Source organism: Leptotrichia hofstadii, assembly GCF_007990525.1.
In the GTDB taxonomy this organism is placed as follows: Bacteria; Fusobacteriota; Fusobacteriia; order Fusobacteriales; family Leptotrichiaceae; genus Leptotrichia; species Leptotrichia hofstadii.
Window position 1 is genome coordinate 1 of record NZ_AP019823.1, and the last position, 230,686, is coordinate 230,686.

General features: G+C 30.9%; 201 protein-coding genes, 9 tRNA genes and 2 pseudogenes (1 of these 212 cut by a window edge). 162 read left to right on the forward strand and 50 right to left on the reverse strand.

Features of this window, described 5'->3' with window-relative positions; translation table 11 throughout:
* The first annotated feature begins 524 nt into the window (after positions 1-524).
* The 16 genes from dnaA to FVE77_RS00080 all read left to right on the forward strand — a co-directional run bounded on the left by dnaA (position 525) and on the right by FVE77_RS00080 (position 23,212).
* Positions 525-1,880: a chromosomal replication initiator protein DnaA gene (gene dnaA / locus FVE77_RS00005; RefSeq protein ID WP_026745529.1), complete on the forward strand. Its 1,356-nt coding sequence runs from the start codon at positions 525-527 to the stop codon at positions 1,878-1,880.
* Between the two features lie 658 nt (positions 1,881-2,538).
* Entirely contained in the window at positions 2,539-2,775 is a 237-nt protein-coding gene (yaaA, locus tag FVE77_RS00010; RefSeq protein WP_172966405.1) for a S4 domain-containing protein YaaA, read from the forward strand.
* A 72-nt stretch (positions 2,776-2,847) separates the two neighbouring features.
* Positions 2,848-4,485, forward strand: a complete 1,638-nt coding sequence (locus FVE77_RS00015) for an AAA family ATPase (protein ID WP_026745527.1) — start codon at positions 2,848-2,850, stop codon at positions 4,483-4,485.
* Between the two features lie 27 nt (positions 4,486-4,512).
* Positions 4,513-5,601 carry a DNA replication/repair protein RecF gene (gene recF / locus FVE77_RS00020; protein ID WP_026745526.1) on the forward strand — a complete coding sequence of 363 codons (1,089 nt, stop codon included), beginning with the start codon at positions 4,513-4,515 and terminating at the stop codon, positions 5,599-5,601.
* Between the two features lie 14 nt (positions 5,602-5,615).
* The gene (locus FVE77_RS00025; RefSeq protein ID WP_026745525.1) at positions 5,616-6,659 is read left to right on the forward strand and encodes a DciA family protein; all 1,044 of its coding nucleotides are present in this window, start codon (positions 5,616-5,618) and stop codon (positions 6,657-6,659) included.
* A 232-nt stretch (positions 6,660-6,891) separates the two neighbouring features.
* Entirely contained in the window at positions 6,892-7,929 is a 1,038-nt protein-coding gene (locus FVE77_RS00030) for a tetratricopeptide repeat protein (protein ID WP_026745524.1), read from the forward strand.
* 28 nt (positions 7,930-7,957) lie between these two features.
* The gene (locus FVE77_RS00035; RefSeq protein ID WP_026745523.1) at positions 7,958-8,872 is read left to right on the forward strand and encodes a hypothetical protein; all 915 of its coding nucleotides are present in this window, start codon (positions 7,958-7,960) and stop codon (positions 8,870-8,872) included.
* A gap of 671 nt (positions 8,873-9,543) precedes the next feature.
* Positions 9,544-11,436: a tRNA uridine-5-carboxymethylaminomethyl(34) synthesis enzyme MnmG gene (mnmG, locus tag FVE77_RS00040; RefSeq protein WP_026745522.1), complete on the forward strand. Its 1,893-nt coding sequence runs from the start codon at positions 9,544-9,546 to the stop codon at positions 11,434-11,436.
* Positions 11,437-11,659: 223 nt separating this feature from the next.
* Positions 11,660-12,400: a hypothetical protein gene (locus tag FVE77_RS00045; RefSeq protein ID WP_036087594.1), complete on the forward strand. Its 741-nt coding sequence runs from the start codon at positions 11,660-11,662 to the stop codon at positions 12,398-12,400.
* Between the two features lie 138 nt (positions 12,401-12,538).
* Positions 12,539-13,867, forward strand: coding sequence for a B12-binding domain-containing radical SAM protein (locus tag FVE77_RS00050; RefSeq protein WP_026745520.1), 1,329 nt, complete (start codon positions 12,539-12,541; stop codon positions 13,865-13,867).
* Positions 13,851-15,767 (forward strand): GH3 auxin-responsive promoter family protein, encoded by a 1,917-nt coding sequence (locus tag FVE77_RS00055; RefSeq protein ID WP_026745519.1) that lies wholly within the window; start codon positions 13,851-13,853, stop codon positions 15,765-15,767. The genes FVE77_RS00050 and FVE77_RS00055 overlap by 17 nt, the downstream gene beginning before the upstream one ends.
* Complete coding sequence (locus FVE77_RS00060; protein ID WP_026745518.1) at positions 15,764-17,086, forward strand: B12-binding domain-containing radical SAM protein; 1,323 nt, start codon at positions 15,764-15,766, stop codon at positions 17,084-17,086. The genes FVE77_RS00055 and FVE77_RS00060 overlap by 4 nt, the downstream gene beginning before the upstream one ends.
* Before the next feature lie 607 nt (positions 17,087-17,693).
* Positions 17,694-18,998: a B12-binding domain-containing radical SAM protein gene (locus FVE77_RS00065; protein ID WP_026745517.1), complete on the forward strand. Its 1,305-nt coding sequence runs from the start codon at positions 17,694-17,696 to the stop codon at positions 18,996-18,998.
* Positions 18,995-20,317, forward strand: a complete 1,323-nt coding sequence (locus FVE77_RS00070; protein ID WP_026745516.1) for a B12-binding domain-containing radical SAM protein — start codon at positions 18,995-18,997, stop codon at positions 20,315-20,317. The genes FVE77_RS00065 and FVE77_RS00070 overlap by 4 nt, the downstream gene beginning before the upstream one ends.
* 123 nt (positions 20,318-20,440) lie before the next feature.
* Positions 20,441-21,736, forward strand: coding sequence for a tetratricopeptide repeat protein (locus FVE77_RS00075; RefSeq protein WP_026745515.1), 1,296 nt, complete (start codon positions 20,441-20,443; stop codon positions 21,734-21,736).
* A gap of 141 nt (positions 21,737-21,877) precedes the next feature.
* Complete coding sequence (locus tag FVE77_RS00080; RefSeq protein WP_026745514.1) at positions 21,878-23,212, forward strand: B12-binding domain-containing radical SAM protein; 1,335 nt, start codon at positions 21,878-21,880, stop codon at positions 23,210-23,212.
* A 172-nt stretch (positions 23,213-23,384) separates the two neighbouring features.
* Here FVE77_RS00080 and FVE77_RS00085 read toward each other — a convergent pair whose 3' ends face one another.
* The gene (locus tag FVE77_RS00085; protein ID WP_026745513.1) at positions 23,385-24,248 is read right to left on the reverse strand and encodes a lysophospholipid acyltransferase family protein; all 864 of its coding nucleotides are present in this window, start codon (positions 24,246-24,248) and stop codon (positions 23,385-23,387) included.
* Between the two features lie 422 nt (positions 24,249-24,670).
* Here FVE77_RS00085 and FVE77_RS00090 point away from each other — a divergent pair, with 422 nt between their 5' ends.
* The 14 genes from FVE77_RS00090 (at position 24,671) to spoVG (ending at position 37,918) form a co-directional block, all read left to right on the forward strand.
* Positions 24,671-25,411: an MBL fold metallo-hydrolase gene (locus tag FVE77_RS00090; protein ID WP_026745512.1), complete on the forward strand. Its 741-nt coding sequence runs from the start codon at positions 24,671-24,673 to the stop codon at positions 25,409-25,411.
* A complete protein-coding gene (locus FVE77_RS00095; protein WP_026745511.1) occupies positions 25,392-26,336 on the forward strand; it encodes a GNAT family N-acetyltransferase in 945 nt (314 codons plus the stop codon). The genes FVE77_RS00090 and FVE77_RS00095 overlap by 20 nt, the downstream gene beginning before the upstream one ends.
* Before the next feature lie 178 nt (positions 26,337-26,514).
* Positions 26,515-27,291 carry a TraX family protein gene (locus FVE77_RS00100; protein WP_026745510.1) on the forward strand — a complete coding sequence of 259 codons (777 nt, stop codon included), beginning with the start codon at positions 26,515-26,517 and terminating at the stop codon, positions 27,289-27,291.
* A 228-nt stretch (positions 27,292-27,519) separates the two neighbouring features.
* Positions 27,520-28,923: an MATE family efflux transporter gene (locus tag FVE77_RS00105; protein ID WP_026745509.1), complete on the forward strand. Its 1,404-nt coding sequence runs from the start codon at positions 27,520-27,522 to the stop codon at positions 28,921-28,923.
* A gap of 612 nt (positions 28,924-29,535) precedes the next feature.
* Entirely contained in the window at positions 29,536-31,131 is a 1,596-nt protein-coding gene (gene pckA, locus FVE77_RS00110) for a phosphoenolpyruvate carboxykinase (ATP) (RefSeq protein ID WP_026745508.1), read from the forward strand.
* Positions 31,132-31,272: 141 nt separating this feature from the next.
* Entirely contained in the window at positions 31,273-32,664 is a 1,392-nt protein-coding gene (locus tag FVE77_RS00115; RefSeq protein ID WP_026745507.1) for an oxaloacetate decarboxylase subunit alpha, read from the forward strand.
* 64 nt (positions 32,665-32,728) lie between these two features.
* Positions 32,729-32,995 (forward strand): hypothetical protein, encoded by a 267-nt coding sequence (locus tag FVE77_RS00120; RefSeq protein ID WP_026745506.1) that lies wholly within the window; start codon positions 32,729-32,731, stop codon positions 32,993-32,995.
* Between the two features lie 57 nt (positions 32,996-33,052).
* Positions 33,053-33,394, forward strand: coding sequence for an OadG family protein (locus FVE77_RS00125; RefSeq protein WP_006805414.1), 342 nt, complete (start codon positions 33,053-33,055; stop codon positions 33,392-33,394).
* A gap of 29 nt (positions 33,395-33,423) precedes the next feature.
* On the forward strand, positions 33,424-33,798 hold the full coding sequence (locus tag FVE77_RS00130) for a biotin/lipoyl-containing protein (RefSeq protein WP_036087591.1): 375 nt from the start codon (positions 33,424-33,426) through the stop codon (positions 33,796-33,798).
* A 55-nt stretch (positions 33,799-33,853) separates the two neighbouring features.
* On the forward strand, positions 33,854-34,972 hold the full coding sequence (locus FVE77_RS00135) for a sodium ion-translocating decarboxylase subunit beta (RefSeq protein WP_006805416.1): 1,119 nt from the start codon (positions 33,854-33,856) through the stop codon (positions 34,970-34,972).
* Positions 34,973-35,290: 318 nt separating this feature from the next.
* On the forward strand, positions 35,291-36,037 hold the full coding sequence (locus tag FVE77_RS00140) for a biotin--[acetyl-CoA-carboxylase] ligase (protein WP_036087610.1): 747 nt from the start codon (positions 35,291-35,293) through the stop codon (positions 36,035-36,037).
* Positions 36,038-36,131: 94 nt separating this feature from the next.
* Positions 36,132-37,124 (forward strand): phosphate/phosphite/phosphonate ABC transporter substrate-binding protein, encoded by a 993-nt coding sequence (locus tag FVE77_RS00145; protein ID WP_026745503.1) that lies wholly within the window; start codon positions 36,132-36,134, stop codon positions 37,122-37,124.
* Positions 37,125-37,142: 18 nt separating this feature from the next.
* On the forward strand, positions 37,143-37,388 hold the full coding sequence (locus FVE77_RS00150; protein WP_006805422.1) for an RNA-binding S4 domain-containing protein: 246 nt from the start codon (positions 37,143-37,145) through the stop codon (positions 37,386-37,388).
* Positions 37,389-37,633: 245 nt separating this feature from the next.
* Positions 37,634-37,918 (forward strand): septation regulator SpoVG, encoded by a 285-nt coding sequence (spoVG, locus tag FVE77_RS00155; RefSeq protein WP_026745502.1) that lies wholly within the window; start codon positions 37,634-37,636, stop codon positions 37,916-37,918.
* A gap of 121 nt (positions 37,919-38,039) precedes the next feature.
* Here spoVG and FVE77_RS00160 read toward each other — a convergent pair whose 3' ends face one another.
* The 15 genes from FVE77_RS00160 to FVE77_RS00230 form a co-directional block, all read right to left on the reverse strand.
* Positions 38,040-38,711, reverse strand: coding sequence for a YwaF family protein (locus FVE77_RS00160; RefSeq protein ID WP_026745501.1), 672 nt, complete (start codon positions 38,709-38,711; stop codon positions 38,040-38,042).
* A 57-nt stretch (positions 38,712-38,768) separates the two neighbouring features.
* Positions 38,769-40,070: an alpha/beta hydrolase-fold protein gene (locus FVE77_RS00165; RefSeq protein WP_026745500.1), complete on the reverse strand. Its 1,302-nt coding sequence runs from the start codon at positions 40,068-40,070 to the stop codon at positions 38,769-38,771.
* Between the two features lie 159 nt (positions 40,071-40,229).
* Positions 40,230-43,439: a transcription-repair coupling factor gene (gene mfd / locus FVE77_RS00170; RefSeq protein ID WP_026745499.1), complete on the reverse strand. Its 3,210-nt coding sequence runs from the start codon at positions 43,437-43,439 to the stop codon at positions 40,230-40,232.
* A gap of 18 nt (positions 43,440-43,457) precedes the next feature.
* Positions 43,458-44,492 (reverse strand): RnfABCDGE type electron transport complex subunit D, encoded by a 1,035-nt coding sequence (locus FVE77_RS00175; RefSeq protein ID WP_026745498.1) that lies wholly within the window; start codon positions 44,490-44,492, stop codon positions 43,458-43,460.
* Positions 44,493-44,586: 94 nt separating this feature from the next.
* Positions 44,587-45,195: a hypothetical protein gene (locus FVE77_RS00180; protein ID WP_026745497.1), complete on the reverse strand. Its 609-nt coding sequence runs from the start codon at positions 45,193-45,195 to the stop codon at positions 44,587-44,589.
* 71 nt (positions 45,196-45,266) lie between these two features.
* On the reverse strand, positions 45,267-47,024 hold the full coding sequence (locus FVE77_RS00185) for an ABC transporter ATP-binding protein (protein WP_026745496.1): 1,758 nt from the start codon (positions 47,022-47,024) through the stop codon (positions 45,267-45,269).
* Positions 47,025-47,166: 142 nt separating this feature from the next.
* Positions 47,167-48,150, reverse strand: coding sequence for a polysaccharide deacetylase family protein (locus FVE77_RS00190; RefSeq protein WP_232052929.1), 984 nt, complete (start codon positions 48,148-48,150; stop codon positions 47,167-47,169).
* Positions 48,151-48,594: 444 nt separating this feature from the next.
* Complete coding sequence (locus FVE77_RS00195) at positions 48,595-49,323, reverse strand: glycosyltransferase (RefSeq protein ID WP_026745494.1); 729 nt, start codon at positions 49,321-49,323, stop codon at positions 48,595-48,597.
* Complete coding sequence (locus FVE77_RS00200) at positions 49,295-50,851, reverse strand: glycosyltransferase family 2 protein (protein WP_026745493.1); 1,557 nt, start codon at positions 50,849-50,851, stop codon at positions 49,295-49,297. Before FVE77_RS00200 ends, FVE77_RS00195 begins: the two co-directional genes overlap by 29 nt.
* A gap of 31 nt (positions 50,852-50,882) precedes the next feature.
* Positions 50,883-51,977, reverse strand: a complete 1,095-nt coding sequence (locus tag FVE77_RS00205; protein ID WP_026745492.1) for a glycosyltransferase family 9 protein — start codon at positions 51,975-51,977, stop codon at positions 50,883-50,885.
* 142 nt (positions 51,978-52,119) lie between these two features.
* Complete coding sequence (locus tag FVE77_RS00210) at positions 52,120-53,223, reverse strand: glycosyltransferase family 9 protein (RefSeq protein WP_026745491.1); 1,104 nt, start codon at positions 53,221-53,223, stop codon at positions 52,120-52,122.
* A 41-nt stretch (positions 53,224-53,264) separates the two neighbouring features.
* Positions 53,265-54,404, reverse strand: a complete 1,140-nt coding sequence (locus FVE77_RS00215; protein ID WP_026745490.1) for a glycosyltransferase — start codon at positions 54,402-54,404, stop codon at positions 53,265-53,267.
* Between the two features lie 142 nt (positions 54,405-54,546).
* On the reverse strand, positions 54,547-55,557 hold the full coding sequence (locus tag FVE77_RS00220; RefSeq protein WP_036087608.1) for a capsular polysaccharide synthesis protein: 1,011 nt from the start codon (positions 55,555-55,557) through the stop codon (positions 54,547-54,549).
* Positions 55,550-56,851, reverse strand: a complete 1,302-nt coding sequence (locus FVE77_RS00225) for an O-antigen ligase family protein (RefSeq protein WP_026745488.1) — start codon at positions 56,849-56,851, stop codon at positions 55,550-55,552. Before FVE77_RS00225 ends, FVE77_RS00220 begins: the two co-directional genes overlap by 8 nt.
* A 62-nt stretch (positions 56,852-56,913) precedes the next feature.
* Entirely contained in the window at positions 56,914-57,936 is a 1,023-nt protein-coding gene (locus FVE77_RS00230; protein WP_026745487.1) for a glycosyltransferase family 9 protein, read from the reverse strand.
* Positions 57,937-58,155: 219 nt separating this feature from the next.
* Here FVE77_RS00230 and FVE77_RS00235 point away from each other — a divergent pair, with 219 nt between their 5' ends.
* Positions 58,156-58,830: a hypothetical protein gene (locus FVE77_RS00235; RefSeq protein ID WP_026745486.1), complete on the forward strand. Its 675-nt coding sequence runs from the start codon at positions 58,156-58,158 to the stop codon at positions 58,828-58,830.
* Positions 58,831-58,899: 69 nt separating this feature from the next.
* Here the strand turns inward: FVE77_RS00235 and FVE77_RS00240 are convergent, their stop codons facing one another.
* From FVE77_RS00240 to FVE77_RS00285, 10 genes are all read right to left on the reverse strand, one after another.
* A complete protein-coding gene (locus tag FVE77_RS00240; protein WP_026745485.1) occupies positions 58,900-59,661 on the reverse strand; it encodes a hypothetical protein in 762 nt (253 codons plus the stop codon).
* A 38-nt stretch (positions 59,662-59,699) separates the two neighbouring features.
* Positions 59,700-62,264 carry a DNA gyrase subunit A gene (gyrA, locus tag FVE77_RS00245; RefSeq protein WP_026745484.1) on the reverse strand — a complete coding sequence of 855 codons (2,565 nt, stop codon included), beginning with the start codon at positions 62,262-62,264 and terminating at the stop codon, positions 59,700-59,702.
* A gap of 602 nt (positions 62,265-62,866) precedes the next feature.
* On the reverse strand, positions 62,867-64,849 hold the full coding sequence (gene gyrB, locus FVE77_RS00250; RefSeq protein WP_026745483.1) for a DNA topoisomerase (ATP-hydrolyzing) subunit B: 1,983 nt from the start codon (positions 64,847-64,849) through the stop codon (positions 62,867-62,869).
* Positions 64,850-64,979: 130 nt separating this feature from the next.
* On the reverse strand, positions 64,980-65,825 hold the full coding sequence (locus FVE77_RS00255) for a hypothetical protein (RefSeq protein WP_026745482.1): 846 nt from the start codon (positions 65,823-65,825) through the stop codon (positions 64,980-64,982).
* Complete coding sequence (locus FVE77_RS00260) at positions 65,822-66,523, reverse strand: ABC transporter ATP-binding protein (protein WP_026745481.1); 702 nt, start codon at positions 66,521-66,523, stop codon at positions 65,822-65,824. Before FVE77_RS00260 ends, FVE77_RS00255 begins: the two co-directional genes overlap by 4 nt.
* 11 nt (positions 66,524-66,534) lie before the next feature.
* Positions 66,535-67,101 carry an aminoacyl-tRNA hydrolase gene (gene pth / locus FVE77_RS00265; protein WP_006805454.1) on the reverse strand — a complete coding sequence of 189 codons (567 nt, stop codon included), beginning with the start codon at positions 67,099-67,101 and terminating at the stop codon, positions 66,535-66,537.
* Between the two features lie 278 nt (positions 67,102-67,379).
* Positions 67,380-67,874: a flavodoxin gene (locus FVE77_RS00270; RefSeq protein WP_006805456.1), complete on the reverse strand. Its 495-nt coding sequence runs from the start codon at positions 67,872-67,874 to the stop codon at positions 67,380-67,382.
* 246 nt (positions 67,875-68,120) lie between these two features.
* Entirely contained in the window at positions 68,121-68,669 is a 549-nt protein-coding gene (gene epsC, locus FVE77_RS00275) for a serine O-acetyltransferase EpsC (protein ID WP_036087585.1), read from the reverse strand.
* Between the two features lie 283 nt (positions 68,670-68,952).
* Entirely contained in the window at positions 68,953-69,870 is a 918-nt protein-coding gene (cysK, locus tag FVE77_RS00280) for a cysteine synthase A (RefSeq protein ID WP_026745479.1), read from the reverse strand.
* A gap of 129 nt (positions 69,871-69,999) precedes the next feature.
* A complete protein-coding gene (locus FVE77_RS00285) occupies positions 70,000-71,694 on the reverse strand; it encodes a M3 family oligoendopeptidase (RefSeq protein ID WP_026745478.1) in 1,695 nt (564 codons plus the stop codon).
* 237 nt (positions 71,695-71,931) lie between these two features.
* Between FVE77_RS00285 and FVE77_RS00290 the strand changes: the two genes are divergently transcribed.
* The 19 genes and pseudogenes from FVE77_RS00290 (at position 71,932) to rfbD (ending at position 90,331) form a co-directional block, all read left to right on the forward strand.
* A complete protein-coding gene (locus FVE77_RS00290; RefSeq protein ID WP_026745477.1) occupies positions 71,932-72,912 on the forward strand; it encodes a tyrosine-type recombinase/integrase in 981 nt (326 codons plus the stop codon).
* Positions 72,913-73,210: 298 nt separating this feature from the next.
* On the forward strand, positions 73,211-74,506 hold the full coding sequence (locus FVE77_RS00295) for an exopolysaccharide biosynthesis polyprenyl glycosylphosphotransferase (protein ID WP_026745476.1): 1,296 nt from the start codon (positions 73,211-73,213) through the stop codon (positions 74,504-74,506).
* Between the two features lie 23 nt (positions 74,507-74,529).
* On the forward strand, positions 74,530-75,390 hold the full coding sequence (gene rfbA / locus FVE77_RS00300) for a glucose-1-phosphate thymidylyltransferase RfbA (protein WP_026745475.1): 861 nt from the start codon (positions 74,530-74,532) through the stop codon (positions 75,388-75,390).
* Between the two features lie 40 nt (positions 75,391-75,430).
* A complete protein-coding gene (locus tag FVE77_RS00305) occupies positions 75,431-76,192 on the forward strand; it encodes an ABC transporter permease (protein ID WP_026745474.1) in 762 nt (253 codons plus the stop codon).
* A gap of 27 nt (positions 76,193-76,219) precedes the next feature.
* Positions 76,220-76,939, forward strand: coding sequence for an ABC transporter ATP-binding protein (locus tag FVE77_RS00310; protein ID WP_026745473.1), 720 nt, complete (start codon positions 76,220-76,222; stop codon positions 76,937-76,939).
* Positions 76,940-76,955: 16 nt separating this feature from the next.
* Positions 76,956-77,789: an NAD-dependent epimerase/dehydratase family protein gene (locus FVE77_RS00315; protein ID WP_026745472.1), complete on the forward strand. Its 834-nt coding sequence runs from the start codon at positions 76,956-76,958 to the stop codon at positions 77,787-77,789.
* Positions 77,790-77,793: 4 nt separating this feature from the next.
* Positions 77,794-79,683, forward strand: coding sequence for a rhamnan synthesis F family protein (locus FVE77_RS00320; protein ID WP_026745471.1), 1,890 nt, complete (start codon positions 77,794-77,796; stop codon positions 79,681-79,683).
* A complete protein-coding gene (locus FVE77_RS00325; protein WP_026745470.1) occupies positions 79,673-81,256 on the forward strand; it encodes a DUF6056 family protein in 1,584 nt (527 codons plus the stop codon). Before FVE77_RS00320 ends, FVE77_RS00325 begins: the two co-directional genes overlap by 11 nt.
* A 35-nt stretch (positions 81,257-81,291) precedes the next feature.
* Entirely contained in the window at positions 81,292-82,227 is a 936-nt protein-coding gene (locus FVE77_RS00330; RefSeq protein WP_026745469.1) for a glycosyltransferase family 2 protein, read from the forward strand.
* A gap of 12 nt (positions 82,228-82,239) precedes the next feature.
* Entirely contained in the window at positions 82,240-83,181 is a 942-nt protein-coding gene (locus FVE77_RS00335; protein ID WP_026745468.1) for an aldo/keto reductase, read from the forward strand.
* 9 nt (positions 83,182-83,190) lie between these two features.
* A complete protein-coding gene (locus FVE77_RS00340) occupies positions 83,191-83,982 on the forward strand; it encodes a sugar phosphate isomerase/epimerase family protein (RefSeq protein WP_026745467.1) in 792 nt (263 codons plus the stop codon).
* 282 nt (positions 83,983-84,264) lie between these two features.
* Positions 84,265-84,399, forward strand: coding sequence for a hypothetical protein (locus FVE77_RS13065; RefSeq protein WP_081690277.1), 135 nt, complete (start codon positions 84,265-84,267; stop codon positions 84,397-84,399).
* Between the two features lie 56 nt (positions 84,400-84,455).
* Positions 84,456-84,872, forward strand: a pseudogene (locus tag FVE77_RS00350) (transposase family protein); the annotation flags it as partial.
* Between the two features lie 78 nt (positions 84,873-84,950).
* A complete protein-coding gene (locus FVE77_RS00355) occupies positions 84,951-86,072 on the forward strand; it encodes an FAD-dependent oxidoreductase (RefSeq protein WP_026745466.1) in 1,122 nt (373 codons plus the stop codon).
* Between the two features lie 16 nt (positions 86,073-86,088).
* The gene (locus FVE77_RS00360; RefSeq protein ID WP_026745465.1) at positions 86,089-86,997 is read left to right on the forward strand and encodes a glycosyltransferase family protein; all 909 of its coding nucleotides are present in this window, start codon (positions 86,089-86,091) and stop codon (positions 86,995-86,997) included.
* An 11-nt stretch (positions 86,998-87,008) separates the two neighbouring features.
* Positions 87,009-87,443: a GtrA family protein gene (locus tag FVE77_RS00365; protein WP_026745464.1), complete on the forward strand. Its 435-nt coding sequence runs from the start codon at positions 87,009-87,011 to the stop codon at positions 87,441-87,443.
* A 113-nt stretch (positions 87,444-87,556) separates the two neighbouring features.
* Positions 87,557-88,411, forward strand: coding sequence for a glycosyltransferase (locus tag FVE77_RS00370; protein WP_026745463.1), 855 nt, complete (start codon positions 87,557-87,559; stop codon positions 88,409-88,411).
* Positions 88,401-89,291, forward strand: a complete 891-nt coding sequence (locus tag FVE77_RS00375; protein ID WP_162141757.1) for a glycosyltransferase family 2 protein — start codon at positions 88,401-88,403, stop codon at positions 89,289-89,291. Before FVE77_RS00370 ends, FVE77_RS00375 begins: the two co-directional genes overlap by 11 nt.
* Before the next feature lie 158 nt (positions 89,292-89,449).
* The gene (rfbD, locus tag FVE77_RS00380) at positions 89,450-90,331 is read left to right on the forward strand and encodes a dTDP-4-dehydrorhamnose reductase (protein WP_006805482.1); all 882 of its coding nucleotides are present in this window, start codon (positions 89,450-89,452) and stop codon (positions 90,329-90,331) included.
* Positions 90,332-90,396: 65 nt separating this feature from the next.
* Here the strand turns inward: rfbD and FVE77_RS00385 are convergent, their stop codons facing one another.
* The 14 genes from FVE77_RS00385 to ffh form a co-directional block, all read right to left on the reverse strand.
* Positions 90,397-91,101, reverse strand: a complete 705-nt coding sequence (locus FVE77_RS00385; RefSeq protein WP_026745462.1) for a biotin--[acetyl-CoA-carboxylase] ligase — start codon at positions 91,099-91,101, stop codon at positions 90,397-90,399.
* Between the two features lie 51 nt (positions 91,102-91,152).
* The gene (locus tag FVE77_RS00390; protein ID WP_026745461.1) at positions 91,153-93,657 is read right to left on the reverse strand and encodes a DegV family protein; all 2,505 of its coding nucleotides are present in this window, start codon (positions 93,655-93,657) and stop codon (positions 91,153-91,155) included.
* Between the two features lie 102 nt (positions 93,658-93,759).
* Positions 93,760-94,254 (reverse strand): KdsC family phosphatase, encoded by a 495-nt coding sequence (locus FVE77_RS00395; RefSeq protein WP_026745460.1) that lies wholly within the window; start codon positions 94,252-94,254, stop codon positions 93,760-93,762.
* Positions 94,255-94,528: 274 nt separating this feature from the next.
* On the reverse strand, positions 94,529-96,013 hold the full coding sequence (gene lysS, locus FVE77_RS00400; protein WP_026745459.1) for a lysine--tRNA ligase: 1,485 nt from the start codon (positions 96,011-96,013) through the stop codon (positions 94,529-94,531).
* 200 nt (positions 96,014-96,213) lie between these two features.
* Positions 96,214-96,585 (reverse strand): DUF1934 family protein, encoded by a 372-nt coding sequence (locus FVE77_RS00405; RefSeq protein ID WP_026745458.1) that lies wholly within the window; start codon positions 96,583-96,585, stop codon positions 96,214-96,216.
* Positions 96,586-96,606: 21 nt separating this feature from the next.
* Positions 96,607-97,035, reverse strand: coding sequence for a hypothetical protein (locus FVE77_RS00410; protein WP_021768053.1), 429 nt, complete (start codon positions 97,033-97,035; stop codon positions 96,607-96,609).
* 12 nt (positions 97,036-97,047) lie between these two features.
* Positions 97,048-97,518 carry a 23S rRNA (pseudouridine(1915)-N(3))-methyltransferase RlmH gene (locus FVE77_RS00415; RefSeq protein WP_036087581.1) on the reverse strand — a complete coding sequence of 157 codons (471 nt, stop codon included), beginning with the start codon at positions 97,516-97,518 and terminating at the stop codon, positions 97,048-97,050.
* 61 nt (positions 97,519-97,579) lie between these two features.
* The gene (gene mutL, locus FVE77_RS00420) at positions 97,580-99,655 is read right to left on the reverse strand and encodes a DNA mismatch repair endonuclease MutL (protein WP_026745456.1); all 2,076 of its coding nucleotides are present in this window, start codon (positions 99,653-99,655) and stop codon (positions 97,580-97,582) included.
* A 19-nt stretch (positions 99,656-99,674) separates the two neighbouring features.
* Positions 99,675-100,232 (reverse strand): hypothetical protein, encoded by a 558-nt coding sequence (locus tag FVE77_RS00425; RefSeq protein ID WP_026745455.1) that lies wholly within the window; start codon positions 100,230-100,232, stop codon positions 99,675-99,677.
* Between the two features lie 220 nt (positions 100,233-100,452).
* Positions 100,453-101,436: a diphosphomevalonate decarboxylase gene (mvaD, locus tag FVE77_RS00430; RefSeq protein WP_026745454.1), complete on the reverse strand. Its 984-nt coding sequence runs from the start codon at positions 101,434-101,436 to the stop codon at positions 100,453-100,455.
* A 21-nt stretch (positions 101,437-101,457) separates the two neighbouring features.
* Positions 101,458-102,348, reverse strand: a complete 891-nt coding sequence (gene mvk / locus FVE77_RS00435) for a mevalonate kinase (protein ID WP_026745453.1) — start codon at positions 102,346-102,348, stop codon at positions 101,458-101,460.
* A 226-nt stretch (positions 102,349-102,574) separates the two neighbouring features.
* Positions 102,575-102,826: a hypothetical protein gene (locus FVE77_RS00440; RefSeq protein ID WP_026745452.1), complete on the reverse strand. Its 252-nt coding sequence runs from the start codon at positions 102,824-102,826 to the stop codon at positions 102,575-102,577.
* Between the two features lie 388 nt (positions 102,827-103,214).
* Positions 103,215-103,706, reverse strand: a complete 492-nt coding sequence (locus FVE77_RS00445) for a hypothetical protein (protein WP_026745451.1) — start codon at positions 103,704-103,706, stop codon at positions 103,215-103,217.
* 31 nt (positions 103,707-103,737) lie between these two features.
* Positions 103,738-105,078, reverse strand: coding sequence for a signal recognition particle protein (ffh, locus tag FVE77_RS00450; protein WP_026745450.1), 1,341 nt, complete (start codon positions 105,076-105,078; stop codon positions 103,738-103,740).
* Between the two features lie 298 nt (positions 105,079-105,376).
* On the opposite strand from ffh, the gene FVE77_RS00455 reads away from it, so the two are divergent.
* Entirely contained in the window at positions 105,377-106,591 is a 1,215-nt protein-coding gene (locus tag FVE77_RS00455; protein ID WP_026745449.1) for a S1C family serine protease, read from the forward strand.
* Between the two features lie 112 nt (positions 106,592-106,703).
* Here FVE77_RS00455 and tpx read toward each other — a convergent pair whose 3' ends face one another.
* Positions 106,704-107,222 carry a thiol peroxidase gene (gene tpx / locus FVE77_RS00460; protein WP_026745448.1) on the reverse strand — a complete coding sequence of 173 codons (519 nt, stop codon included), beginning with the start codon at positions 107,220-107,222 and terminating at the stop codon, positions 106,704-106,706.
* A gap of 250 nt (positions 107,223-107,472) precedes the next feature.
* The gene (locus FVE77_RS00465; RefSeq protein ID WP_172966406.1) at positions 107,473-107,847 is read right to left on the reverse strand and encodes an ArsR/SmtB family transcription factor; all 375 of its coding nucleotides are present in this window, start codon (positions 107,845-107,847) and stop codon (positions 107,473-107,475) included.
* 175 nt (positions 107,848-108,022) lie between these two features.
* On the opposite strand from FVE77_RS00465, the gene FVE77_RS00470 reads away from it, so the two are divergent.
* From FVE77_RS00470 to FVE77_RS00545, 16 genes and pseudogenes are all read left to right on the forward strand, one after another.
* Complete coding sequence (locus tag FVE77_RS00470; RefSeq protein WP_026745446.1) at positions 108,023-108,880, forward strand: hypothetical protein; 858 nt, start codon at positions 108,023-108,025, stop codon at positions 108,878-108,880.
* Positions 108,881-109,187: 307 nt separating this feature from the next.
* Positions 109,188-110,168, forward strand: coding sequence for an ABC transporter permease (locus tag FVE77_RS00475; RefSeq protein ID WP_026745445.1), 981 nt, complete (start codon positions 109,188-109,190; stop codon positions 110,166-110,168).
* Positions 110,168-111,133, forward strand: a complete 966-nt coding sequence (locus FVE77_RS00480; protein WP_051254454.1) for an ABC transporter permease — start codon at positions 110,168-110,170, stop codon at positions 111,131-111,133. The genes FVE77_RS00475 and FVE77_RS00480 overlap by 1 nt, the downstream gene beginning before the upstream one ends.
* A 341-nt stretch (positions 111,134-111,474) precedes the next feature.
* Positions 111,475-112,524, forward strand: a complete 1,050-nt coding sequence (locus FVE77_RS00485) for an ABC transporter ATP-binding protein (protein ID WP_026745443.1) — start codon at positions 111,475-111,477, stop codon at positions 112,522-112,524.
* Positions 112,524-113,474: an ABC transporter ATP-binding protein gene (locus FVE77_RS00490; RefSeq protein ID WP_026745442.1), complete on the forward strand. Its 951-nt coding sequence runs from the start codon at positions 112,524-112,526 to the stop codon at positions 113,472-113,474. The genes FVE77_RS00485 and FVE77_RS00490 overlap by 1 nt, the downstream gene beginning before the upstream one ends.
* A 218-nt stretch (positions 113,475-113,692) precedes the next feature.
* Positions 113,693-115,118: pseudogene (locus FVE77_RS00495) on the forward strand (peptide ABC transporter substrate-binding protein).
* 108 nt (positions 115,119-115,226) lie between these two features.
* Positions 115,227-116,816: a peptide ABC transporter substrate-binding protein gene (locus FVE77_RS00500; protein WP_026745441.1), complete on the forward strand. Its 1,590-nt coding sequence runs from the start codon at positions 115,227-115,229 to the stop codon at positions 116,814-116,816.
* A gap of 105 nt (positions 116,817-116,921) precedes the next feature.
* The gene (locus tag FVE77_RS00505) at positions 116,922-118,511 is read left to right on the forward strand and encodes a peptide ABC transporter substrate-binding protein (protein WP_026745440.1); all 1,590 of its coding nucleotides are present in this window, start codon (positions 116,922-116,924) and stop codon (positions 118,509-118,511) included.
* Between the two features lie 88 nt (positions 118,512-118,599).
* A complete protein-coding gene (locus tag FVE77_RS00510) occupies positions 118,600-120,186 on the forward strand; it encodes a peptide ABC transporter substrate-binding protein (RefSeq protein ID WP_026745439.1) in 1,587 nt (528 codons plus the stop codon).
* A 378-nt stretch (positions 120,187-120,564) separates the two neighbouring features.
* Positions 120,565-121,128: a D-glycero-alpha-D-manno-heptose-1,7-bisphosphate 7-phosphatase gene (locus FVE77_RS00515; RefSeq protein WP_026745438.1), complete on the forward strand. Its 564-nt coding sequence runs from the start codon at positions 120,565-120,567 to the stop codon at positions 121,126-121,128.
* A gap of 603 nt (positions 121,129-121,731) precedes the next feature.
* Positions 121,732-122,469: a TlyA family RNA methyltransferase gene (locus FVE77_RS00520; RefSeq protein ID WP_026745437.1), complete on the forward strand. Its 738-nt coding sequence runs from the start codon at positions 121,732-121,734 to the stop codon at positions 122,467-122,469.
* 159 nt (positions 122,470-122,628) lie between these two features.
* Entirely contained in the window at positions 122,629-123,945 is a 1,317-nt protein-coding gene (locus tag FVE77_RS00525) for a S41 family peptidase (RefSeq protein WP_026745436.1), read from the forward strand.
* Positions 123,946-123,989: 44 nt separating this feature from the next.
* The gene (gene rsmI, locus FVE77_RS00530) at positions 123,990-124,688 is read left to right on the forward strand and encodes a 16S rRNA (cytidine(1402)-2'-O)-methyltransferase (protein ID WP_051254453.1); all 699 of its coding nucleotides are present in this window, start codon (positions 123,990-123,992) and stop codon (positions 124,686-124,688) included.
* 642 nt (positions 124,689-125,330) lie between these two features.
* Complete coding sequence (gene ylqF, locus FVE77_RS00535) at positions 125,331-126,206, forward strand: ribosome biogenesis GTPase YlqF (RefSeq protein ID WP_026745435.1); 876 nt, start codon at positions 125,331-125,333, stop codon at positions 126,204-126,206.
* Between the two features lie 170 nt (positions 126,207-126,376).
* Positions 126,377-127,633, forward strand: a complete 1,257-nt coding sequence (locus FVE77_RS00540) for a glycosyltransferase family 4 protein (RefSeq protein WP_026745434.1) — start codon at positions 126,377-126,379, stop codon at positions 127,631-127,633.
* Positions 127,527-128,570, forward strand: a complete 1,044-nt coding sequence (locus FVE77_RS00545) for a glycosyltransferase family 4 protein (RefSeq protein WP_232052933.1) — start codon at positions 127,527-127,529, stop codon at positions 128,568-128,570. The genes FVE77_RS00540 and FVE77_RS00545 overlap by 107 nt, the downstream gene beginning before the upstream one ends.
* Before the next feature lie 188 nt (positions 128,571-128,758).
* Here the strand turns inward: FVE77_RS00545 and FVE77_RS00550 are convergent, their stop codons facing one another.
* Positions 128,759-130,141 carry a B12-binding domain-containing radical SAM protein gene (locus tag FVE77_RS00550; protein ID WP_232052934.1) on the reverse strand — a complete coding sequence of 461 codons (1,383 nt, stop codon included), beginning with the start codon at positions 130,139-130,141 and terminating at the stop codon, positions 128,759-128,761.
* Between the two features lie 350 nt (positions 130,142-130,491).
* Between FVE77_RS00550 and FVE77_RS00555 the strand changes: the two genes are divergently transcribed.
* The 10 genes from FVE77_RS00555 to FVE77_RS00600 all read left to right on the forward strand — a co-directional run bounded on the left by FVE77_RS00555 (position 130,492) and on the right by FVE77_RS00600 (position 142,351).
* A complete protein-coding gene (locus FVE77_RS00555) occupies positions 130,492-132,234 on the forward strand; it encodes a hypothetical protein (RefSeq protein WP_026745431.1) in 1,743 nt (580 codons plus the stop codon).
* 77 nt (positions 132,235-132,311) lie between these two features.
* Positions 132,312-135,437 carry a cellulase family glycosylhydrolase gene (locus FVE77_RS00560; protein ID WP_232052935.1) on the forward strand — a complete coding sequence of 1,042 codons (3,126 nt, stop codon included), beginning with the start codon at positions 132,312-132,314 and terminating at the stop codon, positions 135,435-135,437.
* 103 nt (positions 135,438-135,540) lie between these two features.
* Positions 135,541-136,092, forward strand: a complete 552-nt coding sequence (locus FVE77_RS00565; RefSeq protein WP_232052936.1) for an amino acid ABC transporter permease — start codon at positions 135,541-135,543, stop codon at positions 136,090-136,092.
* A gap of 1 nt (position 136,093) precedes the next feature.
* Positions 136,094-136,852 (forward strand): amino acid ABC transporter ATP-binding protein, encoded by a 759-nt coding sequence (locus FVE77_RS00570; RefSeq protein ID WP_026745429.1) that lies wholly within the window; start codon positions 136,094-136,096, stop codon positions 136,850-136,852.
* Between the two features lie 182 nt (positions 136,853-137,034).
* Positions 137,035-137,694, forward strand: coding sequence for an amino acid ABC transporter permease (locus FVE77_RS00575; protein ID WP_026745428.1), 660 nt, complete (start codon positions 137,035-137,037; stop codon positions 137,692-137,694).
* Entirely contained in the window at positions 137,675-138,352 is a 678-nt protein-coding gene (locus tag FVE77_RS00580; RefSeq protein WP_026745427.1) for an amino acid ABC transporter permease, read from the forward strand. Before FVE77_RS00575 ends, FVE77_RS00580 begins: the two co-directional genes overlap by 20 nt.
* Positions 138,353-138,379: 27 nt before the next feature.
* Positions 138,380-139,162 (forward strand): amino acid ABC transporter ATP-binding protein, encoded by a 783-nt coding sequence (locus FVE77_RS00585; protein ID WP_006805538.1) that lies wholly within the window; start codon positions 138,380-138,382, stop codon positions 139,160-139,162.
* A gap of 106 nt (positions 139,163-139,268) precedes the next feature.
* Positions 139,269-140,492, forward strand: a complete 1,224-nt coding sequence (locus FVE77_RS00590; protein WP_232052937.1) for a dicarboxylate/amino acid:cation symporter — start codon at positions 139,269-139,271, stop codon at positions 140,490-140,492.
* A 25-nt stretch (positions 140,493-140,517) separates the two neighbouring features.
* Positions 140,518-141,465, forward strand: a complete 948-nt coding sequence (locus tag FVE77_RS00595; protein ID WP_026745426.1) for an ATP-grasp domain-containing protein — start codon at positions 140,518-140,520, stop codon at positions 141,463-141,465.
* Between the two features lie 37 nt (positions 141,466-141,502).
* The gene (locus FVE77_RS00600) at positions 141,503-142,351 is read left to right on the forward strand and encodes a cysteine ABC transporter substrate-binding protein (protein WP_026745425.1); all 849 of its coding nucleotides are present in this window, start codon (positions 141,503-141,505) and stop codon (positions 142,349-142,351) included.
* Between the two features lie 83 nt (positions 142,352-142,434).
* Here FVE77_RS00600 and FVE77_RS00605 read toward each other — a convergent pair whose 3' ends face one another.
* The gene (locus FVE77_RS00605; RefSeq protein WP_006805542.1) at positions 142,435-143,145 is read right to left on the reverse strand and encodes a hypothetical protein; all 711 of its coding nucleotides are present in this window, start codon (positions 143,143-143,145) and stop codon (positions 142,435-142,437) included.
* 483 nt (positions 143,146-143,628) lie between these two features.
* Between FVE77_RS00605 and FVE77_RS00610 the strand changes: the two genes are divergently transcribed.
* The 7 genes from FVE77_RS00610 (at position 143,629) to FVE77_RS00640 (ending at position 148,817) form a co-directional block, all read left to right on the forward strand.
* Positions 143,629-144,606 (forward strand): type I phosphomannose isomerase catalytic subunit, encoded by a 978-nt coding sequence (locus tag FVE77_RS00610; RefSeq protein WP_026745424.1) that lies wholly within the window; start codon positions 143,629-143,631, stop codon positions 144,604-144,606.
* A 383-nt stretch (positions 144,607-144,989) separates the two neighbouring features.
* Entirely contained in the window at positions 144,990-145,529 is a 540-nt protein-coding gene (locus tag FVE77_RS00615) for an FxLYD domain-containing protein (RefSeq protein WP_006805545.1), read from the forward strand.
* Positions 145,530-145,544: 15 nt separating this feature from the next.
* A complete protein-coding gene (locus FVE77_RS00620; RefSeq protein WP_026745423.1) occupies positions 145,545-146,219 on the forward strand; it encodes a 5'-methylthioadenosine/adenosylhomocysteine nucleosidase in 675 nt (224 codons plus the stop codon).
* A gap of 86 nt (positions 146,220-146,305) precedes the next feature.
* Positions 146,306-147,175 (forward strand): SPOR domain-containing protein, encoded by an 870-nt coding sequence (locus FVE77_RS00625; protein WP_026745422.1) that lies wholly within the window; start codon positions 146,306-146,308, stop codon positions 147,173-147,175.
* A 46-nt stretch (positions 147,176-147,221) separates the two neighbouring features.
* The gene (locus FVE77_RS00630; protein WP_026745421.1) at positions 147,222-148,238 is read left to right on the forward strand and encodes a DHH family phosphoesterase; all 1,017 of its coding nucleotides are present in this window, start codon (positions 147,222-147,224) and stop codon (positions 148,236-148,238) included.
* A 55-nt stretch (positions 148,239-148,293) separates the two neighbouring features.
* Positions 148,294-148,515: a hypothetical protein gene (locus FVE77_RS00635; RefSeq protein WP_026745420.1), complete on the forward strand. Its 222-nt coding sequence runs from the start codon at positions 148,294-148,296 to the stop codon at positions 148,513-148,515.
* Entirely contained in the window at positions 148,515-148,817 is a 303-nt protein-coding gene (locus FVE77_RS00640; RefSeq protein ID WP_006805551.1) for a hypothetical protein, read from the forward strand. The genes FVE77_RS00635 and FVE77_RS00640 overlap by 1 nt, the downstream gene beginning before the upstream one ends.
* A gap of 59 nt (positions 148,818-148,876) precedes the next feature.
* On the opposite strand, the gene FVE77_RS00645 is transcribed toward FVE77_RS00640, so the two are convergent.
* The gene (locus tag FVE77_RS00645) at positions 148,877-149,809 is read right to left on the reverse strand and encodes a TetR/AcrR family transcriptional regulator (RefSeq protein WP_026745419.1); all 933 of its coding nucleotides are present in this window, start codon (positions 149,807-149,809) and stop codon (positions 148,877-148,879) included.
* Between the two features lie 101 nt (positions 149,810-149,910).
* Here FVE77_RS00645 and FVE77_RS00650 point away from each other — a divergent pair, with 101 nt between their 5' ends.
* The 40 genes from FVE77_RS00650 (at position 149,911) to FVE77_RS00845 (ending at position 196,195) form a co-directional block, all read left to right on the forward strand.
* Positions 149,911-151,107 (forward strand): MalY/PatB family protein, encoded by a 1,197-nt coding sequence (locus FVE77_RS00650; protein WP_026745418.1) that lies wholly within the window; start codon positions 149,911-149,913, stop codon positions 151,105-151,107.
* Between the two features lie 277 nt (positions 151,108-151,384).
* Complete coding sequence (gene msrA / locus FVE77_RS00655; RefSeq protein ID WP_006805555.1) at positions 151,385-151,888, forward strand: peptide-methionine (S)-S-oxide reductase MsrA; 504 nt, start codon at positions 151,385-151,387, stop codon at positions 151,886-151,888.
* 153 nt (positions 151,889-152,041) lie between these two features.
* Positions 152,042-153,103: an L-ascorbate 6-phosphate lactonase gene (gene ulaG / locus FVE77_RS00660; protein ID WP_026745417.1), complete on the forward strand. Its 1,062-nt coding sequence runs from the start codon at positions 152,042-152,044 to the stop codon at positions 153,101-153,103.
* An 82-nt stretch (positions 153,104-153,185) separates the two neighbouring features.
* Positions 153,186-154,709 (forward strand): PTS ascorbate transporter subunit IIC, encoded by a 1,524-nt coding sequence (locus FVE77_RS00665; RefSeq protein WP_026745416.1) that lies wholly within the window; start codon positions 153,186-153,188, stop codon positions 154,707-154,709.
* A gap of 39 nt (positions 154,710-154,748) precedes the next feature.
* The gene (locus FVE77_RS00670) at positions 154,749-155,030 is read left to right on the forward strand and encodes a PTS sugar transporter subunit IIB (protein ID WP_021746590.1); all 282 of its coding nucleotides are present in this window, start codon (positions 154,749-154,751) and stop codon (positions 155,028-155,030) included.
* Between the two features lie 26 nt (positions 155,031-155,056).
* A complete protein-coding gene (locus FVE77_RS00675; RefSeq protein WP_026745415.1) occupies positions 155,057-155,506 on the forward strand; it encodes a PTS sugar transporter subunit IIA in 450 nt (149 codons plus the stop codon).
* Between the two features lie 100 nt (positions 155,507-155,606).
* On the forward strand, positions 155,607-156,266 hold the full coding sequence (locus tag FVE77_RS00680; RefSeq protein WP_026745414.1) for a 3-keto-L-gulonate-6-phosphate decarboxylase UlaD: 660 nt from the start codon (positions 155,607-155,609) through the stop codon (positions 156,264-156,266).
* A gap of 9 nt (positions 156,267-156,275) precedes the next feature.
* Positions 156,276-157,151, forward strand: coding sequence for an L-ribulose-5-phosphate 3-epimerase (locus FVE77_RS00685; protein WP_026745413.1), 876 nt, complete (start codon positions 156,276-156,278; stop codon positions 157,149-157,151).
* Positions 157,151-157,852, forward strand: a complete 702-nt coding sequence (araD, locus tag FVE77_RS00690) for an L-ribulose-5-phosphate 4-epimerase (RefSeq protein ID WP_026745412.1) — start codon at positions 157,151-157,153, stop codon at positions 157,850-157,852. The genes FVE77_RS00685 and araD overlap by 1 nt, the downstream gene beginning before the upstream one ends.
* Positions 157,853-157,952: 100 nt before the next feature.
* Positions 157,953-158,357 (forward strand): helix-turn-helix domain-containing protein, encoded by a 405-nt coding sequence (locus FVE77_RS00695; RefSeq protein ID WP_026745411.1) that lies wholly within the window; start codon positions 157,953-157,955, stop codon positions 158,355-158,357.
* A gap of 78 nt (positions 158,358-158,435) precedes the next feature.
* Positions 158,436-159,254 (forward strand): transketolase, encoded by an 819-nt coding sequence (locus tag FVE77_RS00700; RefSeq protein ID WP_026745410.1) that lies wholly within the window; start codon positions 158,436-158,438, stop codon positions 159,252-159,254.
* Between the two features lie 193 nt (positions 159,255-159,447).
* Positions 159,448-159,939, forward strand: coding sequence for a hypothetical protein (locus tag FVE77_RS12785; RefSeq protein ID WP_026745409.1), 492 nt, complete (start codon positions 159,448-159,450; stop codon positions 159,937-159,939).
* A gap of 9 nt (positions 159,940-159,948) precedes the next feature.
* Positions 159,949-160,128, forward strand: coding sequence for a hypothetical protein (locus tag FVE77_RS12790; protein WP_026745408.1), 180 nt, complete (start codon positions 159,949-159,951; stop codon positions 160,126-160,128).
* Between the two features lie 274 nt (positions 160,129-160,402).
* A complete protein-coding gene (locus FVE77_RS00715; protein WP_026745407.1) occupies positions 160,403-161,032 on the forward strand; it encodes an adenylate kinase in 630 nt (209 codons plus the stop codon).
* Positions 161,033-161,243: 211 nt separating this feature from the next.
* Complete coding sequence (map, locus tag FVE77_RS00720) at positions 161,244-162,017, forward strand: type I methionyl aminopeptidase (RefSeq protein WP_026745406.1); 774 nt, start codon at positions 161,244-161,246, stop codon at positions 162,015-162,017.
* Between the two features lie 46 nt (positions 162,018-162,063).
* Entirely contained in the window at positions 162,064-162,441 is a 378-nt protein-coding gene (locus tag FVE77_RS00725; RefSeq protein ID WP_026745405.1) for a DUF1304 domain-containing protein, read from the forward strand.
* 778 nt (positions 162,442-163,219) lie between these two features.
* Positions 163,220-164,575 carry a glucose-6-phosphate isomerase gene (locus tag FVE77_RS00730; protein ID WP_026745404.1) on the forward strand — a complete coding sequence of 452 codons (1,356 nt, stop codon included), beginning with the start codon at positions 163,220-163,222 and terminating at the stop codon, positions 164,573-164,575.
* Between the two features lie 199 nt (positions 164,576-164,774).
* On the forward strand, positions 164,775-166,148 hold the full coding sequence (locus FVE77_RS00735; protein WP_026745403.1) for an aminopeptidase: 1,374 nt from the start codon (positions 164,775-164,777) through the stop codon (positions 166,146-166,148).
* A gap of 29 nt (positions 166,149-166,177) precedes the next feature.
* The gene (locus FVE77_RS00740; protein WP_026745402.1) at positions 166,178-169,231 is read left to right on the forward strand and encodes an alpha amylase N-terminal ig-like domain-containing protein; all 3,054 of its coding nucleotides are present in this window, start codon (positions 166,178-166,180) and stop codon (positions 169,229-169,231) included.
* A 470-nt stretch (positions 169,232-169,701) separates the two neighbouring features.
* Positions 169,702-170,304, forward strand: coding sequence for a DUF1819 family protein (locus FVE77_RS00745; RefSeq protein ID WP_026745401.1), 603 nt, complete (start codon positions 169,702-169,704; stop codon positions 170,302-170,304).
* Complete coding sequence (locus tag FVE77_RS00750) at positions 170,304-170,882, forward strand: DUF1788 domain-containing protein (RefSeq protein WP_026745400.1); 579 nt, start codon at positions 170,304-170,306, stop codon at positions 170,880-170,882. Before FVE77_RS00745 ends, FVE77_RS00750 begins: the two co-directional genes overlap by 1 nt.
* A gap of 129 nt (positions 170,883-171,011) precedes the next feature.
* A complete protein-coding gene (brxC, locus tag FVE77_RS00755; protein ID WP_026745399.1) occupies positions 171,012-174,593 on the forward strand; it encodes a BREX system P-loop protein BrxC in 3,582 nt (1,193 codons plus the stop codon).
* A 34-nt stretch (positions 174,594-174,627) separates the two neighbouring features.
* A complete protein-coding gene (locus tag FVE77_RS00760; RefSeq protein WP_197735415.1) occupies positions 174,628-175,275 on the forward strand; it encodes a Shedu anti-phage system protein SduA domain-containing protein in 648 nt (215 codons plus the stop codon).
* A 46-nt stretch (positions 175,276-175,321) separates the two neighbouring features.
* Positions 175,322-179,113, forward strand: a complete 3,792-nt coding sequence (gene pglX / locus FVE77_RS00765; protein WP_026745397.1) for a BREX-1 system adenine-specific DNA-methyltransferase PglX — start codon at positions 175,322-175,324, stop codon at positions 179,111-179,113.
* A 3-nt stretch (positions 179,114-179,116) separates the two neighbouring features.
* Positions 179,117-179,872: a hypothetical protein gene (locus tag FVE77_RS00770; RefSeq protein ID WP_026745396.1), complete on the forward strand. Its 756-nt coding sequence runs from the start codon at positions 179,117-179,119 to the stop codon at positions 179,870-179,872.
* Entirely contained in the window at positions 179,872-180,987 is a 1,116-nt protein-coding gene (locus tag FVE77_RS00775; protein ID WP_026745395.1) for an AbiH family protein, read from the forward strand. The genes FVE77_RS00770 and FVE77_RS00775 overlap by 1 nt, the downstream gene beginning before the upstream one ends.
* 117 nt (positions 180,988-181,104) lie before the next feature.
* Entirely contained in the window at positions 181,105-181,290 is a 186-nt protein-coding gene (locus FVE77_RS00780) for a type II toxin-antitoxin system HicA family toxin (protein ID WP_026745394.1), read from the forward strand.
* A 46-nt stretch (positions 181,291-181,336) separates the two neighbouring features.
* A complete protein-coding gene (locus FVE77_RS00785) occupies positions 181,337-181,735 on the forward strand; it encodes a type II toxin-antitoxin system HicB family antitoxin (protein WP_051254452.1) in 399 nt (132 codons plus the stop codon).
* Positions 181,736-182,073: 338 nt separating this feature from the next.
* Entirely contained in the window at positions 182,074-182,280 is a 207-nt protein-coding gene (locus FVE77_RS00790; RefSeq protein ID WP_026745392.1) for a hypothetical protein, read from the forward strand.
* Between the two features lie 47 nt (positions 182,281-182,327).
* The gene (gene pglZ / locus FVE77_RS00795; RefSeq protein ID WP_051254451.1) at positions 182,328-184,856 is read left to right on the forward strand and encodes a BREX-1 system phosphatase PglZ type A; all 2,529 of its coding nucleotides are present in this window, start codon (positions 182,328-182,330) and stop codon (positions 184,854-184,856) included.
* A gap of 46 nt (positions 184,857-184,902) precedes the next feature.
* Positions 184,903-187,002: a protease Lon-related BREX system protein BrxL gene (brxL, locus tag FVE77_RS00800; RefSeq protein WP_026745390.1), complete on the forward strand. Its 2,100-nt coding sequence runs from the start codon at positions 184,903-184,905 to the stop codon at positions 187,000-187,002.
* A 255-nt stretch (positions 187,003-187,257) separates the two neighbouring features.
* On the forward strand, positions 187,258-189,168 hold the full coding sequence (gene thrS / locus FVE77_RS00805; protein ID WP_026745389.1) for a threonine--tRNA ligase: 1,911 nt from the start codon (positions 187,258-187,260) through the stop codon (positions 189,166-189,168).
* Between the two features lie 187 nt (positions 189,169-189,355).
* On the forward strand, positions 189,356-190,126 hold the full coding sequence (locus FVE77_RS00810; RefSeq protein WP_051254450.1) for a Bax inhibitor-1/YccA family protein: 771 nt from the start codon (positions 189,356-189,358) through the stop codon (positions 190,124-190,126).
* 197 nt (positions 190,127-190,323) lie between these two features.
* Positions 190,324-190,935 (forward strand): hypothetical protein, encoded by a 612-nt coding sequence (locus FVE77_RS00815; RefSeq protein WP_026745387.1) that lies wholly within the window; start codon positions 190,324-190,326, stop codon positions 190,933-190,935.
* A gap of 522 nt (positions 190,936-191,457) precedes the next feature.
* Positions 191,458-191,844 (forward strand): pyrophosphohydrolase domain-containing protein, encoded by a 387-nt coding sequence (locus FVE77_RS00820; protein WP_021768227.1) that lies wholly within the window; start codon positions 191,458-191,460, stop codon positions 191,842-191,844.
* Between the two features lie 296 nt (positions 191,845-192,140).
* Positions 192,141-192,398, forward strand: a complete 258-nt coding sequence (rpmB, locus tag FVE77_RS00825; RefSeq protein WP_026745386.1) for a 50S ribosomal protein L28 — start codon at positions 192,141-192,143, stop codon at positions 192,396-192,398.
* A 24-nt stretch (positions 192,399-192,422) separates the two neighbouring features.
* Positions 192,423-192,499 (forward strand) — tRNA-Arg (locus tag FVE77_RS00830).
* Between the two features lie 331 nt (positions 192,500-192,830).
* Complete coding sequence (locus FVE77_RS00835; protein ID WP_026745385.1) at positions 192,831-193,421, forward strand: GNAT family N-acetyltransferase; 591 nt, start codon at positions 192,831-192,833, stop codon at positions 193,419-193,421.
* 114 nt (positions 193,422-193,535) lie between these two features.
* Positions 193,536-195,362, forward strand: coding sequence for a peptidylprolyl isomerase (locus FVE77_RS00840; protein WP_026745384.1), 1,827 nt, complete (start codon positions 193,536-193,538; stop codon positions 195,360-195,362).
* Between the two features lie 167 nt (positions 195,363-195,529).
* On the forward strand, positions 195,530-196,195 hold the full coding sequence (locus tag FVE77_RS00845) for a methyltransferase (RefSeq protein ID WP_026745383.1): 666 nt from the start codon (positions 195,530-195,532) through the stop codon (positions 196,193-196,195).
* A 183-nt stretch (positions 196,196-196,378) separates the two neighbouring features.
* Here the strand turns inward: FVE77_RS00845 and FVE77_RS00850 are convergent, their stop codons facing one another.
* Positions 196,379-197,908, reverse strand: coding sequence for a UDP-N-acetylmuramoyl-L-alanyl-D-glutamate--2,6-diaminopimelate ligase (locus FVE77_RS00850; RefSeq protein ID WP_026745382.1), 1,530 nt, complete (start codon positions 197,906-197,908; stop codon positions 196,379-196,381).
* A 469-nt stretch (positions 197,909-198,377) separates the two neighbouring features.
* Here FVE77_RS00850 and FVE77_RS00855 point away from each other — a divergent pair, with 469 nt between their 5' ends.
* From FVE77_RS00855 to tsaD, 18 genes are all read left to right on the forward strand, one after another.
* A complete protein-coding gene (locus tag FVE77_RS00855) occupies positions 198,378-199,580 on the forward strand; it encodes a phosphoglycerate kinase (RefSeq protein WP_026745381.1) in 1,203 nt (400 codons plus the stop codon).
* 300 nt (positions 199,581-199,880) lie between these two features.
* Entirely contained in the window at positions 199,881-200,198 is a 318-nt protein-coding gene (locus FVE77_RS00860; RefSeq protein ID WP_146967785.1) for a hypothetical protein, read from the forward strand.
* 13 nt (positions 200,199-200,211) lie between these two features.
* Positions 200,212-200,889 (forward strand): hypothetical protein, encoded by a 678-nt coding sequence (locus tag FVE77_RS00865; protein ID WP_146967787.1) that lies wholly within the window; start codon positions 200,212-200,214, stop codon positions 200,887-200,889.
* A gap of 261 nt (positions 200,890-201,150) precedes the next feature.
* Positions 201,151-202,485, forward strand: a complete 1,335-nt coding sequence (locus FVE77_RS12795; RefSeq protein ID WP_232052938.1) for a hypothetical protein — start codon at positions 201,151-201,153, stop codon at positions 202,483-202,485.
* Positions 202,486-202,507: 22 nt separating this feature from the next.
* Positions 202,508-203,233: a hypothetical protein gene (locus tag FVE77_RS00875; RefSeq protein ID WP_026745132.1), complete on the forward strand. Its 726-nt coding sequence runs from the start codon at positions 202,508-202,510 to the stop codon at positions 203,231-203,233.
* A 32-nt stretch (positions 203,234-203,265) separates the two neighbouring features.
* Positions 203,266-203,406 carry a hypothetical protein gene (locus tag FVE77_RS12405; RefSeq protein ID WP_154669743.1) on the forward strand — a complete coding sequence of 47 codons (141 nt, stop codon included), beginning with the start codon at positions 203,266-203,268 and terminating at the stop codon, positions 203,404-203,406.
* A gap of 18 nt (positions 203,407-203,424) precedes the next feature.
* A complete protein-coding gene (locus FVE77_RS00880) occupies positions 203,425-204,309 on the forward strand; it encodes an Imm49 family immunity protein (RefSeq protein WP_051254430.1) in 885 nt (294 codons plus the stop codon).
* Positions 204,310-204,386: 77 nt separating this feature from the next.
* Positions 204,387-204,557 carry a hypothetical protein gene (locus FVE77_RS12410; RefSeq protein WP_154669744.1) on the forward strand — a complete coding sequence of 57 codons (171 nt, stop codon included), beginning with the start codon at positions 204,387-204,389 and terminating at the stop codon, positions 204,555-204,557.
* Between the two features lie 9 nt (positions 204,558-204,566).
* On the forward strand, positions 204,567-204,767 hold the full coding sequence (locus FVE77_RS00885; protein WP_026745133.1) for a hypothetical protein: 201 nt from the start codon (positions 204,567-204,569) through the stop codon (positions 204,765-204,767).
* A 406-nt stretch (positions 204,768-205,173) separates the two neighbouring features.
* A complete protein-coding gene (gene yajC / locus FVE77_RS00890; RefSeq protein WP_026745134.1) occupies positions 205,174-205,440 on the forward strand; it encodes a preprotein translocase subunit YajC in 267 nt (88 codons plus the stop codon).
* 43 nt (positions 205,441-205,483) lie between these two features.
* Positions 205,484-206,617 (forward strand): N-acetylmuramoyl-L-alanine amidase family protein, encoded by a 1,134-nt coding sequence (locus FVE77_RS00895; RefSeq protein ID WP_026745135.1) that lies wholly within the window; start codon positions 205,484-205,486, stop codon positions 206,615-206,617.
* A 125-nt stretch (positions 206,618-206,742) separates the two neighbouring features.
* Positions 206,743-207,291 (forward strand): GerMN domain-containing protein, encoded by a 549-nt coding sequence (locus FVE77_RS00900; protein ID WP_026745136.1) that lies wholly within the window; start codon positions 206,743-206,745, stop codon positions 207,289-207,291.
* 266 nt (positions 207,292-207,557) lie between these two features.
* Positions 207,558-207,645 (forward strand) — tRNA-Leu (locus tag FVE77_RS00905).
* A 22-nt stretch (positions 207,646-207,667) separates the two neighbouring features.
* Positions 207,668-207,744 (forward strand) — tRNA-Met (locus FVE77_RS00910).
* 3 nt (positions 207,745-207,747) lie between these two features.
* Positions 207,748-207,824 (forward strand) — tRNA-Met (locus tag FVE77_RS00915).
* A 90-nt stretch (positions 207,825-207,914) separates the two neighbouring features.
* Positions 207,915-208,202, forward strand: coding sequence for a putative quinol monooxygenase (locus FVE77_RS00920; RefSeq protein ID WP_026745137.1), 288 nt, complete (start codon positions 207,915-207,917; stop codon positions 208,200-208,202).
* Positions 208,203-208,508: 306 nt separating this feature from the next.
* A complete protein-coding gene (locus FVE77_RS00925; RefSeq protein WP_026745138.1) occupies positions 208,509-209,552 on the forward strand; it encodes a glycosyltransferase family 9 protein in 1,044 nt (347 codons plus the stop codon).
* 47 nt (positions 209,553-209,599) lie between these two features.
* On the forward strand, positions 209,600-210,622 hold the full coding sequence (gene tsaD, locus FVE77_RS00930; RefSeq protein ID WP_026745139.1) for a tRNA (adenosine(37)-N6)-threonylcarbamoyltransferase complex transferase subunit TsaD: 1,023 nt from the start codon (positions 209,600-209,602) through the stop codon (positions 210,620-210,622).
* Between the two features lie 169 nt (positions 210,623-210,791).
* On the opposite strand, the gene FVE77_RS00935 is transcribed toward tsaD, so the two are convergent.
* From FVE77_RS00935 to FVE77_RS00950, 4 genes are all read right to left on the reverse strand, one after another.
* Positions 210,792-211,616 carry a Cof-type HAD-IIB family hydrolase gene (locus FVE77_RS00935; RefSeq protein ID WP_026745140.1) on the reverse strand — a complete coding sequence of 275 codons (825 nt, stop codon included), beginning with the start codon at positions 211,614-211,616 and terminating at the stop codon, positions 210,792-210,794.
* A gap of 28 nt (positions 211,617-211,644) precedes the next feature.
* Positions 211,645-212,457 (reverse strand): HAD family hydrolase, encoded by an 813-nt coding sequence (locus tag FVE77_RS00940; RefSeq protein ID WP_026745141.1) that lies wholly within the window; start codon positions 212,455-212,457, stop codon positions 211,645-211,647.
* A 117-nt stretch (positions 212,458-212,574) separates the two neighbouring features.
* Positions 212,575-212,937, reverse strand: a complete 363-nt coding sequence (locus FVE77_RS00945) for a response regulator (protein WP_026745142.1) — start codon at positions 212,935-212,937, stop codon at positions 212,575-212,577.
* Between the two features lie 42 nt (positions 212,938-212,979).
* Positions 212,980-213,786, reverse strand: coding sequence for a Cof-type HAD-IIB family hydrolase (locus FVE77_RS00950; protein WP_026745143.1), 807 nt, complete (start codon positions 213,784-213,786; stop codon positions 212,980-212,982).
* 132 nt (positions 213,787-213,918) lie between these two features.
* Here FVE77_RS00950 and FVE77_RS00955 point away from each other — a divergent pair, with 132 nt between their 5' ends.
* The 20 genes from FVE77_RS00955 to FVE77_RS01050 all read left to right on the forward strand — a co-directional run.
* Positions 213,919-214,395: a thioredoxin family protein gene (locus FVE77_RS00955; RefSeq protein ID WP_026745144.1), complete on the forward strand. Its 477-nt coding sequence runs from the start codon at positions 213,919-213,921 to the stop codon at positions 214,393-214,395.
* A 349-nt stretch (positions 214,396-214,744) separates the two neighbouring features.
* On the forward strand, positions 214,745-216,574 hold the full coding sequence (gene glmS, locus FVE77_RS00960; protein ID WP_026745145.1) for a glutamine--fructose-6-phosphate transaminase (isomerizing): 1,830 nt from the start codon (positions 214,745-214,747) through the stop codon (positions 216,572-216,574).
* Positions 216,575-216,622: 48 nt separating this feature from the next.
* Positions 216,623-216,934, forward strand: coding sequence for a hypothetical protein (locus tag FVE77_RS00965; protein ID WP_026745146.1), 312 nt, complete (start codon positions 216,623-216,625; stop codon positions 216,932-216,934).
* Positions 216,935-217,866: 932 nt separating this feature from the next.
* Entirely contained in the window at positions 217,867-218,631 is a 765-nt protein-coding gene (locus FVE77_RS00970) for a site-2 protease family protein (protein WP_026745147.1), read from the forward strand.
* Between the two features lie 132 nt (positions 218,632-218,763).
* Entirely contained in the window at positions 218,764-219,645 is an 882-nt protein-coding gene (locus tag FVE77_RS00975) for a hypothetical protein (protein ID WP_026745148.1), read from the forward strand.
* A gap of 15 nt (positions 219,646-219,660) precedes the next feature.
* Positions 219,661-220,818 (forward strand): hypothetical protein, encoded by a 1,158-nt coding sequence (locus FVE77_RS00980; protein ID WP_026745149.1) that lies wholly within the window; start codon positions 219,661-219,663, stop codon positions 220,816-220,818.
* A 197-nt stretch (positions 220,819-221,015) separates the two neighbouring features.
* Positions 221,016-221,606, forward strand: coding sequence for an IMPACT family protein (locus FVE77_RS00985; protein WP_026745150.1), 591 nt, complete (start codon positions 221,016-221,018; stop codon positions 221,604-221,606).
* 118 nt (positions 221,607-221,724) lie between these two features.
* Positions 221,725-221,799, forward strand: a tRNA-Glu gene (locus FVE77_RS00990).
* A 44-nt stretch (positions 221,800-221,843) separates the two neighbouring features.
* Positions 221,844-221,919: transfer RNA gene (locus tag FVE77_RS00995), tRNA-Val, on the forward strand.
* A gap of 4 nt (positions 221,920-221,923) precedes the next feature.
* Positions 221,924-222,000 (forward strand) — tRNA-Asp (locus FVE77_RS01000).
* 6 nt (positions 222,001-222,006) lie between these two features.
* Positions 222,007-222,082: transfer RNA gene (locus tag FVE77_RS01005), tRNA-Thr, on the forward strand.
* Positions 222,083-222,105: 23 nt separating this feature from the next.
* Positions 222,106-222,190 (forward strand) — tRNA-Tyr (locus FVE77_RS01010).
* 67 nt (positions 222,191-222,257) lie between these two features.
* Entirely contained in the window at positions 222,258-222,617 is a 360-nt protein-coding gene (locus tag FVE77_RS01015; RefSeq protein ID WP_006805621.1) for a YbaB/EbfC family nucleoid-associated protein, read from the forward strand.
* Positions 222,618-222,849: 232 nt separating this feature from the next.
* Complete coding sequence (locus tag FVE77_RS01020; RefSeq protein ID WP_026745151.1) at positions 222,850-224,034, forward strand: MFS transporter; 1,185 nt, start codon at positions 222,850-222,852, stop codon at positions 224,032-224,034.
* A 299-nt stretch (positions 224,035-224,333) separates the two neighbouring features.
* Entirely contained in the window at positions 224,334-226,052 is a 1,719-nt protein-coding gene (locus FVE77_RS01025; RefSeq protein WP_026745152.1) for a phospho-sugar mutase, read from the forward strand.
* 156 nt (positions 226,053-226,208) lie between these two features.
* A complete protein-coding gene (gene hemW / locus FVE77_RS01030) occupies positions 226,209-227,600 on the forward strand; it encodes a radical SAM family heme chaperone HemW (protein ID WP_026745153.1) in 1,392 nt (463 codons plus the stop codon).
* Between the two features lie 109 nt (positions 227,601-227,709).
* Positions 227,710-228,393 carry a YggS family pyridoxal phosphate-dependent enzyme gene (locus FVE77_RS01035; RefSeq protein ID WP_036087367.1) on the forward strand — a complete coding sequence of 228 codons (684 nt, stop codon included), beginning with the start codon at positions 227,710-227,712 and terminating at the stop codon, positions 228,391-228,393.
* An 11-nt stretch (positions 228,394-228,404) separates the two neighbouring features.
* Entirely contained in the window at positions 228,405-228,947 is a 543-nt protein-coding gene (locus tag FVE77_RS01040; protein WP_026745155.1) for a cell division protein SepF, read from the forward strand.
* A gap of 116 nt (positions 228,948-229,063) precedes the next feature.
* The gene (locus tag FVE77_RS01045; RefSeq protein WP_026745156.1) at positions 229,064-230,263 is read left to right on the forward strand and encodes a M50 family metallopeptidase; all 1,200 of its coding nucleotides are present in this window, start codon (positions 229,064-229,066) and stop codon (positions 230,261-230,263) included.
* 18 nt (positions 230,264-230,281) lie between these two features.
* Positions 230,282-230,686 carry the beginning of an ABC1 kinase family protein gene (locus FVE77_RS01050; protein ID WP_026745157.1) on the forward strand. 1,239 nt of this gene lie beyond the right edge of the window, so only the first 405 of its 1,644 coding nucleotides appear in the window; the start codon lies at positions 230,282-230,284; the stop codon falls past the right edge of the window.

Sequence of the window (230,686 nt, forward strand, 5' to 3'; positions counted from 1 at the left end):
GTTATGAAATTTTGCATAGAATTTTTTATCCACAACTCTATAATATATAATAGTATATATATAATTAAATATATTATTATTATACATTGTGGAAATGTGGGAACATTTATAAATAAAGGGATTGACAGAGAAAAGGGTGTGGAAAACTTTTGTCAAATTTGTGGAAAAATATTATCAACAAAATTGTAAACATAATTACCAACAGAGTTTGTGGATAAATTAAAAGTATGTGGATAATGTGTGGAAAGATGCTGAAAATGGATGTAATTAATTTTTGTGGATAAAAATTTAAAAAGTAAAATTTTTTGATAAACAGCAGAAAAATATTATATTTTTTATGTGGAAAAACCTGTGGAAAACTTTTGTTTAAAATCTTGATTATTTATTTTATTTATGTTATAGTAAAATCAAATAAAAGTACAAATTTAAAGGGAAAATCAATAAACGAGTTTACTAGGCAAAATGCGAGAAAATTAAAAATTTTTATTCATAATCAAAATTAACTAAAAAGGAGAGAAAAGTAAATGGATATTGAGAAATTGTGGGAAAAAATAAAGAAAATAATGAAAAAAAGAGTAAACGAGGCAGAATTTGAGGCATTTTTTAACAATGTGGAAGTAGGAAAGCTGGAAGATGGAAAACTTACACTTGTATGCAATTCAAAGCTGATACAGCAGAATATGGAAAAGCATAAAAGCCAGATGGAAGATATTGTGGAAATTGTAACAGATGAGGAAGTTACAATAAACTTTGAAGTAAAACAGCAGGATGTAATGACATACAAGCCTGAAACACATAGTTTTTCAAAAGATACAAAGGAAAAAATCCAAGTTTTCCACACAGGCTTAAATCCTAAACATAGGCTAGACAATTTTGTTGTAGGGGAAAATAGTAAACTTGCATATAACGCCTGTCTTGCAGTTGTCAACAATCCAACGCCAGTTTATAACCCGCTTTTTATCTATGGAAGTTCAGGACTTGGTAAAACCCATTTGATGCAAGCTGTGGGAAATGCAATATTGGAAAATAATCCAAGCAAGCGTGTATATTACTCAACTTCAGAAGAATTTTCAAATGAATTTTTTAAAGTTTTGAACAGTGGACGTATTCAGAATTTTCGTGATACATTCCGTGCTTTAGATGTACTTCTTCTAGATGATATACAATTTTTTGAAAAGGTGTTTGGACGTGGTGAAGGAACTGTGGAAGAAGAATTTTTCCACACATTTAACAAGTTGCAGGAACTTGGAAAACAGATAATAATGATAAGTGACAAGTCGCCAAAGGAAATAAAAAATCTGTCAAAACGTCTGGAATCAAGATTCTTGTCTGGCTTAACGGTGGAAATTCAAAGCCCAGGCTACGAAACCCGTATGATGATTTTGAAAAATATGGCAAAGACACAAGGAATTGAAATAGATGACAGCATTCTTGAATACATATCAGATTCTCTTGATACAAATGTAAGGGAATTGGAAGGAACATTAACAAACTTAAACGCACGTGCAAAACTTTTAAACGAACAGATAACAATGCAGCTGGTACAGGAAATGCTTATGCACAATGTAAAACGTGAACAGTCCAAAGTAACAGCCAAAAAAGTAATAGAAATGATTTCTGCACAATATGGTGTCAGCGTAACTGACATGAAATCCAAAAAACGTCAGAAAAAAATAGTAGAAACAAGACAAATCGCTATGTATTTGTTAAAGAATAATGATGAGCTGGATCTAAGCCTAACAGCAATTGGAGGACTTTTTGGCGGAAAAGATCACAGTACAGTTATAAGCAGTATCAGAAAAATTGATAAAAAAACGAAGGAAGATGTTGTGTTTAAAAAAGAAATTGAAGCTTTGAACAAGAAAATTTTTAGAGCTTAGAGAATTGGGGAAAATGTGGAAAGAATGTTGAAAATTTTGTGGGAAAGAATAATAATATTTGAAAAATTATCCACAGTGGAAAAAGTTTTCTACATAATTAATTTTTATAAAAAATTTTAATAAAATAATTAAATTTTGTTTAATAAAATAAATTAGAAAATATTAATGTGGAAAAATAAAACTTAATTTCCACTATATGTTGAAAATTTCTCCACAAAAATTGTGGAAAAAAATAATTAAAAATATTGTATTAAAAGAAATTTTGTGGAAAAATAAAATTTTAATGTGTAAAATTAAAATCATAATATCCACAAATATAAACAAAATTTTCCACATTTGTTGATAACTCAAAAATATTTAATTTTAAATTAAAGAATAACTGTGATAAAATAATAAAAATAAAAACATATAAATTTTCTCCACATAATTAAAAATTAACTCCACAATTCAATGTGGAAAAAAATTTACAAAAGAAATTACTAAAAATAGGAATATACTGAAATTGTGGAGAAGATGTGGAAAGATTTGTGGGAAAGGTTTTCCACGGATAAATGAAGTTTTCCACAGGGAAATTAATGATTAGTTTGGTTAATGATTGAGAGTAATATTAGTTCAAATTTACTAAAAAAATATGAATATAAATTATGGAGGGAAATTAATGAAAAATATAAATAATGAAATAGAAGAAGTTGTTATAAATACTGAATTTATAAAATTGGATCAGCTTTTGAAGTGGGCAAACTTTACAGGTTCTGGAGTGGAAGCGAAAATGTTTATTTTGAATGGAGAAGTGAAAGTGAATGACGCTGTGGAAACTAGACGTGGGAAAAAAATTTATGATGGGGATATTGTGGAGTTTGCTGGAGAAAAAGTTATTGTAAGGGCAAAGCATTAAATAGTTTGCTGATTTACTAAACAGATGAATAGTTGTGAAAGCAGACTGTGGAGAATTTAAGGGGAGATTTTTATGAAAAAAGGTATAGGAATTGGAGTAGAAGATTTTAGTGAAGTAATAAAAGAGAATTGCTATTATATTGACAAGACAAAATGGATAGGAGAAATTTTAGAGGATAAATCAAAAATAAAGTTATTCACACGTCCAAGAAGATTTGGGAAAACGCTTAATATGTCGATGTTAAAATATTTTTTTAATGTTGAAAATAAAGAAGAAAATAAAAAGTTATTTAGTGGACTTGATATTGAAAAATCTGAATATATATCTGAACAGGGACAGTATCCAGTAATTTTTATTTCACTGAAAAGCATAAAGGCAAAAACTTGGGAGGAAGCAATACAGGAAATTAGACTGCTGATTTTAGAATTGTTTTCTGAGTACAAGTATCTTTTAGAGGATTTGGATGAGTATGATTTGCCTAGATTTAAGAAGTATTTACTGGGCAATGCAGATTTTTCTGAGTTAAAAAATGCCTTGCTGTTTTTAACTAGAATATTATTTCAGAAGTATAAAAAAGAAGTTATCTTATTAATTGATGAATACGACAGTCCTTTAATTTCTGCTTATGAACATCATTACTATAGCGATGCCATCGCATTTTTTAAAGTATTTTACGGAGAAGCGCTGAAAACTAACCAGTATTTAAAAATGGGAGTTATGACTGGGATTATAAGGGTTATTAAGGCTGGAATATTTTCTGACTTAAATAATTTACGCGTTTATTCTATTTTAAATAGACAGTATCCTGATTTTTTTGGATTTAACGGAGAGGAAGTTGAAAAGTCGCTTAAAGATTTTGATATTGAATACAAACTTTCTGATGTCAAGTTATGGTATAATGGATATAAATTTGGAAATTCCGAAGTATATAACCCTTGGAGCATTTTAAATTTCTTAAAAGATGGGAAGTTAGCTCCTTACTGGATTGATACTTCTGGAAATTTCTTGATTAATCAAATTTTAAAAAATACAGATTCTGAAATTATGGAAACTTTGGAAGCTCTTTTTAATGGAGAAACTGTTGAAGAAAATATCAGTGATAATTCCGATTTATCCAGTTTATTGGGGCAAGAGGAAATTTGGGAACTTCTTTTATTTAGCGGATATTTAACTATTGATGAAAAAATTGGGGAAGACTATGAGGATGTGTATTCCTTGAGATTGCCTAATAGGGAGGTAAGGGAGTTTTTTAGGAAAAAATTTATTGATGTAAATTTTGGGGAAAGTATGTTTAGAAAGGCTATGGAAGGGCTTAAAAATCTTAAATTTGATATTTTTCAAAAATATTTACAAAATATTTTATTAAAATCAACAAGTTTTATGGATACTAAAAATGAAGACTTTTATCATGGATTAGTCTTAGGAATGATGTTTTATCTAGATAATCATTATTATGTAAAATCTAATGAAGAAAGTGGCCTTGGAAGATACGATGTTGTAATTGAGCCAAAGAATAAGAACAATAGAGGTTTTATTCTGGAGTTTAAAGTTGTGAAAAATGAAGATGATTTGGAGAAAGTCTCGGAAGAGGCGATAGAGCAGATAATAGAGAAGAAGTATGATATTGGGTTAAGAGATAGAGGTATTAAGGATGTTACTTTTGTTGGAGTTGCTTTTTGTGGAAAAGTGGTAAAAGTCAGTTACAGATAGTTATAGTGTGAAAGGGAAGAAATAGCGATGTATTTGGATCAGATTAGTTTTAATAACTTTCGTTGCCTTGCGGATGGGAAATTGAAGTTTGACAGGTATTTTAATTTAATATATGGGAAGAATGGACAGGGGAAGACATCGCTTATTGAGGCTGTTCATTTTTTGGCTACTGGGAAAAGCTTTAGGACTAAGAAAGTGAAAGAGATTCGAAAGTATAATTTGAACAGGCTGATTGTATTTGGGAAATATAAAAATAAAGATTTATCGGAAAATGCTATTGCTATTGATGTTAATGAGGATAAGAAAGATTTTTACATTGATAGGGAAAAAGATAAATATATAAACTATGTGGGGTTACTTAACATTATTTCATTTATTCCTGAGGATATTGAACTGATTATTGGGAATCCTGGCGTTAGGAGAAACTTTTTTAATTACGAGATTTCACAGGCAAAAAAGGAGTATTTGCAGTCGATTGTGAATTTTGAGAAAATATTGAAGGTGCGGAACAAGCTTATAAAGGAAAAAAAGACTGGCGAGGAAATTTATAAGATTTATAACGAAAAATTTATAGAGGAAGGGCTAAATATTGTTTTAAATCGGCAGGAATTTATAAAAAAAATATCAATTTTATTAAACTTGAATTATCGTAAGTTATTTGATGAAAATTCAGAGCTGAAATTAAAATACGACTGTTTTCTTGGGGATGTGGAAAAGAAGACTAGAGAAGAGCTGAAGGAAAAATTTGAAGTGCTATGCAAAAGGAAAAGTGAAAGGGAAAAATTTCTTGGATACAGCCTGCTTGGCCCTCAAAAAGATGATTTTATCTTTGAGCTGAATGGAAAAAACGCAAAGGCATATTCTTCACAAGGGGAGAAAAAATCTATAATATTCTCGCTAAAAATTTCAGAAATTGATATTTTAATAAAGGAAAAAAAGGAATACCCGATATTTCTGATGGATGATATTGCTTCATATTTTGATGAAGTGAGAAAAAAAAGTATTTTAAGCTATTTTGAAAATAAAAAAATCCAATGTTTTATAACTTCGACAGAGGATTTGGGCATAGAGGGGAAAAAATTTATTGTGGAAAAGGGGAAGATTATTGATGAGTAAAAAGGGGTTGAAAAATGGAAGGAATTAAGGATTTAAAGAATTTGGCACTGGAAGCAATTGAGAAAAGAAGTTCGCTTTTGAAAAATGAAAAATATATTTTGTGGAAAATCAAGAAAAATTGGAAGCAGATTGTGAGTGGGCCAATCGGTGAGAAAACTTATCCAAAAAGTCTATTTGATGGAAATCTTGTTGTGGTTATCAATGATGGCGTTATTTATCACACGACAATAATGTATGCGGAAAATATAAAGGAAAAAATAAACACATTTTTGAATGGGAAATTTTTGGAAAGTATCGAATTTTCGAAGATAAATTACAAAATAAAGCGTGATTTGCTGGATGAACTTATTGAAAATGAGGAAAATAGAGGGACAATTCGGGCTGGGGAAATTCCAAGAGGAAATGTTAGGGAAAAAAATAGAAATATTGATTCTGAAAATAAAATTGCGGAAAAAGTAAAGGATATTGTGCTTTTGCCTGAAGAAGTTAAGGAAATTCATGAGAATATTGATAAAATTGATAAAAAGTATGAAGATATTGCCAAAAAGCTGGAAAAAATTGCAATAAAACTGAAAAAGAGGGAAAAATATCTGAAAAATAATGGATATATTCAATGTGAAAACTGTAAAATTTTATTTTTGCAGGAAAACAAGGAGAAAATGTGTTTTGAGTGCAGAATGAATGAAAAAAATAGAAAATTTCAGAAAATGGCAGATTTAATAAGAAATAAACCGTATATTTCCGAAAAACAGGCAGTCCGAATGACAAATACTGACAAATCTACATATTACAAGGCAAGAGACATCTTGGCACAGCAGACTTACAATGATATGCTTTATTACTGCCTTGAAAAAAACAGGGAAATTTCTTTAAATGAAGATTATGAGTTTGAAATTCGGAGTGAGTCGAGAGAAGATGTGGAAAAATTTATAAAAAATTATGTAGACTATAAGATTGGGAGTGACAATGAGGAAGTTTTTAAGATTGAGAGAAAGTGGGCTTTGAGAAGATTAAGAAAGGATATGAAATTTAGAATTGAGAACAATAGGAGGTATTGAAAATATCTGAGTTTGCATACTACAATTTTAAGTAAAAAATTTTATTTATGGTTTTGGTTCAAAATATGGTAAAATAATATTTATAAAATTTGAGATAAAATCCAAAAATCTTTAATACATAGTAATTTTTTAAATGATTTAAACTTAAAAAGTATAATTACTTTATTTAGATTAAAAATTTTGATAGTTTTATGGTTGATTAAAAAAGAGTTGGAATATAAATGGAGAAAATATGTATATAGAAGAATTATTAAAAGAAGCGGATAAATCAATGGAAAATTACAAGTACGAGGATGCACTTGTGTATTTGAAGTCAGTACTTGAAATCGATGAGAACAATTATTCGGCGCTTATGACACTTTCTAAGATTTATTCAGACTTTGGAATGTTTGAACAGGCGAAGGAATATGCTGAAAAATTGCAGAAAAAGTATCCTGATAGCAGGGATACGCTTTTTACATTGGGATTTGTATATCAGTCGCTTGGAAGATTGAAAAAGGCGATTTCGCTTTATAAAAAATTTCTGGAAATAGAAAAAAATTATTTTGTGTATCTGAATATGGGAATGTCCTACGCTTTGTTAAAGTATTATAGAAAGGCGATAGAAAATATTGATAAGGCCATAGAAATGGAGCCTGAAAGCTCAGAAGCATACGTGGAAAAAGGTGATTGCCTTACAATGATGGGCAGATACGACGAAGCAATTTCTGAATACAAAAAACTTTTAAATGCAAAATTTAACGAAGTCGAAGAATTTTCCCTCTACGCACGAATGGGCGATACAATGGCGTATTCAAATAATATAAAAGGAGTTGTAAAATATTATAATATAGCTATAAATTGTGAAAATGTGGAAGATTATATATTTGAAGATTATTTTGAGATATTGTTTAGAGCGGAGGAGTTTGAGGAAATAAAACTTCTGCTTTTAAATTATGAGAATGCAACGAATGAAAATAAAGGGCTTTCAAGAATAAAAATGCTGAATTTGCAAGGAAGGTTTTTTGTGAAAACAGAAGATTATGAAAATGCACAGAAGGTTTGTGATAAAATGATTATTTTAGAACCTGAAAATATTCGCCATTATGTGAATTTGGTATACGTGCTGGAATTACAGCATAAATATGACAAAGCGCTTGAATATGTGGCTAAAATGGCTAAATTTACAGAAGATAAGGACTTTTTGAAGGAATTGAAAAAGAGATTGAGAAAAAATAAGAGAAAATTTGAAAAGGAAAATGAGAAAAGTTTAGAAAATAAAGAAAAGTAAAAAAAATTAGAAATTATGAGGATTTTAAATGGAAGAAAAAAATTATGAAGTTAATAAGAAATATGATGAAAAAATATTAATAAATGTACTGAAAAATTTTGATAAAACTGGGGAATATGTTGTAGAACCGGGAAGAAATGAAATAAAAAAGTTTGAGATATATATTGAAAATAATTTGAAAAAAGGGAATGAAAAAAAGAAAAAAAATAATAACATTGAAAATACTGAAACAAAAAAAATGGTAAATGTAAAAAAATTTAAACAAAAAGATTTCATTACAAACTTTTTCTATAAATTTAAAGGCTCAAAAGCAAAGCGTTCTTATGAATATGCAAAAAAATTACTGGAATGCAAAATAAAAACTCCAGAACCAATTGCATATTTTGATGATTTTATAAACGTAAACAATAAAAAGAACAGTTATTATATAAGTGAGGAATTAAAATATGATTTTACCTGCCGGGAAGTTTTCTGGCCTGAGGATATTGAGCGAGACAAGGCTGAACAGGGGGAAAATTACAAGATAAGTGAAGAAACGGAAAGAATGCTTGCAAAAGTGGAAAAAAATCGTGAAAAAATCATAAGACAGTTTGCAAAATTTTCTTTTGACTTGCACGAAAATGGTGTGGAATTTGAGGATTATTCGCCGGGTAATGTGTTGATTAAGGACAAAAGCGGGAATTATGAATTTTATCTGGTTGATTTAAATAGAATGAAATTCGGAGTGAAATTGAATTTGGATAAAAGAATGAAAAATGTTTCAAGAATGATGGAAGATGAAAAACTAGCCAGAATTTTTGCAAATGAATATGCGAAGTATTACAGACAGAGGGAAGATTTAGTTTTTAGATATTTGAGATATTATATCAGAAGACATAATAGATATGTGTATTTTAAGGATATTACTCGTCCAGTAAGGAATGTTTTTAAAAAGAAGAAGTAAATTTGTTTAATAATTTTAAAAAGTAAAAGATTTTATCTTTAAAATTTATCACAAAGTATTTTTATAAATGATTTTTTATTACAGATATATTTTTTTTATAATTATTTTTTATTTCATTTTTATGTTTTTTCTATTTTTATAAAGCAAAGGGGAACAGTCGCCATCCCCTTTGCAAACCCGGCTCGTCTAAGCATTTTTTTGAAATAAAATTGAAACTCGCTTTTTAACAAAAGTTATTATCAACTCTTTAAATTAATTAAAATTTGAAGAGTTTGAAAAAGCTCAGACAGTCAATTTCATTCCAAAAAAATCACGACAATTTTAGTTTAATTATAATAGATTCAAATATCAAGCAAAATTTCGTTAAAGAAAAAATAACTGTTTGAGATTTTGGAGTGAATTTTAAATTATATAAAGTTATTTGTATTAAAATAAACTTAATTCAAAATCGAGTTTTATTTTTTCTTTATAAGAAAGTTTTGTGTAAAGCGGGGTTGTAAGGGCATGGCGTCTGATGCCCTTACGTTAAAAAAGATTTAAGAAATACAAAAGGGAAAAAATTACTAATAAAATTAATAAATAAAAATTTAAGATTATAAAAAAGCCTTTTAGAATTAGAATTTAAATAAGTTTAGCAAAAAAAATAATAAGTTGAAAGGAAAATTTAAAAAATGAAAAATTATGACATAATTGTTGTTGGAGCGGGGCATGCTGGGGTGGAAGCTGCACTTGCGGCGGCAAGGCATGGACTGAAAACAGCGTTATTTACAATATATCTTGACAATATTGCAATGATGTCGTGCAATCCGTCAGTTGGAGGTCCTGGAAAAAGCCATCTGGTGTCGGAACTTGGAATGCTTGGTGGAGAAATGGCAAGGCATATTGACAATTACAACTTGCAGTTAAAGAACTTGAATCATACGAAGGGACTTGCTTCACGAATTACAAGGGCTCAAGCCGATAAATACTGGTATAGGATTAAAATGCGGGAAATTATCGAAAAGCAGGAAAATCTGGATTTGGTGCAAGGAATTGTTGTGGATTTGATTGTGGAGAATAAGAAAGTTATGGGAGTTGAAGACAATCTTGGGATAAAATATGGGGCAAAGGCTGTTGTTTTGTGTACAGGAACGTTCTTAGGCGGAGAATATGTCATGGGGGATGTAAAATATTCGTCAGGGCGGCAAGGAGAGCCTGCGAGCGTTGATTTACCTGGTAGGCTTGTGGAATATGGCTTTGAGCTGGATAGATACCAGACTGCCACTCCTCCTAGAATTGCCAAATCTTCAATTGATTTTTCAAAAACAGAGGAATTAAAGGGAGAAGATAAGCCACGATATTTTTCTTACGAAACAAAAAAAGAATATAATTCAACTTTACCAACTTGGCTTACATTCACCACACCTGAAACAATACGAGTGGGACAGGAAATGTTAAAATATTCGCCAATTGTTACAGGAATTGTAAGTACGAAAGGTCCACGGCACTGCCCTTCCCTTGACAGAAAGATTATGAATTTTCCAGAAAAGACTAATCATCAGATATTTCTGGAGCAGGAATCTGTAGAATCTGACGAAATCTATATAAACGGATTTACGACAGCAATGCCTCCTTTTGCACAGGAAGCGATGTTAAAGACAATCAGCGGGCTAGAAAATGCTAAAATTGTACGTTACGGTTATGCTGTGGAATATAACTTTGTACCTGCTTATCAGTTAAAATTGACTCTTGAAACAAAAGTTCTGGATGGACTTTACACAGCGGGAACGATTAATGGAACGAGCGGATATGAAGAGGCCGCTTGTCAAGGATTTATGGCGGGAGTGAATGCTGCGAGAAAAATTTTAGGGAAAAAGGAAATTGTGATTGACAGAAGTGAGGGATATATCGGGGTTTTGATAGACGATATAATAAACAAAAAAACGCCAGAGCCTTATCGTGTACTGCCTTCAAGAGCTGAATACAGACTGACTTTGCGTCAAGACAACATTTTTATAAGACTTTTGGAAAAAGCGAAGGAAATTGAGCTATTAAATGCCGAAAAATTGACAGAACTTGAAAATACGTGTCAGGAAATTGAAAATGAAGTTGAAAGATTGAAAGGAATTACGGTTTATCCGACTAAGGAAAATAATGAAAAATTACTTGAAATTGTAGAAAAACAAAATCAATCTGAAAGTGCGGAAATTGAAAAAACTAGTAAAAATAGCATGAACAGCCCTGTTTCAGCTTTTGAATTTCTTGCGAGAAAAGAAATTAACTATAATAATTTAAGTGAATTTGTGGAAACTGTGAAATTGTCGGATTTAGCGAAGGAGCAAGTGGAAATAAATGCGAAATATAACGTATTTATTGAAAGGGAAAAGGCGCAGATTGAGAAATTTAAAAAACTGGAAAAAATGATAATTCCAAAGGATTTTGACTATGAAAGCGTAAAAGGGCTTAGCAATATCGCTATTTCTGGGCTTATGTACGGACAGCCTGAAACGATTGGGCAGGCTAGCAGAATTAGTGGAGTTACTTATAATGATATTTCGCTTTTAATTGTGATTTTGAAGAATTAATGCATAGAATTAAAATTAGGTTATGTGAGTTAAAATGTTAAAAAAGCAGCCATTTATAAAGCATAGCCTATTTTTTAATACAAGCATTTTTTACTTTTATTTTTTTGTAAAAAATATGAGGTATAATTTATATTACTTAGATGCAGAATATTTTAAAATTAGTTTTTTTGTTTGATTTTGAACACTTTTTATAAATTTGAAAAAAGAAGGAGTTTGTGTGGTTATGGAATGTAAGGTTTTTGCTGTAAAAGATATAAGAGATAATAGTGAAATTGTGGAAAGTATGTTTTTACTTATGAAAAAATATTATGAAAATATGAAAAAAGATAAGTTTCTGATGGACTTATATGATAAAAATGATGTTTTTTTAATATTTGAAAGTGATGAGTTGAAAGGGTTTTCTACAATAAAAAAAATGGAATTAAATATTGAAAATGGTAAAGATTCTGAGAAGAAAAGAATAGCTGGATTTTTTTCTGGGGACACTATTATTGAAAAGGGATTTTCGTGGGGAATTGAATTTCAGAAGGAATGGATAAAATACTGCCTTCTGGAAAGTGAAAAAAATATGAAAAATGGCGTGAAAACTTATTGGTTCTTGATTTCTAAAGGGATAAAGACATACATGTATCTTCCGACGTACTTTAAAAATTTTTGTCCAAAGGCGGGTTATACGGAAAGTGAGATGGAGAAAAAAATAAAAGATATTTATGCTGAAAAAATATATAAAAGCAGATATTGTAAAGAAAACGGAATTGTAAAAAATGATGGGACAAATGATTTTTTGAGGGAAAATGTCGTTGTACTGTCAGAAAAACAGCTAAAAAATAAAAATATACAATTTTTTTTAGAGAAAAACCCCAACTATCAGAAAGGCGACGAGCTAGTGTGCCTTGCTGAAATTTCTTTTGATAATTTAACAAATTTGGGAAAACGGGTTTTGAAGGAAATTTCACTGCTTTAACGAAATAAATACTTAATAATAAATTTTCAAAACTAAATAGTTTGATTTAAAAAGTAAAATTTACTTTGAAAAGAAATAAAATTCAATGATTTGCGTGCTAAAATATTGTAAGTTAAATAAATAAAAAAGGTGAATTTTATGAAGATGTTGTTTATTTATCCTGGATTTGGAAAGAAAAAGGGACAGAAATATATTTTTCAGCTGAGGACGTTTGAGCCGCTTACGTTTGCTTACTTGCGGGCATTGACTCCTTATGATATTGAGTGTGAGCTGATTGATGAGAGGATTGAGGCAATTGACTATGATAACGATGCAGATATTGTTGTAATTACTTTGGAAACGTATACGGCACGGCACGGATATGAGATTGCTAAAAGATTTAGGGAAAAAGGAAAGAAAGTTATTGTTGGGGGGACACATGCTTCGCTTGTGCCAGATGAGGCTATGAAGCATGCAGATTCTGTAGTTACGGGATATGCTGATGATATTTGGGGGAAAATTATTGAGGATTATAGGAATGGAACGGAAAAGAAACTTTATATTGGTGGGCTTAGCAATAAATTTTTAATACCGGACAGAAGTATTTTTAAGAAAAAATATTTAATTTCAGTTGTGGAAACTGGGCGTGGGTGTCCTCATCACTGTGAATTTTGCGCAATTTCGGCAGTTAATAAGAAACGGTATGCTAAAAGACCTGTTGATAGTGTAATTGAGGAATTGAAGCATATAAAGTCAAAATATATATTTTTTGCTGATGATAACTTTGTTGCAGATCCGAAATATGCATTGGAGCTTTGTAAGAAAATAAAGCCGTTAAAGAAAAAATGGATTTCGCAAGGGGCCATAACGATGGCAAAAAACGAGAAACTGCTTGAGGCTATGCGAGATAGCGGATGCCTTTTTATTTTAATAGGATATGAGTCAATAAATAAAGAGGCTCTTGACAATATGAAAAAGGAATGGAGCTACAAGCTGGGAGATATTGAGGAATCAACACGGATTATACATAAATACAATATTGGAATTTATGCCACATTCGTTTTTGGGTTTGAGGAAAAAATCGGTACTACGTTTGAAGATACTGTAAAATTTGCACAGAAAAACCATCTGGAATTTGTCCAGTTTAACTATCTCGTACCTTTCCCAAATACCGAACTTTATTTTAAAATGGAAAAGGAAGGAAGGCTTTTGTACAAAAAGTGGTGGCTGGAGCCTCAAAAATATTCATATTTATTTTTTGAGCCTTATGATATTTCTACAAATGAGTTTCGTGACAGGTGTATTGCAGTAAGATATGCATATCATTCTGTAAAAAATATTTTGGGAAGAACCTTTGATGTTTTAAAAAGAACAAAAAATATACCATTTTCCATTATGTATCTGTTTTTGAGCTTTGGGCAGAAGGCTGTTATAAAGAAATTTCAAGATTTGCCAATTGGAGATAATTTAGATGAAAAAATTCGGTAAAAAAAGTAAATTTTATGAAGTAAAAAATTTTAAATATGTGATTTTAAACAGATTATTCATATTTTTTTGTAAAAAATGCTACAAAAATTTTGTTTCCAATATAAAAAGTAAAAGTAAGATTCGGAAAACGCAAGTAAAAATACTTTTGGAAATATTAAAAACTAATAAAAACACAGAATATTTAAAAAATTTTGAAACAGAAAGCCAAATTTTAAATATAGAAAATGAAAAAGAATTAATAGAAAAGTTTCAGAATAAAATTCCAGTTGTGAATTATGAGGATATTAAGGAATTTGTAGAAAAGGAAAAAAGTGGGGAAAACAATGTTCTTTTGAGTGATAAAATCAAGCTATTTGAACTTACGAGCGGGAGCACATCCGATGTGAAATATATCCCATACACAGAGAAATTTTTGAAAAGCTATATGAATGGCGTTTTTGCATGGATTTACAATTTATATCAAAATAATAAAAGACTTTTTCTTGGAAGTTCCTACTGGTCTGTTTCTCCAATTTTAAAGCGAGAAGCTGTAACTAGCGGAGGAATCCGTGTGGGAATCGAAGACGATACTTCGTATTTTGATAAAGTTTCTGGATTTTTTTTAAATAAACTGTTTACAGTTCCGAAAGAGATAAAAAATATTCAGAATATGGAGGATTTTTTACTGATTACAGCGGTGTTTCTACTTTTGTCAGAAAATCTTGCGATGATTTCTGTCTGGAGTCCATCGTTTCTTATGATTTTGCTTGACTTTATTGAAAAAAATCATAAAGTGATTTGTCAAATTGTAAAAAGCGAGGATTTAGGCACTGAATTTTTTGCTGATAAAAATTTGGGAAATAAAAAGTATTTTCAGATTATTCAGAAAAAGTACAGGAAATTGTGGAAAAAAAATAGAAGTAAATTTTTGATAAATTATTTTGAGAAATATGAAAAAAATATTTTGAGTAAAAATGATAAAACTCAGAATTTGGAAATTACGGAAAAAAATAACGAGAATGAAATCATGGCTGAAAATAAGAATTTGGAAACTAAATCAGGAAATAAAATTGTGGAAAACTTTGTGGATTACTCTGTGATTTGGGAAAAGCTTTCGCTTGTGAGCTGCTGGGCGGATAGTGATTCCTATGAAATTTTTATAAAATTGAAGGAAAAATTGAATTTTGGTAAAAAAAACATGAATTTGAAATTTCAGGGAAAAGGGCTTATGTCAACGGAATGCATCGTAAGTTTTCCGCTGGAAAATGTGAAAAATGGGAGCGTTATTGCTTATAACTCGTTTTTTTATGAATTTATTCAGGTTTCTGATGATAAGCTGGAAAACAGGAATCCAAAACTTTTGGATGAATTGGAGCTGGGAGAGCGTTATTGCGTTGTTGTTACGACAAATGCAGGGCTTTACAGATATAATACGAATGATATTGTGGAAGTTACAGGATTTTATCATAAAATTCCGATTGTAAAGTTTGTTGGCAGAATAAATAATTTTTCTGATATTGTGGGAGAAAAATTAAAAAATTCGTTTGTGGAAAAGCAGGTTTTAACAACATTGGAAGAAAATAATATAAAGGGAGAATTTTTGCTGTTTGCACCAGTAAAAAATGAAATAGGGGAAATTTTTTATACTTTATTTTTAGAAATAAAAAAAGATGGCAGAAAATTTAATTGGAAACAAATTAAAAATGAAATTAACAGCAGTTTATGCAAGGCATTTCATTATGAATATGCGTATAAATTAGGGCAGTTGGGGAAAGTAAGAGTATTTTTAATAGAAAAGGATGGATTAAAGACTTATACGGCTGAAAAATCGAAAAAGCAGAAAATAGGCGATATAAAATATCGGCTGCTAGATAAAAATTTTGGCTGGGAAAATAAATTTGCAGGAGGATTTGGAGAATGAAAGTGGCATTACTGGCACCAGCAGGGGCAATGTACAGATTTAATGGAACATTTAAGAAGGCGATTCATTATGCACCGCTCACATTATCGACACTTGCGGCGTATATTCCAGAAGACATCGAAGTTGTAATTCATGATGAAACGATTGAAAAAATACCGCTTGAACTGGATGCGGATATTGTGGTTATGACTTCTATTACGGGAACATCAGAAAGAGTGTATAAATACGCAAGATACTTTAAAAGCAAAGGGAAAAAGGTTATTTTAGGCGGACCGCATCCGACACTTTGTCCAGAAGAGGCGATACAGCATTGTGATTCTGTTGTAATTGGGCGTTCTGAATGGCTTTTTACGGAAATAATGGAAGATGCGAGAAATAACAGTTTAAAGAAATTTTATGTGCAGAAGGAAAATAGCCTGGAAAATTTGAAATTACCAAAAAGGGAACTTCTGAAAAAGGAAAGATATGTTTCCATAAATAGCATTGAAGCTACAAAAGGCTGTTCTTTCGACTGTTCCTTCTGCGTTGGAAAGGCTTTATACCCCAAATTACTGAAAAGACCAATTAATGAAATTATTGCAGAAATTGAAACTTTTAAGAAAAAAGAAGTTTTGTTTATAGATTTAAATTTGATTGCTGACAGAAATTATGCAAAAAAACTGTTTATTGAATTGACACCCCTCAAAAAATGGTGGTTTGGGCTGGCAACTTCCAACCTTGTTCACGATGATGAAATGATAAGGCTAATGGCAAAAAGTGGCTGTAAAGGCTTGCTTATAGGATTTGAGGCTGTATCGAAGGAATCATTGCGGGCTATGAATAAAGGGGTAAATGTTATGGCTGATTACCATTTGCTTATGAAAAAGCTGCATCATTATGATATTGCTGTAAACGGAACTTTTACGTTCGGTGCAGATGGCGATGACAAGGATATATTCAAGCGAACTGTGGAGGAAGTAATAAAAATGAAAGTTGACTTGCCAAGATACTCTATATTAACTCCATTTCCTAAAACAAAACTTTACAATGATTTGGAAAAGCAAGGCAGAATTTTTGAAAAAAACTGGACAATGTACGATGTTCAGCACGCTGTATTTCATCCAAAAAAAATGACTGCCCAGGAACTTCAGGAAGGTGGAATTTACGCTTGGAGGGAAACTTATAAAGTAAGCTCGATTTTTAAAAGAATCGCAAGATTCAGCGTTATTGCACCAATTATGCTTAATACTAACTTGGGGTATAGGCATTATGCCGATAAACTGGAGGAATTTACTTTTGAAAAAATGACAGATAATTCTGATATTCCAAATGTAGATTAATTAGTTAATTTTAAATAAACAATCATATAAATTATTTTTTTATTAAGAAATTTTGATTAATAATAGTTTTTTCATTTATATTTATGTCTTTTTTTATATAAAGCAAAGGGGAACAGTCGCCATCCCCTTTGCAAACCCGGCTCGTCTAAGAATTTTTTTGAAATAAAATTGAAACTCGCTTTTTAACAAAAGTTATTGTAAATTCTTTGAACTAATTATAATTTCAAAATTTTGAAAAAGCTCAGACAGTCAATTTTATTCCAAAAAAATCACGACATTTTAAATTCAATAATACCAATTGTAATGTTAAAAAAATAATAAGCAAAATTTCGTTAATAGAAAAAGAACTGTTTGAGATTTTTGAGTACAATTTAAATTATAGTTAATTAAGGAGATGGAATAATCTTTATTAAAAATCGAGTTTTCTTTTTCTGTTATAAGAAAGTTTTGCGTAAAGCGGGGTTGTAAGGGCATGGCGTTTGATGCCCTTACGTTAAATGAAACTAATTAAAAAAAAGAAAAATGAAAAAATTTTATATAAATAAGATTTTAAGTTTAATTATAATGTTTAAGACAATAAATTAAATTATTGATAAGGAGAAGAAAAATGAAAATAGCTTTTTTACGTCCTAATATGGGGGGAAAACGTTCCAATGATGCGATAGAGCCACTTGCTTTTGCAGTTCTTTCGGGACTTACTGATAAGACTCGACATGAGCTTATGCTTTTTGATGATAGGATTGAGGATATTCCGATGGATCTTGAGGTTGATTTAATTGTGATTTCTACGTTTACGATGACGGCTAGGCGGGCTTATGAACTAGCCGAAAATTACAGGAAACGTGGAGTTTATGTGATGATTGGAGGGTATCACGCTTCGCTTATGCCTGATGAGGTGCAGGAACATGCGGACACGGTTTGTGTAGGAAGTGGAGAAGTTACTTGGAATGAATTTTTAAATGATTTGGAAAATGGGGTGCCGAAAAAGAGGTATGAATGTAGAAAATTGCCAGATATTAATAATGTTGTTTATGATAGGAGCATTTACAAGGGAAAAAAATATTCTTTTGTTGTGCCAGTTCAGTTTGGGCGAGGCTGTATGCACCAATGTGAATTTTGCACTATTGGGGCGGTTCACAAAGGAGATTTTCAACATAGGGATGTTGAGAATGTGATAAATGAGGTAAAGGAAATTTTTAGAACGAATAAGAGAGCGAAAATTGTTTATTTTGTGGATGATAATATTTTTGCCAATAAGAAAAAAGCTCTAAAACTGTTTGAAGAATTGAAAAAACTGAAAATAAAATGGGCTTGTCAAGGCAGCATCGATATTGCAAGAGATGAGAAATTAATAAAATTGATGTCAGAAGCGGGGTGCATTGAAATGCTTCTGGGATTTGAGAATATAAATATAAAAAATATTAAGAAAATGAAAAAGGTTGCAAATTATGAGTTTGACTATGAAAAAATTATTAATATTTATAAAAAAAATAAGATTCTTGTACATGCAAGCTATGTAATTGGGTATGATTATGATGATAAAAACTGCTTTGATGAAATTTTGGAATTTTCTAAAAAGCATAAATTTTTCCTTGCAGGATTTAATCCGGCATTGCCGATACCAGGAACTCCTTTTTATGAAAGATTGAAAAAAGAAGGTCGGTTGCTTTATGAACGATGGTGGCTGGATGAGAAATTTCGTTATGGGAAAGCGTGCTTTGAGCCATATAATATGACGATTGAGGAATTTGAGGCGGGAATCTTGAAGTGCAAGGTGGAATATAACCGACATTCGAGTATTTGGAAAAGGCTGTTTGACGGAGCTGCTAATTTTAAACATGCCCTTGTATTTCTCGCTGTAAATTATATCAACCGAAAAGAAGTTTATAACAAAAAAGGAATAAAATTATGAGAATAATGCTTGTTTTAGCAAAGGATAACATTTACAAATATAACTCGATTCACAAAAGAAAATATTATCCGCAAATTACGTTAATAACGCTGGAATCACTAATTGACAGAAAGTATAACGCTGATGTTGTTATTGTGGATGAAGGTGTGGAAAAATGGGATGCTACTTCTAAAAAATATGAAAATGAAAAATTTGACTTAATTTGTATTTCTTCGGTAATTTCAGGATCGAAAAGGGCAAAAGAGATTGCCAAGTTTTGGAAAAGTAAAGGAGCGTATACGTTAATTGGCGGGCATTATGCGACAGCTTTGAAAGAAGAGGCATTACAATACTTTGATACAGTAATTATGGGAGCTGCTGAAATTTCATTTCCGATGTTTCTTGAAGATTTTACAAATGGAACTCCAAAAAGAGAATATTTTAACCTTGTTGGAAATGATTATGAACCGAAGCCATTAAACCGAAAACTTTTGAAAAATAAAAAATATTTTAAAAATTATGGCACAATCGTCGCAAACAACGGCTGTCCCAATAAATGCTCCTACTGCTCCATCACAAAGATGTATTCTGGAAAAAATCAGATAAAAAGCATAGAGTACGTGATAAATGAAATAAAAACAAATAAGCTCAAAAAATGGATATTTCTTGATCCAAACTTTTTAGGCAATAGAAATTACGCCATTCAGCTAATGGAAGAATTGAAGAAATTAAAAATAAAATGGACGGCTTCCGCAACAATAAATATCGGCAATGATAAAAAAATTCTTCAGTTAATGAAAGAATCTGGCTGTATAGGCTTGGTTATTGGCTTGGAAAGTTTTGTTCAGGAAAATCTTGATGGAGTAAATAAAAAATTTAACAATGTCGCAGAATACAAAAAACTCGTAAAAACGATTCAATCTTATGGAATATCAGTCCTTTCCACACTTATGATAGGAATGGAAACTGACACAGTGGAGTCAATTCGCCAAATTCCCGATATTATTGAGGAAATTGGGGTAGATGTGCCAAGATATAACATAATTACTCCATATCCAGGAACACCTTTTTTTAATCAGTTAAAAGAAGAAGGCAGATTGCTTACAGAAGACTGGTATTACTACGATACTGAAACAGTCGTATTCAAGCCTAAAAATATGAGTTACGACACATTGCAGAAGGAATTTTATAAATTGTGGCTTGACACTTTTACTTTCAAGCGAATTATAAGAAGAGTGAAAACTTCTAGGAATAAAGGGCTGAAATTCATTCTGGAAGTATTTTCAAGACAGCATGCACGGAAATTCAGGAAGTATGGGAAGATTAAATTTGAGAAGTAAACGACTTAGATTATTTTATTTAATGACAGTTTTTACTATTTTTATTGTGTTTTTTCTTTAACAATTTATCAGGAACAGATAACTATTTTTTTGAAAGACCCAAAAAAGAAAGGGATGCTAAGAATGAAAAAAGAAAAAATAATAAAACTGTTTATAACATTATTAACAAGTGTTGTAATTGTTTTTTCTATATTATTTTATCAAAATTCTATTCATGAAAATGAACTTGAGAAATTCAGCTATAAAAAATATTTGCATGAATTTGGATTTAGTAAAACTGAAAATCCTACATACGAAGAAATTCAAAACAGTGATAAATACTTCAAACTTTTAGATAAAGCTACTTATGAAAAGAATAAGGAAAATTATACAGAAGCAGAAAATATTTATATGGAAGCTACAAAATATAATGTTCTTGGTTATCAGGAAATAGGCAGAATGTATTTAGAAAATATTAAGAATACTGAAAAAGCAATAGAATATTTTGACAAGGCTTATGATAAAGGGGATATAAATGCAGCGTTTTGGTTAGGGCAAAGTTATGAAAAATTGAATGACGAAGATATGAAAAGAAAATGGTATGAAAAAGGTGCTTTGAATGGTGATACTGATTCTGAAATTTATTTTGGAAGATTATTATATTTGGAAAATAAAAAAGATGAATCTGAAAAATGGTTCAGGAAAGCACTGATAAATTCAAAAAATGCTATCGCAATTTATAACCTTATGATAATAAATTATGAAAAAGGAAATATAAAGGAAGTTAAAAAATTGCAAAAGCAATTACACGAAAAAGGTGTAGAAGAAATGGATGACGATATGTTGGGAAAAGTAAAATATATGACGGGGAATAAAAAACAGCAACATATTTTCGTGTATCTTAACAATGCTGATAATTTTATTGAGAAAAAACAGTATCTAGAAGCTGAAAAAGAGTATATAAAAGCAATAAAATATGATAAAAAAATAAATTATTATTTAGCAGAATTATACAGGATTTATTTAAAAGATATAGAAAAGTCAGCAGAATTACATGAGAAAGCTACAAGAGTAGGCGAAAAAAGAGCGTTTGCATTATTAGGGGATATATATTTAAATTGGGGAGAAACAAAAGAAGCAACAAAATGGTATAGAGAAGGAGCAAAAAAGAGAGAGTCAAATTCTCAATATAGAATAGGGAGAATTTTACAGCTTTCAGGAGAAATCAAAGAGGCATTTAAATATTACAATAAGTCGGCAAAACAGAAAAATATTTATGGTATAATTAGAGTTATAGAGTATTATTATGTAAATAAAAATTATAGGGAAGAAAAAAAATGGATTTATAAAGTTTTTAATGAAAATAACATTTTAGAATTGAATAAAAAAAGAAAGTTTATATTATTAAATAGACTCAGGGAGATAGAAGAAAATGATTGAATTAACAAAATATAATGAGAATAAGTAAATTGAAATAGTAAACTAAAATTAATAGATAAAAACAAAAATCTTGAAAAAAAATATTTTCTTGAAAGGAACAAAAATTCTGAATAATAAAAAAATCGTAAAAGGAGAAAAATAGTGAAAATAACATTTATACTGCCTGCCATTGGAAAGAAAAAAGGGCAGAAATATATAAAAACATGGAAAAATATGGAACCACTTATGATTGCGGTTTTAAAATCTTTAACTCCTGAGGATGTTGAAACGAATTTTATGGATGACAGGAATGAGTTTATAAATTATGAGGAAAATACAGATCTGGTTGTGATTTCTGTGGAAACTTATACTGCCAAAAGGGCTTACGAAATAGCAAAAAAATTTCAGAAAAGAGGGATAAAAGTACTTGCAGGGGGGTATCATCCAACTGTAGAGCCTGACGAGTGTCTGGAACATTTTGATTCGATTATTTTGGGAAATGCAGAAAGCGTGTGGACAAAGATGTTGAACGATTTGAGAAAGAATAAGCTGGAAAAACGGTATTATGGCGTAACTACGTCTTTTGCAATGCCTGACAGGAGTATTTACAAGGATAGGAAATATTCACCGCTTGCATTAATTGAAACTGGGCGTGGATGCAATTTTGCGTGTGATTTCTGTGCGATTCATTCTTATTATGAGAAAAAGTACTTTAGACGTCCTATTGAGGAAATTGTGCAGGATATAAAAAATTCTGGGAAGAAATATGTTTTTTTTATTGATGATAATTTTGTAGCGGATCATAAACATGCGATTGAGATTTGCAAGGCGATTGCTCCATTAAATATAAAATGGGTAACGCAAGGGGCTATTACCATTGCGAAAAATGATGAACTGCTTTACTGGATGAAAAAAAGCGGATGTAAAATGATTTTGATTGGGTACGAGTCGATGAATCCAAATATTTTAAAGGATATGGGGAAAGGCTGGAGAAGTGGCGTTGGGGAAATAAATGAACTGACGGAAAAAATTCATAGTTATGGAATTGGAATTTATGCCACTTTTGTATTCGGCTATGGAAATGATACGAAGGAAACTTTTGACGAAACGGTAAAATTTGCCAAAAAACATGGATTTTATTTTGCGGCATTTAACCATCTTGTACCATTCCCAAAAACAGGCGTTTATAGAAAATTAAGAGAAGAAAAACGCCTTCTTAGTGAAAAATGGTGGCTGGATGAAAATTATCCTTATGGGCGGATTTCCTTTCTTCCAACCGATCAGACTCCCGATGAGCTTTCCAAAAAATGTGCCAATGCAAGAAAAAGTTTTTTTGGGTGGCGTTCAATACTAAAAAGAGGATTTATGCAGTTAAAACGAAGCCATGATTTGGGAATGTTTGCAATATTTTTTGCACAAAACTTTAATTTGAAAAAAGAAGTTATGGGGAAATATGATTTACCATATGCACAAAACTTGGATGAAGCTCCAAAATAATTTTTAATAGTTCTATTTTAAATGGTTCGACTATATTTAGAATTTGATAAAACAAATGTTCTGAAGCAAGGGGTATTGACCCCTTTTGAAAATAAAAAAAATTTATTTTATTTAACAGATTCAGTAAGTTTTTAAAAGATATATTGAAAGTCAAGGACAGGAAAAATAAAAGTTAGATTCCATCCCGCCATCTGTCCTGAAACCAGAACCATTGCTCTGGCAGTTTTAGGATAATTTTTTCGTATTCAGCTAAAATAGATTTCATTATTTCGTGTCTATTTTTGTAATTTTCAGGATAGATAACTTTGTCTATAAAAATGTGGCAAATATTGTTTTCATCAACTTCATTGTGAATAATAACAATTGGAATATTCTCTTTCTTGGAAAAATAGGCAGGAAAGCCTGAATTAGTGGTAGGTAAGCCCAAAAATGTGATTTTATCCCCATCTGGTTTTCGTACGTCACTTAAAAGCACAAAAACGCCCTTTGAATTTTTATTTTTCAAAAAAGATTTGTAATTTTGTTCTGGAAAATAAGTCATGTTATTCTTAAAACGGATTTTATCCATATAAGATTCAATAAATTTGTTTGAGATAATTCTAATAGGAATAAACATTGTGTCGTTTCTCGTTGGAAAAAGGCTGGCGTGAAAAAATCCAAAATGTGAAGTAACAAGAATAATCCGTTCATTTTCACTCTTTAATTTTTCCAGTAATTCAGAATTATATATTTTTGGCGAAAAATTTTCAAAATATTCATAAATCCAGAAGGGCAGTAAAAACGACTTTGCTGTATTTTTATAAGATTTTATCGCAATTTCCTTGATTTTTTTCTTTGAATAATTAAAACTATTTTGTTCATTTAAAATCAAATTTAAGTTACGATACGACAATTTTCTTCCTTTTGGAATGAGATAAAAAAGTAAAACGCCAATAAATTCAGATATTTTTAGCCGAATTTTGGGTGAAAGAAAATTAAAGATTTTTATAAAAATATAAAAAATTGAGAATATTATAAAATCTATAGTTGTTTTCATAAAATGCTCCTTGTAAATATAATCTATTCAATAAATTATACCACAGAAAATAAAAAAAATTAATTTTTTAGTATTGAAATTTATCTTTAGAAGTGATATAATACTTACATATAAAAACCTAACGGTTATAATATGGCAAATTGTGAAAAAAAAGTCTTGTTCATTATTGAATGGGGCTTTTTTTTATGTTATAATTATTTGTCAAGGCTTCACAAACCTTGATGCCATGTTATAAAGTTAGGAGGTGGTCTTAATGATGAACTGGGATTTGACTGTTTTAGCACTTATAATCACTGCTTTTTTATTTTTTAGCAGTCAAAAATAATTAAGTAAAATCCCATTGTTCTTCCCACCTTATACCTGTCAGTTCTATCTATTGGACTGGCAGGTTTTTCATTAAAATATCAAGGAGCTTTCTAAAAATGATAGAAAAAATAAAAATCGGTCTAAATAATTTGTATTTATTTAAAAATAAAAATGATGAATATTTATTGCTGGATACAGGAATAAATGTGAAAAATAAAGAAATTTTGAAAAAACTGATTCAAAAAATTGGAGATGTAAAAAAGATAAAAGTGATAGTTCTAAGCCATTCCCATTCTGATCATGTCGGAAATCTGAAAATGCTCATTGATGAAATTGGAGATGTTAGAGTTATTGCACATAGAAATTCTGAAAACATATTAGAAACAGGAAAAAGTGTTATTCCAAATGGATTTTATCCATTTACAGAAAAGATTTCTAAAAAATTGAAAAGTAAAAAGAATTTTAGTAAAAATATCTTTTCAAAATTGGAGAAAACTGATATGGAAAAAGTGATTTTTATTGATTTTTTACAAAAGGAAAAAATTTTACTTTCAGAATACGGTTTTGGAAATATGGAAATTATTGAAACAAAGGGACATTCAAATGATTCGGTTTCGGTTGCAGTTTTTGATGAAAAAAATAATAAGAAATATTTGTTTTGTGGAGATCTGGTTCAGAATTTGTGTTTTAAGTTTCCCTTAATTCCGTTATTTGGGGAGAATAAGGAAGAATTGACTGAAAGTTGGAAAAAGATTATCCTGAATGGTTATGATAAAATTTTTCCTGCGACTGGGAAAGAAGTTATGGCACGGGATTTAATCAGAAGATTGGGGAAAGATGAAAAAAATAGAATTTAAAATTATTCAAAATAGTGATTATAGCGATGAAATAAGAAACATTCTAGATGAAGAGGAAATGGAATCGCTTGTACAGGTAAAATACGAGAAAGTGCCGAATTTGTTTGAATCATTGCATAAGGATAGCGAAAAAACTCCGATTATCGTGGTAGGAATTGATACTGAAAATGACAATCTTGTTGGTGTTGGGGCTTGTTCTATTTTTAAAAATAATATCGGGTATTTAAATTCATTTAGAATAAAAAAAGAATATAGAAATAAAGTCAATTTTGGCAAGGCTTACAAGATGTTAATAACAGAAGCCAAAAAATGTGGAATAAAAACCGTAATTACGACTATTCTTGAAGAAAATAAAATAGCACAAAGAATCTTGACAAAAAGGCGAAAAAGTATGCCAATTTATGAATTTTATAAAAACATTGTATTTTTTAGCTTGAAAAATGTGAAAAAAGGCGATTTAATAGTAAAGGATGAAGAAATTTTGAACTATGGAAATTTTGAAATTTATCTGAAAAATAAGACAAATAAAAAATACGTAGTGACAGATTACAAAAAAATTTATAAATTTTTGTATAAATTTAGAAAGGTAATAGCTTTTTTTGGATATCCAGAAATACCTGAAATCAATAAAATTTCAAATTTTTTGTATGTGGATTTTGTTTTAAAGGATAAAAATGCAGATGAGAAAAAAAATAAAAATGAATTTATAAAAGCTGTAAAATTTATTCAAAATAAAGGCTATAATTGTGATTTTTTTATGATTGGAAGTTATGAGAACTCGTTTTTGGAAAAAAATTTAGATAAAATGAAGGTTTTTAAGTATAAAAGCAAGATGTATAGAGTTTTTTATGAAGAAATTGAAAATACTGAAATAGATAATAATTTTAAAAGTGAAGATATTGAGATTTCATTTTGGAATTTGTAATATAGTAAAATTATTTTAAAAGCAAATTTAAAAATTGATGCTTATTCAGTTTGGCTTTGAAATGATTTGAGAAAATTTTATATATTTTTAATAATAAAGGTTATTTTATGTATAATGTTATAACTTTTAATAATAAAAGTGTTATAATTTTTCAGAAAAAATATTTAAGGAGAATTTTATGAAAAAGTTGAACACTAATCAATTGAAGTACATTGCTTTATTTTTTATGTTTTTAGATTCAGTATTTTTTGCATTTTTAGGTTTTTTGCCATCCTGGATTCATTTGATTACTAGATTTGTAGCGCCGTTATTTGCATTTTTTACAGTGGAAGGCTTTTATCACACTAGAAATCGTGAAAAATATATGGCAAGACTATGGACAGCGGCAGTTTTGATGCAATTTGGAAATATAATTTCATTTATTATGTTAGGGCAGAGATACCAAATAATTGATAATATTTTTTTAACTCTTGCATTAGGTTTTACAGTGATTTATTTCTTACAAAAAGGGAGAAGAGACAAAAAGGCTATTTACAATATTTTAGGAATATTTCTTTTTCTTTTTATGATAATATTTTCTTTTTTTCCAATTGTGATTGGAACTTATTTTATAGGGCTTGAAGGTGGAGTACAGATCTTATTTACAATGATTAGCTTCTGGGCATTTTATGGAAATAGAAAAAAGCAGGTAATAACATTTTTAATTTTAAATATGCTATATATTTCATTATTCCTGCCACTAAGTCCATCTGAATATCCTAGCTTGGCATTATGGTTTGATGATTTTTGCTACAACAGCGATGGCTTAACATTTTTATTTTTACCGTTTATATTTTTATACAATGGAAAAAAAGGGAGCAAAGCGCCTATTCACAAATGGTTTTTCTATATTTTCTACCCTTTGCAATTCTGGATTTTAAACGTTCTCGCATTTTTTTTGAAAATTAAAGGTTGAAATTAAGTTACAGCAATTCTGGTTCATGCAGTTTTATTGATTTAAGCTTATGCGAGGACAAAGTAAAAAATTTGAAATATAATTTTGCATATAGTATAATGAAATATAAGTGATTTTGAGTAGGGCTAGAGGAATTTTACCATGAAAAATCAGACAAGGCTTGAATAAAGGATTTAAAAATTTCATAGATTTAAGCAAGAGCCGTTAAAATAAAAGAAAGAGGGAAAAATGGAAGAATCAACAAAATTAAAAACAGAACTAAATGACAGAAAAATGAGATTTGGCACAGAATCAATTCCAAAATTGCTAGTTTCACTTGCAGTACCGGCAATTATCGCCAATCTTGTAAACGCGCTTTATAATATTGTGGATCAGATTTTTATTGGACAGAAAATCGGATTTTTGGGAAATGCGGCTACGAATGTGGCTTTTCCGCTTACGACAATTTGCCTTGCGATTGGGCTTATGACTGGAGTTGGAGCCGCAACGAACTTTAATCTGGAATTGGGGAGAAAACGTCCCAAAAGAGCAAAAAGTGTGGCTGGAACGGCAGTAACAATGCTGCTTTTAGGCGGAATGGCCTTGTGTATACTGATTAATATTTTTTTAAGACCGATGTTAACAGCGTTTGGCGCTACAAATCAGATTTTTGACTATGCAATTGAATATACTCAGATTACATCTTTAGGAATACCATTTTTATTGTTTGCGATAGGGGCAAACCCTTTGGTAAGAGCTGATGGAAATGCCTTTTATTCAATGCTTGCGATAGTTGTTGGATCGCTTGTAAACACTATATTAGATCCGTTATTCATGTTTGGGTTTGATATGGGAATGGACGGCGCGGCCTGGGCAACTGTGATTGGGCAGTTTGTGTCGGCAGTTATACTGGCTTTGTATTTTTTCAGGTTTAAAAGCGTAAAATTTGAATTAAGGGATTTTAAGATAAAAATACGGGAAATAGGGATTTTATTTGCATTTGGGACATCGCCTTTTATTTTTCAATGTTCTGCTTTAATTATTCAAATTGTAACAAATAATCTGCTAAAGATATACGGGGCAAAATCCATTTATGGAAGTGAAATTCCAATTGCTGTTGCTGGAATCGTCATGAAAATAAATGTTATATTTATAGCAGTTGTATTGGGATTAACACAGGGGGCACAGCCTATTGCGGGATTTAATTACGGAGCTAAAAAATATGGAAGAGTTTGGGAGATATTGAAATTAACATTAAAAGTGGCATTTGTTATTTCATTAATGGCATTTGCAATATTTCAGCTTTTTCCAGTTCAGATAATTTCCATTTTTGGAAGCGGAAGTGAACTTTACTTTAAATATGGAACAAAATATATGAGAGTATTTTTATTTTTCATATTCCTGAATGGTATTCAAGGTGCAGTTACCATGTTTTTAACATCAATTGGAAGGGCGTTTCAAGGGGCTTTTTTGTCGCTTGTAAGACAAATTATATCACTATTGCCGTTACTTATAATTTTACCGTACTTTATGGGAGTTGATGGAATTATGTTCGCATTTCCAATAGCTGACCTGGTGGCATTTGTTGTATCGGTAATCATTTTGAAAAAGGAAATGAAAAAAATTCCTAAATTGGATGAGTATATTTCATAATTTTGAAAAATTATTTTTTCCTACAGAAATATTGCCCCCCTTTTTTAAAATCTAATTTAAAGTTACGGTTATTTATGCTTAACTAAATTTTACGATAAAAAAGATTTTATTATATTTTATCTTTATAATAAATTTAATCTTTCATAGAATAATCTTTTAATTAAAAGTTTATAAAAATTATTGACTTTTAGGAAAAATGTGGGATAATATTAATGTAGGGAGAAAATAATGTTGAATACAATTTTAGACAATTATATAGCCCAATAATAAAAATATGTATAATTAAATTCAGTATTTATTATATAATTAAAAAAAACATAAGCTATAGATTGTGATTTTTTGATATATTTTCAGATTTATTGAAACTGTTTTAGGAAATATTGGGACAATTTCAATATTACCCAAATAAATTCAAAATTTAAATATTTAAAATTAATATTATTTTGTATTTCCCTACTGCAATAGTAGGGATTTTTGTATAATGATACTGCAGTAAAACCGATTTAAATTTAAACTCAAAATGTTATCATTTTATCTTAAATTAATTCAGAGTTTAACATTGAAGAGGATTCAAGCATATATTATAATTTTCTGGAATATGGAGGAAGCAATATGAAAAAACTGACAAAGGATCTTGAGAAATTAGGAATTGTAAATGTAGCAAAAATCTACAGAAACCTGGCACCTTCTGAACTTATTGAGCATGCGCTAAGCCGTAAGGAAGGAACATTGTCTGAAACAGGAGCTTTAGTTGTAACGACAGGGAAATATACAGGGCGTTCGCCTAAGGATAAATATATTGTAGACACACCAGGCGTTCATGAAAAAATTGCCTGGGGAAATGTGAACAGGCCTATTGAAAAAGAAAAATTTGACTCTATTTATAGCAAACTGATTGCATATCTGCAAAATCGTGAAATATTTGTATTTGATGGAATGGCAGGAGCTGATCCTGCATGCAGAAAAAAATTCAGGATAATAAACGAACGTGCCAGTCAAAATTTATTTATCCATCAGCTTTTAATTCGTCCAACAGAAGAAGAGCTAAAGGATTATGGGCATTCTGACTTTACAATAATTGCGGCTCCAGGCTTTAAATGCAGTGCTAAAATTGATGGAATAAACTCTTCAGCCGCGATAATTATAGATTATGAAGCAAAAGTTGGAATTATTTGCGGAACAGAATATTCAGGAGAAATTAAAAAAAGCGTATTTTCAATAATGAACTTTATAATGCCTGAAATTGATGTGCTGCCTATGCACTGTTCTGCCAATATGGATCCAAGAACCGGTCAAACCGCTGTATTTTTTGGACTTTCGGGAACAGGGAAAACTACTCTTTCAACAGATCCTAATCGTAAGTTAATTGGAGATGATGAACACGGATGGTCTGATCACAGCATTTTCAACTTTGAGGGAGGATGCTATGCAAAATGTATAAACCTTGATCCGGAGCATGAGCCTGATATTTACAATGCGATAAAATTTGGCAGCCTTGTGGAAAATGTTGTAATGAATCCTAAAACACGTGAATTTGACTTTTATGACAAGAGCTTGACAGAAAATACGAGAGTAGGTTATCCAATTAATCATATAAAAAATGCCCAAATTCCAGGGATTGGAGGAATTCCAAGCGTTGTAATATTTCTGACGGCAGATGCATTTGGAGTTTTACCGCCTGTGTCAAGACTTTCAAAAGATGCGGCAATTTATCATTTTGTAACAGGATTTACTTCTAAGCTTGCTGGAACGGAACGTGGAATTACAGAGCCGCAGCCTACATTCTCAACTTGCTTTGGAGAACCGTTTATGCCATTAGATCCATTAGTTTATGCAGAAATGCTAGGTAAAAAAATAGAACTTCACAGCACAAAAGTATTTTTAATAAATACAGGGTGGTCTGGAGGACCTTACGGTGTTGGAAACCGTATGAACTTAAAATACACAAGGGCAATGGTAACAGCGGCATTAAACGGTGAACTGGATGAAGTGGAATACAGGCACGATGATATTTTCAATTTGGAAATTCCGCAATATTGTCCAAATGTCCCAAGTGAACTTTTAAATCCAGTAGATACGTGGGCAAACAAGGAAGCTTATGGAGCGGCTGCAAGAAAGCTGGCAAAAATGTTCAGGGAAAATTTTGCCACAAAATATCCGAATATGCCAGAACATATTGTAAATGCAGGACCGTCACGTTTTGAATAAATGCAGCAATAGACAGTTCAGTAACGTTCAAACGACTAATATTAATTATTTGATTTTCAGTCAAATTTCAAAAGTTTGCGTATATGCTTAACTGTCTGTTTTATAACAATTTTTAAATGTTTACTAAAATATGGAGGTTTTATGGGAAAGGTAAAAATAATGGAAACATCGTTAAGGGATGGACATCAGTCACTTATGGCAACAAGAATGACTACTGCCGAAATGCTTCCAATAATAGAAACTATGGATAAAGTCGGATATTACGCAATGGAAGTCTGGGGTGGAGCAACTTATGATGCGGCAATCAGATTTTTGCATGAAGATCCGTGGGAAAGATTAAGAGAAATCAGAAAAAGAGCTAAAAATACAAAGCTTCAGATGCTGCTAAGAGGACAAAACTTGCTTGGTTATCGGCATTATGCAGATGATATTGTGGACAGGTTCGTTGAGCTTTCGATAAAAAATGGAATTGATATTATTAGGACATTTGATGCTTTGAATGACACAAGAAATATAAGGCAGGCATCAGAAAGCGCAAAAAAATATGGAGGACATAGCCAGCTTGCCATCTGTTACACAATTAGCCCTGTTCATACGATAGAATACTATAAGAAGCTGGCTTTGGAAATGCAGAGCATGGGGGCGGATTCTATAGCCATAAAGGATATGTCGGGAATTTTGCTTCCAAATGTGGCTTATGAGCTTGTAAGTGAACTGAAGGGGATTTTAAATATACCACTTGAACTGCATACTCATGCAACGGCGGGACTGGCTGGAATGAGTACCTTAAAAGCGATTGAAGCTGGAGTGGATATTGTAGATACGGCAATTTCGCCTTTTGGAAGCGGAACTTCACAGCCACCTACAGAATCGCTTGTTAGAACCTTGCAAGGCTCAAAATATGATACAGGGTTAAATCTTGAACTTTTAAAGGAAGTCGCAGAGTATTTTAAACCTATAAGAAAAAAATATATTGATAATGGAACAATGAATCCTAAGGCTCTTGCTGTAGAGCCAAGCATTGTAGAATATCAGCTTCCTGGCGGAATGCTCTCTAACCTTTTGTCACAGCTGAAGGCGCAAGGAGCGGAAGACAAATATGAAGACGTGCTTCGTGAAATTCCAAAAGTCCGAAAAGATCTAGGCTATCCGCCTTTAGTAACGCCGATGAGCCAGATGGTTGGAACGCAGTCAGTCTTTAATGTCTTGACAGGGCAGAGGTACAAGATGATTCCAAAGGAAATTAAAGATTATGTAAAAGGAATGTATGGGAAATCGCCTGTAAAAATTTCGGATGAAATTAAGGCGGTTATAATTGGAAATGATGAAATATTTACTGGAAGGCCTGCCGATTTGCTGCAAAACGAATACGACACAATGAAGAACGAAATTGGGAGTCTGGCAAAATCTGATGAAGATGTTCTAACTTACGCATGCTTTCCACAGATTGCAAAAGATTACCTGAAAGAAAAGTACGAGGAAAAAAAATTAGAAGAGAAAATCAGTATTCAGAATATTGATGTCGTTTTTTAAAAGTTTTTAGAAATAAAAATTGAATGATAATAAGGCTAGGCAGTTTAAAAAGAGAGGTGAAAAAATGAACTTAGATATAGATTACTTCAAGACAAAATTAAAAGAAATAACGGAATGGTATGAAAATACGAGATGGAATAACAAAACATTGCTTGAAAAAATATCAGAGCTTGATATGGAAATAAATAAGACGCGTGATGCGGAAAATCTTATAGATTGGGATAAATTAAGCCATATAGAAGAAAAAATTGTAAGTGATATGGTTCATTTGAGAAATAAAATGAAACTCTCGCAAAAGGAAAGATTTGATAGTTACTACAGAATAAAATGACACATAGAAACTGTTTAAATTTAACAATTCAAAAAATTTGAAAGGAATAATTAAAATATGAAAAGTATTTTATTTGGAAGTTCAGCCGTAACTTTTGCAGATGCTATTTATATTACTATTGTCAGTATGATGGTTGTATTTTTCATATTATTTCTGATTTCATTTGTATTGTCATTTTTCAAATACTTCACAAATTATGAGGTAAAGAATGAGGATATTCAAAATAAAGAAATAAAAGACAATAAAATTTTGGAAAAATCAGACAAGAAACAAAAATTTAATATGGAAAAAATAAAAGATGAAACTATGCTGGCGGCAATGATGGCGGCTTTGATTGAAGCGGCTGGAGATAATAAGGACAGCCGTATAAGAATAAAAAATATTAGGGAAATAAAATAACATTTGAAATACAAAGGAGTACATAAAACATGATTAAACTGTATAAAATTAGAATTGGAGAAAAAGTTTATGAAGTGGAAGTGGAAAATGTTTCAGAAAAAGAAGGGACTATTGAAACTTCAGCCAGTTCAGACAGCAAGCAAGAAGCAGGCAAGAATGAAAATCCACCTTTACAAAAGGAAACAGAAGGAAAAGAAACAATAAAAGCTCCCATGCAAGGACTTATAGTGGATGTGAAGGTAAAAGCCGGACAAAAGGTAAAGACTGGAGATGAAATTGTGATTCTGGAAGCTATGAAAATGGAAAATCCGATTGTAGCTCCTTGCGATGGGACTGTAAGCGAGATTAGAGTGATAAAGGGCGATACAGTAAATACTGATGATATTTTAGCAGTATTATCCTAAAATACAAAAATTTAATAGAATTACAAAAAACCTCAAGGAAAGGAATGGTTTTCAAATGGAACTACTAAAAATTCTTTACGGAACAACAGGATTATCAATGATAACTATAAAACAGATTATTATGATAATAATAGCTTTAACTTTATTGTATCTGGCAATAAAAAAACAATATGAACCATATTTACTGCTTCCAATTTCTTTTGGAATGCTGCTGGCAAACCTGCCTGCTGTTGCAAATGAAGGACTTATGGAAAAAGGCGGACTTTTGTATTATCTTTATCAAGGAGTAAAATTAGGTATTTATCCACCGTTGATATTTTTAGCAATTGGAGCAAGTACAGACTTTGGACCGCTTATTGCAAATCCAAAAAGTTTATTGCTGGGAGCTGCTGCGCAATTTGGAATTTTTGTAACATTTATAGGAGCTATTTTACTTGGATTTACAGGAAAAGAAGCTGGCTCAATTGGAATTATCGGAGGAGCTGACGGGCCAACAGCAATTTATACCACAACCAAATTAGCTCCACACTTACTAGGTTCAATCGCTATTGCGGCCTATTCCTATATGGCTTTGGTTCCTGTTATTCAGCCACCAATTATAAAACTTTTGACAACAAAAAAGGAAAGAATGGTAGAAATGACACAACTAAGATTTGTAAGCCAACGTGAAAAAATTATTTTCCCAATAGCAGTAACAATTATTGTGATTCTTTTAGTTCCATCATCAGCACCGTTAATTGGAATGTTAATGCTTGGAAATCTTATAAAGGAAGCTGGAATTGTCTCAAATTTAGTTGAACATGTACGAGGGGCGCTGCTTTACTGTATTACTATAGTATTGGGAATGACAGTTGGAGCAACAGCCAATGCAGAAACTTTTTTAAGTTTTAAGACAATAAATATTATTATTTTAGGGCTAATCGCATTTTCATTTGGAACAGTTGGTGGTGTAATATTTGGAAAAATAATGTATAAATTCACAAACGGAAAAGTAAATCCAATGATTGGATCAGCAGGAGTCTCTGCAGTACCAATGGCAGCAAGGGTTGTACAAAAACTTGGACAAGAAGAAAATCCCAAAAATTTTCTGTTAATGCATGCCATGGGACCAAATATCGCTGGAGTAATTGGATCAGCAGTTGCTGCAGGAGTTCTTTTAATAATATTCAGATAAAAAATTGCTCTCATTAATCTAAAATTTTATACTTAGTGAGAGTGATTTTTTATGTGTCCTTTTAAATAACAAATTTTAATTATTAAGACAAACCTTTACTGCAAGATAAGGTTTTGCGGCAATGAACAATCCTGCGAAAAAACATAGTAATATGAAAAAATATTTATTAATCAAGATATATAAAAGATAATAAAAAACAAATTAGTTGAAAGATTATGAATTAGCTATCAAATAATCCTATTATAAAAATTTATTTCTATTTTTAAATGGAGTTTAGTATAAATGGGAAATAGTATTAGAATAAATTTAGGAGAAAAAATGAAAGAAAATATAAATCTATATAAATTTGATGAACTTGATTCGACAAATGACTATTTACGAAGGAATCACAAAAGTTATGAAGAATTTGATGTTATTTCTGCTAGAGTTCAGACGCATGGAAAGGCACGCAGGCAGAATGACTGGATTTCGATGGATGGGATGGCACTTTTTAGTTTCTTTTTAAAGGAAAGGGATAACTGGGAAATTGAGGATTATTTGAAATTGCCTTTAATTGCTGGACTTGCAGTTATAAAGGGACTTAGAAAAATTGAAAATTTAGAATATAAATTCAAATGGACTAATGATGTTTATGTGGAAAATATGAAATTATGTGGCATTCTAATGGAAAAAACCGAAGATGTTTATATTACGGGAATTGGGATAAATATAAATAATATGTTGCCAGAAAACTTGAAAAGCAAAGCTATCTCATTGACTCAAATAAAAAATAAAAAATATGAACTTGACGAAGTTATAAAGAATATCGTTTCAGAATTTCAAACATTGTGCGAAACTTTAGAAAATGGATTCTGGAAGGATATTTTAAAGGAAATTAATCAGATAAATTATTTGAAAGGTAAAAAAATTGAATTAAAACTTGGAAATGAAGTTATTTCAGGAGTTGCTCAGAATATTGATGAAAATGGGGAGCTTCAGATTTTGATGGAAAAAACAGATAATCGAAATCCTGAAATTAGGAGTTTTTCAGTTGGGGAAGTTTTTGAAAAGATAGTTTATTATTAGAATAAATTATTAAACTTATTTTTATAGAGAATTGACTATGCAAATAACAAATGCTATAATAAGGCAGATCTATTTATACTATTTAGGAGGTATTATGAGAAAAAATATTTTAAGAAGTTTGTTATTGCTGGCAATTTTGTTATTTGCAGTTAGTTGTGGTAAAAAGAATGATACAATTAAAATTGTGTTTTTACCTAATGAAACTAATGATTCGTTGAAAAAGTCAAGAGAAGAATTTGCACGGGTTGTACAAGAAGCGACTGGGAAAAAGGTTGAGATTGTTACAACCACAGATTACAATATTACGGTTGAAAATATTATTTCTGGTCAATCGCAAATTGCTTATATTGGGGCTGAGGCATATTTGAATGCTAGACAGAGAACGAAAGATATTGAGGCGGTGCTTACAAATGCTGGAGAAAGTGGAACGTTGGAAGATGCCCGTTATTACAGCTTTATTGCAGTTAGAGCAGAAGATGCTAATCAATACCGTTCTGGAGATGGATTTGACTTGAAGAAGTTAAAAGGCAAGTCTATAGGATTTGTTACAAACAGCTCTACATCAGGATTTAAAATACCTGCTAATTACATTGTAAAAGAGTTTGGGCTAAAAAATACAGATGAAGTGCTTGGAAATAAAGTATTTTCAAAAGTTATGTTTGGAAATTCACATCCAGGAGCACAAGTTTTATTATTTAAAGGAGATGTTGATGTTGCGACATTTGCTATTCCAAAATCATTTACAATTTATGAGCTGACTGCTGGAAAAGACTTTAATTCAGGAGCTACATATAAAGTGAAAAAAGGAGCAGTTGCACCATTTGGAGATTATGCTGGAAAAAGCTTTACAGTTATAAAATCAATACCTGTTTACAATGGGCCAATCGTATTTAATACAAAAACTTTAGCAAAAGAAGATCAGGAAAAAATCAAAAAGGCGCTTTTAGCTAAATCAACAACTGACAATCCACACATTTTCAGTGATAAGAAAAGTAAAATAAGAGGACTTTTCTTAAAAGAAAACCCAAATGTTGGATTTGTGGAAACAAATACAGCTTGGTATGAAGGAATGAAAGATATAAAATAATAAAAATCGAGGAAAAAAATGCGTTTAGATAAATTTTTAAAAGTAACAAGAATTATAAAAAGAAGAACAGTAGCAAAGGAACTGGCTGACAATGGGAATATCGTTGTAAACGGAGATATAAAAAAATCTTCATACGATGTGAAAAAAGGCGATATTTTTGAAATAAAGTATTTTAACAAGAACATAAAGGTAAAAGTGCTGGATCTGCCGCCTGAAAGTCTAAAAAAGGAATTTATTGATGAATATATCCAAATAATTGACTAATTATTTTTCTTGTTTGTAATAAAATAATAGTAATTTTTACATTAAATATTAAACTTAAAGATTTTAACTATTTTGCTTAAATTAAAAAAATTTTATTGTCCAAAAGTTTGATTATAAATTAACTTTACAGGCTACATAAAAATACAGTAAATATTGTATTTTTATTGAGGTTTTCACTTGTTTTTTTTAACAAATGAGGTATAATTATAATGGAAGATATAAATTACAAAACAAGGAGAAGACTTATGAAAGTTACTGATATTCGTATTAGAATTGGAAAACAAACGGAAAACAATGAAAGATTACGGGCGTATGCTGACATCACATTTGATGAAAGTTTTGTCATTCATGGATTAAAGATAATTGAAGGTCAAAATGGGCTTTTTGTAGCAATGCCTTCGAGAAGAATGCCGAATGGAGAATTTAAGGATATTGTTCATCCTATAAAACCTGAATTAAGAGCCGAAATAACACAAGTTATTTTAGAAAAATTTGAAGAGGAAAGTGCGGCTCAAACTGAAACAGAATAAAAAATTGAAAAAATTAAAAGTACACCTAAAAATACTAAAATATATATACATTAATACTAATATCAGTGGTGTACTTTTTTCTTGTCTATTTATTTTTCAAATTAACATTTCTATAGCAATTTTATCTTTTATTTCTTTGCATAACTGGCAAATACAGCAAAAATTGTAAAAATATCATTGTAAGAATAAGAACAATATCATATAGCCAAATTGGATTTATAAACTTTACTTGTGGGATAATGTGGCTTTTTAAAAACATTGCATTTATCTCTTTAAATATCCAGTTATAAATGAACGCGTAAAGGAATATTAAAAGCAGTGTAATTACTGACTGAAAAAATCCTTTTTTTGTTGGCTTGTCATTTAGATATGTATAGCCAAAAAAAGCTGTAAAAACAATAAGTGCGTGCATTATCATAAAAAGATAAACATAATAATTATCGTGGTAGTATATTATTCCTGGTAAAATTAATGCCAATACTGGTCCAAAAGTCAAATAATATACGGCATTATACAAAAATTTTGTTTTAAAAATCAAATATAGACCTGCAAAAATTGCCGCAAAATTACAAAGATGTACAGGTGTTACATTAGTTATCGGCTCGTTTTGATACATTAACCTGTAAATCGAGTCGATGAATTTAAATATTAATAAAAAATATCCTAAAAAAGTTGAGTACTTATTTATATCCAAATTTTTGAAAAATTTAGGAATGTAAAATAAAATTATACAAAATAAAATAGACACAATAAAAGTTTCTATATGAATAGGACTAAAATAACTAAAAGTCAATATCTTCTCCTTTCCTGTCTTTTAAATTTTCATTTATTTAAAATTTTTTAATGCTGTTCACTGTTTTGTTTGAGAAAACATCCAGTCCTTGATACCAGGGATGCTATATGCTATTTTCCATGTTCCTGAATGTTCAGAGCCTGGATTAGCATCTTTTGGCAAGTATGGATTTGTCCCTTTTTCCAAAGTTGTGTATTTTATGTTTGTTTTTTGAGCGGCAAGTCTTCTTGTGCTTTCTAGAAACTGCCCTTCTCCATAATCACCCTTCCATGCTTCTCTTGTCACAGTTCCTCCCATTTTTATAAGTTCACTTGTGATAGCATTCATTCCCGGATAAGCTTTTGCATCTCCAGTAGAAACTAGGATCCATAGGTTATTTTTTGCCATTGGCGCGACTTCCTTGTCATCCCATTGGCATGCAACTAGATACGAAGCGGCAAACAAATCAGGGTACTTGGAATTCATGACAATTGCCATCATTCCTCCCATTGACTGTCCGGTAGCGTAAATTCTCTTGGTATCAATGCTGTATTTGGAAGGAAGATATTCTCTTACTAAATTGACAGTCGCTTCCAGATCGCTTGTAATGTCGCCGTTATCATCAACAACTTGTCTTGAATATTGGGGAGCTAGCACGAATGCCTCATGTCTTGACTGTTCTTCGGGCGTTGCAAATGAAACTGCTCCATTTCCTTGCAGAAGCGTAGTTTTCGTATCTTCGCTTAAAACACTCATGTCGTGCATAAACAGTACAAGTGGATATTTTTTATTTCTGTCATAATTTTTTGGAATATACAGGTTGTATTTGACACTTGTCCCAGTTCTTGGATCTTTAAACACAAACTGCTTGAAATTTTCTACAACTAAATTTTTTGTCTTGTTATTTTCAAGTATTGCAATGCTTTTTTCCATTTTTTTTCCGTTTGTAAATAAGATGTCTTCCTTCTGTGTTATTTTGGAAGTTACCTTTTTCATCTGAAAACCTATTTCAGATCCACCTTCCACACGCAAAGAGGCTTCCTTGTCTTTTGGGTTTAATTCGATGATTACATATTTTCCATCCTTGACAATATTTGTTTTTTCAGGCTGGGTATTTGAATAAACTTTTTCCACAGTTCTGCCTGGTACGGCAAAAGTATCTCGTGAAAGCTGTGAATTTACTACCTTGTCATTAAATTCTATGATAATATGTGTAATCTGCTGTCCATTTCCAAAGACTTCAGTTACAGATGTTACATTTCTTATCCCTTTTGGATATTTTATTTTTTCTGTTTTTAATGTAGTGGTAGTTTCTGCCAAAACAATTCCAGTTGAGAACAGCATACCAAATATTGCCCAAAATAATACTATTTTTTTCATATCCACTTTCTCCTTTTCAATTTTTGATTTACATAAATTCCTTTATAAATTTTACCACAATTTTTATATATTTCAAAATTTTAAAATAAAATCTATTTCCATTAAAGTAAAAGATTTTTTTAAAATTAATTTCCATGTATAAATATGCTGTCAATAAATTTATTTCACAATAGTCAACAAATCTGTTTTTTTAACTTTCATTACAACAAGATTATCAACTGTATCCTCCTCTTTATTTTTCCCTTTCGGACTTACTGCATCAATAGTTTTTACAACTTTCTTCATTTCAATTCTTTCATTTAATTCATTTTGCTCTGCTCGTGCATTTTCCAAAAAGTACAGTTCAAAATGATTTTTTATTTCAAAAATTCTCTGAATTTTATATTTTTCAGCAAATAATTTTAATTTAATGCTTAAAATAAATTTTTTCATCTGCTCTGGAATTTTTCCAAACCTATCTCTAATTTCATCAAGCAAATCAGTTAATTCACTATCTGTTTCCAGCATTGCAAAACGTTTATAGATATTTAGCCTTTCATCTTTTTCAATATATGTTTCAGGAATGAAGCCTCTTTCATCCAGAATAATTTCTACATTTTCAATTTTTTTGACAAACTCACCCTTTTGCTTACGAATTTCCTCATTTAGCATTTTTATGTATAAATCATATCCAAAAGTTTCTATCGTTCCGTGCTGCTTATCTCCCAAAATTTCCCCAGCACCACGTATTTTCAAGTCTTCCATCGAAATTTGAAAACCTCCTGATTTTATCCCTTCCACTTTTAGCATGCTTTCTTCCTTTTGGCGTCCCTGCTTTGTAATATTTCTCGTTTTTAATAAATAACAGTAACCTTGCCTGTTGCTACGCCCTACACGGCCTTTCAGCTGATACACCTGGGATAATCCTAGACCAGTAAAGTTTTCAATCAAAATGGTATTGGCATTTCCCACATCAATTCCATTTTCAATAATTGTTGAAGCAATCAGAATGTCAAACTGCCCATTTTCAAAACGCAATAACTTATCCTTAATTTCCTTTGGCGGAAGCTGTCCATTTATAAATTCGATTTTTACAAAATCTGGAAGCATTTCCTTCAGTTCCTTCAATTTTTCCTTCATATTTTTTACATCATTATAAATATAGAAAACTTGCCCATCACGTGACAGTTCACGCAGTATTGCCATTTTTATTGTTTCCTCATCCCAATCGAGAATTTCTGTTATAATAGGAAGCCTGTTTGTTGGAGGTGTGTCAATTATGGAAATCTCTCGGATTCCAAGCATCGCAAGGTTTAATGTACGTGGAATTGGAGTCGCAGTTAATGTCAGCACATCCAGCTTTTCCCTTTGAGATTTTAACTTTTCCTTAGCCTTAACGCCAAATTTTTGCTCCTCATCAATAATTAAAAGCCCTAAATTCTTAAACTGCACGTCATCACTTAGAAGCCTGTGAGTTCCAATAACTAAGTCAATAATTCCACTTTTCAGATTTTTTAAAATGTCCTTTGATTTACTTTTCGTAAGCCGTGATAAATTTTCAATTGTAATCGGATAATTTTCAAATCTTCTTTTAAATCGCTCAAAATGCTGTTCTGCAAGTACCGTAGTTGGAGCTACCATAACAACCTGCTTCCCGTTGTCAATCGCTTTGAATGCCGCTCTCATCGCGACTTCCGTTTTCCCATATCCAACATCTCCACACACAATTCTGTCCATTATTTGTGGACTTTCCATATCCTTTTTCACATCATTTATGGCATTTCTCTGATCTTCCGTTTCTTCAAATGGAAAATTCGCCTCAAATTCCTCCTGCCACACAGTATCCTTCTGATACACAAAACCATTCTGGCTTTGCCGTCGTGCCTGTATTTTGATAAGTTCCGCTGCAAATTTCTGAATATCTTCTTCGAGCTTTTTTCTTTTTCGCTTAAATCCACGTGTTCCAAGCCTGAATAACTGCGGTTCCGTATCATTTGACACATATTTTTCAAGTCTGTCCAGCTTTTCCACAGGAATATACAAAATATCCTCATCAGCATATTTGATTTTCAAATAATCCCGCTCTTCCATTGTCTGAATTCCTTTATAAATTCCAACACCATATTGAACGTGGATTACATAGTCACCTTCGATTATCTGATTGACTTTTTTATATTTTATAGCTTTTGCTGTTTTTTTCTTTCGCTCGTAAATATATCCGTCAAGCTCCCTGTCTGTAAGCACAATAAAATTATTTTTTCTATTTTTAGTATCTAGATTTTCTGAACTGTCATTAAAGATAAATCCTTCAAACAGCTCATATTTTTCAATTTCCAGATTGTTTTCTTTTTCAGTCAGAATTTGTCCAAATTCAGCCATTTTCTTCTCATAGTTATTCGTAAAAATATAAATATCTTCAATTTTTGACAATTTTTCAAGCCTATTTTTATCCCTGAAAGTCTCAATCTGTTCCTGCGAGAAATTTTTAGTCTGCACAAAAATACTTTTTTTCTTCAGATTTTCATATCTTTTTCGATAAATTTCCTCACGGCTTCTGTCAAGCAAAATAAACTCTTCCATTTTATAGTCCAGCAATTCCTCATTTTCAACAACAATCGTTACGTCTTCTGCCCTTAATTCATCAATAAGCTCTATCAATTCATAATTATTTCCAGAAAGCAAATTTCCAAAAACTTTTATTTCTTCCATCTTTTCCACAGAAATCTGGCTATCAATATCAAAAATCCTTATACTTTCCAGCTCATCTCCAAAAAACTCCATTCTAACAGGATTTTCCAAATCTGGCGGAAAAATATCAAGAATATCCCCACGTCTGCTGTACTGCCCCTTTTTCTCAATCAAATATGAATTTTCATACCCATTTTCCACAAGAAATTCCACAATTTTCGTAAAACTATATTCTTTTCCAATCTCAAAGGAAAAAAACTTAACTTTTTCAAAAAAAATATCCAAAGTAATCTGTAAATTCACAAATAAAACAAATTTTTCCTTATTTTTTAAAATATCTAGCAGTCTTATATTTATTCCTGTTATATCTTCCTTATTTTGTGAGATGTTTTCAAAAATATCAATTATTTTTTTATCTTCCAGTTTATTTTTACTTTCTTTAATATTTTTTTTGTCAGTTTTAAATTTTTCCGTTAAAATATTCTTTTGTTTTTCTGATGTTTCATAATAATTTTCAAGCATTGCATGATAATTTTCCAAATTTCTGTTGGATGTGGAAATATAAATTATCTTTTTCTTTTCCGAACATAATAAAAACCACGGAATTGCACCGCGGTAAAAATTATTTTCAGATTGTAAAATATCTATTTTCTTATCTTTTAATTTTTCTATTTTATTTAAAAAACTTAAATTAAAGTTCATAAAAAGCCTTCCCTATTTTTATCTGTTGTTGTACAATCGCCATATTCCATAAACTACATAAATGTAAACAATATATGGCACGAATCCAAAAGTATGCAAATACGAAACAGCAAATACAAGTATCACAATAATGATTGCAAAACCAATTCCCTGTATTATTTCAGCAAATGAAACTGATTCGACACCAAATACATTTGGCCTGAATATTGTGTTTATTGGTCTTGTAAAAAGGTTTAAAATTAATACTGAATATATAATTGATTCTGTATTAATTCCTAAGAACCAGAATATTATTGTAGAAAGTCCAGCTAAAAATCCAAAAAATACTTTTCCAAGTCCATGTCTAGGGGTAGTAAAGCTATCTGTTAATACAAAAATTCCCATAAAAATAATTTCTCCAAGAGTAGTAACTACATTGATATTGTAAGCCGCTGCAATATAGTATCCGAAGAAAATGGTAACAAAGAATGATACTGGTATATGCCATGTTATCTTTGTTCTAAGGATTAAATATATTGCCCCTATAACCATGGCAACTATTGAAAGCTCTCCGATAATTCCTCTGTCTACTATAATAAATGAAGTTAGGCCAGTTATATTCTGTCCTGAAATTTTCATCACTTGTGAATTAGTCCACGCTTGTGAATTTGGAGCCAGAACAGCTGGAAAAAATGTTAATACAAATAATTTCCCTAATATTACTGGATTAAAAATCTTTTTATCTGTTCCCCTGTATACAGCTTTTCCAAATAATGTTGCCATTCCTCCTGCAAATGCCGCCACATAAAGCGGTGTAAACGGAGCAAGGACAAGCCCTGTCAAAGCTCCTATTGTAATTCCTGAAAGATCCTTTAATGTTCCTTTGTTTTTCTGTATTATCAATGAAAATATTACGTCTATAGCTTCCGAAGCCCCTACTGCTGATAAAATTACTAGAAGTGGCGTTGTTTCATAGATGAAGAATGCCACAAGCAGCATAGGGAGCAGAGATACCAAAATATCTATATTTGCCTTGGTTATATTTTCCTGTAATTCCTTTTTCTTTCTAAACATACTAAAATTTCACTGCCTTTCTTTTATAATTTGATTTTTTGCTTAACCCCAGTAAATACAAAAAGTTGCTAGATAAACCTCTGATATAGCTGTCCTACTCTGGCGAGCTTGAATCTCCGCCACCTGATGACGAACCTCCTGAACTGCTTCCACCACTGCTTCCGCTTCCAGATCCGCTGCTGCTTCCTCCAGTTGATTTTGGAGATGAATCCTGTGATTTAACTTTTGACGGTTTTTCCTGTGGAGCCGCTTCTGTAGACGGATCGCTGTTTTTCAGACGGCTATGCTTAGGTGCTTTAGATAAGCCGTTATTGTTTCTTCTGTTTCTTTTGTTGGATTTTTTCCCATTAAGTCCATTTTCATTTGCTGCGCTTGGATTTTGTGCATTTGGATTAGCATCTGCTACAGGCTGCTGTGGTACGACCTGCTGTTGAGGAGTGTTTGGTGCAGGCTGTTGAGGCTGTGCCGTATTTACTGCTGCGGCAGGTTGCTGCTGTGCAGGCTGCTGTTTTGAATCATCCTTCTTGGTATTATTTTTTGCCGTATTATCATCTTTTTTAACTTCTTTTATTTTGTCACCGACTTTTTTAGTTTCATCTCCCAGCTGTTTCAATATATTTTTTGGATTTTTTGAGTCCTGGCTTCCAAATGCCACTAATACAACTGACATTAGGAACAAAATGACACTTTTTATTTGCTTCATATCTCTTCTCCTAACTTTTTATTTATTTAAACAAAATATAATTTATATAAATGAATTACAATGTTTTTTTGTTATTTTTTATTAGCTATATCAAAATTTTTATTATATAATGCTTTGTAAATTCCGTTTTTACTTAATAATTCATTATGGTTTCCTATTTCTTTTATTTCCCCCTTCTGTATCACTACTATTTTATTACTATTTTCGATTGTTGTCAACCTATGAGCTATAACAAATGTAGTTTTTCCTTTCATAAGTTTTTCGAGTGCGTCCTGAACTAGTTTTTCAGATTCATTATCAAGTGCTGATGTAGCTTCATCTAAAATTAAGATCTGTGGATTTTCCAAAATTGCACGTGCGATTGCAATTCTTTGCTTTTGTCCACCAGACAGTTTTATACCACGTTCCCCAATTTCGGTATCATATCCATCTGGCAGGCTTTCGATAAATTCGTGTGCATTAGCTTGCATGGCGGCTTCTACTATTTCTTCTCTGGTAGCGTTTTGGCGGCCATATCTTATGTTGCTAAGAATTGTTCCTGCGAACAAGAAGGTTTCCTGTGGTACAATTCCAATTGCTTTTCTGAGACTTTTAATATCATAATTTCTAATATCAGTGCCATCAATTTTTATTGAACCATTAGACACATCAAAAAATCTTGGAATCAAATTGACGAGCGTAGATTTTCCGCCACCGGAATTTCCCACAAATGCAACAGTTTCACCTTTCTTGACGGTTAAGTTAATATTCTTTAATATTTTTTCAGGATTGTCTTTATATTTAAAATCAACATTTTCAAAATTTATATCATTTAAAAAATTTTCAAATTTTATACAATTTGGCCTATTCACAATATTTGGAATTTCTTCCAGAATTTCAGAAACTCTTGTAATTGAAGATAGATTTACACTTATTGCATTAAATCTTGTCATAGCTCTTTTTGCAGGTGTGTACATTGATGAAATTGCACCTATTATCGTAATAAAATCTCCAGGCGTAAAATTTTTTGCCCTCAAAACGCGATATCCACTAAACATCAATAAAAGTGCAATTATTATATAATTTAATGCTTCCATGATGGAATTAGCTTTCGCATTGTATCTGGCAGATCTTACAGCAATTTTCTTTAAACTATTATTTTTTTTCTTAAAATTATTTATTTCATACTCTTCTGTAGCAAATGCCCTTATAATCCTAATCCCCGACAATGTTTCCTGCAACTTGGAATTTAGCCCATCTAATGCCTCTTGCCGCTGCCTTCCTGAACGCTTTAGCCTTTTTGCATATCTTCTTACTGTAATTACAAGGATTGGAGTAACAACCATGACTCCTAAAGTTAAATCAAAATCTATATAAAATGCTATTCCTAAAAAAAAGACTACTTTTATTATTTCAGAAATCATATCAAAAATCTCTAATATAATTGAATTTATATTGCTAGGGTCTGTCATGACACGTGTCATCATATCCCCTATTTTTTTGCTTGAAAAATATTCCATATCTAAAGTCTGTATCTTGTTATAAATATCAGTAACTATGTCCTTATAGATAGAAGATGAAATTACAGTTGAAAAAATTGTATTCCAATACATAAGTACTGCTCCAACTGCCGCAAGCATTATCATTGCTCCTGCCGCATATAAAATATCCTTTTCACTTTTTCCTGCAATACCTTTATCAAACAGCCTTTTTATCAAAGCTATTGGAGCTGAAGAAACAAGAGATGATATTGTTGCAAGTAAAAGATTTAGTATGATTAATATATAATATTTTTTTATATATTTTTTCAGTTTTTGAATCCCACCAAAATCTAATTTTATTTTTTTCATATATTTAATTTGCCTTTCGTTATTTACTTGTATGTAAACCTTTTTTAAAATATTTTACTAAAGCCTTGGTATATTGAATTTTTAGTCTTTAAATTTAAAAATGGTTTAAATAAATTTCAAATTATTTTTCTCCATTGTCTAATTAATGTTTTTTTACAAAAATATTTCGTAATTTTCTGTAATATACACCACTACCGTCAGTCAGCTCCCTTTTAAATTCATCAAAACTTTTAAAATCGTCTCCGCTTACTCGATAAATCCAGTTTTTATTAAGTTTTAATGAGTTTACGCCTTTTCTTGTAGTAATAAATACATCAACTCCTAATTTTCTTATATCTTCACGGTTTCCTTTGTATCGGTGTCCCCAAGGATAAGCCAGACAATCTGGAGTTTTTCCAAGTTTTTCTTGAATAATCCTTTTATTTTCCAGAATTTCAAATTCTACATTTTTTCTAAATTCTTCTTCACTAATTTTGTCAAAAAATTCATTTTGCTTTTCTTTAAACAATTTATTCAAAAATTCCTTTTTTTCGTTTTCAGATTTATTATTTTCCTGAAGTTGTGCAATATTTCGATATTTTTGTACAAAATCCTTCTTTGGTTTGTATCCAGGAATTGAAATTTTACTTCTTAATTTAAATACAGGAAGTCCATTTAATTTTTCCGCATCTTTTTTTTGAGAATAATTTCCTTTAAAAAACAAATTATAACTTTCTCTTTTAAAATACGGCGAACTTTCATTGCTGTAAAAATCAAGCACTTCAATGTCTTTTATTGTTAATTGATGTGAATGTGTATGAAGCTGAAAATCAATTAATCCACTTTTATACATTTCCCTGATTTCATCCCAATTGAGGTAATCCTCATCTTCTCCAATAAATTTTGTATTCAAAAATATTGTTGCTTTCATATTGTATTTTTTTAAAATTGGAAAAGCCAAAGTGTAATTATTTTTATAGCCATCATCAAAAGTTATCAATATTGAATTTTGTGGCAATGTATAATTTAAATTCTTTAATTCTTCCATTTTAAAAGTTTTTTTATCTTTTATCCATTTTATGTGTTCTTGAAATTCATCTACAAAAATTCCACCTTTCCCTTTTTCACTGTCAACACTGTGATACATAAGGCACAAAACGAAATTTTTTCTAGTTTTATTATAAATAATAAATATGAAAAACAAGAAAATTATTATCAAAAATAAATATATCATTTTTTCCATCCTTTATTTACTATAAGTAAAATTATCTTAAATACTGAAGAATATTTACTTCAAAAGTTATTTTTTATTTTAATAAATATTAATTTTACATTTCAGTAGAAATTAAAGAATTTATATATTTATTCTTTTTAATTTTGAATCAATATAATTATATAATAAAATCATTTTAAAAGCAAACTCAAAAATTAGAAATATTTCAGTCAAGCTAAAGATTGCTTAATCTTTAAGTTTGATATTAAAGGAGTTTGGAAGTAAAATGAAATTATTACAAATATTTCTACTTATATTTTATACGAAATATAAAAAAATAACAACTAAAAAATACAAAAAATATTTATTAAAATAAAATTATAATTTACCTTTTAGTTTTAAAATTTTTGCTCTGATTTTTTTTACTAATCTGTCAATTTTAAAGCTCAATACAGTGTTTTTACGATTTTTGCTAAAATGCACATGTCTTTTATTTCCAATGTGAGTTACATAAGGTTCCTTAAAAAATACTGTTTTAAATCCCCGCTCTTTATAAAAATCAGATAATACCTCTTCATATCTTTGATTTTCCAGCTTTTCATGAAGCCCAAATAAATCCATATCCTTTTTTCTTCTTAGAGCCGGATTATAAGTAAATATTTCACCTTTTACGCTATAATACTTTTCGCCATTTTTAGAAATATAGTCTTCGTCATAGAAAAAACCTTCTGCAAAATCTTTTTTATCACGTAGTCCAACAACTAGAATTTTTTCATCTTCCTCCATCAGTTCCATTGATTTTTCAATAAACCCTTTTTTTAAGAACTTCCAGTCATCTTCGCAATGAAAAATATATTTGGTATCGACTTCACGGTAAGCCTTGTCAATTGACTTTAATTGTCCCAATCGGGTTTCATTAATTATAAGTTTAAAATTTTTATTATTATATTTTGAAATTAATCTCTCCAATTTTTTCCCTTCAGTACTGTCTTCTGTAATTATTATCTTTTTAATTGGATAAGTATTGTATTTAAAAAAGCTGTCAAGCGTTTCTTCAAGCAGGTCAAATCTTCCACAGCTAGTTATTACCAGCGTTACTTCTTCCATATCTATCAAGCCCTTTCTTAGCTTTTGTTTTTTTATTCTCTATTGCATTTGCCAAATATTCATCATTCTTTTTCAATCTGCTTCTGTCATTTTCGTTATGATATAAATGGCAAGTCAAAGCCTCAAACTTCAGTTTTTTCTTTTTACATCCAATGTTAAACAGCCTTACAGCAAGTTCACTATCCTCTCTTCCCCAGCCTTCTATTTCTTCCTCAAAACCATTTACTCTAATTAAATCATCTTTAAAGAAAGACATATTGCAAGATCTTACTCCACGTAAATTTCTATCTACTTTTGTAAAAATTTTTGAAAGAAGTTTGTTTCTTACCATATTCATATTGTTTTTTAGACCTTTAGTAAAAAGATTTATTTTTTTGCCTTCCATTATTTCTTTTGCCGCAATTGGCGAAGTTATCACTCTTGAGCCCTGAATAAAGCATCCTTTTTGCATATTTTTTATATGATCTTCGACAAAATGCCTATTTAATATCAAATCGCCGTCTATTATTATTATGTAGTTTCCAGTTGCCTTGCTTATCGCCCTGTTTCTAGACATTCCAGCCCGAAATCCCTTATCTTCCTGCCATGAGTGAATAATATTGCTCTTAGGATAGCTTTGCTGAAATCTTTTTACTAAATCTATTGTTTCCTGCTTTGAGCCATCATCCGCAATTATAATCTCCTTTGGAGCGACAGTTTGTTCTAATGCGCTATTTAGACAGGCTTCCAGAGCTTTTGGCCAGTTGTATGTAGTAATAACGAGAGAAGTGTCGTTTCCTAAGTTATTGTAATATTCTTCCCGCAGCTTTGTATACTTTGTCATTGTATAGATGGAGCTGTATTTAGCAAGCAGATAGCCTTCATAGCCATCCATGAACCCCAGCTGGAAAATATACATCCTTAAAAACCTGAATACCATCTTGAAATATATTTTTATAAAACTTGGATTTTTACCTTTTTTTATATATTCTTTGGCACTTTGTGAAGTATATCTGTTTAACTTTTCAAGGAATTCCTCTATGCTGTCATAAGTATAATGGATTATCATTTCTTTTATTTTTTTTATTTGACTGTCAGTCTGGTACTGCTCATGAACTTCACGGCTATTTATTTTTACTTTTCCATTTTTCCATAGCCTGATTACATAGTCATCCCATCCCCCAAATTTTATTTCTTTTTTGAAAGCTATATTTCGCAGTTTAATTTTGTAAACATCACCTGATAGATTTTCACTGTTTATAATTGATTTTATTTTTTCCTTCAGTTGTGGCGATATTACTTCGTCAGCATCTATTAACAAAATCCATTCACCCTTGCATTTTTTTAAAACAGCATTTTTTTGAGGACCGTATCCTTTCCACTTTTCTACAAAAACTTTTGCTCCCTTCGCAAGTGCAATTTCCACAGTTCTGTCGTTACTTCCACTGTCTACAACTATTATTTCATCAGCTATTTCTCTTACCGAATCCAAAGTTTTCCCAATTCTGTTTTCCTCATTAAAAGTTATTATTCCTACGGATAATTTCATCAGCATTCTCCTATTTCATATTTTTTAATTCCTAAACAGCAGGCAAAGTATTCTTTTGACATAATTCATCAAACATTTTTTCAAAATTTACATCATTAATACGATTTTCAGGATAATCAATTAATGTATTGCCTTCTTCCCTTATACGCCATTTATTTTTATTAATCTTCGGACCATAAAAAGCCATTATTTTCTTATCCAGCCCTTCGGCAATATGTAAAATCGAAGTATCAAGCGACACTACCAAATCGCTGTTCTTAATTATTGATATAGAATCCAAGATGGTTCTAGATTTTTCAAAGAATAAAACATTTTTATTGTCTGTTTTTTTTAGGATATTATGTATTGTTTCCCTGTCATTTGGCGAATCTAGAATTATAATTGTATAATCCTTGTACATTTCCCCCAGCCTTTTTATTATAACAAGTGCATTTTCCTCGTTTATCTTTCTCCCTCTTGAAGCTCCAAAAAAGTTTAATGCTATTATCTTTCCTTTTACATTGTTTTCTTCAATAAATGCGGCTACGTTCTTTTCTGATTCTTCAGAAACAGGAACATCATATTTTGTGTCTTTTATTTCAATATTTACACTTTCCACCATTTGCTTATAAATTTGAATCATTTTTAAAGTATTGTTCTGCTTTATGTTTTTATTGTAAATATGGTATCCATCCTTGTTGTATCCAACGTTTACGGTTGCATTTACCCTGTTTAGAAGGTAAACTTGCTTGTATTTTAGCCCTTCAGTTGAATCAAAAAGGACATCATAGTTATTTTTCCCAAGTGTTTTTGCAATGCTTCTCCACTCCTGCATCTTTTTCCTGTCAAGAATGTAGTATTTATTAATGTTTTTGTTTAGCTTTAACAAATTTTCGAGGGATTTGTCTGCAACAACATCAATTTTTATGTTGGGATAATTTTTTCTTATTTCCCGAAAGATGAAGGAGCTTATTATGTAATCTCCAATTTTTCCATCTGTCCTTAAAAATAAGATACGCTTTATTTCTGAAGGCATAAGATTAATATTCTTTTTCTTTTTATCAAATATATGGCTTAGCACTTCATTTTTTTTATCAACCAGTTTGTCCCTATATGGTCTATAAAATTTCCAGTTTATTTTATTCATTCTTTTTATTCCTCATACAGATATAATTATTTACGTTAGTTCGAGGATAACGCATAACCCTTTCCAGTTTATTTTATATCTAAGCTTTGCTCGTATTTGCCAAGAGGCGTTGAAGCATGCTTAAATAATAAATTTATATTGGCTAGTTAGTTTCAGATATTTTTTCAATTTGAGCATTTAACCATTTTATTGGTTCAGACAGTGAAAAATTATATGTCTGATTGTGGTTTCCAATGGTTTTTGAGATTACTTGCAGGCTGTCATCTGTTGTTTTAGGAGACCATCTGCATAAATTGTATTTATTGTTTGCGTAAAAGCTCAAAAGGGGCTTATTTAGTGAAGAAGCTATGTGAACTGCCCCTCCATCCACTCCTATTACTAAGTCAGCTGTCGCCATAAACAAAACATATTCTTTAATGTTAAATTTGTTGGATAAGGAAATGTCCAAATCTTTATTTATATAACTGATTAGTTTTTTATAATATTCTTTGCTTCCATCAGTTTTACCCATAATAATTTTCACATTTTTTATTTTATCATTTTCAATATTATTTAATAGCTCAGCGATTTCTTCTGGCTTCATTTCTCTGTCGCTTCCTTGCGGAACTAATAAAATTTTTACTTTTTTATTATTATCTTCAACTCTTTGAGAATCATATTTCCAAAATTTTTCCATTTTTACAATATCTTTTTCCAAAAGTTTAATATGCGGTTTTTGTTTTTCTATTTCAAAATATTTAGAAAATTCAGAATTTATCAAATAATCTATAATATGCGTTTCAACAGGCGGAGTACAGTCAAAATCATAATTTTTTACATTTTTTCTGTTATAATAATGCCCTTCGTAACTTTCTCCAAAAATCATTGTAATTTTGGGACTTAATACTTTTTTCCAAATCATACGCTTTGTATTTTCCTTGCTTAAAAAGTCTAGTAATACATCCCACTTTTTACGATTTTTAAGTACATCGTTCCGTTTCACGGCAATATCTATTATTTTTTCATTTTCATTGCATAATTTAGTAAATTCCAGATTTCTATTTGTTACTACTATTCCTAGCTTTATATCAGGATACATTTTTTTTAACTGCCTTGCATAGCAAAAAGACATTAAAGTATCGCCAATAGAGTCTTTAGGATTTAAAAGTATTGATTTTATATTTTTCAAATCAATATCGCTGTGCTTTTTTTTAGTACCAAACAGCCATATTATTACTTTGGATTTTATTCCATTTACTATACTCATATGTAACCTTTCTTTACATTTTTCTAAATAGCTATTTATTTTTAGGAATTTATATTTTCAATTAATTCCTTTAGTTTTGCTTTATTGCTTTCCATTGAAAAATCATTCGCTCTCACAAGTGACAGCTTTCTATAATTTTCATATTTTTCATTTTTATTCATCAGTTCATAAACTTTTTCAACAAACGTATCTTTATCATTTAATGGAATTAGCTCTCCATATTCACTATTTTTCCCTAATATATCCTTAGGTCCTGTAGGACAGTCATAGGCCACCACAGGTGTTCCAAAAGCAAGGCTTTCCAGCAATACAGTCGGCAATCCCTCATACTTTCCAGTATGCACAAATAATTTAGCATTTTTAAAGAACGGATACGGATTTTCAATTTGCCCAAGCAGAATTATATCGTCTTCCAGCTTGTATTCTTTAATTTTTTGTTTAATCAATTCCACTTTTTCACCATTTCCGATGAAATAAAGCTTCTCTTTTATTCCACGCTGTTTTAATTTATAATAAATGTCTACTAGGTGTTCAGGCTGCTTCTGTTCTGTCAGACGTGAAACTTGCAGGAAATAGTCCTGCTTTAAATAATTTTCATACTTTTTATCAATATTTTCAGCTTTTTTACGAATAGCTTCTAAATCTATCGGATTGTAGACAAGTTCCACTTTGTTTTTATCCATTCCTAAAATTTCGACAAATTCATCTCTCATTGTATCACAAATTGCCAGTATCTTATCATATTTTTTATATTGCTTTTTATATTTTTCTATTTTGTCTGCACTTAGTTTCTCTCCAAAAGTAAGTGAGAAATGAATCCAGGCAAATACTGGCACTTTTATATCAAAATTATTATATTTCAATAAATTTGACGAATAATCTATAATAACATCATATTTATTTTCTTTTATTGTTTTTTCAACCTTTTTCAAATAAGTTGCCTTTGCCCTTATTCGATAAATTTCTTTAATAAGTTTATTTTTACCATTATAGTTATCAAATAAGAATTTATAATTTACCTTTTCAGGAATTTCATTTTCAAATAAGTTGTTTTCCCCATGATTCCAAGTTATAAGCAAATCAACATCGTAATTCAGTTCCACCAGGTTTTTTAAAACGCTAAGCAAAACTCTTTCTTCTCCACCCATACTAAGATGTCCGTGCAATACCAATACTTTCATTTTTTCCCCATTCTTAATTACTATAAAAATCTTCTTTTTTATATCAATCTACAATACTCTAAAAACTTAAAATTCATGTTATTATGAATTTTTTAGAAGAAATATTTAAAAAATATTATTTTAATCACTTTATACAGCTATTTTAGTCTATTTCATACATTTTTTTAAAATGTTCCAGAAAACTTCCTGCTGTATTCCGTTTTCCAGCGTCAATTTTATATGTAAGTTTGTGAATATTGATTCTTTTAGTTATTTCATCCAGCTTTTGCTGTGAAAATTTATCAAACCATACTCTTATCATTTCGTGTGTCAATGCATCTGAAACAACTTTACATTTTTTATCCTTGTAATAATTTTCGATTAACTCAGTATACAGCACTTGAAAGAAAAAGTAGTTTGGAGCTAAATCGTTATGTTTCCAGAAGATTAGCAGCATATCTAGCAACACCTTCAATACTTCATTGTTTTTCTTTGCAAAAATTATGCTGTTCAACACTTTGACTTTCATTTCATCATTCCACGAAAAATAAAAGTCATCATAATCTTCCCAGTCCTTTTTCTCTTCTAAACTAAGGCTGTCATCCCTTTGGAACATAAAATAGTCCATTTCAAAATATTCCTGCGGCAAATAGTCTGTAAGCAAGATTGTCGCATCAATCCACACACCACCATAGTTAATTAGTAAAGCTAGTCTTATTATATCTGTAAAATGTGCAAAATTTATTTTTTTAGCTTCCAGCTTTTGTAAAATATATTCCGGTATCTCAAGGTAATCATTTATGTTGTTCATGTCCAAGTGTATTACCGTGTAGTCTTTTTTATATTTTTGTACAGATTTATAGCTTATTTTCACTACATCAGGCAATTTTTCAAAATCCCATCCTTGCCCCCAGAACTGCCATATAATTTTTTCATTCTCAAATGATTTTTTTGGCTTAATCTGCTCTGCTTTGATACCTTTTGTAAAATATTCATTTAAAAGCTCATTCCAGTCTTCTCCAACCATTTTTTGAGTTATAAAGTAAACTCTGTTTTGGATTTTATTAAATAATTTTTTTGGCATCATTTCCTTATATATATATTTATATGGTTTTTGCCTTAGTTTTTTGTTAAGCCTATCAAGTTTTGAAATATTAAATTTGTAATTATTCATTCTCATCTTGTCCCTTTTCCAGTTTTATTTTTTCTTTCCATAAATAATTCAACAAAAACAGCAATATCACTGAAGTTATAATCATGTATTTATTATTCAGGTTAATATCAGTAATTCCTTGTATTGCCCATGCCGCAAGAGCTGCCTTCGTACCGATTTCGAGAGCAACTAGCCTGCTGTCAATGTTTTCCTTATTTTTGGAAAAGTTTATGGAAGCCGCCTTCATAAAGGTGCTTACGAAGAATATTACGAGGAACAGGATTCCCACGATTCCAAAATCCAGCAGGAACTGGAGGTAAGTACTGTGCGTATGTACATAATAAATTGGCCATTCACTCAGACGGTCAAGGAAATTCTGATGAACATACTCGCTAACGCCTATTTTTTGGTAATATTTGAGATTAAAATCTTTCCTGTCTTCCCATTGCCATCCTAACACAGGCTTCTGCTTAAAGGCTTCAAGTCCAGTTTTCCAAAAAATTACTCTCAGGTTGCTGGAAGGATCCTTTTCATAGTTTACGATGTACTGCAGTCTATCTGTAATTGAGTTTGGAAGGGCGAAATATCCGCCTAGACAGATGAGGATGGCAACTAGAATATATCTTTTCCTTTTTTTGAATATGATATAGAAAACTGTAGGCAATAAACAGATATATACCATTTTTGACCTGTTTACAATAACTAGAAACAATGTCAGCGCCGTCATTATAAATAGAAAAACTTTTATTATTTTATTTTTTTTATTATCCTTATTTCTATAAAATAGCAGAAAAGACATCAGAAACAGCAAAATTATGCACATTATATTTGCAAAATCCTGAACAGTCAAAATAGCAGTAATTCTTGGATAATACATTCCTACTGGCTTTGCCCATTCTTTATAGTCCTTAATAAAATTGAAAGTAGCAAGAATCATCACTATTGTGGCACTGAAAAGCGTAGCTTTTAGAAGAATCATGACTTTTTTCATATCCTTTACGAAAAAGACGAACGGAAAGAAAATAAGATAACGAAGAATATAGTTATCCAGACGAGTATCTATTCCCCCATCAAAATATGCTATTATAAATGGAACAAAAATAAAAAGCAGCAATTCTATCGAAAATTCAATATCCAGAGATTTAAATAGCGTCTTTCTGTTTTCCCTTGAAAACATGGTAATTATAAATATTAATGACAAGACACGTATAGCAACATTATTTTCAAATTTTTCTGATAAAAATAAGGCCATTCCAACTAATAGACAAAAAGCAAATCCTATTCTGTTTATAATTAAATTAATTTTTTTATTCATACCAACCTTCTTTTCCTTTTTAAAATTTTTTCCAGTTTAAATTTCAGTTACATAAATCTGAACTATATTTCAAGATGATTCATAATTTCCTTAAAGACCCTGTCGGCACTAATTAAAGGGATGCCTTTGTAATAGTCTTTTCTGTATTCGTGTCTTTTCTTGGGAATTTTTACAATATTATTTTCATAGAATTCGTTGTCTTCAATAACATTGCTTTTTTCAGTCCAGGGAAAAAATCCCAAAGTCCGCTTTCCCGGTCCAAAAATCCCAATTACAAACGGTTTTTCAAATCCACTTGCAATATGAATTGGAGAACTGTCATTTCCAACGACAATATTCGCCTTTGAAATCAAAGCTCCAAATTCTACAAGATTAATTTCTCCACGAAAATCAATAACATTTTTATCATTTGGGAAATTTAGAGATAATTTTTTTTCGGCTTTTGAGCCAGTTATCCCAATAAAATAATTTTTATTTTTTTTCAATTTTTCAATAACTTCACGATATTTTTCTATTGGCCATATTTTTTCAGGTCTTTGACTTCCTGGTGCAACTAATATCAGTTTTTGTTCCTGGTTTTCAAAATATCCATGATTTTTTAAAATTTTATCAATTTTAACAAAATTTTCTTTTGCAGGATAAATTCTAATTGGAATTTTTTCTCCTTTATATTCCACCAAATCAAGTAATCTTTCCACTTCATGCTTTTTCATATCATAATGAACTTTCTTATTTAGCAGAAAAGAGCCTGTCGCTACATCAAATCCAACAATATTGGGAATTTTTGCTAATTTTGCAAGCAATATGGATTTTATAAATCTATGTGGTATCACAGCATAATTATATTTTTTTTGTTTCAATATTTTTAATACTCTCAAAAAACCTTTTATTCCTCTGTCTTTTCCCTTTTTATCATAAAGCAGTATTTCGTGCAAGTTAGGATTATTGCTTAGCACGCTCTGATTTGCCGGCAATGTTAAATAATCAATTTCTGATTTAGGATACATGTCCTTTAATCTTTGTATCAAAGGTGTAGACAAGACAATATCCCCAATGAATGCCGTATGTATTACCAATATTTTCATCTTTTCTCCTTTTTTAAACCCCCATTAATCCGAAATCTTCTAAAACATCCTGTTTTTAAGGCTTTTTCGTAAATATTTCATTTTTCTTTATATACAGAGTTATTATATCATACTTTAGTATTTTTTTACATAGGTTAGCAGGCATATTGAAATAAAAAATATAATATGTTAGAATTGACAAAGAAAAGAAAATAAAAATACGATAAAGGAAAAAAGAAAATGCAGGAAAGTAAAAATTTAAATATAGATAATGAAAAAAATTTTTTTTACAAAACTTACGAATACAGGAATGGGAAAGCGTTAAAAATATTTTTAGGGATTACAAGGGAAAAGGGGAAAAATTCTTTTGAGATTGCCAAACATCTGAAAAAGGATTTTCCGGAACTTAACTTTATGGAGATAACAGAATATAAAGTTATAAAATACACGCCATTTCATATAAAGATAGAGACTGTTTCAGAAAATATAAATAAGACATTTAACAGTAATTTTATCTCATATTATGATTATCTTATAGAAAAAAATGATTTTCAGCTTACATATAAAACGCTTGATTTGTGGCTTGAATTTGAAGAAAATTTTTTTGAAAAGGAATATTACCACATGGATTTTAGTTTAGGAAATTTTTTTATAGACAAGGAGAGCGGAAAAATTGCCTTTATTGATTTTGATGATATTGTTAGAAAACCTCCTTTTTTTAGAAAACGCCTTTATTTAACAAAATCTATCAGAAGTTTTGAAGGTTCAATGAAATTTTTTTTATCAGTAAAAAGCTTTTCAAGGGAAGAGAATCAGAAAGTTATTGACAGGCTGGAGGAAATTAAGAAAAAATATGGTGTTGTTTCGAGGGAAAAAGATTTAGAAATGACTAGGAAAATTTTGGATAGAAAATAAAAAATATACTCAGACAGCGTCAGAAAGTTGCCTGAGTATTTTTGTTAAATGTTCTTAAATTTTATGAGATTATACTATAAAAATAGGCTTTTGAAGATTTTCTAGTATTCTAACTCCCAGTTTACCAGTAATTCTTTCTACCATTATTGTATATCGCAAATCTCCCATTAAGACCAAGTCATAATTTTGAGCTTCGTTCATAATTGTCTTGAAAGTGTCACCTTTTTTATGAATAAGATTATAGTTGTCGCCAAATCTTTCTGTTAGGCTGCTTTCATCCTCTTCTTCAACATTTACACGCAACACATCTATTTTTTGCTCACCAAACATATGGAAGAAAGTAAACAATGTCTTGTTCGCATTATAAGCACCATCATCAAGTAGCATCAAGTTGTCCAATCTAAAGTCTTCTATGTTTGGCAATATAATTAATGGTTTAAAAATACTTCTTAATATTTCCTTCAATACAGGAGTTACTTTTTCATTTTTTACAAGTACAAGCAAATCGTATTTTTTTAGTTCTTCTAAAACAATTTCTGCTGTTTCACCATCTTTTGAGTAAAAATTTGAAATATCAGATGTTATTTTATCCTTTAATTTTTTTACAGTTTTTTCTTCTAGTTCCCTGTATTCCTTAAAAGCATAGTTTGCTCCAATATTTAGTCCCATTCCTTCGATACTTACAGGAAATACCTCATATTTTAAGATATCTTTGATATAGATAACATCAACATCAACATTATATTTTTGCTTAAACACTTTTGCAAAACTAACCAATGGATGTATTTCGCTTTCCGCCGTAACTAAAAATAATGCTTTTTTTTGTAACATTTTAACCACTTCCTTATATATGAGAATTTATATTTATCTTATTTTTCTTCTTCGGTTAAATCAGGTTCTTCTGTGATTTTTACTACAGAAGCTATTTTTTCATTATTTCTAACTTTCATTATTCGCACACCTGAAGCTGAACGTCCTATTACAGATATATTATTTACGCTTGTTCTAATTAGTGTACCTTCTGAAGTAATAAGCATAATTTCATCATTTTCCTTGACAATTTTCACATCTACAATTTTTCCAGTTTTTTCATTCAGTTTTGCATTGATAATTCCTTTTCCACCTCTTGACTGGAATCTATATTCAGAAAGTTTTGTACGTTTTCCATATCCTTCTTCAGTAATTGTAAGAATTCTCATTTCATCATTATTCATTTCTGAATTAATAATTGCAGCACCTACAATTTTGTCCTTGTCTCGAAGAGTAATACCTTTTACTCCAGTTGCCCCAGTTCCCATACTTCTTACATCTTTTTCAGAGAATCTTATGGCAATACCATTTCTCGTAGCAACAAAAATTTCATCTTCGCCAGTTCCGCTTGTAAGCCCGATATACATCACTTCATCTTCATCATTTAATCTAATCGCTCGTTTTCCAGCTTTCATAATATTACTAAACAATGTCAATTCAGATTTTTTAACAACTCCATTTCGTGTTACGAAGAATAAATTCTTATTCTTTTCAAATTCACGAACTTTTATTATCGTGCTGACTTTTTCATCATCATCCAGATTTATAATATTTCCAATCAGTTTTCCACGTGCCTGTTTTCCAGTTTCAGGAATTTCATAAACTTTTATGCTGAATACTTTTCCTTTCGTTGTGAAAATAAGCAATGTATCAAGAGTTTTTGCTATGTACATATCTTTTACAACATCGTCTTCTATTGTATTTGTAGCATTTACTCCGATTCCACCACGTTTTTGTGAACGGTAAGTGTCAATTGCCACACGTTTTACGTAACCTTTTTCTGTAAGTGTTACAACAACTTCTTCGTCCTTAATTAAGTCTTCTATGCTGATTTCGGCTCTTGCGTTTCTGATTTCAGTTCTACGTTCATCACCAAAATCTTCTTTTAATTTAAGTGCCTCCTCTTTAATTATACCATATATTTTTGAATCGTCAGATAAAATTCCAGTTAATTCTTCAATTAATAGCATAAGTTCGTTATATTCCTGATTAATTTTATCTCTTTCAAGTCCAGTAAGCCTTTGCAATCTCATATCCAGAATTGCTTTTGCCTGAATTTCTGAGAATCCAAATTTTGCAATTAATTCAGTCCGTGCAACATTTGCATCCTTTGAAGCACGTATAATTCTAATTACTTCCTCAATGTTATCAAGTGCAATTTTGAATCCTTCCAAAATATGAGCTCTATTTTTAGCCTTTTTCAACTCGAATTCAGTTCTTCTTGTAATTACTTCAAACCTATGTTCCAGATATTTTTGAAGAACCTGCTTTAAGTTCAATACTCTTGGTGCATTATCCACAAGTGCAAGCATAATTACACCAAATGTATTTTGTAAATCAGTAAATTTATAAAGACTGTTTAGAATTAGTTCACTTTCCTCACCTTTTTTCAGCTCAATTACAATTCTGATACCATCTCTATCAGTTTCATCCCGCAAATCAGATATTCCAGTAATTTTCTTCTGTCTTACCAAATCTGCAATTTTTTCAATAAGTCTGGCTTTATTTACCTGATATGGTAATTCTGTAACAATAATCGACTCTTTTCCAGTTTTTGAAGTTTCAACTTCCACACGTCCTGCAACCCGTAGTTTTCCACGTCCAGTTCTATACGCATCATAAATCCCTTGTTTCCCATTAATTATACCTCCAGTTGGAAAATCTGGACCTTTTATGTATGTAATCAGTTCATCAATCGAAATTTCAGGATTATCAATCAATGCCACAATTCCATCAACGACCTCTCCTAAATTATGTGGCGGAATATTTGTAGCCATTCCGACAGCAATACCGTTTGCTCCATTTAGTAGTAAATTGGGAAGTTTAGCAGGCAATACAACTGGCTCATCCAAACTTTCATCAAAGTTTTTACGATAGTCTATTGTATCCTTATTAATATCCGCAAGCAGCTCTTCAGTAATTTTAGCCATTCTAGCTTCTGTATACCGCATTGCCGCCGCTTCATCCCCATCAATCGAACCAAAGTTTCCATGTCCGTCGATAAGTTCATATCTCATATTAAAGTCCTGTGCCATTCTAACCATTGCACCATAAACTGAAGAATCCCCGTGTGGATGATATTTCCCCAGTACATCCCCGACAATCCTTGCCGATTTTTTAAATGGAGTTTTATGGCTCATTCCCATTTCACTCATGGAAAACAAAATTCTTCTATGTACAGGCTTTAATCCATCACGTACATCAGGCAATGCACGGCTAACAATTACACTCATCGAATAATCCAAATAAGCCGCCTTTATCTCATCCTCAATATAAACGTTAGATTCATTTGATAAATCCGTAGCCTTAGGCAATCCCTCCACAATGATTTCCCTATCATCGTTCTCATCCATTTCCGTTATCTCTTCTTCTCTTTCATCGTCATCTCTAAAATCGTCTGACATCCTGCACCTCTTTTCTTCTCTTTTACTTTATAATCCACCTTCTCAAAATTCCACAACCTAACTTATATATTTATCTATTAAACATCTTTTATAAAATAAATTTTTGCTAACAAATGTTATTCCTATAATTTCTATATCTTCTTCTTTTTTTAAGCAAGGGAAATCAATCGCCATTTCCCTTGCATCCCTGGCTCGTCTAAGCATTTTTTGGAAATAAAAATTAAACTCGCTTTGCTCAAACAGAAATTTTTATTTCCAAAAAATCACGACAACTTTAACCTAGTTGCAACAATTGATTTAACTAAATCAAAATCAAACAAAATTTCATTAGAAGAAAAATAGCTAAACACGAATGTATTTCTTTCACTATAATTTTTACATTAAATATCATTTACTTGAATCATTTTAACTTTTTATTGTGAACTTGTGCTTTTGGAATCTCTTTATGAGTTAAACGAATTCTATTTTTCTTTTATAAGAAAGTTTTGCATCGAGCAGGTGTGCAGAGGTATGGCGTCTGATACCTCTGCGTTAAAAAAATTAATATAAATAAAATAAGAAAAAATAATCATTAATTAAAATGTCTTAAAATAAAAAATAAATTATATATCCAAATTCCTTACATAATTCGCATTATCTTCAATAAACTTCCTTCTCGGCTCAACCTTATCCCCCATCAGAATATTAAACATCTTATCGGCATAGGAAGCGTCTTCCATTGATACTTTTAATAACGTTCTTACTTCTGGATCAAGGGTTGTTTCCCAAAGCTGTTCCGGATTCATTTCTCCCAGCCCTTTGTAACGCTGGATTGTGTATTTTCGTCCTTCTCCTTCCAGCACTTTTGTCACTTGTTTCATCTGATCGTCTGAATAGGCGTATCTGATTGCTTTTCCAGCCTGAATTTTGTATAAAGGAGGCTGTGCGATATATATGTAGCCTTCGTTAATTAATTCTCTCAGATGTCTGTAGAAGAATGTCAGCATTAATGTTCTGATGTGAGCACCATCAACATCGGCATCTGTCATAATTACGATTTTATGGTATCTTAATTTTTTCAAATCCATTTCTTCGCCAAATCCAGCTCCAAAGGCTGTAATCATTGCTCTAATTTCTGCATTTTCAAGAGCTTTATGCACTCCTGATTTTTCTACATTCAAGATTTTTCCACGAAGTGGCAATATTGCCTGAAATCTTCTGTCTCTTCCTTGTTTTGCAGAACCTCCTGCTGAGTTTCCTTCGACTATGAAAATTTCTGATTCAGCCGGGTCTTTTGAAGAGCAGTCTGCCAGTTTACCAGGCAGTGATCCTACTTCCAATGTATTTTTTCTAAGTACAAGCTCTCTTGCTTTTTTCGCTGCTTCTCTTGCTCTTTTTGACATTGCCATTTTTTCAATAATTTTTTCAGCTGCCTTTGGATGATCTTCTAGATAGAATTTCAAGTTGCTTCCAACAATATTTGATACAATTCCTGTAACTTCACTATTTCCAAGTTTTGTTTTTGTCTGTCCTTCAAATTGAGGTTCGGGTATTTTTACACTTATTACACAGACAAGACCTTCTCTTACATCTGTTCCTTGAAATGTCCCATTTTTATCCTTGATTAAGTTCATCTGTTTTGCAATATCATTAATTGTTCTTGTAAGCGCAGTTCTAAATCCGCTGACATGAGTTCCGCCTTCATGAGTATTTATATTATTTACAAACGAATAAACCGTTTCTCTTTGTGAAGTTGTGTAGTTCATTGCAATTTCCACTTCCACGAATTTTGCACTTCGCTGTTTTTTCACCGTGTTTCCATCCTCATCCACAGTTTCTACTTCCTTAGCTTCCTCAATTTGCATTGTATCAGCCATATAAATTACATCATCAACGATTTTTTCCTCATCAATAATTTCATTTAAAAAGTCCTTTATTCCACCTTCAAATAAAAATTCTTCAGCTTTTATATTTTCAGCATTTCTCTCATCAGCCAGTTCAATTTTTAAGCCTTTGTTCAAATATGCCAATTCTTTTAAACGTGATTCCAATACAGAATAATCGTAAACTGTCGTTTCAAATATTTCGTCATCAGCTTTAAATCTGACTACAGTCCCATGTGCACCATCGTCTGCCACGCCAATTTCCTCCACAGGCGAAGTTGGCACACCACGTTCATAAGTTTGTCTAAAAATTTTTCCATCACGTGTTACAGTTGCTTCAAGCCATTCTGACAAAGCATTTACGACAGATACTCCAACTCCGTGAAGTCCACCTGACACTTTATAATTATCATTGTCAAATTTCCCTCCGGCGTGAAGTACAGTAAGTACAACTTCTAAAGTTGATTTTCCAGTTTTGTGCATTCCCACGGGGATTCCACGTCCATTGTCAGATACCTCAATAATATTTCCTTCAAGTATCTTTACAGTAATTTTATCACAAATTCCAGCAAGTGCCTCATCCACGCTGTTATCCACTATTTCCCATACTAGATGGTGAAGCCCACGTGCTGAAGTTGATCCAATATACATTCCCGGACGCTTTCTAACTGCTTCCAGTCCTTCCAGAACCGTAATCGCCTCTGCTCCATAATTATTATCCATTATTTATTTTTCCTCCATTTTCAATATATGTTCAGCCTTTTTTAAATAAGTCAAAGCTTGAACAAATCTAATTTTTGTTGTTAAGTTTTTTTGATTTATTATAAAAAATTGCAACACTAATAAAACAAATTTATTCTAAATTCAATTTATTTTTTAATATATAATTTACAGTTAAAAACAGTATTACGCTTACTATCCCAGTCAATACAATTAGTCCCGTATTTGCACTGATGATGTATTTTACAACATTTAGAGCCATATTTCCAGTTTCAAGACGCAATGACGGATTATACAGGTATGTAAAAACCAAAATCATTCTTTTTGTAATATTTAAAAATCCTCCAGCAATTATAAACAATGCCGCTCCTGTTAAAATTCTGTATGATTTTGTCATATTTGCAACGCTGACACAGAAAAACAGGAACAATACCCTTTCGATTGTCCAGAAGATTAAGAAAACAATAAATAAAATTATTGTTGGAAGTATATACTGGATGCCGAGCACTGCTTTCAGATAATCTATCATTTGTATGAAATTTGGATTTTCCCAAAATTTTGATGAAATAATTTCTTCAAGCGGAATTATCAATAAAAATGTTAAAAGTATTATAAAAGCGTTAATAATAAACCAGCTTAAACAAGTTATCAGCTTTGCCAGAATTATTTGAGGTGTACTAATCGGAAGCGTATTTGTCAAATATCCCTCATTCCCGTACACAGAACGATGGAAACGCACTATTACCCCATAATGCAGCATTATTACAGACCCAATGGCGACAACTGTATATACAAAATAAAGCGTGCTTTGAAACAGCGTTAAAGTAAACTTTAAATACTCATCCATGCCATTATTTGCCAAAGCGAACAGAAGCATTCTTATACCAATTCCCGTAACGCCTAATCCAATATAAAACGGAAATATCAGCTTTCCAATATCAGAAAAATCATATTTAATTAATTTTCCTAGAATTTTCAATATTTGAACACCTCCCTGAAATAATTATCAACTGTCATATTTCGTTCCGTTTTTATTGTTTCTGTCTCCTGATGAAGCAGAATGTCTCCCTTGCTTATGAAAATCGCCTCATCGAGTATTGGCTCCACATCTGCAATCAAATGCGTAGAAATAATAACAGCGGCCTCTTTATTGCAGTTTTTTATAATCGTATTGAGAATATAGTCCCTTGCGGCAGGATCGACTCCCGCTATCGGCTCATCCAGAAGATACAGCTTGGCTTTTCTGCACATTACGAGAATTAGCTGGACCTTTTCCTTCGTTCCCTTAGAAAGCAGCTTAAATCTTTTGGAAGAATCAATATCCAGATCTTTTAACATCTTTAATGCCCTTTCCAAGTCAAAATCCTCATAAAAATCAGCGAACAGCCGTAAAATAGCCTTTACTGTCTTAGTATTATCTAAATAATTTTTGTCTGGCAAGTATGCAACAATCTTTTTAGTTTCTATGCCAGGATTTTTTCCATCAATTAGTATCTCTCCTTGAGTAGGTTTAATAAGTCCGTTCAGAAGCTTTATAAAGGTTGTTTTTCCGCTTCCGTTTGGACCTAAAAGACCGACAATTTTTCCAGATTTCACTGACAGGTTCACATTGTTCAGGGCGTTAGTGAAATCATAGCTTTTAGACAGTCCGTTACATTTTAAAATAATATTGTCCATGAGCGTCCTTTCTATTTTGTATTATATTTATTCATCAGTCTGGAAATTGTCATATCATCTTTTATGTCGTCAATAAGATTAAATATTTTTTCTCTTGAATTTTTTACAATTTCTTTTTCTTCAGGCGAAAATTTTCCCAGTACAAATCCTAATGTTTCTTCCTTCGTTTCTGGCTTTCCAATCCCGAACTTTATTCGCGCAAATTCATTTCCGACATGTGAAATTATGGATTTTATTCCATTATGCCCTCCTGCACTTCCATTCTGCTTAATTTTCAGCTTTCCAAATGGCATATCCATATCATCGTAAATCACAAAAAGGTCTGTTTCAGGGTCGAGCTTAAAAAATCGTACAGCTTCTCCGACAGCCTCTCCGCTGAGATTCATAAAAGTCATTGGTTTTTGATAAAATACCTTGTCTCCTTTGTGATTAGTCTGGACAAAAAGTGATTTAAACTTCTCTCTTATATCAGTTATATTATTTTCCTTCAAATATTCGTCAACAAATATAAATCCAATATTATGCCGTGTCAATTTATACTGTTCTCCTGGATTACCCAATCCTACAATTAGTTTCATTAAAAATTTCTCCTTTTTCAGATTACTTACTTTAAATTATATCAAATTTATAAAAAAAATACAAAAAATATTTGGAAAAACGTTTAATTCCTGCTATTTAGCAATTCTATAAATAAAAAAGACGCTCCTGTGAACGCCTTCTTTATTTTTGGAGAGAAAATCAACTTGTGAAAATTGATTTATCTTAGTTATATATAAATATATAGCTAAAATCATATTTAATTTGTCTTTTGTGAAAATTTTTTATCAATAAATTTATTCACAGACATAGTTTATTATTAAAATTCTTTTTTGATTTGTTCAACCCATGCATCGATTCTTTCATCTGTTAATTCAGACTGATTAACTTCATCTAAGGCAAGTCCTAAAAATTCACCATTTTTTACGGCTCTTGATTCGTTAAATTCATATCCTTCAACTGAAGTTTTTCCAATAATTGCTGCGCCAGTTTTTTGGATTTCTTCATCAATAATAGCAATTCCATCCATAAACGTATCAGAGAATGTTCCTTGATCTCCACTGCCGAAATATCCTACTTTTTTACCGCTGAAATCTTTGCTTGCCAAATCGTCAACAACTGCGGCCCAGTCATCCTGCAAATCTCCGAATCCCCATGTAGAAGTTCCCAAAAGCAGCACATCAAAGTCTTCTAGCTTATCTTCATTCCCGTCAATATTAAAAACTTCTGCTCCGTCAATTTTTTCTGCAATTTTATGAGCTATATCTTCAGTTACGCCTGTTGTTGATCCGAAAAAAATTCCTACTTTTGCCATATTAAGCCTCCGTTATTAGTTTTTATTTATTTTGGATATCGTGTATCCGAGTATTTGTTATCTTTCTAAACCAAGGAAATAAATTATTTTATTCAATTTTCATATAAAAAATATATCATATTTTATTTTGGTTGTCAATTTTTTTTGATTTTTATGTTCATTTTTTAAATTACATTCAGATTTTTATGAAATTTAATGTAAAAAGGGCTTGTTTGTAATTTTAAAATATCGAAGCTAAATTAAAAATCAAATATGCCACATATAGTAATCTTCTTCTGTTTTTGGAATAATTCTGGCAGGAATGCCCACAGCGACAGCTTCATCAGGCACATCTCGTAAAACAACCGAATTTGCTCCAATTCTTACATTTTTGCCAATTACTATATTTCCTAAAAGTTTTGCCCCGGTTCCAACTGTTACATTTTCTTTTAAAGTCGGGTGTCTTTTAGTTTTCGAGGTACTTACTCCGCCGAGAGTTACCCCATGATAAATAACGCAGTTATCTCCAATTTCCGCTGTTTCTCCGATTACAATTCCCATCCCGTGGTCAAAAAATATTTTATTTCCCAGCTTTGCTCCCGGATGAATTTCTATTCCTGTAAAAAAACGTGAAATTTGAGAAATAAGCCTTGCCAAAAAATACAATTTCCTTTTTTGAAAAAAATGAGCAATCTTATGGTTAATAACCGCATGCAGGGATGGATAGAGAAAGACTTCTATTTTAAATCTTACTGCCGGATCCTTTTCTGCGATATTATTTATTTCATTTTGTAACCATTTAAAAATAGTAATCACCCTCCTTAAAAAATTTATATTAGAATTATATACTAAAAGCATTTTAAAAACAACTTTTTTATCATGCGACTTGACGCAATAGAGAACAAATATTTTTAAGGATTGTAAAAAAGGCAATTCATCTTAAATATAGTTATACTAAACCCCATTTGAAAAAAAGAAATGATTTCCTATTTACTTTCTGACAAGGGGTCTTGACCCCCTGCTAAACGGAATTATAAAAACTCCATTGTTTTAACGGGGAATAGTGTTGGATATTAAAGAATTCTTGCCATATTATTTTCTATAAACTATTTCTAAATACTTCAACTGATAAGTATTTTTCTCCACCATCAGGTAAAATTGCCAGGACTTTTTTCCCTTTTCCTAATTTTTTAGCCACTTTGTAAGCCGCCGCAATTGCAGTTCCAGAAGAGATTCCTATAAATAGTCCGTTTTCCTTTGAAGCTCTTGTTGCAAACTCAATAGCCTCTTCATTTGTTATTTTTATAATTTCATCAACAAGCTCAGGATCATAGTTCCCAGGAATAAATCCTGCTCCAAGCCCCTGCTGGAAGTGTTTTCCAGGCTGTTCTCCAGATAACACGGCAGATGTTGAAGGCTCAACAGCAAATACTTGAACGCCAGGACGCTCCTCCTTCAATCTCTTTCCAACTCCTGATAAAGTTCCTGCTGTTCCAACTCCTGAAATAAAGGCATCAATTTGTGGGAAATCATCCAAAATTTCTTTTGCCGTAGTTTCATAGTGTTTAGCGGGATTCGCAGGGTTTTCAAATTGCTGAGGCAGGAAGTATCCGTTTTCAGCCGCTAATTTTTCAGCTTCAGCGATTGCCCCTTTCATTCCTTTTGCCCCTTCAGTCAGGATTAATTCAGCCCCATAAGCCGCCAAGATGCTTCTTCTTTCCACACTCATCGAATCAGGCATTATAATTATAACTCTATATCCTTTCGCTTTCCCTATTAATGCCAATGCAATTCCAGTATTTCCCGAAGTAGGCTCAACAATTGTGCCACCTGGCTTTAATTTGCCTTCTTTTTCAGCCGCTTCTATCATTCCAAGCGCCGCTCTATCCTTTACACTTCCACCAATATTATATTTTTCCAGTTTTACATAAATATCAGCAATATTTTCTTCATTTAAAAATTTTAGTTTTACCACAGGCGTATTTCCAATTAAGTCTAAGATATTTTCATAAATCATTATAAATTACCTCCATATTTTATATTATTTTTTAAATTTGTATCTACAACTATTATAGCACTAAAATTTATTAAAATCAATAGTAAAAATTGAAAATATTTTTAAATTTTGGTTTTTACATGGATTAAATTACAAATTCATATCATCGACATTATCCAGATATTCCTTAATTTTTGGAATTACGGACGCTAATGTTCCTTCTTCAAATGGATTTTTTAAATTAGCAGATTTCATAAGTTCAAAGAATGACTTGCTTCCTCCAAGTTTGCACAGATTCAAATAATCCTTCCAAGCTTTTTCCCTGTCTTCCCTTGATTTTATCCAGAATTGAAAAGCGCAGACTTGTGCTAAAGTGTAGTCGATGTAGTAAAATGGCGAGCTAAAAATATGCCCTTGTCTAAACCAGAAAATTCCATTTTTCAATTCATCAGCTTCTCCGTAATCTCTAGTTGGTAAATATTTTTTCTCAATTTCAAGCCATTTTTCACGACGCTGTTGTGGCGTAACTTCTGGATTTTCATAAACCCAGTGCTGGAATTCATCTACAGTTACTCCATAAGGAATGAATAAAAGAGCTTCTGACAAATGAATAAATTTATATTTTTCTGTATCGTTTTCAAAGAATAGTTTCATCCACGGCCAAGTCAAAAATTCCATACTCATTGAATGAATTTCGCAAGCCTCGTAAGTTGGCCATAAATATTCAGGCACATCAAAACCTCGGCTTTGGTAAACTTGAAAAGCATGCCCCGCTTCGTGCGTCAAAACATCGATATCATGTGCAGTCCCATTAAAATTGGCAAAAATAAATGGAGCCTTGTATTCTGGAATATAAGTGCAGTATCCGCCACTCATTTTCCCCTTTTTAGAAAGCAAGTCAAGCAAATTATTTTCAGTCATAAATGTAAAAAAATCATCAGTTTCCTTCGACAATTCCTTATACATTGTTTTACCATGATTTAAAATCCATTCAGGTGAACCATGTGGATCGGCATTTCCAGAATTAAATTTTATAGACTCGTCATAAAATCTAAGTTTTTCAACACCAAGCCTTTTTTCCTGTCTTTTACGAAGTTCAGTATGCAGTGGAACAATGTTTTCAAGTACTTGCTTTCTGTAACCTTCTACCATTTTTGCATCGTATTCAAGCCTTGAAAGTTGTTTATACCCAAATTCCACATAATTTTTGTATCCCATTTTCTGTGCCATTTTAGTTCTCACTTTTACAAGCGAATCATAAATATTGTCAAATTCTTCTTGATTTTCAGCAAAAAATTGAGCTACTTTCTTTGCGGCTTCAATTCTGACATTTCGGTCCTTTGATTGAGTGTAAGGAACCATTTGCGACAAATTAAGCTCTTTTCCGTCAAAATCAATTTTCGCGCTGGCAATCAATTTTGAATATTTGCTTGACAATCTATTTTCCTCCTGTGCATCTGGAATAATCTCGTTCGAGAAAACTTTCAATGTATTTTCTGCCAAGTCGAACAGCAATTTCCCGTATTTCTTGATGAGTTCAGCTTTAAATTTTGAATTGACAAGCGCTTTATAAAAATCATTAGTAAATCCAAATAAAATTGGACTAATTTCATCCATATACTCATTTTCCTTATCATAAAATTCATCATTTGTATCAATGCTATGACGAATAGAAACAAGCGTCTGCATAGTTTCAATATGGTTTCTCAACTTTATAATTTTATCAAATGCTTCAATTTGTCCCTCCATATTTTCTGCCCTTTCAAAACTATCTATTAGTTCTGAAAATTCTCCTTTTATTTTTTCCAAGTCCAAATGTTCGTATTTGTAATTATTAAAATTCATAATTTTTTTCCTCCATATTTTTTATTTTTATAAGTTTAGTATATCAAATTTTGAATAAAATAACAATTTTGTGATGAAAACCTTTCAAAGATTCAAGCTATAATACTCAAACTTCATAATTATATATTTTTGATAATCTATTATAGTAATTTAAATTTATTTTAAATTTTATTTTTAAAGTTGTATTACTGTGTTGTAACCCTTGTTTTTAACATTTTTTGAAATGGGAGGACTAAAATGAAAATAAAATCAGAATTAACAAAAAAGGAAATGACTGTGGCAAAATGTATGGACATTTGGATAGAAAACGAACATAACTATATAAAAGAATCTACCTATGCCCTATATTTGACAATTATTGAAAAACATTTGAAAGTTTATTTTAAAAATAGAAAAATAAGCACAATTTCCAATAAGGATCTGCAGTCTTTTATTTTGGACAAGCTGAATGATGGAAAATTGAATGGAAATGGAGGTTTATCGAGAAAAACTGTAAAGGATATGGTAACAGTGCTAAATGCAGTTCTTAATTTTGCAATAAAAAGAGAAATAATAAAAAAGACTCAATTTGAATATAAAATTCCAAAAGATGAAAAAGTTGAAAAAATGGAAGTTTTTGATTCTGAGGAAAGAATGAAAATTTTTGAATATATAAAAAAGAACATGAATTGCCGTACAGCTGGAATACTTCTTTGCCTATGCACGGGGCTTAGGATAGGAGAAATATGTGCATTGCGATGGAAGGAGGTTGATATGGCAAGGGGAATTATCAGCATAAACCACACGATACAGCGAATCTACTTAAGCAACGCCAAAAAAAGCGAAGTAATAATTTCCGAACCGAAAACGCAAAGCTCCAAACGAAAGATTCCGATAGCAAGAGAACTTATTCCTGTTCTAGAAAAATTTAAGTCAGAAGACGGGAATTACGTTATTTCAGGAACAGAAAAATATATTGAGCCACGGACATATAGAAAATTCTTCAAAAAAATGCTAGGCTTTTTAAAAATAAGAAAATTAAGATTCCATTCGTTAAGGCACACCTTTGCCACACAGGCGATAGAACTTGGAATAGACTGCAAGACTGTATCTGAAATACTGGGACATTCAACTGTCAGCATTACATTAAATTTGTATGTCCATCCAGATCTTGACCATAAGAAAAAATGTATGAACATAATTTTTGATAATATGGTACAACAGCAACCAAAAGATTAAAAAAATAATCATAAAATTCTAAAAAATGAAAAAACAAGGCTACAGCAAGTACAGTAATACGGCTTTTAAAAATCAAAAATTAAAATACTTTTAAATTCGATTTCTTTTATGTATTTTCACATGAAAAACTATCTTGAATTTGCTGTCGAAATATGCTATACTTACAGCGTAATTATTTGTTAAAAGAATACACTTGCTTAATTCAATTAAAAAATTAAAATATTTAGACAGTTGCTAATTAAAATGTATTTTTTAAATAAAAAAATTAACTGTCTGTTTAAGGTGAGGATGAATAATTATGAAAATAAATAAAGATATTTACATACGGATATTATATATATTTATTTTATATTCACTTTATAACTTTTTGCTAGATAAATACGACTATGTAATAAAATATTTGACAAGTTTCATCTTTATCATATATATATTTACAAAATTTATATTTGGACAGCTGGATTTTTATGCAGAACGTTTCAGGCTAAAAGATATTTTCATAAATTTTGGAATTAATATTGTCTTTTCGATAACTCTGTATGCCTTTTGGAAACGTTTTGACATTTTCAATATGTTTGCGCTGCTGTTCCTGTTTCAAGTGATTTTCAGAAGAATAGTATGCTCGCTCTACATGAAGAAGAAAAATGTGCTCATATTTGGGTCAAATCATATAGAAAATAATATTCAGGAGGACATTATAAGATCCCTTGACTATAATTATGTCGGATATATTTCCAACAACAAAAGCAGAGCGACAGAATATCTTATTGGAAGTTACGAACAGATGGAGGAAATTATTTACCAAAAAAAAATTGATATTCTTGTAATTGTAAAAGATATAAAAAGCCCTGGCTTTAAAAAATATATGAAACGCATTTTTGACTTGAAGATAAATGGGCTTAAAATAATGAATTATGAAGAATTTAATGAAGATATCCAAAAAAAAATTGATATAAATAAAATAAACGAGGAATGGCTTCTCCAGTCAAACGGATTTGACATTCTAAATAACGAAGTGCAAAGGAATATAAAGCGTGGGATGGACTTGATGCTTGCACTGATATTGATGGTTATTCTTTCTCCGCTTGCGTTAATAGTTTCAATAATTATTAAACTGGAATCAAAAGGTCCTGTCATATTCAAGCAGATGCGCATAGGTGAAAATATGCGTCCCTTCAAGGTATATAAGTTTCGAAGCATGAGGCTCCATGATCCGGAAAAATATTCAAAATACACTTTGGATAACGACAGCAGAGTTACCAAGTTTGGCAAGTTTATAAGAAAAACAAGAATTGACGAACTTCCGCAGCTCTGGAACATATTGAAGGGTACAATGAGCTTTGTTGGACCGCGTCCTGAATGGGATATTCTTGCAAAAGATTACGCAAGGCAAATACATTATTATAACCTTAGGCATCTTATAAAACCTGGAATAACAGGCTGGGCTCAAGTGATGTTTCCGTATGGGGAAAGCTTAGATGATGCAAAAAAAAAGCTGGAATATGATTTATATTATTTAAAACATCAGGATTTTATACTTGATGTGCTTGTTGTCGCAAAAACGGCAAAAGCTGTATTTTTTGGAAAAGGAAAATAAACTAAATTTCGAGGAGGATTCTCATGAAAGGAATTATTTTAGCTGGAGGAAGCGGAACTAGGCTGTATCCTCTGACAAAGTCGATTTCAAAACAGATTATGCCAATTTATGATAAGCCAATGATTTATTATCCTTTATCTGTGCTTATGCTTGCAAATATAAAGGATATTTTGATAATTTCTACACCAAGGGATTTACCGTTGTTCCGAGAACTTTTAGGCGATGGAAGTGATTTGGGAATAAATCTGGAATATAAGATTCAAGAAAATCCAAATGGACTTGCAGAAGCATTTTTAATTGGCGAAGAATTTATTGGTAATGATAATGTGGCTCTAATTCTGGGCGATAATATATTTTATGGAAGCGGGTTTACAGGTCTGGTTGAAGAATCTGCAAAGTTAAAAGAAGGAGCAATAATATTTGGATATCCTGTAAAGGATCCTAGAGCTTACGGAGTAGTTGAATTTGATGAAAACGGAAAAGCTATCTCTTTGGAGGAAAAGCCTGAAAATCCAAAATCAAATTATGCAATTCCAGGACTCTACTTCTACGATAACACAGTAATTCAAAAAGCTAAAACTATAAAGCCTTCCGCAAGAGGCGAACTTGAAATCACAGCCGTAAACGAGCTGTATCTTTCTGAAGGCAAGCTGAATGTAAAAAATTTAGGAAGAGGGATTGCGTGGCTTGATACAGGGACTCACGAAGCGCTGCTGGAAGCCGCTAATTACGTGGAAGCTATCCAAAAGCGACAAGGATTTTACGTCGCATGTCTTGAAGAAATAGCCTACACTAAAAAATGGATAACCAAAAAGCAGCTGGAAAAACTGGCAGAACCAATGCTAAAGACAGAATATGGGCAATATTTGCTGAGCTTAGGGTAATCCATGTTTATAAATCATAGAAAGTGAAAGTGAGAAGTTAATGGAGTTATTTAAATATAAAGATCTTATAAAAGAATTAGTTGTTAGGGACATAAAAGTAAAATATAAAAAATCAGTTTTGGGGATATTATGGAGTATTTTAAATCCCCTTTTAATGATGATAGTTCTATCGATTGTTTTTTCGGAAATTTTTAAATCTTCAACTAAAAATTTCCCTCTGTATCTCATTACTGGGCAGGTAATTTTTAATTTTTTTTCAGAATCTACTAATATGTCTATGATGTCAATACTTGGAAATGGAGGTCTTATAAAAAAGGTTTATCTGCCTAAGTATATTTTTCCACTTTCTAAAACCTTATTTGGATTAGTAAATTTAATTTTTTCTTTAATCGCGGTATTTATAGTTATTTTGTTTACAAAACAGAAAATAGGAATATCAAGTTTTTTTATTCCTTTATTATTTATATACGTTACCATATTTAGTTTAGGGATAGGATTCATCCTTTCAAGTACGGCAGTATTTTTTAGGGATATACTTCATCTGTATAGTATTCTATTAATAGTCTGGAACTATCTGACACCAGTTTTTTATCCTTTGGAAATAGTGCCTTATAAATATAGAAATTTTATTTCTCTGAATCCTATGACTTATTATGTAGAGTATTTTAGAAAAATTTTGCTGTATAATGAAATTCCAGATTTAAATTTAAATTTTATATGTTTTTTTGTTTCAATAATATCTCTTGTAATTGGAATATTGGTATTTAGAAAAAATCAAAATAAATTTATTTTGTTTATATAGCACACACAATAAAAGCGAGGTATATGAATGATTGAATTAAAAAATGTTAGTTTAAAATACAATATGAGTAAAGAAAAAGTACTTTCTTTTAAGGAATACATCATAAAATTTATAAAAAATGAATTACATTATGAGGAGTTCTGGGCATTAAAAAATATAACTATGAAAATAGAAAAAGGTGAAGTTGTAGGTTTAGTAGGCTTTAATGGAGCAGGAAAAAGTACTCTTTTAAAAATTATTTCTCAAATAATAGAACCTACAACAGGAACAGTGAAAGTCAATGGGAAAATATCACCGCTCATAGAGTTGGGAACAGGGTTTGACTTTGATTTGACAGCTAGAGAAAACATATATCTTAACGGTTATATATTAGGATATAGTAAAAAATTTATTAATAAAAGTTTTGAAGAAATAGTTGATTTTGCAGAACTTAGTGAATTTATTGATGTTCCATTAAAGAATTTTTCTTCTGGAATGGTAGCAAGATTGGGATTTGCAATATCTACGATTGTAAAACCTGATATTTTGATAGTAGACGAAATTTTATCGGTTGGAGATTTTAAATTTCAAGAAAAAAGTTTAAATAAAATAAAATCCATGATGAAAGATGGGGTAACAGTACTTATGGTGTCCCACTCATTAGATCAGATAGAGAAAATGTGTAACAGGGTAGTTTGGCTTGAAAATGGAAGTATTAAAAAAATAGGCTTAACAAAAGAAATATGCAGTGAATATAAAAACAGTTGAATTTATAGGAGGAGAGATGAAGATACTGGTAACAGGAGCTAATGGTTATATTGGAAAAAATGTTGTAAAGTGGCTATTAGATAACAAAAATGATGTTCTAGCAACAGATATTAATTTAGATAAAGTTGATGAAAGAGCTGAAAAACTAGTTGTTAATTTATTTGAAAATATAGACGAGCATTTAGAAAAGTTTAAAGACATTGATGCGTGCATTCATTTAGCTTGGAGAAATGGATTTGTTCACAATTCGATAACACATCTTCAGGATATATCAAAACATTATGAATTTTTAGAAAAAATAAGTAAAATTGGAATAAAAAACATAAATGTTATAGGAACAATGCATGAAATAGGATATTGGGAAGGAGAAATAAATGAAGATACTCCAACGAATCCTATTTCTTTTTATGGAATAGCAAAAAATACATTGAGACAATCACTAAAAATTTTAGAAAAATCAGAAAATATCGAATTAAAATGGTTAAGAGTTTATTATATTCAAGGAGATGACAGAAATAATAACTCAATTTTTTCAAAAATTCTTCAAAAAGAAGAAGAGGGGGCAGAGAAGTTTCCTTTTACTACAGGGATAAATAAATATGATTTCATCAATGTATTCAAATTAGCAGAGATGATTTCAAAAGCTTCCTTACAAACTGAAATAAAAGGAATTATAAACTGTTGCTCAGGTAAGGCAATTAGTTTGAAAGATAAAGTTGAAAGTTTTTTATTGGAAAATAATTTGAAAATAAAATTAGAGTATGGAGTTTTTCCTGACAGGGAATATGATTCTCCTGCATTATGGGGAAATAATGAAAAAATAAAAGAAATAATAAATAAGGGAGAATAGGTAAATGAAAAGAGTTGCAATATATTTTTTCTATGATAAGGACGGGGTGGTTGACAGATATGTAAATTATTTTTTAGAAGACTTTAAACAAAATCTAGACAGACTGATAGTTGTATGTAATGGTAAATTAACGCCAGAAGGAAGAGAAGAATTTTCTAAATATACTAATGAGATAATTGTAAGAGAAAATAAGGGATTTGATGTTTGGGCATATAAAGAAGGTATAGAATACATCGGCTGGGATAATTTAAAAAATTATGATGAATTAATTATGTTAAATATGACTATTATGGGACCTATTTACTCATTTAAGGAAATGTTTGATGAAATGGACAGCAGAAAAGAGCTTGACTTTTGGGGAATAACGAAATTTCATAAATTTCCAGTTGATCCATGGGGATTGATAAAATACGGATATATTCCAGAGCATATACAGTCACATTTCATAGCAGTAAGAAATCCAATGCTTACAAGTTATGAATTTAAACAGCATTGGGAAAAAATGAGAATGATAAATACATATTTTGAAAGTGTTTCCTATCATGAGTCTATTTTTACAAAAAAATTTAATGATAAAGGATTCAAATCAGATAGCTATATAAATAGTGATGATTTAAAAGATTTTACAGATCATCCAATAATAGATTACCCTAAAAAAATAATAGAGGAAAAAAGATGTCCTATTTTTAAAAGAAGATCCTTTTTTAATCCTTATGATGATTTTTTAACACGTAGTATGGGGAGATCTTCTCTGGAACTATTCAAATATATTGAAGAGAATACAAGTTATGATGTAAATCTTATATGGGATAATATACTAAGAGTTGAAAACATGTATGATATAAAAAATACTTTACACCTTAACTATAATCTTCCATCAAATTACAGCTTACTAAAAGATAACGATTCAAAAAAAATAGGATTATTCTTTCATATTTATTTTGAAGATTTAATTGAAGAATGTTTTAATTATGCTTCAAATATGCCTGAATACGTTGATATTTTTATAACGACAGATAAAGAAAGTAAAAAAATAAAAATAGAAAATAAATTTTCAGAACTAAAAAATAAAGTAGATATTAAAATAATAGAAAACAGGGGAAGAGATGTGAGTGCTTTTCTAGTTCCAAATAGAGAAGAGATTTTAAAATATGATATAGCATGTTTTGCTCATGATAAAAAAACAAAGCAACTTCACCCTGAATTAAAAGGTGAAGAATTTAAATATAAATGTCTTGAAAATATACTGGGCAATAAAAATTTTGTTAATAACATAATAAATTTATTTGTTGAAAACCCTAGGTTAGGATTACTATCTCCACCAGCCCCTAACCATGCAGAATTTTATGGAAACCTTGGAAGGGAATGGGGAGAAAACTACGATATAACAGTAGAATTTTTAAAAGATTTAAAGATTGAAATAAATGTCGACAAGGGTAAAGCTCCGATTGCACCTTATGGAACAATGTTTTGGTTCAGACCAAAAGCAATGAAAAAATTACTAGAAAAAACTTGGAAATACGAAGATTTTCCTAAGGAACCAAATAAAATAGACGGAACACTGCTTCATGCAATAGAAAGAGCATATCCTTTTGTTGTTCAGGAAGCTGGATTTTATTCAGCGAATGTTTTAAATGAAGACTTTACAAGAGTAGAAATGACAAATCTAGGTTTTATGCTTTCATCATTAAATAAGATGTTGTATTCAAATAAATTATTTCAACATTATGGAATGCAATATTTTTTATTAGATTTTATGAAGAAAACATTGGGAGGAAAGCTAAGATTCCGTAATCTTTTAAAAATGTTTATTATTTCTAAAATGCCAGAAGGAATGAGAAATTTTTTAATAAAAATTAGAAATAAATTTAGAAGGAGAAAAAATGAAAATTAAAAGAAAAATCGGACTATTTTATATATTTGTTTTTTATGTTATATTCATTATGACACTAAATTATCCTAATCATCCAGATGAATATATGTATTCATATATTTTTGGAACAGATATAAGAATATCTTATCCAATCCAATTATTTATCTCTTTAAAAAAAATGTATTTTGAATGGTCTGGTAGAGTTATCTCAAATTTTTTACAACAATTTTTTATATTTATAGGAAAAGATAGTTTTGTTATATTAAATTCTTTTGTTTTTATCTTAATTTTATTTTTTAGTTCTAAACTTATATTAAAAATTTTAAAAATAGATAATAAATTTACAGAATTTAACGTTTTAAAAACACATGTATTAGTTTTATTTGGAATTTGGTTTTATATTCCTGCATTTTCACAAGATTTTATTTGGATGGTAGGAAGTACTAATTACGCTTGGCCACTACTTTTGAGTATTCTTTTATTATATTATTTTATTGAAAATACAAATGAAAAAAAATTGAATTGGAAATATATTTTACTGTTGCTTGTGGTTGCTATTTCAAATGAAAGTAGCGTTGTATTTACAGGTATTTTTATGTTTCTAGAAATAGTTTTAGAAAAGTTAAAATATAATAAATGCTCTCAGTATAAAATAAAATCTATCGTATATTTTTTTATATTTTCGTTAATACAAATATTAGCTCCCGGAAATATGTCGAGAATAAAAAATGAAAGTGTTGAATTTTTTCCTAAAAATACAATATTTGAAAAATTTCTTTATATAGTTAATTTAAACGAAATTAGAATATTAATGATTTTAATAGTACTTTTAATTTTATTAATTTTTGCTTTTAGATTAAAAAAAATTAAAATTCCAATATCATTATTAATTACTTCTATTCTAAATTTAATAGTTTTTATTTTTATCTTACCTAGAAATGAAAATAGAGCTCTTTTATATCCTATTTTTGGATTAATATTATTTTTAACAATTTTAATGTATCAAATTTTAAATGAAATTAGATACAAATATCAAATAATAATTATATTAATAATAAGCTCATTTTTATTAATTTCTGTAATTAAAATATTAAATTACTATAGTGTAGAAATAAAATACTTAGAATCTATAAGAAAAACACAATTAGATTATTATAAATCTAAAGAAGAAAAAGAAATAGTTTTAGAAAAATATAGTAGTAAAATAAATAATATTTCTTATCGATATCAGGCTTTTGATTTTTTAGAAACTTCTCCAGAGTCATTTGCAAATTTAAAGATAGGGAAATATTTTGGGTTTGATAAATTATATGCAGTAGAAAGTGGTAAAAAATTATTAGTTGTAAATTTTGCACCTGAGAGTGACATTAAAACATTGAGATTTGATATGTATGGTATTGAATATTCCGCTTTGTATAATTTTGATAAAAAAAATTTAAAAAATAATTCTTTATTTTTAGAAATTCCCAAAGATGTTAATAGAATAGATATACAAGGAAATAATTTTATAATAAAAAATATAAAAATTTTGAAAATTTTAGAAGGAAAAGAATTTGAAAGCAATGAAAATATAAGAACTATAGAAATCAGATAAAGATAGACTGTAAAGTAAAAGTTATGGAGAATGAAATGAAAAAATTAACAATAATTGCACCAATGTTTAATGAAGAAAGTTTAGTTTCAAAATATTGTGAACAGGTTCTTAAAGATTTAAAGTCATTAGAAAAAAAATACAGTATAGAGATTTTAATGATAAATGATGGATCTAAAGATAGTACTTGGAAACAAATGAATAAAATGTATAAAAAATATTATCCTAAAATAAGTTTGATTAATTTATCAAGGAATTTTGGATTAGAAGGAGCTATAAATGCGGGGTTAGAGAAGGCAAAAGGAAATATTGTGATAGCCATGGATGCAGATTTACAAGATCCACCTTCAGTAATATTGGAATTAGTAAAAAAATACGAAGAAGGTTATGATGTTGTTATAGCAAAAAGAAAAAAAAGGAAAAGTGATACATTTTTTAAAAGATTTTCAGCAAATTTATATTATAAAATTTCAGATAAGTTATCTGGAAAATTAAAATTAGAAAGAAATGCTGCTAATTTTAGATTACTTTCTAGAAAAGTAGTTAATGAATTGAATAAATTAGAAGAAAAAAATAAAGTATTTAGAGTAGCAGTTCCATTTATAGGAATGAAAACAGCGATAGTAGAGTATGATAGAGACCAAAGATTTTCAGGAAAAACAAAATATAATTTATTTAGTATGACAAGATATGCACTAGATGGTATTACAAGTATTTCTATAGAACCATTAAGAAAGATTTTTACAATTTCTATATTTTCATCAATAGCAACAATATTATTATTAATTTTATCAATAATAAATTATAATCAAAAATTATATATCTTAGGATTTATAATAGGATTTTTTTCAACTATGATACTAGTAAGTTTAACAATAATTGGTGAGTATGTAGGACAAATAATGGTAGAAAGTAAAAGAAGGCCAATTTCAATTATAGAAGATTATAAAACACCAAATAATATTGAAAAATAGAAGGAGGATATTATGAAATATGTAAGAGTAGGGAAATCAGGATTAAAAATTACAGAAATAACATTTGGAACAGCTTTAACAGTAGGTACAGAATTTGATGAGGAGAAAAGAGTATCAGATTTAATTGATACTGCTTGGAATTTGGGAATACGATCATACGATACTTCAAATAATTATGGAGAAGCAGAGAGTTTGTTAGGGAGAGCATTAAAAAAATATAAGAGAGAAGAATACGTAGTATCAACAAAGGGTTCTTGGCCTATAGGAGAAACCCCTTTTCATAGAGGGCTTTCACGAAAACATATTTTATGGGCAATAGAAGAATCATTAAAAAAATTAGAATTAGATTATGTTGATTTATATTATGCACACAGATATGATCCAGAAGTTTCAATGGAAGAAATTATAAGAACATTTAATTATCTTATAAACACAGGGAAAATAAGATATTGGGCAACATCTGAATGGCCATTAGAAGCATTAAAAGAGTGTCATAAAGTATGTGATAAATTGAAATTAGAAAAACCAATTTTAGAACAAAGTATATATTCTTATGCAATAACCAAGATTGAAAAAAATGGAGTAAAAGATTTTTGTGATAAAAATGGAGTTGGTTTGTTAGGTTTTTCACCATTAGCTCAAGGATTATTGACAGGAAAATACAGAAAAGAAATTCCAAAAGATTCTAGAATTGCAAAAAGTAAAAAAATAAATTATTCTAAAACATTAGATATTTATAATCAAAATAAAAAAAGAATAGACAAGTATTTAGATGTTTGTGAAAAATACAAAGTAAAGGCTCATTATGTTGCTCTTCAATGGGTATTAAGAAAAAATATTTTCCCTGTTATGGGAGCAAGTAAACCAGAACAATTGATCGATAATATAAATGCACTAACAGTAGAAATACCAGAAAAATTATGGGAAGAATTAGAAAATATAAATGAAGAATAGAGGTAATTTATGAAATTATCAATTTCAAATATAGCTTGGGATACATCAAATGATGTTAAAATTTATGATTTAATTAAAAAATATGGATTTGAAGGATTAGAAATAGCTCCAACCAAAATTATGGGAAAAAATCCATATGGAAAATTAAAAGAAATTAAAGAATGGAAAGAAAAAATAAAAAAAAGATATAATTTAAGAATTTCATCAATTCAATCAATTTGGTTTGGAAGAACAGAAAATTTATTTGATTCAAAAGAAGAAGAAAATATATTAATTGATTATACAAAAAAAGCTATTGATTTTGCAAATGTAATAGAATGTAAAAACTTAGTATTTGGTTCTCCTAAAAATAGAAATGTAAATAATGGTAAAAATAGTGAAAATCAAATAGAGATTTTTGAAACGTTGGGAGAATATGCTTATAAAAAAAATACAGTAATAGGAATGGAAGCAAATCCAAAAATATATAATACAAATTATATTAATGATACAAAATCGGCATTAAAGTTAGTAAAAAAAATAAATTCAAAAGGATTCCTATTAAATTTAGATTTAGGAACTGTGATTTTGAATAATGAGAATTTATTAGAAATTTTACAAGGTAATATAAATTATATAAATCACGTTCATATTAGTGAACCATGGCTAAAAATTATAGAAAAAAGAGAAATGCATAAAATATTAAGAAATATACTATTAGAAGAAAATTATGAAGGATTTGTTTCTATTGAAATGGCAAAAATTGATGAAATAAAAAAAATTGAAGAGGTAGTCAAATATGTTAAAAAAATTTTTGGATAATTTCATAAGATAATAGACCTGTTCGATAACCTTGTATAAAGACTAATATCAGGGTATAATAATACTGGTGATGAAAATGATAAATAATGTTGAAAGAATAAAAAAACTTAAAGAAGAAAACTATCAGAAAATTTTTGGCATTAAAAAAAATACCTTTGACAAAATGCTGAAACTTTTGAATGAAGCATACAGAATTGAACATTTAAGAGGCGGACATCCGCCAAAGCTGTCTGTTCTTGACAGACTGGTAATTTGCTTTCATACTATCGTGACTATAGAACTATGGAAAATATTGCCTTTGAATATGGTGTTGCAAAAAGTACCGTCTGTGAGTGCGTTAAATGGGTTGAAAACATCTTGATAAAAAGTGGGGAGTTTTCTTTGCCCAAAAAAAAGGGAACTTGTCAGGGACACTGAGATAGAAGTCGTGCTGGTTGATGCTACAGAAAGCTTCTTAAAAAAAACAGCGGAAATATTACTCGGGAAAAAAGAAAAAGCACACGATAAAGGCTCAGATAGTGGCAGACGAAAAGGATTTAAGGATACTCAACGTCTCGTTTTCTCACGGGAGCGTTCATGACTTCAGGCTGTTCTGCAAAAGCCGTGTGCATTTTTCAAAAGATGTCCTTTTAATTGCCGACAAGGGATACATAGACATGGATAAGATACACGGCAACAGCCTGGTACCTAAAAAATCGACAAAAAAGCATAAATTGACTAAGGAGGACAGGAAATACAATTCAATTATTTCAAGGCGTAGAATTTACATAGAGCATGTGAACAGGCATATCAAGAGATTTAGGATAGTGTCTACACGTTATAGAAACAAGAGAAGAAAATTTGCCCTGAGATTTTCGTTAATTTGTGCAATTTATAATTTTGAACTATAAGTTATTGAACAGGTCTAATAAAATAATAAAAATTTAAGGAGAAGAATTCAAATAAATTTTATATTTGAAAAATTAGATATGAAAAAATATGACAAAATAATAATAGGAGCAGGAATATATGGAATGTATGCTGCCAAACGAAGTTTAGAAAAAAATCCTAATGAAAAAGTATTAATACTAGAAGTAGAAAAAGAACCGTTTAATAGGGGATCTTATATAAACCAAGCAAGACTTCACAATGGTTATCATTATCCAAGATCTTTTTCTACGGCATCAAAATCTGCAAAATATTTCAATAGATTCTATAATGATTTTAAAAAGGGAATCAATGATAAATTTGAAAAAATTTATGCAGTAGCCTCTGATTATAGTTGGGCTAACGGAGAACAATTTCAAAAATTTTGTGATAATTTAAATGTAAGATGTGATGAAATTTCTAAAGGGAAATTTTTTAATGAAAATACTATTGATAGAGCATTTCTGACACAGGAATATTCATTTGATGCTAAGATAATTGGAAAAATATTATATGAAGAATTAGTAAAATTAGGATGTGATTTTGGATTTGAAATGAAGATAGTGGAAATAAAGAAAGAAGGGAAAGAATATGTATTTAAAACTTCAAATGGTAAGACATATTCAACACCGTTTGTTTTAAATGCGACTTATGCGGGAATTAACATAATTCATAATCTACTGGGATTCGAATACTTGCCGATAAAATATGAATTTTGTGAAGTAATATTGTGTGAAGTTTCTGATAATATAAAAAATATTGGATTGACTGTTATGGATGGTCCTTTTTTTTCATTGATGCCATTTGGTTTAACAGGTTATCATTCTATAACAACTGTTTCAAAAACACCACATTTTACAAATTATGAAAATTTACCACCATATGACTGTTGTGGAGATGTAGAAAAGCAAAAACATCCTGAACATTCAAAAGGTTGTATTCACTGTGGAATTTTTCCTGAAACTGCATTTGAAGAAATGGCTCAAATTGCTAAAAAGTATTTGAATGAGGATATTGAGATAAAATATGTCAAATCATTGTATACTATAAAACCTATTTTAGTTGCTTCTGAAATTGATGATTCAAGACCAACGATTATAAAACAATATTCTCAAAGTCCAGATTTTTATACAGTATTTTCTGGAAAAATAAATACAATGTATGATTTGGATGAAATATTATAATAGTATGGAGGAAAAAATGATAAAAAATTTGGAACAAAATTATGTGTCAGTTGTTTTAGTCATAAATGATGATGATAGCCAAGCGGAAAAAAAGATAAAGGAAATAAAAAAAGTTTTAGATAATAATTTTAAGAGCAGTGAAATTGTAATAGTAGATAATACAACTAAAGTAGATTCTTTAGAGTCATTAAAATTTTTGGATTTTAAACATACAGAAATTAAGTTACCTATAAAACATAGAACACAACAGGCTTTAAATGCAGGAACTGCAATAGCAATAGGAGATTATATTATTGAAATAGAAGATATTTCTTTTGATATGGACTACAATAAAATAATTGAAATGTATAGAAAAAGTCAAGAAGGATATGACTTTGTATTTTTAACACCAAAAAAATCAAGAAGATCTTCAAAAATATTTTATAATATTTTAAATAAATATTTTAAAAATTCATTTAATGAAGATATTAATTCATCTGTTATGACTTTATCGTCAAGAAGAGGACAAAATAAAGTGGCAGAAATTGGGAAAAAAATTATAAATAGAAATGTTGCATATGTTCTTTCAGGATTAAAAAGTTTTTCAATTGAAGTAAATCTAGATTATAAAAATAAAAGAAGCTTTTCAGAGAATTTAATGTTAATGTTCGATACATTAATTTATTACACCGATGCAATTATGTTATTTACTCAAAGATTAGCTTTTGGATTTTTTGTATTATTTGGATTAGGAGTTATTTACAGTATAATTACAAAAATTGTAAAAGAAACAGTGGAAGGCTGGGCTTCATTATTCATAATATTGAGTTTAGGATTCTTTGGGATATTCTTTATTTTAAGTATTATAATAAGATATCTACATCATATTTTACAAAATTCACTAAATACAAAAGATTATATTTATAGATCTGTAAATAAAAAATAAGTTGGTAAAATATGAATCTAATAAAAAAATTAGCAAATAAAGAAACTGTTTTATATCTTGTTTTCGGAGTATTAGCGACGTTTTTAAATATAGTGTTGTTTTATTTATTTATAAATGTCTGGAAAATGTCAACAGGATTAGGGAATCTATTAGATACTATTATTTGTATCCTATTCCAATATTTCACTAATAGAATATGGGTTTTTGAAAGTAAAAATAATGGAAAAGAAGCTATAAAAGAATTTATGCAATTTATATTAGCAAGAGGAGTGACTGCAATTATTGATCAGATATTTGTTGTAGTTGGGGTAGATTCTTTTGTAGCAAAACATATTACTCTCTCTCAACAGAAAATCTTTAGCATAGGAATTAAAATCTTATCTAATATTATAGTAATTGTGTTAAATTATGTTTTTTCTAAGATGTTTGTTTTTAAAAAAAAATAAAAATTATTATACATTTATAAAAGTTTATAAATAAATTTCGCTTTTAATATAATAATTTAAGCATAGAATCTTAATTAAATAAAGAAGTATTATACGATAAGAAAAGAGAAAATATGGATAATAAAAGAATACCTGCAACTGTAATCTGGTATAATCCAGACAACGAAAATATTAAAAATATAAGAACATATATTGATTATGTGGAAAAATTATACATAATTGATAATTCTAAAGAAAATAACAAAAAGCTAGCTGATAGCTTAAACAGTTTAAAAACGGAGTATGTTTGCAACAATGGAAATTTAGGAATTGCAAAAGCTTTGAATTTGGCTTGTGAAAAGGCGGCTAGTGAGGATTTTGAATGGATACTGACAATGGATCAGGACAGTTCGTTTGATTCTGATAGTATAAATGCCTATTTTAGAGCTTTTGAGAAAATGACAAAAAATAATGTTGGCATTATTTCTCCTAGGCATATTTTAAAAAACGATATAGATAAATTTAGTGATGTTAAGGAATCTGCTGAGGTTGATCATGTGATGACCTCAGGGAATTTATTAAATTTAAAAATATGGGAAGAAATTGGAAGGTTTGATGAAAATCTTTTTATTGATGAGGTTGACAGTGAAATATGTTTTAGAATAATAGAAAATGGCTATAAGGTTATCCAGCTAAATAAAATAAGAATGTTTCATGAACTGGGAAACCTTGAGAAAAAAAACTTTTTTACAAGAAAAATTTCTGTTTTAAACCATAATCATATAAGAAAATATTATATTATGAGAAATAAATTTTACATGTTAAAAAAATATAAAAAATACAGATCAAGATATATTTATTATATTTTGAATGATTTTTTTAAAGTTATTTTTTATGAAAAAGATAAGTTGAGAAAATTGAAATATATGTTTAAGGGGATTGCTGATTTCATGAAGAGTAAAATGGGTGAACTGGATGATGGAAAATAAAAAAATTGATATTCTTATGGCAACCTACAATGGCGAGAAATATTTAGCCGAACAGCTTGATTCAATCATTAACCAGACATATCATAATTGGAATTTACTGATACGTGATGATAATTCTACAGACAGAACATTGGAAATTATACAAGATTATCAGAAAAAGGACAATAGAATAAAACTTTTAAAGGATAATAAGGGAAATCTTGGAATAGTGAAGAATTTTGAAGAACTGTTAAAAAATTCGGAATCTGAATTTATAATGTTTTCCGATCAGGATGATATCTGGATTGAAAACAAGCTGGATGCATACTTAAAAACAGCAGAAAAAATTAAAACCAAAGGATTTCTGCTTCATTCTGACGCTGTTTTGTTTAATAAAAATAAATCAGATGCTTCAATCCGGACTTTTATTTCTAAAAAAGCAGAAAAAAAAGGATTAGAAAATACATTCTTCAATTATTTTGTACAAGGAGCCACAATTTTAATTTCAAAAGAAATAAAAAATTTTATTCTGCCTTTTCCTAAAGAGGCGTATTTGCATGACAGATATATTCATCTTATATCAGAATTATTTTTTGAGAGAGTGTTTATTAATCAACCTCTAATTTATTACAGACAGCATGATAATAACCAGATCGGAGCTAAAAACTCGCTAAAAAAACTTCTTTCAAAAAGATATTTTGATAATAGGGATTATACCATGATAAAGGCAATATTTCTTAAGAATGAAGAATTGTTGACAGATGATAAAAAAAGACTAATTGAAGAATATTTTGAAATAACAGATGTCAAAAAGAATAGATTTAAGAGATTTCTAGACTTAAAGAAATCTAAAATAGATATGCCATTAAAAAAACAGCTTTCTTTTTTAATAAAAGGATGAATAAAGGCTGGACTTATTCCGGTCATTTTTGTATAATATAGTTAAATCCCTTTAATATTAAATTGACAAATCTGGAAAAAGAAAATTGTGACTTTTGGTTTTGTCTTTAAATAGATTTTATATATTTAGAGGAATTTATTACAAGAAGGGAGGGCAACTTGAATAAGCATTCTCAAAATAATAAATTAAAAATACTTTTAACAGGCTCAGATGGTCAATTAGGTCATGATTTCCAAAAACTGTTTGACAATTTAAATATAAATTACGTTGCAACTGACCATAAAGAATTAAATGTAAGTAATGATAATGAGTTGGAAAATTTTTTTGAAAAAAATAATGATTTTACACACGTAATAAATTGTGCTGCATATAATGATGTGGACAAGGCAGAAATAAATAATAACGCTTTTTTATTAAATCAAAGAGCTCCCCAGAAATTAGCAGAATTTTCTAAACAGATGAACGCAGTTTTTGTAACTTATTCTACAGATTTTGTATTTGATGGAAAAAAGGCTGCTCCTTATATTGAAGAAGATGTTCCGAATCCACTTTCTAGATATGCGATTTCAAAGCATGAAGGGGAAAAAGCTGTTTTAGCTGCTTGGCACAAGTCTTTTGCAATAAGGACTTCGTGGCTTTTTGGAATAAACGGAGAGAATTTTAACACACAGGTCATCAACTGGAGCAAGACTCGTGATAAATTAAGTATTGTTGATGATCAGATTTCAGCACCTACTTATTCAAAGGATTTGGCGGAATTTTCATGGAAGCTTATACAGACGGAAAAATACGGATTGTATCATATTACAAATAGTGGGATTGCCAGCAAGTATGAACAGGCAAAATATGTGCTTGAAAAAATAGGTTGGAAGGGGATTCTTGAAACTGCAAAAACAAAAGATTTCAATCTTCCGGCTAAAAGACCTTATTTTTCAAAATTATCTTCTGAAAAGGTTGAAAAGCTGCTGGGAAAAAAGATTCCAGATTGGAAAAACGGGATTGACAGGTATCTTGAAGAAATGGGGATAATAAAAAAATAATGATAAAAAAGGAATATTCTTCTATAATTCGGGAAGAGATATTCCTTTTGTCGTTTTTATAAATTTTATACAACTTTAAACTCTAAAGAAGTAAATTTCACTTCATCACTATCGCCTTTACCAATCAATGAAATTTGACCTCTTCTATCTACGCGTAAGAATCTGTATTCTTTTTCCAAAAATTTGCCATTTCGTTTTATTAATATTTTTTTATCTTTTAAGTAGCTATTTTCATTTACAATTTGTAAAATATTTTCCCAATTTTTGTTTAAACTGTGAAATTGATTCTCAAAATTTGACACGACTTCTTCTATAATTTGCTGTACTGGATGAATTTTTCCAGTAATTTCCACAAGGGAAATGGCTTTTTCCTGAAACATTCCAAAATCAGTATTGTTAATATTTATTCCAATTCCTACAATTATGTGATCTCTTACTTTTTCACATAAAATTCCACACATTTTTTTATTTTCATAATAAATATCGTTTGGCCATTTGAAAGTTAGTTTATCTTGGTTACTTACATAGTTTTTTAATACTTCGTAGACGATATAGCCTGCAAAAATCGTTATTTTTTCATCCAGTTCGATGTTGTCTCTGACGGCAAAGGAAAACAGTGCGGCTCCTTCGTTTGAAATCCATACACTATCCCTTTTGCCCTTTCCATCTGTTTGCTTTTTTGCAACTATAACTTCAAATTCTTCTACTTGCAGTTGCCTTCTTAAATATGTATTTGTCGAATTTATTTCATCAAAAAATTTAAATTTCAAAGGTATACCTCTTTCTGTTTTATTACTTTAAAATTTTAATTTATTAATACGTTAACTCAATCTTGGGAATATGAAAACTCCGTAAACAGGTCCTGCGTGAGCACCAATTACTGCTCCAATTTCTCTGTTTAATATTAATGAGTTTATTTTCGGATTATTTTCTACTTCTGAATGAATTCTCACTACATTTTCAAGCTCTGTCGGAGTCCCGCCCCAACCAGTCATAAGAACGATGCTCTGTTTCTTGCTTTCACGTTCAATGTATTTTTCGATGTATTTTTGTGCATTACGTTCACCTAGAACTTTTTTCTCAACTGTAACTTCTCCTTGGTTTACAGTTAAAATAGGTTTCATATTTAATGCTCCTGCTATTGTTGAACTTGCTTTTCCGATTCTTCCGCCTTTTTCAAGATATTTCAAGTCTGGAATAATCATAAGAAGTTTTCCTTTTGTTCTAAAATTGTTTACCCAGTTGATAATCTCTGTAAAGCTTTCTCCTCTTAATGATTTTCCAGCGGCTCCTAAGGCAAGGAATCCTTGCAGCAATGAAGCTCCCATGCTATCAATTAATTCAATGTCATTTTCCCTGTTTGTCAAACTTCGTCCAACTTTTGCGGCTTGTATCGTTCCACTTAATTTTGAAGATGGATGAATTGAAATTATCTTTTTATAGCCTTTTTCAAATAGTTTATTGTAGGCATTTAAAAAGTCTTGCGGTGATGGCTGAGATGTCTTTATTGCTGCGTCATTGTCAAGCATTTCATGCCAAAATTCAGGTTTTGTAATTTCTATTCCGTCTCTATAAAGTTCTCCATTTATATCAATTTTCAAAGGCACAATTTTTATTGGCAGCCCTTCAATATCGTCGTAGGTCAAATCTGATACAGAGTCTGTCAAAATAGCTATTTCAGGCATATTTGGATCTTTATTTTCAATATACAGGTAATAATAGTAATTTTCCTGATTTCCATCAATAATTGAAGTTTTTATTCCAGATAATTTTTCTTCAATATTTTTTTGTGAATTTTCATCTTTTTCATTTCCACTTACTATAATGGCTGTTATTGTATTTTTAGTTACTAAATCAGATAATATAGCATCTGTAATATCTTTTAACGATTTTTTTGCATATTTTATTTTTCCATTTACAAGTCCTATAAAGTCATTTTTTGCTATTGTCAGTTCATCTACTTTTGTATCTCTTACAGCTTTAGTAATTTCCACAGAATAGTTTCTTGCAGCGGCTTCTTTTACTTCGTCAATGTCATTTTCCTTGTGTTTTAAGAAATAATACCCGTCAAGCATTGTTTTAGTATCCAGAACCATTACTGTTTTTTGAGATTTTTCAGCGGCCATTTTAGCTGTTGTAATAACATTTTTGTTGTTTGGCAAGACATAAACATTTTCTTTTTCAGCTTTATCAATTGCATTTAATATTTCCTGAACACTTGGATTTTTACTCTGTCCTCCAAGAATAACCACATCGGCACCGATTTTCAAAAATTCATCTTTCAAGTTTTCAGAATCAGCAAGAATTACAAACGCAGATTTTGTTTTATCAATTTTTGAATTTACAAAGATTTTAGCTTCATCCCGTTCACTGAAGATTTGCAGATTATCATGCTGCAATCTCATATTTTCTATCTTCATTTTTTCAAGAGGACCATATTCAAGTGCTATTTCCATTGCTTTTCCAGGATGGTTGGTATGAATATGAGTCTTGAACTTTTTGGAAGTTTGTGCAAATACGGCAGAATCACCCAGTTCAAGTACACGTTTTTTATATTCTTCTGTGTCAAAGTCTCCATTTAGAATAATGTATTCTGTACAGTATTGGAAATGAATGCTTTCAGGATCGTGATCAATATTTGCGATTGTTTTGTCAAATTCATTTTCCTTTACTTGAGCCTTTTGTAATTCAACTAATAAATTTAACTCCGTTGTAACTTTATAGAATCCTTCAAAAAAGAAAAACAGCCCTTTTCCACCAGCGTCAACTACTCCAGCTTCTTTTAGTTTTGGCAGTAATTCAGGCGTTTCTTCCACAGCCTGCTCTCCAGCTTTAACGATTTCTCTTAAAAATTCCACTAAATCTTCAAATTTATCCGCACATTCTGCAGCTTTTTCAGAAATCTTTCTGATAACTGTCAAAATTGTTCCTTCTATCGGTTCGCTTACAGCGCTGTAAGCAGTTTCCTTGGCACTTGAAAGAGCTTCGGCAACATCTTTTGGAAGTAATTTAACTTTATCTCCAATACCTTTTAAAAACCCTGTAATTACTTGCGATAAAATTGTGCCAGAATTTCCTCTAGCTCCCATTAATACAGCTTCTTCAACTACTTCTACAAGTTGTGGCATTTTTATTTTATCATCTGTTTTTTCTTCCAGATCATTTATCATCGAATTTAATGTCATAGACATATTGCTTCCAGTATCTCCATCAGGTACTGGGTAAACATTTAATTCATTTAATAAGTCTTCGTGTTTTGTAACCCACTTTCCACCACCAATGAAGACTAATTTTAGCCTCTTGGCGTCCAAATATTTTATTGCCATTATTTCCTCCTAAAAATAATTTTTATCTTAAAATCTGTTTTTTAACTTGTTTTTCGAATACTTCTTTAAGCATTCAGATAAATCATTTTTTTAAAGTTTTTATTATTTTACATTTATTAGAAATTTTTGAAATAATTTATCTTTTTTCAAAATAGTTTCAATAAATTCCCGCACTGCTCCTTCTCCACCATTTTTTGTGGAAACGAAGTCTGCTATTATTTTTGCTTCATTTACTCCATCTAGTGGAGTTCCAGAAAATCCTACTTTTTTCATAATTTTTATATCATTTAAATCGTCACCCATATAGGCAATTTCTTCTTTTTGAAGTCCTGTGATTTGCATTATTTCATCTAAAATAACAGTTTTTTCTGAAATGTCCTGATACAGGTATTTTATTTTAAGCCTTTCGGCACGTTTGCTTACCAGTTCAGATTTTGCGCCTGTAATAATTCCAAATTCAATGCCTAATTTTTGTGCATTTACAATGGCATAGCCGTCCTTTACGTTGAATTTCTTTAATTCTTCGCCACTATTCCCAAGGTAGATACCGCCATCAGTAAGTGTTCCATCTACATCCAGTAAAATTAATTTTATCATTTTCTCTCCATTTTTTATATACAGCTTGCTATTATTATACCACAAGATATGCTTATTGTTCAAATTTATTTTTTTAAATAAATTGATTATTTTTTTAACAAGGCTGTCAAATTAATTACTATGGAATTTTATTTCTGTTTTTTCAATGGAGTTTAGTATAAAAGTAATTAATCCTTTTGTATAGCTGTATAAAAAAAGACTCTAAGTTTTCATAAACCTAGAGTTTTTATATTTTTTAAATTTGTTGATATTATACAATCTATGTTATGTTAAATTATAATTCGATATCTTCTTTTCTTAAAGTTGGGAATAAAATAACGTCCCTTATTGAAGCAGAATTTGTCTGCAGCATAACTAATCTGTCAATTCCTATTCCAAGTCCTCCTGCTGGCGGCATTCCATATTCTAAGGCACGGATATAGTCTAAATCCATTCCTTGCGCTTCATCATCTCCAGCTTCTTTTAATTTCACTTGTTCTTCAAATCTTTCCTTCTGATCTCTAGGATCATTCAATTCTGAATAAGCATTTGCAAATTCTCTTCCTGAAATAAATAACTCAAATCTGTCTACCCATTCAGTTTCACCTTTCTGATTTTTTGAAAGTGGAGAAATTTCTTTTGGATATTCAGTAATAAAAGTCGGATTTAATAAAGTTCCCTCGACTTTTTCTTCAAATATCAAGTTTAAAATTCCATATTTTGTATAAGTTCTGTCCTTTTCTAGTGGAATATTCATTTCTTTCGCTTTATTTATAGCATCTTCATCACTGCTAACTGTGTCAAAATCAAATCCAGTTGTTTCTTTTACAATTCCCTTCATTGTAACACGTCTCCAAGGCTTTGCCATATTAATAGTCTTATCTTCATATTCAATCTCATATTTACCATGAAGCTCAAATGTTAAGCTTGAAATCAAATCTTCTGTCAAGTCCATCATATCATTAAAATCAGCATAAGCCTGATATAGTTCCATCATTGTAAATTCTGGATTATGTTTTATTGAAATTCCTTCATTTCTAAAACTTCTGTTTATTTCAAACACTTTTTCAAATCCACCTACAAGCAGTCTTTTTAAGTATAATTCAGGTGCTATTCTCAAGAACAGCTCCATATCAAGTGCATTATGATGTGTTACAAATGGTCTTGCTGTAGCTCCTCCAGCAACTGGGTGCATCATTGGAGTTTCCACTTCTGTAAATCCTTGTTTTTCAAGATAGCTTCTAAAAAATCTTATAATTTGAAATCTTTTTTTCATAGTATCCATAACTTCTCTGTTCATTACAAGATCTACATATCTTTGTCTGTAACGAGTTTCGATGTTAGTTAACCCATGAAATTTTTCTGGAAGCGGACGTACATTTTTAGATAATACCTCAAAAGAATCTACTCTTAAAGTCAATTCTCCAGTATTAGTTCTAAAAAGTTTCCCTTCTAGACCAATAAAGTCTCCAAGTCCCATTTTTTTATAAATTTCGTACTGTTCTTCTCCAACTTCATCTTTTTTTACATAATACTGAATTTTCCCAGTTGGATCCTGAATTTGTCCAAATCCATTTTTTCCCATTCTTCTAAAGGCAACGATTCTTCCCGCTGTTTTAAATACTTTGTCACAAGTTTCATCATATCGATTTATTTCTGCAATATCATTTAATTTTTCATATTTTCGTCCATACGGCTCAATGCCTATTTCTTTTAGTTCTTCTACTTTTTTTAATTTTTCTTTTATAATACCATTATCATTGTGGTTTTGATTTCTCATTCATTTTTCCTTTCTGCTTTTTTATTATGAAATAAATGTATTTATATCTTTATCTTTCTACTATTTAGATTTAAAAAATAAAATCTAAATAATAGATTTGATTCCCCAAAAATCAAAATATTTCTAATTTAAAGTAATATTTTTATAAGAAAGTTTTGTGTAGATTGGGGATGTAAGGGCATGGCGATTGATGCTCCTGCTTAAATATCTATAAATTGTACTTCTAAATTTATACTGTTTATTATTTCATTGCTATGTATTATATCATATTCCAGCATTATTTTTCCATTTTCTTTTTCAAATTTTTTTGTAAAAATCTCATATTTTCCATGAAATTGCTTTGTAATATAGGTAAATAAAGTATTTTTATTATTTTTAAATATTTGCTTGGAATTGATTTGCCCATAGCGAAAAATCTCTATAAAATCACCTTTATCAATAATTTTACAGTTTCCATATTCGTCTTTATAATGATATTCTTTTTTTTCTTCAAGATTTATCATATTTTCCAGTTCAAATAATTTTTCATAATTTTGTTCAAAGCTATCTGAACTTTTAATTTTTATTTTCATTTCATTCCTTTAGTTTATTTTTTATTCATCATCATCGTCAAAGAAATCATCTAAGAACTCAGATAAATCCTCATCATCTTCGTCTTCATTGCCAAAAAATTCATTTTCTTCATCTTCGTCTTCTAATGCGTCAAAGTTTCTTTCATCATATTCTCCATCCACATTTTCATCTTTATCATATTCCCCAAAATCTTCATTCCAATACATATAATCCTTGTCAGAGCCGTAATATTCATCATTCCATATTTCCAACACCTGATCTTCTTCATCTTCATCTAAATCATACAGTTCCTCTTCAATACTGTCATAATAAAACACTTTCTTTTCCCCAGTTTCATCATCACAAACTAAATATTCCTTATCTCCTACCGTAACATTGGAAAGGCAAGTATAACCTTCTACATCTCCTTCGTTGTTAATTCTTTCAAATTCTTCCCCAGCAGAATACATATTTTTCCTCCATTATTTATGATATTTTATATTATTATTAATTGAAATCCATCTGTATATTTGCTCTGTCAAAATTAATCGCATAAGCTGATGTGGAAATGTCATTGGTGAAAAACATAGTCTAAAGTCTACAATTTTTCGCAAGTTGTCATTTACACCGTTGGATCCGCCTATTATGAAATTAATTTCGCTGTTTGTTATGGAAATTTTTTCGATTTTATCTGCCATTTCTTCAGAAGACAGCATTTTTCCACTTAAGTCAAGCAAAATATTATATGAATAATTTTTTTTTGAAATAGCAGTTATTATTCTTTCAGTTTCTGAATTTATTGCATTTTCAATCCCCTTGTTATCATCTTCTTCAGCCAGTTCAGTAATATCGAGTTTTATGTATTTTGACAACCTTTTTGAAAACTCAGCTATTCCCTCTTTTATGTATTTATCTTTTATTTTTCCAATACACACTACATTAATTCTTATCATATTTTTTCCTTATTGTCAAAAGTTTTTTCAATTTTTTACTAAATTTTCTCAATTTTTACCCTTATTTTCTTCTGCCAAACATTTTATCCAAATCGTTTCTGGAAAGTTTCACAATAATTGGCCGTCCATGCGGACACGTATATTCCCCAACTTCGTGAATCCTTCGAACCATATTCTGCATTTCAAATGTGTCAAGTTTTTGTCCAGCCTTCACGGCTCCTTTGCATGACATCGAAATAATAATATTTTCCCGCAAATCCTTTATTTTAACTTCATTTTTCAAATCCATGAGTAGCTGTAAAAACACGTTTTCAATGTTATCCCGAAAATCAAAGGCAGGCACGGCACGAATCACAATTTCATTTTCTGAAAATTCATCAATATCAAATCCAAAATCTCTAAAAATTTCAATATTTTCAAAAATAATATTTTTTTCAATTCCTGTAATCTCCATTTTTAGAGGCAATAATAAATGCTGTGACTCTAGTTTCTTATTATAGAACTTGTCTTTTAGCTCTTCATACAAAATTCTTTCGTGAATAATATGCTGATCATAAATTTCCAATTCATCATCTCTGCGAACAAGAATATATGTGTCAAAAATCTGCCCTAGAATATCATAATGAAACTGCTTTCCGATATGTTTTTCAAACGTTCCGACTTTATAATGGGATTCATTTTCAGTATTTTCATTTATAGTATCAAAATTTCTATATTCAGTAGTATTTTTATAATTCTCAAAATCACTTCTTTTATCCCATGTTTCAGTATAATATTCATCTTTTTTCTTAAAGTTTTCCACATTGTTTTCCACAGTCATTTTTGAATTATCATTCATCTTATTCCATATTTCATCAACACTTAAATCATTTTCATTTTTGTTTTTTGTAAAGTTTTCACCATTTGAAAAACTATCATTACTCATATTTTTAGAACTATCAAAAAACTCAGAATTTTTATCATTTTCATTAAAATTATCCGCTGAAAAATTATCTTTCTCATTTGAATTTTTAGTATTTTCTAAAACCTTTCCATCAAAAGTTTCCAAGCTTATAACTTTTTGATTTTCCCCCTTCAAAACGTCATCAGAAAACAAATCATCCTTTTCCACAGCGACATTCTCATTAATATTGATATTTTTCTTTATCAAATCAATATTAGGTTGCCAGTTTTCTCTGTCATTGTAGTAAAAAAAGTCATCAATTGCTGATTTTATTTCATTATAAACAGTTTTATCATTCGAGAATTTTATTATTTTTTTGGATGGGTGAACGTTTACATCTATTTCTTTTGGATCAGTATTGTAAAAAATAATTGCAAATGGATATTTCCCCTTCATTAATTTAGTGTAATAGCCATCTATAACAGCACGTTCAATAGTTGCTGACTTTACATATCGGTTATTTACAAAAGTAAACATAAAGTCCTTTGAACTTCGTAAAATTTCTACGTTACCTAAATATCCATATTCAAATTTTTTCAAATTTCTCAAAACTGACTTTCCAAATAATTCAAGGATTGTATTGTCAATCCCTTTTCCACTTGTTTTTATCGTACTTTTTCCATCTAGTTCGAGCGAAAATGCCACATTACTGTTTGAAAGTGCTTCCTTTAGTACAATATCCCTGATTTTACCATATTCTGTTGACATTTTTCGTAAAAATTTCCGTCTGGCAGGCGTATTGTAAAATAAATCCCTGACTTCCATTTCTGTACCGACATTTCTCGAAACTTCCTCAAATTTTCTCACAACTCCGCCATAACAGCCAATCTTATATCCTACAGGACTATTTTCAGAACGTGTAGTAATCGTAAGCTTAGACACTGCTGCAATAGATGACAGAGCCTCTCCACGAAATCCATAAGTATTTAAGTTAAAAACATCTTCCTTTTCCTTAATTTTAGAAGTAGCATGCCGCTCCACCGACAAAAGCGTATCGTCCTTATCCATACCAATTCCATTATCACTTACTTTAACATCAGTTCCAGATTTGAAAACTTCAATTTTTATCATTGTAGCCTTCGCATCCAGCGAGTTCTCAATCATCTCCTTAATCATCGAAGCTGGATTTTCCACAACTTCCCCAGCGGCAATAATATTTGACACTTTTTCATCAAGTATTTTTATATATCCCACAATTTCTCCTCCTTTTTCATCAGTTTTTCTTTTTTAAGACAAATACAGCTATCACACAGACAATTAATCCAGCAACTGCAGGCTTTAACATTGATAATGCACTCTTGCCAGTTAAAAGATAGCTGTTAAATATTTTAAGAATTGCAGTTGCTATTAAAATTAATAAAAGTAATTTCCAGTTTTTTGTCCAAGTTGAAACTATTATAAAAACAAAAAAAATTATAACAGTAAAAAGCAGGACAATTTTATCCATTGTCCACCCACTTTTCAAGTAATTTGCTTCAAAATTTAAAAATTTTACAATTTCAGGATTAGTTATATTTGGCTTTGGAAACCAGAACATACTCGTAAACAGACCAAAAATAGAAATTGAAATTCCTGAAAACCTCTTTTTGTATGCACTCCAGATTATTGGAATAATAAATAGTGGTCTAATATACCAGCTTAGTATATTACGGTGCCGCTGAAATGCCCACATAAAAAATATGTTGTTACTAAAAAATAAATAAATTAAAATTATTGTCATAATTCCAAATAATATGCCTATAACTATGTCAAATTTTCTTGATTTATCCATTACTCAAAACCCTTTCTAAAATATATCTTAACTCTTTCAATATTAAACTGATAAAATCAAACAATTTTAGGAATTATCATAATTTTTTATTTTCAATTTCAAATTATACTCAAACCTACTTAAAATTAAACTACTAAAAATTATATAAATTTAGGGTTTGAGTAAAATAGTCATAACTTTTGAGTTTTGTTTTAAAGCAGTTTTACTATAATTTTCACAATTATAATTTCACAGTCTTACTTACAATAATCTTATACTTTTCTTCAAAAATTTCTGCTAATTTTTCTAAATCCTCTTCCAAACAAAGTACCTTCACATTAGGCCCTGCATCCATTGTAAAATAGCATTTTTTGCCATTATTTCTCAAATTTTTTACAAAATCCATTGCTTCATAAGTTTTTTCATTAAAATATGTAAATGGAGGATTTGCAGTTTCAGTTGTCTTGTGCATTCTAAGAGCATTCTCTTCTGTCAGAATTCCCACTTTTTCAAAATCGTTTTCAGCAAGATATTTTTTCATATTTACAAAGTCAATTTCCGATTGTTTTACCCACTCATCAAAATATGTTGAAGTTTTGGCACAAAGCTCCATTCCATTTCGGCTTGAAATTTCCTTTTTATTTTCATTCAGCACAAGCACAATCATCGCCAGTTTCAAATCTGTCCTTACCTCATAAATTTCTCCAGTATCCTTGTCCCAAGCAGCAACAGGTCCAAAAAAGCTTCTCGAAGAAGATCCTGAACCAAATTTTGAAATTTGTGCAAGTTCAGATTGTGTATAGTTTTTTCCAAAAAGTTCATTACAAGCCTTTATTACAGCCGATAAACCACTCGAACTGGAAGAAAGTCCCGCCGCCGTTGGCATATTATTTGTTGTAGAAATTTTTACCTTCTGACTTCTATTTTCCCTAAACAAATCCACAACTTTGCTAATCTTTTCTGTATGCACACTATCCTGCAATTCGCCATTCAAATAAAACAAATCTGTCATATCCCCAAATTTATCTTTACAATTTTCGCTTTTTATATCTTTTTCAACTGCAATTTTAATATCTTCATCATTTATAAATTCCAGCTCTGTTTCTGTAAACATATCGTTAAGAGTAAGGGAAATGCTGCTTGTGGAAGGTATCATTTTTGCTGCATCTTTTTTCCCCCAGTATTTTATAATCGCAATATTAGCATAAGATTTGACTTTTACCATTTTTACTCCTTTATTTTTTTATTAAATTTTCTCCACCCAAATATTCTCTGCTCCGCATTTTAACAATTCATCTTTTATTTTTTCTACAATTTTCAGATTTTTAGCAAGTGCAATTACACACCCTCCTAATCCTCCACCAGAAATTTTTGCTCCACTTGCTCCATTTTCGATTGCTGTTTTTACAAATAAGTCTGTTTTTTCAATGGTTATATTCAAGTTTCCGAGTTCTGTATTTGCTTTTGTCATAATTTTTCCTATTTTATCAACTTTTTCTTCTTTGGATTCAATATTTTCAGTTAAGATTTTAATTATTTCATCTGTCAATTTACCTAGTTTCTTTAAAGAAATATCGGCTTTACTTCCTAAATTTTTCACATTCTGAATTGCCTCACCAGTATTTCCGTAAATGCCTGTATCTGCAATTACAAGATATGCACCAAGATTTAAGTCAATGTAAGAAAATCCCTTATTTTTTATGAATTTTATGGCTTTATCGCTTAGGCATGTTTTGGCATCTAGCCCGCTCGGAGTTTTATGAGCCACAATTTCCGCCGCATGAACTAGTTTTTCCAGTAATTCATCATCCAGATTTTCCTCAAAATAGTCAAATACTGCCCGGATTGCGGCAATACTGACTGCAGCTGAAGAGCCCATTCCACGTTTTGGAGGAATTTGAGAGGTAACTTTATATTTTATTTTTGCATTTTCTTTTTTTAAATATTTTAACGCAGTAAAAAGAGCAACTGAAAGAGTATCAGTCTTATTATGGAAATAGCTGCTTTTTGCTTCTTCCACAATACATTCAATTCCAATTTTTTTTAGTGGAATAGCGATGGCAGGATAGCCGTAAACAACAGAATGTTCTCCAATTAATATTATTTTACTGTGTGATTTTCCGATACCTTTTTTCATTAAATTTTCCTTTTTTATACTAAAATTATACAAATTTATTATACTAGAAAAGTTATAATAATCCAATACCTTTTTATATATTTTCAAATTTTTTCAAAATCGAAAAAAATTAATAAAATCTAGTGTTTGGATATAACAACGTTTTTTTTTGTAAAAAAAAAACTCTAAGTTTTTATAAACCTAGAGTTTCTAATAATTTTATTGTTGGTAAAGATTTTTAGTTTTATTAACCTGCAAGAAGTTTTGCTCTAGTTAAACGCAATCCTCTGTATCCAGTACCTTCAAAATAAATTTTATAAGAATATCCTGTTGAAACAGAAGATAGTCTGCCACTTGTAAATTGGAATGTTCTTCCTGATTCTGCACTTTCACAAGTTACAGATCTACGTGTTTTACCAGTAACATAACACTCCTCTACATATCTTGAAAATCCTAATGCTCCAAATGCTAAAAATCCTACTAGAATTAATTTTTTCATGCTAATCAGCTCCTTTTATATTTATATTACCTTTTACAATTACAGTATATCATATAATGTAAAAAAGTCAAGTATTTTTTTCAATTTTAAAAATTAAATTTTATTAATAAATGTTTTTTATGTGTAATTAGTATCTAAATAACTGTAAGTACAGTAAAATTATTTAAAATAGAAAATTATTTTAAGAAATTCTATTTCACACTATTTCCTTTTTATACTAAATCCCATTTAAAAAATAGCAATAAAATTTTATAACAATTAATTTGACAGCCTTGTAAAAAAAGCTTTAATTACATGAATTTTTTTATTTCTGCTTAAACAGGAAATAACATTGCAAACAAAAAAAGAGCATTCATAAAAATCCTGCTCTCTTTAAATTGTAATTAGCTTATTTTAACGCCGCTTTTGCCTTCTGAAATAAATCCTGTATAAATTCTCCCTTGTTAGTATCAATTCCTGAAATTGTTACGGTTCCCGGTATTACATTTGTATAAGGATAAATGTTGTAAGTCCAGCCGTTTTTTGTGGTAATTTGACGGATGTTCCTATTTTCTGACGTGGCTACTTCCGTAACTTCCAATTGCCCTTTGTACTTGTTTTTTTCAAATAATTTTAGCACACTTAAAAGTGCAGGTTCATCGTGTTTTTCTATAATAAATTCGACTTTATTTGCGCCTGAAAGATTTTTGTACATCTGTTTTGCAAAATCTCCGTCCTTTTTCAGCTTGGAAAGAAGATTTGCAAGTCCTCCACGGTTTACTGTCCCGCTTATTACTGGATTTTCGTAATTGTCATTAATAACTCCGATTACAACTTTATCTAAGGCTGAAAACGAAAGTGTCCCAAAAATAATAAATAATATCAAAATTAATTTTTTCATTTTAATTTTCTCCTTTTTTATTTGTAAAAATCTATCTTCTTCTGCCTCTCATGAATCCGCCACCGCCAAATCCAGGAATACCGCCACTATTGAACATTTTCATCATCTGTTTCATTTGCTCAAACTGTTTTATCAATTTATTTACATCGTTTACCTGAACTCCGCTTCCTTTGGCAATTCTCATTTTACGGCTTCCGTTTTTTAGAAGTTTTGGATCACGTCTTTCCTGAACTGTCATTGAAAAAATGATTGCTTCAACCTTTTTCATTTCCTTTTCAGCCATTCCCATGTCAATCATGCTAGTGTCAACTCCTGGTATCATTTTCATAATTCCAGCAATTGATCCCATTTTTCTTATCATTTTAAACTGCTTTAAGAAATCTTCAAAGTCAAACTGGTTCTTTCTAAATTTTTCCTCCATTTTCTTGGCTTCTTTTTCATCAATAGCTTCCTGTGCTTTTTCTACAAGTGAAACGACATCCCCCATTCCAAGAATACGAGAAGCAAGCCTGTCTGGGTGAAATGGTGCGATGTCATCCAGCTTTTCTCCTTCACTTATGAATTTAATTGGCTTTCCTGCAACTTCCTTTACCGAAAGGGCAGCCCCTCCACGAGTATCTCCGTCCAGTTTTGTAAGCACAACCCCGGTAATATCAAGCTGCTCATTAAATTCCTTTGCTACATTAACCGCATCCTGTCCTGTCATTCCATCAACTACAAGCAAAATTTCATTCGGATTAAAACTGTCCTTTATATCTTGCAGTTCACTCATAAGCTGTTCATCAATGTGCAATCTTCCTGCCGTATCAATAATCACATAAGTTGCATGCTCAGTTTTTGAAGCCTCAATTCCCTGTTTTACAATTTCCAGTGCATCTGTACTTTCGTCAATCGTAAATACAGGAACTTTTACCTGCTCTCCTAACACCTTCAATTGCTTTTTAGCGGCAGGTCTATAAACATCTGCCCCAATCAGAAATGGCTTTTCCCCTTTCGATTTCAGATGCTTTGCCAATTTTCCAGAAAACGTAGTTTTCCCAGCCCCTTGAAGTCCGGAAAGCATTACAACGGTAGGATTTTTATCAGCTTTAGCAATTGAGACATTTGAGCCTCCAAGCACTTCCACTAGCTCGTCATTTACAATCTTGATAAATTGCTGTGTAGGATTAACCCCGCTGATAACCTGCTCTCCCAATGCCTTTTCCCGAATCTTTGCCACAAAGTTCTTAGCCACGCTGTAATTTACATCTGCTTCAAGCAATGCCAGTCTTACTTCCCTCAAAGCATCCTTCATATTGTTTTCCGTCAATTTCCCCTGTCCGCTGACTTTTTTGAATATATCCTTAAATCTGTCTCCTAAATTATTGAACATTATTGATTTTTCTCCTTAATTTTATATATTTTATTTAATTTTTACTGAGTATAGGATAACATATTATGGGGAAAAAGACAATAAGCATAGCAGGTTATTTATGAATTTGCAAAAAATACGGTTTAATAAATGAAATTCAAATAAAAATCATAAGAATAATAAACTTTTATTCACTAAAATATATCCAGCCCTGTAGGAAGCAAACTCATAAAAACTGGAAGAGTCAAGAGTTTGAGATTAATTCTAAAAAAATTTTAAAAATAGGTTTATTGTAAAACTAGAAATGAGGTAAATAAATATGAAAAAAATAAATTTTATAAAAAAAGGAAATAAAAAATTTGCTTTATTTTCAATGTTATTTCTAATTTTAAGCTGTTCCAACAAGACTGGAAATAACGTAGAAAATAAAAATAATACAGCGGATACTGAGCAGCAAAAGACAATTTCTCAGGAAGATTTGCAAAAGTACACTAAAAATGCCGTACAGACACAGGATGCTTTTGTAAGTGTGCATAACAGCGTTAAGGATTCAATTGTAAATATCAGAACTAAAAAAACTGTTATAGTAAATACGTATAATCCGCTGGAAGAAATGCTTTTTGGACGTTCTGGAGGACAGGAAAAACGTGAATCGGGGTCACTAGGTTCAGGATTCGTTGTTTCAAAGGATGGATATGTTGTTACAAATAATCATGTTATTGACGGTGCAGACGAAATTTATGTAAAATTCTCGAATGGACGTGAATATCGTACAAAACTCGTGGGAACTTCGCCTGAAGTTGATATTGCCGTACTGAAAATTGATTCAAATGAGACTTTTAAACCGTTAGAATTTGCAAATTCAGATCAAGTTCAAATCGGACAGTGGTCAATTGCCTTTGGAAATCCATTGGGATTGAACGACTCGATGACAGTTGGAATTGTAAGTGCTGCAGGACGTAGCTCACTTGGAATTGAAGAGATAGAAAACTTTATTCAAACGGATGCCGCTATCAATCAGGGAAATAGTGGAGGTCCATTAATTGACATAACAGGAAAAGTTATTGGAGTAAACGCTGCAATTTATTCACAAAGTGGAGGAAGTATGGGAATCGGATTTGCTATTCCGGCAAACTTGGCAATGACAGTCAAAGATTCAATTATTGCAAATGGTAAATTTGAAAAACCATACATTGGCGTGTCTCTGGCAAATTTAGATCAAGACAAAGTAAAAGCCCTTAATCTGAAATCTTCAAACGGAGTATTCATAGTCGATGTTGTACCAAATAGTCCAGCCGCGGCGGCAGGAATAGCTAAAAATGATGTTATTACAGCTGTTGACGGAAAAGAAGTAAACTCTGCAGGTGCATTTGTTGGAGAAATCGCCGCTAAAAAAGTTGGACAAAATATAAAATTAACTGTATACAGAAATGGACAGCCAGCAGAGGTGGCAGTAACGCTTGTAAAAACCCCTAGTGCAATTGAGCAGCAACGTATTATACAGCAAAGACAGCAGCAGCAACTTGGAAGATAATAAAAAAGGCGAAAAAAGTATCTCAATCATTGATTGGGGTATTTTTTTACAAAATTAAAGCAATAAAAAATGGAGAAAACCTTTATTAATAGGTTTAGCTCCATTTATTTTTTTATTTAGTTAATTCTTTTATTACTTCCAATGCTTTTTCGTAATCTGGATGCTCCCCAACTTCCTTCACATATTCTACATACTTGATAATACCGTCTTTATCTACAATAACAGTTCCTCTTGACAACAATCTTAATTCTTTTATTACAAATCCATATTTTGTTCCAAAATCTAACTCTTTATGGTCTGAAGCCGTTAAAGCGTTTTTAATTCCTTTGTCTGCACAATATCTTCCTAGTGCAAATGGTAAATCAGCTGAAATTGTAAGCAGCTGAACATCATCTCCAAAACTTGCGGCTTCCTGATTAAATCTAGCCAGCTGTAAAGCACATACTCCAGTATCAACTGACGGAAATACTGCTATTACGACAACCTTTCCTTTATAATCACTTAATTTTACTTCCTTTAATTCTGGTGATAAAACTGTAAAGTCTGGTGCTGCTTCTCCAGCTTTTACTTCTGTTCCCACAAGAGTTACAGGATTTCCCTTGAATGTTACTTTATTCTTTATTTCTGCCATTATTCCTTCTCCTTTATTTCTTATAGTTTATCCAATCGTAAATATTTAAAGATAGCCCTCTTGCGTTCAAGGTCAAATTTATCCAAATTATTCAGAACTAAAATTTAGATAGAATCCCCCCTGATTTAGAGATTTGACTATCAAAAATAATTCTGTCACAATTTTTTATATTTACAATTGTCTATTTTTTGTAATTATAACATATTTAAAATTATTTGTATAGGAAAATTATTTGGCTTACAAATAAAATTTATTTCTTTTCTAAAATATGTGTCATTCCTTGCTCCACAATATGCTTTATATGCTCGTCTTCAAGCGAGTAATAAACAACTTTACCTTCTTTCCTATGTTTTACAAACCTCCCCTGTTTTAATACCCGAAGCTGATGTGAGATAGCAGACTGCGTCATTTTCAAGAGATTTGCAATATCATAAACGCACATTTCCTCATGAAACAAGGCGCTTAGTATCCTCATTCTAGTCGTATCTCCCAATATCTTGAAAAAATCTGCCAAATCGTATATAATCTCCTCTTTAGGCATCAATTTTTCTACTTTTTCCACAATTTCCTTGTGAATAGCCTTTGCTTCATAACTTGCATTTTCTTCTTCCATTATTTTAGCCATTTTCCCTCCCAATGTTTGGAATATATGTTATTATTATATCACGTATTCAGATAACTTCAAAATTAGATTTTTTCTTTTATTTATTATCTAAGATAAAAAAAAGTGAAAATCTATTAAAAAATTGTTATAATATAAAAAATTACTTTGTATTTTTAATAAAAAAGGAGTAGATTTTATGAAAAGGAAAAAATGTAAATTATTGATTGCAGCCTGTATTGTGGCAATTTCGATTTCTTCATTTGGACTTTCCAGGAAGAATGAGGCAAAAGCTTCTTCAAAGCCTGATGCTGTGGATACGAATAAAAAAGCAAAGCTTACAATTTCAAAGGCTGAACTGGATGTTGTTGCTGAGAAAATTTTTAAAAATGAGGCTGGAGGGAAAAAAGATGAGCTTGTGTACTGGAATAGCGGAGAAGATTTTCCATCGCTTGGAATCGGACATTTCATCTGGTATAGACAAGGGCAGAAAGGGAGATTTGAAGAGAGTTTTCCGCCGCTTGTGGAGTATTACAAGGCTCGCAATGTGAAACTGCCTAGAATTATGGAAGAAAATAAGTATTCGCCGTGGCAGAGCAGAGATGATCTTTTCAGGCTAAAGAATTCTGGAAATAAGGATGTTGCAGAGCTGACTGATTTTCTTTATAATACAAAGGATATCCAAGTTTCGTTTATTTTTGAGCGGCTTGAAAATTCTTTGGAAAAAATGCTGGAAGTGGCTAATAATCCAGAAAATGTAAAAAAACAATTTTACCGTGTTGCACAATCTCCAAACGGACTATATCCATTAATTGATTATGTGAACTTCAAAGGTGAAGGAATTTCCCAAACTGAAACTTATAATGGGGCTGGCTGGGGACTTCTTCAAGTTCTGGAAAATATGAAAGGTACTGGCAGCGGAAAAGCGGCTCTTGAAGAATTTAGCAATTCTGCGAAATTTGTGCTTGAAAGACGGGTAAAAAATTCCGATCCTGCAAAAAATGAGAAAAAATGGCTGCCAGGATGGTTAAATCGTTGCAATACATATAAAAATTAAGTTTAAAACAATAAAGGAAATTTTGTATTTAATTTTTGATATTAAGCCGTTTTAAAATTTGAATAGAATAATTATAATTATCAAGTCAGATGCTGTTGCTGTAATAACATTATAAAATAGTCTAAATTTTTATTTGGGCTATTTTTTTGTGAAAACTGTTAAATATATTAGATTTAGGGAACTATTATTTAAGCATAAAAGAAATTAATAGTAAAAAAAATCACATTATAAACAAAATTGCTTGCAAATATGACTGACTATAAGATATAATATAGGTATATAAAAATTTTTGCGAAAGGAAGCGAGTATGAAAAATATTTTAAAGTTTTTAATTAAAAGAATCGCAATGGGGCTTGTAACGTTGTGGCTAGTTATTACTATTACATTTTTTCTTATACATATGTTGCCTGGTGATCCGTTTCAAAGCGAAAAAGCGATTCCGCCTAAAGTAAAGGAAAATCTAATGGCAAAATACCATTTGGACCGTCCGTTGGGAGAACAATACGTTGAATATCTAAAAAACATAGCAAAAGGAGATTTGGGAGCATCCATGAAAGTTCGTGGAAGAACTGTTAATGACGTTATTAAGAAAAGTTTCTTGACCTCAGCAGATTTAGGAGCCAGATCTATTATCTTTGCATTGGCTTTAGGAATTCCGCTTGGAATTATTGCCGCTCTTAAGAGAGGGAAGTATCAGGACAGATTAGCGATGATTGTTGCAATAATTGGAATATCTGTACCGAGCTTTGTATTGGCAGGGCTTATGCAAAAATATGTCGTCGATATCCATAATGGAACTTTAATCAGAAATGGTTTTTTACCTGACTTTTTTTGGATAAATCTTTCTGGATGGGATACTTTTGATAAAAAAATATTGCCAGTTATTGCACTTGGACTTTACACAGTAGCATTGATTGCACGTTTATTAAGAGATAAAATGATAGAAGTAATGGGTCAGGATTATATAAGGCTGGCTGTTGCCAAAGGGGTTAAGCCAAAAAACATCGTATTCAGGCATGCCTTAAGAAATGCAATTTTACCAATTATTACAATAATGGGTCCAACAATTGCGGCAGTTTTGACAGGTTCATTTGTAATTGAAAAAATGTTTTCAATTCCTGGCTTAGGAAAATATTTTGTTGACAGTATCAATGACAGGGATTATACAATGGTACTTGGAGTTACTGTGTTCTATGCAGTATTTCTTATTATTATGATGATACTTGTTGACATTGTATATGTTCTAGTTGATCCAAAAATTAAACTTGGAAAAGGAGATGAGGTATAGTGGCAGAAAATACAAAAAAAAATATAGCTGAAAATGATTATATCCCGACACCCGAAGATTTCAAAATTGTAGGTCCTGACACTACTCAAAGTGAAGTAATCTACAAACCAAGTTTAACATTCTGGCAGGATGGATGGAGAAGATTCAAGAAAAATAAATTAGCTTTGACGTTTTTGGGAATAACGCTTATTTTTATATTTTTAGCAATCTTTGGGCAAAGTTTGACAAAATTTTCCTATAGAGATCAAGATTTATCAGCTAAATTTTTAAGTCCAGCAAAAGGGCTTGGAAAAGGGCATTATTTGGGAACTGATAACCTTGGACGTGACTTGTTTGCAAGACTTTCACAAGGGATAAGAATTTCAATGGAATTATCATTGATAACAGCCGCAATCTGTGTTGTTTTCGGAACAATTTATGGAGCTGTATCAGCATATTTTGGTGGGATTATCGATACAATAATGACTAGAATTGTAGAAATCTTACTAATTATTCCATCAATGATTTATATAATTTTATTAATGGTTGTAATGGGAAACAGTGTAAAAACAATAATTATCGCAATGTCTCTTACAAGATGGTTAAATTATTCACTGTTAGTGCGTGGAGAAGTTCTAAAAATAAAGGAAAATGAGTTTGTATTAGCTTCAAAATCACTTGGTGGAAACTTTTTATGGATAACTCTAAAACACTTAATTCCAAATACATTAAGTGTAATAATAATAAGACTTACAACAGATATACCAAACATTATCTTTACTGAAGCATTTTTAAGTTTCATTGGACTTGGAGTGCCGATTCCACAGGCTTCACTTGGAAACTTGGTATTTGATGGTTTCGTAAATATGACTTCATATCCATATTTATTCATCATTCCATCAGTTGTAATTTCATTAATTACATTGGCATTTAATATAGTTGGAGATGCTTTGAATGATGCATTAAATCCAAAACTAAGAGATTAAAAATTTTATAAAAAACGTCGTGATTTTTTGGAAATAAAATTGACTGTTTGAGCGAAGTTTTACGTAGCGAGTTTCAATCTTGTTTTCAAAAAATGCTTAGACAAGCCAGGGATAGTGCGTAGCACTTTCGCCATTCTCTTTAATATGCTGTTATTTAAATATGTTAAAATAACTATTATTGCAAAATAAAGGGGAATGGCGATTGATACCCTTGCTTAAATAAATTAAATTAATAAATTCAATAAAGAAAAAATATTTATTAATCAAAAAGGTTTTTATCTAAGTTTTTTTAATATTTTAAAATATATAACAATCCATATTAATACAGAGAGGATTAGAGAATGGGAAAAAAATTATTAGAAGTAAAAGACTTGAGTGTTTCTTTTAATACGTATGCTGGAGAGGTTCAGGCTCTTAGAGGTATTAGCTTTTCTGTGGACCGAGGGGAAACACTTGCAATTGTTGGAGAGTCTGGTTCGGGGAAATCAGTTACCGTACAGACAATTATGAGATTAATACCGATGCCTCCAGGAGAAATAAAAAATGGGGAAATCCTTTTTGAAGGCGAAGATTTAGTAAAGGCTTCCATTGAAAGAATGAGAGAGCTTCGTGGCGGAAAAATCGGAATGATATTTCAAGATCCTATGACATCGCTTAATCCAACAATTAAAGTTGGAAAGCAGATTATGGAAGGAATTTTGATTCATAAGAATGTAACAAAGGAAGAGGCAAAGCAGCAAGCCGTTGAAATGCTTAGAAAAGTTGGTATTCCTAAACCTGAAGAAAGATTTCATCAATATCCGCATGAATTTTCTGGAGGAATGCGGCAAAGAGCTGTTATAGCCATTGCTCTTTCATGTGAACCAGACTTATTAATCTGTGATGAGCCAACAACGGCTTTGGATGTTACAATCCAGGCACAAATTCTAGATTTAATAAACGAACTGAAAAAAGAACTGAATATTGCTGTAATACTTATAACGCATGATTTGGGAGTAGTTGCTGAAACTGCTGACAGAGTGGTTGTCATGTATGCCGGGGAAAAGCTGGAAGAAGCTCCTGTAAGGGAATTATTTAAGAATCCAAAGCATCCTTATACTTGGGGACTTTTGAAATCTCTGCCAAGACTGAATATGAAAATGGGTGAAAAATTGGCTTCTATTCCGGGAACTCCTCCAGATTTATTAAAACCGCCTGTAGGAGATCCATTTGCGCCACGTTCTGAATATGCAATGAAAATTGACTATGAAAGAAAACCTCCAATGATTGATTTAGGAAATGGACATTTTGTAAAATCGTGGCTTTATGTTGACGGTGCTCCAAAAATAAAATCTCCTTTTGAATCAGAGGAATCTGATGAATTAAAAAATGAAGGAATGGAGGGGAAATAATGTCAGTTAACGAAAATAAAAAAGAAAAATTAATAGAAATGAAAAACTTAAAAAAATATTTCCCAATGAAAAAAAGACAAGTCCTAAAGGCTGTGGAAAATGTTACAATGGACATTTACAAAGGTGAAATTTTAAGTCTTGTAGGAGAATCAGGTTCTGGAAAGACTACACTTGGAAGAACTGTCAGCAGACTTTATACAAAGACAAATGGAGATATTTTATTTAACGGAAAACCAGTAGAATCTTATGGGAGAAAAGAATTTACAAAAAAAGTGCAAATGATATTTCAAGACCCTCAGGCTTCCCTTAATCCAAGAATGACTGTCGGAGATATTATTGCTGAAGGGATTGATATTCACAAGTTAGCAGCTTCAAAACAGGAAAGAATGGAAAAAGTTTACAGCCTTTTGGAAATTGTTGGACTAAATAGGGAGCATGCAAGCCGTTTCCCACATGAATTTTCTGGAGGGCAAAGACAGAGAATCGGGATTGCAAGAGCATTAGCTGTTGATCCAGAAGTATTAGTGTGTGATGAGCCAATTTCGGCTCTGGATGTATCAATTCAGGCACAAGTTGTAAATTTGTTAAAGGACTTGCAAAAAGAAAGAAATTTAACTTTACTATTTATCGCACATGATTTGTCAATGGTAAAATATATTTCAGACAGAGTAGCAGTTATGTATCGTGGAAAAGTAGTAGAACTGGGAACTCCAGAAGTTGTTTACAGCAACCCTGTTCATAGCTACACAAAATCACTTATTTCTGCCGTACCAATAGCAGATCCTGATTTCAAGAAGACAACAAAAATTGATATGGAAGAATCATATTTGAGAAGTCCAATGGGAGATGCCTCTGAAATAGGAATTATACCTGAAACTCCTGAATTAACAGAATATAAGCCGGGACATTTTGTTGAAACTTCTTTTTTAAAGGAAAAAGGGCTTATTTAATAAAATAAAGTAAAAAAAATATAATAAACGATTTGGAAAGGAAGTATTCTATGAAAAAAACTTTTTTAGTATTTTACTTAATTGTATCAATGTTTATAATTTCCTGTGGAAAAGGGAGCAAAGCTGCTGGAAATTCGGTATCATTCAATATGGAAGCTGAACCGACTTCATTAGATCCACAAATTTTGACTGATATGAGCGGACTTTTTATTACAAGCATGACTTACGAAAGCCTTGTAAGATTGAATGATAAAAATGACATTATTCCTGCTGGAGCTGAAAGCTGGACTAAGTCAGACGATGGGAAAGTATGGACATTTAAAATTCGGCAAGGGATGAAATGGAGATCCAGTTACAGCTAAAGACTACTACAACGGTATAAAAAGAGGAATAGAACCAAAAACAGCCTCTGAGTATGCATTTCTTGCTTATTATATTGAAAATGCGGAAGATTACAATACTGGAAAATTAAAGGATTTTGAAAAAGTTGGGATAAAGGCAAAGGACGACTACACGCTTGAATTTACATTGTCACAACCTGCACCATTCTTTTTAAAGACATTAATTATGCCAATCTATTTCCCGGTTAATGAAAAGGCGTTGGCTTCCAATGGAGATGGATATGCAACTGAAGCTAACAAGTCTATTTACAATGGACCGTTTATAATGGAAACATGGGTACACGACAACAAAGTTGTTATGAAAAAGAATCCTAATTACTGGAATGCTAAAAATATAAAGGTTGACACACTTACAGGTTTAATTGTAACTGACTTTGAAGCCGCTACGAATCTTTTTGAAAATAAAGAATTAGACTTGACAAAAATTTCAGTTGAAAAAATGGCAAACTATGAGGGAAAACCTGAGTTACATAAATTTCCTGATGGAAGAGTCTATTACTTAGGATTTAATACGTCAAATCCTGTACTGAAAAATCAAAAGGTAAGAGAGGCGTTATCTCTTGCAATTGATAGAAAAGAACTTGTAAATAGTATCTTAAATGGAGCTGGAATTGTAGGTTCTGGAATTGTTTCAAACGGAACAGCTGGTGAAAAAGGCGATTTTAGGGAAGAATCTGGAGATTTATTTGCAGAGTATGCAAAGATTAATGTAAAACAGCTGTTTGAAGAAGGGCTAAAAGAGCTGAATATGACTCCTGCACAAGTTAAATTACATTTATTGGTAGATGAAAATGGAACTGGTAAAAAGGAAGCTGAATTTTATCAATCTCAATGGAAGGATAAATTAGGAATTGATGTGGAAGTGGAAGTTCTTACTAAAAAAGAAAGAATTGCACGTGCAAAAGCTGGAGAATTTGAAATTGTAAGATATGCCTGGGGACCTGATTATGCAGATCCTATGACTTATTTGGAAATTTTCCATTCAAAGGCAAAGGATATTAACTTTGCTAAATATTCAAATCCTGAGTATGACAAATTAATTGACTTGGCTAAAGTTAATCAAGACAATAAAACTAGAATGGATGCGATGAAAAAAGCGGAAAAATTGTTAGCAAATAACTTTACATATTCAACACTTTATTACGAAGTGGGGGTTTATTTGATAAATCCTAAGTTAAAAGGCGTTGTAATACGTTCAGTTGGAGATTCTATTGATTTTTATAACGCATCTATAACAAAATAGTATCTATATTTTCCATTCAAATCAAAATTATCTGAGTGGATAACTAAAATTAATAACGAAAAAAATTTACTAAATTTATTTGAACAAAAAGAAAGGGTGAGTGCAGGTATGAAGAAAATATTATTAATCTTTACAATATTACTGGCTTTCGTTATTTCCTGTGGAAAAGGTGGAGATTCGGAAACATTAAAGCTTAACTTAAAGGAAGAGGGGAAATCTTATGATCCACAGCTTGCAAATGATTCAACAGGAGAATTTGTGGATTCACTTATCGTTGAAACATTGACAAGGCAGTCAGAAGATGGAAAATCTCTTCCTGGTGTGGCAGAAAAATGGGAACACAACGATAACTCAACAGTATGGACATTCCACTTGAGAAAAAATGCAAAATGGAGCAACGGAGACCCTATTACAGCTAAAGACTTTAGAGATGGATGGGTTAGAGCATTAAAGCCTGAAACGGCAGGAGAATATGCAGACAAATTATTTTACATAAAAAATGCCGAACAATTTAATGCAGGAAAAATTAAAGATGAAAATCAGCTTGGTATAAAGGTTGTTGATGATTACACATTGGAAGTTACATTGAACAATCCGCTTACATATTTTGACTCAATTGTAAGAATACAGACTTATGCTCCTCTTAATAAAAAATTCTACGATAAAGTTGGAGAAAAGTATATGACATCTCCTGAAACGTCAATTTCATCAGGTGTCTACACAATAAAATCCTGGACAAGAGATTCAGAAATTGTATTTGAAAAAAATGAAAATTATTGGAATAAGGATAATATCAAGTTAAAATTTGTAAAAATGTTATTCATAAATGATGCCAATGCCAGCGTAAATGCTTTTAAAAATAGAGAAATTGACTCAACAAACATCTCTATTGAGCAGGCTAAAGAGTTTAAAAATGATAAACGTAAACTGCTTACAAAAGACGGCTCTGTATGGTATATGACGTATAATATGAAAAATAAAGTTCTTGCAAACAAAAAAATCAGGCAAGCGTTGTCACTTGCAGTAGACAGGGAAAAATTAATTACGGATGTTCTTGACAATACAGGAGAAGCGGCTTATACTTATACTACAAAAGGAGTAGGAATCATCGGTATTTCAAAAGATTTCTCTGAAGAAGCAGGAAAAATTTTCCCAGCTTACAATCCACAAAAGGCAAAACAATTGCTAGCTGAAGGATTAAAAGAGTTAGGATTACAAAAATTACCTGATTTGACAATGATTTTCAATGATTCTGGAAATAATAAGGTTATTTCTGAATATATTCAGGAAAGTTTGAGAACAAATTTAGGAGTAAACCTTAAAATTGAAGGAATGACATTCCAGTCAAGACTGGATAAAATGCAGCAAAGAGATTATGAAATTGCACTTGCAGGCTACAACGGAGATTATAATGATGCAATTACCTACTTGGACAGATTCCTGACAAAAGATGGAAACAACTATTCAGATTACTCGAACCCTCGTTACGATGAACTTGTGAAAAAAGTTAAAAGCTCTGGAAATCAGGAAGAAAGAGTAAAAGATATGATTGCAATGGAAAGAATAATTGCAGAAGATATGCCTGTGGGATTACTTTACTATAGACAAAATACAAAATTACTGAATCCAAGAGTTCATAATATTGTATTCAGTCCAATAGGAAAAGATTTTGTACTTGATAATACTTACATAAAATAGTTAAACTGATAAAGGCAAGTTTAGGATATTGCTTAAATGTATGTCTCTAAACTTGTTTATAATGATTTTGTTTGTAAAAAATATAATTATAGAGGGAGAATTTTTATGAAAAAGATGTTATTTTTATTGATGATGTTAGTTTTCATCATAGCTTGTGGAAAAGGTGGAGGAAGGAGCAAAACATTTACTTTAAATCTGACAGATGAGCCAAAATCTATTGATCCACAAATTTCAACGGAAATAATGGGAGGGACTGTCAACGATCTTTTAATGGAAGGATTGACTAGAAAAGGGAAAAATGGAACATTTGAGCCAGGACTTGCTAAAAGCTGGGATAAATCGGCTGATGGATTAAAATGGACATTTCATTTAAGAGATAATCTAAAATGGAGCAATGGTGATCCAATTACTGCCCAAGACTTTAAAAATGGATGGCTTCGTGCATTAAAACCTGAAACAGCTTCTGAATACGCATACATGCTTTATCCAATAAAAAATGCAGAAAAATATAATAAAAAAGAAGGAACTGCAGAAGAAGTTGGAATAAAAGTTATCGACGATAAAACTTTGGAAGTAGAACTTGGAACTCCAGTTCCATATTTTGACAGCCTTGTAGCATTCAAAACTTATATGCCGTTAAATCAAAAATTCTTTGATGAAACAAAAGATTCATATTTTACAGAATCTGAAAAAACAATATCTTCAGGTGCCTACACAATGGAAAGCTGGACACATGGCTCAGAAATAGTATTCAAAAAAAATCCTAATTACTGGGATGCACCTAATGTAAAAGTTGAAAATATTGTGTACAAAATAATACCTGATAATAATTCAGCATTAAATGCATTTAATAACAAGGAAGTAGATGTAACTTCAATTACAGCTGAACAAGCAAAAGGATTTAAGGATAATCCAAAAATGGTTTCAAATAACGATGGATCAGTATGGTATCTATTATTTAACTTTAACAACAAAACACTAGCAAATGTAAAAATTAGAAAAGCTCTTCTTATGGCAATTGACAGGGAAGGTTTAGTAAAAAATGTATTAAATGGATATGGAACAGCAGCAAAAACTCTTGTTCCAAAAGGAATAGGAATAAAAGGATTAAATGACAAGGACTTTACAGAACAAGTTCCTACTTCAACATTAACATACAATCCTGCGGAAGCTAAAAAATTATTGGCAGAAGGACTGAAGGAAACAGGAGCAGCAAAATTCCCTGATATGTCTATGTTAATTAATGAAAGTGGAAATAATAAAGTTATTGCAGAATACATTCAAGAACAATTAAGAAAAAATTTAGGTATTGAATTAAATCTGGAAATAATGACTGCTCAGGAAAGATTCTCAAGAATGAAACAAAAAAACTTTGACTTAGTTCTTGCAGGATGGTCTGGAGATTACCCTGATGCAATCACATACTTAGATTTATTTGAATCAACAGGTGGAACTAACTATGGTTCATATAAAAACCCTCAATATGATGCTTTAGTTAAAACTGTCAGAGGTACAGCAGATCAAAATGTCAGAATTCCTGCACTTATTAAACTTGAAGGATTAGTTGCAGAAGATTTACCAGTTGGTGTGCTTTTCCACAGAGAAAAACAATATTTAGTTGATGAAAGAGTTCAAGGACTTGGATTTGTTGCAATTGGTGGAGAATATTATTTTGGAAATCTATCATTAAAATAAGTTAAATTATAGGGGGTATCGTGTTATACCCCTTATTTAGTAGTTTAAAATTTTAGAAAAATATCTAAAAATAGGAGGAAATAAATCAATGAAAAAACTGCTTTTGATATTGACATTGCTAATGTTTGCCCTTTCGTGCGGAAATAAAAATGGAGGTAATGGCAGCACATTTACATTAAATATTGTTACAGAACCATCGTCAATTGATCCGCAAATAACAACAGACGTTCCTGGTGGAACTGTTGATGAATTAATTTTAGAAGGTCTTTTAAGAAAAGACAAGACTGGAAAATCAGTAGCTGGTATTGCTGAAAAATGGGAAAAATCAGAAGACGGACTTGTTTGGACGTTCCATTTAAGAGACGGTGTGAAATGGAGCAACGGAGATCCTGTTACTGCAAAGGACTTTAAAGCTGGATGGCTTCGTGGATTAAATCCTGACACAGCAGGAAGTAATGCAAGTATGTTATTTGTAATAAAAAATGGAGAAAAATACAATGCTAAAAAAGCTTCAGAAAATGAAGTTGGAATAAAAGTTATTGATGATAAAACATTACAAGTAACTTTGGAAGCACCTACTCCATATTTTGATGATTTAGTTACGTTCAAATCATTTATGCCGTTAAACCAAAAATTCTACAACGAAGTAAAGGATAAATACTTTACAGATGCTGAATACACAATTTCAAACGGTCCTTACACTATGGAAAGCTGGACTCACGACTCAGAATTAAAATTCAAAAAAAATCCTAACTACTGGGACGCATCTAATGTAAAAACTGACAATGTCGTATTAAAAATAATCGCTACAGATTCAGCTGTTAATGCTTTTAAAAACAAAGAAGTTGATGTAACTGCTATAACTTTTGAACAAGCAAAAGAATTTGCTGGAAAACCAGAACTTGTAAAAGCTGATGATGGCGGAATTTACTACTTGCTATTCAACACAAAAGAAAATGTATTTAAAAATGCAAAAGTAAGACGTGCAATAACTATGGCAATAAATAGAGATGAACTTATAAACAAAGTTCTTGAAGGCTCTGAAAAAGCGACTAAAGCGTTCACTCCAACTGGAATCGGACTAAACGGCATTGCAAAAGATTTTGCACAGGAAGTTACAACTGACCAGCCTAAATTCAATGTTGAAGAAGCTAAGAAATTACTAGCAGAAGGACTTAGGGAAGAAGGATTAACAGAACTTCCAAGATTTGAAATTTTATTTAATGACACAGGAAGCAGAAAAGCTATTGTCGAATACATTCAAGAAAACTTGAGAAATAACTTAGGAGCAAATGTCGAACTGGATGTTGTAACAGGTAAGGAACGTGTTGAAAGAACTAAAAAACGTGACTATCAAGTTGCTCTTATGAACTGGACTGGAGATTTCCTAGATCCAATCACATATTTAGATTTATTTGAAAGCACAAATGCAAACAACCGTGGAGATTTCAAAAACGCAAGATATGACGAATTAACTAAAATTGTAAAAAGCTCTGCTGATCCAAAAGTAAGAGTTCCAGCAATGCTAGAAATGGAAAAGCTTATCTCTGAAGAACAACCAGTTACAATCTTATTTCAAAAACAAAAACTTTACTTAGTAAATCCAAAAGTTAAAAATCTAGGATTTGTATCAATTGGTGGAGAGTTCTTTATAAGAGATGTTGTAATGAATTAACTTAACGTAAGGGCATCACACTACATGCCCTTACAATTTTGATTTAGTAATTCTTTTAAAACCTATTTTATAAAATAGATTGTATAATAAAATTCAACAAATTTAATACTAAATCTCGTTTAAAAACGAAAATAAATTTTTATAACAGGGGTGTTCATCATAATCATTCAACTTTTTTATTTTCGCAGGATTGCTCGTTGCCACACAGAAAAATGCTCCGACAGGTTACTTGTACTAGAATTTGATTGAAAAATTTAATTATTTAAAAATATTAGATTTATACCCTTTATTAAAAAAGTTTGTAAAAAATTCGTTATTTAAATGGAAGTTAGTATAAAGTAAATTAGTGAATATTTTAATAAAAAGGAATATAATTTTATGAAAAATAAATTTATCCTGCTGGACAGAGATGGTGTAATAAACGTAGAAAAATCATATTTGTACAAAATAGAGGATTTTGAATATGAAAAAAATGTAATTAAAGGACTTCAGGAATTACGTGATTTAGGCTATAAATTTGTGATTATAACAAATCAGTCTGGAATTGCGAGAGGCTTTTACACAGAGGAAGTCTATTTAAAATTACAGGATTTTATTGAAAAAGATTTGCTTAAAAATGGGATAAAAATTGAAAAATCATATTTTTGCCCGCATCATCCAAATGTGGCTGGAAAATATGGCATTGAATGTAATTGCCGAAAGCCGAAAACTGGTAATTTTGAGCTGGCAATAGATGAATTTAATATTGATACAGAAAATTCCTTTATGATAGGCGATAGGCCAACTGATTTGATACCAGCAGAAAAATTGGGAATCACTCCCGTTTTAATAAAAACAGGCTATGGACTGAAAAGCCTTGAAAAATTGGAAAATACTAATTTAAATCCAATTGTTGTAAATGATATTCTGGATTTTGCAGAAATTTTAAAGAATAAAGAATAAATAAAAAAGGGCATTAATGAAAGTGTAATGTCCTTTTGTTTTGTCTTCTAATTATTAAAAGGAGCTACCATGAATGGCAGCTCTAAAATTATAGCTATTTCACTTAGAGATAGCGAAATACCTAAATTTAATAAAATAGCTTGATTTCAATATAATATTATCATTTTTTATAAAATTTGTCAAGTAGTTTTTTTTATTTAAAGAAGCAAGAGAAGTTAGTAAAGCAAGATAGAATAGCAGAGCAAAAAATTTGAAATATAGCTTGAAATATGATAAAATAAATAAGTTTATTAAAATATGCTGGAATCATTTCAAAATTAAATTGATAAATTTAAAGCAAGTTTGGAACGTAAACAGGGACTTGTAATTTTCAATCTGATTTTAAAGCGGTTTTACCGTGCTTTTGGATAAATATGATTTTAGTAATCAAAAATAAATAGAAAAATAAGAGATGTGTTTTATTATATATTCAATTCCTTTCATATAAAACTGTCGAAAGATGGGGAAATTAGAATTTTAATAAAATAGCTCAATTTCTAGGCTTGATTTTAAATTAGCTTTACTGGAGCTATCTTTTATTTAGAAAACTGGAAAGAGAAAGAAATGAAAAAAAGATTGGATTTAATTCTTGTGGAGAAGGAGTATTTTGAGACACGGGAAAAGGCAAAGCGGGAAATAATGGCAGGAAATGTCATTGTGAATGAGCAGGTTGTAACAAAAGCTGGAACAATATTCAAGGATAATGATGAACTAAATATCCGGATAAAAGATAAATTGAAATATGTAAGCCGTGGAGGCTTAAAGCTTGAAAAGGCAATAAAAATCTGGAATCTGGATTTTATGGATAAAACTGTTCTTGATATTGGAGCATCTACTGGAGGATTTACAGACTGTGCATTGCAAAATGGGGCAAGACGTGTGTATAGCGTTGATGTTGGAAAAAATCAGCTTGACTGGAAACTGAGGAATGATGACAGGATAATCTCGCTGGAGGAAATGCATATAAAAGACTTAAAGACAGAAGATGTTGAAAATCAAAAGGTTGACTTTATTGTAATAGATGTATCTTTTATTTCCTTAACCAAGGTTATTCCTTATTTTGAGAAATTTCTCGCTAAAGAAGGGAAGGCTGTAATGTTAATTAAGCCGCAATTTGAGGTTGGAAGGGAAAAAATTGGCAGAAATGGTGTTGTGGAAAATGAGGAATATCACGATGAAGCCATAAAAAAAATAATTCACTTTTCAAAAGAACACGGATACGAGCTGATTGGTGTTGAAGATTCTCCAATAAAAGGGGCAAAAGGGAATAAGGAGTTCTTAATGCTGCTAAAATTTCCATAGGTAATGAATTTATTGGAAAAAGCAGCAGAATATAATATTTAAAGCATAAAGTTTTAAATACAGAAGTCGGTTATAGGGATTTATTTCACAGCTTATTATGGATAAATGCTGGATTTTCATATTTTTATAATTGGCTAAAGCATATTATTAGGAGGAAAAATGAAAAAGAACAAAATAATGCAGGCAGTATTAGGACTTATATTGGTAAGCATGCCTTTATTTGCAGCTACCACTATAATAAAAACAACAAGAAATGACAAGGATACAAGTGCCGGATATTCAAAAGACACAACAGAGCTGAACAGAATTGTGGATGTAATAAATATTATTGAAAACAATTATGTTGGAAAGGAAGAAACTCCAAGCAAAAAGGAACTTTATGAAGGAGCTGTCGCAGGAGTTGTAAGCAGACTTAAGGATCCTTATTCAGAATATTTGTCTAAAGCTGATTTGGCAGACTTTTCTGAAGATATGGAAGGTGAATATGTTGGAGTTGGAATGAGCATTAACAAGAAAAAAGGGGAAGCTCTTGAAGTTGTTTCGCCATTTATCGGAAGTCCAGCTGAAAAAGTCGGAATAAAAATAAAAGATAGAATTATAAAAGTTGATGGAAAAGATATTTTACCACTTACAGCAAATGAAACTGTAAAACTTCTGAAAGGTAAGGAAGGAACAAAAGTTGATGTGGAAGTAGTTAGGGAAGGTAAAAAGGAGCCAATCAAATTTACATTGACAAGAGCTAAAATTAAACTGGAAATGGTTGAAAGCAAAATGCTTGAAAATAACATTGGTTACGTGAGTCTTTTAAGATTTGGAAATCACGTTGGAGCAGAAGTTGAAAAAGCTATTAAAGATTTACAAGCTAAAGGAATGAAAGGATTAATATTGGATTTACGTTCTAATCCAGGAGGTTCATTACAAGAAGCACAAGATATTTCTTCACTTTTTGTAAAAGAAGATTTAATCGTTTACTTAAAATATAAAAATGGACAGCAGAGAAATTATAACAGAACTTCAAAAAATCTAGGTAATTTTCCATTAATCGTATTAACAAATAAAGCAAGCGCAAGTGCTTCTGAAATTGTAACAGGTGCAATTAAAGATTACAAACGTGGTACAATCATCGGAGAAAAAACATTTGGAAAAGGAATCGTTCAGCAAGTTATACCTTTGAAAACAGAGGATGCCATAAAACTTACTATTGCCCAATACTTTACGCCAAAAGGGAACTATATTCATGAAAAAGGAATTGAGCCTGATATAGAAGTAAAAATGGAAGAACTGCTTGCATTAAAAGGGTATGCAAACGACAGTGAACAAGCTAGAAAAAATAGAGAAAAAGAAATAGAAGATATTATTATAAAAGATAAAGGTAAAGAAGAAGCGGCTAAAATTATTTCAGCTGGGGATGTTCAACTAAAAAGAGCAATTGAAGAAATGAATAAAAAAATAAGTGGAACAGGAAAAAGAAAATAATCGTTATCAAAATTAATAAAAGAAATTAAAATTAGGAGAAATATATGTTTTATGTTGTTGGTACGCCAATTGGAAATTTAGAAGACATAACTTTTAGAGCAATAAAAGTTTTGAAGGAAGTTGATTATATTTTTGCAGAAGATACAAGAGTCACTAAAAAACTTCTTTCTCATTATGAAATTGAAAAAACGGTGTACCAGTATCATGAACATAACAAACTTCATCAAATTATAAATATCATTAATCTTTTAAAAGATGAAAAAAAAATCGCACTTGTAACAGACGCTGGAACGCCGTGTATTTCAGATCCAGGCTTTGAGTTAGTAAATGAAATTTTAAAAGCAGGAATAAAAGTCGTTGGAATACCAGGAGCTTCATCAATTGTAACAGGTGCAAGCATTTCAGGGCTGGATATGCGAAGAATGGCATATGAAGGCTTTTTACCAAAGAAAAAAGGCAGACAGACACTTTTCAATAAATTAAAGGAAGAAGAACGGACAATTGTAATCTTAGAATCCCCCAACAGAATTTTAAAAACTTTAAAAGATATAAAAGAATATCTGGGAGAACGTTACGTTGTAATTACAAGGGAACTTACCAAAATTTATGAAGAAATAATCCGTGGAAATGTTTCTGAAATTATAGAAAAGTTGGAGGAAAAGCCAATTAAGGGAGAAATTGTTTTATTTATAAGGGCAATAAATGATGATGGTATTTATTTAAAAATAACAAAAATAGAGTAATTTAATAGGGCGTGTCTGAAAATTCTCAAAATGATGAATTTTTAACAAATTTTTTCAAAATCAAAAATAATAAACACTGATTTTATTGTGATTTGTATAATTTATAAAATCAAAAAAACATTAAAAACAACATAGATTTTGAGTTTTCAGACACAGCCTAATGTCAATAGAAGTTATAAAATTTTAATTTTTTACTAATGATAGTATGTAATTCAAAATTTATTAAATATTCGCTATTTAAACGGGGAATAGTATAAGACATATTAATTAATAATTACTTTTTCTTATTTTAAGTATTTTAATTAAACTATTTGTTGTAGTTAAATTAAAATTGTCGTGATTTTTTGGAAACAAAAAGTACTGTTTGAGCGAAGCGAGTTTAATTTTTGTTTCCAAAAAATGCTTAGACGAGCGGGGATTGCAAAGGGGATGGCGACTGTTCCCCTTTGCTTTATAAAAAAAGTATAAAAAAGATAGAAAAAAACATTATTAATAAAAATATCTAAAGTAGAAATAAAAAAACAGTTGGATAAATGGTTAGAAAAGTTTAAAAATATTGAGTTTTTATCTTTAATTTTAAAATTAATCTTAATTTTAGGATTAAAAATAAAAATTTATAGAGAAAATGGAGAGAATGAAAGAATGAATATAAACTGGTATCCGGGACATATGAAAAAAACAAAGGATTTAATTGTCGAAAATCTCAAAATAATTGATATTGTGATTGAGATTTTGGATGCAAGAATTCCGATTTCTAGTAAAAATCCAGATATTTCAAAGCTGGCAAATAATAAGAAAAAGATTATTGTTCTGAACAAAGTAGATTTGATTGATAGCAAGGAATTAAAAAGTTGGGAAGATTATTTTCTGGAAAATAATTTTTCTGATTATTTTGTAGCTTTGAGTGTAGAGAAAGGAACTAATTTTAATGAACTGCGAAAAATTACAGACAAGATTTATGCAGAAAAATTAGAAAAAATGAAAAAAAAAGGACTTCGTAAAACTGAAGTAAGAGCTATGATTGTTGGGATTCCTAATGTTGGGAAGTCTAAATTTATTAATAAATTTGTGAATAAAAATAAAGCAAGAGTTGGAAATACTCCAGGATTTACACGTGGTAAGCAATGGATAAAAATTGATGAAAAATTGGAACTGCTGGATACACCAGGGGTTTTGTGGCCAAAGTTTGAAGATGATGAAGTGGCTTATAATTTAGCAATCACTGGTTCAATAAAGGACAATGTATTGCAATTGGAGAATGTTGCAATTAAATTTTTAGATAAATTAAAGGATTTGGGAAAAATAGACAATCTTGTAAAAGCGTATAATTTGGAAGAATATATAACTAATGAGGAGATTTTAGGATTGGAAAACCATAAGATACTGGAAATTTTGGAAAAACGGCTTGGTGTTTCTAAAAATGATGAACATAACTATGAAATTATTTCGAGAAGGCTTATGAAAGATTATAGAATGGGGAAAATAGGTAAGTTCTTCTTGGAAATCCCTAAAAATTAGCAGATAAAAATTTTTTTATTTAAATTAAAATAGAACTTATATAAAAAAATAATAAGATATAGAATAAAAGATGATTATTTGTGTGAAAATTTATAGTAGCCTAAAAAAAATTTCAAGAGAGTAAAAATAAAATTGAAATAAGGCTTTATTATAGAAGGAGAAATATAAAAATGAGAATTGGAATATTTACAGATACATACAGACCTCAGGTAAATGGGGTTGTGAGTTCGATTATGACGCTTGAGAAGGAGCTTAGAAAGTTGGGGCATAAAGTGTATATTATTACTACGACTGATCCTGATGCACCTCAAGTCGAGCCTAATGTTTTACGAATACCAAGTATGGAATTTAAGCCGTTGCCACAGTATCGGCTAGGAATGATATATTCTTCAAAAATAATAAAAAAAATAAAAAGACTGGAGTTAGATATTATTCATTCCCAGACAGAATGGGGTGTAGGGACATTTTCAAGATTTGCTGCGGTTAATTTGGAAATACCGCTTGTTCATACATACCATACACTATATGAATATTACACACATTATATTTTTGGTTCAAGATTTGTTTCGGCTGGTAAAAAGATTGCGGCTGCGATTAGTAAGTTTTATTGTGAAAAATGTAATGCTCTAATTGTACCTACACGAAAAGTTGAAGATATTTTGTATTCTTATGGTGTTGATCAGACAATGAACATTATTCCAACTGGACTGGAATTGGATAAATTTTATCGTGGAAATTATTCCGATGAAGATTTGGAATTTATGAGAGAAAATTTTGGAATAGAGAAAAGTGATTTTCTTTGTGTGTATATTGGGCGGATTGCCGAAGAAAAAAGTATTGATTTGTTAATTGATATGTTTTCTAAAATTAAGGATGAAAACTTTAAATTTATGATTGTTGGACGTGGAAGAATTTTGGATGACTTGAAGAAACAAGCTGAAGATCTTGGTATTTCAGATAGAGTTATTTTTACAGGGGAAGTGCCACATGATAAAGTTGCTGCTTATTATCAGATGGGAGATGTATTTCTGAATGCGAGCATATCGGAAACGCAAGGACTTACATTTGTTGAGGCAATGGCTGCCAAAACACCTGTCGTGGCAAGATATGACTTAAATCTGGAAGATTTGCTTGTAAAAAATGAGGCAGGACTTGTTTATAAAACTGAAGAAGAATTTATTAATTCTATAATGCTTTTAAAAGAAGATAAGGAATTTAGAGAAAAAATTATCGAAAATGCTTTTGTCGCTTCACAAGATTACACAGCACAGAAATTTGGAGAACGAGTAGAAGCAGTTTACAAAAAAACAATAGAGGAGTATGATAGTCGTGAAAGTTTTACTATATTCAGAGGGGAAAAGTTCCTTCAGCAAATCCGGCGTTGGACAAGCCTTAAATCATCAGGTAGAAGCCCTTGGAGCAAATAATATTGAAGTTACGCAGGATCCTGAAGATGATTATGATTTGGCACATATAAATACCGTTGCACTAAAATCTTATGAAGTGTTGAAACAGGCAAAGAAAAAAGGGAAACCTGTAATTTATCACACACATACAACTTATGAAGATTTTCGTGGAAGTATAAAGGGAAGCTATGTCCTGTCGCCAATTATAAAATTCTGGACAAAGAAATTATATAATGAAGCGGATTATTTGATTTCTCCGTCAGAATATACAAAAAATCTTATAAAATCAAAATATTTAGAAAAGGACAAAGAAATTAGGGTAATTTCAAACGGTGTAAACATAAATAAATTTAATAAAAATGAAGTTTTAAAAGAAAAATTTTTAAATGAATACAAATCAGTGTATGACATAAATAAACCCTTAATTATAACAGCTGGACTGCCTTTTGAAAGAAAAGGGATAAAAGATTTTGTAAAAGTGGCACAGGAATGCAGTGACTATCAATTTCTTTGGTTTGGATCGTCAAGCGTAAAATCAATGCTTCCTGACAAAATACAGAAAATCATTGAAAATCCGCCAAAAAATCTAATTTTTCCAGGCTATGTCGATAAAGATATTCTAATTGGAGCATTTAGCGCTGCAAAAGCCTTTTTGTTTATGACTTATGAAGAAAATGAGGGAATTGTAGTATTAGAAGCGCTTTCGGCTAAATTACCGCTTGTAGTAAGGGATATTCCTGTGTATGAAGACTGGCTGGAAGATGGAAAAACTTGCTTTAAGGCTAGGACTAACGAGGAATTCTGCCAAAAAATAAGAAATATTGTGGAAAACAATGTGGAAAACTTGGATGAAATTACAGAAACAGCATACAGTATTGCTAAAGAAAGAGATTTGCTAAATATAGGAAAAAAATATAAGGAATACTATGAGCATATATTGAATCAAAAAAATAGGTAACCTTTCAAAAAACCGGAAAAAACAATTTCAAAAAATAAAAAAGAGAAAGCCATCAATAAATAAAAAATGGTTTTCTCTCTATTTTTAAACATTTCAATTTATCATATAATAAAACTGCTTTAATATTAACTTAAAAATAACGAATGATTATAGTTTCAGAACTCTAAGCTCATTTAATTTTTATTATTTTATTTATTTTTTCTGACATTGCTTAGTATGCTTTCAAGCACGGGAGTCATATTGTTTAAGTGTCTAGTTTTTATTATGAAATTCCAGAAAGGCTCAAATTTTTTCCAGCCAGCAGTATAAAAAAAGTGTTTTAACTTATGTTTGGATATTTCATGATTTCCGCTTGCTTTAAATATATTTGACCATTTGTAGAATTCCTTGTATGCCCAGTTATAGCCTTGTTCAATTTCATCGGCAGTCATATTTCTGGTTTTGTAGACAACGTGCCTTGTATCGTATAAATCCCAATTTCTTGTTATTATTCGGCCTTCATCTTCCATACGCTTGAACAGCCTTGTTCCTGGATAAGGAGTTAGAATGTGGTAAGTGGAAGTTGTTATGGCGTTTTTTACTCCCCATTCAACAGTTCTTTTAAAAACGTCCTTGTCATCGTAATCCAATCCAAAAACAAAGCTCCCGTTTATCATAATTCCCAACGAGTGAAGCCTCTTTACTGCGTTTTCATAGTTTCTTTTTAAATTCTGGTTTTTATTGCTGGATTTCAGATTTTCTGGGGAAAATGTTTCAAATCCTACAAAAAGACTTCTTAATCCAGCTTGAGCGGCCTTTTCTATTAAATCTCCCGTAAGTATTGAGTCAACTGTTGCCGCGCCTTGAAACAGCCTGTTCATTCCTTTCATTCCTTCAAAAAGTTCCGCGGCAAATTTAGGATTTCCTAATAAATGGTCATCTAAAAAGTACAGGTGTCTTCCCGGCAGCCTGTCAATTTCTTTTAGCGCATCATCGACAAGCTGAGTATAAAATGATTTTCCATTCTGGTAAAAAGCGTCTTTGTAGCAAAAATCACAATGATGAGGGCAGCCTCTAGTTACAACGATAGAATTTGGTACAAGATATTTATTCCTTTTTATCAAGTCTCTTCGTGCAGGAGGTGCTCCAATTAATGTCCTGTGTGTAGAAATATACATTTTTTGCGGATTTTTGTTTTTAAAGTCCTGTAAAAATTTAGGAAAAATGTCTTCTCCCGGTCCAATCATTATAGTGTCGGCATGTTCCAGCGCCTCTTCAGGCAATGAAGTCACATGAAGTCCTCCTAATACTACGTAACTGCCCTTCTTTCTGTAATAATCGGCTAATTTATAAGATCTGTAAGCATTTGTAATATACACTTGAATAATAACCAGGTCAGGATTATCTTCTAAGTTTAACTTTTCTACATGCTGGTCCTGCAAATCAATTTCATCATCTTCTGAAAAATACCCTGCAAGTGTTGCCAGTCCCAATGGAGGGAATAAGGAGTATTTGACAGGACGCCAGAATGGGCTTTCAGCTTCTGTAAGAGCAGGCAGTATCATTTTTACTTTCATATCGTAACACCTCATTTTTATTATTTATATCGTAAACTTCTTCAAAATTAACTTAAATTAGACAAAACTAGGATTTGAGCAAATCAGTCATAACTTTTGAGTTTAATCTTAAAATAGTTTTGCTATGATTATAGCAAGAAAAAAAATCAATTTCAACAAGAAAATTAGTTTTGTGCTTAATTATACGATGCCTTTACATTATTTTTTTTTCTTGAAAAAAACTGAGAAATTTAGTAAAATGTACTTAGCAAGAAAGGTGTATTTTAGTCAGAACATGATAATTTTTATTTTTTTATAATTTTTTCTAAATATTTGGATATTAAATTATAAAAAATAGATTTGCAAAATTAAGGGAGAACAGAATCATGAAAAAATTACATATTTTAAGTACGATGATGATGTCAGCGGCAACTGCAATGGCTCAGGAAATAAAGATAAACGGAGGGTGGGACTTTGACAGGGCATATAAAAATGATTTAACTAAACATCAGAAAGGTTTGTCGAATACTATTTATGACTATAAATTTAAAAATGGCCCCGTTGCAGGAATAGAGTGGCTGTTTGACAATCAGGGAAGACTTGAATTAGGAATTGGTGCAGAACATAAGTTTTCTGTAAAATCTTCAGCTTTAAAAGATAAGAATGAAATGAAAATGTATGAAATAACACCAATATACTTAACAAGTAAGTACAATTTAATAACTTCTGAAGAAGGAAATGATTTGCTCTATATTATTGGAAGAGGGGGGTATGCTTATGCTAAAGCCGGAAGGGATAATAAAGAAGACTTAAAGGATAAAAATTTTCGTGGTGGACTTTATTATGCTGGTGGACTAGGTACTCAAATTGGTCCCATTTCGATTGAAGCGTTGTATGAAAGATCAAATTTACGATATGACAAAGTAAATTTAGGTAATATAAACAGAAATAATATAAGTACTCTAAATAATTTTAAAAAGACGAAAGATAATATAAATACGGTTGGTGTAAGACTAGGATACAGTATCGGAAATATCAAAAATTTATCGAAGAAAAAAAATGAAACTGTGCCTTTTGATCCTTTTAGAACTGATATTTTTGCTAAAACAGGAGATATGCAGTACACTACAGATAAAACTCAGAAAAGAAAATGGAATGGCGGAGAACTTAGATTAAATGCAGGATATAATTTTAAAAATAGATACAATATCCAGCCAGAGCAATTTTTAGGAACAGGAATGAAAAATAATAAATGGCAGTCTGCAAAATCTGATTTTGATATTAAAAAGATGCCTGTTGTTGGTCTGGAATATTTATTTGATAATCAGGGAATTGTTGAACTAGGTCTAGGTGTTGAACAAAGATTTCTTGATATTACAGCCTTTTTTAATGATAAAGAACAGAAACACGTTTTAAGGACTTATCCTGCTTACGGTACAGCGAAGATTAACTTAGTAAATAACAAAGGAAATAATCTTCTTTATGCCGTTGGACGAATAGGATATGTACACGGTGAAATAAAGGAGGAAAACTTTAACAAGAAAGATCTTCGTGGCGGTCTTTACTATGCTGGAGGATTAGGTACAGAATTAGGGCCAGTTTCTATAGAAGCTCTTTACGAAAGATCAAATTTTAAATATCAGCCAGAAGATACAGTCAGTCCTATAAAAATTAAAGGTAAAATCGATACATTTGGTATAAGAGTAGGATACAGAATAGGAAGTATAAAAAATAAACCGAAAATAAAAGAAGTTAAGACGGCAGCATATACCTATAATATACCAGAAGAAGATAGAATAAGTATAGCTGGCAATTTGAAAAACAAAAGTAATGAAGTTTTAACTTTTAAAAGAAGTTCTGCAAAAAAGTTGAGATCTTTGGAAAATGAAATAAAGGAAGCTAGAGCGGCAGGTCATAATACTTATAACAATATACCAGAAGAAGACAGGATAGACATATCTGGTAATTTGAAAGGAAAAAGTAATACGAATACGGTTTCAACTTTAAAAAAAGATACTGTAAAAAGAGAAAAATACTTTGAAGACGAGGTAAAAAAAGAAAATGCTAAAAATATATCTGAAGAAGATTCCATAGATATAATCAATAATTTAAGTTTTAACAGATTATAAAATTACAGGTTTTCTAAAAAGAAAAAATCTAACTGCAACATGAAGTTGAAACATTAATTTGGGAAAGGTGATAGAAAATGAAAAAATTTATAATTGCTGTACTGCTCTTAATTTCTATGAGTTTTTCGATAATGGCTGAAAATACAGGTAATGTGTCTTTTTCAGTAAGTGAAATAAAATCAAATAATGATATATTGTTAAAATGTTCAAATATGGCGGGGGAAAATGCACAAGGAACTGGAATAACTGAAAATAATGGCAATAATATATTTTTAAAATGTATAAATTCTGAAACTGGCAGTGAAAATATTATTGGAACAAATAAAATAAGTTCTCAAAATATATTGCTGAAATGTTTAAATACAAGTGAAAGCACGGAAGATGAACTGACAAAAGATGTAAATACAGCTGAAAAGCTTTTAAAATGTTCAAATATAGTTAGAATAATTAAAATAGATGAATTATCTCAAATTGAAAGTGTCAATGTAGTACAGTTGAAATGTTCAAATACAGTAAAAAATGTAAATACAGCTGGAACCCCGCTATCTGGCAGCGGCAGCTCAAATAACATAGTTTTAAAGTGTTCAGGTACATCTGAAAATCTTCTGAAAAAGGAAGCAACGATAAATAGTGGAACAGTAAATACAACTGAAATCACATTAAAATGTTCAAATATAGTTAAAGTTATTGATGGAAATAAAGTTTTTTCAGATAATTTAGGAAATTATGATGCAGTAATATTAAACTGTACAGATACAACAGAAAAAAACAGTAATATTATTGGCAATATCGCGCAGTCAAAAGTAAACATAGGATCATTAGGAGGCAACATAGGAGGAAAAGTTCCTGTAGGGCCTATTATTGGCGGAGTGGCAGGAGCTTCTGCTGTCGGAGCAATAGTTGGTGGAATTGGCCATCATAAAGGTGGCGGAAAAGGTGGAAACCCTGGACATCAAAACGGTAGAAATGATGGTGGCAAAGATGATAATCCTAAAAAACAAAAAAAAGATGATACAAAAATTCATAATGTGAAGGGAATTGGAATACAGCCTGTCAATCCATTTTGGAGAAGTAATCTTAGGGAAGCCGAAGACTCTTATTCCAAAATAGCGGGGGTAGGATTTCAGTGGGTAAGAATTACAGCTTCGTGGCATAGAATCCAGTCTTCAAAAAATGGAAGATACGACTGGCAGGATATAGATGATGCTGTTGCTCTTGCCAAAAAATATAACTTGAAAGTCTTAATGCAAATAAGCGGTGCTCCTGAATGGGCAACAGGAGCAGACAAACTTTCAGCTGCTGAAAAAAATGCTTTAAATGCAAGAAAAATCTGGGTAGCATCATTTGCGCCGCTTCAGCAGTATGATAACGATTTTTCAAATTTTGTAACTGCATTGGTAAAAAGATACGCTTCACAGGGAGTAATTGACTATGAATTTTGGAATGAACCAGGGAATCCAGAATTTTGGCACGATACGATTCAAAATCCTAGACCAAATCCTGAACACTATACTCATTTGCTGAAAATAGCATATACGGCAGCACATAATGCTTATAATGATGTAAATGTTATGGCTGGTGGAATGACGGTAGGAAACAGTAATAGTTCAACAGGATATATCGGACCTATGGAATTTTTAGAAAGAATGTATAGATCTGGTGCAAAGGGATATTTTGATGGTGTATCGCATCATCCTTATGGAATTTATGCCAGAGCATTTCGAGATAACGGCTGGGCAAATATGATAGGTGATGTTGTGGCACCTGGCAGAGGAGAAAAAACATTATATCAGATAATGTCAGAGAATGGTGATGGAAATAAAAAAATATGGCCGTCAGAGGTAGGGCTGGATGCCGCTTATCCTGGAGTTGATGAAACAAAACAGGCTAATGTAATAGGCCAGATTTTAGGATGGTATCAAAAATCAGACATATTTGGGCCTCTTATTCTGTATCAGGCAAAAGACAGAAAGCCTTACATTGCTTCAGGAGTAGTGGATAGAGACAGTAATGGCGATGGGTGGCTTGATGTAAATATTGATACAAATGGAGACGGTATTCCTGATGCGAATATTGATGCGAATAATAATGGACGGCCTGATATACTGGATGCTGCAGATCCTGAAAATTATTTTGGGATTTGGAAGTCAGACGGCACAGAAAAAAAGGCAGTAGATGTAATTCGAAGATTTATAAATAATCAGCCGGCACCTGGGCCAGCTCCATCAACAAATGGATGCGGTAGCGCAACAGATGCTTCAGGACAATGGAAGAGTGTGAAATGCTGGGAATTTAAAGATAGAAATATCCCTTCTGATTGGCAAAGCAAAAAGGCGATTAATCATCTAAACAGCCACTTGTCTTATTTACACAATAATGTCAGTCTTGTAGATGGTGATTATGTCAGAATTACTACACGTCGTCATTGTGTTGATAGAAGAGGGGATCCGTTAACTGATGCAAATGCAACTACAGGTGTATGTCCTGCAGGTAAGGTTACACAATATTCAAGCGGCAGATTAGAATCTAATAAGCTTGTGGATGCTTCTAAGCCGTTCCGTGCAGAAATACGGGCTAGAATGAACTGGAATCATTTGCAAGGAATGCGTACAGCTCTTTGGATGCAGAAACAGCAAAATGATGTGGATACACCTATTTGTAAAAATCCAGGTGGAAGTGCTCCTTATGGTTCATTATTAATTTTGGAATGGTTTTCAAGTACTCCTAGTTATGCATGGCCTGCAACTAATATCAGCTGTTATTACAGCCAAGTAAATCACGAATGGACTCCACGTGGCTTTACACATCGTCTTGAAAATATTGTTGGTGGACAGAGTAAATCATTAACGCATGAATGGCATGTTTGGGCAATTGAGTTTGATGGAACAAAAGTACGTTATTATATGGACGGAAGATTGATTCCAGTTGTTCATTACCGTATTAAGGATGCTCAACGTATCAGTGTAGTTGATAATACTAGATATGACCAATATGGCAATTATCTTTCTACTATGCCAGATGAAGACTTTAGCAAGCTGAATATTCCTTCTGCTTTAGTTAAACAAGGATTTGAGAACGATAAATGGCATTTCATTTTTAATGATTACGTGGAATGGGAACCAGGTTTGAATCCACCTTCTGAAAATTCTCCGTTCCCAGTTCAAACTACAGAGATTGACTATGTACGTTTGTATCAAAAATAACATTATTGATTTCATATAACCTGAAAATTAATTTAAATTGTCAAGAAAATCTTATAGATACAAATAAAATGCTAGTACTTGGATAAAATGAGATAAAATTCCTGTGCTGACAAGGCTTGCTGCAATTTATGTGTCCTTTATAAGAGGGACACCTCTTTTAGTTCAGATTTACCTTGCCTATTATGGATTGCCTAAAATATTAGATTATATACATTTAAAGTATGGATTTAATATAGATGTGAATAATATTCCTGCGATTATATTTGTTTATGTGGCATTTATTTTAAATGTATCAGGTTATCTGTCGGAAACATTCAGGGCGGCAATTCAGTCTGTGGATAAAGGGCAAGTTGAAGCTGCATTGTCTATTGGAATGACAAAATGGCAGGCAATGAGAAGAATTGTACTTCCGCAGGCGATTATAATAACTTTTCCTAATTTTGGAAATACTTTTATAAGTTTGATAAAGGATTCCTCACTTGCTTTTTCAGTTTCAATTGTGGAAATGATTGGAAAGGCAAAAATAATTTCAGCTTCAGGACTGGATATTTTTGAAGCATATATCGTAGTTTCAGGAATTTACTGGGTTGTTTGTATAATTGTGGAAAAAGTAATGGGAATTGTGGAAAAGAAATTGAGAGTAGGTGGACTGTAAAATGATAAAGGTTGAAAATCTAAAATTGTCTTTTGGAAAAAATGAAGTTTTGAAAGGAATAAACTTTAAAATAGAAAAAGGACAGGTAATAAGCATCATAGGACCGAGTGGATCTGGAAAATCAACATTTTTACGAAGCCTTAATTTTCTTGAAACAGCTTCATCGGGAACAATAACTTTTGGAAACGAAACATTTGACTTGAGTAAAATAAATAAAAAAGATATAAACAGGCTTAGAAAAAATACGACAATGGTTTTTCAGAATTATAATTTATTCAAAAACAAAACTGCTTTGGAAAATGTAATTGAAGGTCTTTTGATTGTAAAAAAAATGAATAAGAACGAAGTAACGGAAATTGGATTGAAAATGCTTGAAAAAGTAGGGTTAAAAGATAAAGCCGAATTTTACCCAAATCAGCTTTCTGGAGGGCAGCAGCAAAGAGTGGGAATCGCAAGGGCGGCTGCGATGAGTCCAGAGGTAATTTTGCTTGATGAGCCAACTTCGGCACTTGATCCTGAACTTATTGGAGAAGTTCTGAAAGTTATAAAAGATATGGTAAAAGAAAATATGACAATGATAATTGTTACCCATGAAATGCAGTTTGCAAGAGAAGTATCCGATTATATAGTATTTATGGATGGTGGAACAATTATAGAAGAAGGGAAGCCTGAAGAAATTTTTGTCAATTCTCAAAATAAAAGGTTACAAAATTTTTTGAAAAGGTATTCTGAAAATGAAGCTGATATTTATTCAATATAGCAAGAAAAAATCCTCTAAATAAAAACATTTGGAGGTTTTTTTATTGTTTTTAAGAAAATATATGTATATACAAAAATAAATCTTTACAAATAAAATTTTTTGTAGTATAATATTTTCATATACAAATATAAGAGATAAAAAAGTAAAATATACAACAACATTCTTAGAAAGGAAAGATAAAAATGGACTTTAATTTTATAATAGAAAATATTCCTAAATATTTAGAAGCAATGAAATTGACCGTGTTTATAGGAATTTTTGGAATTGTATTTTCAATATTGATTGGGATAGTTTGTGCATTGGTGCTTTATTACAGAGTTCCAGTTGCTAGGCAGATTGTGGGAATTTATATTGAGCTTTCGAGAAATACTCCGCTTGTAATACAGCTGTTCTTTCTGTATTTTGGGCTTCCCAAAATTGGAATTACATTTAATTCGCATATCTGTGCTGTGATTGGATTATCTTTCCTTGGTGGAAGTTACATGTGTGAGGCATTTCGGAGCGGATTGGAGTCAGTTACGAAAGGGCAGCGGGAATCTGGATTAAGTATTGGACTTACAGAATCACAGCTTATAACTAACGTAATATTGCCACAGGCATTTACGGTTTCGTTTCCAGCGATAGCGGCAAATATAATATTTCTTTTGAAAGAAACTTCAGTAATAGGGATTTTGGCTTTAATGGAACTGATGTATCTGACACGGGATTTGATAGGGCTTTATTATAAAACGAATGAAAGTCTGTTTATGCTTGTTGCAGCATATTTGATTATTATTTTGCCAGTTTCGTTTATTTTAACAGTAATTGAAAGGAGAATAAGATATGCAACTGTCGGGAATTGATGTTATTTTTAAAGGAGTCAATTTGCAAAGGCTTATGGGTGGGCTTATTGTAACGGGACAAATTGCTTTTGTTTCCATAGTATTTTCAATATTGTTCGGATTAATTCTAGGAATAGTTATGACTTCAAAAAATAAGATTATTTATGGAATATTGAAGCTTTATCTGGAAAGTATGAGAATCATTCCCTTGCTTGTGTGGCTATTCATAATTTATTTTGGAGTTGCAAAAGGCTTTGATTTGCATATTGATTCAGAAACTACGACAATAATAGTGTTTGTGATATGGGGAACGGCTGAAATGATGGATATTGTGAGGGGAGCTATTATTTCTCTTCCAAAAATTCAAGGAGAAAGTGCAAAGGCTTTGGGGCTTGATACAATTCAGGTTTATAGATATGTGCTGCTTCCGCAGGCAGTAAGAAGAATTGCACCTGCGGCGGTAAACCTTATAACAAGAATGATTAAGACAACTTCACTTGCGATTTTTATAGAAGTTGCAGAAGTTCTAAAAATAGGACGGCAAATTATAGAGTTTTCAAGCAGGAAAAATCCGATGGCACCATTTTGGGTGTATCTGTTCATATTTTTTCTATACTTCATAATTTGTTACCCAATTACGTTATTATCAAAAAAAATGGAGAAAAAATGGGCTGTTTAAAAAATAAAGGAAACGGAGGTAAGCAAAATGGCAGATTCGGAAGTTTTATTGGAACTTTCTGATATAAAAAAAGAATATAAAAAAGGCATACCTGCACTAAAAGGAGTTTCGCTTTCAGTAAATAAAAGCGAAGTTGTAGTAATATTAGGGCCTTCTGGATGTGGAAAAAGTACACTTTTAAGGTGTGTAAACGGACTTGAAGAAATTCAGTCTGGAGAAATAAAATTACAAGGAAATGTTATCAATAAAGACAAGACAAAATGGCACTTAATACGCCAGAGAATAGGAATGGTATTTCAAAGTTATGAATTATTTGACCACATGACAGTTATGCAAAATCTTCTGTTAGGACCGCTTAAAGTACAGAAAAGGGATAAAAAGGAAGTTACGGAACAAGCAGAAAAATTGCTCGAAAGAGTAGGACTTCTGGATAAAAAGAACTCATATCCAAGAGAACTGTCAGGAGGACAAAAACAAAGAATAGCAATTATAAGATCGCTATGTATGAATCCAGAAATAATGCTGTTTGATGAAGTTACAGCGGCACTTGATCCTGAAATGGTAAGGGAAGTGCTGGATGTAATGCTGGAACTGGCAAAGGAAGGAATGACAATGATAATCGTTACTCATGAAATGGAATTTGCTAAAGCAGTTGCGGATAGGATAGTATTTATGGATTCTGGAGAAATCGTTGAAACAAATTATCCGCTGGAATTTTTTAGAAATCCAAAAACTGAAAGGGCTAAGAAATTCTTAAATATATTTAATTTTGAAAAGAAAGATAAGGTGGAATCAGCTTTGCTGATATAAATAAAAAATTTAGTAAAACAATTTAGTGAATGCTAATTGTTGAAGGGAGAATGAAAGCATGAAAAAATTATTAGGATTTAGAAAATTGAATTTATTGGCATAGATATTGATTGGTGCGTTATTAGGGATTTTGGTCGGGCAGTTATTTCCGTCGTTTGCGAAAGAGTTAAAAATACTGGGAGTGCTGTTTACCAGTTTAGTTCAGATGGTTATTGTGCCGCTTGTATTCCCGCTGGTTGTTTTATCAATAGTTACAATGAAAAATACTAAAAAGTTTGGAAATCTTGCGTTTAAGACATTTTTACATTTTTTCTCAATTACAACGTTAGTAATCACGCTTAGCCTTATTTTAGGGAAAGTAACAGGAATTGGTGCAAATATAAAAGCTGGAAGCATTTCCACAGAAGCTATTAAAGATGTTGCTTCTAACATTAATTTGAGCGATTTCTTAACATCAATTGTACCTAAAAATGTATTTGCAGCATTTGCAGATGGAAATCTTCTACCGGTTATATTTTTTGCGGTATTTTTGGGAATTGCCTTAATTGCTGTTGGAGATGACAATAAACCTGTTATAACATTCTTTGAATCTTGGATAAAGGCTATGTATAAGATTGTAGATTATGCCATTGCATTTGCACCTGTGGGAGTGTTTGGACTGATTGCAAGCAATGTGGCTAAAACTGGGCTTGGAGATTTGTACTTGCTAGGACAGTTTGTACTGCTTCTTTATGTTGGATACTTGGCAGCTCTATTAGTCGTATTTCCGATTATTGCATACATATTCAAAGTTCCTTATTTAAAATTATTATCAAATATTAAGGATCTGGTACTGATAGCCTTTACAACAGGAGGTTCTGCAGTAGTTTTACCGACACTTCTTGAACGTAGTGAAGAAAACGGAATATCTGAATCAGTTTCAGCTTTTGCTACACCGCTTGGATATTCATTTAATCTTATTGGAGCCTGCATTTATATAAGTTTATCAGTAACATTTATAACAAACTTGTACTCAACTCCGCTTACATGGGGTCAATTAATACCGTTAATATTGTTTTTGACAATAATTACAAAAGGAATTGCAGCAGTTCCATCTGGAGCATTGGTTGTACTGCTTGCGACTGCAACACAGCTTAATTTACCTGCAGAAGGCATTGCCCTGATTGTATCAGTTGACTTTTTGGCAAATGCTGGACGTACAGCGGTAAATGTAGTTGGAAACACGCTTGTTCCTGCGATTATTGAAAAAACTGCAGAATACGAAGTTGTGGAAACAGAGGAAGTATATGCTGGACTTCGAGAAAATACGGCTGTAGCTAATAAACTTTAAAAATAAAAATAGAAAGGATGAAAATATGTCAAAAGTATATATAATTCATGAAAATATGGATTGGACAAGGCATCTGACTGCAAGGCTGGATGAATTGTCAGTTCCTTATGAAGAACTGGATTTATCAGAAGGAATATTAAATATAGGAAAAGAGCCTGAAAAAGGCGTGTATTATAACAGAATGAGCGCTTCTTCACATACAAGAGGGCATAGATATGCACCAGAATTAACGGAGCAAGTCTTAACATGGCTGGAAAACAAAGGAACAGAAGCAGTTCGTGTAATTAATGGGACATCTGCTATAAATCTTGAAGTGAGTAAATTGAAACAATACATCTTACTGCAAAAGGCAGGGATAAATACTCCAAAAACATTGGGAGCTGTGGGAAAAGAGCAAATCTTAAATGCCGCAAAGGAACTTGACACATATCCTTTTATCATAAAGCACAACAGAGCTGGAAAAGGTCTTGGGGTAAGACTTATAAGAAGTTATGAAGAACTTGGCAATTATGTAAATGGAAATGATTTTGAAGATTCTGTTGATGGAATAAGTTTGATTCAGGAATATGTGAAGCCTGTGGATGGACATATCATAAGAGCTGAATTTATAGGTGGAAAATATCTCTATGCCGTAAAAGTTGACTCAAGCGATGGATTTGAACTATGTCCAGCAGATTCGTGCCAGATAAATGATAAATTCTGTCCTGTAGGAGAAGAAGCGGCAGAAAAATCAAAATTTAGAATTATTGAAAGATTGCCAGAAAATCAAATTGAAAAATATGAAAAATTTTTGAAAGAAAACCACATAGATGTGGCGGCAATAGAGTTTATCATAAATGAAAACAACGAAGTTTTTGTTTATGACATAAATACAAATACCAACTACAATGCCGACGCCGAAAAAATAGCTGGAAAATATGCTATGTTGGAACTAGCTAAATATTTAAAAAATGAATTGGAAAAATTAGGATAAGAAATAACAAAAATATTAAATAAACTTGGAGGTAATTATGAAAAAGAATTTTGAAAGGTTTGTAAAAATTATTGCAATCTTAGTTTTAGGAGTATTTGCAATAAGCTGTGGAAAAGGTGGAAAAGGAAGCGCTGAACCAGGATCAATTGAGGCAATAAAAAAAGCAGGAAAAATAAGAATAGGAGTATTTGGAGATAAGCCGCCATTTGGATTTGTTGATGAAAACGGACAGAATCAAGGATATGATATTTATTTGGCAAAAAGACTTGCGAAAGATTTATTAGGAGACGAAAATAAAATAGAATTTATCACATTGGAAGCTGCAAACAGAGTGGAATATTTATTATCAAATAAAGTTGACATTATTCTAGCAAACTTTACAGTAACAGACGAAAGAAAACAAAAAGTTGATTTTGCAAAACCTTATATGAAAGTGTCATTAGGAATCGTTTCGCCAGAAGGCGCTCCAATAAAAGATGTGAAGGAGCTGAAAGGTAAAAAATTAATAGTCAACAAAGGAACAACAGCAGAAATTTACTTTACTAAAAATCATCCAGATATAGAATTATTGAAATACGATCAAAACACAGAGACATTTAACGCATTATTAGATAAAAGGGGAGCTGCACTTGCACACGATAATACTCTAGTATTCGCATGGGCAACAGAAAATCCAGGATTTGTTGTGGATATTAAACAGCTGGGGGAACAGGACTACATTGCTCCAGCTGTAAGAAAAGGGAACAAGGAACTGTTAGACTGGCTAAATACTGAAATAGATGCTCTTACTAAGGAAGGATTCTTTGAAAAAGCATATAAAGCAACTCTTGAGCCTGTTTACGGAAATAAAGTTGATCCAAAAACAGTAATTATCGAAAATAAATAGACTAATTAAATAATAAATTTATAAAAATAAAAAAGTAAACTGCTTCAGAAAATATTGAGGCAGTTTTATTTATGTTAAAATATTTAATCTTGAGGAATAAGTCCCAAAGATTTTTCAATTTTTATTGTTCTGTCAACATCTTTTTTGTAAGTAATACCTAACTTGTAGTAATGATTTTCTTTCATTTTTAAAAAACTCCATCCGTATTCTTTTTTCTCAATTACTAGATACTGTCCTTTATCATTGGATAAAGTTGCCTTTATTTTAGGCTCTTCTATATTAGCTGTCCTCTTGTAATCCCACAAAATCTCAAAATAATTTGTAGAGTCCCAAATCCATTTTTTCACATCTTCTGTATTTTCAAGTTTTTTCCCATTTACATAAAGTTCTTTGCTGTTTGAAATAATTTTCCTAATTTCTTTTAAATCCCTAACATAACTTGGCAACTGAAATATATTTATATTAATTAGAATTATTACAATTAAACAAACTGATACACAGCCCATCTTTAAATAAAAAATTTTCTTTTTTAACTTCTCTTTTCGCAAAGTTTCTTCAAAATTTGAATCTTTTTCATCTTCTTTTTCATAATCATTTACAAAATCCTTTTTTGTTTCCAAATAAAACTTTAAAATTCCAAAAATAATTATTAACCAAATAGATATAATATTTTTATTAATTTTCAAAAATCCTATTATAATCGGAATAATCACATATATTAAGCTATTCATCAAAATAAATAGTCGTCTTTTTCTCTTTTCTTTTTCAATTTTCTGCTCATCGTAAACATACATATTTTTTAACCTCTTAACATTAAAAATCGCCTTTTAAACATTTTACAATATTAACAAAATTTTTTCAAATTAATTGATAAAAATTTTTTTTTATGGTATAATTATTTTGTAAAAAGCAATCATGTGTATATTAAAAATTTGACGACAGAAGCCAGTTTGATTTAAGCTGGCTTTTTGTATTATAATTTGATATAATTATTTGGGTTTTCGTCAAAAACCTTAATATACCATGATTGGGGGTGAAACTGTCATGGAGCGTGATATAATTTATATCATAATTCAAATTATAGTTGTCTACTATTTTTTAAGTAGAGGATAACACCCCAAAAATGAAAAAATACTTTTCCCCTGCAGATATTATTTGCAGGTTTTTTTGCAAAATTTTTTCATTATGTTGTTGTAAAATTTGATTCAAAATGTTATCATGAAATAAAGAAATTATTGAAAATTAATTCTATAAATTAAATAAAGGAGAGAGTTCTTATGTTATATCCAATGAAGTTTAAAAAATTTTTTGTCGAAAAAGTGTGGGGCGGACGTGAATTTGAAACAAAGCTAGGAATGAAACTGCCTGAAGGCAAGAAAATTGGAGAGTCCTGGGAAGTGTCGGCACATCCTCATGGAATGGATATTGTAGAAAATGGTGCTTTGGCTGGACAAAGACTGGATGATATTTACAAGGAATATAAAGAAGAACTTGCTGGAAAAAAGGTTTATGAAAAATATCCTAACAAATTTCCACTTCTTATAAAATATCTGGATGTAAATGATAGACTTTCTATTCAAGTGCATCCAAGCGATGAAGTTGCCTTAAAAAAACACAATGAATTTGGAAAAAGCGAATCTTGGTATATAATGGAGGCAAGTGATGATGCAACTTTAATTATGGGAATGAAGCCTGGTATCACAAAAGAAAAATTCTTGGAAAAAGTAGAAAAAAATGATTTTGATGGATTATTTGAAGAAAAAACTGTTAAAAAAGGTGATTTTATTGATATTACACCGGGGACAGTTCACGCCTCATTAAAAGGAAGCGTACTTTTTGCAGAAGTTCAGCAAAACTCAGATGTAACTTATAGAATTTATGATTTTGACAGAATTGATAAAAATGGGAAAAAAAGAGAACTGCACTTACAGGATTCTGCTGATGTAATTGATTTTGGAAAAGAAGTGGAAATTAAAAATACTGATTTTGATGATTCTGAAAATGGGAAAGATATTTTGAGAAAACATATTATAAAAAAAGAATATTACTCAATTGATAAATTAAAATTTTCTGATTCTTTTGAAGATGTGAACAATGAAAGCATGACAATTTATTCAATATTGGAAGGAGAAGGAAAAATTGTATGGGGAGAAAACGAAGAGCTTTCAATTAAAAAAGGAGAAACAGTTTTAATCCCTGTTGGAATTAATATAAAAACTATTGGAAGCTTTGAAATTTTAAGGACTGTAATTTAAGTAGATGAAGGCAAGAATTCTAGTTTACTTTTTAGGTAAAATTGGATGATTTGCCTTGTTTTTTTAGTTGGAATATGATATTCTAATGTTATACTAATATTGTTTTATAGTTAAATAATATATAATATCTTGAAATATATATATTGGATTTTGACTTCAGTATATTTTAGTTAATAATTGTTTTTCCATTTATATTTTTTTACTAAACAGCTTGTTTATTAAATTAAAAATGCTTGGACGAGCCGGGATTGCAAAGAGATGGAGATTGTTTCCCTTTGCTCTAAAAAAAGAAAAGGCATAAGAGATATAAGAAAAATATTTGTTAATAAGAAATTTATAAAGTTTTTGAAAAATAATAATTGAAAGAATAGGAATTAAGAAAAGTGAAAAAAAGGATTTTATTAATTGGAATAATGCTTGGAATTTCATCTTGCGGAATTGTTGGCGGTGTTGGAAGTGTCGTCGGAGGAACTATAAAAGCTGCAGGTGGAATTACTGGAGCGGTTATCGGGACAACTGGTAAATTGATAGGAGGTATTATTGGTGGAAAAGATGGAGAAATAAAGGCCAAAAATACAAAATACAAATTTGCAAATGCAGAAGTGGAAATAACTGGAGGAAAAACTATTGTTACAGGAATTTTGACTCATAATGGAGTAACTAAGAGAAATTTGACAATAGAAATTCCATGTTTTGATGAAAATGGAGCAAAAATTGGAGATGCTGTTGACAACATAAGTTCGCTTGGAAAAAATGAAAAATGGGAATTTCAGGCAGTTCTTAATACAAATGAAACGAAAACTTGTAAACTTAAAGATACGTATATTTATGAAGGAAATATAAATACAACTATTGAAAATAAAGATAGTAATACGGAAAATGTTAATAATGAAAACACTAATAATATTGAAAATGAAAAATAAAAATCGGAGGAAATAATGATAGGAATTATTGGAGCAGTAATTGAAGAGGCTGAAGCAATCAAAAAGGAAATTAAAGATATTAATGAAAATATAATAAACGGAATATCGTTTTTTACTGGAAAATTTAATGATAAAGAGGTTGTTTTTGTGCAATCTGGAATTGGGAAGGTAAATGCCGCAATTACAGCAACTTTACTAATTGAAAAATTTGGTGTAAGTGAAGTAATTTTTTCAGGAGTAGCTGGATCGCTGGATGAAAGGCTGAAAGTTGGAGATGTTGTTATTGGGCGGGACATTGTTCAGCACGATGTTGATGCTACAGCCTTTGGCTATAAAATGGGACAAATCCCTCAAATGAAGGAATGGGCATTTGAATCAGATAAAAATCTAATTGAAAAAACTGGAAATATAACGAATTTTGAGCATCAGATTTTGCTTGGAAGAATTCTGACTGGAGATCAGTTTGTAAGTAAAAAAGATGTGAAAATTCAACTTGGAAAAGATTTTGAAGCGCTTTGCGTGGATATGGAAAGTGGAGCTGTGGCTCAAGTCTGTACAAGGTTAGGTGTAAAATTTTTGATAATCCGTTCGATTTCAGATTCAATTACAGACGAATCTGATATGGAATATGAAACTTTTGTGAAACTGGCGGCGGAAAATTCTAAAAAAATATTAAAACAAGTTATTTAACGAAATAGTTATAATTATTGGACAATTAGCTAATAAACAAAAGATTTTTTCAGCAAAAATAAAATAGGGAAAAGAAGGGAGAAAAAATGAGTTTTCGATTAAATCCATTTAAAGTAATGAGAGCAGTTGGAATTGTTGCAATTATTGCTTATGGCGTGGTACTTGCAACAGGCTACAAGAAATCAAAGGTAATTACGACAGAAAGCATTACAAAGGAAATGAAGATTCGAAATAAGGACTTTTACAATTCCAAGGACTATAAAAATAATCTGACTTTGCCAAATCAGGTTATTGAAAATAATAATGAAACGGCTGTAAAGGAGCTTGAACAGGCAAAAAGTGCACAGCCGGTCAATTTACAGCAAAATACTGAAACAACTGGCCAAACTCCTGAAACATCCAATCAGAGTGCCTCACAGCAGCCGAAAATGAATGTGAAGGCTACGGATGATGCCAAGAAGAAACAAAGCCAGGCAAAGCAGGAAGCTAAAAAATTGGAGCAGAAAAAACAGGAAGAGGCTAGACTTGCTGAGCAAAAACGACAGGAAGAAGCAAGGGCAGAAGCGCGTCAGGCTGAAATAAGAAAACAGCATCAGGAAGCGGCTAAAAAGGAACAGGCAAAAGCAGAAGCGGCAAAACAGCATGCCAAGGAAGAGGCCGCAAAAAGAGCAAAAGAGGAAGCGGCAAGAAAAGCCAGGGAAGATGCCAAGAAAAATCAGGCAAAAGGCGGATCTAAAAAGTACATTCAGGTAGCTTCGGTAACTTCGGAATCTTCAGCAAGAGAAATAGCTAAAAAGCTAGGCGGAAATTTCTACTACAAAAAGACTTCAGTGAATGGAAGAACAGTCTATGTAGTAATGTCAAATATGACAGACAATCCAAATACTTTGAAAACAATGGAAAATCAGGCTAAAAAAGCTGGCAGCGGCTATATGATACGTTCTGTCGGAAAATAATAGTCAAAATTATAAAATTTTAAGAATGGGAACAAAATAAAGAATTATGAATAAAAATTACAGAGGAAATATTCTTCCAAAAGAAATCGTAAATGAAGTAAAATTGTCTAAAAGCATTATTTTAACAGCACATATTAATCCAGATGGAGATGCTCTTGGCTCACTTTTGGCATTTTATTTTATGATAGACGAATATTGTAAAAAAAATAATATGGAAAAAATGATAAAGATTGTGGTCGATGATAAACTGCCTAAATATATGAGACATTTTGAAGATACAGGACTTATCTGGGATTATGAAAAATTTTGTGAAAAATTTAAAAAAAATTTTCAGAATAATGAAAAATTTGACTTGTTTATAAGTTTGGACTGTGCAAATCAGGAAAGATATGAAAGAGCTGCAGAAATCAAAAAATTGAGTAAAAAATCAATAAATATTGATCATCATGTCAGCAATACTGAACATGCGGATTTTAACTATGTAGAAGATATTTGCAGTACAGGAGAGCTTTTATATCAGTTTTTGAAGATTTTTGACATTGAACTGACAAAGAAAATTGCTGAATATATGTATCTTGGAATAATTAATGATACTGGAAACTTTAGGCATGATAACGTCACGTCGCATACTTTTCTCGTATGTTCAAAATTAATTGAGGCAGGTATGAATAATCACAAAATTGCTAATATTATTTTTGCAGTGAGTGAAAAACAAGTTGATTTTATTGGTGAAGTTTATAAAAATAAAAAAGTTGATGAAAAATATAAATTTGTCAGCTATTATCTGACGCAAGAAAAAATGAAAGAACTAGGCATTGAAAAGGATGATACAAACAGTACATCAGAAATGCTTTTAAAAATCGAAGGGATGGAGATTTCGCTTTTTGTACGGGAACAGGAAGACGGTTTGTTAAAAGGAAGTTTTCGAGCAAATGATAAGTACAATGTAAATAAGATAGCTTCAATTTTTGGCGGCGGTGGACACATAAAAGCTGCTGGATTCAAGACAGATTTATCTTTTGAGGAAATTTTGGAAAAAACTTATGAGGAATTGGGAAAATAATTCTATTAATTCGACATTAAGAAGGATTGGAATCTGATATGGAAAGGGGAATTTTATGTTTGAAACTTTTAATATGTTCAATTATTTGAAAATGAAGGGACTTTCAAATACTGAACTTGCAAATAATTTTCAAAGCATTGAAAAAGCTAACCAGAATATTAATGAAATTTTAGGTAGCAATCCAAACGCTGTTTTACGAAAAATAAAATATACATATTCAGATAAGGAAAAAAAACATTTACAATTTGATATTAAAATAGAGGTAGTGAATAATTAGTGGAAAAGAGAATACAAAAAATAATAATAATTTTATGTTTTGGAATGATAATAAGCTGTTCATCTGTTGGAAAACGGATTGTACCGGATTCGGAAGTTGTGTCAAGGGACACTGTTGTCAGTAACAGCATTGCAGAAGTAAAGGAAAAATTTAATGAGGCAATAGGAACTCAGCACGTTGGATTGTATAAAAAAGGCTTCAGGAACTGGAAAGTTATTTTGTATGGGGTACAGGCATATTATCAGGTAATTGTGACAGAGGATGGTAAAATTGTTTCAAGTGAAAGGCTTGAATACAAATAGAATAAAAAAATAAAAAGGGAGCTTTAACATTCTCCCTGAATTTTTAATTTAAATTTCTGTTAATCATCTTCAGCCTTATTTCTGGAATTCTCCAAATCGTCAAAAACATTAATAAGGCTGTCAGAATCAATATCATAATACATGCTGTCGTTATAGAAGTCATCAGTCTTGAAATTTTCAGTATTTTCAATTTCGTTAACTTCTTCATTCTGAATATTTTCCTCTTCGGCGGCATTATCTGAAATACTTTGGGAAATATCAATATTGTGAGCTTCTTCGAGAGCGGCGCCGTCTATTTCCCCACCTGCAACTTCATTTTCTATGGAATCAGGAATATTGATTGTTACATTGTCGGAAGTCTTTTTTTCATTTTCTGGAATCGCTTCTTCAAGTTCTGGATGCTCAACAGTATCGCCGTTAAGCTGAAAAAGGCTGTCAAAAAATACAAAGAAGTCATTGATTGCCGAGCTTTCCTTCTCAGTTTTCAACATAAGAATAGTTCCTTCCAGCAGAGCTATTAAAAGTCTTGCTGTCGTTTCAGGAACAATATTGTCATATTTTTCAGGAAAGGCATATTTTAAAGTTGTTATAAAAAAAGAAAACCTCAGTTCTATTTTTTTATAGGACTTTACAAGCTCTTCACGTATATTGTTTTTTAAATCAGCTAGCTCTAAAGCCAAATTTCCAAGCGGGCTTCCACCGTGAAACTTGTTATTTACAATATTTTCAAAATATTTTTCAAAAAAATAGTGAAATTTGTGGATTGACAAGTCATCTACATTTCCGTTAAAGAAATTTATAAGATTTTCAGTATGGTATTTTATAACCGCAATAAGCAGTTCCTCCTTGCTGGAAAAAAACTTGTAAAAAATATCGTTAGGCATTTCGCAAGCCTTGAAAATATCGGTTAATTCGGTGTTTTTATAACCTTTATAATAAAAAAGCTTTGCACTTTGCTGTATTATAAAATTTTTATTATATTCTTTAGTCATTTAAATTTACCTCTTTATAGTATTTTAAGTATATTTTATAATTTAATTCGAGGATTGTCAACTAAATTAATTAAAAAACATAAATAAAAGGATGTGATTTTATGAAATACAATTTTGATGAAATTATTGACAGAAAAAACAATCATTCTGTGAAATATAAGGAACTTATGAGAAAATTTGGCGTAGATGATGTAATTCCGCTTTGGATTGCAGATATGGATTTCAGGACAGCACAGCCTATAATTGACGCTCTTGAAAAAAAAGTTCAGCATGGGATTTTTGGTTATGTGTACCGTCCCGATGAATATTTTGAGTCATTTATAAATTGGCAGAAACGAAGATTTGGGTGGGAGCCAAAAAAGGAACTGCTTAGTTTTAGTATTGGAATTGTACCGAGTCTTGGGGCATTAGTGCAGCTTTTTTCTGAAAAAGGTGACAAGATATTGATTCAGACACCTGTTTATTCAGAATTTTATGATATTAACGAAGATAATGGAAGAGTTGTCATTGAAAACAGGTTTATTGAAAAAAATGGAGAATACTCGCTTGATTTGGAAGATCTGGAAAATAAATTAAAGGAAAATCCAAAATTGTTTATTTTGTGCAATCCCCACAATCCGCTCGGACACGTATGGACTCGTGATGAACTGGAAGCAATTGGAAATTTATGCGTAAAACATAAAGTTCCTGTGATTTCCGATGAAATTCATGCTGACCTGACATTGTGGGACAATAAGCATATTCCAATGGCAAGCATTTCAGAAGAGATCAGACAAAATACAATAACTTGCACTTCTACTGGAAAAGCCTTTAATCTTGCAGGACTTCAAAGCGCAACAATTGTTTTTAACAATCTGGAAGTAAAGGCAAAATTTGACAAATTCTGGAAAAATCTGGAAGTTCACAGAAACAATCCTTTTAATTTAGTTGCCACAATTGCCGCGTACTCTGATGGCGGGGAAGACTATGTGAGGCAATTAAAAGAGTATCTTGAAAACAATATTTTATTTTTAAGCAATTTTTTCAAGGAATATATTCCAGAAATTATGCCAAATATTCCACAGGCAACATATCTGGTATGGCTGGACTGCCGAAAATTATGTAAAAAATTTGGATTTAATCAGGAACAGCTGGAAAAATTCATGCTCACAAAAGCAAAATTAGGATTGAATGAGGGGCGTGTTTATCAGAAGGGGCTGGAAGGATTTATGAGATTAAATGCCGCTTGTCCGAGAGCGGTTCTGGAAAAGGCTGTGAATCAGTTAAAAGAGGCTATTTCAGAAGAAAAGGGAGAATAAAGAATAAAGTTGCAGTTCGATATTGTTTATACGAAAACTTACAAAAAAATAATATAATTAAAAGATATTATTAAATAATTTCTATTTATCAGCTTGTATAATGAAAATACGTGGTTACAACAGCATAAAAAAAGATTAAATTGCTTGAAATATAACTTGAGCCCCTTCAAAATAGAACTGATAAACCAAATAATCTTGGAGTCTGGGTAGAACAATCATAATTTTTGAGTTCGGTTTTAAAGTGATTTTTACTATGAATTAGAGGAGGTGCAACTTTATGGAAAATATTAAGGAAATTTATTTTGCTGGAGGCTGTTTCTGGGGAGTGGAAAAATTTTTTAAGATGGCTCCGGGCGTTGTTGGAACGACAGTGGGATATGCCAACGGGCAGACTCTTGATACAAGCTATGAAATTCTAAAAATGACAGATCATGCAGAAACAGTGCATATAAAATATGACAATGACATAATTTCCTTAAATAAACTTCTGGACTATTACTTTTCGATAATCGATCCTACAAGTATTAACAGGCAGGGCCTTGATGAAGGTCGTCAATACCGAACTGGAATTTATTATGTCGACAAGAAGGAACTGGAAACAATAAGATCAAAAGTGGACAGCGAACAGAATAAATATTCGAGAGAAATTCAAGTGGAAGTAAGACCATTAAAGCATTATATTCTAGCTGAAGACTATCATCAGGACTATCTTGACAAGAATCCTGACGGCTATTGCCACATTGATTTGGAAAGTGCAGTAAAAATTTTTGGAAAAAAATAAAATTAACGTGTCAAGTCGGGAAAACCCGGCTTTTTTTGTTTGAAAAAATTTTTAAGAATATCTATTGACTTTGAAAAAAAGTAGGGTATACTATTGTTAGCAAATAGAAAACATTATATACAATTTAATAACATTTTTTAGGAGGGACAAATTATGTCAAAAGTAGATGAAATCACAAGAGAATCTTGGATTTTGGGAACATTTCCTGAATGGGGAACTTGGTTAAATGAGGAAATAGCTGAAACAGTGGTAAAACCAAATACTGTAGCAATGTGGTGGCTTGGAAACATGGGGCTTTGGATTAAAACAGAAGGAAATGCCAATATTGCAATGGATATCTGGGTAGCAACAGGTAAAAGAAGTCAAAAAAATAAATTAATGAAACCTAAGCATCAGCATCAAAGAGCAGTTGGATGTGTAGCTTTGCAGCCTAATTTAAGACTTACTCCTTGCGTTATAGATCCTTTTGCGATAGAAGGACTGGATGCATTGCTTGCAACACATTCTCACAGTGATCATATAGATGTAAATGTTGCGGCGGCAGTTGTAAAAAATTGCCCGGAAGCAAAATTCGTAGGACCAAAAACATGTATCGAAATTTGGAGAAAATGGGGAGTACCTGAAGACAGACTTGTACAAATGAAACCAGGAGATGAAATTACAATAAAAGATGCAAAAATAAAAGCATTAGAATCATTTGACAGAACTATGCTTTTAACAGTTGCTGAAGATGTAACATTAAAAGGAAATTTACCGCCCGATATGGATGAAATGGCAGTAAATTATCTGGTTGAGACAACAGGTGGAAATATTTACAATGCAGGAGATTCGCACCATTCAAACTATTTTGTAAAACATGGAGACGAAAATAAAGTAGATGTGGCATTTGTAGGATATGGGGATAATCCAAGAGGGATGACAGATAAATTGACTTCTTCAGATGTGTTAAGAGTGGCAGAAGAATTAAGGACGCAAGTAGTTGTTCCGTTACACCACGATATATGGTCTAATTTTATGGCTGATCCGAAAGAAATCACTTTATTGTGGAATTACAGAAAAGACAGAATGAAGTATGAATTTAAGCCATATATATGGCAGCCTGGAGGGAAATTTGTATTCCCTGATAACAAAGATGATATGGAATATATGTACAGAAGAGGATTTGAAGATGCATTTTCAATAGAACCTGATTTGCCATTCAAATCATTCTTATAGAAATGTTGAAACTTTATTTAAAAATAAATTTAAAGTATTTAAGCAATAAAACTATTTTAAGAAAGCACAAAGGAGAAAAGTAATGAATTTTTTTATGGGAATTGGAACATGGTTCGGACAGAATATTTTGACTAAACCAGAATTTTTTGTAGGGTTATTAGTTTTTGCAGGTTACCTGTTCTTAGGAAAAAAAGTATACGAGGCAGTTGGAGGATTTATTAAGGCAACTGTAGGATATATGATATTGAATGTTGGTGCAGGAGGGCTAGTAACAACATTTAGACCAATATTAGCGGCGTTAAAGACTAAATTTGAATTAAATGCGGCAGTTATAGATCCATATTTTGGATTACAGGCTGTAGATGAGGCGATAAAAAATATTATTGAGCAGGATCCGTCCAAATCTAATTTGGCAGCATCTGTTATGATGGCGCTTCTTATAGGATTTGTTATAAATATAATATTAGTGCTATTTAGAAAATTTACTAAAGTGAGAACATTGTTCATAACAGGACATATTATGCAGCAACAGGCTTCTACGGCCTCTTGGATGATATTCTTCCTGTTTCCTCAGTTCCAAAATATAACAGGAGTAGCGTTAATAGGAATTTTTGCAGGAATATACTGGGCAGTTGGATCAAACTTGTCAGTAGAACCAACTCAGAGATTAACAGAAAATGCTGGATTTGCAATAGGGCATCAGCAAATGTTCGCTATATGGGTAGCTGATAAATTAGCGCCAAAAATTGGAAATCCTAAAAAGAAACTGGATGATTTGAAATTGCCTAAATGGTTATCAATGCTTCATGACGATATTATTGCAACAGGACTTATAATGATAGTATTCTTTGGGATAATAATGTGGGTATTAGGACCTGAATTTTTTACTGCAAAATTTGGAAAATGTGTGATTGAAAATGGTGTACAAACTTGTCCAGTTATAAATCCTCATGGAGTTGCGGCAGGGGCATTTGATCCTAAAAAACTTTCGTTTGGTACTTACATTGTTTCAACAACATTATTGTTTGCAGTATATTTAACAATTTTGAAAACAGGAGTTAGAATGTTCGTATCAGAATTGACAGTATCATTCCAAGGTATTTCGAATAAAATATTGCCTGGATCATTACCTGCAGTAGACTGTGCGGCTTCTTATGGATTTGGATCGCCAAGTGCGGTATTATTTGGATTTTTAATAGGAACAATCGCTCAATTTATTTCAATAGCAGGACTATTAATATTCAAATCGCCTGTATTTATTATAACAGGATTCGTTCCAGTGTTCTTTGATAATGCAACTATTGCCGTGTACGCTGATAAACGTGGAGGAGCTAGAGCCGCATTTATATTGTCAGCTCTGTCAGGAGTATTGCAAGTATTATGCGGAGCTGTAGCTGTAGCGTTATTCCAGTTAAAAGGTGGATGGCACGGAAATATCGACCAAAGTACGGTGTGGCTTGGACAAGGATTTATAATGAAATATTTAGGAATAATAGGATATGTACTGGTAATTGCCGCAATGCTTATAATTCCTCAAATTCAATATGCTAAGTCTAAAAATAAAGAGCAGTATTATGAAGGAACTGTAGATTTGGAAGAAAATTAGAAATTTTGATAAAAAAATAAAAAGAAAGAAGTGATAATAATGATTAAAGTACTAGCAGTCTGCGGAAGCGGAATGGGAACAAGCATGATTATGAAGTTAAAAGTTGGAAAAGTATTACAAAAATTAGGAGTACAGGCTGATGTGAATTCATGCAGTCTAGGAGAAGCTAAATCAGGACTTTCAAATTATGATTTAGTTCTTGCTTCAACTCATATCGCATCTGAATTAAAAGGTGGACCAAACACAAAAATAATAGGGCTTTTAAACTTACTTGATGAAAAAGAGCTTGAAAGTAAATTGACAGAAGCTGGAATAGCTTAAAAAATAGAAGTTGAGAGGAGATTTTTATGAATTTGCTGGATTCTTTGAAAGAAAATAATTCTGTTGTGTTACAGCAGGAGGCAAATAATTGGGAAGAAGCAATAAAAGTATGTATGAAACCTCTTTTGGAACGCAATTCAATAGAGGAAAAATACATAGAAAATATAATAAAAAGAACAAAGGAGTTAGGTCCTTTCTACATTTTGGCTCCAGGATTGGCAATGCCACATGAACGTCCTGAAATGGGAGTTAATAAAAATTCTTTCAGTCTTGTTACTTTGAAAAATCCTGTATTATTTCCAGATGGACAAGAAGTGGATATACTAATCGGACTGGCAGCTGAAAATGATGAAGTCCATGCAGGAGAAGCTATACCTCAGATAGTAATGCTTTTCGATGATGAAGATATTTTTTCAAAAATAAGGGAAGCTAGAGAGCCTCAAGATATTTATAAACTGATAGAAGAAAAAGCATAGTACTAAAAAAACTTTAAATTGCTCAAGCTCCTTTTTAAATAATTTTCTAGGAGTTTGAGTGTATTTAAAAAATGTATGAATATGAAATGGAGGAAAAACTATGGCAAAACCATTATTACAAGTAGCACTTGACCATTCTGACCTAAAAGGCGCGATAAAAGCGGCAGTGTCAGTTGGGGAAGAAGTTGATGTTATAGAAGCTGGAACAGTTTGTCTGTTGCAAGTTGGAAGTGAATTGGTTGAAGTTCTAAGAAATTTATTTCCTGATAAAATAATAGTGGCAGATACAAAATGTGCGGATGCAGGAGGAACGGTTGCTAAAAATAATGCAGTTCGTGGAGCAGACTGGATGACATGTATCTGTTCTGCGACAATCCCTACAATGAAAGCGGCTTTAAAAGCTATAAAGGAAGAGCGTGGGGAACGTGGAGAAATCCAAGTGGAACTGTATGGCGACTGGACTTATGAACAAGCTCAGCTTTGGCTAGATGCAGGAATTAATCAGGCTATTTACCACCAAAGCAGGGATGCCTTGCTGGCTGGAGAAACTTGGGGAGAAAAGGACTTGAATAAAGTTAAAAAATTAATTGAAATGGGATTCAAGGTCTCTGTAACAGGTGGACTTAATACTGATACATTAAAACTGTTTGAAGGTGTAGATGTGTTTACGTTTATTGCAGGGCGTGGAATTACTGAAGCAGATAATCCTGCGGCTGCTGTAAAGGCTTTTAAAGCAAAAATTGATAAATATTGGAAATAGAGGAAAAGTATGAAAAATTTAAACAAATTAAATTTGGGAATATATGAAAAGGCTCTTCCTAAGGATATTGACTGGGTGGAAAGAATAAAGCTGGTTAAGGAATGCGGATATGATTTTGTTGAAATTTCGATAGATGAAACTGATGAAAGATTGGCAAGATTGGACTGGACTGATGACGAAATAAACAGAATTCATAAGGCATTAATAGATACAGAAGTTAGAATTCCGTCAATGTGCTTTAGCGGACATAGAAGATTTCCTATGGGAAGCATGGATGAAAAGACCAGAGAAAAGGCTATGGAGCTTATGCAAAAGGCAATAATTTTTGCAGATAAAATGGGAATTAGAACGATTCAGATGGCTGGATACGATGTTTATTACGAAGAAGGCAGCGAGCAGACTAAAAAATATTTTACTGAAAATTTGAAAAAGGCAGTAGAATGGGCATCTTCGTACAACGTAACACTATCAATAGAAATTATGGATCACCCATTTATCAATTCTATTACAAAATATATGGAATATGCGGATATAATTAAATCTCCATGGCTAAAGGTTTATCCCGATGTGGGAAATTTGACGGCATGGCCTGAAAATGACACGTTAAAGGAATTGGAACTTGGAATAAAAAATGGAGAAATAACAGGAATCCATTTGAAAGATACTTTAGCAGTAACTGACACTTTTGAAGGGAAATTTAAGGAAGTTCCTTTTGGAGAAGGGTGTGTAGATTTTCCAAAAGTATTTAAAAAATTAAAAGAATTAAATTATAAAGGACCTTTTTTAATAGAAATGTGGACTGAAAAATCAGATAATCCAATTGAGGAAGTAAAAAAGGCAAAGCAATGGATGCTGGATAAAATGAAGGAAGGTGGATTTATCTAATGCTGGAAAAATTAAAGGAGCAAGTATTTAAGGCAAATTTAGAATTGCCAAAAAAAGGGTTGGTATTATTTACTTGGGGAAATGTGAGTGGAATTGACAGAGAAAAAAATCTGATTGTCATAAAACCTAGTGGTGTGGATTATGAAACAATGAAAGTAGAAGATATGGTAGTAGTCGATTTAGACGGAAATGTTGTAGAAGGTGATTTAAATCCTTCGTCAGATACTCCTACACATATTGAGCTTTATAAAAAGTTTTCTTCAATAGGAGGAATAGTTCATACTCATTCAACAAATGCTACAATCTGGGCTCAAAGCGGAAGGGATATTCCAGCATACGGGACAACAAATGCTGATTATTTCTATGGCTCAATACCTTGTACAAGAAAAATGACAAAAGAGGAAATCACAGGAGAATATGAAAAAGAAACAGGAACGGTAATTATAGAAACTTTTGAAAAAAGAAATCTAAATCCACAATATATTCCAGGAGTTCTTGTAAATAGTCACGGACCTTTTACATGGGGAAAAAATCCTGATGAAGCTGTTTATAATTCTGTTGTATTGGAAGAAGTGGCAAAAATGGCAATGTTTACTGAAATGGTAAACAAAGACATCAAACCAATGCAACAGGAATTGCTGGACAAACATTTTTTGAGAAAACACGGGGCTAATGCCTATTACGGACAAAAGAAAAAATAAACCATAAAACTGCATTTATTATACAGTAAGGTTTCAGCAGTTCACAAAATCATAAATTTATGATATTATATTGTGTACAATAAATTAATAAGGTGAAAAAATGGCTGAAAATGACAGTATAAAAACTAACTCCAATCTTGTGGAAGCATTAGGATATTATATAAAAAATAAAAGACTGCAAAAAAAAATAGGACTAAGAGAAATGGCAGAAATGCTAAAAATCAGTCCGGCTTATTTATCTAATCTGGAATCAGGCAAACATAATATGACAAATCCTCTTTTACTCAAAAAAATTGCCAAAATTTTGAAAATAGACCATCTTAAACTATTTAAAATAATAGGCTATACAGATAAAGATATGTCAGATTTGAAGAAAGAGCTGACTAATGAGATAATAGAGGAGTTTTCTGATATAAATATCGGAGAGATAATTAAAAATTTAATGGAGATGAGTTCAGAGAAAATAGAGTTAGTTAAGCAGTATATAGAATTGTTAAACAGGTAGATACTGCTTTTGTAAGAATAAAGAGAGTTTCCAGTTTTATGGACGCTCTCTTTTTAATATTAATCTTAGGAGGTTTTTATGAAAATTGAAGATTTGCAAAAAAAGGCAAAAATATTGAGAAAATACATTATTGAAATGATTTATAGGGCGAAATCAGGGCATCCGGGAGGTTCACTTTCGATTGCTGATATTCTGGCTGTGCTTTACTGGAAAGAAATGAACATTGACCCAAAAAATCCAAAAATGGAAAACAGAGACAGATTAGTTCTTAGTAAGGGGCATGCTGCTCCTGCACTGTATGCGGCTTTGATTGAAAAAGGATTTTTAGGCGATGAAGGGAAGAACCTTATTCCAACACTTAGAAAATGGCACTCTCCGCTTCAAGGGCATCCTGACATGAAAAAACTGGCTGGAGTTGAAATGTCAACAGGCTCGCTTGGGCAAGGACTGTCCGCGGCAAGCGGAATGGCTTTGAGCGCAAAAATTTACAATAACGATTTCAGAGTCTATACAATCTTAGGAGATGGAGAATTGCAGGAAGGTCAAGTTTGGGAAGCGGTTATGACTGCTGCACATTACAAGCTTGACAATTTAGTTGCGATAGTTGACTATAACAACTTGCAGATTGACGGAAAAGTTTCGGATGTAATGGATGTCGCTCCGATTGGAGAAAAATTCAAGGCATTCAAATGGAATGTAATAGAGATTGACGGACACAATTATGAAGAAATCATAAATGCTCTTGATACAGCAAGAACAGTTAAAGGACAGCCGACAGTTATTGTTGCGAACACTGTAAAAGGAAAAGGAGTTTCGTTTATGGAAAATAACGCTGGATTCCACGGGGCTGCTCCAAATGATGAAGAATACAGCAAGGCAATGGAAGAGTTGAGCTAAGATTGAAATTACTAGGCTTGCTCGGAAACTATACGTATTTAAGATTTGATAAAATAAAGGTTCTGAAGCAAGGGGTCTTGACCCCTTGTGTAAATAAAAGAACTCATGTTATCGAACAGGTCTACTGTGTAAACAGGAATTATAAACTTTTAGAAAAGACCAAATATCAATATAAAAATAGGAGAATATGAGAATGGAAAAAAAATCAACTAGAGTGGCTTATGGAGAAGCGTTAGTTAAATTGGGAAAAGTAAATAAAGATGTGGTGGTACTGGAAGCAGACTTGTCAAAATCAACAATGACTGCGTATTTTAAAAAAGAGTTTATAGAAAATCGTGGCGGGATTCATCACAGATTCCAGCGAGGATATAAGAACGTAATAAATGAATCTATAAGACTGAATAACGAAGGGAAGTATTCTCCTCTTGCGATAGAAACGTCTGGACATGCGGCATTTAAAGAAAACTATTTTCTTGATGACGGTGCATACATGGCTGCAAGGCTTCTGATTCAGCTTGTAGAGAGCAGGGAAAAAGGCATTGAATTTACAGATGTTCTAAATGAGCTGTCTGAGCCTACTGAGGAAATAGAAATAAGAATTCCTATAAAAGATAAAGATTTTCGAGCTCGTGGAGAAAAAATCCTGGAAAACTTTAGGGAATATGCTGGAAAAAAAGAAGGTTGAAGCCTAGAAATGCCTAACTACGAAGGTGTAAGAGTAAATGCCGGTCAAAAAAGCTGGTTTTTAATCAGATTGTCACTGCATGAATCACTTTTGTGCGTTAATATAGAAACGGAAAAAGAAGGAATGGGGAATGAGATTTTAGAAGAATTGAAGGATTATTTTAAAAAATATGAAAAAATGGAAATTTAAGAAAAAATAAAAAATAAAAATTTAAAAAAAGGTATTGATAAAATTTATAAATGTGGTAAAATATAGAAGGGTTTATTACCCACTCTAACTTAAATTAGCTAAAATTCTTTAGCAGAAAAAACTGATTAAATTCAGTTTTTTTTTCTTTATTTCTTATTTTTTAGAAAATTTAAAAAAGAAAATTGAAAAATGGCTTTTAAAATGTTAAAATTAGATGTGAAAAAATAAATTTGGAAAGGAGCGGTATTTAATTTTAAATATCGGATAAATAATTATGAATATAGTGTTATTTGGAGCGCCAGGAGCAGGAAAAGGAACTCAGGCAAAGGAATTAATTCAAAAATATGAAATTCCTCAAATTTCAACAGGAGATATTTTGAGAGCGGCAATTGCAAACAAGACTCCGTTAGGACTGGAAGCAAAAAAATTGATGGATGAAGGGAAATTGGTTTCTGATGAAATCGTAAACGGACTTGTGGAAGCAAGACTTCAGGAAGAAGACTGTAAAAAAGGATTTATTTTGGATGGTTTTCCAAGAACGGTAGCTCAAGCTGAAGAACTTGACAAAATTTTGGCAAAATCAAGCAGAGAAATTGAAAAAGTAATCGCACTTGAAGTTAGTGATGAAGAAATTATCGAAAGAATCACAGGAAGAAGAGTATCGAAAAAAACTGGTAAAATTTATCACATAAAATACAATCCGCCAGTTGACGAAAATCCAGAAGATTTGGAACAGAGGGCAGACGATAATGAAGAAACGGTAAAAAAACGTTTGGCAGTTTATAACGAGCAGACAGCACCAGTATTGGACTTTTACAAAAAGCAGAATAAAGTTTACAGCGTAGATGGTGCAAAAAAACTGGAAGAAATTACAAAAGATATAATTGATATTTTGGAAAAATAGTAAATATTTTCAAAATTATCTAAGGTTAAATTGGTAAAAATTAAGAAAATTTAGAACTTGAATTTAATTTTAAAGTAATATTGCTAAATTTATTTGATGATTAATAAAATTTTATTTTTAAAAGGATAAGACTTTTTGTAAAAAAGTATTGAACTGTTAAATATATCTACTAAAAAATAAAAAAAGAATTTAGAAAGAAGAAGTACAAAAAATGATAATTTATAAAACATTGGATGAAATAAAAAAAATAAAAAAAGCTAATGAAATAATCGCAAGACTTTTTGAAGATGTATTGCCAAAACACGTAAAAGCTGGAATCAGCACATACGAACTGGACCAGATCGCTGAAGACTACATTAGAAGCCAAGGAGCAATTCCAGGAACTAAGGGTTATGATGTAGGTCGTCCATACCCTCCTTATCCAGCCGCAACTTGTATTTCTGTAAACGAAGTTGTCGTACACGGTATTCCAAGCAAAAAGCAGATACTGAAGGAAGGGGATATTCTGACAGTTGATACAGTTACAGTGCTTGACGGCTATTTTGGTGACGCTGCGATTACTTATGCTGTGGGAGAAATTGACGAAACTTCTAAAAAACTTATGGAAGTTACTGAAAAGGCAAGAGATATTGGGGTTGAAGCAGCACGTGCCGGAAATAGAATTGGAGATATTGGGCATGCTATTCAGGAATATGTGGAAAGTTTTGGATTCTCGCTTGTAAGAGATTTTGCAGGGCATGGAGTAGGAAAGGAAATGCACGAAGATCCAATTATTCCAAATTATGGAAAGGCTGGAACAGGGGCTAAAATTGAAGATGGAATGGTAATCACAGTTGAACCGATGGTAAATGTCGGTACTTATAAAGTAAAAGTTCTATCGGATATGTGGACTGCAGTTACCAAAGATGGAAAACGTTCAGCCCAATACGAACACAGCCTCGCCATTATTGACGGAAAGCCTGTAATTTTAAGTGTAAGAGATTAAGTTAAAAATAAAGAATATAAAAATATAAAGAAGGGAGAGAATTATTTTGAGCATACTGGCACTCATATTAATATTATTTGTGGCAATTGAGCATTACTGTATATTAATTCTTGAAATGTATTTTAATGAAAGTGAAACTATACAACGAAATTTTGGACTTGATTCAAAATTCTTAAAAGATGAGCGCGTAAAAAAAATGATGGCAAATCAAGGATTATACAACAGTTTTCTTGCCTCAGGATTAATATGGAGTTTAACTGAAACTGGAGAATTTCAAATTCAAATTGCAGTTTTCTTCCTGATTTGTATTATATGTGCAGCTGTTTATGGTTCTGTCACAGTTTCCAAAAAAATATTTTTATTGCAGGGACTACCTGCCCTAATGGCTATTATTGCGGTATTATTGCCATTAATAGTTTCATAAGCTTGATTAGATTTTTAAAGAGACACCTGAACTGGAAAATTTTGCTTTGGAGAGTTTGGGTGTTTTTTTATAGTGAAAATCGAAAAATCCATGAAATTAAAGTCATTTTTTACAAGATTATTTTGACAGGTCTAGAAATGCAGGAGCATGATTTTAAAAGAGAGTTTAGGCTCTGAATGGCAAGAATTATAGAATTCTGTAAATAAAAAACAGCCCACCTGGTATTGTATGGACTGGATTTTATGACCAATTAATTCTTCGGTTGTGATATATGAAAAGATTAATAATATTAATATTAACAGAATTATTATAGCAAAAATTTCTTAGAAAATCAATACCTTTGAAAAAAAATTTTAATTTATAGTAAATTATGAATGCAAATGTTACGTTTTATTACAAAAAACTTATTTATTCTTTAGACAGGAAGTGTGTTGCGTGAATTGAAATTTAGGGGGATTGAGAGTATTTAAAGTTGGGACATCTTTGAATACGGAGAGATTTTAGTGATAAAAATTAAGATTTTTAAAAAAATTAGATAGAAAAATTTGAAAAAAAGTGCTTTTTTTGTTATACTTTAGTTGAGAAATAAATTTAATAAGAAATTGCTTTAAATAGAACATAACTAATAGTTATGCTTTTATAAGTTCATTTTTTAGAAAAGTTTTGCTATATTATGAATATTTGATTTTAAAGTTGGATTACTATGTGTGAAATTATAGGGATTTTTTGATTTTCAGAAAATTTGGGAAATAAAATAAAAATATTGAAGGAGAAAAAAATGAAACTAAATTTTAATTATCAATTTGCAAAAAATTTTTTTAACGAAAATGAATTGAAACAGATTAAACCGTATGTAGAATTGGCAAATGAAGTGCTGACTTCAAAAAGTGGAGCAGGAAGTGACTTTTTAGGATGGGTTGACTTGCCTGAAAATTACGACAAGGATGAGTTTGCCAGAATAAAAAAGGCTGCTGAAAAGATTAAAAATGATTCAGAAGTTTTAATAGTAATCGGAATTGGAGGATCTTATTTAGGGGCAAAAGCTGCGATAGAGTTTTTATCACACAGCTTTTACAATAACTTGCCAAAAGATAAAAGAAAGACTCCTGAAATTTACTTTGCGGGAACAAATATGAGCGGTGTTTATCTGCAGCATTTAATAGAAGTAGTTGGAGACAGGGATTTTTCAGTAAATGTAATTTCAAAATCTGGAACTACGACTGAACCTGCGATTGCATTTAGAGTGTTCAAAAAAATGCTGGAAGAAAAATATGGAAAAGAAGAAGCCGCAAAAAGAATATACGCTACAACAGATAAGGAAAAAGGTGCATTAAAAACACTTGCTGCAGCTGAAGGATATGAAACTTTTGTTGTACCTGACAATGTTGGAGGAAGATTTTCTGTATTGACTGCAGTAGGGCTTTTACCAATTGCAGCGGCTGGAATTAATATTGATGACTTGATGGCTGGGGCAAAAGATGCGATGAATGACTTTGCAAACAAAAATATGGATGAAAATCAGGCTTTACAATATGCGGCTGTGAGAAATATCTTGCACAGAAAAGGAAAAGACTTGGAATTAATGGTAAATTATGAGCCAAGAGTTCATTATTTGGCAGAATGGTGGAAACAGTTGTTTGGAGAATCTGAAGGGAAAGATGGAAAAGGATTGTATCCGACTTCGGCAGATTTTTCAGCAGACTTGCATTCATTGGGTCAATATATTCAGGAAGGACAAAGATTATTCTTTGAAACAGTAGTTTCTATTGGAAAACCGGAAGTGGAATTTGTCATTGAAAGTGACAAGGATAACCTTGATGGACTAAACTTTATTGCCGGGAAAACATTGGATTATGTAAATAAAAAAGCAACTGACGGGGTAATTTTGGCACATATTGACGGAAATGTACCTAATTTAGGCGTAAACATTCCTGAAGCTACTCCTTATCATTTAGGGTATACATTCTATTTCTTTGAAAAAGCATGTGGAGTAAGCGGATACCTTTTAGGTGTAAATCCATTTGATCAGCCAGGAGTGGAAGCATACAAGAAAAATATGTTCGCATTGTTAGGAAAACCTGGATACGAAGAAGCTGGAAAAGAATTGGAAAAAAAATTAAACGAAGTTAAATAGTATTTTAAGTGGGATATTTCTAAAATATACTGCATTATGTTTTATCTAGTTTAATTTTGAAAAATTCTAGTAAAATTTAATAAATTTGTATAAATTGAAAAGTTAATTTAGTTTGGAAAGAAGGTGGCTGATTTGGGACATTTTTTCAAGTAGCCATCTTTTATTGTGTATTTTGTGAACTTTGGAAAGGATGTAGAAAATGACAAAGGAAAATTTGTGGAAAAATTATACAGATGAACAAAAAAAAGTGATTTTTGACTTTGCTGAAGATTATAAAAAATATTTGGATTCTGCCAAAACTGAGAGAGAATTTGTGGATTTGACGGAAAAGGAACTTGAAAAAAATGGCTTTGTCAATATTAATGAAAAAAGTGAATTGAAAAAAGGGGATAAAATTTATTTTAACAACAGAAATAAAAATATCATTGCAGTAATTATCGGAAATGATATAAAAAGCGGGATTAATATGATTGTTTCCCACGTAGATTCTCCAAGACTGGATTTAAAGCCAAATCCGGTAATGGAAGAAGAAGAATTCGCACTTTTAAATACACATTATTATGGTGGAATTAAAAAATATCAATGGGCCGCGACTCCACTTGCATTGCATGGTGTTGTTTTCTTAAAAAACGGAGAAAAAGTGACACTTTCTATTGGAGAAAAAGATGACGAGCCTGTATTCAGTATGCCTGATATATTGCCACATTTGTCTTACAATGTGCAGGATGAAAGAAAGGCAAGAGATGTTATTAAAGGTGAAGAACTGAAATTATTATTTGGAAATATGCCTTTAAATGATGAAAATGTAAATAAAAAAATAAAGCAGTTTGTGCTTGATAAATTGAAAAAAGATTATGGAATAGAAGAAGATGATTTCTTTACAGCGGAGCTGGAAGTTGTGCCAGCTGGGAAATTGCGGGATGTGGGGCTTGATAAGAGCATGATTGGAGGATATGGTCAAGATGACAGAATTTGTGCATATACTTCGCTTAGAGCCTTGCTTGATGTTAAGGAAATTGAGAAAACTGTTATGATTTATTTGACAGATAAAGAAGAAATTGGAAGTGAAGGTTCTACCAGCTTGAAGTCAACATTGCCTGAATATGTTGTTGGGAAAATGCTTTCACTTACAGAAAAAAATTACAATGATCAGATATTGAGGGAAACTTTGTGGAACTCAAAAGCCTTGTCCTCGGATGTTACGGCTGCGTTAAATCCTGTATTTAAGTCAGTTCATGATGTGGAAAACGTAGCAAGATTATCTTATGGACTGGCATTTGCAAAATATACAGGAAGCCGTGGAAAAGTTATGGCAAACGATGCCGATGCAGAATTTATTCAAGAAATAAGACAAATATTTGACAAAAATGAGATTAAATATCAGTCGGGTGGCTTTGGAAAAGTAGATGAAGGTGGCGGAGGAACAGTTGCTAAGTTCTTGGCTTACTACGGAATCAGAACGGTAGACGCAGGGCCTGCGCTTTTATCAATGCACTCTTTATTTGAAATCTCATCAAAAGCAGATTTGTACGAAACATACAAAGCATATAAAGTGTTTTTTGAATTAGATTAAGGAAAGAGCAGATAAATTAGGAGATAAAAATGGGTTATAAAATTATAATTTATAAGGATAATAAATTTTATAAAGAAGAGAACTTGAAACAAAATTGGGAAAATTTTATATATAAATGGGGAAATATCGAACCAGGAAGCTATTTTTTTGAAATAAAAAATGAGGAAACAGATGCTATAAGTGGTGTAACTTATAGTCACACAGCTCCATTTGCAAAAAGATTTGAGGCTGTGGTGGATGAAGACTTGCCACCAAAGTCAATAACTGGATTTCAAAAGGGAATAGATATTTATGTAGAGTATTATCCTTCTAAAAAGACGATTTCATTCACAAAAATGAAATTTTACAGAATGAACTTGGATATTGCTGATTTTGGATTGGAAAAGGCTGATAAAGTTGAAATTGCAGGGAACTTTAATAACTGGAAGCCTGATACTGAGCCTATTTATCATTTTGAAGGAACAAATTATGAAGTAATATTGGCTTCACCTGAGGGAGTTTATGAATATAAATATTTGATTGACGGGAAATGGTATCCTGAAAATGAAAATAAAAAATTGATAGTTGGAGAAAATGGAGCGTTGTTTCCACAAGGAGATTTGGGAACTGGAAAATTTGTATATGAAGCCATTGACAAAAATACAAATTTGAAGGCTATCGTACATAATTATGACAGCTTGCAATATTTTAACAAACTTTCAGATAATGAATACGAGTTTAAAATAAGAACTCAGATGAATGATGTAGAACGTGCCTATATTAGTGTTGTTTTACATGAAGAAGATAATTATGAAATGATTTATGAGCTTGAAAGGTATCAGGATAAGACAAACGGATTTGATTATTTTGAAAGAATAATTAATTTTGGTAAAGAGGCAAAAAAACTTTTGTATTATTTTATTCTTGAAGATAACGGCTCAAGAGCCTATTTTAACGGAAAAACATTGAGTTACAGCAAGCCCAAAAGATTAGTTGTAAATACAACTTCTAAGGATATACAGCTATTTGACGTTCCAAACTGGGCAAAAGAGGCAATCTGGTATAATATTTTCCCAGACAGATTTTACAATGGAAATCACTATAATGACCCTATTTTTAATGAATTTGGACCTGAAGCTTTTAAGCCTAACAGACTTCATGAGCAGAACTTTATCGAAGATTATAAATGGGAAAAAAGCAATAATGTGATTAGCCAATTTGACAGAAATCGTTGGACTTCTGATTTTAGGGAACAGGTAATTTGGGAAAAACTGGGAGAGCGTGAAATTGACTACAGCTTAAAATATGCCAGAATGTATGGTGGAGATTTACAAGGAATAAAAGAAAAAATACCGTACATGAAGGAATTGGGAATTAATGCAGTGTGGCTAAATCCAGTATTTTTCTCATACCAAAATCATAAATACGGAGCAAACGACTTTAGACATATTTCGCCAGACTTTGGGACAATAAAGACAAGTGGAAAAACTCATGGCGTGGAAATTAATAAAAATAATAAATATGGAAATAAATCCTATGTGGATGTGCTTGGAAACAAGGCTTCAACAAGCAGTGAGCTAAAACTTCTGGAAGTAAATCTGAATGGTAAAAACCGTGGGAAAAATGGCTATGGAGAAACAGAAGATCCATCAACATGGATCTGGACAGAATCAGACTTGATAATGGTTGATTTGATAAAGGAATTTCATAAAAATGGTATTCGTGTGATATTTGACGGAGTTTTCAATCATAGCAGCAGTGAGCATTGGACATTTAATATGGTGCTTGCTGATGGGGAAAATTCTAAATATAAGGACTGGTATAAATTTACGGATTTTGGACAGCACGTTCCAATAACGGATGAAATGAGTGATGAACAGGCATACGAAACTCTTATTGCAAATAGAAAAAGAACTATCTACAATGCTTGGGGAGGATTTGACTCGCTTCCTGAATTTAACTCGTTTAATCAGGAATATAAGGAATATATTTTTAATATTACAAGAAAATGGATGTATGGGCCTGATGGAAAAGAAAGTGAAAACTGGATGGAAGATGATGGAATTGATGGATGGCGTCTTGATGTTCCAAACTGTCTTGAAAATCAGAATTTCTGGAATGAATGGCGTGAGGTCGTAAAGGGCAGCAAGAAAGATTCATACATAACTGCTGAACTTTGGGGAAATGCGGCAGGCGATATTAACGGTGGAAATAAATTTGACACTGTGATGAACTACGAATGGTTAAAAACAGTTATTGGATTTTTTATTAATCAAAGCCGTGAAGGTGGCGTAAGATATAAATTGAAGGCACAGGACTTTTTCAACGAGCTTCGGGAAAAAAGAACTTGGTATCCATATCAGGCATTGCAGGCAAGCCAGAACTTAAACGGCTCGCATGATACAGACAGGCTTTATTCTAGAATTGTAAATGATGTGCTTGGAAGAAATCTGGAGGAAGGAAAACAGCTGGAAAAAGGTTATAACGGAATTCGTCCGGATTTAGCTTCAAATTATCATCCAAACACAACAATAGACTGGCGAAACAGCCAAATTAAACCAAAAGACATATTAAAATTAATCTCAGTATTCCAAATGACATACATTGGAGCACCAATGCTATTTTACGGTGATGAAGTAGGAATGTGGGGAGCAACGGATCCATATTGCCGAAAACCGATGTTATGGAAGGAATATTTGTATGATGATGAAAAAAATCCATCACACATTAACCAAAATGAAGTTTACCAGCAAAAAGTTGACAGTGATTTGTTTGAATGGTATAAAAAATTAATCAGAATAAGACTAGAAAATAAAACGCTTGTCTATGGTAAATTTAGAGAAATTATGGCAGATAATGAAAAAGATTTAATTGTTTATGAAAGAGTGATTGAAGATAATTCCATAATAGTTGTTATAAATAATTCTTTTAATGATTGGGAAAATGTGGAATTTGAAACGCATTATCAAGATGAAAGGTTTATAGATCTGGTAACAGAAGGAAGAACATTCAGAACAAGTTCTAACGGAAAAATCAAACTAAATATAAAAGCAAAAGAAGGAATGATTTTGCGAAAAGTTAGAATAGATGGAGATTATGAGTAAAGATAATTGATTGAAAAATTAAATATAATTTTTGTTGAGATAAAAGGGACTATGATTTTGGGTAGTTCCTTTTTTGTTTATTTATAAGGAAATTAAATTCATATTTTTTAAGGTATTTACTGATATATTTGATAATTTTAAAAGAGGCATTAGCCCCTTTTTCTCTTTTATGTGTAATACTAAATCCAGTTTGAAAAATTTATTTATTTTATGGCAAGGGATAAAGACCTCTTGTTAAATAGGATTTATAATAAATCTATTAGTCTAATGGAAATAGTATAAAAGTAAATTTGTTATGATTTTATATTAATTTTTGATTTTTAAATGGAAATTTAGTATAAAAATTGCTTATCATTAAAAAAAGATTTTGAAATAAAAAAGTTATTAATTTTACTTGTAAAACATAAAAATGTAATGATATAATATTTAATAAGAAATAAACAAAAATTAATGTAATTAAGGGGTAGAAAATGGGAAAAAGAGAATACAGTGCTGGAATTGTAAGTAAAGGATTCTGGTTTTTAGAATTTAAAAAATTTTTAGAGTTTTTGAAAGATGGGAAAAATGAGAATGAGATAAGAAAAATGCAGGAAGAAGAAAATATTTTTTCTGTACCTTCTAAAGATTATGGTAAAAGAATTTTTAGTGAAATTAATAAAAGAATAAAAGTACTTTCTGGGGAAATAAAGGAACTATTTTTTGAAAGTGATACAGGAACCCAAAAAATAATAAATCTTTTATCTATAATGGTAACTGATAAATTATTTTTTGAATATGTATACAATTCGTACAGAAATGAGCTGTTGCTTGGGACAAAAGAATATAATCCAGGTGTTGTTATGAAGTTTCTGAAGGAAAAAGCAGAGCAAAATGAAGAGGTAGCAAAGTTTAGTGAAAAAACACTGAAAAGAATGCAAGGAACATATGGAAATTATTTAAAAGAAGCAGGTTTACTTGAGGAAAAAAACAAAGAGATATTATATGGTAAAGTTTATTTAGATTATGAACTGGAAAAATTATTAAGGGAAAATAATATGGAAATATATATAAAAGCATTAAAAGGAGAAGTGTAATGACAAAAACAGAAAAAAATTTAGGAAAAATAGAAAGTGAAATAGGAAAGACTTCTTTTTTAAATGGCAAAGGACTTGGGAATGAAGTTTCATATTATGTTTTTGATTATGATCCTAAAGATGAAATTCTTGTAAGGGAATATATTGATAAGTTGGTAAAAAAGGATAAGGAATTTGGTGATGGATATAAACTGAAAGTTTATGATGTGTATGACTTGATGATTGACTTGCTTGAATCTGAAGGATATCTGGAAGATTGCTTTGAGATGGAAAAAAATGATGGAATGAATTATCTTGTAGAGTCTGTAAATGATTTACTTAGAATGAGCGATAACAATGACTACTTTACAGAATATATAGAAGAAAATACACCTGAAAAAGCTATTGTTTTTTTAACGGGAGTTGGAAAAATATTTCCGTTTGTGCGTTCACATAAAATATTGAATAATCTGCATCAAAGCTTTAATAAAGCTCCAGTAGTAATGTTTTATCCAGGAAAATATGATGGACAGTCATTGGAATTATTTGGAGAATTTAAAGATGATAATTATTACAGGGCTTTTCCGCTCATAAAGTAATTTGGGAAAATAATTTAAGATAAGAAAATAGGTTGGGGGTTAAACAAATTTTATAAAAATCATAAAACAATAATATATAAATAGAGAGGAGTGTATGGAGCTTTTTAAAATATAGCTTCAGAAGAGTTTATGAAAATAAGAGAGATGTTTAAGAAACCTATTGATAGAAATATAGAAGGGGTAATAAAAACAGGACAGGAAGGGAAAGAAAATAAAAAGCAGGAACTGGAAGAATATGTAGTAACAAATGAATTACAGAAACATTTTAGGGATTTTTTTTCAGCATATAGTAAAGGGATTGATGGAAGTACGGAAGATATAGGTGTCTGGATAAGTGGTTTCTTTGGAAGTGGGAAATCACATTTGCTGAAAATACTATCTTATTTATTTTCAAATGAAGAGATTGATGGGAAAAGAGCGATAGATTATTTTGTAGAAGATAATAAAATAAAGGATGAAATGGTTATTGCAGATATGAAAAGAGCTTGTCAAATCTCGACTGATTCTATTTTATTTAATATTGATTCTAAAAGTGAAAGTACTGGAAATAAAGGAAAAGATGATATTCTGAAAGTATTTTTGAAAGCATTTAATGAAATGCAGGGATTCTCACCAAATCCATATGTGGCAGATTTAGAGAGGGAATTGGTTTCAGCTGGAAAATATGAGGAGTTTAAAGAAAAATTTGAAGAAATTTCCAGAAAAAACTGGGAAGAAAGAAGAAATAATTTTAACTTTGAAACTTCCAAAGTTAAAAAAGCCTTGGCAGAAATAGAATTTATGACAGAAGAGGAAGCAAATAACTGGATTGAATCTTCTAAAAAGGACTATTCCATTTCGATAGAAGATTTTGCAAAAATGATTGATAAATATATTAAGAAAAAAGGAAATAATCATCATGTAATATTTTTTGTAGATGAAGTTGGACAGTATATAGGAGAAAATACTGATTTAATGCTGAATCTGCAAACTGTAACAGAAGATTTAGGAGTATATTGTAAAGGAAAAGCATGGGTAGTTGTAACTTCTCAACAAGCGATAGATTCTATTACAAAAGTAAAAGGAAATGATTTTTCTAAAATACAGGGTAGATTTAAAACTAGAATCAGCCTAACTTCTACAGATGTATCAGAAGTTATAAAAAAGAGAATTTTAGAAAAAAATGAATACGCAGAAAAAGAACTGTCTTTAGTTTATGCGGAAAAGGAATCGGTAATAAAAAATCTTGTTATATTTGATGATGGAATTGAAAAGAAGATTTATTCAGATGTAAAAGATTTTCAGGAAGTGTATCCTTTTATTCCGTATCAGTTTCAGATACTTTCGTATGTTTTAACTTCTATTCGTGAACATAGTTCAAGTGGAAAACATTTATCTGAAGGAGAGCGTTCGATGCTTGCAATGTTTAAAGAAGGAGCAGAAAAATATAAAGAAAATGAAACAGGAATACTTGTTTCCTTTGATAAATTTTATGATGGACTCCAAAGTTTTCTGGATCACTCACATTCAGTGATTATAACAGGAGCTATGAAAAATAGCTATATTAATCCTGAAAATGAAGAAAATTGCTTTAATGTGAATGTACTTAAAGTTCTTTTTATGATTAAGTATGTTAAGGAAATAAAGGGAACACTGGAAAATATTACTACATTAATGGTTGAAGATATAAATGAAGATAGAATAGTGTTAAAGGAAAAGATTAAGGAAGCACTAGATGTACTTATAAAACAGACACTTGTACAAAAATCTGGAGATGTATATATATTCCTGACAAATGAAGAGCAGGAAGTAGAGAAAATGATTGATAAAATTGATGTGGATATGAATGAAATATTGAGAAAAATTTCCGAAAAAATATTTGATAAATTCTATTCAGAGAAAAAATATCAGTCACCTAAATTTAAAGATTATACTTTCTCCTTTAATCAGAAAGTTGATGACAATGCAAGAGGTAAAGATACATATGATATAGGTATAAATATAGTTACTCCAAATTCTGATTACAGTGGAAATGAAAGTTCCCTATTAATGAAAAGTACACAGGAAAATTCAGTATTTATTGATTTAGGAGAAAATAGTTTTTATATAAATGAAATAGAGATGGATATAAAAATAGAGAAATTCTTAAAATCAGGAGAGGCTGATGATTTACCACAAGGAAGTATTATAAAGGAAAAAAAGAGTACAGAGCGTAAGGAACATATAGAACGTTCAGAACGGATGCTGGAAGAGGCTCTTAGAGATGCAAAATATTATGTGGGAGGAAATAACCTTTCTCTTAATGCAAAGGACTATAAAACTAAGATAACTGAAGCATTAGGAAAATTAGTGAACAAAGTATATAACAAACTGGACTATATTACAAAATCTATGGGAGAAAGTGATATAAGGGAAATTTTTGAAGATAGGGAAGATACCTTGATTACTGCTGAAAGAAAAAAAGATAACGTAAATGCAATACAGGAAGTTGTAAATCATATAAAACTTAAAAAGGAAAAAGGACTGAAGATAAACATAAAGGAAGTAAAGGATTATTTTTCAAAAGCTCCATTTGGATGGAATGATAAAGATATTGAATGGATAGTTGTAAGAGCATTTAAAGATGGAGAAATAGAGCTTAAAAGAAATGGAAACAGTTTAAACCTATTAAATGAAACTTCTGAAAATATTATAGAAAGTATTGTAAAAAAAGACAGTGGAGAAAGAGTTTATCTTGAAATAAAGGAAAAGATAGATAACAAAAGTATAAGAGCAATGAAAAATGTTGCAGATGAGCTGTTTGGAAAAAATATTGATTCAGAAGATACAGATAAAATGGTGAAGGATTTTAAAGAGCTGACAAGGGAAAAACTTGTTGAAATAGAAGAGTTGGAAAGAAACTATAAGAATAAAAATTATCCAGGCAAGGATGTATTGGAAAATAGAGAAAGACTTTTAAAAAGAATACTCGCATTGAAAGATACAAGAGAAATATTTGATGAAGTTTTAGGACATGAAGATGACTACTGTGATTATGTTGAAGCTATGGAGCCTATAGATAAGTTTTTTGCTGGAGAACAGAAAAATATATGGGATGAGTCTGTTAAACTATATGAAAAATATGCTGATTCTAAAAATTATTTTTCAGATGTAGAAATTGAGCAAACTGTAAGAGATATAAATAAAATATTGAATGATAAAAAACCATATAATGAAATTAAGGATTTGAATGAGCTAAATAAAAAATTTACTGAAAATTATAATCAGATTTTATCTGAAAGAAGAAATCCCATTTTAGATAAAATAAAAGAAATAAAAGAAATAACGTTGGAAAGACTGTATACGGAAAATGAAGAATTAAAAGAAAAGTTTACTAAAAAAGTTGAAGAAAGCTTTTCTGAAATTTTGAGAAATGCTGAAAAGTCAGAAAATATAAGGGAAATAGAAACTTTTGACAAAGAAGCTTCAAATTTGAAAAGTAAACTTCTTGATGAATTTGAAAAACAGGAAGAGGAAATAAGAGCAAACTTAAAAATAGATGATGCAGTAGAAAAGAGTCCAGCAATTCCAATAAGAATAAAGAAGCCAAAAATAATAGGAATCGCTAAAATAAATAAAGATAGAGTATGGAAAATACAAAGCAAAGAAGATATAGAAAGTTATCTTGAAAAATTGAGAAAAAAACTGGAAAAAGAACTGGAAGACAGTGAAATTGTGGAAGTGGAATTTTAAGATAAGAAGAAAAAAGAAAATAACTCATTATTAAATGAAGAAAGGTAAAATTATGACTTGGGATATAGAGGAAGTAGAAAGAAATTTAAAAAAAGCTTTTGATGAAAATTCAGAACAAAAACTATTAGATTTATTAAAAAAGAATACATTTTTATTTTATGAATTAGTTGAAAGAAAATATACAATGCAACCAATATTTCATGAAGTAGAATTTGGTAATAAATATAGATGTGATTTTTTATGGCTTTCTGATAGAAGTGACTATCCACAATGGGTATTAGTTGAGATAGAAAAACCTCAAGGAACCTTATTTAATCAAAATAAAAGTGTTTCTAATTATTTAAAAAAAGGAATAGAACAAGTAGATAACTGGAGAAGATATTTTGCTGAGTATCCTAGTGAAAAAGAGAGAATATTTAAAGCAAAAAATTTAAAATTTAGATATATATTAATAATAGGAAATAAAGAAGAATGGGAAAAAACCGAATTTTCAAAAAATTGGCGTGCATATAATGACAAAAAGATAGAAATAAGAACGATGGATGTATTTAAAAGAGCAATTGAAAATTTCAAAAAAAATCCAAAAGAATTTTTTTGTTTTGAAGAAAATCCTATTACAAAAAATTCAAAAGAATTAGAGGAGTATATAGAAAAGAATAGTTTTACTAGATTTTTAGGATAACTAAAATTATAGAAATAAAAAAATAGAAATAGGTGAATTTAGACTAATGGACAAAGTAGCATTGAGAAATTTTGCAGTAAATGCAAAAGAAAAAATGGAAGATGATATAAAAAGAAAATTGGAATTGATGGGAATTACAGAAAAAGGGATAGGAGAAGAAACTGTAAAAGAAGATGATTATCTGAAGATTAATGGACAGGAATTTAATGAAAAGGAAGTTAAACAGAGAGAAAAAGTAATTGAGGTATTAAAAGCAAGAGAGAAAAATGAAGATTTTAAGAAATGTTTTGATGAATTTGTTGAGGAAATAGCGTATACCTGGTTTAATAGGATTATTGCTATTAGATTTATGGAAGTAAATGACTATCTTCCAGATGGAATAAGAATTTTATCTTCTGACAGGGAAAATGACAGGGAACCTCAAATAATAAGGGAAGTATTTGATACAGACCTGGAATTTTCAAATGATGAAAAAAATAATGTTTATAAGTTAAAAGAAGAGAACAAAATAGAAGAGCTCTTCAAATTTTTATTTATAAAAAAATGTAATAAATTTAATGAAATACTGCCTGAATTATTTGAAGAAGCTGAAGATTATTCAGAGTTGCTTTTACCAATTTCAATAAATGATGAAGAAGGAATATTGAGAAAGTTAGTGGATGAAGTGCCTGAAGAAAGCTTTAATGTGGAAAAAGAGGGACAGATTGAAGTGATTGGGTGGCTTTATCAGTATTATAATGAGAAGAAGAAGAAGGAAGTAGACCAGAAAACAAAAAAAGGAAAAAAAGTGGAACAGGATGATATACCTGCGAAAACACAGTTATTTACACCAAAATGGATAGTAAAATATATGGTGGAAAATAGTTTAGGGAATTTATGGCTGGAAGGACATCCAAATGAAGATTTAGAGGAAAAATGGAAATTTCTTGTAAAGGGAGAAAAACAGGAAGAAGAAATTGAAAAGAAACTGGAAAAACTGAATGAAAATTATAAGGAAATGAAACTAGAAGAAATTAAAATAATAGATCCGTGTATGGGAAGTGGACATATACTTGTCTACGCTTTTGATGTATTAATGGATATTTATTCAAATTTGGGTTATTCCAACAGGGATGCTGTTCAGTCAATACTGGAAAATAATATTTATGGTCTTGATATAGATAAAAGAGCTTATCAGTTGGCATATTTTGCTTTAATGATGAAGGCAAGAGAATATTATAAAAGAATATTTTCTAAAAAATTGGAACTAAATATCTGTTATACAAGAGAAAGTAATGATATTAATAAAAAAATAATAGATTTTATTTCAAATGGAAATAATAAAATAAAAGAAGAACTTGATTTAATTTATAATTCATTTTTAGATGCAAGAGAATATGGGAGCTTAATAGAAGCACCAAAAATAGATTATGATGAAATAAAAAATAGATTATTAGAAATAGAAAATACAGATTTCTATAATCTGTTTGACGAATTAAAAAAAGAAGAAATAAAAAATAAATTTTATTATGTAATAAAAACATCAGAAATATTATCAAAAAAATATGAAGTAGTTGCAACCAATCCACCATATATGGGGAGTTCAATAATGGATTCCAAGTTATCAAAATATACAAAAAAGAATTATCCAAACAGTAAGATGGATATGTTTGCTGTATTTATTGAGAGATGTAATAATCTTACAAAGAAAAATTGTTATACTTCTATGATAACTATGCAGTCATGGATGTTTTTATCATCATTTGAAACTTTAAGAAAGAATATTCTAGAAAAAACTACAATTAAAAGTTTATTGCAATTAGGATATGGAGTTATTGGAATTGCTTTTGGAACTTCAGCTTTCAGTTTGAAAAAATCTTTTCCTGATGAAAAAAAAGGTTATTATTTTAGAATGTTCGATAAAATAGCACAAAATATACAAACAGATGACTGTGCAACTTTGTTTAGAATTTCAAAAAACACTACTAATTTTAAATATAAATTTGATGAATATTCAAGTGAAAATACAATATTTGAAGATATAAAATCTAATAAAAAAGGGAATTTAATAAAGTTTCAAGTTAATCAAAAAAACTTTGAAAAAATACCAAGAATGCCAATAGTATATTGGGCTAGTGAAAATTTGTTGGAAGATTTTGAAAAAGGAATCAAAATTTCTGAACTAATAGAGCCAAAACAAGGATTAGCGACAGCAGATAATAATAGATTTTTAAGACAGTGGTATGAAGTGGAAGAAGAGAAAATAAACTACAATATAAAATCAATAGAGGGAATAGAAAGTAATGAATATAAATGGTATCCGTATAATAAAGGTGGAGGAAGACGACAATGGTACGGAAACTACGATTATGTAGTAAATTGGGAAAATAATGGTAATGAAATAAGAAATTTTAAGGATAGTAATGGTAAATTAAGATCGGTAGTTAGAAATCCTAATTATTATTTTAAAGAAGCGATAACTTGGCCATTGATAACAAGTGGGGGTTTCAGCATCAGATACAGAGAATCAGGTAGTATACATGATGTTTCAGGAATGTCAGCATTTTCTGAAAATGAATTAAGATTAAAATACATTTTAGGTATAATGGGAACTAAAATATCTAATTTTATCTTTAATATGTTAAATCCGACTGTGAATTTACAAGTAGGAGATTTTAATAATTTCCCAGTTATAGAAAATAAACAAATAAACCCAAAAGTAATTTCAATAGTTGATGACTGTATCAAAATCTCAAAATATGACTGGAATACATTTGAGACAGCATGGGATTTTAAAGTAAGTCCATTGGTTAATTTTGAAAGATATGTGGAAGGATTTGATAATGTAAAAATAGGGGAAAATGGGAATGTTGAAAATAAGAAAATTGATAAAACACAAATAATATTAATAGAAGAAGTATATAGTCAATATAAAGAATTTACAAATAATCAGTTTTTAAAATTGAAAGAAAATGAAGAGGAATTAAATAGAATTTTTATTGATATTTATGGACTGCAGGATGAACTGACTTCAGATATAAGTGATAAAGATATAACAATAGCTAAAATATTTGATACAGATGATGAAATAAATGATGAAATTAAAGGGAATAACTATGTTCTGACAAAAGCAGATGTTGTAAAACAATTTATTTCCTATGCTGTTGGATGTATGTTCGGGCGTTATTCGCTTGATGAGGAAGGTCTTGTATTTGCAGGAGGAGAATTTGATAAAAATAAATATAGCAAATTTATTCCTGATGAAGATAACTGTATTCCAATTACTGATAGTGAATATTTTAGTGATGATATTGTTACAAGATTTGTAGAATTTGTAAAAACAGTATATGGAGAAGAAACTCTTGAAGAAAATCTTAAATTTATTGCACAAGCCTTATCTAATAAAAATGATGCTCCAAAAGATATTATAAGAGAATATTTCTTGAAAAGTTTTTATGACGATCATTTAAAAAGATACGAAGAAAGACCAATTTACTGGCTTTATGATGCAGGAGAGAAAAATGGATTTAAGGCATTGATTTATATGCACCGTTATAATGAACAGACTACAGCAAAGGTTAGAATTGGATATTTACACGAGCTACAGAAACATTATGAAAGAAGGGCAAATTTTCTGAAGGATGAAATTGAAAGTAATAACAACAGAAAAAAAGCCGAGCAGGAGCTGAAAAAGATAAAATCACAGCTTGATGAATGTAAACAATTTGATGAAAAGATGAATCACTTGTCTTCAGAATATATTTCGATTGATTTGGATGACGGAGTGAAAGTCAATTATGAGAAAGTTCAGACTGGACGTGATGGGAAAAAGTATGAGATATTGGGGAAGGTGAAGTAGGTTATGGAAAATAAAATTTTCTCTATTCCTTTTTTAGAATATGCTAGTAAAATATTAGGAGAAACTAATAAAGGATTTTCTACAGCAGAAATAATACGTTATTGTAATAGTTATTCAGTACAATTTAATGTTGAAATCCCAATAACAAGTTTAGAAGATAAATATCCGAATAAAAGAACGATTTTATTAGAAAACCTAAAAAAATTTTCCTCTACAACACAGTTTTTTATTTTATCAGAATTATGTGAAATAAGTGATATTGAAAAAAATCCTGAAGTAATGGAGTTAAAAAAAAGATTGTACGAAAAATATGGGGAATTATCCCCTAATAAATCTAGTAATGAATTACTGATTATAAAAACAAAGAATAATTTGAAAATTTATCAAAAATCTTATGAAAAATATGAAGAAGGAATAAAAAATTTTGATAAAAAAGGTAATAATAGACATATTTTAGATGATATGAGATTCTCTTTGGAGTCATTGTTAAAAGAAATTTTAAACAATAAAAAAAGCTTAGAAAATCAAATTTCAATTTTAGGAGAGAGTTTAGAAGAAAAAAATATTTCTGTTGAAATTAGAAATTTATTTACGCAAGTTATAAGATGTTATTGCAAATATCAAAATGAAAATGTAAAACATAATGACAAAATAAGTGAATTTGAAGTAAAATTTATAATAGAACAAACTTCTGTATTTATAAATTTCATTATAGATACTTTAGGAAATAAAAAATCTTATATAAATGGAGGAAATTAATGACACAGGAACTTTATATTCTAGGAAATGGCTTTGATTTATGGCAAGGATTACTTACGAGATATGAAGATTATTTTGAAATAAAAAAAGAAAAAATAGAAAAATTTTGGACAAAATTTAATGAAATTTTTTTTAAAATAACCAGTTACAATGATTTACACGATAGACCTTATTTTCAAGAAGAGAATTTAAAAGAATTAATAGAAAAACTTCATAATGAACTAAATGAAAATTTATTTTTTTATTATCTTTTATTCTGTAAAAAAGAACAAGAATGGTATGAGGTTGAAACTAATATAGTTAGTTATGTCAATAATATCAGGGAGATATTTGAATATAAAGCAGATATAAAAGATATTGTAAAATATGCTAAAAATCATGAAAAATATAAATATTTCATTATAGTTCAAATGTTAATAGAAAGTGTATTAGATGTAAAAATAGCAATAAAAGTAGCATTGGAACATTTAAATTTATTTGAAAAAGATTTTGGAAATTATATTAAGGATGTTCAAAATAAATTGGCTCATAGTTTAGATAATATATTATATAATGACAAACCTAAAAAAATAATAAATTTTAATTATACAACTATTATAAAAAATGAGATTGATAAATTTAAAAATATACAAAAATATACAATAGCTGAAAATATAAGAAGTATAGAGGAAGTAATTAATATTCATGGAGATTATGAAAATCCAATTTTTGGAATAGATAACCAAAATGTTGATGAAAGTATGAATATTTTTACTAAAACATATAGAATTTTAAGTAATGATACAATTGAAAGTTTTACGTTACCATCTAATAAGCTTTTAGAAACAATTTACTTTTTTGGACATTCGTTATCAGAAGCAGATTACTCTTATTTTCAGAGTATGTTTGATTATTATAGTATTTATGACTCAAAAATAAGATTGATTTTTCTGTATTCAGATTATGATGGGAAAGAAAAAAGTAGACAAGAAAATAGAGTTGTAAAATTAATAAATGACTATGGAAAAACTCTTGAAAATAAAGATAAAGGAAAAAATTTATTACATAAACTTTTATTAGAAAATAGAATTAAAATCTATGAAATTGAAAAAGCAAAAGAATTATTAGAGAAATAATATAATATTTGAGCTAAAATATACAATAGGACAATTAAAATAAATCATATTGAACAAATATTGAATATGTGTTATAATGTTTTTGCCGTAAACTTTTAACATTCCTAGGGAGGCAAGATGACGGTAAAAGAAGTAGAAGCTATTATTCTTAAAGATGGATGGGTTCGAGTACCAAGTAACTCAAGTCATAGACAATATAAACATCCTGTAAAAACAGGAAGAGTGACAATTGCGTGGCATAAAGCTAAAGACGAGGTACCTCCTAAAACATTAAAAAGAATAATGGCTCAGGCAGGACTTTAATAAAGTTCTGCTCTACTTACTTCAAGAATATCAGGAGGCGTTTTTAATGTTTTATCCACTTATAATTACTTACACATCAGATGAATATTATGAAGTTAATATTCCCGATTTTAAGTTGGAACTGGGGGCATATGGGGAAACAGAAGAAGAAGCAATTGATATGGCAAAAAATGTTATTGTCAGTGAACTGGAATTACTGGAAAAGGAATGTAAAAAATATCCTGAACCAAGTAGTGCAAAGGAATTGTCAAAAAAAATAGCAGATAATCAATATTTAGTGAGACTTGATTTTAATCTGGAATATGAAAGATCATTGATAAAACAGGTTTTTAAAAGTAGAACAGTAACATTGCCTACATGGCTTGATATGCTGGCAAAGAATAAAAATCTGAATTTTTCTCAAATATTGCAGAAAGGATTGAAACAGGAACTAAATATAAAATAAAGAATAGAACTGTTTTAGAAAGTAAAAAATATTTTATAAGTTCGACATAATATGATTTATTATAAAAGGATTTAATAATATTTTTGTTTTATAAAACAGTTTTTTATTTAGAAAGCAAGTTAAGGTTGATTAAAGTTTTTAAAATAGTAAAAATATAAAAGAAATATTATCTGTAAACTATCCCAAAAATTATACAAAATTTGGGATAAAAGAACAATGGCAATTGAATAAAAGAGACTAATAAATATAATATTTTCAAAGAAATCTAATTAACACTCTAAAATAGATATGGTATTATAAAAATAAAAATAAAGTTAAAAAAGGGGAGAGTGGTAAAAATGTTTAGAAACAGAGTTGAAGCTGAAAAAATTTTTGAAAAAATGGATTTTGAAAGTATAAAGGATTTTGATGATATTGGTTTCTATGTATTACCTAGAGAAACAGAGGTTTATTACGATATTCGTAAAGCTAACGAATATATTAAAGAAAATCATATTGAGAATGGTTTGAGTAAAAAAGAACTGGAAATGTTTAAAGTGAAATAAAAATGGGTGGGTTAAATTGAGGTATAAAAAATCATGGAGTGAGAAAATTGAATTTAGAACAAATTACAGATACACTTAACAGTGAATTTAAGAAAGAAGGAAGAAGACTTGTTTTCTGGTATGATGAAAAACAGGAATTTCTGTCAGAAATTGAAGAATTACAGCTGGAAAATGCAAAATTACTTGTATTGCATCAGGATGAGCTTTTTAAAACAAAAATACTTCTTGAAAGAGAGGAAAAGGAAACAAATTATTTAATATATGCTCCATTTAAACGAAGTGAAAACAGGGAAAATCACCTTGCTGATACAATAATGTATTCAAAGGTGTTTTTAACAGACTGGATTTCCATAATGGTTCAGAATTTGAAAATAGACGATGAACTCAAGGAAGTAATGGAAGAGCATAGAAAGTTTTTTGAGGCAAAAGATAGAAGGGAAAAGTTTGAAAAGCTGGTAAATGACAGTAAACCTTCAAAAAAAGAAGATATGGAAATCATTTTAATGAGGGCAATTACAGGTTCAAAAGCTGAAATATTTGATGGTTTTGAAGATGTTACAAGAATTTTAATTACAGATGTCAACAGAAAAGAAAGTAGATATCTTGTAGAGTTTAATAAATATAATCTTGAAGAGAAGTTTTGGGAATTATGTAGATTAAAATTTGGATATGTTGATGATGATCCGAGTTTAACTAAGTTACTTATTGGAATATTTTTAACTTATGCTTCTGAAAAAATAACAAAAGAAATTCCTGTTAGATTTAAGGAACTAAGTATAAGAAGTACCGTTATGGTATTTTTAAATAGATTGCGACAGATTTCTGAATATAGAGAAACTTTTAAAAATCTTGTTTCAGAAGTTTATTCTATTATAGATGGAAATAAATATTTTAAAAATATTTTACCTGAATATATTTTGGAACTTGATATATTTGATTTTCCTGATGAAAAAATAACGAAATGGATAGTTGAAAGAATTGTTGATGAGAATTTTTCAGCAAAGTTGCAAGATAAATCTATAGCAGAGATAATAGAATTACGAAGAGAGAAAAATATTGATAATTTAAAATTAAAGATAGAGTATAAAATATTGGAATATGCTTACAAAGGAATAAAAAATACAAATTTTGAAACTTGTAGTGATTTATTAGAAATAATAGAAAAATATGCTCAAAAAGATTATATGATTGATACATATTATAGGAAATTTTGTTATTACTATGATCAATTAACAGAAAATAGTGAAAAGTATAGTAGGTTGTTAGAATTATTAGAAACCAAATATACTGATAAATTTTTAAATCCTGCAAATATAAAATTTAATGACCTACTTAATTATAGAGAGTTTCCTAAGAAAATAAATTTACAAAAGGATTTTTACAAAAATTATGTTGAAATTAATAAAAATAGAATTGTAGTAATAATTTCTGATGCTTTGAGGTATGAGACTGGGAGAGAATTATTTTATAAGATGAGTAGAGATGAAACTATAGATGCTGAAATAGAATATCAGTTAGGAATTATACCTTCTATTACAAAATTAGGTATGGCAGCATTGCTTCCACATGACAAAATAGAAATAGAAGTCGAAAATGGTGATTTTTCAGTACTTATTGATGGAAAAGCTTGCAATGACAGAGTAAAAAGAGAAAAAATTTTAAAAAGTTATGATGAAAATTCAGTAGCTTTAGATTTTGATGAAGTATTTAGATGTTCAAAAAATGAATTAAGAGAGGTATTTAGAAATAAGAAAAAACTTTATATTTATCATAATCAAATTGATTCGATAGGAGATAAGGCAAATACTGAAGATGAAGTGTTTGAGGCGTGTCAAAAAGCGATAGAAGAAATTATGAATTTAATAAAAAAACTTAGAGTGGAATCTATTAATAATATAATAGTAACAGCAGATCACGGATTTATTTACAAAAGAAGAAAAATAGATGAAAGTGATAAAATAGAAAACTTTTCTAGTAAAAATGATGTTGTGAATAGGAGATACATAGTAACGGAAAATGAATATGGCGAAATTGGTACAAATGAAATAAACATGTCAGATGTTTTAAATAATAAAAATGAAAATTTAAAAGTAATTTCACCGAATACTTCTAGTGTATTTAAGGTTAGTGGTGGTGGACAAAATTATTATCATGGTGGAATTTCGTTACAAGAATTAATTGTTCCAGTTATAAAAGTAAAAACTGCAAAAGGATCAGTAGACACGGAATTGGTAAAAGTTGGTTTAATATCAGAAATTAACAAAATAACTAATTTGAAAATCTCGCTTGATTTTCTTCAAAAAAGTGCTGTAACAGATATTATAAAACCTACAGAATTTGAAATATATTTTATTGATAGTAATGAGAGTATAATTTCAAATATAGAAAATTATAAAGCAAATAGTGAAGAAACTGAAACTGTAAAAAGAATAAAAAAACTAAGATTTACTTTAATAAATAAAAAATATAAAAAAGATGAAGATTATTATTTAGTTGTAAAAAATATAGAAACTAAAATTGAAGAAAGGAAAAAAATAATAATAGATATATTATTTTCAGATGATTTTGGATTTTGATAAATAATTTTTTTGTTTGAAACAAGAGATATTAAAGGAGGAAAAAGTGAATAAGGATTATTGTCAAACTTTTGAGGATAATGATTGTTTAAAAGAGGCTAATAATGACAAAGATAGAGAAACATTAAGTGAAAAGTTAAATAAATATTTTTCTGGAAAAATCGTTAGAAAAGATTTGACAAAAAAAATAAGGGAAGGGGCAAATGTTCCTATATATGTGCTTGAATATTTATTGGGAATGTATTGTTCTTCAGAAAATGAAGAAGATATAGAAGAAGGAATGGGAACAGTAAAAAGAATTTTGGCACAAAATTATGTAAGACCTGATGAAGCCGAAAGAATAAAATCAAAATTAAGAGAAAATGGATCTTATACAATAATTGACAAGGTTACTGTAAAGTTAAATTTTAAGGAGAATAGACATGAAGCTGAATTTTCCAATTTATCGTTAAAAGGTGTTCCAGTATCAGATGTTTATCCTTCTAAATACGAGAGATTGTTAGGAGGAGGTATTTGGTGTATTATTCAGTTGGAATATTATTATGATGAAGACGATAAAAAAGGAAATCCTGTAATTATAAAAAAATTAACACCTGTACAAATGCCAGAAATTGATTTTGAAGAGTTTAAAGATTTAAGAGAAAAATTTACAGATGAAGAGTGGATAGATATTGTTTTAAGAAGTACAGGAATGGAATCTAGTAAATTTGATGAAAGAGTTAAATGGCTTCATTTGTCAAGATTAATACCATTGTTAGAAAATAATTATAATTTTTGTGAGCTAGGGCCTCGTGGAACTGGGAAATCACATATTTATAAAGAAATAAGCCCGAACAGTATACTTGTATCAGGAGGTCAAACAAGTGTAGCAAATCTTTTTTATAATATGGGAAGAGGAACAATGGGACTCGTAGGACTTTGGGACTGTGTAGCCTTTGATGAGGTGGCAGGAATGAAGTTTAAGGATCAAGATGGAGTCCAAATTATGAAAGATTATATGGCATCAGGCTCGTTTGCACGTGGGAAAGAACAAAAAAATGCAAGTGCTGGAATGGTTTTTATAGGAAATATTAATCAGAGTGTAGATGTTGTTTTAAAAACTTCTAATTTATTTGAACCATTTCCTCATGTAATGGGAAGAGATACGGCATTCTTAGATAGAATGCACTGTTATTTACCTGGTTGGGAAATTCCTAAATATAGACCAGAGTTTTTTACTGATGACTATGGTTTTATAACAGATTATTATGCGGAAATTATGAGAGAATTACGTAAAATTTCTTATGCAGATGCATATGATAAGTATTTTAAATTAGGAAATCAATTAAATCAAAGAGATGTGATTGCAGTCAAAAAAACTGTTTCTGGAATGGTAAAAATAATTTATCCACATGGAAAATTTACAAAAGAAAAAATTGAAAAGATATTAAGATTCTCACTAGAAATGAGAAGAAGAGTTAAAGAGCAACTAAAAAAAATAGGTGGGATGGAATTTTATGACGTAAATTTTTCGTATATCGATAATGAAAAATTTAATGAAGAATATGTTCCTGTTCCAGAGCAAAGTAGTGGAAGTTTGATTCCAGAAGGTATTGGAAAACCAGGTCATTTGTATACGGTTTCAAGTATAAAAAGTGGAATGATTGGATTGTTTAAAATTGAAACTCAGATGACAAAAGGAACAGGAAAATTTGAAAAAGCAGGATTAGGAAATAATCGTGAAGCAAAGGAATCAGCTGAAATGGCATTTAAATACTTAAGAGCTAATGGGAAATTAATAAGTGGAGAAATTAGCACAAAAAATAATGATTATGTTGTAAATTATCAAGACTTAAAAGGTATTGGAATGACTTCAAATGTAACTTTGTCTACATACATCGCTATTTGTTCAGCTGCATTAAATAAACCTATTATTTCAAGTGCGGTAATTTTAGGAGATTTGAGTATCGGTGGAACAATACTAAAAGTAAGTGAACTTGCAAATGTGTTACAAGTGTGTTTAGATTCAGGGGCAAAAAAAGTATTGTTGCCAATGACTTCGGCTTCTGATTTGGCGACGGTGCCACCAGATTTAATAGGTGCATTTAACTTAATTTTTTATTCTACAGCTGAAGATGCTGTATTTAAAGCTTTAGGGGTGGAATAGAATACTAATTATTGAAAGAGGAAGGTAACTTCATTATTAGTAATAAAGACAATTTTATATTTGATTTTTTTATATTAAACCTCATTATACATTTTTTGTTGCATTTGATTATACAGTACATATTTAAATGTTATTTAATTTTTTATGTATTTTTAGGTTGAAAAAAAATAAGAATTATACTATAATAAATAATTATGCGATTAGGCTAACTAGAGCCTAATTTTATTTGACAAAAGAGAGAAAGAAGGAATCGAAATGATAGAAATGATTTTGCCTGATGGTAGTAAAAGACAGTTGGAAAATCCGATGACTGTTGTGGAGTTTGCAAAAAGTATTGGGAGCAGTCTTGGGAAGGCAACCGTTGGGGCGATAATTGACGGTGTGCAAGTTGATCCATCTCATATTATTGACAAATCTGGAACAATTGAAATAATTACTAATACAAGTGAAAAAGGGATAGAAATTATAAGACACAGCGCGGCACATATTATGGCTCAGGCTGTGCAAAGACTTTTCCCAAATACAAAGGTTACGATAGGGCCTGTTATTGAAAATGGATTTTTTTATGATTTTGACCCTGAAAAACCCTTTACTGAAGAAGATTTAGCAAAAATAGAAGAGGAAATGACAAAAATTGTAAAAGAGAATTATGAATTTAAAAGAAGTGAAATGACTGCCGAAGAAGCAAAAAAATTCTTTGCTGAAAAAGGTGAAACTTATAAAGTTGAGATAATTGAAGACCTGGGTGCAGATAAAGTTAGCATTTATCAGCAAGGTGAATTTATAGACTTATGCCGTGGAACACACATTCCATCGACTGGCTACCTAAAAGCATTTAAGCTAATGTCAACAGCAGGAGCTTATTGGCGTGGAGATTCAAACAATAAAATGCTTCAAAGAATTTACGGAGTTGCTTTTGCAACAAAAAAAGAGCTGGATGACTATTTGACAATGATGGAAGAAGCTGAAAAGAGAGACCACAGAAAATTAGGAAAACAGCTTGACTTGTTCTTTGTAGACGAGCATGGACCTGGATTCCCGTTCTTTATGCCAAAAGGTGTGGAATTATTTAATAAATTGCAGGAAATCTGGAGAGTTGAGCATAAAAAAAGAGGTTATCAGGAAATAAAAACTCCAATTATGCTAGATAAGGAACTGTGGGAAATTTCTGGACACTGGTTCAATTACCGTGAAAATATGTATACATCGACAATTGATGAAAAAGAATATGCAATAAAGCCTATGAACTGTCCAGGTTCAGTAATTGCCTACAAGAATAACTTGCATTCATACAAGGATTTACCATTGAAATATGGAGAAATGGGGCTTGTTCACAGACACGAATTTAGTGGAGCTTTACACGGGCTTATGAGAGTTAGAGCATTTACACAGGATGATGCCCATGTTTTCTGTACGAAAGAGCAAATTGAGGAACAAATTATCGAAATTATTGATTTATATGATAAATTTTACACTGTATTCGGATTTGAATACCACATTGAATTGTCAACAAAACCTGATAAAGCAATAGGTTCAGACGAAATATGGGAAATGGCTGAAGCAAACTTGAAATCAGCTTTGGAACATAAAGGAATTAATTACAAGTTAAATCCTGGAGATGGAGCATTCTACGGACCAAAAATCGACTTTAAGATGAAAGACTCAATAGGAAGAATCTGGCAATGTGGAACAATCCAGTTAGACTTTAATCTTCCAGCAAGATTTGAAATGAGCTATATAGGTGCAGATGGGGAAAAACACGAGCCTGTAATGATTCACAGGGCAATGTATGGAAGTTTGGAAAGATTTATCGGAATTTTGATCGAACATTATGCAGGAGCATTCCCAACTTGGTTAGCGCCAGTACAAGCAAGAATCCTGACAATTTCTGACGAACAGGTGCCTTTCGCAAAAGAATTGTTTACAAAACTTCAAGATGCAGGAATCAGAGTAGAGCTTGACACAAGAGTAGAAAAAATTGGATACAAAATTAGGGAAGCAAACGGAGACCAAAAAATACCAGTTCAACTAATAATTGGTAAAAATGAAGTTGCAAACAACGAAGTAAACGTAAGAAGATTTGGTTCACAAGACAGTAAAAACGTATCAGTTGATGAAATTATCCAAACTTTAAAACAGGAATCTTTTGTTCCATTTTCAAAATAAAAAATAAAATTAAGTAATTTAACTGATAAATAAAAGTCTTTTTTAAAAAATATCAGTTATAATATTATGATGGCTTGAACATAAAATTTTAAGTTAAAATTCTATAAAAATTAATAGTAAATTATTCAAGTTACTGAAATAAATTATTTTTAAAAATAAAAAAGACTAAACTAATGAGGTGATTTTTATGAGAAATGATTATGATGAATTGGAAACTTATAACCATGACAACAATGATTACAATGAATATAACGGGCAAACGACGATGACTTATGATGATTTAAACAGGCTGATAAGTTCAAAAGTGCGTGGAAGTATGATATGGATGGTAATAGGGCTTCTTATAACTGGCGGTATTGGTTTTATGGTTTATAATGGAGTAAATAATGGAAATTCTATTGCATATATGATAATAGAGAAATACTGGATATTTCTTATTTTAGAAGTTGTTGCAGTTTTAGCCTTTTCAGCCTTAGTTTATACAGCAAATTCGAGTGTTCTAAAACTTATATTTTTAATATATTCGGCATTGAGCGGACTGACGTTCTCGGTTATTGGGCTCAGATATGCTCCAGATATGATTGGTTCAGCATTTTTAGGAACGTTGTCAATCTTTGTAGTTTTAGCAGTTTATGGATATTTTACTAGGGAAAATTTGACTAGATTTGTGCCATTGCTTACAGCTGGAATAATAGCAATGATATTAGTAAGTGTAGTAAATATGTTTCTAGGAAATAGTGCAATTGATTTGTTTGTGTCAGTCTTAGGAGTAGTTGTTTTTACAATTTATATTGCAGTTGATGTAAACAGAATAAGAAATAATATTATCGCCTGTGCAGTTCATGAAGACTCAGATATTCTTAACAAAATTGAAATTGTTGGTGCTTTGGAATTATATTTGGATTTTGTAAACCTGTTCCTAAGCATTTTAAGAATTTTAGGAAGAGGAAGAGACTAAGTTTTTACATAACTGAAAAGTGGGAAATAAAAATTACAGAGGGTTATTTTCGGATTATTTGACAATAAAGATAATTAAAGTTGTCTGATGAATCCCTAAATAGCTCTCGTTCTATTTACAGCCAAGAAACTCACAATTTAAAAATTATAAAATCTTGCTCATCTAAAAGAGATTGAGCATATTTAAGAGGAGAAATTTTGAAAAGTAACAGGAAAACAGAGAATAAAATAGATGCTGGAACATCAAAAGAAATACAAATTTTTATAACCGAAGAAATTTTAGCAAGCAGAATATGGGTAATTTCAGGAATAGCAATCTCAATTTTATTGTGTATGCTGTTAAAAAGCTACATGATTTTTGAACTGGATAATATAATTCACGCTATAAGAAAATTAGAACTGCCAGATGTAAAAGGAATATTTCTTATACTCTTATTTGTATTAGAAATTCTGTTCTTATTTACCTTACCAATAACACTGTTAAATAAACAAAAAAAGAATATGAAGTCTGCTTTAACAGTCCTGTCGCTAATAATGGGGCTAATCCTAGCAATTTTTTACAGTAAACTTTTATTTTTTTGCACACATAAAACTGTTGTCGCTGGAATAATGATTTTATTAGCACTTATATTGGCAGTTTTATTAATAAAAAAAGACATAAAAAATATTCAAACTAAGATATTAAAAAAAGTAGAAGAAGACGATACTGAAATTTTGGAAAAAACAAGATTTTTTTCCGCAGTTATGCTTTATTCTGATATTGGAAAAGTAGTAATTTTATATTGTTTGTTGATATTAATAATAAAATAGTCTCATTATTTATTAATAGATATTTTTCTATGTTTTATACTTTTTTCTTTTTTTGTACGTAAAGTAGATTAACCACTATCCCTTTATTTCATAAATGGATTTTATAATAAATTATGAAGTAAAATTTTATTAAAGAAAAAATAACTGTTTGAGATTTTAGAATAGATTTTTAAATCAAATAAAATTATCTGCACTAAACCCTGTTTAGAGAAAGAATTTATTACAAATGTTTTTAACAAAGTATGAAAACCTAGTATTTGCGAATAATTACAATATAGTTAATAAACCGATGGAGCTTTTATTTGTTCAGCTACGGCTGTCTAACGACTTTTTTGAATTGTGCAAATAAAAGTTGGAGTCTAGCCATAAATATTTGGCAGCAATCTTGACACAATTTTAATTATCAAGATAAACCTTTACTGCAAGATAAGGATTTAACGAAATGAGCAATCCTGCAAAATAAATAAAATAAAATGATTATTATTAAAAAATAAATAAAAAATTTAGAAAGGAAAGATAGTAATGAAAAGAAAAATAGAATGTGTTGAAGAATTTCACAGAATTTATAAACTTGGAAATTCTGATAAACCAATTGGAAAATTGGAAAATGGTCTCGAAAAATTGAGATTCGACTTGATGAAGGAAGAAAATGAAGAATATTTGGAAGCGGCTAAAAGAGGGGATGTTGTGGAAGTTGCAGACGCTCTTGGGGATATGCTCTATATCCTTTGTGGAACGATAATTGAGCATGGGATGCAAGATGTTATTGAAGACGTGTTTGAAGAAATACATCGAAGCAACCTTAGCAAGCTGGATGAAAATGGGAAGCCAATTTACCGTGAAGACGGAAAAGTGATAAAAGGGCCAAATTATTTCCCGCCAAATTTAAAACAATTTTTTGAAAAATAAAATTTATAATACTTAATTTAATAACTATATAAATTTAAAATTTAAGAAAAATGAGCATAATTTTTGAGTTTGGTTTTAAAGTTTTTTTTTGTGAAACGAAAAAATACTGATAATAACTTGTAAAAATTTGCAAAATATGATAAAATAAGTTTCGATATGTAAAAATAATTTTAACTGAATAACGATTTTTTATAAAATAGTTAAGTTAATATATTATAATAAAAAACAGTAAATAGCTGTTTTAAAAAATAAAGATGAAAGGAGAACTACTAAAATATTTAGTAGAGGTGAATAAAATGCAAAGATGTGAAGTTTTTGGAAAAACAGTAAGCCACGGAAATAGAGTAAGTCACTCTCACAGAGCTACAAAAAGAATTTGGAGACCTAATTTGCAAACAATGCTTTTAACTATTAACAATGAAGAAGTTAGAGTAAGAGTTTGTACAAAAGCAATGAAAACATTAAAAGGGAAAAATGCTGATCAAGTTAAAAAAATCTTGTTAAAGAACAAAGAAACATTAAGCCCTAAAATTTTAAAAGTATTAGCAAAGTAAGTTTTTTATAACTTACTTTTTTGTGTACCCGTAGCTCAACTGGATAGAGCGTCTGACTTCGGATCAGAAGGCTTGGGGTTCGATTCCTCACGGGTACGCCATTTTATGTGAAGAATTATTTAACAGAATAAACAGATATAAGGACTTTAACGTCCCTATCTAAATATTTTTTTGAACAGTTTTAACCTTTAAAATAGGGCTAAAGCTGTTTTTAATTAAAAAGTTTTTACAAATTTAAAGCGTATATTGAAAAAAGTTAATAATATTTCTATTATAGCAGTTCTAGTTTAAAATAAGAGTGGAAAGTTAGGTTGTATCTAGCTAATCCATTGTTTTTTATATATCATAAATTGTAATATTAATTGTAACATTTTACCAAATTTTAAATAGATTTACGATAATAACGAAAAACAGATATGTGAAGGTGAAAAGATGGAATTGAAAAAAGAGAATTTAGTTTTTAGATTTGCGGCTGAAGAAGATGCAGAAAAAATTTTGAAAATTTATAAACCATATGTTGAAAATACTACAATCACGTTTGAGTATGAAGTGCCTGCTGTTGAGGAATTTAAAGTGAGAATTAGGGAAACTTTGGAGGAATATCCATATATTGTATGTGAATGCGGAAATGAGATTGCTGGATATGCTTATGCACATAGAATTTGGACAAGAGCTGCCTATCAGTGGGATGCTGAGCTTTCGGTCTATACCGATGGGAAGTTTGCTGGAAATGGAATTGGAAAAAAACTGTATAAAATTTTGATTGAAATATTAAAGTTGCAGAATATTGTGAATGTTTATGGACTTGTAACTTATCCTAACGAGAACAGTGAAAAGCTTCATAATTATTTTGAGTTTAAAAGGGTTGCGTTTTTTGAGAAAACTGGATATAAATTTGGACAATGGATTGGTGTAACTTGGTTTGAAAAGGCAATAAATTTGCATTTTGAAAATCCTGTATCAGTAAAGAAAATATCAGAAATTGATGAGGAGAAAGTTCGGAAAATCCTAAAGTCAGTTTAATAAGGGAACTCTTTCACAAATTTACGTGATTCTTATTTAAAAAATAATAGAAAAATAGTCTATTGTATGCTATAATACTTAAATGACTAAAGAAAAAGGAAAGGAAGACAGATAATGGGATTATTTAGAAGTCACAAGAAGGCAATCCAGATTGTTTCTGCAGTTATGATAGGAATATTTGGAATAGCCATGCTTATTACAGGTATATTATTCCTGAAAAATAACGTGTTTGGAGCTATGAACCATAGGGAAGTGATTGCGACAGTTAATGGGGCAAAAATCTACCGTGATGATTTTGACAGGGAGAGCTATGGACTTAAAGCACAGCTTAGTGAAATAAATCAGCAGAAAATACAGCAGCTGTCACAAGTTGGAGTAAGTGCTGAAAATATAAAGAATATTCCTGACAACATTATAAATGAATATGTTTTACAGCTTATGATTAATAAGGAAGTGCTGCTTTCGTCAGCTCATAATTTGGGGATAAAAGTAAGCAGAGCTGAAATAAACAAGGAGTTTAACAATTATCAGAAACAGTCGCAAATGAACAGAAAAGAATTTGTTGATCATCTGAGAAACAGAGGTTATAACATAACATCTTTTAAGAAGGCAATAAAAGATGAAAAAATAATTGAAAAAATGAGAGAAAAGATATTTTCAAGTGACAAGGTTACGGATGAGGAAATAAAAAAAGCATACGAGAGAAATAAATATACTCAGGCTTTCCTGAATCAGGATTTTGAAGACGTGAAGGAACAAATTAGGGAAAATATGACACAGGACAAGAATATCATGATTTTAAAGTCATATATTGCAAAGGCTAAGGAGAAAACAAAGATTGTATTCAAGAACAAGGACTTTGAAAAAATATATGCCAGCATGACAGCGACTGTGGCGCAAAATGGAGATTATAAATATACAAATGAAGATGTAAACGAGCAGCTGATAAATCTTGTTTCACAGACTCAGCAAGGATACTCAGATAAGGCTGTAAATGACCTAAAGGCAACATTGAAGACAAATCTTGATAAATTTGTAAAGATTTCCAACAAGGCAAAGGCGGCAGGAATAAAAGCCGATCCTGAACTGACAGGCGTGGAGCAGCTAAGAGACTATTCTCAAAAATACTATAATTACCTTATTGATACGTATAAGCCTGATGAAGCCGCATTGCAGGCAAAATTTAATGCAAAGAAAGACAGCTACAATATTCCGAACAGCATAGGCGGTTATGTAATAGGAGAGGAATATCAGGCAGGAGATGGAGATTTTGAAGCAGCCAAGAAGCAAGCTCAGGATATTATGAAAACAACAAATAAGGATAACTTTGCAGCTAAAGCGAAAGAATTTTCAAAAGATCCGGGATCTGCTAATAATGGGGGAAGTTTAGGAGAAACAGCCGATCTTTCACAGCTTGTGCCTGAATTTGCAAACGCAGTTAAGAGCGGAAAGGCAGGAGATATTGTCGGACCTATAAAAACTCAATTTGGATACCACATTATATATATTCAAAGCAAGGATGCAAATAACGAAAACGTTGCAAAAGTCAGCCATATTCTGATAACACCGACTATTTCCGAAGCCTCAAAACAAAAAATCATCAAAAAAGTTCAGGATTTGAAGGCAGAAATCGAAAGCGGAAAAGTTACATGGAGCACAGTGGAAAAACAGGATAAGTATAAATTCAGTGTAAAGGAAAGATTTAAGAAAATGGTTAAATCAGATGCCATTCCAGGAATTGGAAAAAATGATGAACTGATGAATCAGATATTTGCACTGAAAAAAGACGGAATCCTTGAAAGAAATGACACTTCAGGATACTATCTAATAACAAAAACGTCAGAAATACCGTTCACACAGGCAACATTTGAAAATTCAAAAGAACGTGTAAGACTGGAACTGGCACATGAATATGCAGACAAGGAGCTGGAAATTTTATAAAAATACGCTTAAGCTCATTTAAAATTAACAAAATTTACAGTTCATGAAAAAAGAGGATTCAGCTTCTGCATAAAATTTAAATAAATATATATTTTCAAAGACTGTTTCAAATATAAAAATGTTTGGGGCAGTTTTTGTTTTGCTTTGCTAAAGGAGGAATAAAAATAATGGGATATGTTGAAATGCTAGAAAGTGCCGATAAAAAAATGATAGTTGAGGAAAAGGGGTTGAAAATAACAGAAGATGCCCTGCTCCTGTCTAATTTTCTAAGAAAATACTTTAGTAAAAAGAATAAAAATCCAAAGACTAGAAAAAACGTAATTTTGGAAATAGGAGCAGGACAAGGCATAATGAGCCTATTAATTTCCGAAATTGATATGGTGGAGAGGATTATTGCAGTTGAGGTGCAGAAGGATGTGTACGAAACATTAGAAAAAAATATAGAAATAAATAATCTGAGGCAAAAAATAACGCCATTAAATGAAAATATAAAAAATATTGAGGGGAAATATGAATTTATTTTTTCCAATCCTCCATATAAAAAAGTTAATGCTGGAAAGTTGCCTGACAATGTGACAGAGCGTATTAGCAAATATGAAATTTTACTCACATTGGAAGAACTTTTTAGAGAAATTCGCAGACTTTTGAGCAATTATGGGGAGTTCTTTGTAATTGTGCCAAACAGCAGGCTGAATGATGTATTCGGATATATTTACGCAAATAACATGAATATCATCTCAATTGAAATAAATAAATATAAAAAAACAGATTTAATTATTGTGCATGGGAGAAAAGGAGGCAAGGCAAATTCGGGAATTGTGATTGATTTTTAGGGAATTGTTATTCTATTCGTAAAAAGTAATTTATTACATGGATTGTATAATATTTTCGGTTTAAATAGCAGATTCGCTATGAAGTGTTTTTACAAGAAAGAGATTAATGCTATTTATCAGCAAACAGACAAAATATAATTTCTATTTTTTATGGAAAAAGAATATATAAAGTAAAAAGAGGCGTTAGCCCCTTTGTATTTTTGTTTCCAGTGCTTCCTTCACAATTTCCCTGTCATCAAAATGAATTTTTTCAGTTCCAATTATCTGGTATGTTTCGTGTCCTTTTCCCGCGATTAAAAGGCTGTCGCCCTTTTCCAGCATTCGTGTTCCATATTTTATTGCCCTCTCCCTGTCGGCAATGATAAGGTATCTGTTAAAAGGGAATTTTTCGCCTATAAGCCCTTTTTCTATATCTGCCAAAATTTTTGTAGGATTTTCTGTACGTGGATTATCTGAGGTTAAAATGATGAAGTCACTGAACTTTATGGCGGCTTGCGCCATTTTTGGACGTTTTTCGTGATCCCTGTCACCGCCTGCGCCAAATATTGTTATAACACGGTTATCGGTAATTTGTTTCAAGGTTTTTCCAACATTCAGAAGACCGTCGTCGGTATGTGCAAAATCCACTACAATCCGTACATCCAGATCATTTTTTATAGTTTCAAATCTTCCAGGAACTGCTGGCATAGTTTCCAGCTTTTTGACAATGAAGTCCATTTCTATTCCTAATGACAACGCTGAAGCTATGCACCCTAGAATATTGTACAAGTTGTACTCTCCGACTAGATCAATTTCAAATCTGTATACATTTTCTGTATTTTTTAAGTTTTTTCCGTATTTTTCTAAATAGTTTTTTAGGTTTATTTTGACTTTCATTCCGTTATTTGTGTAGTTCAGGATATCACCCCAGATGTCAGCGTCTTCATTTTTTACACTTATGGAAATGAAGTTTTTAGCGTTGTTTTCTAGATAAATTTTGGCTCCGTATTCATCGTCAATGTTGATTACTCCACTGCCAGTATGATTTTTATCGTTTCTTAGCATTGAAAATATTTTTTTCTTGGCATTAAAATAGTTTTCCATTGTTTTATGAAAGTCCAAATGATCCTGTGTCAAGTTCGTAAAAATTGCAGAATCAAATTTTAGCATGTCAACACGTCCGATTTCAAGTGCATGGGAACTTACCTCCATTATAAAGTAGTCGGCTCCGCTTTTTACACTTTTGTCAATCAGTTTTATCAGCTCAAGTGATTCAGGAGTTGTATTTACTGTTTCAAACTCTTTATCCAGTATACGGTTTCCAGTTGTTCCTATTCTGGCAGTTTTTTCCAGAATGTTTTCCAGAATGAAGCTTGATGTAGTTTTTCCGTTTGTTCCTGTAATTCCGATGATTTTTATTTTATCCTGCGGATAGCCATAGTAGTTTGAGGCGATTATTCCGAGCTTTTTTCGTATGCCTTCAACTTGTATGAAAGTTACGTCGCTGGCACTTTGGTACTGCCCTGTGTCAATATTTTTTTCGGAAATAATCATTTTTGCGCCGCCATCAATGGCTTTTTGAATAAAGTCATGCCCATCTACGGTGCTTCCTGTCATCGCTACGAATACAAAATCTTTTTCAATTTTACGTGAATCATATTCGATGCCCTTTATCACAAAACTTTTTCCCTCTTTAAGCGTTTTGTACTCTACATCTTCAAATATTTTATACATTTCCTGCTCTCCTCTTTTTAAAAATTTTCATTGCATGTCATAATTATTTTCTGAATAGAATTTTATACTATGTTTATTCTACTTGAATACTAAGAATGAAAAAGTTTTAGACATACAAAAGCCGCTTTGAAGCCAAACTTAAAAAACTACACTGTTTTTCCCTTAGGCAGTAGATGTATTCCGTTTTTTAACAGTTCGATTTTAAAGCGGTTGAGTATTCTCAAATTTATTTATAGGTATATTTTATCATTTTAGCCGAAAAAAATCTACTGTAAAAGGAATATCTAAGATTTGTACAATTTAATTATATAAAAATACTCATTAAAAACTTGGTTATAGTAAATATTTTGAGCATGAAAATTTTCTTTAATCTTTGTGTGTTAAATAACTTGAAAATCAGTTTAAAGAGTGGTATAATTCAAATAGGAAGAAATGATATTATGAATAAATTTTAGGAGGATATAACTACATGGCTAAAAAAACTTTAAAAGACTTGGATGTAAAAGGTAAAAAAGTATTGGTAAGAGTTGATTTTAACGTACCGATAAAAGATGGAGTTATTACGAATGACAATAGAATTACAGCTGCGCTTCCAACTTTGAAATATATTTTGGAAAATGGTGGAAAAGTAATCGCATTCTCTCACTTAGGAAAAGTAAAAGAAGAAGCTGATAAAGCATCAAAAACTTTAGCGCCAGTTGCAAAAAGATTGGAAGAAGTTCTAGGAAAACCAGTTAAATTCGTGCCTGAAACAAGAGGAGCAGCATTAGAGACAGCAGTTGCTGAGTTAAAAGATGGAGAAATCTTAATGTTTGAAAATACTAGATTTGAAGACTTGGATGGTAAAAAAGAATCTAAAAATGATCCTGAATTAGGAAAATACTGGGCATCACTTGGAGATGTATTTGTAAATGACGCATTCGGAACAGCGCACAGAGCTCACGCTTCAAATGTGGGAATTGCTTCAAACATCAAAGAATCAGCAGTAGGATTCCTTGTAGAAAAAGAAATCGAATTCATTGGTGGAGCAGTTGATAATCCTGAAAGACCATTGGTAGCAATTTTAGGAGGGGCAAAAGTTTCTGATAAAATTGGTGTAATCGAAAATTTATTGGATAAAGCTGATAAAGTGATTATCGGTGGAGGAATGATGTTTACTTTCTTAAAAGCTGAAGGTAAAAACACAGGTTCTTCATTATTAGAAGCTGACAAAGTGGAATTAGCCGCTTCATTAATCAAAAAAGCAAAAGAAAAAAATGTTGAATTGTTATTACCAATTGATACAGTTGTAGCAAAAGAATTTAAAAATGATACAGAATTTAAAACAGTTTCTGTAGACGCCATTGAAGACGGATGGATGGGATTAGATATAGGAGAAGCATCTATCAAATTATTCTCAGACGCTCTAGTTGGTGCAAAAACAGTAGTATGGAACGGACCAATGGGAGTATTTGAAATGGAAAACTTCGCAAAAGGGACAATCGGTGTATGTAAAGCAATTGCAGAATTATCTGGAGCTAAAACAATCATCGGTGGTGGAGATTCAGCAGCGGCGGCTATCCAATTAGGATTTGCTGACAAATTCTCGCATATCTCAACTGGAGGAGGAGCATCGCTTGAATACTTGGAAGGAAAAGTATTGCCAGGAGTAGATGCAATTTCAGAAAAATAATAACTTTAATAACTAACTTAATTGACTAAATTAATTTAGTTGACTAAAAATAATTTTTTCATTTTAATCACGAAATGACTGTCTCGGAATCGATTTTTTGAGATAGTCATTTTTATTTAATTGTATTTTAATTGATACTGAACTCTATTAAAAAAATAGCAATAAAATTCTATAACAATTAATATTGCAATTTATGATAATGAAAACGATAGAAAAAAATTTGAAAAAGAGGCTAATCAAAAAGGAGTACAACTAAAAACACGTTCTGCAAATGTTGAAATATTATCACAAAAAAGTTACTTGAAAAATGATCCAGCAGAATATGGAACTAAAGGTTCTGTTAGACCGGATAATATGAAATTAAAAAACAATATTCCTGTTGAGAGTTTTGAAATGAAAAACTATAAACTGCAGAACTATGACAATATGGCTAATACAATAGTTAAACAAGTGGAACAAAGAAGAAAGAATCTTCCGCTGACTGTTACAAAACAAAATATTGTGATTGATGCAAGAGGTCAAGGAATTACAGCTGTACAAGAAAAAGAAATAATCCAGAAGATAATAGATAAATCTAATGGAACAATAAAAAAATCAGATATAACAATATGGAAATAGAAAGGAAGAAAAAATGGAAGAATTAACAACAAAAGAATATAATGAACTTTATAAGAAATACTTTAAAGAAATTTTTAATAAACCAATGAAAGATTTTGGATATAAAAAGAAAGGAACAGGACGATTTTGCAAATTAAATAAAATAGGGTTATTTGAATATATAGGTTTTTTCAGATATTATCATGAGTTAAGAGTAGAGTATGCAATAATACCGATATATAGTTACATAATGAAAGATACTATAGGAAATGGTAGTGAGACAGAATTTGTAGATTTGGACGGAGAAGAAAAGATGGAAAAAGGGATGAAAAGTATTTTAGAAGAAATAAAAAACAAAATAATCCCTTGGTTTAAAAAATATGAAGATTTAGATGTTTTTTTTGAAGAAGTAGTAGAAAATGATAGAAAGTATTTTTGGCCTGACATTTATAAATATTTATTTAGAGCTACTACTTTTGCAAAGTTTAAAAAATATTCAAAAATACAGGAGAATATTGATAAAGTAAGAGAAGAATATAATAATCTTCCAGATGAAAAAAAGACATATGACTTTTATAAAGACATATTAAAAGAAGTAGATGAATTAGAAGAAAAATTAAAAGAAGGAGAAGAAAGTTTAGAAAAACATATTAAGGAAGTAGAATATAAATCACTATTGGCCTGGAAAATGGAGAAATTATTGAAAAAATAATTTTTGAAATAAAAGAGAACAATTTGTAGAAAATAAAATGGAGAAGTTAAGATTTATTTTTTAACTTCTCTTTATTATAATTTGAAACATATGCAAAGGATGCTATTATTGTATACAACCGTAGTGAAAATATAATGACGGAAGTTGTGGAACTTCATAACTCCTACAGAAGCAGTTCCAAAGGAATGGGAGTAGGAGTAAATACAGCATCCAATAAAAGGAATTAAAAAGAGACTTGAGGGTATAGGTAATATATACGGTATGTATACATTGGGGCTAGGAAGTTTTTTAGGAGATTTTGCGGACAGATATACTCCTGAAGAGGTACAGTATGGTACATCAGAAGAAGTTAACCGACGTCAAAAGACTGAAAATTTATTAGTTTCAACACCTATAGATATGGCAGTAGGACATGTAACTTCTAAGATACCCGTAAAAAAAATTATCCCTACTAAATCTAAAAATCCTGTCACACAGATGACAGCCGCAGAAAGCAGAGCCGCAATACAGGAAGCAATAATTCTTGAAGAGGGAGCTGATGGAGTATTCCGAGTTCCTGAAAATGTGACAAAACCTTCAAAAAGTGTATCTAGGAGACTGCCACATAATACAACTTCCGGCACAACAGAAGTTACAGTCCATACAAGAAATGTTGAAAGAATTGCACAGACAGCAGGAAATGTGGCTAAAAATTTAAAAACTCCTGCTATAGAATACAAAGCTCCTTATAAACCGTCAATTACTGAAAAAATAACAACAAATATAGAAATAACTGGTTCAAAAGGTAAGAATGTTGAAATCATCAAAAAAATAGATGGAAACACTACTATAACAATAGAAAAGCATACATCAGATATACCGCTAGCATACATAATTGACGATATAGCAAAAGGTGGAATGGGAAGAACTTCAGGAAATAAAAGTTATCTTGAAAATTATGGCGGAGGAAAGGCTTCAAATAAAGTGCCACCATTTGCAAACAGGGAAAATATTCATAGAAATAACAATACCCAAAACTATGACTACAAGGTTCAAGATAATAGCGGTTCAAATGGTGGGAAAAATAATTCAGTTAAAAGCAATAATGATTTATATTATAATGGAAGAAAAGTCTATACTGAAAGTGAGCTTAACCAATTAGGAAGAGGAAGTGATGCTACTCCTAACAGAGGAGTTGAGTATACATTTGAAACCCCTGTAGGAAAGCCTAAAGCACAAGAATTTCAGTGGGGAACAGCGGGAAGTATGATGCAACAGACTCCAGATGGACCGAAAAATGTAATTCCGGCTTTAAGATATGACAATACTAACCATAGAGGAATGAATTTCATAAAATTTGATGGAATTGAAGTAAGGGATGGTAAAACTTATCTGATTGATGCGAAAAGAAATATTCCTTATTGGATACCAGAAGCAATGGAAGGCTACAAAAATACATTTGAAAGAATAAAAAAAGCTAAACTTCAAAACCCAGAAATTAAAGTGATATATGAATTTCCAAAGGAAGAGGCAAAGACCAAATTTACTGACTGGTTGGATATAAATCCAGAATATCAAAATATAATAGATGAAATCAGGATTAGACCAGAAAAATAAAGTTGAAAGGATATTTAAATTTATGCAAAATAAAGAAAGAAGCATTAGAATGTATAGAAAAATCAATAAAAATGAATCAATAGAAGAAAGACATAAGAAAGTTATGAAAGGACTGTCAGAACTGGAAGCACCTTTAGGATTGAAAGATAGTGAGATTCCAGAAGTACCGGATTTCGGTGTAGAAATAAGAGCGCATTATCGTACAAAAAATTCTAAAACAAAAGGAGTTTCGATATCAGGAGATTATATATGGAGAGATGAAAGTTCAGAGAAAGAAAGATGGGATTCTCTGAAGTATGATTTTAAAATAACATACAAGTTGATAGACTATAAGAAAATAATATATGATGATCTTCCAAAGGTTATAAATGTTTTTGATCCTTATGTTGCTGATTTATATGTAGCTTATAATGGTGCTTATGAGGAAGGAAGAACTCCAGAAACAAGAACTTATGGAGAAAGTATAAATCCTGAATTTTTAAAACTGAAGGAGAAAAATTGTAATATAGGAATGTTGGAAGATGTATTATTTACATTATCTCCGGTGATGTATTTCAATGAAGAAAGTTATAATAAGCTAATAAAAGTACCAAAGGAAAAGTTATTGGAAAGACTTAAGGGAAAAGCGAAGGAAGTTCTGTTACTTGAAAAGGGTATATATATTATCTTTAATGACAAGGCGGATATTACTTATGAAGAATTTGTGGAAATGAACAATACGTTTAAGCCGTTATTAGGACTAAATTAACTTAATATCAGAATTGGAGTGTAGCAAAAATCTTGGACAAAAATAATCCAGTAAAAAAAGCAGTTGATGAAGCAATAGATAATGGGAAAATAAATATTGGATTAGTTGGAGTAGATAAAAAAACAGGGGAATTAATATTTATTCCAACAAAAATTACTAATATAAAAAAATAATTAAGAGAGGAAAAAACTATGAAGAACATATTAGCAGGAGAGAAAAAATACGAAAAAGGAATTAGTTTAATTTCAAGTTTTTTAGGAAAAGAAGAAAATTTTGATAAAGATGAATTGGAGTATATAGAAAATAAAAAAGGGAATCAATTTGCTTGTATGCAAACTTTATCTAATTATTATAATAAATTCTCTTCAATAAATTTATTAATAGAAAAAAATATAAAAAAACACAGATTAAATTGTTATATAGGTGGGAAATTGAGAATACTATCAACCAGTAGGTCAAGTATGCTTGTTACTCACCCAACTCAAATGTTTGAAATGTTTATGTCTAATAATCCAGATTTTATAACATTTTTCAAAAATAATATAGATATGATAATGCCTGATGATTACGATAGTGAAAAAAATAAATATGGATATTTAAAAAATGATTATGGAACATTTTTCTTAATTCGTGTAATTCTTCATGCAATAAGAGGAGATTTTGAAGAAGTCAAAAAAAGATGTACTGCATATTTGGAAAAGCCATTGAAAGACAGTTATTATAAATATGGAGAATTGCATTATGAATTTTTAAGTGCTTTGGCAGATAAAGATATTGATGGAATGAAAAAAGCGATAGACGGGATGATGGAACAGAAAGTGGCAAGAAAATTTTCAAATGATAACAATCCAAATTATGAATTTTACTTGCATGTATATGTTATAATATATGCCAAAATAGCATTATATCATGGAATAGATTTAGAAATAGACCATGAAGTGGCACCAAAAGAATTAATAGACAACACACCGCTAGAAAGTTACGAAGATCCGTATGATTTTATGAAAGATTTTGATTTGGCAATAGTAACACCGAAAGAATGGAAGGAATGGAAAAACAGCTGGAATATATATTAATTAATTTACTCACTTAGATTTTTTGTAAGATGGAACTAAAGGTTCTGTTAGACCTGATAATATGAAATTAGAAAAAGGTGGAGTGTTCCCATACTGAAGGTGCAGCCGTAACTGCATTGAAGCCAATGGATGAAAATTCAAGCATTACCTATAGCAATGTAAACAACATAACTTATCAGGGAACACAGGCTCAGGGCGGAACATTTATCTGCAACAATGTGGCAAATATTCAGAAGGAAGCCACATAATAGGAAAAGTTGAAGGCAGACAAAGAAAGACTGGAACTGATGAGAAAGGACTTGAGAGTACAGGAAGAGCTTCAAATGAATACTTTGCTGAGAAATATAAGGATGACAATACACCTGTTAGTATTCAGTCAGATGGGAAGGATTATTCCAATGCTGATTTTGGTAAGTATATGGGGGATAGTTTGGAAGATATATGCTTTATTAATATAACACAATGAGGTATGCTGGGAAGAAATGGGTGAGGAAACGGCTAAGAAAGTGATAAAATACATTAATCAAAAAACAAAAACAATACGAAAAAATACGAAGATATTATTAAAAACCGAAGAAAAATAAAAGCGTTAGAAGCTATGGAACTTAATGAATTTAATACAGAATGTCGTGATTTTTTTGGAAAATAGATTTGTTTGATAACTATATAGATTGGAAATACAATGAAATAAATATTACTTAATTTTTTACTTTAAAATTAAAATTGTTGAAAAAATACATTCATATAAAAAACTAAAAAATAATTATTTTAAAAATTGAAACAAAACTTAAATTATGCTATAATTAAAATTGATTTTAAAATTATAGAAGGAGGAAAGTATAAGTTAAATTATACGGAATAAAAATGGATAAAAACACAATTGGGGTAATATTAATTTATGTAGCATTCATGGCAATATTAATTTTACCAACATATTTTGCAAACAAAAAGAAAAAAAGACAGAAAGCTGAACTGCTAGAAAGCTTGAAAGTCGGAGATAAAATAACGACGGTTGGAGGAATACAAGGAACAATCGTAAATATTTTTACGGAAACTGTGGAAATGAAGATAGATAAGAATGCAAGAATGACAGTTCTAAAATCTGCAATAGACAGAAATGAAAAAAAATAAAATTAGTATTAGATATTTATAATAAAGAAATAGGAGGAAAAAAATGAAAAGAGTATTGTTATTTCTGTTATTTTTTGTAAGTGCAGTTACATTTTCTGAAACTTTGGAAAATGTATCGTATAATAACGGAAAAGTTATAGGGACATTTAGGGAACAAGGGCAGATTAAGCCAAATGCGTCAGTTACAAAGGTAGGTGCAGAGGAAATATTGATGTTGAGCTTTCCAGATAGTGAAATAGGGCTAGGAGTGCCTACGTACATAACTAGGAATGACCAGTATATAAGCAGAATATATACAGTGAAAAATAATGGAATGGTTGTTGTATATGTTTATTTGAAACCGTCTGTTACTTATCAAGTTGCAAGCGGAAATGGAGAATTTGAGGTAACGCTCAGCGGAGGAAGAGCAGCAACGCAAAACAGCTACTCACAGGAGCCGCAAAGACAGTCAGGATATTACAATTCAAATACAAGACAGCAGGCACAGACACCATCTCAGCCTCAAAGAACACCAGCTTCAAGAGGAAACAGAAAATACACGATAGTTGTCGATCCAGGACATGGTGGACATGATTCAGGAGCAAGAGGAAATGGATATAACGAAAAAGATATAGCATTACAGGTAGCAACAAGACTGGCTAACAATTTAAGACGAGATTATAACGTTATAATGACAAGAGATTCAGATTTCTTTGTACCATTGGATACAAGAGCTAAAATTGGAAATGACGCAAATGCAGATTTCTTTATAAGTATTCACTTAAATTCAAGTTCAAGCTCATCAGCAAACGGAACAGAAGTATTTTACTTCAGTAAAAAGGATCAAGGAAGTTATGCCGCACAAGTAGCCAAATTTGAAAATAAAGTTGATGGAAGCTATGGAGATGTGCCATTTTCAGACTTTATTTTAAATGATATTTTTTATAGAAAAAATCAAAAGACAAGTCAAGCTATAGCAGAATCTGTATTGGATGGACTTATAAATTTAACAGGGCTTAGAAGAAGAGGAGTTTTTGGAGCAAACTTTGCAGTGCTTCGTGGAAGTAACTCACCATCAATACTTGTAGAATTAGGATTTATGAATAATTATTCTGATTTATCACACTACTTGACACCAGAAGGACAGGAAAGAGCGGCAAGCACTATTGGTGATGCAATAAGAAAATTTTTTAGATAATTTATAAAATATTTTAAAATCAAACTAAAAAGTTTCGATTTATTTTATTTAATCTCAAATGTTATTTAATTTTATCAGTTAAAATGTAGGAGATTAAAGTATATTATCCAAATTAGGAGAAATTTATGCAAAAACAAGAAAATTTAAATGAGGAAAAAACTAAAAAGAAAAAAAGTAACTTTCGAAAAAATCTTTTTGTAACATTGCTTTTTTTTGGAACAGTAGCAGTTGTTCTTGTAAATCGTTATGACAGAAGGCATAGGAGCAAGATTCATGTAGAGGTGGATAAAAACCTGGTGCAGGAAACGACACAAGAAGAAGAAGCTCAGAATAAAATTTCCATCTTTGTGTATGATCCTGCTGCAAAGACAGTTAATGAAAGGGAAATTACAGTCCCACGGCAAATGAACCTTATAGAAGGTGACTTTATAAATGGAATTATAAGAAATTCCAACTATATTACGGAAGACATGAAATTTAGAAGCGCATACAATCTTAGAATTGATAATGTAAATACAACAGTTGTGAAGTTAAATGCGCCATTTGCCAACCTAAAAAAAGATACCGAATTGTTTAACGGATTTTCTCAGGCTGTGACAAATACAATATTAAAGAACTTTCCAAATATTCAAAGTGTAATAATTCAGATAGACGGGGAGACAAATACAAAATAATCCACCAGTTAAAGAGTTAATAAAAAAAAAGCTATTCTAATATCCAGTAATAATCTAGGTGTTAGAATAGCTTTTTCATTTTATGACAGCAATAAACCAATAGATTAAAATTACTTTAAGTACCAATGTAGATAAGTGAAAATTAGGAAAGGAGCTTAGCAATTCTTGTTTTTTAGACTAAAAAGAGTATTCTGAAAAAAAAGGTTGACAAATAAGGAAAAATACTATATAATGTTATTTGTAAGTTTACTTTTTAAGTAAAATAAGCCTTGGTGGCGAAATCGGTAGACGCACAGGACTTAAAATCCTGTGGGAATTTATCCCGTGCCGGTTCAAGTCCGGCCCGAGGCACCACTTAACAACAAACTTTCATTGTCGCGGGATAGAGCAGTATGGTAGCTCGTCGGGCTCATAACCCGAAGGTCGTTGGTTCAAATCCAGCTCCCGCCACCAAATGCCTAGATAGCTCAGTTGGCTAGAGCATACGGTTCATACCCGTAGGGTCGGAAGTTCGAATCTTCTTCTAGGCACCACTATATTAATTAAGTCATACTTACGATTATTGTAGGTATTTTTTTTTATAAATAATGTCTTTAATAAAAAATTTTAGAGAGGAGCAGTTTATGATTCATATATTAGCAAGTTTTGAAGTGAAAAATGATAAATTGTCTGATTTTATCAAACTTTGTAATGAACTTATAAAGGAAAGCCGTGCAGAAGAGGGATGTGTTTCCTATCATTTGCAGCAAAATACAGAAAAGGAAAACCATTTGGTATTTGTTGAAGAATGGAAGTCTAACGAAGCTATTGAAAAGCATAATGCAAGCGGGCATTTTACTAGAATTGTACCATTATTAGTAGAAATGTGTGAAAATGCTCCAGTTATTCAGACATTTAGCAGATTAGTTTAAAAGTTATTGAAATGTAGTTAGTTTATTGACTGCATTTTTTTTGTTTTATAATAATGTACTTTAAAATCGAACTTAAAAGTTACGACTATGCTGCTCAAATCCGAACATTACTTGATTTTATTGGTTTGATATTAAAATAGATTCGGGCATATAACGAAAAATGCTTGACTAATAGCAGGTTTAAATTATAAAATATGAATAAAGCAAAATCAAACTTAAAATATACGGCTATTTTACTCAAATTTTGCATTTGCTTTTATTAAAGGAACTGAGTGAAATGCCAGATTTATTTAGAAAAGGAAAAATATGAAAATATTAATAATAAGATTTAGTTCATTTGGAGATGTGGTTCTTACAACTCCAGCGATAAGGGCAATTAAGGAGAAATATCCAGAGGCTGTAATAGATTTTATAGTTTATAATACTTTTTCTGAGGCAATTTCATTGAATCCTGAAATTAGAAATTTGGTAATTTTTGAGAAAAAGAAAAGCAAGGATAGAAACTATATAAAAGATATTGTAAATAAACTGAAAATAGAGAATTATGACTACGTTATTGATTTACATTCCAAATTTCTTTCCAGAATTATTGGAAAAAGCCTTGCAAACAAGAATACTCAGTATTGCCGATATAAAAAGAGAAAATGGTGGAAAACTATACTTGTAAAAGCGAAACTTATTACATATAATGCAGATTGCACAATTGTTGAGAGTTATTTTATGGCGTTAAAAAAATTGGGAATAAGTTTTTCTAATAAAAATATGAAAAATGGATTTGGAGATAATCTGGAATTTTATATTGATAAAGAAATGGAAGAAGAATTTGTACAAAAATATGATTTGAAAGATGAAAGTTATTTTGTGCTGGCTCCTGGAGCCTCTAAATTTACGAAAAAATGGCCTTATTATGATGAACTGGCAAAAAAGATTCTCGAAAATGAAAGTAAATTTGTAAAAAATAATGAAAATTTGAGAATTTTTGTGATTGGCGGAAAAGAAGACGCGAATGTTGTAAAAGTTCATGGAGATGGACGAGTGATTGATTTGTGCGGAAAAATTTCTTTTAAGGAAAGTGGAATATTATTAAAATATTCAAAAATAGCTGTTGTAAATGATTCAGGACCTTTTCATATAGCAAGAGCCGTAAAAGCCAAAACTTTTGTATTTTTTGGACCAACTGATCCAAAATTATTTTCCTTTGAAAAAAGTACATTTTTGCTAAATAATCCAAACTGTCCGTCGCATTCACTTTATGGAGATGACAAATTTCCTAAGAAATATGCAGATTGTATGACGGGAATTTTGGTAGAAACTGTATTTGACAAAATTGTTAAGGAATATGACAATTAAAAATTAAAGAAAAAAATGAAAAACGAAAAGAAGAAAGAGAGAAAACTATGAAGATACTTGCATTTGAAACATCCTGTGATGAAACTTCCGTTGCAGTTGTAGAAGATGGAAAAAGGATTTTAAGCAATATTATTTCCACTCAGATTGATATTCATAAGGAATTTGGAGGGGTAGTTCCTGAAATTGCCTCACGGCATCACATTGAAAATATTTTACCAGTATTTACCGAAGCTCTGGAAAAAGCAAACTGTGAATTAAGTGATATTGATTACATCGCTGTGACAAACACTCCTGGACTTATCGGTTCCCTGCTTGTAGGCTTAATGTTCGCAAAATCCTTGAGTTACGCCAACAACATTCCACTACTTCCAGTAAATCACATTAATGGACATATTTTCTCAAGTTTTATTGATAACGATGTAAAATTACCTGCAATATCACTAGTTGTATCAGGCGGACATACAAACTTGTATTATATTTACAAAGAAAATGAAAAAATAATTACTGATTTGCTTGGTGAAACATTGGACGATGCCGTTGGAGAAACTTATGATAAAATTGCAAGAATATTGGGATTAGAATATCCAGGAGGGCCACACATTGATAGACTATCAGTAAATGGAGAAGATATTTTAAAAATAAAAAAACCAAAAGTTGACGGCTACAACTTCAGTTTTAGTGGAATAAAGACTTTTATAACTAATTATGTAAATAATCAAAAGATGAAAGGTAATCCTATTTCAAAAGAAGATATTGCAAAATCTCTTCAGGAAATTATTGTAAATGTCTTATATGATAAAATATTTATGGCTGTGAAGGAAAAGGATGTGAAAACGATACTTGTTGCAGGAGGCGTTTCTGCCAACAGACGGCTTCGTGAAAAATTTTCAGAATTTAAAAATATTCAAACTAATGAAGGCAATCAAATAGAAGTTCATTTTCCAAAAATGGAATATTGCACTGATAATGCGGCTATGATAGGTGTTGCGGCTTATTATGACTTGAAGAATAATTCTCAAATTGAGCTGGGAAAACAGTATGATGTGGATGCGATTTCTACTAAAAATTAGAAAAACACTAATGGCATAATCAATAGGAAATATTGTTTTGGTTGTGCCACAATAATAAAAAAATAATCGCTACTATTTATTATAATAACGATTATTTCAAAATTTATTTAGAACTTTTTTGTCAAACAAAGACTATTTTAACACTAATTTTACTCTTCTTCCGGGAAAATTAAATATTTTTCGCTCTTTCCAAAAACAGTTCCTGCAATTTCACAGCTTCCCCGTCTTCCGTATTTTCTCCAACGAATTCAAAATCTTTTGGCAGCAGTTTTTTTAGCCTGTCAATAGAATTTCCCATTGCAAAGCCTTTTCCAACCATTGTAAGCATTTCAAAGTCATTTTCTCCATCTCCAAAGGCTACCGCATCCTTTAATTCCAAGCCTTCCCTTTCTAGCAGGAATTTTGCCGCTGCTCCTTTGTTTGCACCTTTTGCCATAATTTCCATGCAGTAATCACTGACAAAGATGACATTTACATCGTCTGTTATTTTCAAGATAGCTTTTTCCAAGTTGGTAAGCTGTTCATGGTCTCCAATGTAAAATATTTTTAATATATCCAAGTTTTCTAATTCATCTTTTGGAACTTCCTTAAAGTCAACTTTTACATCTCTCGAAATCCTGTCATACACTTTTTGAGCCGTTCCCTTTGTAATAATCCAGTCATTCCCTGAAAAAATGTTTAGATGCGAACCTTCAGCGATGTTTTCGTAATCCAGCCCTAATATTGCTTTTGCTGCTTTGCTTGATAATCCTTTTTCATAAATCATATTTCCATCTTCATCAAAAATCCTTGCCCCATTTGCCGCTATAATAGGAATTTTCACTTCAAGCTGCTCAGTTACGTATCCAATTTGATCAAAACTTCTGCCTGAGGCAATATAAAACTTTATTCCGTTTTTTATTATTTTTTTTATTACATTTTTAGTGAATTTAGTAACGTGATGACCTCTGCTTAGCAAAGTTCCGTCCAAATCACTGATAACTGCTTTATACATAAACTTTTCCTTTCTTGTTGCTTTATTTTTATAAATCAAATAATTCTCTTACTTTTTTTGCCATCCCGTCATTTGCATTGCTGTCAATAACTTCAGTATCTGTCAATTTTTCAAGCAATAAATAAATCGAATTTTCCATTGCAAATCCAAGCCCTGTTTGAGTTATCAAGTCATAGTCATTCAGTCCGTCCCCAAATGAAACAGCATCCTTCAATGTCAATCCATCTCTTTCCAGCAGCACTTCTGCCGCTTTGGCTTTGTTACAATCTGCAGGAAAAACCTCTAGACTTCCTTCATTTGCAAACAAAAGACTTATATTTTCCTCACCAATTACTCTTTTTATTTCATTTTCCAGTTCCAGTAATTCGTCATGATCTTCTCCAAGGAAAAAGATTTTTGTAAAGTCTTGTTTTTTAAATTCTTCAGAAGTAATCTGCTGAGGGTATCTAGTTCTGTCAGGCTTCTTGTTATAAAAATATTCCCTCAAATTTTCTGTAACAAACCAGTTTGGTCCGGCATATCCAGTTATAATAATATCTTTCCCAAATGACTTATAATCAATATTCAGAACTTTATCCAAATATTCTCTTTTTAGTTTATTTGAAAAAATCTCATTTCCGTTTTCATCAAAAGCAACAGATCCATGTGAAGTAATCAAAGGGACTTGTACATCAAGCTCGTCCATAGCCTCCTTTGCTCCTAAATAATTTCTTCCAGTTGCAATATAAAACTTTATTCCTTTTTTTAACAGCAGTTTTACTGTTTTCCTAGTAAATTCACTTACTTTATGCTCTGCATTTAAAAGTGTTCCGTCCAAATCAGTTACAACAGCCTTAAACATTTGATTTTTTCTCCTTTTCTAAGTTTACATATTTTATCTTACTAAACTATTTTCTATAAATACTAAAACAAATAAAAAATCATTATATTTAAAAAATTTATAAAGACAAAAAACAAACTACAAAAATAATTTTGAAAATTCATTCATAAATTCCTGTTCATCAAAAGGTTTTGATAAGAATGCCTTTGCTCCAGCTTCTTTTCCCATTTTCATATAATTTGGGAACATAACCATTGTGCTGCAAATCATAATTTTGGCATCCTTGTCAAAGTCTGTAATTACTTGTGTGGCTTTTAATCCATGCATTCTTGGCATATTTATATCCATTGTTACAATTGCAGGATTTATCTTTTTATACATTTCCACAGCTTCCAAGCCATCATTTGCCTCGTATACTTCGTACCCTTGATCTTCCAGAATATCCTTTATATCCTCTCTAATAAATGGTGTATCATCTACAACCAATGCAATTTTACTCATTATTTCCCTTCACTTTCTATTTTATTTCTTTAAATAATTTTATTAAATATTAAATAATTCCCTTACTTTTTTAGCCATTCCATCTTCAGCATTACTTTCGATAATTTCAGTATCTGTTAATTTTTCAAGCAATCTGTAAATTGAGTTTTTCATTGCAAATCCAAGTCTAGTCTGAGTTATTAAATCATAATCGTTAAATCCATCTCCAAATGAAACAGCATCTTTTAATGCAAGTCCCTCTCTTAATAGTAAAAACTCTGCAGCTGCAGCCTTATCGCAATCTTTTGAAAAAATTTCCAGACTTTTTTCATTTACAAATACGATATTGACTTCTCCATTCGTAACTTTTCTGACTTCCTTTTCAATTTCCAGCAATTTTTCGTGTTCGCCTAGAAAAAATATTTTTGTAAAAGCAAGTTTTTTAAACTCTTTCCACTCAATCTGCTCTGGATATTGCTTTCTATTTGGCTTTTGTGTATAAAAATAATCTCTGGCATCTTCTGTTACGTACCAATGATTGCCTGAGAATCCATTTAAAATTATTCCATTGTCAAATGATTTATAGTCAATCGAAAAAATTTTATCTACATATTTCTGCTCAATATTGTTGACGTAAATTTCTGCTCCATTTTCATCTACAATTCTGGCACCGTTTGATGTAATCAAAGGAATCTTCAATCCAATTTCGTCCATTATTTCCTTTGCTCCAACATAACCCCGTCCAGTCGCAATATAAAATTTTATTCCTTTTTTCAGCAATAATTCAATTGTTTCTTTCGTAAATGGACTAACCTTATGCTCTTCATTTAAAAGCGTCCCATCCAGATCACTTACAACAGCTTTATACATAATAAAATTTCCTCCTACATTGATTTTAACACATTCCCTAAAAAATTTGAATTAAAATTTTTTTAAACTTGCCAAAACTTGCCTATTAGTGATACAATATTTAGAGAAAATAAAATTTGTGAGGTGAAAATAATGGGAACATTTGAAGATTATTTAAAATTTGAAGTTACTGAAGCTCAGGAAGATGAAAAGCAGCTAAGAATTATAGAAAAAATTTCTTTATCAGAAGAAACTGAAAAGGCTATAAAAAGTATAGACAAGGATATTACAATTATCGCTGTAGCACAAGTTTACTGTCCAGATTGCCGTGCAACTGTCCCTTTCCTAAAAAAATTCAGCGACTTGAACAATAAAATAAAAATTGACTACCGTTCAAGGGAAACTGCCAAAGAATTTTTTCCAGATACAGATGAAAGAATAAAAATACCTACATTAATTTCGTATGTTGATGGAAAATATAATACTTTTTGGAATGAATTTCCGGATGTAGTAAGAAAGGAAATGGATAAAAATCCAGAAAATTTTGAAGACATTAAGTACAATTTCAGAATTGGAAAGTTTAATGCAGAAATTGAAAAAGAACTGGTTGACTACTTGACTTCTTTATAAAGTATTAATAACAGCAAGTTGTATTCTTTAAGTATTCAGAAAATTAATCGGCTGAATACTTAGAGATAAACTTGTAAATTAAGTTGTCAAATAAGCATATTGAAAAAATATAAAAAATTTGATATAATCATTTGACTAGGGAATAAAAGTTAAAAAGCGCCAGCCCTTTAAAAATAATTAGGATAAAATTATGGATAAAGGAGACGAGGGAAAGAGTTATCGAAATAATCGGCGGATGCTCTTTAGGTGGTTACAACCTTAATAATATACAAAAATTCTGAGTAATTGGAGTTACAAAGGTATTATAGTAACATTTTCTAGTAATTTTATATTATGAAGGAGAAAAATTATGTGTGGAATTGTAGGTTACATTGGAGCGAAAAATGCTCAGGAATTTGTTATTGACGGATTGGAAAAATTAGAGTACAGAGGTTATGATTCGGCTGGGATTGCTGTTAATACTGGAAATGAGAAATTTGAGATTGTGAAAAAAGTTGGGAAATTGCAAAATTTGGCTGATGAGCTGAAAAAAAATCCACTTTCAGGGACAGTTGCGATAGGGCATACAAGATGGGCAACTCATGGTAAGCCATCTGATGAAAATTCACACCCTCATTTTAACAAGGATAAAACATTAGTTGTTGTTCACAACGGAATCATTGAAAATTATCTGGAAATAAAAAAAGATTTAGTTGCAAAAGGGTATGAGTTTAAATCAGAAACTGATACAGAAGTTGTGGCACATTTGCTAGATGAACTTTATACAGGAGACTTGCTTGAAACAGTAAAGAAATTGTTAAAAGTTATAAAAGGTGCGTATGCACTGGGGATTATGTCTGTAAACGAGCCTGACAGAATTATTGCAGCGAGAAAGGAAAGTCCGCTTATTGTAGGGCTTGGAGATGGAGAAAACTTTATTGCGTCAGATATTCCTGCAATTTTAAAATATACTAGGGATGTATACTTGATTGAAAATAATGAAATTGTGGAAATAAAAAAAGATTCTGTAAAAATTATGGATGTAGAAGGAAACGAGATAAAGAGAGACATAACTCATATTGAGTGGGATTTGGAAGCTGCTTCTAAAGGTGGTTATGAGTATTTTATGGAAAAAGAAATTTTTGAACAGCCAGAAGTGCTTGTAAAAACTTTAAACAGCAGAGTTGATGAAAATTATAACATTAATTTTGATGATGCAGGGCTTACAAGGGAATATTTGAATGGAATCAATGATATTTATATTGTAGCTTGCGGAACTGCTTACCACGCTGGGCTTGCTGGAAAGCATATTATTGAGAAAAAAACAAGAATACGTGTAGATGTTGACATTGCGTCAGAATTTAGATATAGAAACCCTGTGATTGACGATAAGGCATTGGTTATTGTATTAAGTCAGTCTGGAGAAACTTTAGACACGCTTGAGGCTATGAAAGAGGCAAAAAGACATGGAGCAAGGGTAGTCGCAATTACAAATGTAGTTGGCTCTTCGATAGCAAGGGAAGCGGATCACGTTATTTACACTTGGGCAGGACCTGAAATTGCCGTTGCTTCTACAAAGGCATACACTACTCAAATGGTAATTTTAAACTTGATGGCAATAGACTTTGCATATAAATTTGGAAAAATTACAAAAGATGAAGTAGTTTCAGATATTAAAAAACTGTATGAAGTGGAACAAAGCATCCAAAAAATGCTGGAATATGATGAAAAAATAAAAGATGTTGCAAACAAGATTAAAGATAGCGAAAGCATGTTTTATCTTGGACGTGGACTGGATTATGTAATCGCTGTGGAAGGTGCGTTAAAATCTAAGGAAATTTCGTATATTCATTCAGAGGCTTTTGCTTCAGGAGAATTGAAACATGGTACAATTGCACTTATTACAGATGGAGTGCCAGTTGTTGTAAACGTTACACAATCTGACTTGTTTGAAAAATCTGTATCAAATATAAAAGAAGTTACCTCAAGAGGAGCTTACGTTATCGCAATTGCAAAAGAAGGAAACACAGTTGTAGAAGAAGTGGCTGATGAAGTATTCTATATTCCAGATGTGGAAGATGATTATGCAGGATTCCCTACAATTGTAATTCATCAGCTATTGGCATATTATTTATCAAAATTAAAGGGAAATGATGTTGATAAGCCAAGAAACTTGGCAAAATCAGTAACTGTAGAATAAGATAATTATTTAATAATTATAAATAATAATAAAATGGAGGAAAAGATTATGAATTTTGATGATTTGAAAAAAGGAGCAGAAGATGCCCTTAAAAAAACAGTAGACGGAGCAAAAGACTTAGCTGACAAGGCTGCAGACAAAACAAAGGAAATTGCAGGAAGCGAAGTTGCTCAGAATATTAAAAAAGGAACAGAAGATGTTCTAGGTAAAACTGTGGAAGGTGCAAAAGATTTAGCAGATAAAGCTGCAAATAATAAAATTGTACAAGATGTGAAAAAAGGCGCTGAAGAAGCAGTAGACAAAACAGTAGAAGGAGCTAAGGGATTAGCAGATAAAGTTACTGGAATGTTCAAAAAATAGTAAAAACAAAAATGCAATAAAAAAGGTTAGCTGGAGTATCAGTTTTGGTACTCCTTTTTTAAAAAAAATTTTGAAAAATCAAAAAAATGTGGTAAAATAAATTGGTGGTAAAAATTCCTGCCACTACCAAAAATAATAAAACTAGAGAAAAATCTATTTAAAGCCACTAAAAATGCAGGCTAGGAGTTACGGAAAATGCTAAAAAAACATCAAAAAATAACAAAAATTAAGCAAAAAAATGCGATTTTAATGTCTGAAAAAATTTCTGTAATACCGATAAATAAAGGGTTCTCTCAAAAGTACGGGTTAAAGTAGAATATCCATTAAAACAAGGATTGAAACTGTTTCATCTCTATTACTTATTATAGAAGCATACATGGTTAAAATAGAGTATCCATTAAAACAAGGATTGAAACAATCCCCCCGATACTTTTTTATAACAATCTTTAAATGGTTAAAATAGAGTATCCATTAAAACAAGGATTGAAACAAGAGCTGTTTAACCACGAATGACTCTAAATCTAAATGTTAAAATAGAGTATCCATTAAAACAAGGAGTGAACTATTTGTTAAAAACAACAACTTTTGTATAAGGTTGTTTTTTTATTTATAAATAAAATGAGTTAAATACTTTATTCCATAAAATTTTTAAAATATTTTGTTATTTTTTATGAAATTTGGTATAATTAACTAAGAATAAATTAGGTGATAGATTTAGGGGAAAAGAAACAATAGAACAAAAGAAATATTTGTTAGTTGATGTAAAAGAGGCTCTTAAGAAGATAAGCGAAAAAGAGAAATAAATTACAGTAATATTGTAAAAATGGTATGGTGTTTTGGAAAAAGGATGTGGAAGCGGGGATTGAAGAGGAGTAAAAGAGAAATGTAGCAGGAATTGGAAGAAAGGCCTGCGATTTTGGAAAGGAAGTTTTGTGAAAATAGTAAAAAATTATTATAACAGGTTTAAGGTCTTAAATCCCAAATATTCAGAAATAAAACTGGGGATTATTGTTGCAATTATTATTTATTTTATTGCAAGAATTTTTTTTGCTGTGGAAATTTCAGGAGATACGATAATTTCACTTGTGGTTTTTGTAATATCAATGACCCTTCATGAGGTGGCACATGGATATGTGGCATATAAATTTGGCGATGATACTGCCAAAAGAGAGGGAAGAATTACTCTGAATCCTCTTAAACATATTGATTTGACAGGAATAATCCTCCCAATGCTTATACTTTTGAGCGGATTTAAATTTTTGGTGGGCTGGGCAAAGCCTGTTCCAGTTAATTTTCACAATTTAAGACCACATCGGCTTGGGCTATTTTGTGTTGCAATCGCTGGAATAGTGGTAAATTTTATTCTTGCGGGAACTTCACTTATATTGCTGAAATTTGGAGGTAAATATCTGGATATTGATAATATTTTTATGACAATCCTGCTTTATATTTATTTAATAAATCTTTTGTTAGGACTATTTAACTTGATACCAATAACACCGCTAGACGGGGGTAGGATAGTATATTCACTTTCAGGGTATAGAATTAGGGAATTTTATAATAAAATTGAAAGATATGGAATTTTGATTATTTTTGTAGTAGTTTATTTAGAGGGTCCTGCTTTAACACGTGGATTTATAGAAATTGTAAAATTTTTTTTAAAACTTGCGGGAATAGACATTGGCTTAACTTTTTAAAAAATTATAAGAAAATTCAAAAAAATATTTTGAAAATCAGAAATATAGGATATAATATAGTATCATAATTTAGGAGATAAGTTTAAATAATGGAAAAAGTGTTTTTATCAAAATTTTAAGGACGTGGTAAGGATGAGAAAATTATTTTTGATTTTTGGAATATTTTTAATGATAAATTTTGGGATATACGGTTTTACTCAGAAGGAAAAAATTCAGGAAACCTTGTCAAAGCTTGGAGTGAAGCAGGCTTTAATTGATGAAACGATAGCGTTGGATTATGAAATACGGGATACAGAATATTTTGAAAATGATGAAAAAATTATTCGTGAAAGAGTGGCAAAACTTGAAAAGCTGCTTCAGAAAGATGAGAGGAATTATATAGCTGCGCAGGCTCTGATTACTATTTTTGAATCAAAAATAAGCGGAGATTATAAAAAATATCTTGATTTGTTTGTAAAATATACTCCTTATGAATATACGAAAACCTTTTCAAAGATGATGTATTCCCTTGACAAGGGAAATATGTCGGATTTTGAAAAATATATGAATGAAATTCCTAAAAAGTACAATGATCCGGTTATAATAGCTTTGTCAAAAATTTTTGTCGCAAGAGATTTTAACGAAAAGCAGCGGCTCACGGAAAAAGTGCTAAATTTACTGAAAAGTGAAAGCGAAAGAAAAAAAGTTGGAGTTTCTGACGAGGAATATTATCTTATGAAGCTGACTTATTATTTAAATAAGATACGGAGCAACTTTGACAGGGGGGAAGTGAAACAGGCTGTTGCAGAATATCTCAATAATATTGCGAATGATGATGTCAGTGAAGAAATACGCAATTATAATCTTCGTGCCGAAGTTATACTCTATTTTAACGTTGTAATAATGAACGAGGAAATAAAGGAAGATTTGTTAAAAATAAGCAATGGGGCAAAGCTGGAAGATACTTGGATTGCTAAAAAAATTCAAAAGGAAACTGAAAAGGACAGGGACTTCTTGTCAAAAATGGTAAATTAAAAATAGGAGGAATTTATGAAAAGATTGTTTGTATCATTGTCATTGCCGTTATTTTTTGCCGTAAATACCGAATTGCCAGCATACACAAGGGCAGAACTTATACAGGACAGGCTTTCAAAAATTGGAATAAGACAGGATGTTATTGATGAAACAATAAAATTTCAGTATGACATCAGGGATGAAAAAACCTTTTTTACTGAAGATGGACAGGAAAATGACAACTTTTTAAAGTTGAAGGAAATTTATGGAAAAGATGAAAGAAATGAAACGTTAGGCGCAGTTCTTGTCGGAGCTTATATGGTAGGTGAAAAAAAGGACTTTAAGAAGGCAAGAGAATACATGAATAAAATCGCTCCATATTCAACACCGTTTGACAAGCTGTCAAATGAGTTTACTTACTACAAGTTAAAGGGCGATGAAAAAAATGCAAAATTGTATTATAATCTTCTAAAAAAACGTTATAAAGGTTCAGTTGCAATGGAACTGATAGATATGCTGGAAAATAATCTGGACATGGTAATGTTTATTGATACGCTGGATGAATTTTTTGCAGGGGAAGGAGAGAACGCCACAGGAGAAGCAAATGATTTGCCTGGTGGATTTTTATACGATGACAAGAAGGGAATAATCCAGAATAAGGACGATGCAGACGATTTGCAACCTGAAGAGGCTGATATAGACGATAATCGTACTTATATTCAGAATGTAAAGGAAATTCTGGATAACGGAAAGGAAACTCTGGAAAGCCAGAAAAATGAAATTAATAAATATCAACGTATAATCGACTATTTTAAAATAGCAAAAAATCAGAAGGAATTTGGTATCCCGGATGACTATATAAGAGGGTTTAAATTAAAAATTGCAGAAGTAAAAATAGCTCAAAACATGATGAACTATGGGATAGAGAATGCTGTAAAATATTATCTTGATAATGTTTCAACAAAAGATGTGAGCTATGAAGACGTTTATTTTAACGAACAGTCGGAGCTGGCATTGTATCTTGCGGTCGCACAAATGCTTTCCATTGCTGACGATAACGTAATAGGAAAATATCGGAAAGACTTTGAAAACACAAGGGTAATTAAGCTGCTGGATGAAGTTTTAGAAAATGAGAGAAAAAAGGAAAAGGAGAAGGCTGGGAAGACTCAAAATAAAAATCATATAAAAAGCTAATTCCTGCTGTATAAGAGTCGGAATTAAAACTAATAAATTTAAGCAGCTGGAAGGATATGTGCAGATAAAGACAGTAACTCAATAAGAAATTATAGAAACTCAGATGAACTTAATTGCAAAAATAGGTTGTCTGAGTTTTATTTTTATGATAACATAATAATATCATTTTAAATTTATAGAACGAAAGGAGGAGAAGCTTGAAAACAGTAAAAAAAGAAACAATCATTGAATTTGAAGAAAAAAAATCAAAATTTATTGGCTATATTAAGCCAGTTTCGACAGTAGCTGAAGCTGAAAAGTTTATTGATTCAATAAAACAAATGCATCCAAACGCAACTCACAATGTGCCTCTTTACAGAGTAATGGAAAATGGACAGGAATATTTCAAGTACAATGATGATGGAGAGCCGAGCAATACAGCGGGAAAACCAATGGCGGAAATACTTAACATTTTAGATGTGTATAATGTGGCAATAGTTGCAACAAGATATTTTGGAGGAATAAAGCTGGGGGCAGGCGGACTTATAAGAAATTATGCAAAAACTGCGAAATTAGCTGTCAATGAGGCAGAAATTACAGAATATGTGGAAAAATCCATTTTCATTTTGGATTATGACTATGAATATACTTCAGAAATGGAGGCATTTCTAAACGGAAATAGTCAAAAATTCGGAATAGAAATATTGGAAAAAAATTATTCAAACAGGGTAACAATGAAGATATCGGCAAATGATGAAATTGAAAAGGAATTAAACAGCTTGCAGAAAATTATTGTAATAAAAATGTAAAAAGTAAATAATTTTGACGAAATTGAATTTTTTTTAAAAAAGTTGTTGACAAATAAACTCAAATATGATATTATGTTTCTTGTCTGTTAGTAATAATAACAAATAAGGGAATGAATGTGCGGCCTTCGTCTAGTGGTTAGGACCTCGGGTTTTCATCCCGGTAACAGGGGTTCGATCCCCCTAGGCCGTACCAAATTTAAAACTGAATAATTAAAATATTAAATGGTGAATATTTATGGTCGCATAGCTCAGCTGGGAGAGCACCTGCCTTACAAGCAGGGGGTCATTGGTTCGATCCCAATTGTGACCACCATTATGGAGGTGTAGCTCAGTTGGTTAGAGTGCTTGCCTGTCACGCAAGATGTCGCGAGTTCGAGTCTCGTCACTTCCGCCATTTAATGCCGCTTTAGCTCATCTGGTAGAGCAACTGACTTGTAATCAGTAGGTGGTTGGTTCGAGTCCGACAAGCGGCACCACTATTTAAAATTTAGAATGTTGTGGAGAGGTTCCCGAGTGGCCAAAGGGATCAGACTGTAAATCTGCCGGCTCAGCCTTCGAAGGTTCGAATCCTTCCCTCTCCACCATTTTTTTTTATAAAAATAAAAATTGTTATAAATATTAAATCATAATTCGTAGGAGGAATTATCAGCTATGGTTAGAAAAATAAAAGGAGCAGGAAACAAATCTGGTGGAAATCAGCAGGATATAATCAAGCAAGCTCAAGTAATGCAACAAGAGATGTTAAAAATCCAAGAAGGATTAAAGGATAAATTTGTAGAAACATCTGTTGCTGGTGGAGGAATTACTGTAAAAGCAAACGGACAGAAAAAAATTGTAGATTTATCAATTTCATTGGATGTATTAAAAGATGCAATTGATGAAAATGATGCAACAATTGTTTCAGACTTAATTGTAAATGCAGTAAATGAAATCTTGGATAAAGCTGAAGAAATGGCTGAAAAAGAAATGGAAGTAGTTACTGGTGGAGTAAGTATACCAGGATTATTCTAAAATTAGAGATTTTGAATAAATATTTTTATAAAAACCAGAGTAATGTCTGGTTTTTTGTTTTTTCAGAATTATTTATACTAAATCCCATTATAAAATAGAAACTAGGTTGAGGATAAAAGTTTTAATTTCTTGCCAAATAGCATGTAATTCAAAATTTATTAAACATTCGCTATTTAAACAGGAAATAGTATTAGAATTAACATAAATATTTAAAAGGAAAGGAGATGGAAAAATGAAAAAAAATATAAATAGGATGATAGTATTGATGTTTTTATGTATTATTGTTTATAATTTAGGGCATCCTGCTACGCCTGCACTAATTGAACTGAGAGGATGGAAGAAAAGTATTTCGGGAGAACTGCTGGCGTTCATGAGTACGGCTATGTTTATTTCTTCGCCTTATTTGGGAGCTTTGGCGGATAGAGTTGGGATGAAGAGGATATTTGTGTTTATGCCATTTTGTTATGGAATGTCACAGCTTATATTTGGATTTGGAACGAATTTGCCACTTATATTTTTAGCACGGATGATTTCGGGATTTGCTTCGGGGGGAACATTTGCTGTGGCATTTGGATATGTGAGTCAGCTGTCTGAAAAAGAAGAAAAGGCTAAGAATATTGCCAAAGTAAGTTCTGCTACTGTAATTGGCGGAGCAATTGGACAGAAAATAGGGGGATATGCCGCAACTGCTATGAATGATCCACGATTTTCATTTGCATTACAGTTTATTGGTGGAAGTATTGTTTCAATAATTATTTTGCTGATTATGAAGGAAATAGTGAAAAAAGATAATAAATTAGAAGAAGAAAAAAATAAAAAGGACTTAAACCCATTTGCAACTTTTAGATATATTAAGGAATTAGATGGATATTCCAAGTTTTTCTGTCTTGTAATTTTGCTTTCAGGAATAGGAATTTATTCTTATGGAAGTGCTTTAAACTATTTTTTGAAATTTTATAAAAAAGTTTCTTCTGATACAATTGGAACTTTTGTTATGTGTTCCTCATTGCTTGCCTTTTTTGGAACTGCATTTTTGCTGGGGAAATTATTAAAAAAGTTTAAAGAAAAAAGTATTTATAAATTTTTTATTTTTGTTGGAATAATATTGATGGCAGTGATTTTGTTTAGAGTTAAATTTGGTGTAACTCCGTATCTTTTGATGGCTCTTTATACAATGACGTACGAGATTGTACGTTCGCTTGGAAATACTATTATTGCTCAGAGATATAAGGAAAATCAGGGGAAGATACTGGGAGTGGCATCTGCAGTGGGTTCGCTTGGAACTGCTATAGGTTCGCTGTTATCAGGGCATTTGCTGGCATTTAACCCATTTTTGCCATTTGCTGTGAATATCGGGGTAATGACGCTGGTGCTGATATTGATTTTATACTCGAATTTTGCAAGATTAAATAAGTAGAAACAGTGTGGATTGAGTAATTAAGAAGAACAATTATGATTTTTAGAATGAATAAATATTGATTTTATTATGGTTCAGTTTATAAAATTTAAAATATTGCAGATTTCAGACCTTAAGCCGTACCTAAATATAAGTAACATAATTTTAGATGATGGAAAATTTAAAAAATTTTTTAAAAATAATTTGTATATTTCAATAAATGTGGTAAAATTAATATAGAATAGAAATATTTTGCAAATTAAACTAAGAAATATCGTTAATTAAAACTGTTTAAATAAAAATTTTTTAGGAGGCGTGCCATGGAATATATGAAAAAATACGAATACTGGTTAAATTCAGAAGCTGTTGATGAAAAGGATAAGGAAGAATTGAGAAGTCTGGCTGGAAATGATAAGGAAATTGAAGACAGATTTTTTAAGGATTTGAGCTTTGGAACAGGTGGAATTAGAGGTGTTCGTGGGATTGGAACTAACAGAATTAACAAATATGTAATTAGAAAAGCGACTCAAGGGCTTGCAAATTATATGTTAAGTTTTGATGAAAAGTTGGCAAAAGAAAAAGGTATTATTATTGCTCACGACTGTAGAATTGGTTCAAGGGAATATGCCCTGAATACAGCGAGAGTTATGGCTGCCAATGGAATTAAGGCATATATTTATGAAGATTTACGTTCTACTCCTGAATTATCATTTGGAGTAAGATATAAAGGAACTATGGCTGGAATCGTTGTAACTGCTTCGCATAACCCTGTGGAATACAACGGATACAAGGTTTACTGGGATGATGGAGCGCAAGTGGTAGATCCGCATGCCCCTTCTATTGTTGCTGAAGTTAATAAAATTCAGACTCTTGAAGAAATTAAAGTAATTTCTGAAGCAGAAGGAAGAGAAAAAGGATTAATTATCCAATTGGATGGAAAAATTGATGATGATTATTTAGATGCAATAAAAACACAAACTTTAAAAACAGATATTCCAGGAAAAGAAAACTTTAAAATAGTTTACACTCCACTTCATGGAACTGGTGGACGTCCAATGAAACGTATTTTATCTGATTTTGGGTACAATTTTGAAGTTGTGAAGGAACAAATTGAGCCAGACGGGAACTTTCCTACAGTAGTTTATGCAAATCCTGAAGAAAAAGCGGCATTTAAGCTTGGAGTAAAACTGGCTGATGAAATTGGTGCAAAATTAGTTATGGCAAACGATCCCGATGCTGATAGAATTGGTATTGCTGTAAAAGATGATAAAAATGAATGGTATTATCCAAATGGAAACCAAGTTGGATTATTGTTACTGCAATATCTTCTAAATAATAAGAAAGACATTCCTGCAAATGCAAAAGTTATAACAACAGTTGTTTCTACACCGATGATTGATGTAGTTGCACCTTCAAAAAATGTTGGAGTTATGAAAACATTGACAGGATTTAAATATATTGGAGAAAAAATTAGACAATTTGAAAATAAGGAACTGGATGGAACATATTTATTTGGATTTGAGGAAAGTTACGGATATTTGATTGGAACACATGCAAGAGATAAGGATGCACTAGTAACTTCAATGGTAATCGCTGAAATGGCTACTTACTATGATTCAATCGGAAGTTCAATTTACGAAGAATTGCAAAAATTATATAAAGAATTTGGATATTATCTAGAAGGAATAAAATCTGTAACCCTTAAAGGAAAAGATGGGATTGAACAAATGGCTGCTCTTATGACTAATTTGAGAGAAAATGTAAAAGACCAGTTGATTGGTAAAAAGATTAAAATTAAACGTGATTTCTTTTCACATAAGGAATACAACTTGGAAACAGGAGCAGAAACTGAAATAAAATTACCAAAAGAAAACGTTTTACAATTTGTTCTTGAAGACAACACTTACATTACAGCCCGTCCATCTGGAACAGAGCCAAAAATCAAATTCTATTTTAGTGTAAATGCAGATTCAAATGAAAATGTAAAAGCAAAACTTGATAAAACAATGGAAGAATTTTCAAAATTTTTAGGATTATAATTTTTTAAAGAGATCAGAAGATTACTTAAACTAAATGTCCAATTTTTGGCGGAAGTTCAGTTTTTTCTGATCTTTTTTGTTTCAGACTTGCTTAATTCTAATTTTTAAAGCAGATTGACTGTAATTATAAAAACTTTTAGAGAGAACTTGTGAAAAATGATAGAAATAAAAGAAAAAGATGTTGATGCAATATATATTCATATTCCGTTTTGTGACAAGAAATGTGAGTACTGCGATTTTTGCACGTTTGTGAGAATGGAGAAGGAATATAGAAAATATGTAGATTATTTAATTAAGGAAATTAGAATGTACCCAAAGTTTAAGTATGATACGATTTATTTTGGTGGGGGAACGCCCTCGTTATTGCCAGTTGGAATGATAAAGGAAATAATGGATGAATTGGACTGGACTGGGAATGCGGAGATTACTTTGGAATTGAATCCGACTGACATGACTTTGGAAAAATTGAAGGAAATTCGGGAAATTGGCATAAACAGGCTGAGTATTGGGATACAGAGCTTTCAGAATCATGTTCTGGACTTTATTGGAAGGCAGCATAGTTCAGATGATGCGGTAAATGTGTACAAAATGGCTAGAAAAGCTGGATTTAACAATATTACCGTAGATTTGATGTTTGGAATTCCTAATCAAAGTATTGAGGATTTGCAGAAGGATTTGAATATTTTGAAAGAATTAAAGCCTGAAAATGTTTCAATTTATTCGCTTATATGGGAAGAAGGGACTGTTTTCTGGAGCAAGTTGCAAAAGGGTATTCTGTCAGAAATTGATCAGGATGTGGAAGCTCAGATGTATGAGATGATTATTGAATTTTTTAATGAAAATGGGTACTGCCATTATGAAATATCAAATTTTGCACGAATTGATGAAAATTTTGAGGAAAATAGAAATATTAACAAAAATTGTAATTCAGAAAAGAGAATAGATTTTCAAAATTTTTCAGAAATTAAAAACAATGAAGAAACATTGAAAAATGAAATATTTCAAAATATAGAAAGCTTTGAGATGATTAAGGAAAGGCAGAAAAATGGAGGAAGGCATAATCTGAAATATTGGAGAAATAGGAAGTTTATTGGTGCTGGGATGAGTGCAGCGGCTTATTATGGAGAAAATCGCTATAGCAATGTTCGTACATTTAATAAATATTATAAATTTCTAGATAATAAAGAATTGCCGATTGATGAAAATACAATTGAAATTGTGGATAAAATTGAAAGGGAAAAGTTGAGCAGAATGCTGGGGTTAAGGCTGATTCAGGAGGGAATTGGGTATTTTGAGGATAAGAGAGTTGAAAAACTTATAAAAAATGGATTATTGGAAAAATTTATTGTGAAAAAAGCGGATCTTTCTGAAAAAAAAGAACAAAAAATTGAAAAATTTATTGATACAAAAGAAAAAGAAATAAAAAATAAAGTCAAAAATAATGAATCATTTAATGAAAAAATGGCAGAAAAGACTTATGAAATAAGGCTTCGTTTAACAAAAAGAGGAATGTTGCTGGCAAATGATGTATTTGTTGAATTTATTTGAAAAAAAGGTTATAATAGTGTAACTGTGAAAAATATCATATTTGTACTTATAGAAAATAAATAGGAATTAATCAATTACAAAGCAAGTCAAAAAATAATAAGGAGCAAAAATGAAACTCGATAGTATAAAAATTCAACAGAACTATGAAAAAATTTTAGAAGATATAAAAAAATATTCTCCATACCCTGAAAAAGTTAAAATTTTATTTGTAAGTAAGTATTTTGATGTAGAAGAACACAAGGCTCTGATTGAGATGGGGTATGATTACTTTGGCGAAAATAGGGCTCAGCTTTATCGGGACAAGCTAAGTGAATTTTCAGATGAGAAATATAAAAATATCAAATGGGATTTTATTGGAAGGTTGCAAAAAAATAAAATAAAGTATATAATTAATAGTGTGAATTTAATACATTCGATTGATTCTTATGAACTTTTAGATGAAATAAATAAAAAAGCTATTGAAAATGACAGAATTATAAATGGATTAATTCAAGTTAATGTTTCAAAAGAAGAGTCCAAAACAGGAGTTTACATTGAAGATTTTAAAAAAGATAGCGAAAAGTATTTTTCTATGAGTAATGTAAAAATAATAGGTTTTATGACCATGGCACCATTTGAGGCAAGTGAGTCTGAAATAAATGATTATTTTTTAAATATGAGAAAACTAAAAGAAGAATACCAGAAGCAGCATGATTATGTTACTGAGATTTCTATGGGAATGTCGAATGATTATGTAGAAGCCTTGAAAAATGGGGCTACTATAATTAGAATAGGAAGTAAGTTATTTGAATAGGAGGTTATACTTTGGGACTTAAAAGAAAAATAATGGAATTTTTTGGCGATGATATTGAAGATGATGACGATGAGTTATCTGAAGAATTGTCAAATGATGAAAGAAAAGAAGTGGCAGTAGAACAACAGCCAGCACAAACTCAACAGGCAAAAGTTCAACCAAAACCAGCAGTAAATCGAGTTGAACAAGAAAAACAACCAGAAGAGAAAAAAGGCATTGGAAGTCTTTTTGGAGTAGGAAAAAAGGAGGAAATTACAAAAATGGCGTCGTCAAAAGTGAGCTATGTTTCGATTATCAGACCAAAAGTTTTTGAAGATTCGAGATTAATTGCTGATGCAATAAAAGAAAATAAAGTTGTAACATTCAGTTTGGAATTTTTAGAATATGAAGTGGGACAAAGAGTAATAGATTTTGTGAGTGGAGCTGCTTATGCAATGAATGCACACCTTTCAAAGGTTACTGATAAAGTTTTGACTTCTATTCCAGTTGGAATCGACTATGAAGATATTGATGCTTCATTAGGAGAAGAATCAAGGGACAGTAACTTATTATAATACAAATAAGTTAATTTTGGAATTTAGCTGCTTTTTATGGGTTTTTCTCATTTAAAGCAGTATTTTTTAATAATTTATTTTAGGAATAAAAAATAAGAAAATGGGAGAATAGATAAATGGAAATAATTTTTACAATAGTAATTTTAGGGGTAATAGTATTTTTGCACGAATTGGGTCATTTTGCTACAGCTAAATATTTTGGGATGCCTGTTTCGGAGTTTGCTATTGGGATGGGGCCTAGGATTTTTTCAGTGAGGAGAGGGGAAACGGTTTATTCGATTAGGGTTCTTCCTCTTGGAGGATTTGTTAATATAGAAGGGATGCAGCCTGAAAATTTTGATTTAGAAAGGTTTAAGAAAGAAAGAACTGATGAGATTATTGAGGAACTGAGAAATGAAAAAGGGTTAACTGAAAAATCTGATGAAATTGAAAGCGAAGAATTTGTCAATGAAGTGTCGAAAAGGCTGGACGAGAATGTGGAAAAGGAATTGAAAAAGCAGGAAAATATTCAGAAAAATGGATTTTTTGCGAAGTCGCCGTTTAGCCGTTTTGTTGTACTTATTGCAGGAGTTATGATGAACTTTATTTCTGCCTTGATTGCCTTATTTGTGATGCTTTCAATAACAGGAGTGATGCCTATAAAATATACGGCGCCAGTTGTTGGAGAAATTCAGGCAGATTCCAGAGCAAAGGAGAAATTGAGAGTAAACGATAGAATTTTGGCAGTTAATGGAGAAAATGTGTCAAACTGGGTGGAAATATCGGAAAAAGTTTTGAAAATTAGTCAAAATTATAAAGATGAAGATGTAAGCTTGAAAATTTTGAGAAATGATAAGGAAATTACAGAAAATGTGAAATTGACGTATAATAAAGAAGCGAAGGCAAATTTACTTGGAATACAGGTTTTACCGCAAAAGACGAATATTAATGAAAGAATAAAAATGAGTTTTGTATTATTTCGGGACTATTTTAAACTGACACTTGATGGTGTGAGAATGCTTGTAACTGGAAAAGTGGCAATGAAGGAAATGACAGGACCTGTTGGACTGCCAAAGATTGTTGGGCAGGCTTACGGACAAGGCGGATTTTTTGCGTTGCTTGGGATATTTATTCTCATTTCAATAAATATTGGAATTATGAATTTGCTACCTATTCCAGCACTTGATGGAGGAAGACTGATATTTGTCATTCCTGAATTTTTCGGAATAAAAGTAAATAAAAAAATAGAGGAAAAAATACACATGATTGGAATGATATTTTTGCTTGTATTAATGTTGGTTATTGTATTTTTTGATGTTACAAAATATTTTCAATAGAAGGGGAAATGAACTAAAGTGGTAGATTTTATACAGAAGACAAAAAGACTTGTGAAACTTTCTTCAGCGATTGTTCAATATGGATTTGATGAATTGTTCAAAAGAGGCGAGCTGGAAAAGTATCTTCCTGGAAATATAAAAAGGAAATACAGCGACAAGATTGATGAAATAAATGCCTGTACCTTTTACGAGAGAATAAGAATGGCGATAGAGGAGCTGGGGCCTGTTTATGTGAAATTTGGGCAGATGCTAAGCAACCGGAAGGATATTTTGCCTGAGGATCTGATTGTACAGCTTCAGAAACTGCAAGACAATGTGGAAGTTGAAAAAGTTGATGTAAGGGAAAAGATGAATCTTGAACTTGGGATTGAAGTGGATGACTATTTTGATGAAATAGAAGAAGAGCCAATGGCATCAGCTTCG

Coding starts and splice junctions, on each gene's coding strand:
- dnaA (WP_026745529.1), top strand. CDS start 525: ATGGATATTGAGAAATTGTGGGAAAAAATAAAGAAAATAATGAAAAAA.
- yaaA (WP_172966405.1), top strand. CDS start 2,539: ATGAAAAATATAAATAATGAAATAGAAGAAGTTGTTATAAATACTGAA.
- FVE77_RS00015 (WP_026745527.1), top strand. CDS start 2,848: ATGAAAAAAGGTATAGGAATTGGAGTAGAAGATTTTAGTGAAGTAATA.
- recF (WP_026745526.1), top strand. CDS start 4,513: ATGTATTTGGATCAGATTAGTTTTAATAACTTTCGTTGCCTTGCGGAT.
- FVE77_RS00025 (WP_026745525.1), top strand. CDS start 5,616: ATGGAAGGAATTAAGGATTTAAAGAATTTGGCACTGGAAGCAATTGAG.
- FVE77_RS00030 (WP_026745524.1), top strand. CDS start 6,892: ATGTATATAGAAGAATTATTAAAAGAAGCGGATAAATCAATGGAAAAT.
- FVE77_RS00035 (WP_026745523.1), top strand. CDS start 7,958: ATGGAAGAAAAAAATTATGAAGTTAATAAGAAATATGATGAAAAAATA.
- mnmG (WP_026745522.1), top strand. CDS start 9,544: ATGAAAAATTATGACATAATTGTTGTTGGAGCGGGGCATGCTGGGGTG.
- FVE77_RS00045 (WP_036087594.1), top strand. CDS start 11,660: ATGGAATGTAAGGTTTTTGCTGTAAAAGATATAAGAGATAATAGTGAA.
- FVE77_RS00050 (WP_026745520.1), top strand. CDS start 12,539: ATGAAGATGTTGTTTATTTATCCTGGATTTGGAAAGAAAAAGGGACAG.
- FVE77_RS00055 (WP_026745519.1), top strand. CDS start 13,851: ATGAAAAAATTCGGTAAAAAAAGTAAATTTTATGAAGTAAAAAATTTT.
- FVE77_RS00060 (WP_026745518.1), top strand. CDS start 15,764: ATGAAAGTGGCATTACTGGCACCAGCAGGGGCAATGTACAGATTTAAT.
- FVE77_RS00065 (WP_026745517.1), top strand. CDS start 17,694: ATGAAAATAGCTTTTTTACGTCCTAATATGGGGGGAAAACGTTCCAAT.
- FVE77_RS00070 (WP_026745516.1), top strand. CDS start 18,995: ATGAGAATAATGCTTGTTTTAGCAAAGGATAACATTTACAAATATAAC.
- FVE77_RS00075 (WP_026745515.1), top strand. CDS start 20,441: ATGAAAAAAGAAAAAATAATAAAACTGTTTATAACATTATTAACAAGT.
- FVE77_RS00085 (WP_026745513.1), bottom strand. CDS start 24,248: ATGAAAACAACTATAGATTTTATAATATTCTCAATTTTTTATATTTTT.
- FVE77_RS00090 (WP_026745512.1), top strand. CDS start 24,671: ATGATAGAAAAAATAAAAATCGGTCTAAATAATTTGTATTTATTTAAA.
- FVE77_RS00095 (WP_026745511.1), top strand. CDS start 25,392: ATGAAAAAAATAGAATTTAAAATTATTCAAAATAGTGATTATAGCGAT.
- FVE77_RS00100 (WP_026745510.1), top strand. CDS start 26,515: ATGAAAAAGTTGAACACTAATCAATTGAAGTACATTGCTTTATTTTTT.
- FVE77_RS00105 (WP_026745509.1), top strand. CDS start 27,520: ATGGAAGAATCAACAAAATTAAAAACAGAACTAAATGACAGAAAAATG.
- pckA (WP_026745508.1), top strand. CDS start 29,536: ATGAAAAAACTGACAAAGGATCTTGAGAAATTAGGAATTGTAAATGTA.
- FVE77_RS00115 (WP_026745507.1), top strand. CDS start 31,273: ATGGGAAAGGTAAAAATAATGGAAACATCGTTAAGGGATGGACATCAG.
- FVE77_RS00120 (WP_026745506.1), top strand. CDS start 32,729: ATGAACTTAGATATAGATTACTTCAAGACAAAATTAAAAGAAATAACG.
- FVE77_RS00125 (WP_006805414.1), top strand. CDS start 33,053: ATGAAAAGTATTTTATTTGGAAGTTCAGCCGTAACTTTTGCAGATGCT.
- FVE77_RS00130 (WP_036087591.1), top strand. CDS start 33,424: ATGATTAAACTGTATAAAATTAGAATTGGAGAAAAAGTTTATGAAGTG.
- FVE77_RS00135 (WP_006805416.1), top strand. CDS start 33,854: ATGGAACTACTAAAAATTCTTTACGGAACAACAGGATTATCAATGATA.
- FVE77_RS00140 (WP_036087610.1), top strand. CDS start 35,291: ATGAAAGAAAATATAAATCTATATAAATTTGATGAACTTGATTCGACA.
- FVE77_RS00145 (WP_026745503.1), top strand. CDS start 36,132: ATGAGAAAAAATATTTTAAGAAGTTTGTTATTGCTGGCAATTTTGTTA.
- FVE77_RS00150 (WP_006805422.1), top strand. CDS start 37,143: ATGCGTTTAGATAAATTTTTAAAAGTAACAAGAATTATAAAAAGAAGA.
- spoVG (WP_026745502.1), top strand. CDS start 37,634: ATGAAAGTTACTGATATTCGTATTAGAATTGGAAAACAAACGGAAAAC.
- FVE77_RS00165 (WP_026745500.1), bottom strand. CDS start 40,070: ATGAAAAAAATAGTATTATTTTGGGCAATATTTGGTATGCTGTTCTCA.
- mfd (WP_026745499.1), bottom strand. CDS start 43,439: ATGAACTTTAATTTAAGTTTTTTAAATAAAATAGAAAAATTAAAAGAT.
- FVE77_RS00175 (WP_026745498.1), bottom strand. CDS start 44,492: ATGTTTAGAAAGAAAAAGGAATTACAGGAAAATATAACCAAGGCAAAT.
- FVE77_RS00180 (WP_026745497.1), bottom strand. CDS start 45,195: ATGAAGCAAATAAAAAGTGTCATTTTGTTCCTAATGTCAGTTGTATTA.
- FVE77_RS00185 (WP_026745496.1), bottom strand. CDS start 47,024: ATGAAAAAAATAAAATTAGATTTTGGTGGGATTCAAAAACTGAAAAAA.
- FVE77_RS00190 (WP_232052929.1), bottom strand. CDS start 48,150: ATGTATCACAGTGTTGACAGTGAAAAAGGGAAAGGTGGAATTTTTGTA.
- FVE77_RS00195 (WP_026745494.1), bottom strand. CDS start 49,323: ATGGAAGAAGTAACGCTGGTAATAACTAGCTGTGGAAGATTTGACCTG.
- FVE77_RS00200 (WP_026745493.1), bottom strand. CDS start 50,851: ATGAAATTATCCGTAGGAATAATAACTTTTAATGAGGAAAACAGAATT.
- FVE77_RS00205 (WP_026745492.1), bottom strand. CDS start 51,977: ATGAATAAAATAAACTGGAAATTTTATAGACCATATAGGGACAAACTG.
- FVE77_RS00210 (WP_026745491.1), bottom strand. CDS start 53,223: ATGAGTATAGTAAATGGAATAAAATCCAAAGTAATAATATGGCTGTTT.
- FVE77_RS00215 (WP_026745490.1), bottom strand. CDS start 54,404: ATGAAAGTATTGGTATTGCACGGACATCTTAGTATGGGTGGAGAAGAA.
- FVE77_RS00220 (WP_036087608.1), bottom strand. CDS start 55,557: ATGAATAATTACAAATTTAATATTTCAAAACTTGATAGGCTTAACAAA.
- FVE77_RS00225 (WP_026745488.1), bottom strand. CDS start 56,851: ATGAATAAAAAAATTAATTTAATTATAAACAGAATAGGATTTGCTTTT.
- FVE77_RS00230 (WP_026745487.1), bottom strand. CDS start 57,936: ATGAAAATATTGGTAATACATACGGCATTCATTGGGGATATTGTCTTG.
- FVE77_RS00235 (WP_026745486.1), top strand. CDS start 58,156: ATGCAGGAAAGTAAAAATTTAAATATAGATAATGAAAAAAATTTTTTT.
- FVE77_RS00240 (WP_026745485.1), bottom strand. CDS start 59,661: ATGTTACAAAAAAAAGCATTATTTTTAGTTACGGCGGAAAGCGAAATA.
- gyrA (WP_026745484.1), bottom strand. CDS start 62,264: ATGTCAGACGATTTTAGAGATGACGATGAAAGAGAAGAAGAGATAACG.
- gyrB (WP_026745483.1), bottom strand. CDS start 64,849: ATGGATAATAATTATGGAGCAGAGGCGATTACGGTTCTGGAAGGACTG.
- FVE77_RS00260 (WP_026745481.1), bottom strand. CDS start 66,523: ATGGACAATATTATTTTAAAATGTAACGGACTGTCTAAAAGCTATGAT.
- pth (WP_006805454.1), bottom strand. CDS start 67,101: ATGAAACTAATTGTAGGATTGGGTAATCCAGGAGAACAGTATAAATTG.
- FVE77_RS00270 (WP_006805456.1), bottom strand. CDS start 67,874: ATGGCAAAAGTAGGAATTTTTTTCGGATCAACAACAGGCGTAACTGAA.
- cysK (WP_026745479.1), bottom strand. CDS start 69,870: ATGATTTATGAAAATATCTTAGACTTAATTGGAAATACGCCTGTGGTA.
- FVE77_RS00285 (WP_026745478.1), bottom strand. CDS start 71,694: ATGAATTTTAATAATTACAAATACGAACATTTGGACTTGGAAAAAATA.
- FVE77_RS00290 (WP_026745477.1), top strand. CDS start 71,932: ATGAAAATAAAATCAGAATTAACAAAAAAGGAAATGACTGTGGCAAAA.
- FVE77_RS00295 (WP_026745476.1), top strand. CDS start 73,211: ATGAAAATAAATAAAGATATTTACATACGGATATTATATATATTTATT.
- rfbA (WP_026745475.1), top strand. CDS start 74,530: ATGAAAGGAATTATTTTAGCTGGAGGAAGCGGAACTAGGCTGTATCCT.
- FVE77_RS00305 (WP_026745474.1), top strand. CDS start 75,431: ATGGAGTTATTTAAATATAAAGATCTTATAAAAGAATTAGTTGTTAGG.
- FVE77_RS00310 (WP_026745473.1), top strand. CDS start 76,220: ATGATTGAATTAAAAAATGTTAGTTTAAAATACAATATGAGTAAAGAA.
- FVE77_RS00315 (WP_026745472.1), top strand. CDS start 76,956: ATGAAGATACTGGTAACAGGAGCTAATGGTTATATTGGAAAAAATGTT.
- FVE77_RS00320 (WP_026745471.1), top strand. CDS start 77,794: ATGAAAAGAGTTGCAATATATTTTTTCTATGATAAGGACGGGGTGGTT.
- FVE77_RS00325 (WP_026745470.1), top strand. CDS start 79,673: ATGAAAATTAAAAGAAAAATCGGACTATTTTATATATTTGTTTTTTAT.
- FVE77_RS00330 (WP_026745469.1), top strand. CDS start 81,292: ATGAAAAAATTAACAATAATTGCACCAATGTTTAATGAAGAAAGTTTA.
- FVE77_RS00335 (WP_026745468.1), top strand. CDS start 82,240: ATGAAATATGTAAGAGTAGGGAAATCAGGATTAAAAATTACAGAAATA.
- FVE77_RS00340 (WP_026745467.1), top strand. CDS start 83,191: ATGAAATTATCAATTTCAAATATAGCTTGGGATACATCAAATGATGTT.
- FVE77_RS13065 (WP_081690277.1), top strand. CDS start 84,265: ATGGAAAATATTGCCTTTGAATATGGTGTTGCAAAAAGTACCGTCTGT.
- FVE77_RS00355 (WP_026745466.1), top strand. CDS start 84,951: ATGAAAAAATATGACAAAATAATAATAGGAGCAGGAATATATGGAATG.
- FVE77_RS00360 (WP_026745465.1), top strand. CDS start 86,089: ATGATAAAAAATTTGGAACAAAATTATGTGTCAGTTGTTTTAGTCATA.
- FVE77_RS00365 (WP_026745464.1), top strand. CDS start 87,009: ATGAATCTAATAAAAAAATTAGCAAATAAAGAAACTGTTTTATATCTT.
- FVE77_RS00370 (WP_026745463.1), top strand. CDS start 87,557: ATGGATAATAAAAGAATACCTGCAACTGTAATCTGGTATAATCCAGAC.
- FVE77_RS00375 (WP_162141757.1), top strand. CDS start 88,401: ATGGAAAATAAAAAAATTGATATTCTTATGGCAACCTACAATGGCGAG.
- FVE77_RS00390 (WP_026745461.1), bottom strand. CDS start 93,657: ATGGCAATAAAATATTTGGACGCCAAGAGGCTAAAATTAGTCTTCATT.
- FVE77_RS00395 (WP_026745460.1), bottom strand. CDS start 94,254: ATGATAAAATTAATTTTACTGGATGTAGATGGAACACTTACTGATGGC.
- lysS (WP_026745459.1), bottom strand. CDS start 96,013: ATGAGAAATCAAAACCACAATGATAATGGTATTATAAAAGAAAAATTA.
- FVE77_RS00405 (WP_026745458.1), bottom strand. CDS start 96,585: ATGAAAATAAAAATTAAAAGTTCAGATAGCTTTGAACAAAATTATGAA.
- FVE77_RS00410 (WP_021768053.1), bottom strand. CDS start 97,035: ATGTATTCTGCTGGGGAAGAATTTGAAAGAATTAACAACGAAGGAGAT.
- FVE77_RS00415 (WP_036087581.1), bottom strand. CDS start 97,518: ATGATAAGAATTAATGTAGTGTGTATTGGAAAAATAAAAGATAAATAC.
- FVE77_RS00425 (WP_026745455.1), bottom strand. CDS start 100,232: ATGGATAAATCAAGAAAATTTGACATAGTTATAGGCATATTATTTGGA.
- mvaD (WP_026745454.1), bottom strand. CDS start 101,436: ATGGTAAAAGTCAAATCTTATGCTAATATTGCGATTATAAAATACTGG.
- mvk (WP_026745453.1), bottom strand. CDS start 102,348: ATGAAAAAAGGTATCGGAAAATCACACAGTAAAATAATATTAATTGGA.
- FVE77_RS00440 (WP_026745452.1), bottom strand. CDS start 102,826: ATGAAAAAATTAATTCTAGTAGGATTTTTAGCATTTGGAGCATTAGGA.
- FVE77_RS00445 (WP_026745451.1), bottom strand. CDS start 103,706: ATGAAAAAATTAATTTTGATATTATTTATTATTTTTGGGACACTTTCG.
- ffh (WP_026745450.1), bottom strand. CDS start 105,078: ATGTTCAATAATTTAGGAGACAGATTTAAGGATATATTCAAAAAAGTC.
- FVE77_RS00455 (WP_026745449.1), top strand. CDS start 105,377: ATGAAAAAAATAAATTTTATAAAAAAAGGAAATAAAAAATTTGCTTTA.
- tpx (WP_026745448.1), bottom strand. CDS start 107,222: ATGGCAGAAATAAAGAATAAAGTAACATTCAAGGGAAATCCTGTAACT.
- FVE77_RS00465 (WP_172966406.1), bottom strand. CDS start 107,847: ATGGCTAAAATAATGGAAGAAGAAAATGCAAGTTATGAAGCAAAGGCT.
- FVE77_RS00470 (WP_026745446.1), top strand. CDS start 108,023: ATGAAAAGGAAAAAATGTAAATTATTGATTGCAGCCTGTATTGTGGCA.
- FVE77_RS00475 (WP_026745445.1), top strand. CDS start 109,188: ATGAAAAATATTTTAAAGTTTTTAATTAAAAGAATCGCAATGGGGCTT.
- FVE77_RS00485 (WP_026745443.1), top strand. CDS start 111,475: ATGGGAAAAAAATTATTAGAAGTAAAAGACTTGAGTGTTTCTTTTAAT.
- FVE77_RS00490 (WP_026745442.1), top strand. CDS start 112,524: ATGTCAGTTAACGAAAATAAAAAAGAAAAATTAATAGAAATGAAAAAC.
- FVE77_RS00500 (WP_026745441.1), top strand. CDS start 115,227: ATGAAGAAAATATTATTAATCTTTACAATATTACTGGCTTTCGTTATT.
- FVE77_RS00505 (WP_026745440.1), top strand. CDS start 116,922: ATGAAAAAGATGTTATTTTTATTGATGATGTTAGTTTTCATCATAGCT.
- FVE77_RS00510 (WP_026745439.1), top strand. CDS start 118,600: ATGAAAAAACTGCTTTTGATATTGACATTGCTAATGTTTGCCCTTTCG.
- FVE77_RS00515 (WP_026745438.1), top strand. CDS start 120,565: ATGAAAAATAAATTTATCCTGCTGGACAGAGATGGTGTAATAAACGTA.
- FVE77_RS00520 (WP_026745437.1), top strand. CDS start 121,732: ATGAAAAAAAGATTGGATTTAATTCTTGTGGAGAAGGAGTATTTTGAG.
- FVE77_RS00525 (WP_026745436.1), top strand. CDS start 122,629: ATGAAAAAGAACAAAATAATGCAGGCAGTATTAGGACTTATATTGGTA.
- rsmI (WP_051254453.1), top strand. CDS start 123,990: ATGTTTTATGTTGTTGGTACGCCAATTGGAAATTTAGAAGACATAACT.
- ylqF (WP_026745435.1), top strand. CDS start 125,331: ATGAATATAAACTGGTATCCGGGACATATGAAAAAAACAAAGGATTTA.
- FVE77_RS00540 (WP_026745434.1), top strand. CDS start 126,377: ATGAGAATTGGAATATTTACAGATACATACAGACCTCAGGTAAATGGG.
- FVE77_RS00545 (WP_232052933.1), top strand. CDS start 127,527: ATGATAGTCGTGAAAGTTTTACTATATTCAGAGGGGAAAAGTTCCTTC.
- FVE77_RS00550 (WP_232052934.1), bottom strand. CDS start 130,141: ATGAGGTGTTACGATATGAAAGTAAAAATGATACTGCCTGCTCTTACA.
- FVE77_RS00555 (WP_026745431.1), top strand. CDS start 130,492: ATGAAAAAATTACATATTTTAAGTACGATGATGATGTCAGCGGCAACT.
- FVE77_RS00560 (WP_232052935.1), top strand. CDS start 132,312: ATGAAAAAATTTATAATTGCTGTACTGCTCTTAATTTCTATGAGTTTT.
- FVE77_RS00570 (WP_026745429.1), top strand. CDS start 136,094: ATGATAAAGGTTGAAAATCTAAAATTGTCTTTTGGAAAAAATGAAGTT.
- FVE77_RS00575 (WP_026745428.1), top strand. CDS start 137,035: ATGGACTTTAATTTTATAATAGAAAATATTCCTAAATATTTAGAAGCA.
- FVE77_RS00580 (WP_026745427.1), top strand. CDS start 137,675: ATGCAACTGTCGGGAATTGATGTTATTTTTAAAGGAGTCAATTTGCAA.
- FVE77_RS00585 (WP_006805538.1), top strand. CDS start 138,380: ATGGCAGATTCGGAAGTTTTATTGGAACTTTCTGATATAAAAAAAGAA.
- FVE77_RS00595 (WP_026745426.1), top strand. CDS start 140,518: ATGTCAAAAGTATATATAATTCATGAAAATATGGATTGGACAAGGCAT.
- FVE77_RS00600 (WP_026745425.1), top strand. CDS start 141,503: ATGAAAAAGAATTTTGAAAGGTTTGTAAAAATTATTGCAATCTTAGTT.
- FVE77_RS00605 (WP_006805542.1), bottom strand. CDS start 143,145: ATGTATGTTTACGATGAGCAGAAAATTGAAAAAGAAAAGAGAAAAAGA.
- FVE77_RS00610 (WP_026745424.1), top strand. CDS start 143,629: ATGTTATATCCAATGAAGTTTAAAAAATTTTTTGTCGAAAAAGTGTGG.
- FVE77_RS00620 (WP_026745423.1), top strand. CDS start 145,545: ATGATAGGAATTATTGGAGCAGTAATTGAAGAGGCTGAAGCAATCAAA.
- FVE77_RS00625 (WP_026745422.1), top strand. CDS start 146,306: ATGAGTTTTCGATTAAATCCATTTAAAGTAATGAGAGCAGTTGGAATT.
- FVE77_RS00630 (WP_026745421.1), top strand. CDS start 147,222: ATGAATAAAAATTACAGAGGAAATATTCTTCCAAAAGAAATCGTAAAT.
- FVE77_RS00635 (WP_026745420.1), top strand. CDS start 148,294: ATGTTTGAAACTTTTAATATGTTCAATTATTTGAAAATGAAGGGACTT.
- FVE77_RS00645 (WP_026745419.1), bottom strand. CDS start 149,809: ATGACTAAAGAATATAATAAAAATTTTATAATACAGCAAAGTGCAAAG.
- FVE77_RS00650 (WP_026745418.1), top strand. CDS start 149,911: ATGAAATACAATTTTGATGAAATTATTGACAGAAAAAACAATCATTCT.
- msrA (WP_006805555.1), top strand. CDS start 151,385: ATGGAAAATATTAAGGAAATTTATTTTGCTGGAGGCTGTTTCTGGGGA.
- ulaG (WP_026745417.1), top strand. CDS start 152,042: ATGTCAAAAGTAGATGAAATCACAAGAGAATCTTGGATTTTGGGAACA.
- FVE77_RS00665 (WP_026745416.1), top strand. CDS start 153,186: ATGAATTTTTTTATGGGAATTGGAACATGGTTCGGACAGAATATTTTG.
- FVE77_RS00670 (WP_021746590.1), top strand. CDS start 154,749: ATGATTAAAGTACTAGCAGTCTGCGGAAGCGGAATGGGAACAAGCATG.
- FVE77_RS00675 (WP_026745415.1), top strand. CDS start 155,057: ATGAATTTGCTGGATTCTTTGAAAGAAAATAATTCTGTTGTGTTACAG.
- FVE77_RS00680 (WP_026745414.1), top strand. CDS start 155,607: ATGGCAAAACCATTATTACAAGTAGCACTTGACCATTCTGACCTAAAA.
- FVE77_RS00685 (WP_026745413.1), top strand. CDS start 156,276: ATGAAAAATTTAAACAAATTAAATTTGGGAATATATGAAAAGGCTCTT.
- araD (WP_026745412.1), top strand. CDS start 157,151: ATGCTGGAAAAATTAAAGGAGCAAGTATTTAAGGCAAATTTAGAATTG.
- FVE77_RS00695 (WP_026745411.1), top strand. CDS start 157,953: ATGGCTGAAAATGACAGTATAAAAACTAACTCCAATCTTGTGGAAGCA.
- FVE77_RS00700 (WP_026745410.1), top strand. CDS start 158,436: ATGAAAATTGAAGATTTGCAAAAAAAGGCAAAAATATTGAGAAAATAC.
- FVE77_RS12785 (WP_026745409.1), top strand. CDS start 159,448: ATGGAAAAAAAATCAACTAGAGTGGCTTATGGAGAAGCGTTAGTTAAA.
- FVE77_RS12790 (WP_026745408.1), top strand. CDS start 159,949: ATGCCTAACTACGAAGGTGTAAGAGTAAATGCCGGTCAAAAAAGCTGG.
- FVE77_RS00715 (WP_026745407.1), top strand. CDS start 160,403: ATGAATATAGTGTTATTTGGAGCGCCAGGAGCAGGAAAAGGAACTCAG.
- map (WP_026745406.1), top strand. CDS start 161,244: ATGATAATTTATAAAACATTGGATGAAATAAAAAAAATAAAAAAAGCT.
- FVE77_RS00730 (WP_026745404.1), top strand. CDS start 163,220: ATGAAACTAAATTTTAATTATCAATTTGCAAAAAATTTTTTTAACGAA.
- FVE77_RS00735 (WP_026745403.1), top strand. CDS start 164,775: ATGACAAAGGAAAATTTGTGGAAAAATTATACAGATGAACAAAAAAAA.
- FVE77_RS00740 (WP_026745402.1), top strand. CDS start 166,178: ATGGGTTATAAAATTATAATTTATAAGGATAATAAATTTTATAAAGAA.
- FVE77_RS00745 (WP_026745401.1), top strand. CDS start 169,702: ATGGGAAAAAGAGAATACAGTGCTGGAATTGTAAGTAAAGGATTCTGG.
- FVE77_RS00750 (WP_026745400.1), top strand. CDS start 170,304: ATGACAAAAACAGAAAAAAATTTAGGAAAAATAGAAAGTGAAATAGGA.
- brxC (WP_026745399.1), top strand. CDS start 171,012: ATGAAAATAAGAGAGATGTTTAAGAAACCTATTGATAGAAATATAGAA.
- FVE77_RS00760 (WP_197735415.1), top strand. CDS start 174,628: ATGAAGAAAGGTAAAATTATGACTTGGGATATAGAGGAAGTAGAAAGA.
- pglX (WP_026745397.1), top strand. CDS start 175,322: ATGGACAAAGTAGCATTGAGAAATTTTGCAGTAAATGCAAAAGAAAAA.
- FVE77_RS00770 (WP_026745396.1), top strand. CDS start 179,117: ATGGAAAATAAAATTTTCTCTATTCCTTTTTTAGAATATGCTAGTAAA.
- FVE77_RS00775 (WP_026745395.1), top strand. CDS start 179,872: ATGACACAGGAACTTTATATTCTAGGAAATGGCTTTGATTTATGGCAA.
- FVE77_RS00780 (WP_026745394.1), top strand. CDS start 181,105: ATGACGGTAAAAGAAGTAGAAGCTATTATTCTTAAAGATGGATGGGTT.
- FVE77_RS00785 (WP_051254452.1), top strand. CDS start 181,337: ATGTTTTATCCACTTATAATTACTTACACATCAGATGAATATTATGAA.
- FVE77_RS00790 (WP_026745392.1), top strand. CDS start 182,074: ATGTTTAGAAACAGAGTTGAAGCTGAAAAAATTTTTGAAAAAATGGAT.
- thrS (WP_026745389.1), top strand. CDS start 187,258: ATGATAGAAATGATTTTGCCTGATGGTAGTAAAAGACAGTTGGAAAAT.
- FVE77_RS00810 (WP_051254450.1), top strand. CDS start 189,356: ATGAGAAATGATTATGATGAATTGGAAACTTATAACCATGACAACAAT.
- FVE77_RS00820 (WP_021768227.1), top strand. CDS start 191,458: ATGAAAAGAAAAATAGAATGTGTTGAAGAATTTCACAGAATTTATAAA.
- rpmB (WP_026745386.1), top strand. CDS start 192,141: ATGCAAAGATGTGAAGTTTTTGGAAAAACAGTAAGCCACGGAAATAGA.
- FVE77_RS00835 (WP_026745385.1), top strand. CDS start 192,831: ATGGAATTGAAAAAAGAGAATTTAGTTTTTAGATTTGCGGCTGAAGAA.
- FVE77_RS00840 (WP_026745384.1), top strand. CDS start 193,536: ATGGGATTATTTAGAAGTCACAAGAAGGCAATCCAGATTGTTTCTGCA.
- FVE77_RS00845 (WP_026745383.1), top strand. CDS start 195,530: ATGGGATATGTTGAAATGCTAGAAAGTGCCGATAAAAAAATGATAGTT.
- FVE77_RS00850 (WP_026745382.1), bottom strand. CDS start 197,908: ATGTATAAAATATTTGAAGATGTAGAGTACAAAACGCTTAAAGAGGGA.
- FVE77_RS00855 (WP_026745381.1), top strand. CDS start 198,378: ATGGCTAAAAAAACTTTAAAAGACTTGGATGTAAAAGGTAAAAAAGTA.
- FVE77_RS00865 (WP_146967787.1), top strand. CDS start 200,212: ATGGAAGAATTAACAACAAAAGAATATAATGAACTTTATAAGAAATAC.
- FVE77_RS12795 (WP_232052938.1), top strand. CDS start 201,151: ATGTATACATTGGGGCTAGGAAGTTTTTTAGGAGATTTTGCGGACAGA.
- FVE77_RS00875 (WP_026745132.1), top strand. CDS start 202,508: ATGCAAAATAAAGAAAGAAGCATTAGAATGTATAGAAAAATCAATAAA.
- FVE77_RS00880 (WP_051254430.1), top strand. CDS start 203,425: ATGAAGAACATATTAGCAGGAGAGAAAAAATACGAAAAAGGAATTAGT.
- yajC (WP_026745134.1), top strand. CDS start 205,174: ATGGATAAAAACACAATTGGGGTAATATTAATTTATGTAGCATTCATG.
- FVE77_RS00895 (WP_026745135.1), top strand. CDS start 205,484: ATGAAAAGAGTATTGTTATTTCTGTTATTTTTTGTAAGTGCAGTTACA.
- FVE77_RS00900 (WP_026745136.1), top strand. CDS start 206,743: ATGCAAAAACAAGAAAATTTAAATGAGGAAAAAACTAAAAAGAAAAAA.
- FVE77_RS00920 (WP_026745137.1), top strand. CDS start 207,915: ATGATTCATATATTAGCAAGTTTTGAAGTGAAAAATGATAAATTGTCT.
- FVE77_RS00925 (WP_026745138.1), top strand. CDS start 208,509: ATGAAAATATTAATAATAAGATTTAGTTCATTTGGAGATGTGGTTCTT.
- tsaD (WP_026745139.1), top strand. CDS start 209,600: ATGAAGATACTTGCATTTGAAACATCCTGTGATGAAACTTCCGTTGCA.
- FVE77_RS00935 (WP_026745140.1), bottom strand. CDS start 211,616: ATGTATAAAGCAGTTATCAGTGATTTGGACGGAACTTTGCTAAGCAGA.
- FVE77_RS00940 (WP_026745141.1), bottom strand. CDS start 212,457: ATGTTTAAGGCTGTTGTAACTGATTTGGACGGAACACTTTTAAATGCA.
- FVE77_RS00945 (WP_026745142.1), bottom strand. CDS start 212,937: ATGAGTAAAATTGCATTGGTTGTAGATGATACACCATTTATTAGAGAG.
- FVE77_RS00950 (WP_026745143.1), bottom strand. CDS start 213,786: ATGTATAAAGCTGTTGTAAGTGATCTGGATGGGACGCTTTTAAATGAA.
- FVE77_RS00955 (WP_026745144.1), top strand. CDS start 213,919: ATGGGAACATTTGAAGATTATTTAAAATTTGAAGTTACTGAAGCTCAG.
- glmS (WP_026745145.1), top strand. CDS start 214,745: ATGTGTGGAATTGTAGGTTACATTGGAGCGAAAAATGCTCAGGAATTT.
- FVE77_RS00965 (WP_026745146.1), top strand. CDS start 216,623: ATGAATTTTGATGATTTGAAAAAAGGAGCAGAAGATGCCCTTAAAAAA.
- FVE77_RS00975 (WP_026745148.1), top strand. CDS start 218,764: ATGAGAAAATTATTTTTGATTTTTGGAATATTTTTAATGATAAATTTT.
- FVE77_RS00980 (WP_026745149.1), top strand. CDS start 219,661: ATGAAAAGATTGTTTGTATCATTGTCATTGCCGTTATTTTTTGCCGTA.
- FVE77_RS01015 (WP_006805621.1), top strand. CDS start 222,258: ATGGTTAGAAAAATAAAAGGAGCAGGAAACAAATCTGGTGGAAATCAG.
- FVE77_RS01020 (WP_026745151.1), top strand. CDS start 222,850: ATGAAAAAAAATATAAATAGGATGATAGTATTGATGTTTTTATGTATT.
- FVE77_RS01025 (WP_026745152.1), top strand. CDS start 224,334: ATGGAATATATGAAAAAATACGAATACTGGTTAAATTCAGAAGCTGTT.
- hemW (WP_026745153.1), top strand. CDS start 226,209: ATGATAGAAATAAAAGAAAAAGATGTTGATGCAATATATATTCATATT.
- FVE77_RS01035 (WP_036087367.1), top strand. CDS start 227,710: ATGAAACTCGATAGTATAAAAATTCAACAGAACTATGAAAAAATTTTA.
- FVE77_RS01045 (WP_026745156.1), top strand. CDS start 229,064: ATGGAAATAATTTTTACAATAGTAATTTTAGGGGTAATAGTATTTTTG.